General features: G+C 64.1%; 193 protein-coding genes, 2 tRNA genes and 1 pseudogene (1 of these 196 cut by a window edge). 82 read left to right on the top strand and 114 right to left on the bottom strand.

Annotated elements, in window-relative coordinates; all coding sequences use genetic code 11:
• A protein-coding gene (locus FDY95_RS05085) for a 4Fe-4S dicluster domain-containing protein (protein WP_138075646.1) crosses the window boundary here: on the bottom strand, positions 1-1015 show its 5' portion. 356 nt of this gene lie to the left of the window's left edge; the window shows 1015 of its 1371 coding nt (coding positions 1-1015); it begins with the start codon at positions 1013-1015; its stop codon lies off the left edge, out of view.
• A gap of 165 nt (positions 1016-1180) precedes the next feature.
• Here FDY95_RS05085 and FDY95_RS05080 point away from each other — a divergent pair.
• From FDY95_RS05080 to FDY95_RS05070, 3 genes are all read left to right on the top strand, one after another.
• Positions 1181-1253, top strand: a tRNA-Phe gene (locus FDY95_RS05080).
• A gap of 770 nt (positions 1254-2023) precedes the next feature.
• On the top strand, positions 2024-2875 hold the full coding sequence (locus FDY95_RS05075; RefSeq protein WP_138075645.1) for an aldo/keto reductase: 852 nt from the start codon (positions 2024-2026) through the stop codon (positions 2873-2875).
• A 157-nt stretch (positions 2876-3032) separates the two neighbouring features.
• On the top strand, positions 3033-3950 hold the full coding sequence (locus FDY95_RS05070; protein WP_138075644.1) for a helix-turn-helix domain-containing protein: 918 nt from the start codon (positions 3033-3035) through the stop codon (positions 3948-3950).
• A 178-nt stretch (positions 3951-4128) separates the two neighbouring features.
• On the opposite strand, the gene FDY95_RS05065 is transcribed toward FDY95_RS05070, so the two are convergent.
• The 4 genes from FDY95_RS05065 to FDY95_RS05050 form a co-directional block, all read right to left on the bottom strand.
• The gene (locus tag FDY95_RS05065) at positions 4129-4470 is read right to left on the bottom strand and encodes a hypothetical protein (protein ID WP_138075643.1); all 342 of its coding nucleotides are present in this window, start codon (positions 4468-4470) and stop codon (positions 4129-4131) included.
• 8 nt (positions 4471-4478) lie between these two features.
• Complete coding sequence (locus FDY95_RS05060; RefSeq protein WP_138075642.1) at positions 4479-4757, bottom strand: hypothetical protein; 279 nt, start codon at positions 4755-4757, stop codon at positions 4479-4481.
• Between the two features lie 66 nt (positions 4758-4823).
• Positions 4824-5198 carry a hypothetical protein gene (locus FDY95_RS05055; RefSeq protein WP_138075641.1) on the bottom strand — a complete coding sequence of 125 codons (375 nt, stop codon included), beginning with the start codon at positions 5196-5198 and terminating at the stop codon, positions 4824-4826.
• A gap of 67 nt (positions 5199-5265) precedes the next feature.
• Positions 5266-5598 carry a hypothetical protein gene (locus tag FDY95_RS05050; protein WP_138075640.1) on the bottom strand — a complete coding sequence of 111 codons (333 nt, stop codon included), beginning with the start codon at positions 5596-5598 and terminating at the stop codon, positions 5266-5268.
• Positions 5599-5760: 162 nt separating this feature from the next.
• Between FDY95_RS05050 and FDY95_RS05045 the strand changes: the two genes are divergently transcribed.
• Complete coding sequence (locus tag FDY95_RS05045) at positions 5761-6078, top strand: hypothetical protein (RefSeq protein WP_138075639.1); 318 nt, start codon at positions 5761-5763, stop codon at positions 6076-6078.
• 18 nt (positions 6079-6096) lie between these two features.
• Here the strand turns inward: FDY95_RS05045 and FDY95_RS05040 are convergent, their stop codons facing one another.
• Together FDY95_RS05040 and FDY95_RS05035 are read right to left on the bottom strand one after the other, a co-directional pair.
• On the bottom strand, positions 6097-6474 hold the full coding sequence (locus FDY95_RS05040) for a globin family protein (RefSeq protein ID WP_138075638.1): 378 nt from the start codon (positions 6472-6474) through the stop codon (positions 6097-6099).
• A gap of 189 nt (positions 6475-6663) precedes the next feature.
• Positions 6664-6873: a hypothetical protein gene (locus tag FDY95_RS05035; RefSeq protein WP_138075637.1), complete on the bottom strand. Its 210-nt coding sequence runs from the start codon at positions 6871-6873 to the stop codon at positions 6664-6666.
• 337 nt (positions 6874-7210) lie between these two features.
• Here FDY95_RS05035 and FDY95_RS05030 point away from each other — a divergent pair, with 337 nt between their 5' ends.
• Together FDY95_RS05030 and FDY95_RS05025 are read left to right on the top strand one after the other, a co-directional pair.
• Positions 7211-8443, top strand: a complete 1233-nt coding sequence (locus FDY95_RS05030; RefSeq protein WP_246073932.1) for a sensor histidine kinase — start codon at positions 7211-7213, stop codon at positions 8441-8443.
• The gene (locus tag FDY95_RS05025) at positions 8421-9458 is read left to right on the top strand and encodes a response regulator (protein WP_138075636.1); all 1038 of its coding nucleotides are present in this window, start codon (positions 8421-8423) and stop codon (positions 9456-9458) included. Before FDY95_RS05030 ends, FDY95_RS05025 begins: the two co-directional genes overlap by 23 nt.
• A gap of 15 nt (positions 9459-9473) precedes the next feature.
• On the opposite strand, the gene FDY95_RS05020 is transcribed toward FDY95_RS05025, so the two are convergent.
• Both FDY95_RS05020 and FDY95_RS05015 read right to left on the bottom strand, forming a co-directional pair.
• Positions 9474-10505, bottom strand: coding sequence for an LLM class flavin-dependent oxidoreductase (locus FDY95_RS05020; protein ID WP_138075635.1), 1032 nt, complete (start codon positions 10503-10505; stop codon positions 9474-9476).
• Between the two features lie 77 nt (positions 10506-10582).
• Positions 10583-11725 (bottom strand): J domain-containing protein, encoded by a 1143-nt coding sequence (locus FDY95_RS05015; RefSeq protein WP_138075634.1) that lies wholly within the window; start codon positions 11723-11725, stop codon positions 10583-10585.
• A 165-nt stretch (positions 11726-11890) separates the two neighbouring features.
• Here FDY95_RS05015 and FDY95_RS05010 point away from each other — a divergent pair, with 165 nt between their 5' ends.
• The 3 genes from FDY95_RS05010 to FDY95_RS05000 are packed head-to-tail and all read left to right on the top strand — an operon-like array spanning position 11891 to position 13756.
• Positions 11891-12256 (top strand): phage holin family protein, encoded by a 366-nt coding sequence (locus tag FDY95_RS05010; RefSeq protein ID WP_138075633.1) that lies wholly within the window; start codon positions 11891-11893, stop codon positions 12254-12256.
• Between the two features lie 20 nt (positions 12257-12276).
• Positions 12277-13005 (top strand): hypothetical protein, encoded by a 729-nt coding sequence (locus tag FDY95_RS05005; RefSeq protein WP_138075632.1) that lies wholly within the window; start codon positions 12277-12279, stop codon positions 13003-13005.
• Positions 12980-13756, top strand: coding sequence for a phosphoglycerol geranylgeranyltransferase (locus FDY95_RS05000; protein ID WP_138075631.1), 777 nt, complete (start codon positions 12980-12982; stop codon positions 13754-13756). Before FDY95_RS05005 ends, FDY95_RS05000 begins: the two co-directional genes overlap by 26 nt.
• Positions 13757-13929: 173 nt before the next feature.
• Here the strand turns inward: FDY95_RS05000 and FDY95_RS04995 are convergent, their stop codons facing one another.
• The 7 genes from FDY95_RS04995 to panC form a co-directional block, all read right to left on the bottom strand.
• Entirely contained in the window at positions 13930-14853 is a 924-nt protein-coding gene (locus FDY95_RS04995) for a helix-turn-helix domain-containing protein (RefSeq protein WP_138075630.1), read from the bottom strand.
• Between the two features lie 158 nt (positions 14854-15011).
• Positions 15012-16151: an acyl-CoA dehydrogenase gene (locus FDY95_RS04990; protein ID WP_138075629.1), complete on the bottom strand. Its 1140-nt coding sequence runs from the start codon at positions 16149-16151 to the stop codon at positions 15012-15014.
• 236 nt (positions 16152-16387) lie between these two features.
• Positions 16388-17080 carry a zinc metallopeptidase gene (locus FDY95_RS04985; protein ID WP_138075628.1) on the bottom strand — a complete coding sequence of 231 codons (693 nt, stop codon included), beginning with the start codon at positions 17078-17080 and terminating at the stop codon, positions 16388-16390.
• A gap of 81 nt (positions 17081-17161) precedes the next feature.
• Positions 17162-17659 carry a D-glycero-beta-D-manno-heptose 1-phosphate adenylyltransferase gene (gene rfaE2 / locus FDY95_RS04980; protein WP_138075627.1) on the bottom strand — a complete coding sequence of 166 codons (498 nt, stop codon included), beginning with the start codon at positions 17657-17659 and terminating at the stop codon, positions 17162-17164.
• The gene (locus FDY95_RS04975; RefSeq protein ID WP_138075626.1) at positions 17649-18716 is read right to left on the bottom strand and encodes a lysylphosphatidylglycerol synthase transmembrane domain-containing protein; all 1068 of its coding nucleotides are present in this window, start codon (positions 18714-18716) and stop codon (positions 17649-17651) included. Before FDY95_RS04975 ends, rfaE2 begins: the two co-directional genes overlap by 11 nt.
• Positions 18717-18791: 75 nt before the next feature.
• Positions 18792-19139 carry an aspartate 1-decarboxylase gene (gene panD, locus FDY95_RS04970; RefSeq protein WP_138075625.1) on the bottom strand — a complete coding sequence of 116 codons (348 nt, stop codon included), beginning with the start codon at positions 19137-19139 and terminating at the stop codon, positions 18792-18794.
• 177 nt (positions 19140-19316) lie between these two features.
• On the bottom strand, positions 19317-20171 hold the full coding sequence (gene panC / locus FDY95_RS04965; protein ID WP_138075624.1) for a pantoate--beta-alanine ligase: 855 nt from the start codon (positions 20169-20171) through the stop codon (positions 19317-19319).
• A gap of 116 nt (positions 20172-20287) precedes the next feature.
• On the opposite strand from panC, the gene FDY95_RS04960 reads away from it, so the two are divergent.
• The 3 genes from FDY95_RS04960 (at position 20288) to glmS (ending at position 24479) form a co-directional block, all read left to right on the top strand.
• Positions 20288-21100 (top strand): glycogen/starch synthase, encoded by an 813-nt coding sequence (locus FDY95_RS04960; RefSeq protein ID WP_111479465.1) that lies wholly within the window; start codon positions 20288-20290, stop codon positions 21098-21100.
• A gap of 22 nt (positions 21101-21122) precedes the next feature.
• Entirely contained in the window at positions 21123-22562 is a 1440-nt protein-coding gene (locus FDY95_RS04955; RefSeq protein WP_171025537.1) for a DUF4270 family protein, read from the top strand.
• 81 nt (positions 22563-22643) lie between these two features.
• Positions 22644-24479 carry a glutamine--fructose-6-phosphate transaminase (isomerizing) gene (gene glmS / locus FDY95_RS04950; protein ID WP_138075622.1) on the top strand — a complete coding sequence of 612 codons (1836 nt, stop codon included), beginning with the start codon at positions 22644-22646 and terminating at the stop codon, positions 24477-24479.
• A gap of 86 nt (positions 24480-24565) precedes the next feature.
• Here the strand turns inward: glmS and FDY95_RS04945 are convergent, their stop codons facing one another.
• Positions 24566-25252 (bottom strand): 3-hydroxyacyl-CoA dehydrogenase, encoded by a 687-nt coding sequence (locus tag FDY95_RS04945; protein WP_138075621.1) that lies wholly within the window; start codon positions 25250-25252, stop codon positions 24566-24568.
• Between the two features lie 59 nt (positions 25253-25311).
• Between FDY95_RS04945 and FDY95_RS04940 the strand changes: the two genes are divergently transcribed.
• The 4 genes from FDY95_RS04940 (at position 25312) to FDY95_RS04925 (ending at position 28904) form a co-directional block, all read left to right on the top strand.
• Positions 25312-25698 carry a RidA family protein gene (locus FDY95_RS04940; RefSeq protein ID WP_138075620.1) on the top strand — a complete coding sequence of 129 codons (387 nt, stop codon included), beginning with the start codon at positions 25312-25314 and terminating at the stop codon, positions 25696-25698.
• A gap of 144 nt (positions 25699-25842) precedes the next feature.
• On the top strand, positions 25843-27399 hold the full coding sequence (gltX, locus tag FDY95_RS04935) for a glutamate--tRNA ligase (RefSeq protein ID WP_138075619.1): 1557 nt from the start codon (positions 25843-25845) through the stop codon (positions 27397-27399).
• Between the two features lie 235 nt (positions 27400-27634).
• A complete protein-coding gene (locus FDY95_RS26560) occupies positions 27635-28006 on the top strand; it encodes a hypothetical protein (protein ID WP_212744858.1) in 372 nt (123 codons plus the stop codon).
• Between the two features lie 118 nt (positions 28007-28124).
• Complete coding sequence (locus FDY95_RS04925) at positions 28125-28904, top strand: TIGR00266 family protein (RefSeq protein ID WP_138075618.1); 780 nt, start codon at positions 28125-28127, stop codon at positions 28902-28904.
• 64 nt (positions 28905-28968) lie between these two features.
• Here FDY95_RS04925 and FDY95_RS04920 read toward each other — a convergent pair whose 3' ends face one another.
• From FDY95_RS04920 to FDY95_RS04900, 5 genes are all read right to left on the bottom strand, one after another.
• The gene (locus FDY95_RS04920) at positions 28969-29193 is read right to left on the bottom strand and encodes a hypothetical protein (protein ID WP_138075617.1); all 225 of its coding nucleotides are present in this window, start codon (positions 29191-29193) and stop codon (positions 28969-28971) included.
• Between the two features lie 228 nt (positions 29194-29421).
• The gene (locus FDY95_RS04915) at positions 29422-29874 is read right to left on the bottom strand and encodes a toxin-antitoxin system YwqK family antitoxin (protein WP_138075616.1); all 453 of its coding nucleotides are present in this window, start codon (positions 29872-29874) and stop codon (positions 29422-29424) included.
• Positions 29875-29922: 48 nt separating this feature from the next.
• The gene (locus FDY95_RS04910) at positions 29923-31422 is read right to left on the bottom strand and encodes a GH3 auxin-responsive promoter family protein (protein ID WP_138076232.1); all 1500 of its coding nucleotides are present in this window, start codon (positions 31420-31422) and stop codon (positions 29923-29925) included.
• 265 nt (positions 31423-31687) lie between these two features.
• A complete protein-coding gene (gene lptB, locus FDY95_RS04905; RefSeq protein ID WP_138075615.1) occupies positions 31688-32419 on the bottom strand; it encodes an LPS export ABC transporter ATP-binding protein in 732 nt (243 codons plus the stop codon).
• Between the two features lie 341 nt (positions 32420-32760).
• On the bottom strand, positions 32761-34626 hold the full coding sequence (locus tag FDY95_RS04900; protein ID WP_171025536.1) for a M61 family metallopeptidase: 1866 nt from the start codon (positions 34624-34626) through the stop codon (positions 32761-32763).
• Between the two features lie 280 nt (positions 34627-34906).
• Here FDY95_RS04900 and FDY95_RS04895 point away from each other — a divergent pair, with 280 nt between their 5' ends.
• A complete protein-coding gene (locus tag FDY95_RS04895) occupies positions 34907-35311 on the top strand; it encodes a DoxX family protein (RefSeq protein ID WP_138075613.1) in 405 nt (134 codons plus the stop codon).
• 93 nt (positions 35312-35404) lie between these two features.
• Here the strand turns inward: FDY95_RS04895 and recJ are convergent, their stop codons facing one another.
• Both recJ and FDY95_RS04885 read right to left on the bottom strand, forming a co-directional pair.
• Positions 35405-37147, bottom strand: a complete 1743-nt coding sequence (gene recJ, locus FDY95_RS04890; RefSeq protein ID WP_138075612.1) for a single-stranded-DNA-specific exonuclease RecJ — start codon at positions 37145-37147, stop codon at positions 35405-35407.
• 423 nt (positions 37148-37570) lie between these two features.
• Complete coding sequence (locus FDY95_RS04885; protein ID WP_138075611.1) at positions 37571-38125, bottom strand: RNA 2'-phosphotransferase; 555 nt, start codon at positions 38123-38125, stop codon at positions 37571-37573.
• Between the two features lie 102 nt (positions 38126-38227).
• Between FDY95_RS04885 and FDY95_RS04880 the strand changes: the two genes are divergently transcribed.
• From FDY95_RS04880 to FDY95_RS04840, 9 genes are all read left to right on the top strand, one after another.
• Entirely contained in the window at positions 38228-38698 is a 471-nt protein-coding gene (locus FDY95_RS04880; RefSeq protein ID WP_138075610.1) for a DUF6970 domain-containing protein, read from the top strand.
• A gap of 116 nt (positions 38699-38814) precedes the next feature.
• Complete coding sequence (locus tag FDY95_RS04875; protein WP_138075609.1) at positions 38815-39294, top strand: DinB family protein; 480 nt, start codon at positions 38815-38817, stop codon at positions 39292-39294.
• Positions 39295-39387: 93 nt separating this feature from the next.
• Complete coding sequence (locus FDY95_RS04870; protein ID WP_138075608.1) at positions 39388-40017, top strand: thioredoxin family protein; 630 nt, start codon at positions 39388-39390, stop codon at positions 40015-40017.
• Between the two features lie 67 nt (positions 40018-40084).
• Entirely contained in the window at positions 40085-40678 is a 594-nt protein-coding gene (locus tag FDY95_RS04865; protein WP_138075607.1) for a nitroreductase family protein, read from the top strand.
• 255 nt (positions 40679-40933) lie between these two features.
• A complete protein-coding gene (locus FDY95_RS04860) occupies positions 40934-41644 on the top strand; it encodes a pirin family protein (protein ID WP_138075606.1) in 711 nt (236 codons plus the stop codon).
• A 73-nt stretch (positions 41645-41717) separates the two neighbouring features.
• Positions 41718-41906, top strand: a complete 189-nt coding sequence (locus FDY95_RS04855) for a FeoB-associated Cys-rich membrane protein (protein WP_138075605.1) — start codon at positions 41718-41720, stop codon at positions 41904-41906.
• 140 nt (positions 41907-42046) lie between these two features.
• Positions 42047-42388, top strand: coding sequence for a hypothetical protein (locus tag FDY95_RS04850; RefSeq protein ID WP_138075604.1), 342 nt, complete (start codon positions 42047-42049; stop codon positions 42386-42388).
• Between the two features lie 124 nt (positions 42389-42512).
• The gene (locus FDY95_RS04845) at positions 42513-43799 is read left to right on the top strand and encodes an erythromycin esterase family protein (RefSeq protein ID WP_138075603.1); all 1287 of its coding nucleotides are present in this window, start codon (positions 42513-42515) and stop codon (positions 43797-43799) included.
• A gap of 180 nt (positions 43800-43979) precedes the next feature.
• Positions 43980-44438, top strand: a complete 459-nt coding sequence (locus FDY95_RS04840; RefSeq protein ID WP_138075602.1) for a hypothetical protein — start codon at positions 43980-43982, stop codon at positions 44436-44438.
• 6 nt (positions 44439-44444) lie between these two features.
• Here FDY95_RS04840 and FDY95_RS04835 read toward each other — a convergent pair whose 3' ends face one another.
• The 3 genes from FDY95_RS04835 to FDY95_RS04825 all read right to left on the bottom strand — a co-directional run bounded on the left by FDY95_RS04835 (position 44445) and on the right by FDY95_RS04825 (position 47791).
• Positions 44445-45728: a protoporphyrinogen/coproporphyrinogen oxidase gene (locus FDY95_RS04835; RefSeq protein WP_138075601.1), complete on the bottom strand. Its 1284-nt coding sequence runs from the start codon at positions 45726-45728 to the stop codon at positions 44445-44447.
• A gap of 114 nt (positions 45729-45842) precedes the next feature.
• Positions 45843-47111, bottom strand: coding sequence for a toxin-antitoxin system YwqK family antitoxin (locus FDY95_RS04830; protein ID WP_138075600.1), 1269 nt, complete (start codon positions 47109-47111; stop codon positions 45843-45845).
• 32 nt (positions 47112-47143) lie between these two features.
• A complete protein-coding gene (locus tag FDY95_RS04825) occupies positions 47144-47791 on the bottom strand; it encodes a c-type heme family protein (protein WP_171025535.1) in 648 nt (215 codons plus the stop codon).
• 94 nt (positions 47792-47885) lie between these two features.
• Between FDY95_RS04825 and prfA the strand changes: the two genes are divergently transcribed.
• From prfA to FDY95_RS04790, 7 genes are all read left to right on the top strand, one after another.
• Positions 47886-48959, top strand: coding sequence for a peptide chain release factor 1 (gene prfA, locus FDY95_RS04820; protein WP_138075598.1), 1074 nt, complete (start codon positions 47886-47888; stop codon positions 48957-48959).
• Between the two features lie 198 nt (positions 48960-49157).
• The gene (locus FDY95_RS04815; RefSeq protein ID WP_246073931.1) at positions 49158-50531 is read left to right on the top strand and encodes a sigma-54-dependent transcriptional regulator; all 1374 of its coding nucleotides are present in this window, start codon (positions 49158-49160) and stop codon (positions 50529-50531) included.
• A 188-nt stretch (positions 50532-50719) separates the two neighbouring features.
• Positions 50720-52486, top strand: coding sequence for a sensor histidine kinase (locus tag FDY95_RS04810; RefSeq protein WP_138075597.1), 1767 nt, complete (start codon positions 50720-50722; stop codon positions 52484-52486).
• A 113-nt stretch (positions 52487-52599) separates the two neighbouring features.
• Positions 52600-54633, top strand: coding sequence for a KUP/HAK/KT family potassium transporter (locus FDY95_RS04805; RefSeq protein ID WP_138075596.1), 2034 nt, complete (start codon positions 52600-52602; stop codon positions 54631-54633).
• 89 nt (positions 54634-54722) lie between these two features.
• Positions 54723-56114 carry an outer membrane beta-barrel protein gene (locus FDY95_RS04800; protein WP_138075595.1) on the top strand — a complete coding sequence of 464 codons (1392 nt, stop codon included), beginning with the start codon at positions 54723-54725 and terminating at the stop codon, positions 56112-56114.
• 146 nt (positions 56115-56260) lie between these two features.
• The gene (locus FDY95_RS04795) at positions 56261-56857 is read left to right on the top strand and encodes a GNAT family N-acetyltransferase (protein WP_138075594.1); all 597 of its coding nucleotides are present in this window, start codon (positions 56261-56263) and stop codon (positions 56855-56857) included.
• A complete protein-coding gene (locus FDY95_RS04790; protein ID WP_138075593.1) occupies positions 56850-57260 on the top strand; it encodes a diacylglycerol kinase family protein in 411 nt (136 codons plus the stop codon). Before FDY95_RS04795 ends, FDY95_RS04790 begins: the two co-directional genes overlap by 8 nt.
• Before the next feature lie 163 nt (positions 57261-57423).
• Here the strand turns inward: FDY95_RS04790 and FDY95_RS04785 are convergent, their stop codons facing one another.
• From FDY95_RS04785 to pdhA, 11 genes are all read right to left on the bottom strand, one after another.
• Positions 57424-59259 carry a tetratricopeptide repeat protein gene (locus FDY95_RS04785; protein WP_138075592.1) on the bottom strand — a complete coding sequence of 612 codons (1836 nt, stop codon included), beginning with the start codon at positions 59257-59259 and terminating at the stop codon, positions 57424-57426.
• Positions 59260-59535: 276 nt separating this feature from the next.
• Positions 59536-61644 (bottom strand): peptidylprolyl isomerase, encoded by a 2109-nt coding sequence (locus FDY95_RS04780; protein WP_138075591.1) that lies wholly within the window; start codon positions 61642-61644, stop codon positions 59536-59538.
• Between the two features lie 83 nt (positions 61645-61727).
• The gene (locus FDY95_RS04775) at positions 61728-61985 is read right to left on the bottom strand and encodes a hypothetical protein (protein ID WP_138075590.1); all 258 of its coding nucleotides are present in this window, start codon (positions 61983-61985) and stop codon (positions 61728-61730) included.
• A 74-nt stretch (positions 61986-62059) separates the two neighbouring features.
• Positions 62060-62635 carry an LPS export ABC transporter periplasmic protein LptC gene (gene lptC, locus FDY95_RS04770; RefSeq protein WP_262710163.1) on the bottom strand — a complete coding sequence of 192 codons (576 nt, stop codon included), beginning with the start codon at positions 62633-62635 and terminating at the stop codon, positions 62060-62062.
• A 7-nt stretch (positions 62636-62642) separates the two neighbouring features.
• Positions 62643-63977 carry a porin family protein gene (locus FDY95_RS04765; RefSeq protein ID WP_138075589.1) on the bottom strand — a complete coding sequence of 445 codons (1335 nt, stop codon included), beginning with the start codon at positions 63975-63977 and terminating at the stop codon, positions 62643-62645.
• On the bottom strand, positions 63967-64710 hold the full coding sequence (locus FDY95_RS04760) for a type III pantothenate kinase (protein WP_171025534.1): 744 nt from the start codon (positions 64708-64710) through the stop codon (positions 63967-63969). The genes FDY95_RS04765 and FDY95_RS04760 overlap by 11 nt, the downstream gene beginning before the upstream one ends.
• 89 nt (positions 64711-64799) lie before the next feature.
• Positions 64800-66737: a pseudouridine synthase gene (locus FDY95_RS04755; RefSeq protein ID WP_246073929.1), complete on the bottom strand. Its 1938-nt coding sequence runs from the start codon at positions 66735-66737 to the stop codon at positions 64800-64802.
• A 199-nt stretch (positions 66738-66936) separates the two neighbouring features.
• Positions 66937-67320 carry a TraR/DksA family transcriptional regulator gene (locus tag FDY95_RS04750; protein WP_111479423.1) on the bottom strand — a complete coding sequence of 128 codons (384 nt, stop codon included), beginning with the start codon at positions 67318-67320 and terminating at the stop codon, positions 66937-66939.
• A 235-nt stretch (positions 67321-67555) separates the two neighbouring features.
• Positions 67556-68032, bottom strand: coding sequence for a 6,7-dimethyl-8-ribityllumazine synthase (gene ribH / locus FDY95_RS04745; RefSeq protein WP_138075587.1), 477 nt, complete (start codon positions 68030-68032; stop codon positions 67556-67558).
• Positions 68033-68200: 168 nt separating this feature from the next.
• The gene (locus tag FDY95_RS04740) at positions 68201-68974 is read right to left on the bottom strand and encodes a tetratricopeptide repeat protein (RefSeq protein ID WP_246073928.1); all 774 of its coding nucleotides are present in this window, start codon (positions 68972-68974) and stop codon (positions 68201-68203) included.
• A 60-nt stretch (positions 68975-69034) separates the two neighbouring features.
• Positions 69035-69997 carry a pyruvate dehydrogenase (acetyl-transferring) E1 component subunit alpha gene (gene pdhA / locus FDY95_RS04735; protein WP_138076223.1) on the bottom strand — a complete coding sequence of 321 codons (963 nt, stop codon included), beginning with the start codon at positions 69995-69997 and terminating at the stop codon, positions 69035-69037.
• Positions 69998-70303: 306 nt separating this feature from the next.
• Here pdhA and recF point away from each other — a divergent pair, with 306 nt between their 5' ends.
• A complete protein-coding gene (gene recF / locus FDY95_RS04730) occupies positions 70304-71413 on the top strand; it encodes a DNA replication/repair protein RecF (RefSeq protein ID WP_138075586.1) in 1110 nt (369 codons plus the stop codon).
• A gap of 69 nt (positions 71414-71482) precedes the next feature.
• Positions 71483-71800 (top strand): DUF721 domain-containing protein, encoded by a 318-nt coding sequence (locus tag FDY95_RS04725; RefSeq protein ID WP_138075585.1) that lies wholly within the window; start codon positions 71483-71485, stop codon positions 71798-71800.
• A gap of 364 nt (positions 71801-72164) precedes the next feature.
• On the opposite strand, the gene FDY95_RS04720 is transcribed toward FDY95_RS04725, so the two are convergent.
• Both FDY95_RS04720 and FDY95_RS04715 read right to left on the bottom strand, forming a co-directional pair.
• A complete protein-coding gene (locus FDY95_RS04720; RefSeq protein WP_138075584.1) occupies positions 72165-72560 on the bottom strand; it encodes a helix-turn-helix domain-containing protein in 396 nt (131 codons plus the stop codon).
• Between the two features lie 326 nt (positions 72561-72886).
• Positions 72887-73744, bottom strand: a complete 858-nt coding sequence (locus FDY95_RS04715) for a glycerophosphodiester phosphodiesterase family protein (protein ID WP_138075583.1) — start codon at positions 73742-73744, stop codon at positions 72887-72889.
• A gap of 121 nt (positions 73745-73865) precedes the next feature.
• Here FDY95_RS04715 and FDY95_RS04710 point away from each other — a divergent pair, with 121 nt between their 5' ends.
• The gene (locus FDY95_RS04710) at positions 73866-74495 is read left to right on the top strand and encodes a hypothetical protein (RefSeq protein WP_138075582.1); all 630 of its coding nucleotides are present in this window, start codon (positions 73866-73868) and stop codon (positions 74493-74495) included.
• A 96-nt stretch (positions 74496-74591) separates the two neighbouring features.
• On the opposite strand, the gene FDY95_RS04705 is transcribed toward FDY95_RS04710, so the two are convergent.
• From FDY95_RS04705 to FDY95_RS04660, 10 genes and pseudogenes are all read right to left on the bottom strand, one after another.
• Positions 74592-74849, bottom strand: coding sequence for a PLD nuclease N-terminal domain-containing protein (locus FDY95_RS04705; protein WP_171025533.1), 258 nt, complete (start codon positions 74847-74849; stop codon positions 74592-74594).
• Between the two features lie 129 nt (positions 74850-74978).
• Entirely contained in the window at positions 74979-75626 is a 648-nt protein-coding gene (locus FDY95_RS04700) for a rhomboid family intramembrane serine protease (RefSeq protein ID WP_138075580.1), read from the bottom strand.
• 34 nt (positions 75627-75660) lie between these two features.
• On the bottom strand, positions 75661-76638 hold the full coding sequence (locus FDY95_RS04695; protein ID WP_138075579.1) for a polyprenyl synthetase family protein: 978 nt from the start codon (positions 76636-76638) through the stop codon (positions 75661-75663).
• Between the two features lie 508 nt (positions 76639-77146).
• A complete protein-coding gene (rnr, locus tag FDY95_RS04690) occupies positions 77147-79876 on the bottom strand; it encodes a ribonuclease R (RefSeq protein ID WP_246073927.1) in 2730 nt (909 codons plus the stop codon).
• A 547-nt stretch (positions 79877-80423) separates the two neighbouring features.
• Positions 80424-82454: an ABC transporter ATP-binding protein gene (locus FDY95_RS04685; protein WP_138075578.1), complete on the bottom strand. Its 2031-nt coding sequence runs from the start codon at positions 82452-82454 to the stop codon at positions 80424-80426.
• A gap of 72 nt (positions 82455-82526) precedes the next feature.
• Positions 82527-82913: pseudogene (locus FDY95_RS04680) on the bottom strand (DUF7831 domain-containing protein).
• A gap of 57 nt (positions 82914-82970) precedes the next feature.
• Complete coding sequence (locus FDY95_RS04675) at positions 82971-83414, bottom strand: hypothetical protein (RefSeq protein ID WP_138075576.1); 444 nt, start codon at positions 83412-83414, stop codon at positions 82971-82973.
• A gap of 69 nt (positions 83415-83483) precedes the next feature.
• Positions 83484-84122: a lipoprotein signal peptidase gene (locus FDY95_RS04670; protein ID WP_138075575.1), complete on the bottom strand. Its 639-nt coding sequence runs from the start codon at positions 84120-84122 to the stop codon at positions 83484-83486.
• Positions 84123-84471: 349 nt separating this feature from the next.
• Positions 84472-87876 carry an isoleucine--tRNA ligase gene (gene ileS / locus FDY95_RS04665; RefSeq protein ID WP_138075574.1) on the bottom strand — a complete coding sequence of 1135 codons (3405 nt, stop codon included), beginning with the start codon at positions 87874-87876 and terminating at the stop codon, positions 84472-84474.
• A 158-nt stretch (positions 87877-88034) separates the two neighbouring features.
• Complete coding sequence (locus FDY95_RS04660) at positions 88035-90575, bottom strand: efflux RND transporter permease subunit (protein ID WP_138075573.1); 2541 nt, start codon at positions 90573-90575, stop codon at positions 88035-88037.
• Positions 90576-90785: 210 nt separating this feature from the next.
• Here FDY95_RS04660 and FDY95_RS04655 point away from each other — a divergent pair, with 210 nt between their 5' ends.
• Entirely contained in the window at positions 90786-91190 is a 405-nt protein-coding gene (locus tag FDY95_RS04655; RefSeq protein ID WP_138075572.1) for a hypothetical protein, read from the top strand.
• Positions 91191-91262: 72 nt separating this feature from the next.
• On the opposite strand, the gene FDY95_RS04650 is transcribed toward FDY95_RS04655, so the two are convergent.
• Both FDY95_RS04650 and FDY95_RS04645 read right to left on the bottom strand, forming a co-directional pair.
• Positions 91263-94358, bottom strand: coding sequence for a DUF7948 domain-containing protein (locus FDY95_RS04650; protein ID WP_171025532.1), 3096 nt, complete (start codon positions 94356-94358; stop codon positions 91263-91265).
• Between the two features lie 453 nt (positions 94359-94811).
• Complete coding sequence (locus FDY95_RS04645; RefSeq protein ID WP_138075570.1) at positions 94812-96332, bottom strand: glycine--tRNA ligase; 1521 nt, start codon at positions 96330-96332, stop codon at positions 94812-94814.
• Positions 96333-96682: 350 nt separating this feature from the next.
• Here FDY95_RS04645 and FDY95_RS04640 point away from each other — a divergent pair, with 350 nt between their 5' ends.
• Positions 96683-98083 carry an inorganic phosphate transporter gene (locus tag FDY95_RS04640; protein WP_138075569.1) on the top strand — a complete coding sequence of 467 codons (1401 nt, stop codon included), beginning with the start codon at positions 96683-96685 and terminating at the stop codon, positions 98081-98083.
• Between the two features lie 201 nt (positions 98084-98284).
• Here the strand turns inward: FDY95_RS04640 and FDY95_RS04635 are convergent, their stop codons facing one another.
• From FDY95_RS04635 to FDY95_RS04555, 17 genes are all read right to left on the bottom strand, one after another.
• Positions 98285-98764: a hypothetical protein gene (locus tag FDY95_RS04635; RefSeq protein ID WP_138075568.1), complete on the bottom strand. Its 480-nt coding sequence runs from the start codon at positions 98762-98764 to the stop codon at positions 98285-98287.
• Positions 98765-98889: 125 nt separating this feature from the next.
• Entirely contained in the window at positions 98890-99381 is a 492-nt protein-coding gene (locus FDY95_RS04630) for a DUF4385 domain-containing protein (RefSeq protein WP_138075567.1), read from the bottom strand.
• 1018 nt (positions 99382-100399) lie between these two features.
• Positions 100400-102022 (bottom strand): Ig-like domain-containing domain, encoded by a 1623-nt coding sequence (locus FDY95_RS04625; RefSeq protein WP_138075566.1) that lies wholly within the window; start codon positions 102020-102022, stop codon positions 100400-100402.
• The gene (locus tag FDY95_RS04620; RefSeq protein ID WP_138075565.1) at positions 102006-102329 is read right to left on the bottom strand and encodes a hypothetical protein; all 324 of its coding nucleotides are present in this window, start codon (positions 102327-102329) and stop codon (positions 102006-102008) included. The genes FDY95_RS04625 and FDY95_RS04620 overlap by 17 nt, the downstream gene beginning before the upstream one ends.
• Before the next feature lie 54 nt (positions 102330-102383).
• Positions 102384-103247, bottom strand: a complete 864-nt coding sequence (locus FDY95_RS04615; protein WP_246073926.1) for a class I SAM-dependent methyltransferase — start codon at positions 103245-103247, stop codon at positions 102384-102386.
• A 675-nt stretch (positions 103248-103922) separates the two neighbouring features.
• Positions 103923-104315: a RidA family protein gene (locus tag FDY95_RS04610; RefSeq protein ID WP_138075563.1), complete on the bottom strand. Its 393-nt coding sequence runs from the start codon at positions 104313-104315 to the stop codon at positions 103923-103925.
• A 107-nt stretch (positions 104316-104422) separates the two neighbouring features.
• Positions 104423-105388, bottom strand: a complete 966-nt coding sequence (locus tag FDY95_RS04605) for a helix-turn-helix transcriptional regulator (protein WP_138075562.1) — start codon at positions 105386-105388, stop codon at positions 104423-104425.
• 52 nt (positions 105389-105440) lie between these two features.
• On the bottom strand, positions 105441-105893 hold the full coding sequence (locus FDY95_RS04600) for a hypothetical protein (RefSeq protein ID WP_138075561.1): 453 nt from the start codon (positions 105891-105893) through the stop codon (positions 105441-105443).
• Between the two features lie 19 nt (positions 105894-105912).
• Complete coding sequence (gene mnmG, locus FDY95_RS04595; protein ID WP_138076221.1) at positions 105913-107775, bottom strand: tRNA uridine-5-carboxymethylaminomethyl(34) synthesis enzyme MnmG; 1863 nt, start codon at positions 107773-107775, stop codon at positions 105913-105915.
• A 71-nt stretch (positions 107776-107846) separates the two neighbouring features.
• Positions 107847-108224, bottom strand: a complete 378-nt coding sequence (locus tag FDY95_RS04590; protein WP_138075560.1) for a hypothetical protein — start codon at positions 108222-108224, stop codon at positions 107847-107849.
• A gap of 104 nt (positions 108225-108328) precedes the next feature.
• Entirely contained in the window at positions 108329-109057 is a 729-nt protein-coding gene (locus FDY95_RS04585) for an arginyl-tRNA--protein transferase (RefSeq protein ID WP_246073925.1), read from the bottom strand.
• Between the two features lie 75 nt (positions 109058-109132).
• Positions 109133-109618, bottom strand: a complete 486-nt coding sequence (gene ybeY / locus FDY95_RS04580; protein ID WP_138075559.1) for an rRNA maturation RNase YbeY — start codon at positions 109616-109618, stop codon at positions 109133-109135.
• 30 nt (positions 109619-109648) lie between these two features.
• Positions 109649-110086, bottom strand: coding sequence for an ATP-binding protein (locus FDY95_RS04575; RefSeq protein WP_111480314.1), 438 nt, complete (start codon positions 110084-110086; stop codon positions 109649-109651).
• A gap of 42 nt (positions 110087-110128) precedes the next feature.
• Positions 110129-113557, bottom strand: a complete 3429-nt coding sequence (locus FDY95_RS04570; RefSeq protein ID WP_138075558.1) for a DUF4175 family protein — start codon at positions 113555-113557, stop codon at positions 110129-110131.
• Positions 113558-113707: 150 nt separating this feature from the next.
• Entirely contained in the window at positions 113708-114472 is a 765-nt protein-coding gene (locus FDY95_RS04565; RefSeq protein ID WP_138075557.1) for an exodeoxyribonuclease III, read from the bottom strand.
• A 216-nt stretch (positions 114473-114688) separates the two neighbouring features.
• Entirely contained in the window at positions 114689-115054 is a 366-nt protein-coding gene (locus FDY95_RS04560) for a hypothetical protein (protein WP_138075556.1), read from the bottom strand.
• A 3-nt stretch (positions 115055-115057) separates the two neighbouring features.
• Positions 115058-115441: a carboxymuconolactone decarboxylase family protein gene (locus FDY95_RS04555; protein WP_078010690.1), complete on the bottom strand. Its 384-nt coding sequence runs from the start codon at positions 115439-115441 to the stop codon at positions 115058-115060.
• A 179-nt stretch (positions 115442-115620) separates the two neighbouring features.
• On the opposite strand from FDY95_RS04555, the gene FDY95_RS04550 reads away from it, so the two are divergent.
• The gene (locus FDY95_RS04550; RefSeq protein WP_138075555.1) at positions 115621-116322 is read left to right on the top strand and encodes a ComF family protein; all 702 of its coding nucleotides are present in this window, start codon (positions 115621-115623) and stop codon (positions 116320-116322) included.
• Between the two features lie 199 nt (positions 116323-116521).
• Here the strand turns inward: FDY95_RS04550 and FDY95_RS04545 are convergent, their stop codons facing one another.
• Positions 116522-117787 carry an SUMF1/EgtB/PvdO family nonheme iron enzyme gene (locus FDY95_RS04545; RefSeq protein WP_138075554.1) on the bottom strand — a complete coding sequence of 422 codons (1266 nt, stop codon included), beginning with the start codon at positions 117785-117787 and terminating at the stop codon, positions 116522-116524.
• Positions 117788-117858: 71 nt separating this feature from the next.
• Positions 117859-118929: a PorP/SprF family type IX secretion system membrane protein gene (locus FDY95_RS04540; protein WP_138075553.1), complete on the bottom strand. Its 1071-nt coding sequence runs from the start codon at positions 118927-118929 to the stop codon at positions 117859-117861.
• A 154-nt stretch (positions 118930-119083) separates the two neighbouring features.
• Here FDY95_RS04540 and FDY95_RS04535 point away from each other — a divergent pair, with 154 nt between their 5' ends.
• Together FDY95_RS04535 and FDY95_RS04530 are read left to right on the top strand one after the other, a co-directional pair.
• On the top strand, positions 119084-122173 hold the full coding sequence (locus tag FDY95_RS04535; protein ID WP_138075552.1) for an AsmA family protein: 3090 nt from the start codon (positions 119084-119086) through the stop codon (positions 122171-122173).
• A gap of 341 nt (positions 122174-122514) precedes the next feature.
• The gene (locus tag FDY95_RS04530; RefSeq protein WP_138075551.1) at positions 122515-123357 is read left to right on the top strand and encodes a DUF4382 domain-containing protein; all 843 of its coding nucleotides are present in this window, start codon (positions 122515-122517) and stop codon (positions 123355-123357) included.
• Positions 123358-123639: 282 nt separating this feature from the next.
• Here the strand turns inward: FDY95_RS04530 and FDY95_RS04525 are convergent, their stop codons facing one another.
• The 6 genes from FDY95_RS04525 to FDY95_RS04500 all read right to left on the bottom strand — a co-directional run bounded on the left by FDY95_RS04525 (position 123640) and on the right by FDY95_RS04500 (position 128452).
• On the bottom strand, positions 123640-124446 hold the full coding sequence (locus tag FDY95_RS04525; RefSeq protein WP_138075550.1) for an inositol monophosphatase family protein: 807 nt from the start codon (positions 124444-124446) through the stop codon (positions 123640-123642).
• A 1-nt stretch (position 124447) separates the two neighbouring features.
• Positions 124448-124795: a hypothetical protein gene (locus tag FDY95_RS04520; RefSeq protein ID WP_138075549.1), complete on the bottom strand. Its 348-nt coding sequence runs from the start codon at positions 124793-124795 to the stop codon at positions 124448-124450.
• 84 nt (positions 124796-124879) lie between these two features.
• Positions 124880-126547: an apolipoprotein N-acyltransferase gene (lnt, locus tag FDY95_RS04515; protein WP_138075548.1), complete on the bottom strand. Its 1668-nt coding sequence runs from the start codon at positions 126545-126547 to the stop codon at positions 124880-124882.
• A complete protein-coding gene (gene rsmI / locus FDY95_RS04510) occupies positions 126516-127214 on the bottom strand; it encodes a 16S rRNA (cytidine(1402)-2'-O)-methyltransferase (RefSeq protein WP_138075547.1) in 699 nt (232 codons plus the stop codon). The genes lnt and rsmI overlap by 32 nt, the downstream gene beginning before the upstream one ends.
• A gap of 377 nt (positions 127215-127591) precedes the next feature.
• Complete coding sequence (locus FDY95_RS04505) at positions 127592-127846, bottom strand: 4a-hydroxytetrahydrobiopterin dehydratase (protein ID WP_138075546.1); 255 nt, start codon at positions 127844-127846, stop codon at positions 127592-127594.
• A 24-nt stretch (positions 127847-127870) separates the two neighbouring features.
• Positions 127871-128452, bottom strand: coding sequence for an NADAR family protein (locus FDY95_RS04500; RefSeq protein ID WP_138075545.1), 582 nt, complete (start codon positions 128450-128452; stop codon positions 127871-127873).
• Between the two features lie 137 nt (positions 128453-128589).
• Between FDY95_RS04500 and FDY95_RS04495 the strand changes: the two genes are divergently transcribed.
• The 4 genes from FDY95_RS04495 (at position 128590) to FDY95_RS04480 (ending at position 133398) form a co-directional block, all read left to right on the top strand.
• Positions 128590-129186, top strand: a complete 597-nt coding sequence (locus FDY95_RS04495) for a hypothetical protein (RefSeq protein WP_138075544.1) — start codon at positions 128590-128592, stop codon at positions 129184-129186.
• A 60-nt stretch (positions 129187-129246) separates the two neighbouring features.
• On the top strand, positions 129247-129468 hold the full coding sequence (locus FDY95_RS04490) for a hypothetical protein (RefSeq protein ID WP_138075543.1): 222 nt from the start codon (positions 129247-129249) through the stop codon (positions 129466-129468).
• 158 nt (positions 129469-129626) lie between these two features.
• Positions 129627-130328 carry a metallophosphoesterase gene (locus tag FDY95_RS04485; protein WP_138075542.1) on the top strand — a complete coding sequence of 234 codons (702 nt, stop codon included), beginning with the start codon at positions 129627-129629 and terminating at the stop codon, positions 130326-130328.
• A gap of 526 nt (positions 130329-130854) precedes the next feature.
• A complete protein-coding gene (locus tag FDY95_RS04480) occupies positions 130855-133398 on the top strand; it encodes a hypothetical protein (RefSeq protein WP_138075541.1) in 2544 nt (847 codons plus the stop codon).
• A gap of 173 nt (positions 133399-133571) precedes the next feature.
• Here the strand turns inward: FDY95_RS04480 and FDY95_RS04475 are convergent, their stop codons facing one another.
• Positions 133572-134861, bottom strand: coding sequence for a tetratricopeptide repeat protein (locus FDY95_RS04475; protein ID WP_138075540.1), 1290 nt, complete (start codon positions 134859-134861; stop codon positions 133572-133574).
• Between the two features lie 232 nt (positions 134862-135093).
• Between FDY95_RS04475 and FDY95_RS04470 the strand changes: the two genes are divergently transcribed.
• The 3 genes from FDY95_RS04470 to rpiB all read left to right on the top strand — a co-directional run bounded on the left by FDY95_RS04470 (position 135094) and on the right by rpiB (position 137968).
• Positions 135094-136389, top strand: a complete 1296-nt coding sequence (locus tag FDY95_RS04470; protein WP_138075539.1) for a serine hydroxymethyltransferase — start codon at positions 135094-135096, stop codon at positions 136387-136389.
• Positions 136390-136514: 125 nt separating this feature from the next.
• Complete coding sequence (tatC, locus tag FDY95_RS04465) at positions 136515-137390, top strand: twin-arginine translocase subunit TatC (RefSeq protein WP_246073924.1); 876 nt, start codon at positions 136515-136517, stop codon at positions 137388-137390.
• 143 nt (positions 137391-137533) lie between these two features.
• The gene (rpiB, locus tag FDY95_RS04460) at positions 137534-137968 is read left to right on the top strand and encodes a ribose 5-phosphate isomerase B (RefSeq protein WP_171025530.1); all 435 of its coding nucleotides are present in this window, start codon (positions 137534-137536) and stop codon (positions 137966-137968) included.
• 161 nt (positions 137969-138129) lie between these two features.
• On the opposite strand, the gene FDY95_RS26210 is transcribed toward rpiB, so the two are convergent.
• Complete coding sequence (locus tag FDY95_RS26210; RefSeq protein WP_171025529.1) at positions 138130-139554, bottom strand: hypothetical protein; 1425 nt, start codon at positions 139552-139554, stop codon at positions 138130-138132.
• Between the two features lie 268 nt (positions 139555-139822).
• Here FDY95_RS26210 and FDY95_RS04450 point away from each other — a divergent pair, with 268 nt between their 5' ends.
• The 5 genes from FDY95_RS04450 to FDY95_RS04430 all read left to right on the top strand — a co-directional run bounded on the left by FDY95_RS04450 (position 139823) and on the right by FDY95_RS04430 (position 145877).
• Positions 139823-140236, top strand: a complete 414-nt coding sequence (locus FDY95_RS04450) for a ribosome-binding factor A (protein ID WP_138075538.1) — start codon at positions 139823-139825, stop codon at positions 140234-140236.
• Positions 140237-140351: 115 nt separating this feature from the next.
• Positions 140352-141161 (top strand): class I SAM-dependent methyltransferase, encoded by an 810-nt coding sequence (locus FDY95_RS04445; protein WP_138075537.1) that lies wholly within the window; start codon positions 140352-140354, stop codon positions 141159-141161.
• An 81-nt stretch (positions 141162-141242) separates the two neighbouring features.
• Positions 141243-142475 carry an ABC transporter permease gene (locus FDY95_RS04440; protein ID WP_138075536.1) on the top strand — a complete coding sequence of 411 codons (1233 nt, stop codon included), beginning with the start codon at positions 141243-141245 and terminating at the stop codon, positions 142473-142475.
• A 209-nt stretch (positions 142476-142684) separates the two neighbouring features.
• The gene (locus FDY95_RS04435) at positions 142685-145615 is read left to right on the top strand and encodes a DEAD/DEAH box helicase (protein WP_138075535.1); all 2931 of its coding nucleotides are present in this window, start codon (positions 142685-142687) and stop codon (positions 145613-145615) included.
• 49 nt (positions 145616-145664) lie between these two features.
• Complete coding sequence (locus tag FDY95_RS04430) at positions 145665-145877, top strand: hypothetical protein (protein WP_138075534.1); 213 nt, start codon at positions 145665-145667, stop codon at positions 145875-145877.
• 110 nt (positions 145878-145987) lie between these two features.
• Here the strand turns inward: FDY95_RS04430 and FDY95_RS04425 are convergent, their stop codons facing one another.
• On the bottom strand, positions 145988-147061 hold the full coding sequence (locus FDY95_RS04425; protein WP_138075533.1) for an aminotransferase class I/II-fold pyridoxal phosphate-dependent enzyme: 1074 nt from the start codon (positions 147059-147061) through the stop codon (positions 145988-145990).
• An 82-nt stretch (positions 147062-147143) separates the two neighbouring features.
• On the opposite strand from FDY95_RS04425, the gene FDY95_RS04420 reads away from it, so the two are divergent.
• On the top strand, positions 147144-147596 hold the full coding sequence (locus tag FDY95_RS04420) for an SRPBCC family protein (protein WP_138075532.1): 453 nt from the start codon (positions 147144-147146) through the stop codon (positions 147594-147596).
• Between the two features lie 4 nt (positions 147597-147600).
• On the opposite strand, the gene FDY95_RS04415 is transcribed toward FDY95_RS04420, so the two are convergent.
• Positions 147601-148077 carry a GNAT family N-acetyltransferase gene (locus FDY95_RS04415; RefSeq protein WP_138075531.1) on the bottom strand — a complete coding sequence of 159 codons (477 nt, stop codon included), beginning with the start codon at positions 148075-148077 and terminating at the stop codon, positions 147601-147603.
• A gap of 122 nt (positions 148078-148199) precedes the next feature.
• A complete protein-coding gene (locus tag FDY95_RS04410) occupies positions 148200-148529 on the bottom strand; it encodes a winged helix-turn-helix transcriptional regulator (RefSeq protein ID WP_138075530.1) in 330 nt (109 codons plus the stop codon).
• 359 nt (positions 148530-148888) lie between these two features.
• Here FDY95_RS04410 and FDY95_RS04405 point away from each other — a divergent pair, with 359 nt between their 5' ends.
• Positions 148889-150094 (top strand): class I SAM-dependent rRNA methyltransferase, encoded by a 1206-nt coding sequence (locus FDY95_RS04405; protein WP_138075529.1) that lies wholly within the window; start codon positions 148889-148891, stop codon positions 150092-150094.
• Here FDY95_RS04405 and FDY95_RS04400 read toward each other — a convergent pair.
• Together FDY95_RS04400 and FDY95_RS04395 are read right to left on the bottom strand one after the other, a co-directional pair.
• Positions 150091-150528, bottom strand: a complete 438-nt coding sequence (locus tag FDY95_RS04400; protein ID WP_138075528.1) for a hypothetical protein — start codon at positions 150526-150528, stop codon at positions 150091-150093. The two genes, FDY95_RS04405 and FDY95_RS04400, sit on opposite strands and share 4 nt — an antisense overlap.
• 156 nt (positions 150529-150684) lie before the next feature.
• Positions 150685-155142 carry a DUF7948 domain-containing protein gene (locus FDY95_RS04395; RefSeq protein ID WP_138075527.1) on the bottom strand — a complete coding sequence of 1486 codons (4458 nt, stop codon included), beginning with the start codon at positions 155140-155142 and terminating at the stop codon, positions 150685-150687.
• A 473-nt stretch (positions 155143-155615) separates the two neighbouring features.
• Here FDY95_RS04395 and FDY95_RS04390 point away from each other — a divergent pair, with 473 nt between their 5' ends.
• Positions 155616-155972: a hypothetical protein gene (locus FDY95_RS04390; protein WP_138075526.1), complete on the top strand. Its 357-nt coding sequence runs from the start codon at positions 155616-155618 to the stop codon at positions 155970-155972.
• An 84-nt stretch (positions 155973-156056) separates the two neighbouring features.
• Here FDY95_RS04390 and FDY95_RS04385 read toward each other — a convergent pair whose 3' ends face one another.
• On the bottom strand, positions 156057-159125 hold the full coding sequence (locus tag FDY95_RS04385; protein ID WP_138075525.1) for a M16 family metallopeptidase: 3069 nt from the start codon (positions 159123-159125) through the stop codon (positions 156057-156059).
• 251 nt (positions 159126-159376) lie between these two features.
• The gene (locus tag FDY95_RS04380) at positions 159377-159976 is read right to left on the bottom strand and encodes a hypothetical protein (RefSeq protein ID WP_138075524.1); all 600 of its coding nucleotides are present in this window, start codon (positions 159974-159976) and stop codon (positions 159377-159379) included.
• 315 nt (positions 159977-160291) lie between these two features.
• Here FDY95_RS04380 and FDY95_RS04375 point away from each other — a divergent pair, with 315 nt between their 5' ends.
• Entirely contained in the window at positions 160292-161944 is a 1653-nt protein-coding gene (locus FDY95_RS04375) for a M28 family metallopeptidase (protein ID WP_138075523.1), read from the top strand.
• A gap of 88 nt (positions 161945-162032) precedes the next feature.
• On the opposite strand, the gene FDY95_RS04370 is transcribed toward FDY95_RS04375, so the two are convergent.
• The gene (locus FDY95_RS04370) at positions 162033-162473 is read right to left on the bottom strand and encodes a hypothetical protein (RefSeq protein ID WP_138075522.1); all 441 of its coding nucleotides are present in this window, start codon (positions 162471-162473) and stop codon (positions 162033-162035) included.
• 122 nt (positions 162474-162595) lie between these two features.
• Positions 162596-164452 (bottom strand): family 10 glycosylhydrolase, encoded by a 1857-nt coding sequence (locus FDY95_RS04365; RefSeq protein ID WP_138075521.1) that lies wholly within the window; start codon positions 164450-164452, stop codon positions 162596-162598.
• Positions 164453-164918: 466 nt separating this feature from the next.
• Between FDY95_RS04365 and FDY95_RS04360 the strand changes: the two genes are divergently transcribed.
• A complete protein-coding gene (locus FDY95_RS04360; RefSeq protein ID WP_138075520.1) occupies positions 164919-165335 on the top strand; it encodes a hypothetical protein in 417 nt (138 codons plus the stop codon).
• Between the two features lie 202 nt (positions 165336-165537).
• On the opposite strand, the gene FDY95_RS26680 is transcribed toward FDY95_RS04360, so the two are convergent.
• The 5 genes from FDY95_RS26680 to FDY95_RS04335 all read right to left on the bottom strand — a co-directional run bounded on the left by FDY95_RS26680 (position 165538) and on the right by FDY95_RS04335 (position 173935).
• Positions 165538-167154, bottom strand: coding sequence for an MFS transporter (locus FDY95_RS26680; RefSeq protein WP_138075519.1), 1617 nt, complete (start codon positions 167152-167154; stop codon positions 165538-165540).
• 198 nt (positions 167155-167352) lie between these two features.
• Positions 167353-169206, bottom strand: coding sequence for an alpha-amylase family glycosyl hydrolase (locus FDY95_RS04350; RefSeq protein ID WP_171025528.1), 1854 nt, complete (start codon positions 169204-169206; stop codon positions 167353-167355).
• Positions 169207-169337: 131 nt separating this feature from the next.
• Positions 169338-170045, bottom strand: a complete 708-nt coding sequence (locus FDY95_RS04345; protein ID WP_138075518.1) for an SDR family oxidoreductase — start codon at positions 170043-170045, stop codon at positions 169338-169340.
• Positions 170046-170196: 151 nt separating this feature from the next.
• Positions 170197-172110, bottom strand: coding sequence for a glycoside hydrolase family 13 protein (locus FDY95_RS04340; protein ID WP_138075517.1), 1914 nt, complete (start codon positions 172108-172110; stop codon positions 170197-170199).
• A 394-nt stretch (positions 172111-172504) separates the two neighbouring features.
• Positions 172505-173935, bottom strand: coding sequence for a hydrolase (locus tag FDY95_RS04335; protein WP_138075516.1), 1431 nt, complete (start codon positions 173933-173935; stop codon positions 172505-172507).
• Between the two features lie 293 nt (positions 173936-174228).
• On the opposite strand from FDY95_RS04335, the gene glgP reads away from it, so the two are divergent.
• The gene (gene glgP / locus FDY95_RS04330; protein WP_138075515.1) at positions 174229-175887 is read left to right on the top strand and encodes an alpha-glucan family phosphorylase; all 1659 of its coding nucleotides are present in this window, start codon (positions 174229-174231) and stop codon (positions 175885-175887) included.
• Positions 175888-176056: 169 nt separating this feature from the next.
• On the opposite strand, the gene FDY95_RS04325 is transcribed toward glgP, so the two are convergent.
• Positions 176057-176638 carry an arylesterase gene (locus FDY95_RS04325; protein ID WP_138075514.1) on the bottom strand — a complete coding sequence of 194 codons (582 nt, stop codon included), beginning with the start codon at positions 176636-176638 and terminating at the stop codon, positions 176057-176059.
• 178 nt (positions 176639-176816) lie between these two features.
• On the opposite strand from FDY95_RS04325, the gene FDY95_RS04320 reads away from it, so the two are divergent.
• The 6 genes from FDY95_RS04320 to FDY95_RS04295 all read left to right on the top strand — a co-directional run bounded on the left by FDY95_RS04320 (position 176817) and on the right by FDY95_RS04295 (position 180535).
• The gene (locus FDY95_RS04320; protein WP_138075513.1) at positions 176817-177776 is read left to right on the top strand and encodes a hypothetical protein; all 960 of its coding nucleotides are present in this window, start codon (positions 176817-176819) and stop codon (positions 177774-177776) included.
• 32 nt (positions 177777-177808) lie between these two features.
• Positions 177809-178462 carry a phage tail protein gene (locus FDY95_RS04315; protein ID WP_138075512.1) on the top strand — a complete coding sequence of 218 codons (654 nt, stop codon included), beginning with the start codon at positions 177809-177811 and terminating at the stop codon, positions 178460-178462.
• Positions 178463-178474: 12 nt separating this feature from the next.
• Positions 178475-179149 carry a phage tail protein gene (locus FDY95_RS04310; protein WP_246073923.1) on the top strand — a complete coding sequence of 225 codons (675 nt, stop codon included), beginning with the start codon at positions 178475-178477 and terminating at the stop codon, positions 179147-179149.
• 2 nt (positions 179150-179151) lie between these two features.
• Positions 179152-179820, top strand: coding sequence for a phage tail protein (locus FDY95_RS04305; protein ID WP_138075511.1), 669 nt, complete (start codon positions 179152-179154; stop codon positions 179818-179820).
• Between the two features lie 143 nt (positions 179821-179963).
• Positions 179964-180281, top strand: coding sequence for a thioredoxin family protein (locus FDY95_RS04300; protein ID WP_138075510.1), 318 nt, complete (start codon positions 179964-179966; stop codon positions 180279-180281).
• Between the two features lie 11 nt (positions 180282-180292).
• Positions 180293-180535, top strand: a complete 243-nt coding sequence (locus FDY95_RS04295) for a DUF6952 family protein (protein WP_138075509.1) — start codon at positions 180293-180295, stop codon at positions 180533-180535.
• 172 nt (positions 180536-180707) lie between these two features.
• Here the strand turns inward: FDY95_RS04295 and FDY95_RS04290 are convergent, their stop codons facing one another.
• The 9 genes from FDY95_RS04290 to radA all read right to left on the bottom strand — a co-directional run bounded on the left by FDY95_RS04290 (position 180708) and on the right by radA (position 189821).
• Positions 180708-181367: a nuclear transport factor 2 family protein gene (locus FDY95_RS04290; protein ID WP_138075508.1), complete on the bottom strand. Its 660-nt coding sequence runs from the start codon at positions 181365-181367 to the stop codon at positions 180708-180710.
• Between the two features lie 100 nt (positions 181368-181467).
• Positions 181468-182082: a TetR/AcrR family transcriptional regulator gene (locus FDY95_RS04285; RefSeq protein WP_138075507.1), complete on the bottom strand. Its 615-nt coding sequence runs from the start codon at positions 182080-182082 to the stop codon at positions 181468-181470.
• Positions 182083-182121: 39 nt separating this feature from the next.
• Complete coding sequence (locus FDY95_RS04280) at positions 182122-182817, bottom strand: carotenoid biosynthesis protein (RefSeq protein ID WP_138075506.1); 696 nt, start codon at positions 182815-182817, stop codon at positions 182122-182124.
• Between the two features lie 126 nt (positions 182818-182943).
• Positions 182944-184458 carry a 1-hydroxycarotenoid 3,4-desaturase CrtD gene (gene crtD / locus FDY95_RS04275; protein ID WP_138075505.1) on the bottom strand — a complete coding sequence of 505 codons (1515 nt, stop codon included), beginning with the start codon at positions 184456-184458 and terminating at the stop codon, positions 182944-182946.
• A 106-nt stretch (positions 184459-184564) separates the two neighbouring features.
• Positions 184565-184993 carry a hypothetical protein gene (locus FDY95_RS04270; RefSeq protein ID WP_138075504.1) on the bottom strand — a complete coding sequence of 143 codons (429 nt, stop codon included), beginning with the start codon at positions 184991-184993 and terminating at the stop codon, positions 184565-184567.
• Positions 184994-185042: 49 nt separating this feature from the next.
• Positions 185043-186065, bottom strand: coding sequence for an SPASM domain-containing protein (locus FDY95_RS04265; protein WP_138075503.1), 1023 nt, complete (start codon positions 186063-186065; stop codon positions 185043-185045).
• Positions 186066-186179: 114 nt separating this feature from the next.
• On the bottom strand, positions 186180-186599 hold the full coding sequence (locus FDY95_RS04260; protein ID WP_212744857.1) for a VOC family protein: 420 nt from the start codon (positions 186597-186599) through the stop codon (positions 186180-186182).
• A gap of 171 nt (positions 186600-186770) precedes the next feature.
• Positions 186771-188231, bottom strand: a complete 1461-nt coding sequence (locus tag FDY95_RS04255; protein ID WP_138075502.1) for a TlpA family protein disulfide reductase — start codon at positions 188229-188231, stop codon at positions 186771-186773.
• Positions 188232-188435: 204 nt separating this feature from the next.
• A complete protein-coding gene (gene radA / locus FDY95_RS04250) occupies positions 188436-189821 on the bottom strand; it encodes a DNA repair protein RadA (RefSeq protein WP_138075501.1) in 1386 nt (461 codons plus the stop codon).
• 319 nt (positions 189822-190140) lie between these two features.
• Between radA and FDY95_RS04245 the strand changes: the two genes are divergently transcribed.
• Positions 190141-190590, top strand: a complete 450-nt coding sequence (locus FDY95_RS04245) for a DUF2846 domain-containing protein (protein WP_138075500.1) — start codon at positions 190141-190143, stop codon at positions 190588-190590.
• Between the two features lie 118 nt (positions 190591-190708).
• On the opposite strand, the gene FDY95_RS04240 is transcribed toward FDY95_RS04245, so the two are convergent.
• Positions 190709-192265, bottom strand: a complete 1557-nt coding sequence (locus tag FDY95_RS04240; protein ID WP_138075499.1) for a carboxylesterase/lipase family protein — start codon at positions 192263-192265, stop codon at positions 190709-190711.
• A gap of 228 nt (positions 192266-192493) precedes the next feature.
• Here FDY95_RS04240 and FDY95_RS04235 point away from each other — a divergent pair, with 228 nt between their 5' ends.
• The 5 genes from FDY95_RS04235 (at position 192494) to FDY95_RS04215 (ending at position 201330) form a co-directional block, all read left to right on the top strand.
• The gene (locus tag FDY95_RS04235; RefSeq protein ID WP_138075498.1) at positions 192494-193894 is read left to right on the top strand and encodes a sensor histidine kinase; all 1401 of its coding nucleotides are present in this window, start codon (positions 192494-192496) and stop codon (positions 193892-193894) included.
• A 121-nt stretch (positions 193895-194015) separates the two neighbouring features.
• Complete coding sequence (locus FDY95_RS04230) at positions 194016-195677, top strand: FAD-dependent oxidoreductase (protein ID WP_138075497.1); 1662 nt, start codon at positions 194016-194018, stop codon at positions 195675-195677.
• Positions 195678-195955: 278 nt separating this feature from the next.
• Positions 195956-199507 carry a S8 family serine peptidase gene (locus FDY95_RS04225; RefSeq protein WP_138075496.1) on the top strand — a complete coding sequence of 1184 codons (3552 nt, stop codon included), beginning with the start codon at positions 195956-195958 and terminating at the stop codon, positions 199505-199507.
• A gap of 258 nt (positions 199508-199765) precedes the next feature.
• A complete protein-coding gene (locus FDY95_RS04220; protein WP_138075495.1) occupies positions 199766-200626 on the top strand; it encodes a metallophosphoesterase family protein in 861 nt (286 codons plus the stop codon).
• On the top strand, positions 200626-201330 hold the full coding sequence (locus tag FDY95_RS04215; RefSeq protein ID WP_138075494.1) for a hypothetical protein: 705 nt from the start codon (positions 200626-200628) through the stop codon (positions 201328-201330). The genes FDY95_RS04220 and FDY95_RS04215 overlap by 1 nt, the downstream gene beginning before the upstream one ends.
• A gap of 97 nt (positions 201331-201427) precedes the next feature.
• Here the strand turns inward: FDY95_RS04215 and FDY95_RS04210 are convergent, their stop codons facing one another.
• Complete coding sequence (locus FDY95_RS04210) at positions 201428-202636, bottom strand: galactokinase (protein WP_138075493.1); 1209 nt, start codon at positions 202634-202636, stop codon at positions 201428-201430.
• Positions 202637-203106: 470 nt separating this feature from the next.
• On the opposite strand from FDY95_RS04210, the gene FDY95_RS04205 reads away from it, so the two are divergent.
• The 4 genes from FDY95_RS04205 (at position 203107) to FDY95_RS04190 (ending at position 209692) form a co-directional block, all read left to right on the top strand.
• Entirely contained in the window at positions 203107-204675 is a 1569-nt protein-coding gene (locus FDY95_RS04205) for a family 43 glycosylhydrolase (protein ID WP_171025527.1), read from the top strand.
• Between the two features lie 222 nt (positions 204676-204897).
• Positions 204898-205959 (top strand): aldose epimerase family protein, encoded by a 1062-nt coding sequence (locus FDY95_RS04200; RefSeq protein ID WP_138075491.1) that lies wholly within the window; start codon positions 204898-204900, stop codon positions 205957-205959.
• Between the two features lie 88 nt (positions 205960-206047).
• Positions 206048-208237 carry a bifunctional alpha,alpha-trehalose-phosphate synthase (UDP-forming)/trehalose-phosphatase gene (locus FDY95_RS04195; protein ID WP_138075490.1) on the top strand — a complete coding sequence of 730 codons (2190 nt, stop codon included), beginning with the start codon at positions 206048-206050 and terminating at the stop codon, positions 208235-208237.
• Positions 208238-208450: 213 nt separating this feature from the next.
• The gene (locus FDY95_RS04190) at positions 208451-209692 is read left to right on the top strand and encodes a M1 family aminopeptidase (RefSeq protein ID WP_246073952.1); all 1242 of its coding nucleotides are present in this window, start codon (positions 208451-208453) and stop codon (positions 209690-209692) included.
• 123 nt (positions 209693-209815) lie between these two features.
• Here FDY95_RS04190 and FDY95_RS04185 read toward each other — a convergent pair whose 3' ends face one another.
• From FDY95_RS04185 to FDY95_RS04160, 6 genes are all read right to left on the bottom strand, one after another.
• A complete protein-coding gene (locus tag FDY95_RS04185; protein ID WP_138075488.1) occupies positions 209816-211603 on the bottom strand; it encodes a glycoside hydrolase family 15 protein in 1788 nt (595 codons plus the stop codon).
• A gap of 486 nt (positions 211604-212089) precedes the next feature.
• Entirely contained in the window at positions 212090-213526 is a 1437-nt protein-coding gene (locus FDY95_RS04180) for a Gfo/Idh/MocA family protein (protein WP_138075487.1), read from the bottom strand.
• Positions 213527-213652: 126 nt separating this feature from the next.
• Entirely contained in the window at positions 213653-214486 is an 834-nt protein-coding gene (locus tag FDY95_RS04175; protein ID WP_138075486.1) for an MIP/aquaporin family protein, read from the bottom strand.
• A gap of 99 nt (positions 214487-214585) precedes the next feature.
• Positions 214586-217111, bottom strand: a complete 2526-nt coding sequence (locus tag FDY95_RS04170; protein ID WP_262710162.1) for a DUF5686 and carboxypeptidase-like regulatory domain-containing protein — start codon at positions 217109-217111, stop codon at positions 214586-214588.
• A 526-nt stretch (positions 217112-217637) separates the two neighbouring features.
• Positions 217638-217710 (bottom strand) — tRNA-Met (locus FDY95_RS04165).
• Positions 217711-217925: 215 nt separating this feature from the next.
• Positions 217926-219809 carry a BamA/TamA family outer membrane protein gene (locus tag FDY95_RS04160; protein WP_171025525.1) on the bottom strand — a complete coding sequence of 628 codons (1884 nt, stop codon included), beginning with the start codon at positions 219807-219809 and terminating at the stop codon, positions 217926-217928.
• Positions 219810-220066: 257 nt separating this feature from the next.
• Between FDY95_RS04160 and hemW the strand changes: the two genes are divergently transcribed.
• The 4 genes from hemW to FDY95_RS04140 all read left to right on the top strand — a co-directional run bounded on the left by hemW (position 220067) and on the right by FDY95_RS04140 (position 223316).
• Entirely contained in the window at positions 220067-221209 is a 1143-nt protein-coding gene (hemW, locus tag FDY95_RS04155) for a radical SAM family heme chaperone HemW (RefSeq protein WP_138075483.1), read from the top strand.
• Between the two features lie 73 nt (positions 221210-221282).
• On the top strand, positions 221283-221729 hold the full coding sequence (locus FDY95_RS04150; protein ID WP_138075482.1) for a hypothetical protein: 447 nt from the start codon (positions 221283-221285) through the stop codon (positions 221727-221729).
• On the top strand, positions 221722-222417 hold the full coding sequence (locus tag FDY95_RS04145; protein WP_138075481.1) for an alpha/beta fold hydrolase: 696 nt from the start codon (positions 221722-221724) through the stop codon (positions 222415-222417). Before FDY95_RS04150 ends, FDY95_RS04145 begins: the two co-directional genes overlap by 8 nt.
• Positions 222418-222536: 119 nt before the next feature.
• Positions 222537-223316, top strand: coding sequence for a cyclase family protein (locus FDY95_RS04140; protein WP_138075480.1), 780 nt, complete (start codon positions 222537-222539; stop codon positions 223314-223316).
• 299 nt (positions 223317-223615) lie between these two features.
• Here the strand turns inward: FDY95_RS04140 and rpmA are convergent, their stop codons facing one another.
• Both rpmA and rplU read right to left on the bottom strand, forming a co-directional pair.
• Positions 223616-223894: a 50S ribosomal protein L27 gene (rpmA, locus tag FDY95_RS04135; protein ID WP_138075479.1), complete on the bottom strand. Its 279-nt coding sequence runs from the start codon at positions 223892-223894 to the stop codon at positions 223616-223618.
• 99 nt (positions 223895-223993) lie between these two features.
• Complete coding sequence (gene rplU, locus FDY95_RS04130; protein ID WP_138075478.1) at positions 223994-224302, bottom strand: 50S ribosomal protein L21; 309 nt, start codon at positions 224300-224302, stop codon at positions 223994-223996.
• A gap of 483 nt (positions 224303-224785) precedes the next feature.
• Between rplU and FDY95_RS04125 the strand changes: the two genes are divergently transcribed.
• From FDY95_RS04125 to FDY95_RS04115, 3 genes are all read left to right on the top strand, one after another.
• Positions 224786-225748, top strand: a complete 963-nt coding sequence (locus tag FDY95_RS04125) for a ribonucleoside-diphosphate reductase small subunit (protein WP_138075477.1) — start codon at positions 224786-224788, stop codon at positions 225746-225748.
• A 130-nt stretch (positions 225749-225878) separates the two neighbouring features.
• Entirely contained in the window at positions 225879-226811 is a 933-nt protein-coding gene (locus FDY95_RS04120) for a DUF6624 domain-containing protein (RefSeq protein WP_138075476.1), read from the top strand.
• Positions 226812-227279: 468 nt separating this feature from the next.
• Positions 227280-229649 carry a ribonucleoside-diphosphate reductase subunit alpha gene (locus tag FDY95_RS04115; RefSeq protein WP_111480457.1) on the top strand — a complete coding sequence of 790 codons (2370 nt, stop codon included), beginning with the start codon at positions 227280-227282 and terminating at the stop codon, positions 229647-229649.
• A 55-nt stretch (positions 229650-229704) separates the two neighbouring features.
• Here FDY95_RS04115 and FDY95_RS04110 read toward each other — a convergent pair whose 3' ends face one another.
• Entirely contained in the window at positions 229705-230601 is an 897-nt protein-coding gene (locus FDY95_RS04110) for a P-loop ATPase, Sll1717 family (protein WP_394348390.1), read from the bottom strand.
• Between the last annotated feature and the right edge of the window lie 85 nt (positions 230602-230686).

Below are 230686 nucleotides of genomic sequence, written 5' to 3'. Positions count from 1 at the left end.
GCGTGTCCATGATGATTTTGCGCGGCGAGAGGAGCTTGCCGGTGATGTTGGCCGGGCACACCGAGGTGCAGCGGCCGCACTCGGTGCAGGAGTAGGCGTTGAGCAGGTTGGTCCAGGCCAGGTCTTCCACGTCCTTGGCCCCAAACCGCTCGATAACCGGGTTGCCCTCGGCGTCGACGGGCGGGGCGGGCACCTGGTAGCTCGGGTCCATCATCGACTTCACCTCGTGGGTGATGCTGTCCACGTTCGAAAACTGGCCCTGCGGCACCAAGCGCGAGTAGTACACGTTCGGGAAGGCCATGATGATGTGGAAGTGCTTCGACGAAGGCAGGTAGTTCAGGAAGGCCAGGATGCCCACGATGTGAATCCACCAGCCCACGCGCTCCAGCACGTGCAGGGCCGTCACGCTGTCGGGCATCAGCCCCACCAGCAGGGCGCTGACGGGGAAGGTGCCGGGCATTTCCTCGCCGCGCAGCTGGTGCAGCTTCAGGTCGGCCGAGTTCATGGTGAACAGGGCCAGCATCAGCGCCACTTCCACGTAGAGGATGATGTTGGCGTCCATTTTGGGCCAGGCGCGCAGCTCCACGCCGGTGAGGCGGCGCACGGGCTGCTGCCGGTTGCGGCGCCACCAGAAGGCGGCCACGGCCACGATAACCAGCGCGCCGAGCACCTCGTTGGTGGCCATCAGCGCGTCGTAGCCCGGGCCGAGCACCCGCAGGATGCGGTGTGAGCCGGCCAGGCCGTCAATCATGATTTCGATGACCTCGATGTTGATGACCAAGAAGCCCACGTACACCACCAGGTGCAGCAAAGCGGGCGTGAGGCGCTTGAACATTTTCTGCTGGCCGAAGGCGACGAGCAGGGTTTTGTTGATGCGCTCGGACACGGAGCCGCCCATTGCGCGGTCCTTGCCCTGCAGGATGTTGGCGCGAATCTTTCGCACCTGCCAGGCGAACAGCCCGATGCTCAGGGCTGCGACGAGCAGAAAGAGAATTTGTTGAAGCACTTGTACCACGGAACGGGGGGGAATGGTGGGCCGGCAAGATAGTAGGCATGCCGAATACTTTTGCTACGCCTACAAAAGTATCCGGTTTTTGCCGCAAGATTTTTTTTGTTGGAAAACTTGCATTGTGAATCTGCGTTTGTAGTTTTGCGCTCCATTCAGCCACCACGGCAACCTGGTGATGTAGCTCAGCTGGTAGAGCAAAGGACTGAAAATCCTTGTGTCGGCGGTTCGATTCCGTCCATCACCACAAAAACCCTCTTTGCATTGCGCAGAGAGGGTTTTTTATTTTTACTGCGGCGCTTTCAGGGACAGAAGCTTCTTCATCCCGTCACGGACTTGTGCGAACCCGCCCAGTTCCGCTTCTGGTTCCGCCCGGTAGTCATACGGGTGTGCCTGCACGTAGTCCACTAACCCAGGACCTGTGGCGCGCGAGAAGGCGTGTAGAGCATTCGTTCCGGGATGCGCACATCGGGGCCAATCGTAGGAGCGGCTGAATATGGGTGCCCACCGTCGGCAACTGCCTGGTCCTTTACTTTATCCGGATGATGAGAGGCACGTAGCCGGGCCAGCGCAGCCTCCGCCCGTGCTTGCTCCAGATTAACGTCAGCGTCTTCGGATGAGGGCTGACCGGTTGCGGAGTAAGGTACGACGACAACAGGCGCTGGCAGAACTGGCAAGTGCCCTCCGTGTACAGACCTGGTCATTTGAATGCCGTATTCCTCGGCGGCCCGGGTCACCTTTCAGGTTCGGGGTCGGCTGGCGCTGAGCGCGGTACCGATGTGCCATCAGGCCAGAAGCACCGGCTACAGCGGGCCGACGACTTGTTTGAATTTTATACTAATTCGTTTGATTGTCTTTTTCAGCCCGGCCTCTTCGGCCGGACCTTTGTGCTATTACCTCGGGGCATTTCGGACCGTTGCGGGCAATCGGCGCTTCAGCCACCACACTTCGACGGGCGTATAGAGAACGGCGCGGCCGGACGGCTTCGAGGCAACCGCTTATCACCATCAGAAAACCATGCAGACCATTGAACTGAACAACGGAGTGACGATGCCCTTGCTGGGATTTGGCGTGTTCCAGGTACGCGACCTGGCTGAATGCGAAGCCAGCGTACTAGCCGCCATCAAGGCCGGCTACCGGCTCATCGACACGGCCGCTTCGTACACGAACGAGGAGGCGGTGGGGCGCGCCATCAAAGCCTGCGGCGTGCCGCGGGAGGAGTTGTTCATCACCACCAAGCTGTGGGTGCAGGATGCCAGCTACGAGGGCGCGAAGCAGGCGTTTGAAACGTCGCTGCGCAAGCTGCAGCTGGATTACCTCGACCTGTACCTGATTCACCAGCCTTACGGTGACGTGCACGGGGCGTGGCGGGCAATGGAAGAACTGTACAAGGCCGGCCGCATCCGCGCCATTGGCGTGAGCAACTTCGCACCCGACCGCCTGATGGACTTCCTGGTGCAGCACGAGGTGGTGCCGGCCGTAAACCAAGTGGAAACCCACCCCTTCCACCAGCAGGTGGCTGAGCAGCAGTTTATGGCCGAGCACAAGGTGCAGATTGAGTCGTGGGGGCCGTTTGCCGAGGGCAAGAACAACCTGTTCCACAACGAGCTGCTGCAAGGCATTGGGGCGAAGTACCACAAGTCGGTGGCGCAGGTGGTACTGCGCTGGCTCATGCAGCGCGGCGTGGTAGCCATTCCCAAGTCGGTGCGGCCCGAGCGCATGGCCGAGAACTTCGCCATTTTCGACTTTGAACTGAGCGCCGAAGACATGGCCGCCATCGGCACCCTGGACACCAAGGCCAGCCTGTTCTTCGACCACCGCGACCCGAACATGGTGAAGTGGATCAGCGAGCGGAAAATTCACGACTAGCCTCCTCGGTTGGAAACGGCCAGGGCATGCCCTTCCCGTGCGTGCGGGGGCTGCCCTGGCCGTTTTCGGCAGGCCTATTACCACTGTCTCAGGCGCTTTCTCTTTTCACCCCGGCAGCGTTTCCCCGGCATGCTACCGGCGCTTGCGTATGAACGTCATGACCCACGAAACTGCTCCTCCAGCCGGCCCCATCAGCAGCCACCAGGACCTGAACCCCCAGGAGCTGAAGCTACGCGGCTTCAAGGCTTACGCGGTCGACACGTCGGCCGGGCCGAGCCACGACTACCGCCGCCGCGACTTCTACAAAGTGGCCTTGGTGACCAGTCCCTGCACGGTGCATTACGCCGACCGTAGCATCGATATCAGCACGCCCAGCCTGATGTTTGCCAACCCGCACATTCCGTATTCCATTGAGCTGCACGACCCGCGGCTGACGGGTTACTCCTGCCTGTTCACCGAGGCCTTTATGAAGGAAAACGACCGTTCGGAAAGCCTGCAACAGTCGCCGCTGTTCAAGGTGGGCGGCACGCCCGTCTTCCACCTCAGCCCCGAGCAAATAGTCTATGTTCAGGGCATTTTTCAGAAGATTCTGGCCGAGCAGGCATCTGACTACCTGTACAAGGGCGACTTGATTCGCACCTACCTGCAGCTGCTCATCCACGAAGCCCTGCGCATGCAGCCCTCCGAGAGCTTTGTGCAGCACAAGAACGCCTCGTCCCGGATTACCTCCCTGTTTCTGGAGCTGCTGGAGCGGCTGTTTCCGGTGGAAAGCCCCAACCAGACCATGCCGCTGAAAACGGCGCAGGACTTTGCCCAGCAGCTGGGGGTACACGTCAACCACCTGAACCGGGCGGTGAAGGAAGTAACCGGCAAGCCGACCACCGCCCACATTGCCGAGCGGATTATCGGCGAAGCCAAGGCCCTGCTGCACCACACCGCCTGGAGCACGGCCGAAATTGCCTATAGCTTGGGCTTCGAGTACCCCACGTACTTCAGCAACTTTTTCCGCAAGCACACCGCCACCACGCCGCTGGCATTCCGGCGTGACGCGGGCCGGGTGGCGGAAGCCAGCTGAGGCCCGCGGCCTATTCAATGAATCGGTAAGGGTTTCCAGTAATGCTGCTAACCCTTTTATCACCACCAAAAAAGGCCTCCGATTGCTCGGAGGCCTTTTCATTGCCAGGCTGCTTGGCCCCGGGTGAAGCGGCTTACTGCACCAGCCCGCGCGGAACCGGACCGGGCAGCCGACCGCGTTAGTGCGGCCGGAAGTAGGGCCGAAAATCATCTTTCACCACGCTGGGCCGGGTAGTACCTACCCCGCCGTGCGCCTGGTAAAAGGCCGCCAGCGCCGCTTCCAGCGCGGGTCCATCCTGCAGGGACATATCGGCAAACACTTCTTCGCCGCGCAGGGGCGCCAGGGTGGCGCTCAGCCGGCACCGGTCGATGCCCAGGGGATGCTCGAGAAACACGCTCGTTCCATCCTGGGCCTGGAGGTCGTGCTGGTAGCGCCAGGCGCGGGCAAAGGCCGGCCGGCCGGTGCGGGCATCTTCGGACAGGGGCGAAAAGCCGAGGCTTCGCAGGTACTGATCGGTCATGGGGAAGGTTATTCGGTGAGGGAGTAAGCGAGGGGTTCGGTGGCCCAATTGACCTGGCGCAGCAGCACCCGCAGCTCGGCTTCGGAGGCTATGCGCCCCTGAAAACTGTAGAGCAGCTGGCCGTTGACGGCTTCCAGCAGCGCCAGCTCGCCGTCGTCGTAGAGCACCATCGTTTCCTGCCCGCAGGCGCTGGGGCGGCTGTGGCGGGTTTGGCCGGCCGGCGAGCGGTACGGTTCGAAGCCCAGGGCCAGCAGCAGCGCCGCATTGGGTTGATAAGGAACGGGCATAAGCAGCGGAGAGCTTGGGCTGAAAGGCTGAATCAAGACGAGTAGGGAGCGTGGGGCCGCGGCGGCTTAAGGCGTGGGGGCACCGGTGCGCAGCTGCTTTTTCTGGTCGCGGGTGCGGGCCTTTTCGGTACGCACCTGGTCGCGGGCCAGCTTCTCGCGGGCGTTGTCGTCGTGGGCGGCCATCTGCTGGTCCTTGAGCTGCCGCTTCTGCGCCTGCAGGTCGCGGCGCTGCTGTTTCAGGGCCGACTCTGTTTCGGCGGCGGTGGCGCGGCTGGTGGCCGTTTGGCGGCGCTGGTCTGCCAGCACCTGCTCGGCCGCCCGGGTGCGTTCTTTTTGGTTCTGCAGGCGTATCTGGGCAGAATCAACGGGCGTTTGCGCCTGAGCGGGCCGGGCCCAGCCAGCGCACAAACCCAACAGCACTACGGACAGGAAGACTTTCATAGAAAAGCAGATAAGGAAGGGGAGAAAATGGAAAGAGCGGCCGTCGGGCAGCCCGTACGCGCGGCGCTTACTGATCGGTACCGTGGCGGCCCAGGCGGGGTCGGGCACCGTCGCCGGACGAGGCGCCGGGGTAGCCGGAATGGCGCTCAAACAGCACGCAGGCAAACAGATGCATGCCGCGTGACTCGCTGCGGTTGTCGGAATCCTGAAAGTGAATGCCTTCCCCGATGTGGTATTGCACGTGCGCAATCCGGTACCCATCGGTTAGATACGGCGCGAGGGCCTCATCGAACTGATATATTTTCCAATCCAGGCTTTTGTCCTGCACGATAAAGCGCAGCGGCTGCTGAAAGGTGACGAGCATTTGCTCCGGGGAGCCGACGGCGGGGACGGTTTGCATGGCGAGAAAGGAATTGGCCGGGGTCCGGCCTCAGGTCGGACGGCGGCGGATGATGGGCGCGCAGAATCCTGCTGCCGATGACTATATTACTGGGGCTACCGGCCGACAGCCGGCCGCGGCCTCACGTACCCGCAACATCATTCCTCCTACCCACCCACCACTATGAAAGCCAGGACTTTCGAAACCAAGCAGGGTATCCGCTGCGAATCCGACGCCGATTTGCGGGCCTTGCTGGCCTATGCCCACGCCAAGGGCGTGCCCGTGGCCATTGCCACCGAAGAAACCCTGGAGCGGACGGAGCCGGTGACGGCGACCATGCTGATCTGGGAGCACGACGACTACCCCGTGGGGCGCTACGCCCGGGATATGTCGCTGCACGCCCAGATGGGGCGCCCGGAAGGCGGCCTGGAGCTGACCACGGCCGAGTTTCTGAGCTGCTGCGACCAGTATCTGGCAGCTGAAGCTATCAACCCTGATTAGAGCCGCCTTCCCCGGCCGCTAATGCTGCAGCGCCAGGGCCTGGTGCTGCAGCATGGTGGCCAGATTGAGCACCCGGGCTTTGATTTCGGCGGTATCGAGGCCACCGAAATGCTCGTTCATGGCCGTCAGGAACGCCTGGCGCCAGTGAGCAAACAGCTCGCCCTGCTGCGGCAGCGGCGGCCGCCGCGGAAACGCCCGGCCTTCGTAGTGCGGCAGCAGCAGCACGGTGTGCCAGAACGCCACGGTGCTGCGCCACCACTGGGGTCGGGCGGGCGCCGTGGGCAGAAATACGCGTTGGAGCACCGGGTCGTGGCGGATGCGGTGGTAGAAGGCCTGCACCCAGGTCAGCACGTCGGCTTCGGTGCGCAGGGTGGGCAGTGGGGCATCGGTACTCATGGGATAGTCGTGGAAAAGGGACGTTCCGATCGGCACGCCGCGCAGCCAAGCAGCTGATCGGCGCGCCGGTGCTGGCCAGTGCAGCCAGGCCGGAACAAGGGTTGCAGGTAAGATCGGGCATTGCCCCCCGCAACGCCACGACCCTCGTCACCACGACCGATGACGGTGGTCATCCCCTACGCGGCGCGGCTACGCGGGCAGCAGCGAGAACCGGGCGTCGAAAGCCGCGCGCGTAAACCAGCGGCGGGTGGCATCGTCCTCGGGGTAGTGCCGGTGCAGGCGCAGCTCCACGCTGTTGGGCGTCAGCGTCAGCACCGAGCTGGGGGCACAGAGGTGGGAGCGGTCGAAGACCAGGCTGCCCACCGTAAGCATTGCGGAGGCGGAATACAGGTTGTTCATAATCAATAAGAAAAGAGGGTATGCCTGAATCAAGGCGGCGAAACGGCGCCGGCAACTCCCAGCCTTTGGGAGCTACGACAGGCAGAGTTAGCCGCTCCACCCAAGCTAGTTGATCCGGGCCCGGCGCGCCATGACGCCGGGCAGGCTTTTGCATGACAACGGTCTGCTTCTCCTTGAGCGGCTATTATTACGTATAGCCGTTGAGATACAGTATCTTGCTGTGCAAGTCATCAGCAGATGAGACGCCGGGGTGCGGCCCCGCCCGCCGCCCGCCCGCCGGCCGACGCACGTTTCGCCTTTTCCCAACCGCCGGGCTCAGACGGTACCGCACCGCGCCATGAGCACCCCCACCCGCATTTTGCTGGCCGATGCCGGCTCCGCGTTCCACGAGCGGCTGCGCCCTCTGCTGCAGGGCGCGCACCCGCCGTTTTCGCTGGACTGCCCCAGCACGCCCGCGGCCGCTCAGCACGCCATCCGCTACGCCGCCCACGACGTGTACCTCATCGACCAGCGCTGGGGGCCGCGGGGCGGGCTGGCCTTTGTGGGCGAAGCCCTGCGGCAGGGCAGCTGCGGCCCGTTTTTTCTGCTGACTGACCAGCCCGGCTATGCCCTGGAGCCGCTGGGCCACCCGGCTGGCATGGCCTACTGCCTACCCACCCGGCAGCTGACCCTGGACCAGCTGGTGCAGCAGCTGCACTGCGGGGTGCTGCTGACGCGCGAGCTGCTGCGGCTGCGCCAGCTCAGTGCCGCCCTGATTCGCCGGGTGCAGCACCAGGCCCATGAGCTGGAGCAAAGCGCCCTTCGCGGCCAGGCGCAGGCCGCCCAGGCCCAGCAAACCCTGGTGCGCGAGCGGGAGCTGAACGAACTGAAGTCGCGCTTTCTGACCATGGCCTCGCACGAGTTTCGCACGCCCATGAGCACGATTCTCTCCTCCGCCGCCCTCATCGAGCGTTACCACAACGGCGAAGACGAGCCCAAGCGCCGCAAGCACGTGCTGCGCATCAAGTCGGCCGTGGCCAACCTCGACGGCATTCTGCGCGACTTCCTGGTGCTCGACGGGCTGAACCAGGCCAAGATGCCCTACCACCCGGAAGCCGTGCCGCTGCCCGCCTTCGTGGCCGACGTGGCCGAGGAAGCCCAGCAGGGCGCCCGCCTGGGCCAGCACGTGCGCTATGCCCACGTGGGCGCGGCCGGCACGGTAGTCACCGACGCGCAGATCCTCAAGAACATCCTGCTCAACCTGCTCAGCAACGCCAGCAAGTACTCGGACCAGGGCCAGGAAATCCGCCTGACCTCGGAAGTCACCCCCACCGAACTGGTGCTGATTGTGCAGGACGAGGGCATGGGCATTCCGCACGACGAGCAGCCGCGGCTGTTCACCGATTTTTTTCGGGCCCGCAACGCCGAGCACATCCAGGGCACGGGCCTGGGACTTTACCTCGTCAAGCGCTACGTGGAGCGCCTCGGCGGCCGCATCAGTTTCCTGAGCGAGCCGGGCGTGGGCTCCACTTTCACTGTACGGCTGCCCGTGCAGCCGCCCCCCAGCCATGAAAACTATCCTGTTGATTGAAGACCACGAGCCCATGCGCGAAAACACGGCCGAGATTCTGGAGCTGGCCGGCTACCGCGTGGTGCAGGCCGCCGACGGCAAGCGCGGCGTGGAGCTGGCCCGCCACGCCGCCCCCGACCTGGTGGTGTGCGACATCATGATGCCCGAACTCGACGGCTTCGGCGTGCTCCACATCCTACACCAGGACCCGACCACCACCGACATTCCCTTCCTGTTTCTGACCGCCAAGGTGGACCGCGAGGACCTGCGCCGCGGCATGAACGCCGGCGCCGACGACTACCTCACCAAGCCCTTCGACGACACGGTGCTGCTCGACGCCATTGCCATGCGCCTGAGCAAGCACGAGGCCCGCCCGGCCGCGCCGTCGCCGGCCCCGCCCCTGCCCGGCCTGCAGCTGCTACAGGATATGCTGACGGCCCCGGCCCGCCTCAAGCACTATAAGAAAAAACACGTGCTCTACCTCGAAGGCGACGCGCCCCACAGCGTGTACTGGCTGCAGCACGGCACGGCCAAGACCTCCAAAACCGACAAAGCCGGCAACGAGTACATCACCGAGCTAAGCACCGACGGGCAGCTGCTGGGCTACCGCGACGTGCTCGGCGGCACCGATTACCAGGAAACCACCACCCTGCTCGACGACGCCACCGTGAGCCTGCTGCCCCGCCACGAGTTCGAGGCCCTGCTCAGTCAGCACGCCGATTTGGCCCGGCATTTCAGCCAGCTGCTGGCCCGCACCGCCGCCGCCCGCGACGCCCGCCTGCTGGAGCTGGCCTACCAGCCCGTGCGCCGACGCCTGGCCCTGGCCTTGGTGCGCTTCCAGGAAACGTTTCAGGCACTGGGGCATCTGGCCCACGGCACCCATCTTTCCCGCGAAGACCTCGCCGCCCTGGTCGGGGCTTCCAAGGAAACCGTCAGCCGCATGCTCAGCGAGTTTCGCGAGGAAGGCCTGATCGAGCTGACCGGTTCGGACATCACCATTCTCGACGCCGCCCGCCTGCGCCGGCAGCGCCCCTAAGCTGGCCGCTGCCCGTCAGGCGCCGCGCAGAATAGGCGCCACCCGCGTACCGATCAGCCCGATGGAGTGCATGATCCGCTCGTGCGACAGTGCCGCCACGTCCTGCTGAAACGTCACCCGCGAGATGCCGCCCAGCGCCTCGCCGTGCCGCTGAATCTTGGCGGCTACATCCTCGGGGCTGCCCACCAGCAAGGCGCCCAACGGCCCGGCCTGCGCATCAAACTGCGGCCGGGTAATGGGCGCGCCGCCCCGCTCCCGGGCCCGGGCCGAAAACGTGCGGGCGTAGCCGGGAAAGAACTCCTCGTGGGCCTGCTCGGTGGTTTCGGCCACGTAGCCCAGGGAGTGCAGCCCCACCTGCAGCTGCTCAGGCGCGTGCCCGGCGCGGCGGCCGGCTTCGCGGTACAGGTCGACGAGGGGGCGGAAGCGGTGCGTCTCGCCGCCGATGATGGCCACCATCAGCGGCAGGCCGAGCGTGCCGGCCCGGGCAAACGACTGCGGCGTGCCCCCCACCCCGATCCAGATGGGCAGGGGCTGCTGCAGGGGCCGCGGGTACACGCCCTGCCCCGTCAGCGCCGGGCGGAACTTGCCGCTCCAGCGCACGTGCTCGTTGTCGCGCACGTTCAGCAGCAGCTCCAGCTTCTCGGCGAAGAGCGCGTCGTAGTCGTCGAGGTCGTAGCCGAACAGCGGGAAGGCCTCCACCGACGAGGCGCGGCCCACCACCAGCTCGGCCCGGCCTCGGGAAATCAGGTCGAGAGTGGCAAACTGCTGGAACACCCGCACCGGGTCGGCGGCGCTGAGCACCGTCACGGCGCTGGTGAGGCGGATGCGCTGGGTGCGGGCGGCCGCGGCGGCCAGGATGACGGCCGTGGCCGAGTCGAGGTACTCGCGGCGGTGATGCTCCCCAATGCCGAACACGTCGAGCCCGACCTGGTCGGCGTACTCGATGCGCTCCAGCAGCTGCTGAATGGCGTCGGCCCCGTTCAGCAGGGTGCCCACGCCGTTGTCTACCACGCTTGTCGCGGCGAAGCTGTCGATTCCGATTTGCATAGTCCTGCAATCCGCGACGCCCGGCTTTTGTTTGTGCCCCGCCTGGTCAGCGGACTAACCTGGCGGAAACCGGGCCGCTACCGGCCGCAGGGGCCGCGCCGCTGGGCATCGGTAGCCGGGAAATAGCCCAGCTGCGAACCGCGCCGAAACAGCTCGCACGCCGCGCCGCGCCGGCCCTGCTTCTGCGCCACGCGGCCCAGCAGGAAGTAAATCTGCCCGCTGCGGGGGCGCAGCAGCAGCACCTGCTGGTAGTCGGCCAGCGCCGAGGGGTAGTCGCCGGCTTTGAAGTAAGCCAGCCCGCGGTAGGTCAGCCACTTGGCCGAGGGCGCCTGCTTGCCCGCCTGCAGGCGCAGGCCCACGCTCAGGTCGCTGGCCGCCGACACGAACAGCCGCTGCTCGAATAGGCGCAGCTCGCCGCGGGCCAGCCACGCCGCGCTCAGCGACGAATCGAGCACCACGGCGCGGGAGAACTGGTCGAGGGCGAGGCGCGTGCGCTTCTGCCCGGCCGCGCACTGCCCGAGGCGGTAGTACAGCTGGGCGGCGGCGCGGTGGTTGCGCGTGTGCTGCAGCGCCGACGTGTAATCGGCGCTGGCTTCAGGGTAGTTGCGGTACACCAGCTGCTCGATTTCGGCGCGGCGGCGCAGGGCCCCCACGTGCCCGGGCTTGAAGGCCAGCGTCTCGCTGAAGTAGCTGTGGGCCGCGCCCCAATGGTGCTGGGTGTAGGCGCGCAGGCCGTCCTGGTAGTTGCTGCGGGCGGCCACGCGGTCCATCACCCACTTGGTGCTCAGCCCAAACAGCAGCAGCCCCACCAACACCCCGATGACCAGCAGCCAGTCGCGGCGGGTGAAGCGTGCCTGCTTCGGGTGACGCACGTAGTGCCGCTCGGCCGAGGAGGCCGGCCGGCGGGTGCGCAGGGGCTCGGCCGGGGGCATGGGCACGCCGTACACGTGCTGGCTCTGCGGGCGGTACTGCTGGGCCCGGCGGGCTTCCTCGGCCCGCAGCCGGGCCTGGCGCAGCTGGTGGTCGTAGTGGGCCCGGCGCCCGGCATCCGACAGCACCTGGTAGGCGGCGGCCACGGCCTTGAACTGGTCTTCGTAGAGGCGGCTGCCGCCGTGGCGGTCGGGATGGTAGCGCAGGGCCAGCTGTTTGTAGGCCTGCTTGATGTCGGCCAGCGGGGCCGTAGGCTCGACGCCCAGCACCTGGTAAAGAGTTTGGCTCACGTTGGCAACGACGGGGTGATGGTAAAAGTACGGCGAAGTTCAGACGTGGGCGGGGCTTTTCCGTAGAAACCCTCGTCCTGCCAAACACCGCTCCCATCGGCGGGGTTCGGCCGGCCGCCCCGCTCCCGCCTTACTCCTTGTTCCAACTCCTTTTTTCGCCGCTGCATGGCTACTGAAGATCCTACGCCCCGCAACGACTCGTTGATGAAGAACCTGATGGGCTACATCGACACGCGCATCGACCTGGTGCGCCTGGAAGTGCAGCAAAAAGTCAAGTCCATCTTCGTCGACGTGGCCCAGGGCGCCACCCTGGCCATCCTGGGCCTGCTGTTCGTGGTTTTCCTGAGCATCTTCGCCGGTCTGGCCCTCAATGCGGCCCTCGACAGCCCGTATTGGGGCTTTGGCATCGTGGCCGGCTTCTATTTGCTATTGCTTATCATCTTTGTGGTGGGCGTCGGCAAGAAGCTCTACCAAGGTTTGGCCGATAAAGTCCTGACCGACACCATCTACAAATCGGACAAGCGCCAATAGTCCCCACACCTTTTAGCGCGATGAGCGAATTACACAACCCGCTGTTCGACGACGAACGGGAGTTTCTGGAGCGCCAGAAGCTGGAATACGAGCGCGCCCTGCTGGGCGACGTGGACCAAATCAAAGATCAGACGGCTCGCATCGGCAAGTACGTGGCCATTGGCGCGGCCCTGCTGGGCGGCTTCTGGCTCGTCAGCAAGGTCATCGGCCGCGGCGACGAAGACGAGGACGATGACTACCGCCCGCGCCGCAAGGTGAAAAAAGGCAAGCGCCGCCCGCAGCTGGTAGCGCAGTCTGAGGACTACGAATTCGGCTCGGGCCGCACCGACGCGCACCCGCGCGCCCACCTCGCGCCGCCCGTCTACCACGCCACCGCCCCGGCCGCTGATTCGGACCCGTTTCCGGCCTTCGACGCCTCGGCCCAGCCCGCCGCGACTTCGCAGAGCCTAGCGCAGGTGCCGGCCGCCGGCCGCCGCGCGTCGTACCACGCTCCGGAGCCGGAGGTCGAGCCGCGTAGCTCGGTGGTTTGGGAAGCCGTGCAGCTGTTCGCGTCTTCCGATACCGGCAAGATGCTTATCGGGCAGGTTTCGGGCGTACTGATTGCGCTTATCACGCGCAAGCTCAACGAAGTGATGGATGTAAGCAAAAATTCGGACCTTGCAGCTTCGGCCACCGAGCCGGAAACCAAGGATATCGACTTTGTCATCCACCACGACGACGCGCATGCGCCCGACGCCCCTGCTCGATGACCTGTGCCACCGCCGCCATCAGGGCCAGAAGTCTCTGGCCGTGCTGCTCGACCCCGACGACCTCGACGAGGCCGGTACGCGGCGCATCCTGGCGCTGAGCGAAGCGCATTCCGTTGATTACTTTTTCGTAGGGGGCAGCCTGGTGACGTCACAGCACCAGGCTGCCCTGCTGCGTTTGCTCAAGGCGCACTCCGAGGTGCCGGTGGTGCTCTTCCCCAGCAACAGCCTGCACATCGACGCGCAGGCCGATGCCATTCTGCTGCTGAGTTTGATTTCGGGCCGTAATCCTGATTTCCTGATCGGCCAGCACGTGGTGGCGGCCCCGCTGCTGCGCGCCAGCCAGCTCGAAGTCCTGCCCACCGGCTACATGCTCGTCGACTCGGGCCGGCAGACCACCGCCAGCTACATGAGCGGCACCACGCCCCTGCCCCACGACAAGCCCACCATTGCGGCCTGCACCGCCCTGGCCGGCGAGCAGCTCGGCCTGCGCCTGATCTACCTCGACGGCGGCAGCGGTGCCCAGCACCCCGTATCGGCCCCGATGATCCAGGCCGTGCGTCAGGCCGTCGAAGCCCCCATCATCGTCGGGGGCGGCCTGAATACCGCCGAAAAAGCCCAGGCAGCCCTCACCGCCGGCGCCGACGTCATCGTGGTTGGCAACCAGATTGAGAAGGACCCGGAATTCCTCCCGGAAGTGTCGCGCGTGGTGCGCAGCTTCAACGCCATGCGCAGCGCCGCCGCTCTGAACTAAAGGCTGCCGCCGCGCCGTATGGCGCCTTCATGACCACCCAGAGACTAACTCTGTGCCGTAGCCAGCTCAGAGCCGCTTGCAAACGCAAAGAGCCCCAGCCGCAAGGCCGGGGCTCTTCATTTTCGAATCGTCCACGAAATCCGTGGAATCCGAAAAATCCGTCGAATCCGTGATTAGATGTTCATGGCCGATTCGCGGCGGCGCATCTTACCAGCCGGAATGCCGAACATCATCTTGAAGCGGCGGCAGAAATAAGCCGTGTCCTTGTAGCCCACCTCTTTGCCGATGTCGCGGATGCTCTTCTTGGTGGTGCGCAGCAGGAACACGGCGCGTTCCATGCGCTGGTACTCGATGTAGTCCTGCGGGTTGATGCCTGTTAGCATCTTGAAGTACTGGCCCACGTAGTCCTCCGACACGTTGGCCACGCCCGACAGCACCTTGTTCGACAGGTCGCCGCCCAGGTTCTCCTTGATGTAGTTGAACAGGTCGATGAGGCGCGGATCCTTGAAGTAGGTGCTGTTCGTGGCCAGTTGCTCCACGAACATCTTGTTCTTCAGAATGTAGCGAATGATTTCCACGACTATATTTTCCGTGTAAATCGAAATCAGACGCTCCCGGCCCGGCAGGTCCTGCAGGCTCTCTTCCACTACCTTGATGACCAGGTTGGCCAGCTTGGAGTTGCCGCTGATCATGAAAGCGGGCACGTCCAGCGAGGCGAAGAAGTTCACCGAGTCGAACACCTTGGCTTCGAAGGACACGAACGAGTGGCTCTCGTCGGCGTCCGAAATCAGGTCGAGGTCGGCGTTGGAGTGGAAGAACTTGTCCTTATTGCTGATCAGGTCGTCGTTGGTAATGGTCTTGCCGCCCGTCTCGCCGTAGCTCACGCGGGTAGCGCGGCCGCCCGGGATGAACAGCATGTCCCCTTCCTCAATCACCAGATCCTCTTCGCCGAAGGAAACACGGCCCTTGTGCAGCAGAATCAGGTTATTACCAACGTCATAGTAGTTGCGCACCGTAAACGGCTGTTGCAACACCAGATTTTTGGCCTTGATGTAACGAACCCCAAGGGATTCTATCACTTTATTGTAATCCTCCATATTCCGGTACTGTGTTGGGTGGCTGACTATCAGCGGACTATCCCACATCCGCCGTCTAGACAATGCAAATTAAGATATAAAAATTCACAAAAACGAAAACCCAGCCATTTTTTTGGCTGGGTTTTGTGCAAGCTTTCTGACTTTAAGGCAATTCCGTTTTACTTCAGGATTTCCCGCGAGATTACAATTTTCTGAATCTCAGAGGTTCCCTCGTAAATCTGGGTGATTTTGGCGTCCCGCATCATGCGCTCGACGTGGAACTCTTTCACGAAGCCGTAGCCCCCGTGCACCTGCACCGCTTCGACTGCCGTGTCCATGGCCGTCTTCGAGGCGAAGAGCTTGGCCATGGCCCCCGATTTGGCGTAATCCAGGCCCGCGTCCTTGTCGTGGGCGGCCTGCAGGCAGAGCAGACGGGCCGCGTCAATGTTGGTGGCCATGTCAGCCAGCTTGAACTGAATGGCCTGGTGCTGCGAAATCGGCACGCCGAAGGCCTTGCGCTCCTTGGAATACTTCACCGACAGCTCGTAGGCGCCCGAGGCAATGCCCAGGGCCTGCGCGGCAATACCGATGCGGCCACCGGCCAGCACCTGCATGGCGAACTTGAAGCCGAAGCCGTCCTCGCCGATGCGGTTTTCCTTGGGCACCTTCACGTCGGTGAACATCAGCGAGTGCGTGTCGGAGCCGCGGATGCCGAGCTTGTTTTCCTTCGGACCGACCACGAAGCCGGGCGAGTCGCGCTCCACGATGAGGGCGTTGATGCCGCGGTGCTTTTTGCCGGGGTCCGTCTGGGCAATAACCAGGTACACCGAAGCCGTCGAGCCGTTGGTAATCCAGTTTTTGGTGCCGTTGAGCAGGTAATAGTCGCCCATGTCTTCGGCGGTGGTGCTCTGCGAGGTGGCATCCGAGCCGGCTTCGGGCTCCGACAGGGCGAAGGCGCCGATCATTTCGCCGGTGGTCAGCTTGGTCAGGTACTTCTGCTTCTGCTCCTCGGTGCCGTACTTCTCCAGGCCCCAGCACACCAGCGAGTTATTCACCGACATGATAACCGAGCAGGAGGCATCCACCTTGCTGATTTCCTCCATGGCCAGCACGTACGACACGGTGTCCATGCCGCCGCCGCCGTACTCGGGGCTCACCATCATACCCAGGAAGCCCAGTTCGCCCATTTTCTTCACCTGCTCGGCGGGGAATTTCTGGTGCTCGTCGCGCTCGATGACGCCGGCCCACAGTTCGGACTGGGCAAAATCGCGGGCCGCGGCTTGCACGGCGAGTTGTTCTTCGGTGAGCTGAAAGTTCATGCGGGAATGGGGGGGATTGGGAGGTAGCTAACAGTCGTTAGCCGGGCAAACGTGTCGCGAAATTAATTAGTTGCCGGCTGGTTATCAACCGGCCGCGCCGATTAATGCCTCGCAACAGCCGCCGACCGTTACGGGACATGCCGAACAGGCGGCCGTTTCTCAGTTATGGCTGACTCGTTGGTGCCCCGCGACGAAAAGCAGAACGCCCGGCTACACCGGGCGTTCTGGGTAGTGCCTTAGCTGCTGCGCCGCCCGCCGAACAGGATGCTGGCGTAGTGCAGCAGCGTGGCCAGGGAGCTGATGGCGGCCACCACGTAGGTCAGCGCGGCCCAGCGCAGCCCGTCCTTGGCAATGGCGTGCTCCTGCGACGAGACGATGCCGCGGCGCTCCATCCAGGCCAGGGCCCGCTTGGAGGCGTCGAATTCCACCGGCAGCGTCACGAAGCTGAACAATGTGGCAAAGGCAAACAGCGCCACGCCCAGGCCCAGCGGCAGAATGGAGTAGCGCAGCAGAAATACGCCGGCCAGCAGTAGCAGCGGCATGAAGCGCGACACCGCGCTCAGGGCCGGCACCATGGCCGAGCGAAACTGCAGCATGCTGTAGGCCGTGGCGTGCTGCACGGCGTGGCCCACTTCATGGGCCGCCACCGCTGCCGACATGGCCGAGCGGCCGTGGTAGACCTCCTCGCTAAGGTTGACGGTCTTATCGGCCGGGTTGTAGTGGTCGGAGAGCTGGCCTTCGGTGGAAATGATTTTCACGTCGTAGATGCGGTTGTCGGCCAGCATCATTTCGGCCACTTGCTTGCCCGAGAGGCCCGAGTGCAGGGCAATGTGCGAGTACTGGGAAAACTTGCTGCGCAAGCGCCACTGAATCAGCCAGCTGACCAGCGTCAGTCCGATCAGCAGTCCGTAGATGGGATTGATTACCATGAGGTTGAGAGATTGAAAAACCAGTGGAGTCTTCGCGCCCGAGCGGGGAGCTAAGAAACCGGTCGTTCCTCTCTCCTCCTCTTACCCGCCCGACGAGTCGCCGAGCGTCTGGCGCACGCGCTCCACGATGCGCGTGGTGCTGTAGCCAGTCACCAGGGGTACGGTGAGCACCTGCCCCCCGTTGGCTAACACCAGTTCGTGGCCCACGATTCCGCTGATGGCGTAATCGTCGCCCTTCACCAGCACTTCGGGCCGCACCAGCTCAATGAGTTCCAGCGGGGTCGGCTCGTCGAACAGCACTACCGCATCCACGAACAAAAGCGAGGCCAGCACCCGGGCGCGTGACACTTCGTCCTGAAGCGGCCGGCCGGGCTTCAAGCGACTGACAGATTGGTCGGTATTCAGGCCCACCACGAGGGCGTCGCCCAGGGCGCGAGCCTTTTCGAGGTAGTCGACGTGGCCCAGGTGCAGCAGGTCGAAGCAGCCGTTGGTGAAGACGATGCGGCGGCCGTGCTCCCGCCAGACGTCGAGCACGGCGGGCAGCTGCTCGCGGGTCAGGATTTTGTCTTTACTCCACATTGGCGGCCACGGTGGTTTCGTCGAGAATGGGCTCGTCGGTGAGGCCACGCAGGCCCTTGCCGGTCTTCAGCATGCTGATGGCGAAGCTGATGCCGCCCATGAGCACCACCAGCAGCGTCTGGGCGCCGTGCACCACCAGGGCGTAGGCAATGCCGGCTTCGGGCGAAATGCCAAAGGCCAGCAGGATGCTCTGCACCAGCAGGTGGAAGGTGCCGATGCCGCCCGATACCGGCGCGGCCATGCCCACGGCCCCAAACGTGAGGGCCGCGAGGCCCGCGCGCCAGCCCAGGTTGTAGGTTTCGGGAAAGGCGAAGAAGGCCAGGTAATCCATCAGGAAGTACACCAGCCAGGTGAAGAACGTGTGGAACAGGAACAGCCACTTGTGCTCGATGCGGCGGATGCTGAACACGCCGGCCAGCAGCCCGCTCAGGAAGTTGAACAGCTTGTTGAACAGCGCGTTCTGCCGCAGGCGCTCCAGGTTGCGCACCAGTGCCCACAGCACGCTCAGGCCCAGCAATACCGCAATGCCGGCCGCAATGAGCAGCGGCGTGCGGTTGCGGGCCATGGCATCGACGGCCGCCCCGCCGCCCAGGATTTTGTCGACGGTGAAAGCCCAGAACTTGTTGAAGTCCAGCATCAGCGTAGCGCCCAGCAGGCTGAACAAGATCAGCACGTCGATGACACGTTCGGTGATGACCGAGCCCAGCGCCACCTGCACCGGCACGCCGCCGTTGCGCCGCAGCACCGAGCAGCGGATGACCTCGCCCATGCGCGGCAGCACCAGGTTGGCCAGGTAGCCCACCATCATGGCGTGGTACACGTCCCAGAACCCCGCCTTCTGACCCGCCGCGTCGAGCTGCATCTTCCAGCGGTAGCCCCGGCTGAAGTAGCCCAGCGCCGACAGAATCATGGTCAGGCCCATCCAGAAGTAGTTGGCCTCGCGCATGTATTGCCCGATGCGGCTCAGGTCTTGCCCGCGCACGGCATACACCATCAGCGCACCCGAAAAGGCCAGCAACAGGGCGTATTTGAGGATATTCAGTATTTTCTTACCCATGAGCACGGCGCGGCTATCGATGTTGCATAAGAAAGCCAACGACTCGGGTCGTTGGCTTGTTGGGAAATCTACGCGTTAAACCAGCCGGTTGTGCTGGTCAGGAAATATCACGGTGGGCTGGTGCGCCCGGGCCTCGGCGAAGTCGACGAAGCCGTAGGAAATGATGATGATGATGTCGCCAACGGCGGCGCGCCGGGCGGCCGGTCCATTCAGGCAGATCATGCCGGTACCCCGCTCGCCCTTGATGGTGTAGGTTTCGAGCCGCTCGCCGTTGTTCACGTTCACCACCGTCACCTTCTCGTTTTCCACCATGTTGGCCGCGTCGAGCAGGTCCTCGTCGATGGTGATGCTGCCCACGTAGTGCAGCTCCGCCTGCGTGACTTTGACGCGGTGAATTTTCGATTTGAGGACCTCGATGTGCATGGCAAAAGCGGGCGGGTGATTTTGGGCCGCAAAGATACGAACGGTGAATGAGTGATTGAGTGACTGAATGAAGTGGATCGGCGAATGGACAACAGCAAATCAAATGTCTGATTTTCTGCCGACTGCTTTCTTGCCAATAAGCCTTTCTACGCGCAACTCACTCATTCACCACGTTGCTCATTCACCGTCGACCAGCACGTTGTCGATGAGGCGTACCCCGCCCAGCCACGCGGCCAGGCAGATAACCAGCGGCTGCTCGGCCGAGGGGCCCGCCCAGGCCGGCTGCAGGGTTTGCGCATCGGCTACTTCCAGATACTCCAGCTCGATGTCGGGAAACTGCTGCAGCCATTCGGCGCCCTTCTGCTGGGCCTCGCCCGGCGAGAGACCTTCGCGCAGGGCCGCGGCCGTCAGCTGTAGGGCCTCGTACAGGCGCGGGGCCACGGCGCGGGCTTCCGGGCGCAGGCGCCGGTTGCGCGACGACATAGCCAGCCCGTCCTCCTCCCGAATCGTGGGGCAGCTGACGAGCTTCAGATCGAAGCTCAAATCGGCCAGCAGCTGCTGCACCACGGCCACCTGCTGCCAGTCCTTCTGCCCGAAGTAGGCCTGGTGCGGGCGGCTGAGGTGAAACAGCTTGCTCACCACCGTGGCCACCCCGTTGAAGTGCCCGGGGCGCTTGGCGCCTTCCATCACCCGCTCCAGCGGCCCGAAATCGAAGCGCACCACGCTGGTCCGGGGGTACATCTGCTCCACCGAGGGCGCAAAAATCACCGTGGCGCCGGTGCCCTGCAGCAACGCCGCGTCCGATTCGAGGGTACGGGGATAGAATTTAAAGTCGTCCGCGTTGTTGAACTGCGTCGGGTTGACGAAGATGCTGACCACGACTACGTCGTTTTCGGCCGCGGCGGTGCGCACGAGCTGTAAATGCCCCTCGTGCAGGGCGCCCATGGTGGGCACAAAGCCGATGCGGCGGCCCTCCCGGCGCCAGGTTTCGGTGAGGGTTTGCAACGCGGCGGCGGTTTCAAGTATCTCCATGTCAGCGAGACGCCCCCGGAAGTTCCGGGGGGAGTATAATGGATTTATCGGGCAAAATTGTTTAATTTTGTGCAGCCAATGGTGTACCCCTCTTTTAACCTCTCGATTCCCCCCGTATGTCGAAGCTGAGAATCCTCTACGCTGCCACGGAAATCAACCCGTTTCTGCAAACGACCCGGGTAGCGGAGTTCCTGCGGCGCCTGCCCCAAGGTATGCAGGAAATGGGGATGGAAATCCGCATTTTCGTGCCCCGCTTCGGCATCATCAACGAACGGAAGAACCGCCTGCACGAAGTCGTGCGTCTCTCCGGCATCAACATCGCCGTGGGTGAAGACGAGAAGCCGCTGATTATCAAGGTCGCTTCGATTCCGAACGCCAAGCTGCAGGTGTACTTCATCGACAACGAGGACTACTTCCACCGCAAATCGGTGCTGCGCGACAAAAACGACCAGTTCCACGCCGACAACGACGAGCGGGCCATCTTCTTCTGCAAGGGCGTGCTCGAAACGGTGAAGAAGCTCGGCTGGTCGCCGGATATCGTGCACTGCAATGACTGGATGACGGGCCTGATGCCCCTGTACCTGAAAACGACCTACAAGAAGGACCCGATTTTCAAGGACGCCAAGTCGATTTTCACGGTCTACAACAACGAGTTCGACCACAAATTCGAGGGCAACATCATCGAAAAGGCGAAGATGCTCGACATCGACGACTCGATGCTGGCCGCCCTGGAATCGGCCGACTTCGCCGGCTTCGTGAAAATCGGCATGGAGTACGCCGATGCCGTGGTGCGTTCCGACGAGGACTTCAGCGACAACCTGAATGCCCTGTTTCAGGAGTACGCCACCCGCCACAATCTCGGCCAAGTGGCTGATGATGAGAACCTGCTGAGCTCTTACTACGCGCTGTATAATGAATTGGCCAACTAGGCTGTTTTCCGTCCGGACGTCAATGGCCCTGCTGTTGACGTCCGCATTGTTTTCGCTCGCTTCGTGCGAGGATACCAACGAGCTGGGCGTCGACCTGCCGGGCACCACGCCCATCGAAACCGCGTTCGAGGAATTTCCGGTGACGGCCTCGACCATCCGGCAGGATTCGCTGTCCTCCACGCAGAAGGACCACTTCCTGGTGGGCCAGCTGCCCGATGGCAACACCGGCGCACTGCTGCAGGCCCGGGCTTTCCTGGAAGTAGCGGCGTCTGCCGACTCGCTGCCCTCGCAGTATGCTTCGCAGAATCCCAAGCTGGATTCGGTGGTCGTACTGGCCAGCTTCGACCGCGTGTACGGCAGCGCCACCGCGCCGCTGCGCCTGAGCGTGCACGACCTGCAACGGCCGCTGGACGACTTCACGACCTACAATTCCACCAGCGAGGTGCCACTGGGCGCGCCGATTATCACCGATAAGGCGGTGAAGCTGAACAGCACGATCCGGAATCAAGCCGGTACGCTGGATAGCGTGACGCTGCGCCCACTGCGGATTCCGCTGTCGACCGACACGCTGAACCAGACGGTGTTTGCGCGGCAGCTGTTCGCTAAAATGCTCACCACCACCACGGTGCGGCTTTCGGACGCGGATTTGCACACGGTATGGAATGGCATGGCCATTTCGGCCACCACGCAAGGCACTGCCCTGGGCTTCAACCGCTCGCAGGCATCGGCAGTGTACGTGTACTACCACTTGCCTTACGGCACCAATCAGAGCGTGCGCAACCGCAAGCGCAAGGTGTACCGCATCCTGTATGGTGACCCGAACCAGGTGGCCTCGTCGCCGCGCTACTTCACCAACATCCGGTATACGCTGAACACGCCCGGCTCGCCCTTCAATGTACTGCAGAGCAACGGCTTGGCCTCGGTTCCGGCGGCGGCGTCCGACCAGACTGTTTATACCCAGGACGGCACCGGCCTGACTACCAAGCTCGTCATTCCGGGCTTGGACGTGCTGCGGCAGCGGCAGGCGCAGAGCAACCTGATTATCAACCGGGCGGAGCTGATTATTCCGGTGAAGCCATATAGCACGGCGCAGTTTGTGGCTCCTGCGCAGCTGTTTCTGTTCGAGGCCAACAACGCCAACAACCGCGTACTGATCTTCCAGAACGGGGTAAACCCACTGGAGCGCTTGGTGCAGCAAGAAGGTTTTCTGGCGCCCACGGCTGGCCGGCCGTTGGCTATACCCATCACCGAAGCCAACGCGACCACCCAGTATTACAGCGCGTTGCTGACGAGCTACGTACAGGCCTACGCCAAGAATCAGCTGCCTGAACCGTTGCCCTCAGCGTTGTTGCTCTCGCCTACGCGGCGGCGCACTGGTGGCGAGTTGTCGCTGGATCGGGCCGCCCTTGACGCGTCGAATATTAAGCTGCGCGTATACTACTCCAAGACAACGGCGCGCTAGTCTTACTTTTGCAGTCTGGCCCGGGTTTTGCCCCGGGCCGGCCTTTCCATTTCCCAGACTTTTTACTTTCCCTGACCCCGTATGTGCGGAATAGTAGCTTACATCGGACACCGTGAGGCCTGTCCCATCATTCTGAAAGGCCTGCACCGTTTGGAGTACCGCGGGTACGATTCGGCGGGCATTGCCCTGCTCAACGGTGAGCTGAACGTTTTCAAAAAGAAAGGCAAAGTGGCCGAGCTGGAAGCGTTTATTGCCGACAAAAACGTGCACGCGCACGTGGGCATGGGCCACACCCGCTGGGCCACCCACGGCGAGCCGAACGACGTCAACGCTCACCCGCACTACTCCACGTCGGAGCGCATTGCCATCATTCACAACGGCATCATCGAAAACTACGCGGCGCTGAAAAAGCACCTGCAGCTGCAGGGCCACGAGTTTCATTCCGACACCGACACGGAGGTATTCGTCAACCTGATCGAGGAAATCCAGAAGCAGAACGCCTGCTCGCTGGAAGAAGCCGTGCGCCTGGCTCTGCACGAAGTAGTGGGCGCCTACGCCATCGTGGTTATCAGCAAAGACTCGCCGAACCAGCTGATTGCGGCCCGCAAAGGCTCGCCCCTGGTTATCGGCGTGGGGCAGGACGAGTTTTTCCTGGCTTCCGACGCGACGCCCATCATCGAGTACACCAACGAAGTGGTGTACGTGAATGACTACGAAATTGCCGTCATCCGCGACGGGAAGCTCGAGCTGCGCAGCAAGGAAGACGTGCAGCAGACGCCCTACATTCAGAAGCTGGAGCTGGAGCTCGACAGCATCGAGAAGGGCGGCTATGAGCACTTCATGCTGAAGGAAATCTTCGAGCAGCCGAAGTCGATTCTGGATTCGATGCGCGGCCGCTTGGAGCTGGAAGCTTCGCACCTGAACATGGGCGGCGTACGGGCCTTCGAGCAGAAGTTCCTGAACGCGCAGCGCATCATCATCGTGGCCTGCGGCACGAGCTGGCACGCCGGCCTGGTGGCCGAGTACCTGCTGGAAGACCTGGCGCGCATCCCGGTGGAAGTGGAGTACGCCTCGGAGTTCCGCTACCGCAACCCAGTGCTGTCGGAGCGCGACATCGTTATTGCTATTTCGCAGTCGGGGGAAACGGCCGACACCCTGGCCGCCATTGAGCTGGCCAAGAGCAAGGGCGCTACCATCTTCGGCATCTGCAACGTGGTGGGCTCGAGCATTGCCCGCGCTACCGACGCTGGTGCATACACCCACGCCGGCCCGGAAATCGGGGTGGCCTCGACCAAGGCCTTCACGGCCCAGGTGACGGTGCTGACGCTGCTGGCCATGATTGTGGGCCACCGCCGCGGCACGCTGTCCGACCAGAAGCTGCGCGAGCTGATGATGGAGCTGCATACCATTCCGCAGAAAGTGGAAAAGGCGCTGGAGCTGGACACCGAGATTAAGCAGATTGCCGAAATCTTCAAGGACGCCACCAACTTCCTGTACCTGGGTCGCGGCTACAACTTCCCGGTGGCCTTGGAAGGCGCGCTGAAGCTCAAGGAAATCAGCTACATCCATGCCGAGGGTTACCCTGCGGCCGAAATGAAGCACGGCCCCATCGCCCTGATCGACGAGAACATGCCAGTGGTGGTCATTGCCACGCGCGACAGCTCGTACGAGAAAATCGTGTCGAACATCCAGGAAGTGAAGGCCCGCAAAGGCCGCATCATCGCCGTGGTGAGCGAAGGCGACACGACCATCCCGTCGATGGCCGAGTTCGTGGTGGAAGTGCCCTACACCTCGGAGGCGCTGACGCCGCTGGTGTCGGTGATTCCGCTGCAGCTGCTCTCGTACCACATTGCGGTGCTGCGCGGCTGCAACGTGGACCAGCCCCGCAACCTGGCCAAATCGGTAACGGTGGAATAAGCTTCGGCTGGCCACTGAACATAGAAAAAGCCGCTTCGGTAACCCGAAGCGGCTTTTTTGTGCTTGCTACGGTTGGAACCGCGGCGCTACACGTCGAACGATTCGCCGCGCAGGGCCATGCGCTTGAGCAGCGGGCACACTTGGTAGCGCGGGTCGTGGGTGTCGTCCCAGAGCGCGCTGAGCACCTCGTGAATGCGGCCGACGCCGACGGCGTTGGCCTGGGCCAGCAGGTTGCCGAAGACGGACTCCAGCGCCATCCCGGCGACCGAGGAGCCGACTAATCCTTCCTGCAGGGCAAAGCAGACCTCGTTGACGCTCAGGGCCAGCAGGCGCGGTGTAAACAGGCCTACGCGGTCGGCTACCAGGCAGTGGGCCGTGTCGAGGCGGGCGCATATATCGGTCAGCTGGTCGGCGTCGGCGTCGTGGTAGAGGCTGACTTCAAGCAGGGGGTGGTTGAGCAGCGTGGGCAGGCCGCAGAAACCGAACACAGGGTAAGCGGGGGCGGCGCTGCCGAAGCGGCCGGCCAGCGACTCGGTGGCGGCTTCCAGGAAGACTACGATGCCCTCCTTCTCCTCGTAAAGCGGGCCGTAGTTGCCGAAATCGAAGACCACGTCGGCGGTGGGCAGCGCGTCGTCGAGCAGGGGCATGGCCTCCTCGATTTCGTCGACGAGGCGGCCGGCGGTAGCAGGCACGAAGGAATACTGGTGCGCGGAACCGAACTTCCAGCGGAATTCGGCTTCGAGGTGGGCGCCGTCGAGGATGAGCAGGTGCATGGTTTTGGCTAAGTTCGGCCCGCAAATTAGGGCTTCGCGGCCCGCTCCCCTTTTTCCCCATGGCAAACGTCATCATCAACTCGCCCGAGGCCCCCGCGCCCATCGGGCCCTACAGCCAGGCCGTGCAGGCCGGCAACACCATCTACGTCTCGGGCCAGATTGCGCTGGACGCCTCGGGCGGGCAGCTCATCGGCGAGGGCGACGTGCAGGCCCAGACGCATCAGGTGATGCGCAACGTGCAGGCCGTGCTGGCCGCGGGCGGCTACGCGCTGCCAGACGTGGTGAAGTGCAGCATCTTCGTGAAAGACCTCGGGCACTTCGGCACCATCAACGAAATCTACGGCTCCTACTTCGGCCAGGGCCCTTACCCCGCCCGCGAAACGGTGGAAGTCAGCCGCCTGCCCAAGGACGTGCTGGTGGAAATTTCGTGCATTGCGGTGAAGTAGGTGAGGTGGTGAAATGGTGAGTGATGTTCTGCAGGCTGGAATATCAAAACTCACCATTTCACCACCTCGCCTACTCACCTTTCCGTACCTTTGCGCCGCGTTTGGGCCCGGGCAGTTAGCCGGGGTCCGAAATTGTCGTTTCGTATGGAAAGAGAAGTTCGGGTGCGTTTTGCGCCCAGTCCGACCGGGCCGCTGCACATCGGCGGCGTGCGCACTGCGCTCTACAACTACCTGCTGGCCCGCAAGCTGGGCGGCAAGATGCTGCTGCGCATCGAAGACACCGACCAGAACCGCTTCGTGCCCGGCGCCGAGCAGTACATCATGGACTCGTTGCGCTGGTGCGGCATCGAGATTGACGAGGGCATCGAGCAGGGCGGCCCGCACGCGCCCTACCGCCAGAGTGAGCGGAAGCCCATGTACCGCCAGTACGCCGACCAGCTCATCCGGGACGGCTACGCCTACTACGCCTTCGATACGCCCGAGGAGCTGGACGCCATGCGCGCCCGCCTGACGGCCGCCAAGGTCCCCAACCCGCAGTACAACAGCATCACCCGCGCCCAGATGCGCAACTCGCTGACGCTGCCTGAGGAAGAAGTAAAGCAGCTGCTCGACGCCGGCGCGCCCTACGTCATCCGCCTGAAGGTGCCGCGCAAGGAAGAAGTGCGCTTCAACGACCTGATCCGCGGCTGGGTGGTGGTGCATTCGTCCAGCATCGACGACAAGGTGCTGATGAAGTCGGACGGTATGCCGACCTATCACCTGGCCAACATCGTGGACGACCACCTGATGGAAATTACCCACGTGATTCGCGGCGAGGAGTGGCTGCCCTCGGCCCCGCTGCACGTGCTGCTGTACCGCTACCTGGGCTGGGAAGATACCATGCCGCAGTTTGCCCACCTGCCCCTGCTCCTGAAGCCCGACGGCACCGGCAAGCTCTCGAAGCGCGACGGGGACAAGCTGGGCTTCCCGGTATTCCCGCTGGAATTTCACGGCAAGGACGCCGAAACCGGCGAGCCGACCGTGAGCAGCGGCTACCGCGAGTCGGGCTACCTGCCCGAGGCCTTCATCAACTTCCTCGCCTTCCTGGGCTGGAACCCCGGCACCACGCAGGAAATCTTCTCGATGCCGGAGCTGATTGAGGCCTTCTCGATTGAGCGCGTGAGCAAGTCGCCGGCCCGCTTCGACCAGAACAAGGTGCGCTGGTACAACGAGCAGTACCTGCGCGCCAAGCCCGACGCCGAGCTGGCCCAGTACCTGCTGACGGAGCTGAACGAGCAGGGCATTGGTGTGGATATGCCCACTGAGCGGCTGGAGCAGATTGCCGGCCTGGTGAAGGAGCGCGCCACTTTCCCGGCCGATCTGGCCCGCGAAGCCCGGCTGTTCTTCCACCGCCCCATCAGCTACGACGAGCAGATCGTGAGCAAGAAGTGGAACGCTCAGGTAGCTGCCGCCCTCACGGCCTTCGCCGCGGTGCTGCCCACGGCCACCGACGCCACTCCCGACGGCATCAAAGCCCTGCTCACCCAAGTAGTCGAAGGCCAGGGCATGAAGCTCGGGCAGGTGCTGCAGGTGCTGCGCATGGCCGTCACCGGCTCCGGCGCCGGCCCCGACCTGATGCATATCATGAGCATCCTGGGCCCGCAGGAAACGGCCGAGCGGCTGCAGGCGGCCGTGGCCGCGCTGGCGGCCCACGCCGGCTAAAGCATGCTGGCTACGCTTCTGATTCCAACCGCCCGGCAGTTCTCTGTCGGGCGGTTTTGTTTGAGTCCAAACCGATGAGCGACTGGACCTGAGCGGCACCGCCCAAAACGTTTGGGCAACCCGGTGCATCCGTAGCCCGAGTACGTGCGTAGTTGGGTAGCTGTGCGGCGCGTCAGCGGGCTTTTCGGGCCCGGCGGGCCCGCTCCCGGCCCCACCCTTTAGCCACGGACGCATCATGGCCAAGAAACCCGTCAAGAAGAAGCAGCAGGACCCCGAGAAAAAGCCCCGGGTTCACAAAGAGCTGGAAGGCTTTGAAATCAAGGTGAATCCGCTGGGCGAAATCACCTCTACCTACAGCATCGAGCAGATCAACGAGTTCTTGAACCGCCACGTGCGCGACAAGAAGCTGGTGAACCGCGACGGGCAGTTCGGCGAGAAAACCGAGGAAGAAGTTCCCGTCGAAGATGACGAAGACTTCCCGGTGGAAGACGGCCGCGCCGAGGAGCCCGAGGAGTCCGACGAGGACTTCATGCGGCGCAGCTCCCGCGAGGCCAAGAAGCCCAAGAAAGCCGACGAGGAGCCACTGGCCCCCGACACCGACGAATAAGGCACCGGCTGCCAGCTGAGCGCCGCCGGCCGGGTTTTCCACTGCGGAAAGCCCGGCCGGCGGCGTTTTTCCTGCCGACTTCGCTATACTTGCCGCCGTCATTCATCTCCCACTTCGCATGAACTCCCACGACGTCGACTACCGCATTTTAGGCCACGATATCCAGGTCCTGGAAATTGAGCTGGACCCCGGCGAATCCGTTATTGCCGAGGCCGGCACCATGGTCTACATGGAAGAGGCCATTGCCTGGGACACCCGCATGGGCGACGGTTCGGAGCCCGACCAGGGGTTTTTCGGCAAGCTGATGCAGGCCGGCACCCGCCTGATTACCGGCGAGTCGCTGTTCATGACGCACTTCAGCCACGCCGGCAGCTACGGCAAGGCCCACGTAGGCTTCTCGGCGCCCTATCCCGGCACCATCATGCCGCTGGACCTGCGCACCCTGCCCCAGGGCGTAATCGTGCAGAAGGACGGTTTTCTGGCCGCCGCGCGCGGCACCAAGCTCTCCATTCACTTCAACCAGCGCATCGGCTCGGGCTTCTTCGGGGGCGAAGGGTTCATCCTGCAGAAGCTCACCGGCGACGGGAAGGCGTTTATCCACGCCGGCGGCACCGTCATCGAGAAGCGCCTCAACAACGAGGTGCTGCGCGTGGACACGGGCTGCGTGGTGGCCTTCGAGCCCGGCATCGACTTCAGCATTGCCCGCGCCGGCAACCTCAAGTCGATGATTTTCGGCGGCGAGGGGCTGATGCTGGCCACCCTGCGCGGCACCGGCCGCGTGTGGCTGCAGTCCATGCCGGTGAAGAAGCTGATTCAGGCGCTGATGCCCAATGGGGCTAATGCCCAGAAGGAAAGCGGCACCGTGCTGGGTGGCCTTGGCCGCATCTTCGACGAGTAAGCCGCTAAAAAGCGACGGCGGCTCCGGTCAGGGAGCCGCCGATACGCGGGGTGGAACCTGGGACTTACAGCGCGTCGGCCGCTATAGCGGCTCCCTCCTCGGGCTGGGAGGAATCAATCTGCGTGGCGATGATGCCAAGACTGATCAGCAGCGCCAGCACCAAGAGCCCAAGCAGGCCTAGTACCGAACGAGTGCTGAGCAAATCTTTAACGCCCTGACGACGGCGGTGCCGCTTCCGACGCGAAACGTACGGCTTGGAAGCAGCTTCAGAGACAGTAAGAGTAGGCAAAGCGAGCGGGCGGGTTGAATGATGGGATGCACTAATATATAAATTTTACCATGATTTATCCAATGGCGTGTAACAATTTTTACTCGCCGCCGTGGATTTTTTGACTACAAAATTAGTTTAATATGTATTTATCATCAGATAAATACAATTATGCATTAAATCTTCCTAATCTAATCAGCGTTTCCTGCGCCCCTGATTTTGGTTGTTATTCCCGTTCGGTAAGCCGGCTCAACTGCCTTTCGTGCCACGGGCGGCGCGCCAGCCTTTGTCATACAGCTCCCAGCCGCTTTCGTGCCCGGTGCTGTCGTAGAGCTGCCAGATGCCATACCAATAGAAGCGCACCGTGTCGGGCTCGACCACTACCCGCGCTTGGCCACGGCGGCTGAGCTGCCCGTTCGGGTGGTAGTAGCGAATGTCGATGCGGCGGCGGCGGTACTGCTCGGCGTGTTCGAGGGTGCCGTCGGGGCGGTAGTACTGCCAGTGGCCGCGGGGCTTGTCGCGGCGGTAGTGGCCGCGGGTGGCCAGGCGCGTATCGGCATCGTCGTAGTAGGTGCGCCAGGGGCCCTGGCGGGAGCCGTCGGCCCGGGCCTGGTTGCGCGACCAGAACCCCACGGGCAGGTGTACGGCGGTGCAGGCCGTGGTCAGCAACAGCAGGCTCAGGACCGGGAGTGGCGGGCGCATAAAGGGCAGAAATTAACGTTTCGGCCCTTAAACTAAATATTTAGTTGATTATTCCGCCGCTTCGCGCAGCAGCTCGTCCAGCAGCTCGCGGGAATTACTCAGGCGCGGCACCTTGTGCTGCCCGCCCAGCTTGCCGCGCCGGGCCAGCCAGTGCTCGAAGGTGCCCGCCGGCGCCACCGTCAGTACCGGCGGCTGCAGGGCCAGGTCGCGGTAGCGCTTGGCGTCGTAGTCGGAGTTGAGCTGGCGCAGCGTTGCGTCGAGCACCTGCACGAACTGGGCTTCGTCGCGGGGCGGCTGGGCAAATTCGATCAGCCACTGGTGGCCGCCGCGCGAATGGGCACCGGTGCCGAAGTACACCGGGGCGGCGGTATAGTCGCGCACCTGAGCGCCGGTGGCGGCGCAGGCGGCGGCCACGGCGGCTTCGGCGTTTTCGACCACCACTTCCTCGCCGAAGGCATTCAGAAAGTGCTTGGTGCGGCCCGCAATGCGGATGCGGTAGGGCGCCAGCGAAGTGAAGCGCACCGTGTCACCGATCTGGTAGCGCCAGAGGCCGGCGTTGGTGCTGATGACCAGGGCGTAGATGGGCCCAATTTCCACTTCTTCCAGGGTGAGCGTGCGCGGGTGCTCCCGCCCGATTTCCTCGACCGGTATGAATTCGTAGTACACGCCGTGGTCGAGGAGCAGCAGCAGGTCCTGGGAGTCGGGCTGGTCCTGAAAGGCGAGGTAGCCCTCGGAAGCGTTGTAGATTTCCAGGTAGCGCATCCGCTCGTCGGGGATGAGCTGGCGAAACAGCTCGCGGTAGGGCCCAAAAGCCACCGCGCCGTGCATAAACAGGCGCAGGTTGGGCCACACCTCCGTGACGGGCGCCCCGCCCGCCAGCTCCGACACGCGCCGCAGCAGCACGATCATCCAGGTGGGCACGCCGGCCAGGCAGGCCACGTTTTCGGTGAGCACGTGCCGGGCCATGCGCTCCAGCTTTTCTTCCCACTCGCCCAGCAGGGCCAGCTCCAGCGGCGGCGTGCGCCGCGACTCGGCCCACACCGGCAGGTTGTGCATGATGATGGCCGACACGTCGCCGATGTGGGAGGCGGGGTCGTCGGGGCGGAAGGTGTTGGGGCTGAGCGAGCCGCCGAGGGCCAGCGTCTTGCCGCGCAGCACGCCGGCTTCGGGGTAGAGCGTCTGGGCCACGGCCACCATGTCGCGGCCGGCGCGGTAATGGCAGTCTTCCAGCGAAGCGGCCGTGACGGGAATGTACTTGCTGCGGGCGTTGGTGGTGCCGCTGCTCTTGGCAAACCACTGCACGCGGCCGGGCCAGAGCACGTCGTCCTCCCCGCGCAGGGTGCGCTCAATCCATGGGTAGAGCTGCTCGTAGCTGCTCACGGGCACGCGCTGGGCCAGCTCCCGCGCCGAGAGGCCGTCGGCGTAGCCGTAGAGCCGGCCCCAGTCGGTGTGGCGGGCGGTGCGCAGCAGCTCCTGCAGCAGCTCGGCCTGCACGGCGTGGGGCTCCGTACGGATGCGCTCCAGCCGGGCGAGGCGGGGCTTGACCATCCAGGTGAGCAGGGTATCAATGACCACGGATTCGACGGATTTTTCGGATTAGACGGATTTTGGGGACGGTTCCCGTCAGCTAAGGCAGCAGCATCCATACGGAGCTGAGCAGCTACCGGCTGCTGTATGGCCTCTTGGGGCAAATTACCACTTTCCTACGCCGTGACTTCGGGCTGGCATTTGGGCTGGAAAAGGCGAAGCCACTGGCCCCGGATTAATCGTCCACGAAATCCGTGACATCCGAAAAATCCGCCTGAATCCGTGGTCAGACCTTTCGCTTCAGCTCGAAGTGCTTGCCCAGGTACACGCGGCGCACCATCTCGTCGGCGGCCAGCTCCTCGGCGGTGCCGGCCTTGAGCAGCTTGCCCTCGAAGAGCAGGTAGGCGCGGTCGACGATGCTGAGCGTCTCGTTCACGTTGTGGTCGGTGATGAGGATGCCGATGTTCTTGTGCTTGAGCTTGGCCACGATGCCCTGGATTTCCTCCACGGCAATGGGGTCGACGCCGGCGAAGGGCTCATCGAGGAGCACGAACTTGGGGTCGACGGCCAGGGCGCGGGCAATTTCGGTGCGGCGCCGCTCCCCGCCCGAAAGTACGCGGCCGAGGTTTTTGCGCACGTGGGTGAGGCTAAACTCATTGAGCAGCTCCTCCACCTTGTCGCGCTGGGCCTGCTTGGGCAGGTTGGTCATTTCCAGCACCGAGAGGATGTTTTCCTCCACCGTCAGGTCGCGAAACACCGAGGCTTCCTGGGCCAGATAGCCGATGCCGCGGCGGGCGCGCTGGTAGATGGGCAGGGAGGTAATGTCCTCGTCGTCCAGGAAAATGCGGCCCTCGTTGGGCTTCACCATGCCCACCGTCATGTAGAACGAGGTGGTTTTGCCCGCGCCGTTGGGCCCGAGCAGGCCCACGATTTCGCCCTGCTCCACGTGCAGGCTCATGTCGTTGACGACGGTGCGTTGCTTGTATTTCTTGACGAGGTGTTCGGCGCGCAGGATCATGTGCAGGCAAAGTTAACATTCTCGGCCGCGGCAGCTGATGCGGTCGAGTTGGCACGAATAATAGCCCTGTAACGGCGTCAAACGCCATTTTTGCACTGCATGTCCAACACATTTATGCTCTTTCACCGAGTTTGCCTGGTTGCCGTTGCGGCGGCGTCCCTGAGCTTGCCACCGCGTTTCGCTCAGGCCCAAGCCGTTACCGATATCAATCAGGCTACCGCCGTCCGCGACTCGGTGCTGCGGCAGGCCAACCCGTACCGCCAGCTTATCGAGCAGCGCGCCACCGGCTTCGACGTGAAGGCGTTTCGCTTGGCTTTTCGAGGAAAGGGCCGCCTCTTTCGTTACCCCCGCTTGCCCAGCAGCGCCTGGCGCAGGGCCAACTGCTCAGGCGTCGGCGTGGCGCTGGGCGCCAGATAGAACGGAATTTCCACGTCGTACTCGCGCGGCTGGCCCTGGGCTTCGGTGGTGGCCGTGCCGCGGCGCACGGTCAGGCGCACAGCCGCGTCGGTGGCAGGCTCGTCGACCAGGGGGCGCAGCAGCTGCTCGGCGTTCTGCATCGTGACGGGCCGCCCGTCGACGGCCACAATGACGTCGCCGGGCTGCAGGCCGAAGGCGTTGGTCTGGGGTTTCACGTTCACGGCCCGGAACTCCTGCTTTTTCTCGTCGTAGGCGAAGCCGATCTGCCCGAAGGCCTTCACCTTGGCCGGGGCGCGGTCGGCGTAGTTCCAGCCGATTTTGCTCAAGTACTCCTGCAGGGGCAGTGCCTCGGTGCCGATGACGTAGCGGTCGAAAAACTCCTGCACCTGCGGGTGGGTGAGGGCCACGACCTCCGGAATCAGCTGGGCGTCCTCGAAGGAGCGGGTGGGGCCGTACTTCTGGCGCAACGTCAGCAGCACGTCGCGCAGGCTCTTCTGGCCCTTGGTCAGCTCCTGAATGCGGATATCGAGCAGCAGGCCGATGAGGGCGCCCTTCTTGTACACGTTCTCGTACATCGCGTCGTAGGGCTTTTCGAGGATGCGCCGGCTCATTTCGGTGAACGATACGCCGGTGGGGTACTTGCTGGCGTCCTGCACCTTTTCGCGCATGGTCTTGCGGAACTGCTCCTCCGTAGTCAGCCCGGCCTGCACCTGCACGAGGTGGGCGAAATACTCCGTTACGCCCTCGTACAGCCACAGGTGCTGCGACATTTTCGGGTCGCGGAAGTCAAACTCGCCGATTTCGCGGGAGTGAATGTTGAGCGGGGCCAGCATGTGCAGAAACTCGTGCGAGGCCACTTCCAGCACCATCTCGTTCATGGCCTGCTGGTCGTCGCGCTCGGGCAGGAAGTACACCGAGGAGTAAGAGTGCTCCATGGCCCCGAAGCCGCCGGTCTGGCGGTTGACCACCGTGGACGTCTGGTAATCGGGGAAATACATCAGAAACTGGTAGCGCGGCACCGGCATCTGCCCGAAAAACTGGCCCAGCGCCTCGGCCATGGGCCGCATGGTTTCGGCCACCTGCCGGGCCCGCACCTTGCCCGTTTCCGACACCACCGCCACCCCGATGCGCGCCCCACCGGCCACGAAGCTGACGGTATCGGGCTTGCTGTAGAGGATGGGGCCGTCGGCCAGGGTCACGTAGGAATCGGCCGTGAAAGTGTCCTCGGTGCCGGTGCGGCGGGCGGGCAGGCCGGTGGCGGCGTACAGCTCGGGTGCGTGCTGCACCTTCACCTCGTAGGGCAGCATCTTGTAGCCTTCGAGGTAGCCGTAGAGGCCGTAGTGGTTCAGCACATAATTGGGGTGCTGGGGCGAGGCGTCGAAGTTGGTGCCGCCGGGCTGGAAGATGTAGCCCTCATCCTGCTTGGCGTCCCAGGTGTCGTCGACGGTGTATTCCAGGCGGGTGAGCTTCTTGGCCTTGTCGATGACGAACAGGTTCTGACCCTCACGCTTGAATTTCAGCTTCTTGCCCTTGTCGTCGTAGGCCGTAAAGTTCTGCACGAAGCGGCCGTAGTCCTTCTTCGAGTACGAGCCGGGAATGACGCTGGGCATCACGTAGGTCACCTGGTCCTGCTGCACCGGCGGGGTATTGACGACGATGCGCAGCTGATCGGACGAGGCCACCGCTTTGGTGTCGACGCTGATGCGGTAGGTGCCGGCCGGGGCCGTTTGAGCCTGCGCGGCCAGGGATACGAGCGCGCCGAAGCCGGCGCCGAATAGGGACAGTTTCATGGGCAGAAGCATAAGCCGCGGGCTAATGTAGCGGCCAGCCGCCAACTGACGCGAAAACCCGGTACGGGCTGCGGTGGCTTCGCACAGGCCGAAAAGAGGACGATAGTATGTCATGACCGTGACATACTATCGTCCTCGGCGTGACATTAGTATGTCACGGCAACATCGTCTGGATATCATGGATGGAAGGAGGATGCTGGCTGCCAGCCCAAGCCGCGTCGCCAACGCACACCACTACCAGTCCGTAGCAGGGCAGTAGCAACCAAGCCCAACCCCGCTCATGGCTACCCTCAATGATTCCGTCGTCGCCACCTGGGCCCCGCGCCTGCTCAGCGTGCTGCGCATCGTGGCCGCCTTCCTGTTTGTGCTGCACGGCGCGCAGAAACTGTTCAACGTGCCGGCCGGGGAGCACGGCCCGGTGGAGCTGGCGTCGCTGATGGGCGTGGCCGGCATCCTGGAGTTTGGCGGCGGGCTGCTTCTGCTGCTGGGCTTCCTCACGCGGCCGGTGGCCTTTCTGCTGGCCGGTGAAATGGCCGTGGCATATTTCAAAGCCCACTTTCCGCAGGCGCCGCTACCCATTCAGAACGGCGGCGAGTCGGCCGTACTCTTCTGCTTTATCTTCTTATACCTCAGCGCCGCCGGTGCCGGCCCGTGGAGCGTGGACGCGCTGCGCAGGCGGATGTAGCGCGAACTTTCAGTTCGCGTATTCCAACACGACGCACGCTCACACGTCAGGCTACGCGAACTGAAAGTCGACTGTGTCGACCTGCGGTTCGCGCTACGATGCGGACGGAACCACGTCGCCCCAGCCGATGTCCTTCAGCCGCAGCTGCAGGGACTTCTGCCCGCGCCACTCGTTCACGTCCAGGTTGTAGCACACGCTGAACGGCTGGCCCTGGCTGATGCGCACGAAATGCTCGGCCAGCCCGAAGCCGATGGCCTCGATGGGGCTGGAATCCTCCTGCATCAAGGTCAGCTTCAGGTGGGAGTTGCCCACGACCTTGGCCGAACCGGGCACCGCGTACACCTGCTCCGATACGAACACCGGGCTGCTGTTGCCGGGGCCGAAGGGCTCCATCTGGTGCAGCAGGTTGTAGAAGCTCCACGTCACGTCGCGCAGGCGCAGCGGCAGGTCGATGTCGACCGGCGGAATCATCTGCTCGTCGGTGAGGCGGGACGACACCACGGCCTCGAAGCGGCGGCGGAACTCGGGCACGTTTTCCAGCGGCAGCGTGAGGCCCGCCGCGTACATGTGCCCGCCGTACTGCTCCAGCAAATCGGAGCACTCCACGATGGCCTGGTGCACGTCGAAGCCCACCACCGAGCGGGCCGAGCCGGTGGCCTTGCCGTTGGATTCGGTGAGGATGACGGTGGGGCGGTAGTACTTGTCGAGGCAGCGCGAGGCCACGATGCCGATGACGCCCTTGTGCCAGTCCTGCTTGAAGAGCACCGTGGAGCGGGAGTTGCGCAGCAGCTCGTCCGTCTCGATCATGTGCAGGGCCTCCTCGGTGATGCGCGTGTCGAAGCCGCGGCGCTCGGTGTTGGTCTGGTCGACCACCGAGGCAGTGGCCAGGGCCTGCTCGGCGGTTTCGCTCAGCAGCATGGCCACCGAGCGTTTGGCGTCGCCGAGGCGGCCGGCGGCATTGATGCGGGGCGCGAAGCCGAACACCAGGCTGCTCACGTTCAGCGGCCCCTCGCGCAGGCCGGCCAGCTGCCGCAGCGCGTACAGCCCCGGCCGCGTTTCGATGGCCGGGTCGTTGAGTCGTTTCAGCCCGTGGTACATCAGCAGGCGGTTTTCGCCGGTGATGGGCACGATGTCGGCGGCGATGCTGACGGCCAGCAGGTCCAGCAGCTCCAGCAGCGGCTGCTCGTCGAAGCCCTGGCTCTGGCACAGGGCCTGCATCAGCTTGAAGCCCACGCCGCAGCCCGACAGCTCCTTGTAGGGGTACGGGCAGTCGGGGCGCTTGGGGTCGAGCACGGCCACGGCGGGCGGCAGCTCGTCGCCGGGCAGGTGGTGGTCACACACGATGAAGTCCACGCCCAACTCGCGGGCGTAGCTGATTTTGTCGACCGACTTCACCCCGCAGTCCAGGGCCACGATGAGCTTGTAGCCATTCTTGGCCGCCCAGTCGATGCCGATGGTCGAAATGCCGTAGCCCTCGATGTAGCGGTCCGGGATGTAGTAATCGATGCGGGCGGGGCCGAACAGGGTGCGCAGGTAGGAGTACACCAGGGCCACCGAGGTGGTGCCGTCCACGTCGTAGTCGCCGTACACCAGCACTTTTTCCTCGTGGAAGAGCGCGTCGGTGAGGCGCTGCACGGCCCGGTCCATGTCGCGCATGAGCATGGGGTCGGGCAGCTCCGCCAGGTCGGGGCGGAAGTAGGACTTGGCCTCGTCGTAGGTGCCGATACCGCGCTGGCAGAGCAGGCTGATAATGGACTCGTTGACGCGCAGGGCCTCGGAAAGGTGGCGGACCTGTTCCGGGTCGGGCGCGGGCTTACGAATCCAACGTTTCAGCATGGGTGGGGACGGCGTTATCTTCAAAAGTAAGAAGAAAACCTTGGGATTCCACCGTCCAGGGCCCGCTGGCGGGGCGGGCTGCGTACCTTTGGGGCCGCACCGCCCCTCTCCTATCATGCAGCGTCTCCGCGACTTTTACCGCCGCTACCGGCAGTACATCCTCACCGACGGGCTGATGTACCTGGTGTTCATCGTGGCCCTGGCGCTGATGTTTGTGTTTTTCGGGTAGGCCGGCTGACTGGCGCCGGTTTAGCAACTGGAAGTTGCGTAACCGGTGCCCGACATCAAGCAGGTTTCCAACCTGCGTATTGCTCTATTAGTCGGGCAGGCGCGGCTGGGCATCGGGCGCAGGCTGAAAGCCTGCCTTATTCTTAGACACCGGTTACGCTCCTTCGTCGCTAAACCGGCGCCAGCCAATACTAACTACTCCTGCAGAAACCCGGGCGGCACGCTCTCGGTGAGCCACACGCCATTATCGGACACGAAGAACGGGTGGCCCTGGCGGTGCAGGTCGCCGGCGCGCACCGTGAGGACCACCGGGCTGCCGTGGCGCTGTCCCACCCGGCGGGCCGTGTCGGCGTCGGGCGAGAGGTGCACGTGGTGCCGCTCGCCGCGGCGCAGGCCCTCGGCCCGGATGGCCTCCAGGTGGCGGGTGGCGGTGCCGTGGTAGAGCAGCTCGGGCGGCGTCTGGGGGGTGTAGCCCAGTTCCACCGGCACCGAGTGGCCCTGGTTGGCGCGGATGCGCTGGCCGTCGGGGCTAAGGGCGAAGCGCTGCTTGTCGCTCTGCGCTACCACGGCTTCGAGCTGGGCGCGGTCGGTGGGGTAGCCGTGCTGGCTGAGGCGCCGCAGCAGGTCGTCCACGTCGGCCCAGCCGGCCGCGTCGAGGGTAAGGCCGATGAGCTGGGGCTGGTGGCGCAGAATCAGGGAGAGGAACTTGCTGAGGTGGCGCAGCGGATCGGGGGCGGCGGAAGTAGCCATGCGGGGCGGAATTACGTAGGCAAAACTGCCGTAAGGTAAGCGCGGGTCGATTTCTTCTACCCGCCGCTTGTACATTTGCCGCCCTTTCCTCGCCTGAAGCCTATGCGCTCCGTTGCCGCTTTAGCCTGTGCCGCCCTGCTCTGGACCGGTGCCTGCGCCCGCCACGTCGACCTGACCACGCCCACCGATACCTCGGAGCCGCGGGCCACGGCCAACCCCTCGACGCCCGCTCCCACCACCACGCCCACCAACGTGCCGGTGCCCGAAACCAACGTCAAGGACATTCCCTTCGACCAGCGCAACCGACCCAAGTGGCTGGACGACAAGATTCAGGCGCACATGAACGCTAAGGCCGAAAACCCGCGCATCCGCATCCTGAGCTACCAGTACCAGGGCCAGACGGTGTACTACGAAACCTCGCCCTGCTGCGACCAGTTCACCACCCTCTACGACGCCAAGGGCAACGTGCTCTGCGCCCCCGACGGCGGCATCACCGGCCGCGGCGACGGTAAATGCCCCGACTTCGAAAAAAACCGAACCGCCGAACAACTGGTTTGGCAAGACGCGCGCTGACGGTGAAATGGTGAGATGGTGAAATAGCGAGTGCCGTTTTGATTGCGCGAAATGCGCAGCTGCGCCCTCTCGAACATCAAACTCACCAGCTCACCACTTCACTATTTCACCATCTCATGATTAACACCATCGAAAAGCTCGGTGCCTACAACGTGTGGGCCAACGCCAAGCTGCTCACCCACCTCGACGGCATTGTGGCCACCGGCGCCGAGCTGCCGGCCCGGGCGCTGCGCCTGTTTTCGCACCTGCTCAACGCCCAGGCCATCTGGCTGGCCCGCCTCACCGGCACCCAGAGCCCGGTGAAAGTGTGGCAGGAGCACGACCTGGCCGGCCTGCACAAGCTGCACCAGCAGACCTCGCCCTCGCTGCACCAGTACATGCAGGACGCTGACGACGCGGAAATGACGCGCATGATCAGCTACGCCAACTCGCAGGGCAACAGCTACGACAGCCAGGTGTCGGACATTCTGACCCACGTGTGCGTGCACGCCAACTACCACCGCGCCCAAGTGGCCACCACCCTGCGCGAAAGCGGCCTGGAGCCCATCAACACCGACTTTATCACCTATTGCCGCGAGCTGGCCGGGCAGGCCTGAGCGCCGCGCTTTCCTGCAGCTCACCGCCCGCCGAAAACCCTTCCGCCCCCGGAAGGGTTTTTTGCTGACTTTCACCGGCCCGTCGTTTTGCCTATGTCCTCTACGCCCGCTTCTGCCGCCACCGCCGTGCTCACGCCCGAACGCCTGGCCGCGGCCTACTCCTACGCCGCCTACCGCCAGCTCCTCGACGAGCTGCTGGCCCAGGGCCTGACCACCGGCCCCAACCAGTCGGAAGCGCTGCTACACTACGCCAAGCTGAACGAGCAGCGCATGTCGCGCCTCGACAAGACGGTGCAGCTGCTGCCCGAGGTGACGGCCGAGCTGGCCCGCCTGCAGGGCCAGTACGTGTGGCTGGTGATTACCGAAGGCTGGTGCGGCGACGCGGCCCAGCTGGTGCCCGTCATCGACGCCATTGCCCGGGCCAGCGGCGGCCACCTGAGCACCCGCTACCTGCTGCGCGATGAAAACCTGGATTTGATGGACCGCTACCTGACCAACGGCGGCCGCGCCATTCCCAAACTCGTGGTGCTGCGCGCCGACACGCTGGCGGAGGTGGCCCAATGGGGCCCGCGTCCGGCCCCGGCCCAGGAGCTGTTTTTGGGGCTGCGCGCCCAGCAGGCCGCCTACGAGGACATCAAAACCCAGGTGCACACCTGGTACGCCAAGGACAAAACCCTGCACACCCAGCAGGAGCTGGTAGCCCTGCTCCGGCAGCTCGCGTAAGCCGCCGACTCTTTCTCTGAATCTTTCCGGCGGGCCGCTCTGGCTGCCGCCGCCTTTTCTTCCCTGCATGTCTGCTCACAAGCACGCCCAAACTCACTACCCCGTCGTCGACCTGATCAAGCACCGCTGGAGCCCGCGGGCCTTCACCTCGCAGCCCCTCAATGACGACGACCTGCGCACCCTGTTCGAGGCCGCGGCCTGGGCGCCCAGCGCCATGAACGAGCAGCCCTGGCGCTTCATTTACGCCCACCGCGAGCAAACCGAGGCCTTCCAGAAGCTGTGGAACTGCCTGCTGCCCGGCAATCAGCCCTGGGCCCGGCACGCCGCCGTGCTGGTGGTGGTGCTGGCCCGCAAGACAATGGGCGCCAACGACGCCCCCAACCGTCACTACCTGCACGATACCGGCTTGGCCACCGCCAACCTGCTGCTGCAGGCCGCCAGCATGGGCATTCACGGCCACGTGATGGGCGGCTTCGACATGGCCAAGACCCAGCAGGCCCTGCACCTGCCCGCCGACCTGGAGCCGGCCACCTTCCTGGCCCTGGGCTACGTGGGCGAGGCCGAGCAGCTCGAAGAACCGTTCCGCTCGCGCGAGCTGGCGCCCCGCTCCCGCAAGCCGCTCAGCGAGTTTGTGTTCGAGAACGGGCTACCGACTGAGTAGCCGCAACGCACCCCTCCTTGTTGAAGGAGGGGACGCCAAGCCGCAGGCTTGGCTGGGGTGGTTCCGCCGTTGCTGATGCCAGGTAGTAACTTCTGCCGCCCGAACGACTTCTAGCGGATTCCAAGCCCCCGAACGGTGCGGACTCCTTGTTCAACGTCAGCAACGACCAGACCACCCCAGCCACCGCTAAAGCGGCGGCGTCCCCTCCTTCAACAAGGAGGGGAGTTTTTTCGCCCAACTACACCATTCACTTCCATGCACACCCAACGCTTCCCCGCGGCCGAGCGCGGCCTGAAAGACATCGGCTGGCTGCAGAGCAACTTCACGTTCAGCTTCAGCTCCTACCCCAACCCGGTGCGCGCCGGCTTCGGGCTGCTGCGCGTGTTCAACGACGACTACGTGCAGCCCGGCAACGGCTTCGGTATTCACCCGCACCAGAACATGGAAATCATTTCGGTGATGCTGGCGGGCAAGATGAATCACATCGACTCGCTGGGCTACAAGGAAGTGGTGGAGCAGGACTGGGTGCAGATCATGAGTGCCGGCGCGGGCCTGCGCCACGAGGAGCACAACGTGGGCGACGACGAGGTGAACTTCCTGCAGATCTGGATTGAGCCCAAGCTGCAGAACATCAACCCGCGCTACCAGCGCCGCGCCTTCCCGCGCGCGAAGCGCCACAACCAGCTCACCACCATCGTCTCGAACGAGGAAGGCCAAGCCCACTGCTGGATCAACCAGAACGCCCGCCTCAGCCTCGGCTACTTCGAGGCCGGCAACTCGGTGACGTACGCCCTGAACCCGACCAACAAGTGCGTGTTCGTGTTCGTGATGGAGGGCGAGGTGCGCATCGAGGGCGAGGTAGTGCCCCGGCGCGACGCGCTGGGCATCTGGGGCGCCAGCGAGTTTCGCGTCGAGTGCACCCAGGAAAGCCAGTTCCTGATCATCGAGGCCCCGATCAATCATTAGGTAAGGGCCCTTTCATAAACGCGCTGGCCTGATCCGGCAACTTTTCCGGCTACCGGCTAGTTTTGTGCTCGTTATGCTCGTCCAACAGCTCATCATCCTCGCGCTCTTCCTCGGCGCGGCTTTTTACATGGGCCGGCGCCTGTGGCAGAGCTTCTTCGCCAAATCGGAAGGCGGCTGCCCCAAGGGCTGCGGCGGGGCCTGCAGCGCCATCGACGTGGAGGCTCTGCAGCGCACCATCGAAAAAGCTCAGCATCAGGCTTAACGCCACGGCCGGTTAAACATTTTAATTCGTCCATATAACCCGCCCCGCCTGTGGCTGCGTATAGCCCGGGCGGGGCGGCGCGTTTTCGGGCCCGCCCGGCTTCCTTCTCTCAAATTCCCTACCCCAAAGCACCCCACGTTATGCAAGACAAAGAGCAAGAACGGTCGCTCGTCAACGTCGAGAAAAAACTGTGCGACGACGGCTTCGTCAAGGATTTTAAAGTAACCGACGGGCGCCTGCAAACCATCGACGACGAAAGCCAGAAGACCTACACGGCCGAAGAAGTGACCATCGTGGACTTCTACCGCTTCGAGGGCGAGTCGGACCCCGACGATATGTCCATTCTCTACGCCATCGAGGCCCACGACGGCACCCGCGGCACCATTTCCAACGGCTTCGGCACCTACGCCGACGCCGATACCGATGAGTTTCTGCGCCGGGTCGAGGACCTGGGCAAGAACCTCGACAAGGCGCACAAGTAGCCTCCCGCTCGCTCACCGACCCACTTTTTAGCCTAGCCGCGCCGCCACCGGATGCGCTTTCCCGCCAGGGAAGGCGCCGTGGGCGGCGCGGCTTGCGCGTTCATCACCTATTGCTTTCTAAGTTATGCCAACCCCATTACCACACCACCCTTTGCACAGCGCGGCCGACCTTGACCCGCTGCTGGCCCAAATCGGCGACGCCCGCGTGGTGTTGCTGGGCGAGGCCTCCCACGGCACCCACGAGTACTACACCTGGCGCGCGGCCATTACCCGGCGCCTGATCGAGGAGAAAGGCTTCAGCTTCGTGGCCGTGGAGGGCGACTGGCCCGACTGCTTCGAGGTGAATGTAGCCATCAAGCAGCCCCACGACGGCCAGGCGCCCGCGCAGCTGCTGCAGACCTTCAACCGCTGGCCCACCTGGATGTGGGGCAACTGGGAAACGGCCGCGCTGGTCGACTGGCTCTGGCGGCACAACTCCCCGCTGCCGCCCCAGCAGAAGGCCGGCTTCTACGGCCTCGACGTGTACTCGCTCTGGGAATCCTTGGAGCAGATCATGCAGTACGCCGGGCGCAAGGGCGAAGCCGCCGCGCTGGCCGCGCAGCGGGCCTACCAGTGCTTCGAGCCCTACAGCGCCGACCCGCAGGAGTACGCCGAGGCCGTGGCCTTCGTGAGCAAGGACTGCGAGGACGAAGTGCTGACCATGCTCCGCACCCTGCAGCGCCGCACGCCCGCCGTCAACCCCGACGGGCTGGCCGTGGAAATTGACTTCGCCGCCGAGCAGAACGCGCTGGTGGCCGTGAATGCCGAGCGCTACTACAAGGCCATGCTGCGCGGCGGCGGCTCGTCGTGGAACGTGCGCGACCATCACATGATGGAAACCCTCACCCGCCTGCTGGAGCTGCACGGCCCCGACAGCAAGGCCATCGTGTGGGAGCACAACACCCACGTGGGCGACGCGCGCTACACCGACATGGTGGCCGACGGCATGGTGAACGTGGGCCAGCTGGCCCGCCAGCAGTTCGGGCGCCACAATGTGTACATCGTGGGCTTCGGCTCCTACCAGGGCTCGGTCATTGCGGGCAAAAGCTGGGGCGCACCGCTGGAGCGTATGCCGGTGCCCGAGGCCCGGCCCAATTCCTGGGAGGCCCTGCTGCACACCGACATCGGCAAAGACGCGCTGCTGCTTTCCTCGGAGCTGCGCCCGCTGCCCGCCCTGCAGGACCACCTGAACCACCGCGCCATCGGAGTGGTGTACCGGCCCGAGCGGGAGAAGTACGGCAACTACGTGCCCACCGTGGTACCCGAGCGCTACGACGCCTTCCTCTACCTCGACCAAACCCGCGCCCTGCACCCCCTGCCCACCCCCGCCGACGAGCACGTGCCGCCGGACCTGTACCCCTGGGGCGTGTAGGCTCGCAGACCCATTCCATTCGCAGCCCGGCCTGGCTCAGGTCGGGCTTTTTGCTGCGCAATACCGGCCTCCGCAATGGTCGAGCTTAAGCTATACCCGGCTAAGTCAACTTTGCTATTCGCAGCAACCAATTATTCGTCAATGCGTTAACTACTCCCTCACTATTTTCAGCCAAGCCGCATGGATAAGAAGCATTCCGCCTCCGCCCACCAAGCCGAGGCCTACCCGACCGCCCGCATCTACACCCAGCCCGAGCTGCGCGAGCGACTGAAAGACGAAATCATGGCCGGTGACCGGGGCGGCGCCCCCGGCCAGTGGAGCGCCCGCAAAGCCCAGCTGCTGGCCCACGAATACCGGCAGTCCGGCGGGGGCTACACCTTCGCTAAGCGCAGCGCCGGCCAGCAGCACCTGCAGGACTGGACCAAACAGGACTGGCAAACCGCCGACGGCCACCCGGCCGAGCGTGAGGGCGGCACCACCCGCTACCTGCCCAAGCAGGCCTGGACCGACCTGACGCCCAACCAGCGTAAGGCTACCAACGAGAAGAAGCAAGCAGGCTCCCGCGCCGGGCAGCAGCACGTGCCTAACACCGCTGCCGCCCGCAAGGCCAGTCAAAAAGCCACCGACGAAGACGAATAAGCCCGGCTAGGCGCCCAGAATAGCTTCGGCCACTTCCCGGCCCGTGGCCATGGCGGCGTTCAGCGACGGATAGGCGGCCCAGTCGCCGCAGCGGTACAGGCCTTCGGCCAGCCGCCGCGGCGGCTGGGCCGCTTCGCGTGCCGGCCCGGCCTCGTACACCGGCAGCGCGTGCTCGATGTGGTAGGTACCGAGGCGCCGCCACTCGTTGGCGGCCGCCCCGAACCAGTTCGTCAGCTCCTGCCGCAGCCGCTGGGCCAGGGCGTCGTCGCCGAGGCCGTGGGCGCCGTGGGTACTCACCGATATCAGCGCCTGCCCGGCCGGGGCGTATTCGGGAGCCACGTCGCTGGGGAAGGCCACGTTATGGGCCAGGGCTCCGGGGGCGGCGCTGAGGCGCAGCAGCTTGTCGCCGCGCCCGGGCGAAGGGCCGTCGGCGGCGAAGTAGGTACAGGTGGTGCGGCGCGAGGCGGTGGGCTCATTGGCCGTCAGGGCGGGCAGCAACTGGTGGGCGGCGGGTCCGTCGGTGGCCAGCACCACGGCGCTACCCTGCAGCACGCGGCCGTCGGTGAGGCGCACCGTGTTGCCGTCGATGGCGGCCACGCGGGTGTGCAGTTGCACGGCGTCGGCGGGCAGGCGGGCGGCCAGCTGCCGCGGAATTTCCTGCATACCGCGGGCCGGCAGGGCGGCGTCGCCCTCCACGAACTGCTTGAACACGAACTCGAAGAAGTTGCTGGCCGTGGTCAGCTCCCGGTCAAGGTAAATGCCGCCGAAGAAGGGCCGAAAGAACGTCTCAATCATCTGCTCGCTCCAGCCGTAGCGCCGCAGGAAGCTGAGCGTGTCGGTGGCGGGGCGGGCCAGCAGCTCTTCCGCGCTGTGCTGCTTCACGTGCTGGGCCAGGCTCACCAGCCGCAGCTTGTCGGCCCACGAGCCAATGGGCGCGGTAGCGGCCGACAGGCTCCGGAGCGGCTGCCGCAGCGGGTTGCGCAAGGTCGTTTGCCGCCCATCGGGCAGGCGGATGACGGCGCCGGAGGTGAACAGCTGCAGCTGCAGGGCGCCGTAGTCGATGAGGCGCTGCACCTCGGGGTACTTGGTGAGCAGGATCTGGAAGCCGTGGTCGAGGCGGAAGCCGTCGGGCGTGAGGTCGGTGCGCACGCGGCCGCCCACGGCGTCGGCGGCTTCGAGCAGCAGCACCGGGCGGCCGGCGCGGTGCAGGTAGCAGGCGCAGGTGAGCCCGGCCATGCCGGCGCCGATGATGAGGACGGGAGCTTGCGGAGGAGAGTCGACGGCGTTCATATCCTGCCCAAACTGCAAAACCGCCGCGAAGGTTGGGGGGGCGGCCCCGACAAGCCTATGCGACCCAGGCGCGTGGCTAGGCCGCACCTGGATGGCCGGGTATTTACCCGGGCGTCAGGGGACCTTTTTGGTATTTTGGTCCAGCACGGCTTGGCAGTATTTCCGCAGCATCTCCGCGTCGCGCGGTCCGCTGCTGATCATAGGGTTGAGTTCGGCCCGCTCCTGGACACGGTCGACCCACAGAATGAAGCCCCCTAGGGCATAATGACCTTTGATGGTGGCCGGCTTCCAATCAGGCAAGGCCAGCACCGCATCTTTTACCACCGACTGCAACGGGCCGCTGGCGGATAATACCACGGCGACCTTGCCCAACGAATCGATACCGCACACCACGGGCGTGCGGTCGGGCAGCTGCGCGTACCAGGCCTGGCTACTGAACGATAGAATTTTCTTCATCAACTGCCCGCCGTAAGCCTGGTGTTCCAGCGTGTGCCGGGGCAGCTCGGCCTGATCAATAAATTCGCGGCGCCGTTGCTGCTGCTCCCGCTCGGCACACGTGGGCCCGAGCCGGAACCGCTCGGCCGGCACGTTGGGGGCCTCCACCTCCAGCACTACCTCGGGGCTCGACAGCGTGGTGCTGCCGTACCGGGGTTTGGTGGCCAGCTGCCCGCTACGAAACCGGCCCTGTACGAAGTTCTCCGTGGTGAAGACTTTGCCGTTGCGCGTCTCGATGCTCTCCCAGCGCCCGTTGGGCCGCCCGTCGGCAATCGGCCCCCGGAAGCGGAAAGCAGACTTATGCACCACCCAGGTTTTGTCGCCGGACGTCATGGCGTTGGGTAGGGAGTAGCCCTCCCAGTAGCCGCTGCCCTCGGTAGCGCGCTGCGCGCCCGTCGAGTCCCAGTACGCGACGATACGGAAGCCGCCTTCGGACGGAAAACGTAGCACTTGCCAGGGCTGGCCGGTATCATACCAGTACTGCCAGTCGCCGGTGGGAATGCCCCGTGCTACCGGGCCCCGAAAGGCTGGCTTGCCGTTGCGGTGAAACTGCTCCACCAGCCCCTCGGCCTTGCCATCGACGTAGCGCACGCGCAGCGCCAGCACGTTTTCATCTATCCAGTAGTCGCGCACCTCGCCGGTAAAATTACCGTCGGCCGTGAGGCGCGTGAGCCGGCGGATGCTGGCGCAGGCCGGTGGGGTAAGGGTATAGGTGGCATCGTAGAATAACCGAATGCTGTCGTTGCGGACAACTTGGTAGCAGTTTTTAATGTCTGGCTTATCGCCCGCAGCGGAGGCGGGTACTGCACCCGCCCCCGCTGCGGGCGTTTGCGCAACGGCCAGTCCGCACGTAGTGACAAGGATACTGGCAAAAAAATACTTCATCATGATAATCAAATATTTACAAGAAAAGCAAGCACCTACCACAGGCTCCGCCGCTTCATCACCTTGCGCGTCTTCTGGGTATAGAACTCGGCCACGCCCTTGCGCGTCATGGGCACCGTCCAGCGGCCGATGAGCTGGCCGGCTTGGTAGCCGGTCAGGGCCTTGCCGGGGTAGGTGGCGGCCAGCAGCCTGGCGTCGGCGGGCTGCACGTCGGGGCCCACCTGGCCGTGGCAGCGCAGGCAGGTGGCGTCGGTGGGCAGCAGCACCAGCGGCTCCTGCACCAAGAACTGGTCCTGGCCGGAGCGGGTGGTCTGCACCGAGTCGTCCTCGGTGATGAAGCGCGCGGGCGTAATCAGCTCCCGCTTGGGCTGGGCTTCCAGCTCGCGGGCCAGCTTCACAACGGCGGGCAGCTTTTCGGGCTGGCAGTAGGGGTGCGCGGCGGCCACGCCCCCGGCGGCCAGCCGCTCGTTCAGCTGGGCGCGCCAGCCGCGGTCGGCGGTATGGATGAGGGAGTCGGCGGCCCAGCGCGCCCCGTGCAGCAGCTGGGCGGGCTTGATGAGCTTGGGCTGGAAGTTTTCGGCTTCGCGGGCCAGCTCCTTGGTGTTGTCGAGGTGCTCGACGTCTTCGGGGCGGCAGGCGGCCAGCAGCAGCGGCAGGGCCAGCAACGATAGGCTTCGGCGCATATAGGTTTGGGGCAATGCACGCGGAACCTCCCATGGCCCCGGCGGGTTTTGTACCTTTGCAAAAGTACCGCCCAATTCCGGACCCCAACGACCGATGCTTGACAAATTAGAGGCTATCAACCAGCGCTTCAACGACGTGGGCCAGCAACTGCTGGACCCGGACGTGATGAGCGACATGAAGCGCTACAAGGCCCTGAACAAAGAATACAAAGACCTCAACAAAATTGTGGTCGAGTACAAGGCTTACCAGAGCGTCCTCTCCAACATCGACGGGGCGCGCGAAGTCATTGCCACTGAGAAGGACGAGGACTTCCGCCAGATGGCCAAGGACGAGCTGGAAACGCTGCTGCCCGAGCAGGAGCGCCTGGAAAGCATCATCAAAGACCTGCTGATTCCCAAGGACCCGAACGACTCCAAGGACATCATCCTGGAAATCCGGGCCGGGGCCGGCGGCGACGAAGCCGCCTTGTTTGCCGGCGACCTGCAGCGCATGTACATGCGCTTCGCCGAAAAGCAGGGCTGGAAGATGGAGCTGGTCGACGCCATGGAAGGCACCGCCGGCGGCTACAAGGAAATCATCCTGGCCATGCGCGGCGAAGACGTGTACGGCAAGATGAAGTTCGAATCGGGCGTGCACCGCGTGCAGCGCGTGCCGGCCACCGAAACCCAGGGCCGCATTCACACCTCCGTGGCCTCGGTGGTGGTGATGCCCGAGGCCGAGGAATTCGACATCGAGCTGGATATGAACGACATCCGCAAGGACCTGTTCATGTCGTCGGGACCCGGTGGGCAGTCCGTTAACACGACTTACTCGGCCGTGCGCCTGACGCACATTCCGACTGGCATCGTGGCCCAGTGCCAGGACCAGAAGTCCCAGCTCAAGAACTTCGACAAGGCCCTGCAGGTGCTTCGTTCGCGCATTTTCGAAATCGAGCTGGCCAAGAAGAACGAGGCCGAAGGGGCAGCCCGCAAGAGCATGATTGGCGGCGGCGACCGGTCGGACAAAATCCGCACCTACAACTACCCGCAGGGCCGCGTGACCGACCACCGAATCGGCTACACGGTGTACAACCTGAGCGCGGTGATGGACGGCGGCATCGAGGACTTCATCGAGCAGCTGCGCATCGCCGAAAACGCCGAGCGCCTGAAGGAAGGCACCACGGCGTAAGCTGCGGTTAACAGAATCCAGCACGTCATTCCGGGCGAAGCCGAGGAGTCACGGCAAATAGTAACCGTCATGCTGAGCTTGCCGAAGCATCTCTACCGCGCCGCTTGGTCGTCCGGTAGAAATGCTTCGGCAAGCTCAGCATGACGTTCTTTTTTGGGGCGTTGCCGATGCATAAGCGCCCTCCTTTCTCAACCCACCATGCCTCCCACTATGCCCGACGGCACGCTGCTGCTCATCGACGACGAAGCCGCCCTGCGCCAGGGCATGGGCCGCTTTCTGGAGCTGGAAGGCTACCGCGTGCTGCCCGCTGGCAGCGCCGCCGAAGGCCTGGAGCTGCTCGGCCAGCACGCCGCCGAGGTGCTGGTGGTGCTCTGCGACGTGAAACTGCCCGACGCCAACGGCGTGCAGCTGCTGCCGCGCCTGAAGCAGCGCGCCCCGCTGGCCGAAGTGGTGCTGCTCACGGCCTACGGCCGCATCCCCGACGGGGTGCAGGCCATGAAGGACGGCGCCTTCGACTACCTCACCAAGGGCGACGCCGACGAGCAGCTGGTGGCCGTGGTAGCCCGCGCCGCCGACAAAGCCCGCCTGCAGCGCCGCGTGGCCGAGCTGGAGCGGCAGGTCGGGGCGCAGCACTCCTTCGCGTCGATGATCGGCCACTCGCCGGCGCTGGAGCGGGCCAAGGCCCTGGCCCAGCGCGTAGCCGCGACGGAATCGACCGTGCTGCTGGAGGGGCCGACGGGCGCGGGCAAGGAGCTGTTTGCCCAGGCCATTCACCAGGCCTCACCGCGCAAGGGCAAGCCCTTCGTGGCGGTAAACTGCTCGGCCTTCCCCAAGGACTTGCTGGAATCGGAGCTGTTCGGCTACCGCAAGGGGGCCTTCACCGGGGCGCTGGGCGACAAGAAGGGCCTGCTGGAAGAAGCCTCGGGCGGCACCTTGTTCCTGGACGAAATCGGGGAGTTGGAGCTGTCGGTGCAGGCCAAGTTTCTGCGGGTGCTGGAGACGCAGACCTTCACCAAGCTCGGCGACACCAAGCCCACCAAAGTCGACGTGCGCCTGGTGGCGGCCACCAACCGCAACCTCAAGCAGGAAGCCGCCAACGGGCAGTTTCGCCCCGACCTCTATTATCGCCTGGCCGTCTTTACCATCCCCGTGCCCCCGCTCAAAGAGCGGCCGGAGGACGTGCAGCCCCTGGCCGAACACTTCCTGCAGCTGTTTGCCGCCAAGCTGCGCAAGCGCCTGCAGGGCTTCGACGCGGAGTGTCTGCGCCGGCTGCAGCGCTACGATTGGCCCGGCAACGTGCGCGAGCTGAAGAACGTGCTGGAGCGCGCCGCCATCCTCACCGACGACGCGGTGCTCACCACCGACGACCTGCCCTTCGAGCTGCAGAGCCCCGCTCCTACCGACGACGCCAATGACCAGAGCCTGCGCACCGTGGAAAAGCGCCAGATTCTGCGGTTGCTGCAGCAGACTCAGGGCAACAAAACCGAAGCGGCCCGGCAGCTGGGCATCGGGGTGAAGACGCTGTACCGCAAGCTGCAGGAGTACGGCCTGCCCGGCGGCGGGTCAGTATGACCTCGGGGCCGGGCCATTTTGACCGGGTTGCGCCGCTGCCTGCAGCCAGCCGTCCCGCGTTTGATAAATTATTCACGTTGACTATCAGCTGGTAACGAACCTACTCATCGGTAAGCGCGGGCCTTGGATTAGCATTGGCAACTGGCCGGGCGGCGCGCCGCAGCGGTTGCTTCGGCCGGGCCTGCATTATGAGTATCAAAGCCAAAATCACCGTCGGACTGCTGGCCATGCTGGCGCTGCTCATCGGACTGGGCGCTTATGCCTACCAGAGCGTGCAGCGCCAGGAGCTGCGCGCCCGCTCCATCCTGCAGGCCAACTTTTACTCCGTGGCGCTGGGCCAACAGATGCTGCAGGCTCTGGACGAGCTGCCCGCCTCCGGCAGCCTGCCCCAGCTGCGCTGGGCCCTCACGCGCGAAGCCGGCAACGTAACCGAGCCCGGCGAACAGCAGCTGGTGGACCGGCTGGTGCAGGCCCTGGCCCGCTACGAAGCCGCGCCCCCCGCGGCCCAACCGGCGGCCGTGGCCGAGCTGCGCCGGCTCACGCATGGCATGGTGGGGCTGAACATGCGGGCCCTGACCCGCAAAAACGCCCAGACCAACGCCGCCGCTACCCAGGCCCGGTACCTGCTGCTGGCCTGGCTGAGCGTGGGCACGCTGGTGGCCCTGGGCCTGGTGCTGAGCGTGCCCGAAGCTGCGGTGAGCGGCCTGCGCAAGCTCTCAGCCAGCATCAGCCACGCCGCCGGCGGCGACTTCGCGGCCAGCATCCCGGTGGAAAGCCGCGACGAGTTTGGCCGGGTGGCGGCGGCCTTCAACGCCCTGCTGACCCACCTCAACGAGCTACGCTCGGCCAACCTGGCCGAGCTGCTGACCGAGCGCAACCGCGTACTGAGCATCGTGCAGACCCTGGACGAAGCCCTGCTGCTGCTCGACGCCGACCGCCGCGTCATCGTGGCCAACCCGGTGGCCTGCACCCTGCTGGGTTTGCCCGAAAAGCAGCTGCTCGGTCAGCCGGCCGCCGAGCTGGCCGGGCGCAGCCCGCTGCTGGCCGAGCTGCTGCGCTACATCCAGCTGCCCCCGGCCCAGCGCCCTGCCGATGCGGTGCTGCCCGTCACGCTGTCCAACCAGCCCGAGGCCTACTACCGCCTCAGCGCCCACGAGGCCGTGCTCTACAACGCCGCCACCGACCGCATGGAGTTTGTGGGCTCCATCCTGGCTTTGCACAACGTGTCGGATTTCAAGCGCCAGGACCAGCTCAAGACCGACTTCCTGGCCACCGCTACCCACGAGCTGAAAACGCCGCTGTCGAGCATCAACTTCCAGCTCAAGCTGCTGCAGAACAAGCGGGTGGGCCCACTGAATGAGGAGCAGCAGCGCATCGTGGCGACGCTGCGGGGCGAAAACGACCGGCTGCGCAAGCTGGCCACCACCCTGCTCGACGTGTCGCGGCTGGAGGCCGGGGCGGCCGTGCCCCTGCAGCTGCAGCCGGTGCCGGTGGCCGAGCTGGTGGCCGCTGCCGCCGAACCCGTGCGCCTGCAGCTCGCCCCCAAAGGCCTGCAGCTCGACGTGCAGCTGCCGCCCGCCCTGCCCCCGGTGCGCGCCGACCTGGAAAAAACCGCCTGGGTGCTGCTGAACCTGCTCAGCAACGCCATCCGCTACTCGCCCGCCGGCGGGGCCATCCGGGTGCGCGCCGAAGTGGCCGCCGACGGGCAGCGCGTGCGGGTACTGGTGCAGGACGACGGCCCCGGCATTGCGCCGCCCGAGCAGCAGCGCATCTTCGAGCGCTACGTGCAGCTGCCCGCGCCCGACGGGCAGCCCGCCCGCGGCGGCACCGGCCTGGGCCTGAGCATTTCGCGGGCCTTCATCGAGACGCAGGGCGGCGAGCTGGGCGTGGAAAGCACGCCCGGCGCCGGCAGCACTTTCTACTTCACCCTGCCCGTGGCTGCCCCGCCGGCCTGATTGCCCCCGGCGGCCACCCGGCCCCGCCCTTCCCGGCCGGCCCTGACTGCTCAGCAGCTCAGCGGCCCCTTCCCCTTTCCTGGCTTCTTTTTTTCGACGTTTTCCCGTCTGACATGGCTGCTATTGCCCTTTCCGAACCCAACATTCACCGCCAGCGCGTGACGGTGGCCGGCCTGCTCGTCACGCTCGGCATCATCTTCGGCGACATCGGCACCTCGCCGCTGTACGTGTTCAAATCCATCCTCGGGCCCAGGCCGGTGAGCGAGCTGCTGATCTACGGCGGCATCTCGGCCGTCTTCTGGACGCTCACCCTGCAAACCACCATCAAGTACATCTGGCTCACGCTGCAGGCCGACAACCACGGCGAGGGCGGTATCTTCTCGCTGTATTCGCTGGTACGGCAGCGCGGCAAGTGGCTGCTGTGGCCGGCCATCATCGGGGCCGGCACCCTGCTGGCCGACGGCATCATCACCCCGCCGATTTCGGTGTCTTCGGCCATCGAAGGGCTGCAGATCATCTACCCCGCCCTGCGGGAGTCGACCATCGTGGGCATCGTGCTGGTCATTCTGACGCTGCTGTTCACGTTTCAGCAGTTCGGCACGCAGGTGGTCGGCCGCTCGTTCGGGCCGATTATGCTGCTGTGGTTCAGCGTCATCGGGGCGCTGGGCGCGTGGCAGGTGGCGCAGCACACGGGCATTCTGCGGGCGCTGAGTCCGCACTACGCGCTGGCGCTGCTGACGGAGTACCCGCAGGGCTTCTGGCTGCTGGGGGCGGTGTTTTTGTGCACCACCGGGGCCGAGGCGCTGTACTCCGACCTGGGCCACTGCGGGCGCCGCAACATCCGGGCGGCCTGGGTGTACGTGAAGGCGGCGCTGGTGCTCAACTACCTGGGCCAGGGCGCCTGGGCGCTGGGCCACCTGGGCCAGCCGCTGGCCGAGGGGCAGAACCCCTTCTTCCTGATTGCGCCGCAGTGGGCCATTCTGCCGCTGATTCTGCTGGCCACGGCCGCCACCATCATTGCCTCACAGGCGCTGATTACAGGCTCCTACACCCTGATTTCGGAGGCGGTGAGCCTGAACTTCTGGCCCAAGGTGCGCATCCTCTTCCCCACCGACCAGCGCGGGCAGATTTACGTGCCGAGCATCAACTGGCTCTTGTGGCTGGGCTGCGTGGCCGTGCAGCTGTGGTTTCAGAAGTCCTCGAACATGGAGGGCGCCTACGGTTTCAGCATCACGGTGGCCATGCTCATGACCAGCCTGCTGCTCTCGCAGTACCTGCGCGGGGTGCGGCACTGGGCCTTGGTGGCGGTGCTGGGCCTGATGGCGGTGTTTCTGACGGTGGAGCTGTCGTTTCTGGTGGCCAACATCACCAAGCTCTTCAACCGCCTCGGCATCCTGGTCTTCGAGTGGCTGCTGATTCTGGGCATGTGGGTGGGCTACAAGGGCCGGCAGATCAAGAACCGCTACCTCGACATGACCGCCTGGGCCGACCACCTGGCCCTGCTGCAGGAGCTGAGCCAGGACGCGACGGTGAGCAAGTACGCCTCCAACCTGGTGTACCTCACGCGCAGCAAAAACGCCCGGCAGATCGAGTCGCGCATCCTCTACTCCATCCTGCGCAAAAAGCCCAAGCGCGCCGACCGGTACTGGTTTCTCAACATCGCGTTGCTGAATGAGCCCTTCGGTATGCAGTACACCGTGGAGACGCTGGTGCCCGACGTGGCCTACAAAATCAACTTCCGCCTGGGCTTCCGGGTGCAGCCGCGCATCAACCTGCTCTTCCGCCGGGTGCTCGACGACATGGCCGCCCGCCACGAAATCGACATCACCTCGCGCTACGCCTCGCTGCAGCGCCACCGCCTGCCCGGCGACTTCCGCTTCGTGGTGCTCGACAAGGTGCTCAGCTACGACAACCAGCTCTCGTTCCGCGAGCAGCTCATTCTACGCGGCTACTTCCTCTTCAACCAGCTGGCTATCAGCGACCAGAAAGCCTACGGCCTCGATACCAGCGACGTGGCCGTGGAGCACGTGCCGCTCACCATTCAGCCCCTGCGCCCGCTCGATCTGCAGCGGCTCGCGCCCGACGAGCTGTCGGACCCGGTGCCGGCCGGGGCCGTGGCCGCCGAGCAGCTGACGCAGCCCATCTAGCCGCCGCGCCAGCTTCCCCACTCTGTTTCCCCATCCTTTCCACGCGCCGGCCGGTGCTCATCTGGCCTAGTCGGCGCCCTCATGTCCTGATGCGTCCCTTTTTTAACTCTCGCCACGCGCTGCTACTCGGTCTGCTGGCTTCGCCCCTGCTGATGGTGCCCGCCCAGGCCCAGACCGCCGAAAACCGCCCCGCCCCGGCCGATACCGCGGCCCCGGCCAAAGTGCCCTTCGCCAACATGGACCTGACCTGGGTGAATGGGCAGAACCGGCAGCGCGAGTTTCCCTTGCAGCTCAAGGACGCCAGCGGCGAAACCGTGCTGACCGGCGTGGCCCTGCTCGACGGTTACTTCAACTACAACTTCGCCCGGCCGCTCGACCACACCCAGACCATTTCGGCCGTGACGGGGCGCAGCGGGGAGTTTTCCCTGGCCCTGGCCAGCATCGGCATCGAGTCGAACTACCGCAACATCATCGGGCGGCTGTGGCTGCAGACGGGCTCCATGCTGCACCTGGTGCAGGAAACCGACGGCTCGGTGCAGCGCGGGCGCAACACGGGCACCGGCAACCTCAAGTTTATCCGCGAAGCCGCCGCCGGCTACCATTTCCGCCAGAACTACGGGCTGAACCTGGAGCTGGGCATTTTCATGTCCTACATCGGCCTGGAAAGCTACGTGATGCAGGAAAACTGGAGCTACCAGCGCAGCCTGGTCTGCGACTTCACGCCGTTCTACTTCCAGGGTGCCCGGGCGCAGTGGTTTCCCACGCGCAACTTCCGCACCGAGCTGTGGCTGATGAACGGCTGGCAGACCTACAACTCGTTTAACCGCCAGCCCGGCGTGGGCTCGTCCAACTACTTCCGCCCTTCCGAAAACCTGCAGCTGGTAGCCAATTTTTACTACGGCAAGGACGCCCGCCCCGCCGCCGACTCCGCCGCCCAGGGCCCGGCCGCCTACCCCGGCCGCGGGCGGTTTCACCACGACAACTCGGTGGTGTACCGCTACTACCACAAGCCGAAAAATCAGCTGCGCGGCATCACCCAGGCCGCCTTCAGCCTCAACAACCACTACGGCTTCGAAAATGGCGGGGGCGGATTGCCGCGGCGCGAGGCCTACATGCTGGGCTCTTCGCTGGCCAACCGCCTCTGGTTCGCCAAAAACAAGCTGGCCCTGACCACCCGCGTGGGCTTCGTCAAGAACCCTTCGCGCTACCTGAGCTTCTCGCCCTCGGCCGTGGGTTTCACCGACCTCTCCAACCGCCTCACGGCCAAAGAGGCCACCGTCACCTTCGACGTGATGCCTTCGGATTTCGTCACCTTCCGGCTGGAGTACCTGCACCGCCACGCCAACGTGCCCTACTTCGCCGGCCCCGGCGGCACCACCTCGCCCTCGGGCTACGCCGACCAGCCCCTGCCCGCCGCGTGGCAGCCCGACCTGCGCCAGACCGAGAACCGCGCCATCGTGTCGGTGAACTTCCGGCTTTGAGCGCGACGCCGGGACCGAGCAGCCTAAACCAAACCGGGTTACTGGTTGGTGTTCAGTGCCAAGGCGGTGGTTTTCTTAGTTTCTTTGCAGCCCGCGCCCGGGTTGTTGGTCCGACCACCGCCAACCCGCCACTGACAACCGCCCCGATGGACTGCACCCGCCCGATTACGCTCGAAAACAGCCGCGCCCGCCTGCGGCCGCTCGAAGCCTCCGACTTCGAGGCGCTGAAACAGATTGCCTTCGACGCCGACATCTGGCGCTACACCCTCGCCCCCGCCCCGCAGGACGCGGTGGGCCTGGCGGCCTACCTCAGCCAAGCCCTGAAAGACCGCGCCGAGGGCCGCCGCTACCCCTTCGCCATTATCGACCTGGACACCGGCCGGCTGGCGGGCAGCACCAGCTACGGCAGCTTCGCCCTGCCCGACCGGCGCCTGGAAATCGGCTGGACTTGGCTGGGCCGAGAATTTCAGCGCACCGGCCTGAACCGGGCGGCCAAGCACTTGCTGCTGCAATACGCCTTCGGGGAGCTGGGCTGCGAGCGGGTGGAGCTGAAAACCGACGCCCGCAACCACCAGTCGCAGGAGGCTATGCGGCGCATGGGGGCGGTACAGGAGGGTACGCTGCGCAGCCACTGCCTCACCCAGGGCGGCCAGCGCCGCGACACGGTGTACTTCAGCATTCTGCGGCCCGAGTGGGAGCAGCTGCGCCGCTCGGTCTTCAGCCAGTTCGACGCCCGTGGCTAAGGCTCCGCAACGCCACCGTGCCCGCTGGCGCCACGAAGTAGCGTCCTTTGGCTACGCCATTCAGGGCATCCGCGAGGCCCTGCTCTCGGAGCCGCACCTGCGCTTTCACGCCCTAGCCACGGCCGTGGTGGTAGCCCTGGGCGCTTGGCTGCACGTCTCCCGTCACGACTGGGCCCTGCTGGCCCTGGCCGTGGGGGCCGTCTGGGCGGCCGAGCTGATGAATACGGCCATCGAAACCATCATCGACCTCGTCTCCCCCGACTTTCACCCCCTGGCCGGGCGCGCCAAGGACGTGGCCGCCGGCGCGGTGCTGCTCATGGCCCTGGCCGCCGGGGTAGTGGGCCTGCTGGTCTTCGGCCCGCCGCTGTGGGACAAGGCAGTAGCCCTAAATGGTCACCCGTAACTACCAGTTGCCACCTTTTGAATCAAACGACGAAGCCGCCCTTGATGGAGCGGCTTCGTCGTTCAGCCAGTACCGTGCAACGTGGGCTGAAGCCCGCGGCGGCCACGGACCACCTACTGGTTTCGCCCGGAAAGACGCGGGCTGAATCCCGCGCTACATTGCCCTACATGGCCTCCCCGCGCAGCTTACGCACCCGCTTGCGGGCCTCGGCGGCGTAGATGCTACCCGAATATTTGGTCAGCAGCTGGGTGTACAGCTCTTGGGCTTTGGCTTTGTCCTGGCGGTTCTGCTCCTCGATTTCGGCCGTCAGGAACAGCGCGTCGTCGGAGAGGATGTCGTACTTGGGGTTCGAAGTGATGCGCGCCAGGGTTTCCACGGCGCCGGCGTAGTCGCCGGAGCGGCGCTGCAGCTGGCCTTTCAGGAACCAGGCTTCGTCGGTAAGGGCGTGACCGGGGTACTTGGTCAGCAGCTGGTCGAGGCTTTTGATGGCCTGCGGCACTTTGTTCTGAAACACCAGCAGCTCGGTGGCGGCGTAGTCTTTCAGGGCCACGCCGGCGGTGTCCATGGCCGTGTTGTCGCCGATGAGCAGGCTGAGCTGCATGGCGTCGTTGGCAATTTCGCGGCTGGTGGCCTGCTTCAGAATGTCGAGGTGCGACTGGGCCAGCTTGAAGTCCCCGGCGTAGTAGCTCAGGCGGGCGTTGCGCAGCTTGGCCTCGTAGCCCAGCGGCGAGTCCTTGCGCGACTTTTCCACCTGCGAGTAGAGCAGCGTAGCTTCCCAGGGCTCGGCGCGCAACAGGTAAATGTCGCCCAGGGCAATCTTGGCCTCATCGACGAGCTGGGCATCAGCCCGCGGCAGGTCGATAACCTCCTGCAGCAGCTGCATGCCCTTGTCCTTCTCGTCGAGCTGGAAGGCGTAGAGCAGGGCTAGGTTACGCAGCACCCCGGCCGTCTGAGCGGTGCGGCCCGACTCGGTCAGCAACTGCTGGTAGTCGCCGATCAGGGCGCGCAACTTGGCCTGGTCCACCGGGAAGGTGTTGCGCACCTGCTCCTCCCGGGCGGCAATGAACTGCTGGCGGGCAGTCTGGTAGTATTGCCCGCCGCGGTACTGCTGGGCCACGTACTGGTAGCCTTCGATGGCGGTTTCGTAATCCTTGTTGTACTGGGCAATGGCGGCCAGGTCCATCACCCGGCTGCCTTCGCTGCGCTGGCGCCGGTCGAGGGCGCGGGCCTGCACCATGGCGCCGGCAAAGTCGCGGCGCTGCAGGTACAGCCACAGCAGCAGCTCGCTCCAGGTGGCCTGCTCGGGCTGCTGCTGGGTGCGGGTGATGAGCAGCTTTTCCAGGGTGTCGAAGTCGGCATCGGTTTTCAGCGCGTTCTGCAGCATGTTGCGCACGAACGACAGCTGCTCCGGGTCAGGATTCTGCTCGGCCATGCGCAGCGTTTCCTTCAGCACACCCTCCTTCTGCCCATTGGCGGTGTAGAGCTGCACCAGCTGGGCGCTATACTCCGCTTCGTTCTTAGCCAGCGCCCGGCCGCGCAGGTAGCTGCGCTCGGCCCAGCGCGGCAGCTGCCGCTGCTGAAACTCCTGGGCCACGGGCTGCACCTGTTCGGGCGTGAGGCCGGCCACCACCTTCTCGTACTGCTTGCGGGCCGCGGTGGTGTCGCCGGCGGCGGTGTACACTGCCCCCAGGGCCACGCCCAGCGCGGGCTCGTTGGGGTTGCGCTTCACGGCCTTGCGGGCCAGCTTCTCGGCGTCCTTGTACTTCTTCAGCTCCAGCAGGGCGCGCAGATAGTCGGGCAGCACGTTGGGCGCCAGCTGCACGTCGGTAGGCAGATTGTCGTAAACCGCCTCGGCCTTCAGCCACTCGCCTTTGCGGCCGTATTCGCGCGCCACGTTTACCAAGCCCCCGCCGTCCTGGGCCAGGGCCGGGCCGGCGGCCAAGAGTAGCCCCAGCAGGCTGATTCGGCTTTTCTTCAGGGCGGACGACAAAAGGCTCATGGCAGTCAGAAACGAGAGTAGACACCGGCGGCTTCGGCAGCGCCGGCGGGGGCAGAACACCGACCGGCCGCGTTTCATTCACGCGGCGCGGCCGGCACCGCCCAAAGACCGTACCGGCGGCCGGGCGTTGCGCCCGGGCCGTCGGCCGTACCCGGTGAAGATACGGGCCGATGCCCGCCGACCGACGTTCGGGCGGCTGACTTTCGTCGGAGTCCCAACAAAAAACGGTTCCTACCGGATGGCAGGAACCGTTTTCAGGATGGAAGCGGTGTGGGCTTAGAAGAAGCGTACCCGCTCGTCTTTCACTTCGGCTTGCTTGCGCACGGCTTCGTAGATGGAGCCGCTCGAACGGTTGCCGCGCTGGCCCTGCATTTGCGCCCGCACGTTTTTGAAGTCCTGCGAGGGAGCGGTGGGCTCGGTCTTGTTCACCAGCTGCATCACCAGCACGCCCTGTTCGCCCTGAATCGGGGCCGACACCTGGTTGGGTTTCAGACCAAATACGGTGCCCACGGCGGCCGGCTCGCTGCCCACGCCCGGAATGACACCCTGGCCCAGCGTCAGGTCGTTGGCGTCTTTCACCTGCGCGGTGGGTCCGTAAGCGGCGGCCATGGCCTCCAGCGTGTTGCCCTTCAGCTTGGCCATGATCTGCTTGGCCTTTTCCTCGTTGCGCACGTAGGTCGATACCTCCGGCTTCACGGCCGTCACATCGGCGGTGCCTTCTTTGCGCGTGCCGGTGAGCACGGCCACCATGTACTGGTCGTTCACGGTAAATACGTCCGATACGGCGCCTACTTCGGTATCCTTGTTGAAGGCCCAGCGCACGGCTTCGCGGGCGTTGGGCAGGCTGCCGAGGTTGGCCGAGGACTTATCCACGCCCTTAGCTTCCTGCTTCTGCAGGGTCTTATCGGCGGCCACGGCCTTGCGGAACGACTCCAGGTCGGTGGACTTGGCCTTCAGGTCCTGGGCGCGCTGGTAGGCGGCTTCGTTGGTCGCGTCCGACGGCGTGATGTTCTTCGTGACGGTGGCGACCTGATAGGTCTGGTTGGTCTTTGCCGCCGTCACCTTGATGATGTGGTAGCCGAAGGAGGTCTTGGTCAGGGTGGGCAGCAGGCCGGCCGAGGAAGCGCCGAATACGGCCTTCTCGAACTCGGGCACCATGCGGCCGCTGCTGAACCAGCCCAGGTCGCCGCCCTGCGGGGCGGTGCCGTCGGTGCCGTACTGGCGGGCCATAGCGGCGAAGTCAGCGCCACCTTTGATCTGGTTCAGGATGCCTTGGGCCTTGGCTTTGGCGGCGGCATCTGCCTCGGGCGTGGTGCCGTCGGGCTTGATGAGGATGTGGCTGGCGCGGGCAGCCTGAGCGGCGCCGGCTTTGGCCCCCGTCACTTTGTAGATCGAGAAGGTGCCGTTTTCGGCGTAGGGGCCGTACACTTGGCCCACCTGCAGCGGAGCCTGCTGGCGCAGTTTCTCGGGCAGATCAGCCGGCGAGAGGAAGCGGCCGTTGTAGGGCTGGTCGGAGTTCAGGCGCACGAACAGCGAGTCGTTCGGGGCCGAGCGGAACTGCGTGGTCAACTGGTCTACCGTCTGACGCACGGCGGCCGAGTCCTCCTTCGAGGGCGTCACGGGCACTACCACGTACTCCAGGTCGCGGCCGTCCTGCACCTTGTAGCGCGACTGGTGGCGCGTGATGTACTCCTGCAGCTGCGAATCCGACACTTTCACGGCCGAATCGGAGATGCTGAAGTAGGGCACGAACAGGTAGCGCACGTTGGCTTTGGCCTGCTGAGCCGCGTCGAAGCGCTGGGCCTCGGCCGTGGTCACGTACTCGGTGTTTTTCAGCAGGGCGTAGTACTTGCTGCCCATGCGGTCCTGCGGCAGGTTCTGCTCGAAGGTGTACCACGCAACTTGCTGCTGCGGAGGCATCTTGTCGAGGTTGCGCAGGTACTCAATCACCTTGGCGCGGTCGAACTGCCCGGTCTGCGGGTCGGTGAAGGCCTGCTTGATGGTGGGGTGGATGTTCTTGCCCTGCACCATGTCGGTCAGCTCCTCGTCGGTCACCTTCAGGCCCAGCTTGTCGAACTGCGGCTGGAAAGCGCGCTTGAACACAATCTGGTTCCAGGCCTGGTCGCGGATGCCTTGCAGTTCCTGCTCGGAGGGCTGGCGGCCGTTTTGCGCCACGTAGCCCTGCTTGGCCTGCTCCACTGCGGCGTTGAACTCTTCAATGCTGATGTCGTCGCCGTTGACTTCGCCAACGGTGGTATCCTGACGACTGAACAGACGGTTTTTTCCGCCGATCAGGTCGCCGCCCACGATGAAAAGCAACATCCCGACGGCTACGGTGCCAACGGCCCAGCCTGATTTTTCGCGGATGGTGTTGATTAAAGCCATTTAGTTGAAAGTAAGCAGCAAAGAAAACGCAGTAAGACGCGCAAAATAACCCTTTTTAAGCCAACGCACAAAAGCATCAGCCGTTAGCGGCGCTTCTTCGCCTTGCTACCGGACTTGCGTGGGCGCTCGGGCTTGGCCGGTTCTGCCGCCGCATCGGGTTTCTCGGGCAGCCGGAGGTAGCGGTACAGCAGCAGGCAGATGCTGGCCAGCATGAACAGCTCGTAGTTGCGCAGCACGCTGTTTTGCAGAATGCTCTGGTAAATGCCGATAACCACCAGCACCACCGCCACCGAGAATAGCACGGTGCGGGCCAGGTCGCGGTCGAATGCCGGAAACTTCATGAGGAAATGAAAAAAAGAACCGCCCGCCAGTCCGTCACCCAAGGGGAGCAGGTCTGGCGGGCGGCAGTCAAGGCTTAGTTGGTCGGCGCTTCGTTGACGGAGAAGACGCCCACGGGCTTGCGGATTTTGTAGCGCGAGAAATCCTCGTTGGCTTCCATGCCGAAGCCCGTCAGCACCTCCGTCGGCGTTTCGATGCGCACGGCCGTGGTCGTGTCGTTGTAGATGCGCGCCCGCGGCTTGTCGTAGAACAGCTCTTCGGTTTCCAGCTTTTGCTGCTTTTCCTGGTTGTGCACGCGCACGTGGCCGCGCACCACGTATTTGTTGTCGGCGCGGGTAAACTTGCCGTAGTCGCCGCGCAGGGTATTCACCAGCGAGCCGTCCTTGGCGTAGAAGTTCATATCCACGCCCTTCGGATACACCAAGTCCCCGTTTTCGAAGGTCTGCTCCAGCTTGGCCGTCAGCCGCACCTGCAGGCGGGCCGAGTCGCTGAACAGGGTCAGCACGTTGGTCGTTTCCAGCGTGGGGCCGGTGTACTGCACCTTCTTCTTGGGCGCGCTCGACTTGTCTTGGCAGCCGCCAAGCAGCGCTGCACCCAACAGAAGCAGCGCTGCGCCCGCTGCCGTGCCTCGCGTGCCGGTCCGGGTGTTCACAGCGGTACTACTCAATGCGGCGCTTCAGGAACCAGCGGTTGTTCAACGACACGCCGACCTGCGCCCGCAGGTAATCTTCCTTGATGTTGGACTGCTTGTTGTCGCCGCTGCCGATGACTGAGGTGTTGCCGCGTTGTCCGTAGGTAAACGAGAGATTCAGCGTAGTCGCATCCAGCGGGCTGGACGTCGGGAAGGGGAAGCTAAAGCCCCAGCTAACGGCCCGGTCGTAGAGCGTCTCGCCGCCGGGGCGGTAGGGCACCTGCGCCATGCTCACCCCCACGCGGTACGACACGCGCTGGAAGTAATTGGTGACCGAAGTCGGGTCGGGCGTCAGCTCGCCGCCCAGGCCCGCGCGCCAAGTGTCTGATAAAGGCAGACTATTGGCCACGCCAAAGTCGCGGAACTTCGACCACTGGTGTTGCGCCACGTCAGCACTCAGGCTCCAGTTTTTGTTGTTGTCGAGGCTGATGCCGGCCTGCCAGCCACCGGGCAGCACCGTAGAGCCCGACGCGGTGCCCAGCTGCACCGGCGCAGCCAGGTACGACGCACCGTTGACGTCCTGCTCATCCTGGTTCTGCGTGCGCGTACCGCTCAGCTTGGTCTGAAAGGCGTATACCCCTGCCAGGTTGATGGCCAGCTTTTTGCTCGCGTCGTACCGGTAGTGCAGGCCCGTACGGAAGGAGAAGTCGTTGTACTGCACGTGGTCGGTAACGGCCACTTTCTTTAGTGCTTCGGTCGCCGGCACGTTGTCCGGTGCCACCAGTACCGACGTAGCCCGGTCAATGGAACCAAACACGTACGAAGAGGTCAACCCGACGGTCAGGCCCTTGGCCACGCGCACGCCCTGCGACAGGGCCACCTCGGTGAGGCCGCCCGAGCCGGTGTACTCCGTCAGCACCTGGGCCGAGTTGCTGCCGCTGGTCAGCGTCCTTACCTGCTGCGACTTGTAGTCGACGGTGGTAACCGGGCGCAGCGCTACGGCCGTGGCCCAGCGCCGCGAAATCGGCACGCTGAAGGCCAGGTAGCCGAGGTTGCCGCTGCCGGTGCGCTGCGAGGCCGTAGCGCTGCGCAGATGCTTCATCTGCCCGGTAAAGGCCACCTCATAGGTGGTGCGGTTGCTGTAGTACACCAGCGCCGGGTTCAGGTCGTTGACCTGCACCGCATTGGGTGCGGCCAGCCCGACGCCGCCCATGCCTTGCTGGCGAATTCCGCCGGTGTTGGGGTTGTATTCGCCCAGGCCCAGGCGGGAGTAGGGCGAGTTGCCCAGTCCTTGCCCGTACGCAGCGGAAGAGGCTGCCAGCAGGCTTAGTAAGCCCAGAGCGGTCAGGTTATTAGCCGACATTAAGCACCAAAATTCGGTGAAGCCCGAGCAAAATCAGCTCGGAAACTACAAAGATGCGGCCTTTGAGCCGCGATTCAAAAAACGCCGCGTCGCCGCCGGTCAGCACCACCGCCAGCGCCGGGTATTCAGCCCGGTAGCTGGCAATCATGCCGTTGACTTCGAGCGCAGCTCCGTTCAGCCCGCCGCTAAGCATGGCCGTCCGGGTATCGTTGCCGCACAGGGCCAGTTGCCAGGCTTCCGCCGCGGTGGGCAGCGGCAGCTCCGGCAGGCGCCCCGTGAAGGCGTGCATGGCCTGCAGCCGCATCCGCAGCCCCGGCGCAATGCTGCCACCCCGGTAGGTAGCGTCGGCCGTCACCAGGTCGCACTTGATGCAGGTACCCGCATCAATGACGAGCACCGGCCGGCCGGGCAGCAGGTACGCCGCGCCCACGGCACCGGCCAGACGGTCGGCTCCGAGGGTTTGCGGGGTGGCGTAGGCGTTGGTCAGCGGCACCGGCGTCGTGCCGGGCTTGAACACCAGCACCTGCTCCAGCTCCTCCCCCGCCAGCGCGGCGGCCCACTCTTCGGCCGGCACGGCCACCGAGGCCAGCAGCACGTGCGTGGCCCTGGTGCGCCGCAGCACCGCCCGCAGTTCCTCCACCGACGCCACGCTGCCGGCTTCGGCCAAAGCCGCGCCGTCGAAACAGCCGTACTTGGCTGCCGTGTTGCCGATGTCGAGAACCAGGGAAATCATGGGCGGGGAAGAAACGACGGCCCGGCCCCGAAACCGGGGTCGGACCGCCATTGGTATAGAGCCCGGGCGCGGGCGCGGGGGTTGCGTGCCTACATGAAATATTTCAGACGGATAACCTCCTGCTCGCTGAGGTAGCGCCAGTTGCCGCGGGGCAGGTCTTTCTTGGTCAGACCGGCGTACTGCACGCGGTCCAGCGTCTTCACCTCGTAGCCCAGGTGCTCGAAGATACGGCGCACGATGCGGTTGCGGCCGATGTGGATTTCCACGCCCACGAACTTGGGGTTGCCCGCTACCACGGCCACGTCGTCGACCTCGGCCTTGCCATCCTCCAACTCCAGGCCGGCGGCAATCTGGGCGAGGTGCTCTTCTTCCAGCGGCTTGTCCAGCTCCACCTGGTACACCTTCTTGTTGCGGTGCGAGGGGTGGCTGAGCTTCTGCGCCACTTCCCCGTCGTTGGTGAAGAGCAGCAGGCCGGTGGTGTTGCGGTCGAGGCGGCCCACCGGGAAGATGCGCTCCTTGGAGGCGTTGGCCACCAGGTCCATCACGGTCTTGCGGCCTTCGGGGTCCTCGGTGGTCGTCAGGAAGTCCTTGGGCTTGTTCAGCAGCACGTACACCAGCTTCTCGCGCTTGAGGTTGGTCTTGCCGTAGTGCACCGTGTCGGAGGGCTTCACTTTGTAGCCCAGCTCCGTCACCACTTCGCCGTTCACGCGGATTTCGCCCGACTCAATCAGCGAATCGGCCTCGCGGCGCGAGCAGATGCCCGCATTGGCGATGTAGCGGTTCAGGCGGATCGAGCCGTCGGTTTCCGGCTCCTGGCGGCGGCGCTTGTTGCCGCGGGTTTTGTCCTCCTCGTAGTACTGCAGGTTCTTGTACGAAGGCGCCTCGCTCTGCTCCTGGCTCTGCCCGAAGCGCGTATCGCGCGAGCCTTTCTGCAGGCCCGGCTTACTGGCGAAGGTGTCGCGCCCCGGCTTGCGGCCGAAGGACGGCCGCTCGTCGCGCCCAAACCGGTCGGCCCGCTCGCCGCGGTTGTCGCGGGTGGGCCGCTCGTTGCGCTCCGTTCGCTCGAAGCGGTTGGGGCGCTGCTCATACGGGCGGACTTCGCGCTGCTCTTCACCCGTACGCTCGGGACGCGGTCCGTCGCCGTCGAAACGGCGCTTCTTGGTTTCATCGGCGAAAGCGCCACGCTGCCCGCGAACCGGGCGGGTGTCGGCGCTTTCCGGCCGGTTGAAGCTGCGGGCGGGCCGCTCGTCACCCTCAGGGCGGCGGAAACCGCCACGCTCCGGCCGCTCGTCGCCGCTGTTAAACGGGCGGGCGGGCCGCTCACCGCGCTCAAAGCGGTTTTCGCCAAACTTGCCGCCTTTCGGGGCGCCAAAACCGCCGGGGCGGCTGCCGCCGAAGCCGCCGCGCTCGTCCCGGTCGCCGCCAAAGCTGCGGCGCGGGCGCTCCTGGTCATTGCCGAAGCTACGACGCGGACGTTCCTCATCATTACCGAAACTGCGGCGCGGACGCTCCTGGTCGTTGCCCTCGAAACGGCGGCCGTAGCTGGGCCGCTCGCCGCGGTCGTTCCGGTCCCGGTCGCCGCCAAAGCTGCGGCGCGGAGCCTCGCCTTCCGGGCGCTCATCCTTGCGGAAATCGGGCTTATTCAGGCGGCCGCGCATGAAGTCGGCCGCGTCGTCTTTCTCTGCCGGCTTGTCGTAGGCGCGGCGCGGGCGCTCGAAGCGCTGCTCCTCGCCGCCGAAGCGGTTGCCCGGGCGCCGGTCGTCGCCGCCGGGCCGGCCCCCAAAGCTCGGGCGGTTGCCGCCAAAGCCAGGCTTGCTGCCACCCGCCGGGCGCCCGAAGGCCGGGCGCGAGGGAAAGTCGTTGCCTCCTTCGCGGCGGTAGCCGCTGGCAGGCCGACGGTCGTCGCTGCCGGAGCGGTTCCGGTCGTTGCCGCCGAAGGAGTTGAAAGGTTTACCGCCGCGTTGCGGGGCGGAGTCGGGGCGGCCCGGACGACGGCTGCCGGGGCCGGAAGAATGCTGCTTACCCATGAGGGAGTGATTCAGACGCACGGCATCGCTGCCGGGCAGTGGTTGTTGTTCTTACTGGTACGACGGACAACGCCGCCGGAATGTTTTTGGTGCGCCCGCAGGGCGGCCAAAACAGCGCCCGGACTTGCCGAGCGGCCTCGCCCCTCGCGGAACGAGCACCGACCGCGCAAATCCGGGCGGTTAAGCATGCGTAGCCGTGTTAGTCGCGGCGGGCCATTTTGGCTTCGATGGAGTGCTGGGTGTGGGGCACGGCCCGCAGACGCTCCTTCGGAATCAGCTTGCCCGTGCCGATGCACACGCCGTAGGTGCCGTTCTTGATGCGAATCAGGGCGTTTTCGAGCTGCTGGATAAACTTCATCTGACGCGAGGCCAGCTGGTTCAGGCTTTCCTTCTCGGCCGTGTCAGCGCCGTCTTCCAGCACCTTGCTGGGCGAAGCGGTGGTATCGGTACCCGAGTCGTTGCGGCGGCTCAGGGTTTCCTTGATGAAGGATACTTCTTTCCGGGCAGCGGTCAGCTTTTCCTGAATGATGGCTTCAAATTCAGCCAGCTCTTCCCGGGAGTAGCGCAGGTTTTCTTCACTCATGGTGGGGCAGGAAAAAGATGTAATCAGTTGAAGATAAGTGACTTACCAAGTACACTTCAGTGTTGGTATACGGCGAGGCTGGTAGAGAGGCAACAGCGCCCGGCCTGGTTTAGTGCCGTAACGCGCAGTGCTTCAAATGCCTACGCCGGTATTCCCGCTTACTCAAGCAGCCCGGTTTTCCGGCCGCAAAGCTACGGGTTTGGTGGCACTCTAACCACTATGGTTTATCTAAGGTTCAGAAACCGAGCATGTGAATGGCCGTCACGGCCGCTTCCACGCCTTTGTTGCCGTGCTTGCCGCCGGCCCGGTCCCAGGCCTGGGCCTCGTCCTCGGTGGTCAGCACCCCGAAGATGACCGGCTTATTGAACTTCAGGCCCACGTTCATGATGCCCTGAGCTACGGCGTGGGCAATAAACTCGTCATGGCGGGTTTCGCCCTTGATGATGACGCCTAGGCAGATGACCGCGTCGATTTCCTCGTGCTGGGCCAGCAGCTGCGCGCCCAGGCCCAGCTCGAAGCTGCCGGGTACGGTGTTGCGGAAGATGTTGTCGGCCTTGGCCCCGTGCTGGATGAGGGTATCGTAGGCACCCTGCGCCAGCGTGTCGGTGATGCTGCGGTTCCACTCGGCCACCACCAGGCCGAAGCGCTTGTCGCTGATGTCGGGGAATTGGTCGGAAGTGTAGCTGCTCAGGTTTTTCAGGGAAGTAGCCATGCTGGTCGTTGGGTCGATGCTGAATGAGGCACAAATATCCGCTTCCGCGGGCAGATGCGCGGCGGCTGGGGCTGTGTAGGCTAAGCGGCCTGCTCAAATGGCCCTAAAAAGGCAGCGCCGCTTCCTGCTGACAGGAAGCGGCGCTGCGCGGGTTGTCTGCTGTGGAGCTTACTTGCCAGTCAGAGCCTTGTCGCGGGCCTGGTAGATCTTGGCCTCGTTGGCTTCCGGCGACAGCGGGTAGTCGTTCACGATTTTGTCGTAGGCGGTACCGGCGGCGGCGTAGTCCTTCTGCATTTCCTTGGCCACGGCCAGCTTCATCAGGTAGCCGGGCGTGAAGTACTCGTTGGCTTTGTAGTCGGCGGCCTTCTGGTAGTAGTCGGCTGCTTCCTTGTACTTCTTCAGCTCCATGTTGGCGTCGCCGATGAGGGCGTAGGCGCGGGCCTGCAGCAGCAGGTCATCAGAGCTAAAGTCCTCCAGATAGTCGATAGCCTGCTGGTACTTGCCGTCCTTCAGCGAAGCGGCACCGGCGTAGAAGTTGGCCAGGTTGCCCGCCTTCGTGCCACCATACTCGCTGGCTACGGCTTCGAGGCCGGGTGCCTGCCCGTCACCCTTCAGGGCTTTGCGCAGGGAGTCGGCTTCCCAGTAGTTCACGGCCTGAAACATCGTCGCCTGGGCTTTGTCGTCCTGCGACTGTCGCCAGGTGTAGTAGCCGAAGCCCCCTACCACAGCCAGCACTAGTGCGGCCAGCAACCCGAACACGATGTTCTTGTTGCGGCGCACGAATAGCTCCGAATCCTCCAGCCGGTTGGCCAAGGCATTGGGGTCTTCCAGCAGTGGGTGCTGATATGGCGCATTGGGGTCCGGCTGACCCTCCTGGGGCTGCTGGGGCGTCTCGTTCTGGCGCGCCTGCGGCGTATTGCGCGTGTAGGGAATCTTCGACATGGGAAGGGAAAAGGAGGGCGGTCGGATTGGACCGGCCGCCCGGCTTAGCTTAATCGGTGGTTACTCGCGGATGAAGGGATAGTCCGTCTGCACGTACACGTCCTGGTACAGCTCCTCGGCGGGCGGGAAGGGCGACTTCTCGGCAAACTCCACCGACTCAGCTACCACGGCCTTGATGCGGTCATCAATGGCCTGCAGCTCGTCTTCGGTGGCGTACTGGCGCTCCAGAATAACGGCGCGCACGTTCTCGATGGAGTCGCGCTGGCGGTAGCCTTCCACCTCTTCCTTGGTGCGGTACTTGGCCGGGTCCGACATGGAGTGGCCTTTGTAGCGGTAGGTCTTGAACTCGAGGAAGGACGGGCCTTCGCCGGCGCGGGCACGTTCAGCGGCGCGGGCCACGGCGTTGTGCACGTCTTCTACCTGCATAGCGTCCACGGGCTCCGAGGGCATGTCGTAGGCCTCGCCAATGGTGTAGAGGTCCGTCACGTTGGAAGTACGCTGCACCGAGGTGCCCATGGCGTAGCCGTTGTTCTCCACCACGAAGATGACCGGCAGCTTCCACAGCATGGCCATGTTGAAGGCTTCGTGCAGGGCGCCCTGGCGCACGGCGCCGTCGCCCATGTAGCAGATGCAGAGCTTGCCCGTCTTGTTGTATTTCTCGGCGAAGGCCAGACCGGCGCCCAGCGGCACCTGCCCGCCCACGATGCCGTGGCCACCAACGAAACCAACTTCCTTATCGAACATGTGCATGGAACCGCCCTTGCCTTTCGAGCAGCCGGTTTCCTTGGCAAACAGTTCGGCCATCAGCGCGTTGGGCGAAGTGCCCAGCGCCAGCGGGTGGGCGTGGTCGCGGTAGGCGGTAATGAACTTGTCACCCTTTTCCAGTGCCGATACGGCACCGGCTACGCAGGCCTCCTGGCCGATGTAGAGGTGGCAGAAGCCTTTGATCTTTTGCTGGCCATAGAGCTGGCCGGCTTTTTCCTCGAAGCGGCGCATGAGCATCATGCTCTCGAACCACTTCATGTACGTCTCCTTGTCGAAGGCGGGCTCGGCAGCAGCAACCTGCTTTTTGGCGGCCTTGCCGTTCGCGGAAGTCGTCTTGGCTTGTTTCGCCTGCTCAGCCACGGGCTGGGCGGCATCGTCCTGGGGCGGGGTAGCTACTTGCTGCTCCTCGGCCTTTTGCGGGGCCTTCGTTTTCGCCTTGCTGGCCGAATTGGATGCCTTCGAGGCAGCCTTTACCTTCGTATCCGCCATTAGTTGCTCTTCTAGTTCGGGTTTTGGAATGCGAAAGTACGTAAAAGCATGGCAACTCCGAAACCCCCGCTTAGCATGACGCTGGACTCGCTACACCTGCTCTTTTTCAAGAATTACGACGAAGCCACCCTCACGCTTTCGCCTCACATCAACTGCTTTATCGGCGAGAACGGCAGCGGCAAGACCAACCTGCTCGATGCCATCCATTACCTGTCGATGACCAAGAGCGCCTTTGCCGCTTCCGATGCCCAGTGCATGAAGCAAGGCGCTGACTTTTTCTTGGTGAAAGGCCGCTTCACCCTCCCCTCTTCCGCCTCGCCCGATACCATTCAGTGCAGCCTGCGAGCCGGCCAGAAAAAGCTGGTCACCCACAACAAGCAGCCCTACGAACGTCTATCCGACCACATCGGCCGGTACCCGGTCGTGCTCATTTCCCCCTACGATACCGACCTTATACGACAGGGCAGCGAAGAACGCCGCAAGTATTTCGACAGTCTTATCTCCCAGCTCGACCACTCCTATTTGGAGCTGCTCATCCAGTATAGCTTCGCGCTCAAGCAGCGCAATGCCCTGCTGAAGCAGTTCGCCGAGCGCCACAGTTTCGACCGTGACTACCTGCAGGTATTGGACGAGCAGCTAGTAGATGCCGGCAGTCAGCTGGTCGTTATCCGGCAGCGTTTCCTGCAGGAGTTCGTACCCGTCTTCCAACGCCACTACATCGATCTGGCCGACAGTCGCGAAACCGTAACCCTGGATTATAAGAGTCAGCTCCCAGGCGAGGATTTCGCGCAGCTGCTGCGGCAGAATGAGCGCAAGGATATTACCCTGCAGCGCACCTCCATAGGCCCCCACAAGGACGACTACGTGTTCCTGATGGATGGCTCGGCGGTGAAGGGATTTGGCTCGCAGGGCCAGCAAAAATCGTACGCAATTGCGCTGAAACTGGCCCAGTTTGAAATCATGGCGAGCAAGAAGCAGCACAAGCCCTTGCTCCTGCTCGATGACATTTTCGACCGCCTGGATGAGCGGCGGATCAAGCGACTCCTACAATTGGTGGCCAATCACACCTTCGGTCAGGTGTTCCTTACCGATACCCACCTTGAGCGTACCGACCAAGCCCTGGCGGGGCTCTCCGAGCAAGTATCGCGCTTTCGGGTAGAAAACGGGACCGTTCACCCCCTGTAGGCGTACAAGCTTCGTACCTTTGAAGCACGCAGAGGCTTGCCCTCTTCGCGATATTATAGCCTTTTTGTCGTGAAATTCCGCCCGAAAAATGAGTTTTCCCGCCAAGCGGACGTCGTGCCCTTGAAGGACGGTATTCAGGCTTTGCTGAAGGCTTACCGCTTGCAGGGCAAGATGAACGAGGTCTACGTGGTGTCTTCCTGGGAGCGAATCATGGGCCGGGCCGTGGCGCTGAAAACCCAGGAGGTTTACTTCCGCAACGGGAAGCTGTTTGTGCGTTTGACTTCTGCCCCGCTGAAGCATGAGCTGTTTATGGCCAAGACTCGCGTCGCGGAAATCATCAATACCGAGGTCGGTGAAGACTTGGTAAAAGAGGTGGTTTTTCTTTAAGGCCAGCCTGCCCCTGTGATGTAGCCAACCCTTACGTTAATCTGCCCAAGCCTCTCCCATCGAGAGGCTTTTTTTTGCCTGCTTTTCCCGTTTGTTGGCCTCATGCTTCCGCCTCTATTGGCTCGGCTCTATGAGCCCTTTACTTCCTCTAACTTCTCATTTCTAGATGAGACTTGGCGCTCAAATTAGCGCCCCAGGTTTCCCCGCAAACTGGCATTGCCCCTTGCCTGAACCAGGGCCTACCTCACGTTGCGCAGCTTGGTGCATATAGCTATTACTGGCAAGCCGATACAGGGGCTAGCATGATTATCGAATCCTAGGATACACTGCAGGCTACAGAATGTTCCACGTGAAACATTACTGTTCACTTGGGGCCATACACTTTTAACAGAAGCTCATTATAGGCTTCCAATAGAGCAATGTATTTCGCCTGAAGGGCCATCAAAGCCTTTATAGGGTCTTGATCTGCAGCTTGTAACGTGTTTTCACGGGCAACAGTGTTACGCGTTACAGATCCAGTAGGCGGTGTTACACTTTGTATTGTAAAGGGTAATTGAGATTGTACAGTTGTATCAAAATCATTCGTAAAATCATGTTGTATCACCTCACCAACCCGCTTAACAAAATTGTAGTCAAGCGTAGCATCTTTGAATTTACGGTAAATAGTAGGACGTGTAATACCCAGCTCCTGCACGATACGACTAATGGAAATACCACTGTTTTTAATGGCTTCCTGCAGGATTTCGCCTTGGTGGGTCATGCAAAGGGGGATGTAACGGAGCTAGGGTGTAAAGATGACAAATTTGTTAGATGATGCAAAATTATAACACATATGATTACTGTTACACGATACAAAAATGATACTAATCGAACACTGTTACATTGTTACATAATACACTTTACAGATACACTATCACTCACACGTTACAGCATCTTGTAACACAAACCGTGTAACATCTGCTTACTCGGTCCACTGCGCGCCCTTATCTGAGCTTGTATAACAGCTCCTGCAGCTATCGATGTAAAAAAACGCCTGGGTTAGCAGGCGTTTGGTTGGTAGTCGCGGCATCGGATTCGGGCGGCCTGTTAAGGGCCGAGTACAGTCACTGCTCGATCTGGATAATCTGTAGTGATACCGTGTACGCCCAGCTGCGCAACACGCTTGATATCCGCTGGATCATTTACCGTCCAGGCTATGATGGGCAGCCGGGCGCTTTTGCAGAAGCGGAGCAGCGTCTCATCGAGCAGGTGATAATCGGGACCGAGTGCATCTGGCACAAACCCGAGCCGCTGGATATGCTCAGCCACCGGCAGCTCGTCTTCGATCAGCAGGCAAACCGGGTAGCCTGATGTGGCGCGAACAGCTTGTACCACGCGGTGGTCGAAGGACATCAGCAGGAGGCGCAGCGGGAACGTAAGCTGGCGTTGCGCATTGGCTAAGACCTGCTCCACCAGGGCCACGAATTGCGAAGGCGGGGGCTGGTCAAGGCCGTCGGCGCCGGGGGTACTTTTCAGCTCAATGGAAAAGGCCGGAATGGGTCGGCCCAGCGTGGCACAACGAGCCGCCACGGCGTGTAGCACCTCCGTAAGGGTAGGCTTATAGGCTGGTTCGGACTGCTGCTCGGGGAAATTGGGGTGCCGTATGCGGCCACAGTCGCAGCGGCGGATGGTGGCGTAGGGCTGCCGGAATAGGTTGAAGGCCCGGCCGGCTTCGGGAGTTAGTACGGCACCGTCGGGGCCGGTGCAGACGGCAGCATTCAGCCAGGGCTCGTGCGACACGACGACTTCGTTGTCGGCCGAGATAATGACGTCAAGCTCGAGGCCGTCGACGCCCCAATCGAGGGCGTGCAGGAAGGCGGGCAGGGTGTTTTCGGGGCGCAGGCCGCGGCAGCCGCGGTGACCGTAGATGAGTGGCCGCAGGGAGGATTCGGGAGCTGGTAGCATAGGATATGCATACGCAAATCGGCGGGCAGGCAGGCAAACCCGTGGGCGAACTAGCAGGAGCAGCGCAAAGCGGTATTTTTGGCGAAGCTTTGCGTTGAACTCATCTTTTTCTGACCCCTACATGAAACGTTTACTATTGCTTCTGGTGCTGGCGGTGCTGCTGATCGGAGGCTACCTGTATTACCGCGAGGTGACGACCGGTCCCAAATTCGCCCTGGGCCAGGCGGTGAAAGCCCTGCACGACCACGACGTGAGCAGCTTCGAGAAGTACGTGGACGTGGAGAGCGTGACGGGCAGCCTAGTGGATCAGGTGGCTGATCAGGGCAAGGCGCTGGGCTTTGTGCTGCCGGGCAGTGGCCTGTTGGCGAAGGGCGTGCTGGGCCTGGCCAAGCCGCAGCTGGCCAAGGCCGCCCGTAAGGAAATGCAGCACTTCGTAGAAACTGGTTCCTTGGAGGCGGCGGCTGCCAGCCAACCACAACGCATGGTGAAGGTATCGATGGCCGGGCTGGCCAGCAAGGTTATCAGCCCGGAGAGCAGCTTCAAGGGCGTGAAGTACGTGAACGAGCAGGGCGAGCAGGCGCTGGTCGGGCTGGAGTTTACGCAGCCGAAGTACGACACGACGATGGTGCTGGAAGTGAAGATGCGTGACCGGGGCGACTACTGGCAGATTACGGAAATTACCAACCTGGGGCAGACGCTGGGCCACGTGGCACGCTTGGAAAAGCAGCGGCTGCTGGCCGGTAAGAAGTAAGCCGGCCGGGCCATTCGCCCGTTCATTCCGTAGAAAACAAAGAGGCCCGCTGCATTGTGCAGCGGGCCTCTTTTCGTTTGGCGAAACGGAGTCGGTTTAGGACTTGCCGCGGCCGGAAATCAGGTAATAAAGGATCAGCCCCAGAATGGGCAGGAAGTAGATGATGGCAATCCAGAGAATCTTCTTGCCGAGCGACCAGGGCTGGCGCAGCGCGTCGATCATGGCTACCACGTCCAGGATCAGGATGAGGGCGCCCCAGATAGTGTAGGAGCCGTAATCGTCGCGGCGGCTGCAGCTGGTGAGCGAGAGCGAGGCGAAGAAGGCCATTAGCGCGGCGAGGGGCCGGAAAGGCACACGGAGGGAAGTTACGCGGTTCATTGGTGGTGCTTGGGTTGGAGTAAGGAGAAGGTGTTGTGCGTCTTCTTACGCAAGCATCGCCCAATGGATATACATTCGCCTGTTTTTAGCATCCAAACACCTGATTTACAAATACTTATTACTGATTTGCTGCCAGAAATCGAGGATAACGGTGGGGTACAGCAGCATCGTGAGCAGCACGCCGTAGAGGGCGCCGTAGAAGTGGGCGTCGTGGTTGATATTGTCGCCGGAGCGGCGGCCCTGGTAGTAGGAATAGCCCAGGTAGAGGAAACCGAAGAGGAAGGGCTGGATGCGGAAGGGAATGGGGAAGATCATGATACCGCCGCCTTCGGGCGCGACGGGGTAGAACAGGATGGCGGCGAAGACCACGGCGGCCACGCCCCCGGAGGCCCCGAGGCTGCCGTAGCGGGCATCCTGGCGGTGGCGCAGGTAGGTGGGAATATCGGAGATGACGACGCCGCCGAGGTAGAGCAGCAGGAAGAGCAGGATACCGGTAAGGGTGCCGGATTCGACCATGAGCTGGTTCTGCACGAGCTGCCCGAAAGAGTAGAAGGCAAACATGTTGAAGAACAGGTGCATGAAATCGGCGTGGAGGAAGCCGCTGCTGAGGAAGCGGTACCACTCGTGGTTGCGGCGCACGCGGTAGGGGCTGAAGATCCAGCGCTCCATCACGCTGGGGTTGTTCCAGCCGTAGAAAGAGAGGCCGACCGTCAGGGCAATGAGGATGATGACGGGGTCGATAGGAAAGGGCATTGTGGGCAGAAGGAAAGGTGGATGGAACGGGGCGCTAGCTCTCGCGCTCCATCAGCTGCAGGGCCAGGCCGCGCAGCAGGGCTTTGCGCTCGGCGGGGGCCTGCACCTGGTCGAGGTGGGCCAGGGCGTCCTGGAAATAGTCGTTGATGAGGGCTTCGGTGCGGGGACGGATCTGGAGCTGGTCGTAGATGGCCGTAACGGCCCGCACCTTGGCCGCGGCGGTTTCGGATGAGTTCAGACCCAGCCAATGGCCCAGCGTGGCTCTCTGGGCCGCGTTGGCGCGTTCCAGGGCGGTGAGGAGCAGGTAGGTCTTTTTATCCGACACGATGTCGCCGCCGACGCGCTTGCCGAAGGTGGCCGCGTCGCCGTAGACGTCGAGCAAATCGTCGCGCAGCTGGAAGGCCAGGCCGATGTCGACGCCGAAGCGGCGCAGGTGGTCGGCATCCTCGGCGCTGGCTCCGCCGAGGCGGGCGCCCAGCTCCAGCGCGAAGCCCAGGAGCACGGCCGTTTTCAGGCGGATCATGTCGAGGTACTGGGCAATGCTGACCTGGGGGCGCGTCTCGAAGTTCATGTCGAGCTGCTGGCCTTCGCAGACTTCGGCGGCCGTCTGGCTGAAGCGCTGCAGGGCTTCGCGCAGCAGGGCGGGCTCGATGTCGAAGAGCAGCTCGTAGGCGCGCACCAGCATCACGTCGCCGGAGAGGATGGCTACGTTGGGGTTCCACTTGACGTGCACCGTGGGCTGGCCGCGGCGCAGCGGGGCCTGGTCCATGATGTCGTCGTGGAGCAGGGTGAAGTTGTGGAAGACCTCGACGGCCAGGGCGGGGTTCAGCGCCAGCTGCTCCCAGTGGTCGGAATAGAGGTAGGCGCCGAGCAGGGTGAGCAGGGGGCGGATGCGCTTGCCGCCCATGCTCATGCTGTAGCGGATGGGTTCGTAGAGTTCGAGCGGCTGGTCGCCGTAGTGGCGGGCGGCCAGGGCCTCGGTGATGGGGCTCAGAAAGCGGGAAAGGTCCACAGGATTGGGAGCGGCGAATGATGCCACGGCAAGGTACGGAGGGCGGGCGGCACCGGCGGGTGCCGCGGGTAGCCGACGGGCATACGGCGCGAGGGTCGCGCAGGTGGGCGGCTTGCGGCCGTTCGGCGTCGGTCAGTCTCCGCTGCGCTCAAGACTGACGACAGCGCGGACGGGGCCGCCGAAATGTGTTGGCGGAGGTTTGGAGGGTCGGGGCGAAGCTTTGGCGGGCCCTGACTTAGGTTTGGAGCGTCGGGGCGAAGGTTTGGATGACTGCGTCCATGCTTTGGAGGATCGAGGCGAAGCTTTGGAAGGTCACGTCTTAGGTTTGGACGATTGAGGCGAAGCTTTGGAGCGTCGGGACTTAGGTTTGGATGATCGGGGCGAAGGTTTGACGGGTTTGGGCTTGGGTTTGGGGTTTCTGACAAAAAACAGTGTAGGTACTAACGCAAATCCGCCCCGCCGGCACTGGGCCGACGGGGCGGAATACGGGAGCAGATAGGCTACTGGCTTAGCCGTGGAAGCGGCTGCGGCCTTTCTTGCCGCCGCCGGATTTGCGCGGGCGGCTGCCGCCGCTACCGCCCGACTTGCCACCGCCGCGGCCATCGGAGCGGCCGCCGCTGCCCGAGCCGGAGCGGCCCCGGCCGCCGCCGCTACCTCGCTCGTCGCGGGCGGCGTAGCCGTCGGATTTCGCGCGGCCGGCGCGGCGCTGGTTGGTGCCGGTACCGGAAGTGACGAGGTCCAGGTCGATGGTGCGGTCGAGCAGGTTGGCGGCTTTGATGATGACCTGCACCGTGTCGCCGAACTTGATGATGCGGCCGGTGCGCTGGCCTACCATCTGCATCCGCTCCTTGTCGTACTGGAAGTAGTCCTCGTCGATGTCGGAGACGCGCACCATGCCTTCGCTTTTGGTTTCGCCCATTTCCACGTACATGCCGCGCTCATTAAAGCCCGACACCACGCCGGTGAACTGCTCGCCCACGTGCTCGGCCATGAACTCGACCTGCTTGTACTTGATGCTGGCCCGTTCGGCCTGGGCGGCCCGCTTCTCACGCTCCGAGGAGTGCTTGCAGTCGGCCTCCAGCTCCACTGCGTCGGCGCTCTTGGCCCCGTGCAGGTAGTCTTCGAGCAGGCGGTGGGCCATCATGTCGGGGTAGCGACGGATGGGCGAGGTGAAGTGCGAGTAGTGGTCGAAGGCCAGGCCGAAGTGGCCCAGCGGCTCGGTGGTGTAGATGGCCTTGGACATGGCCCGCACCGCCAGCGCCTGAATGACGGACTGCTCGGGCTTGCCTTCCACGGCGGCCGTCAGCTGGTTCAGCTCCTTGCTCACGTTGGCGTTTTCGCCGAAGTTCAGCGAGTGGCCGAACTGCCGGGCAAACTGCGCGAAATTCTCCAGGCGGTCGGGGTCGGGCGCGTCGTGGGTGCGGTAGACCATGGTGAGGCGGGGCTTGCGGGGCTTCAGGCGGAACACGAACTCGGCCACCTTGCGGTTGGCCAGCAGCATGAATTCCTCGATCAGCTTGTGCGCGTCCTTGCGCTCCTTGATGAACACGCCCACCGGCTTGCCGTCCGCGTCGAGCTTGAACTTCACCTCCGGCGCCTCGAAGCTGATGGCGCCCTTGCGGAACCGCTCGGCCTGCAGCTTCTTGGCAATCGAGTTGAGCAGATTGATGTCGGCCGCGTAGTCGCCCTCGCCCGTTTCGATGCGCTCCTGTGCCTCCTCGTAGGTGAAGCGGCGGTCGGAGTGAATGACGGTGCGGCCGTACCAGGAGTCGTAGAGTTTGCCCTTTTCGTCGAGCTCAAACACAGCCGAGAAGGTCAGCTTGTCCTCGTTGGGGCGCAACGAGCAAAGCCCGTTCGACAGCCGCTCGGGCAGCATCGGAATGGTGCGGTCGACCAGGTACACCGAGGTAGCGCGGTGCTTGGCTTCCTTCTCCAGGCGGGTGCCGGGCACCACGTAGTGGCTCACGTCGGCGATGTGCACACCGATTTCCCAGTGGCCATTTTCCAGCTGCCGGATCGAGAGGGCATCGTCGAAGTCCTTCGCGTCGACCGGGTCGATGGTGAAGGTGGTGACGGGGCGGAAGTCGCGGCGCTTGGCAATTTCCTCCTTGCTGATGCTGGCCGGAATGGCGTTGGCCTCGGCTTCCACTTCCTCCGGAAATTCGAAGGGCAGGCCGTACTCGGCCATGATGGCGTTAATCTCGGCCTCGTGGCCCCCGGCCTGGCCGAAGCTGCGCACCACCTCGCCCACGGGCTGGCGGCCGGCCTCGGTGGGCCACTCCGTTACGCGCACGAGCACCTTGTCACCGTTCTCCGCGCCGTTGAGCGCGTGGCCGGGCACGAACACGTCGAAGTAGAGCTTCTTGTAATCGGGGTGCACGAAGCCGAAGCCGCCCTGCACCTGCAGGCGCCCCACGACTTCCTCCTTCACCCGCTCGATGATTTCGACCACGTCGCCGGTGGGCTTTCCGTCGCGGTTCTGGCCAAGGCGCACGCGCACCGTGTCGCCGTCCATGGCGAAGGCCAGACGGTCGGTGAAGATGCGCAGGTCCTCCGGCAGCTCCTCGCTCACGATGAAGGCGAACTTGGGTGTGGCCAAGTCCACGGTGCCGGTGATGGTGGGGCCGGCCTGGTAGCTGCCTTCGCGCCGCTCTTTGTAGGAGCCGGGGCGGTGGCTGCGGTCGGCGGTGCCAGGCATGTCGAAGCCGGCGGAGCGGCGGCGGTGCACGATGGGGCCTTCGTCCAGCGACTCGCCGGGCGACTCCATCGGGCGCTGCCGGCGGGGCTGGTAGCCGCCTTCGGGAGTAGCGGCCGGGGTGGGCCCTTTGCCGCGGCGCGGAGCCCGCTCCCGCTCGGCGGCTGGCGCGGCCTGGATTGCTGGCAGCTCCGGCTCGGGCCGCGCGGAGCGGCGGGCGGCGGGCTGGTCGTGGTCGGGACGCTGCTCAGCGGAGCTACGGCCGGGAATTTCCACGAGGCGGTAGTCGTCGTTCTGGAGCAGGGCGATGTGGCCGCTTTTCTTGAGGGCCTTGAGCGTGTCGAACAGCTCGTCGCGCTGGTCTTTGTCAACCACGCCGAGGCGGCGGGCGAGCTGGCGGTAGTTGAACACCTTGCCGGGGTTATCGGCGAAGATGCGGAAGACCATGGTCTTGTTGATGACGGCCGATTGAGGGGCTTGGTCGCGGCGGCGGGCCGGGTCGCGCTGAGGGCGCGGGGCGTCCGAGTCGTTATTTCTCTTCATGGTGAAAAGGGTCGCCGCCGGGCTGCTTTTGGGTATCTCTGACGGGCGGCGAGTTAGCGGAAAAAAGGCAGGCAAATCAGCGCACCGGTTTGGGCGGGCCTGCGGGGTGAATATGCGCGTCGGGCGGATTTTGTTGCGTCCGGCGCAGGGTGGTCGGCCTAGTGTTCGAGGACTGACCGGGTTAAGTTGTGCGAAAGAAAAGAACTTCTGAATATATCAGCAGCAAGCTGACGCGCCGGTAGCGGATACGCGTGGGGTAACGAGGGTCTTATTGAACGGTTTTCAGGCGCTATACGCGACGCTCGGGGTTTTGACCGCAGTCGATATTGGGATAAAAGAATCGGAGGGCTTAAACGGGCTGTAATGGATTAATAACACTTGAAAGAACGTCATTCAGAGCGCAGCGAAGAATCTCGCGTGTTCCATTGAACGAGCCCCAGGACATCAGGCTGAGCTTGCCGAAGCATCTCTACCCCTCCGTTAGGAGTGCTTGCAGCCATCAGCACGCGAGATTCTTCGCTGCGCTCTGAATGACGCGGAATCTAGGCTACGTCAGTTCCCGCCTTGCCACGGCGGCACGGATATCCTCGGGCGTATCCTTCGGAATGGCGGCCAGCAGGCGCTGGGTGTACTCGTGCTGGGGGTTGGCGTAGATGTCGGCCGCGTTGCCCTGCTCCACGATCTGGCCGGCACTCATCACCAGCAGGCGGTCCGACATAAAGCGGGCTACCGACAGGTCGTGGGTGATGAAGAGGTAGGTGATGCCGAAGTCGCGCTTGAGGTCGTTGAGCAGGTTGAGCACCTGGGCCTGCACCGAGACATCCAGCGCTGAGACGGATTCGTCGCAGATGATGCATTTCGGTTGCAGGGCCAGCGCCCGGGCAATGCAGATGCGTTGCCGCTGCCCACCGCTGAACTCGTGCGGGTAGCGCAGGTAGTGCTCCTCCTTCAGCCCCACGGTGCGCAGCAGCTCCAGCACCCGCGCCTTTTGCTGGGCCTTGGTGCCGCCGACGTTGTGCACGCGCATCGGTTCAAGAATAGCCTCGCCCACGGTCAGCATGGGGTTGAGCGCCGCGTAGGGGTCCTGGAAAACCATCTGAAAGTCGCGGCGACGCCGGCGCAGCTCCCCGGTTGAGAGCTTGGCCCAGTCGTCGCCCTCAAACAGAATCTTGCCGCTGGTTGGTTCCACCAGCCGCAGCAGCGTACGGCCCAGCGTGGTCTTGCCGCAGCCCGACTCCCCTACCAGCCCGACGGTTTCGCCGCGCCGGATATCGAAGCTCACGCCATCGACGGCGCGCACGTATTCCTTCTGCCGGCTCAGGAAGCCCTTGCGAACGGGGTAGTACACGCGCAGGTCCTGTACGCTTAGCAGGACTTCATCCTGAGGCGCAGACGGCGCGGACGAAGTGGTAGTACGACTCTGAGTCGTCCTATCACTATCGTTGAACGACGGCGCGGAGGAATCCAGCGGCACGGCGGCTATGGGCGTGTCAGCGGCTGGCGGCACCTGGCCGGTTTCCAGCAGCGGCGCGGTTTCGAAGCCGGTGAGTGTGCTGTCGGGCCGTGGAACAATGGAATGTTCCACGGGAAACATTTTGTCAATGTCGCCTCCGCTCTGAGGGGACTCGATAGGTTGCGCAGCTATTTCGTTTGCAGGGCTTTGCAGCGCGGCACTTGCCGTGACGGAGAAGGCGCCGGAGGCGTCTTCCTGCATGAAATCGGCTACCGTCGGCAGTTTTTTTCGACCCAGCGAAAGTTTTGGGCGACAGGCCAGCAGGCCTTTGGTGTAGGGGTGCTGGGGATTGGTGAAGATGTCGAGCACCCGGCCCTGCTCCACCACTTTGCCGCGGTACATCACCAGGATGCGGTCGGCAATTTCGGCCACCACGCCCAGGTCGTGGGTGATGAAGAGGACCGCCGTGTTGCGCTGCCGGCGCAGGTCGTCGATGAGCTGCAGGATGCGGGCCTGCACCGTCACGTCGAGGGCGGTGGTGGGCTCGTCGGCAATGAGGATGGCGGGCTGGCAGGCCATGGCCATGGCAATCATCACCCGCTGCTTCTGCCCGCCGCTGATTTCGTGGGGGTAGCTTTTGAAGATTTCCGCCGGCCGCGGCAGCTGGGCTTCGGTAAACAGCTCAATGGTGCGGGCCTCGGCCTCCTGCTTGCTGAGCGTGGTATGCAGCCGCAGGGCCTCCACCACTTGCGCCCCGCAGGTGTGCACGGGGTTCAGCGAAGTCATCGGCTCCTGGAAGATGAACGATATTTCATTGCCGCGCACCTTCTGCAGCTCGGCTTCCGAAAGGCGCAGCAGATCCACCTCCCCGCCCAGGGCCTCGGACTGAAACCGCGCCTCTCCCCCACTCAGCCGGCCAGGCGGCATTGGAATCAGCCCCAGCATGGCCAGCGAGGTCACTGATTTACCCGAGCCCGACTCGCCCACGATGGCCACCGTCTCGCCTGCCCGCAGCTGAAACGACACGCTCTCCACCGCCCGCGTCAGGCCGTACTGCGAGGCGAAGTCGATGGTCAGGTCGCGGACTTCCAGAATCACGGATTTTTCGGATTTGACGGATTGCACGGATTTCGTGGACGATTGGTGGGTATGGCTCGGGTTGGCGGCTTTGGAGCGTCTGGCGGGGCTGAGAAACGCTTAGACGGTGGTTTCCAGCTGCCGCAGCTGCTCCTGCAGGTAGGCAAAGGTACGCGGGGTGCGGGTTGGCAGCTCGGCCAGGCCGGTGCCCAGGCCATCTTCGGGCAACACGACGTCGCCACTGGCGCGGAGCTAGGCGAAAACCGGCGCTAAATCCTCGTCGATAAAGCGGCAGTTCTGCTCGTAAGTGTCGTCGGTCCAGAAGTCGTCGGGGGCGGTGCGGGCGGGCTTGCGCTTGGTCCTCACTCCTACCGCGTTTGGCTCGCCGCGCATGGCCTTGGCCTGCCCGCCGTAGCCGCGCCGCCGCTCGTTGTCGCCGAAGACGTAGAGCGTGCCGGGGTTGGTCTGCAGGTCTTCGCGCGTTATGAATTTCTGTTTGCGGAGCATAAAGTGGCTTAATGTAGGTAGCCGTGGTCAGCAACCACTCACTTGATTGTTGTCCTGTTAATCTCTGGAAGGCCAGACAAACTCGGGCTCTTTCAGCGGGTTCCAAGAACTCAGGCTTGAGCCCAGGAGGCTCAACGCTGCTGGCAGCAACCCTTGAAGAAAAAACTCGCTGTGATGATAGTATGGTGCTGTTGTACTGTTCTTTCTAGCATGCACGCGGATAGCTGAAGTCCCATTCGGCTCATAGCAAAACACCTCTAGCTTCAAATACTCGGTGTACTTCTCTTCGTCATCGGAAGTCTGAAAAGTTGCTCTGCTTTCCACAGTCTTGGGAAAATCAACCAACTGCTCGCTAAACGGCTTGAATTCATCCTCATAGGCATAGAATTCAATTGTAGTGGCCGTGTTCCCGTTAGAAAATTGCGCTTCGTAATGCAGCAAATTATCTTCTTCGTCTAGGAGCCCAATTACTTTCAGGGCTATTCCGTAATCAAAGTTCATTGTACTTCATCTGATCAAAAAAATAGCCCGTGCTGTTTGACACGGGCTATTAAGGTAAGTCAAAACATTCTACACCACTTCTGCCGCTTCGGCGTCCGGCCGGTGCTCGTTCGGCGCGGCTTTTTGCTCCTCGTGGTGCTGAAAAAACCGCGTCTGGTTCAGCAGGATGAAGACTACGCCCAGGAAAATGGCCGAGTCGGCGATGTTGAAAATGGGCCAGAGCGAGAGGTGCATGTTGCCCACCAGCGGCCACGAATCGGGCAGAAAGCCCTCGTACAGGTCGAGGTAGAGCATGTCGATAACCTGCCCGTGCAGCCAGGGCGTAGGGGCTCCGAAGGGGGCGTTGTTGTAGATGACGCCGTAGAAAATCGAGTCGACCAGGTTGCCGATGGCCCCACCCAGGATGGCTGCAATGCACCAGATCAGGCCCTTTGGCGCGCCGGTTTTCCAGAGCCGGTAGATGTAATAGCCAATGCCCGTCACGGCCAGCAGGCGGAACAGCGTGAGGGCAATTTTGCCGTAGGGCGCTGGTAGTTCCACGCCGAAAGCCATGCCAGGGTTCAGCGTGTAATGGAGCTTGGCCCAGTCGCCAATCAGCTTGATTTCGCCCGGCATGCCGAGGGGCATGTAGGTATGCACGGCCCACTTCGAGAGTTGGTCGATGGCAATTACCAGCAGGGCGAAGAGGTAGTATTTCCAGTATTTCATGAATTCGCTGATTTGGCGGCCGGGATGAAATTGCACTGCGCGTAGCACACCGCTGCACCCCAATCTTATGCTTCCCCGGCACAAAACTCGGCGGAGATTTATGCTGATGGGCCTGACCTTGACGGGCCAGAAACGTGGATTTTGGACTGTTTCAGACTGTGCAGCCGGCGTTTTGTGCGCCGGTGTACCGGGCGGCGAATTTAGCGGGAGTTGCCCGTTAAAATTTGAACGTCATGCTTCATCTGGTGTCCGCTTGCCGAAGCATCTCTACCGCTTCGTTGAACGAAGCCAGACTAAGCGGTAGAGATGCTTCGCAGGGTTCAGCATGACGTTCTAATGGTGTTGGCTATCAGATTTTTACAACTTCCACCCGCGCCGGCACCTTGTACTCGTCGAATTCGAGCACGCTGCCGTCGGCGAAACCGCTCACCAGATCCAGCGACACGGCCTGCACTTCGGTGCGGATGTAGTCGCCGAAGTTCTCGACGGCCTGCACCAGCTCGGGCTGATCGGCGCCCAGGGTGACGCGGATTTTGTCCTGCACCTCCAGGCCCGAATCCTTGCGCAGATTCTGCAGGCGGTTCACCAGTTCGCGGGCCACGCCTTCGTGGCGCAGCTCGTCGGTCAGGGTCACGTCGAGGGCCACGGTGAGCGGGCCGTCGGTGGCTACCAGCCAGCCGGGCAAATCCTCGGTGCGGATTTCCACGTCCTCGGTCGTGAGCGTGACGGGCTGATCATCAACCTCTACCGCCAGCTGACCGGCTTTTTCGAGCTGGCTGATTTCCTCCGGCGTCATCTGCTGGATGCGGGCGGCCACGGCCTTCAGGCGCGGGCCAAACTGCTGGCCCAGACGCTTGAAGTTGGGCTTCACCGATTTCACCAGCACCCCCGAGGTGTCGTCCAGGAACTCCACGTGCTTCACGTTTACCTCGGCGCAGATCAGGTCTTCCACCTTGCCTACCTGCTCGCGCGTCGTCTCCGTCAGCACCGGCACCAGGATGCGCTGCAGCGGCTGACGCACCTTCAGCACCGACTTTTTGCGCAGCGAATGGGTCAAAGAGCTGATGCGCTGGGCCAGCTCCATGCGCTCCTCCAGGGCCTTGTCGATGAGGCTTGCTTCGACCTGCACCAGCTCCGTGAGGTGCACCGATTCGTAGCGCAGAGGCGTGTTTTTCTCGGTGGCCTCGGCGCGCATGCCGTCGGTCATGTTCTTGTAGAGCCACTCGCCGAAGAAGGGCGCAATGGGCGACATCAGCTGCGCCACGACTACCAAACATTCCTGTAGGGTTTCGAAAGCGGCTTTCTTGTCGGCCGTCAGCTCGCCCTTGCGGAAACGGCCGCGCGAGAGGCGCACGTACCAGTTCGAGAGCTGGTCGGTGACGAAATCCTGGATGGCGCGGGCGGCTTTCGTGGGGTCGTAGTTGTCGAAATGGCCGCGCACTTCGAGGATGAGCGACTGGAGTTTCGACAGAATCCACCGGTCCAGCTCCGTCAGCTCGGCCGTGGGCACGCGGTCGAATTCGCGGGCCTGGAACTCGTCGAGGTTGGCGTAGAGGGCGTAGAACGAGTAGGTATTGAACAGCGTTCCGAAAAAGCGGCGCTGCACCTCCGTGATGCCCGCGAGGTCGAACTTGAGGTTGTCCCAGGGCTGGGCGTTGGCAATCATGTACCAGCGCGTGGCGTCAGGGCCGTACTGGGCTATGGTCTGGAACGGGTCGATGGCGTTGCCGAGGCGCTTCGACATCTTGTTGCCGTTCTTATCCAGCACTAGGCCGTTGGCAATGACGTTTTTGAACGCCACCGAGTCCTCCAGCATCACGCCCAGCGCGTGCAGGGTGAAGAACCAGCCACGGGTCTGGTCGACGCCCTCGGCAATGAAATCCGCCGGGAAATTGCGCTGGAATTTCTCGTGGTTTTCGAAGGGGTAGTGCCACTGCGCGTAGGGCATGGCGCCGCTGTCGAACCACACGTCGATGAGGTCCGGCTCGCGGTACATGGGCTGCCCGCTGGGCGAGACGAGGAAAATATCGTCCACGTAGGGCCGGTGCAGGTCGGTCATTTCCCCGGTTTGGATAGGGTTATGCGTCATCACCTCGGCGGCCACGGCCTTGTCGATTTCGGCGCTCAGCTCGGCGATGGAGCCGATGCACAGCTCCTCCGAGCCGTCCTGGGTGCGCCAGATGGGCAGCGGCGTGCCCCAGTAGCGCGAGCGGCTCAGGTTCCAGTCGACCAGGTTTTCCAGCCAGTTGCCGAAGCGGCCGGTGCCGGTGCTGTCGGGCTTCCAGTTGATGGTTTTGTTGAGCTCGATGAGCCGGTCCTTCACGGCCGTGGTCTTGATAAACCACGAGTCGAGCGGGTAGTACAGCACGGGCTTGTCGGTGCGCCAGCAGTGCGGGTAGGTGTGCTCGTACTTCTCCACCTTGAAGGCCCGGCCGCGCTCCTTCAGCCGCACGCTGATGTCCACGTCGAGGGTGCGGTAGTCGGCGGCCGATTCGTCGTGGCCGTCGTAGTTTTTCACCCAGCGCCCGCCGAATTCGCCCATCTGCGCCACGTAGCGTCCGGTGCGGTCCACGATGGGACCGAGCTTGCCCTGGTCGTCGCTGACCAGCAGGGCAGGCACGTCGTTTTGCTGGGCGACCCGGAAGTCGTCCGCGCCGAAAGTCGGCGAGATGTGCACGATGCCGGTGCCGTCCTCGGTGGTCACGAAGTCGCCCACGATGACGCGGAAGGCCCGCTCCTCCCCTTCGAAGGCCGGGAAACCGGCTTGCTGGTTGAAGAGTCGCTCGTAGCGGATGCCGGCCAGCTCCGCGCCGCTGAACTCGCCCAGCTGTTGCCAGGCCAGCACTTTGTCGCCGGCTTTATATTCTTCCAGGGCTACCTGCGCGCCTTTTTCGGTGAAGTAGCGGCTTACCAAATCCTTGGCCAGCACCACCACCTGCGGCTCGTAGGTGTAGGGGTTGAAGGTGCGCACGACGGCGTAGCGGATGTTTTTGCCCACGGCCAGCGCGGTGTTGGCCGGCAGCGTCCAGGGCGTAGTCGTCCAGGCCATGATGAACACGGGCAGGCCGTCGGCCAGCGCAAACAGCTTCTCCGATTGCTCATCCCGCTTCACCTCGAACTCGGCCACGATGGTCGTGTCCTTCACGTCCTTGTAGGTGCCGGGCTGGTTCAGCTCGTGCGAGGACAAGCCGGTGCCGGCGGCCGGGGAATACGGCTGGATGGTGTAGCCCTTGTAGAGCAGGCCCTTGTCGTAGAGCTTCTTGAGCAGGGCCCAGCAGCTCTCGATGTACTCGGGTTCGAAGGTGATGTACGGGTCGCTCAGGTCAACCCAGTAGCCCATCTTCTCGGTCAGCTCGTCCCACTGGTGCTTGAAGCGCATCACCGTTTCGCGGCAGCGCTGGTTGTACTCCTCGACGCTGATTTTCTTGCCGATGTCCTCCTTGGTGATGCCCAGCTCCTTTTCCACCTGCAGCTCGATGGGCAGGCCGTGGGTGTCCCAGCCGCCTTTGCGGTGCACCTGCTTGCCGTTGAGCGTCTGGTAGCGGCAGAAAATGTCCTTCACCGTCCGGGCCATCACGTGGTGGATGCCGGGGGCGCCGTTGGCCGAGGGCGGGCCTTCATAGAACACGAAGGTGTCGCGGCCCTCGCGGGTCGACACGCTCTGCTCGAAGATGTGGTTCTGCTGCCACCAGCTCAGGATGTCGGAGCCGACTTTGGCGTAGTCGAAGGGCTGTTTGTATTCGGGGTATTTCATCGGGATTGGGGCCTCACTGGACCTCACCCCCTAGCCCCCTCTCCGTAGGGAGAGGGGGAACTAGCTCTAGCTTTTTAGCTCTAGACGGGTGAGGAAAGTCGGTTATCGAGTGCAAACAAAGATGCGGGCAAAAAGGCTCACGGGCAGGGACTAAGCGTCTACGCTTCGCCGGGCTGGTTGCCCTGCGGCGCGGTCGGCGCAACGGGCGGCAGGGTGGCGCCGGGCTTCACCTTGATGCGGTTCAGGTTCAGCTCCAGGTCGTCGTCTTCCTCGTGGTACTGCTCGTCGTAGTGCTGAATCAGGGCGCTGTCGATGGTTTCGTCCTTGCCGTGCTCGAAGGTGACGAGCAGGGCCGGCAGCAGAATCAGGTTCGAGAAGTTGGTAATCAGCAAGCTGGCCGACATCAGCAAACCCAGGGCTTTGGTGCCGCCAAATTCGGAGAAGGCGAAGATGCTGAAGCCCACGAACAGCACGATGCTGGTGTAAATCATGCTCGTGCCGGCTTCGCTCAGCGTGGTGCTGATGGCAGCCTTGACCCGGCGGCCGTTGGCGGCCATTTCCTGCCGGAACTTGGCCAGCAGGTGAATGGAGTTGTCCCCGTCGATGCCCAGCGCGATGCAGAAAATCAGGGCCGTGGCGGGCTTCAGGGCAATGCCGAAGAAGCCCATGATGCCGGCCGTGAGCAGCAGCGTGACGAAGTTGGGCAGCAGGGTGAAGAATACCGAGCGGATGGAGCGGAACAGGATGAGTACGATCAGGCCCACCAGCGCGAAGGCCAGCACCAGGCTTTCCTTGAGCGTGCCGATGACGTACTCGTTGCCCTTGGTGAAGAGGATGGTGGTGCCCGTCATGCGCACTTCCATACCCGTGCCCTTGAAGATTTCGTTGATCTGCGGCTGAATCTTGGTGATGAGCAGCGTATCGAGGTTGCGCGAGCCGATATCGGCGATTTTGAGGCTGATACGGGCTTTCTGGCCGAGCGAGTCGGTGAAGGAGCGCAGCAGCTTGTCGTTCATGCTGGCGGCGGCTTTGGGGCTCGTAGCGACCGTTTTGGTGCTGTCGGCGGCGGTACTGTCCGAGGCAACCGGCACGGCGCTGCGCGAGCGGGCCAGGTAGCTCAGGATGAAGTTGCGCTCCGAGTTGTCGGGCAGGCGGTAGTAGCTCGGGTCGCCGTTGTAGAAGGTCTGCGTGGCGGCCTTCAGGAAGGTGACGATGCTGATGGGCGAGGTGAGCTGGGGCTGGGTGCGCAGGTAGTTTTCCAGCCGGTCGATGCGCTCCAGGTTGCTCAGCTTCAGAATGCCGCGCTTCTTGCCGGTATCCACCACGATTTCCAGCGGCATCACCCCGTTGAAGTGCTCCTCGAAGAACTTCAAATCGGAGTTGACCGAGGAGTTTTTGGGCAGATCATCCACCATGTACGACACCGATTGCAGCTTGCTGGCGCCCAGTGCCCCCAGCGCGCAGAGCACGAAAGCAATGCCGTACACCGTGCCGCGGCGCTCCAGCACCAGGTAGTCGAAGAACTCCAGCAGCTTGGTCAGCGGCTTGGCGTCGAGGTGCTCCAGCTGCTTGGGCGTGGGCGGCGGCAGGTAGGTGAAGACTATCGGGACGAGGATAATCGAGATGAAGAAGGCCGCGAAGATGCTGATGGTGGCCACCCAGCCAAACTGGTAGAGAATGGCAATGTTGGTGAAGCAGAACACGAAGAAGCCGATGGCCGTCGAGGTGTTGTTCATCAGCGTCACCAGCCCGATTTTGCGCACCACCCGCACCATGGCCAGCACCTGGTTGCCCGAAATGCGGTAGTCGTAGTGGTAGCGGGAGAGCAGGTAGGTGCAGTTCGGTATGCCGATTACAATCAGAATACTGGGAATCAGGCCCGTCAGCAGGGTGATTTTGTAGCCCAGCAGCACGATGGTGCCCACGCACCACACCACCGCTACGCCCACGATGAGCAGCGGAAACACCACCGCCGACCAGGTCCGGAAAAACACCAGCAGCGTGGCGCTGGTCACCAGGGCGGCCAGCATCAGAAAGAACTTCATTTCGCCCGCCACCTTGGTGGTCATGGTGGAGCGCACGTAGGGCAGGCCGGCGTAGTGCAGCCGGATGCCCGTTTTCTTGGTGAACCGCTCGGCGTGGTCGAGGATGTTTTTCATCACCGCCTGCCGCTTCGAGGAGTTCAAATATTTCGGGTCCATGGTCAGGGCCAGCAGGGTGGCCCCGGTGGTCGGACTGATGAGCTGGCCCTTGTAGAACTCCTGCCGATTGACAATGCGCATCAGGGAATCCAATTCCTTCTGCGTCTGCGGGAAGGTGCGGAAAATGGGCTCCGCGGCAAAGCGCTGATTGGCAGTGTCCTTGGTGAGCTGGATGAGCTTGGTCACCGACAGCACCCCGCTCACGCCCTCTTCCTTGCTGAGCGTGTCGGTGAGCAGGCGCAGCTCGTTGAAGTTGCCGAGCCGGTACACCGAGCTGTCCTGCAGGCCGAGCACGAGCACGTTGCCGTCCTCGCCGAAGGTCCTTTTGAACTGCTGGAAATAGACCATGTCCGGGTCGTCGGGCGAGACGACCTGGGCGAAATCGTAGGTCATTTCCACGTCCTTGGCCTTCCAGGCCATAAACGCGGTGATGATGGCCAGCAGCCCGACGAGCAGGCGGCGGTTCTTGATAATCAGCAGGGCGAGCTTACTCCACATCGGCTACAGCAGAAAAATTGGGGCAAAGGTACGCATTGACATTCGCGGGAATTTTCCGGGGAAATAGCACCCGAACCAGAAAATCAACTATTTATACAAGTATCTGTAACTCACTATGTTAAAATCCGCGTATATGGCTGTAAATTTTGCCGCCGCCATTCCCGCGCCCTGCTTACCACCGTTCACCGTTCCCGGCGGCTCCTGCCTTCGATGACCATTTTCTACTCACCAGCGGCTTCGTTGACCTACCACGCGGCCGATGAAATGCTGCATCTGAGCTTTAACGCTACCCATCTTGACCTTTCCTTCGGGCAGGCTTACCAATGCGCCCTGCAGGAAATGCTGACCAAGAACGTGGGCAAGCTGCTGCTCGACCTGAAACGCAACGCCCCCTCTTCCGACGACCACGAGCAGTGGCTGGTGGAGCCGCTGCAGGCGCACCTGCCCGCCCGCGTGGCCCGGCCGGTGTTCATTGCGGCAGTGCTCAGCGAGGGGCAGTATCAGTACCAGATCAGCAACTGTCCCATCAGCGGCACCACGCTCATGCCCGAGCAGGTGGAGTTCAATTACTTCACCTCCCGTCGCGAAGCCACGGCCTGGCTGAACGGTCGCTAAGTTCTGCCGCTCGATCATGAAAAAGGCCCCGGACGCTCATCCGGGGCCTTTTCTGCTGGTAGCTGATGGTGCTTAGCGCGACACTTCCACCGTCCCTTTCCAGGACTGGCCGTCCGTGCCGGTCAGCAGGTAGTAGTAGGTGCCGGGCGCGGCATCGGCGCCCCAGCTCCCGTTGTAGCCGCTTTGCTCAAATACCTTTTTGCCCCAGCGGTTGAACACCTTGAGGTCGACCGGCTGGAAGCTTACGAACGGCTTGAACGTGTCGTTTTTGCCGTCGCCGTCGGGCGTGATGATGTTGGGCAGATCGAAGCGCCGTACCGTGATTTGCATCGTCTGCTTCACCTGGCAGTTGTTGCCGTAAAACGCGGTCAGCTCGACGCGGTAGGTGTTCGGCTGCTCGTAGGCGTGGGCAGGCGACGTTTCGGTGCTGGTCTGGCCGTCGCCGAAGTCCCACGATACGCGGGTAGCGCCCTGCGTGGTGTTGGTGAAGGTGACGGGCGCCCCGGTGAAGACGTTGGTTTCGCTGGCCGCAATCCGAATTTGGGGCGTTACGCCCACTTTCACCACGATGGTATCGAGCTTTTCGCAGGTGCCGTTGTTGGCCCGCACGATGTAGGTGGTGGTAGCGGTGGGCTGAGCCGTTACGCGCACGCCGGTGGTGGTGTTCAGCCCTTGGGCCGGCGACCAGGTGTACGTCACGCCCGTTGCAGCGGCTCCGGTGGCCGTGGCTTGCAGCTGCACTGATGCGCCGGGGCAGATGTCCACATCGTTGCCTAGGCTCGTCTGCGGCGTCGCCACCACCACCACGGTATCCGTGCGCGACACGCTCTGCAGGCAGCCCGTCGAGTCGAGCACCGTCAGGCGCACCGGGTAGCGGCCCGGTTGGTTGTATACGGTCGAAACCACGCCACTGGTGGTGCTGGTCTGGCCGTTGCCGAAGTTCCACTGCACGCCGGTGCCGTTCACCACCGGCCGGCGGAAGTACACCGTCAGCGGCGCGCAACCCCGGTTGATGGCCGCCCCGGTGGGCGTGTTCGACTGGATGAAGTTCGGGCTGAGCTGCAACACGTCCATTTTGAAGGCAGCGTTGTTCCAGCTGCTGCCAGGGTTCTGCGACCAGGCGTTGGCAGTGGTAGTGATGCGCGGGCTGGTGCTATTGCTGTTGCACATCGACTGGTAAATGACACCCTTCTTGTCGAAGCGGCTGGTACCGCCATCTACGTGCGAACCGCCGTTGCCGAAATACGTGCCGTACACGAGGCTTCCTGCGTTGGCCGACAGTTGCATGATATAAAAATAGTCGCCGGAGGTGGTAGGGTTGATGGGCAGCGCATCGGGGGTACGGGGCATACCTATGATGGTGCTCCCGCCACCTTGAGCGCCACCGCCCCAACCCGACAACAGAATCTGCCCGCAGTTGTCCACCAAGAAGGCCGTTGGCGACATGTTGCTCGCCACGTTGCCGTTGCCGATGGTGGTCGACATCAGGGAGGCGGTTAAGGAGGAATTCAGCTTGTGAATAAACTGCCGACTGTTGAAGTTGGCGTAGGCCCCGTTGGTGACCGGATAAGTGCCGGACGTTTGGCCAAACACGTACACGTTGGAGCTGGCATCCAGCTGCACGAAGTACACCTGGTCGTAATTGCCCGTACCAAGGTGGGTGGCTTTTACTAGCGTGCTGCCCGTATTGCTGATGCGCGCCACAAAGCCATCGGCGGTGCCGCCGCGGTAGCCGGATTGGTAGCTAAATCCCGTTCCGGGAAAGTTCGTGCTCGAAGTACCACCGGCCACGAATATGTTGTTGGAGGCATCCAGCTGTAGGGAATAAGCAGCATCGTTGCCCGAACCACCCAGGAAAGAGCTCCACACCAGAGAGCTTAGGTTGGAATTGAATTTGGCTACCACGCCGTCTTTGCCGCCCCCACCGTGCTGGCTCTGAAAACCAGCAGCGCTGGGAAAGTCGGTGGAGAAAGTGACCGAGGCCAAGTAAATGTTGTTCTGGCTGTCCACCGTCACGTCGCCGCGGTATTGGTCGCCGTAATTCGCCCGCAAAGCGTCTCCGATATCGTTCTGCCCGTCGCTCAGGCTGCCGCCGAGGAAAGTGGAACCTATCAGAGCACTACCCGTACTGTTGAGCTTGGTCACTACAATATCGGCGTTGCCGCCGTTGTACGTGCGGTCATACCCCGTCGTGGTCGTAGGGTAGTTGGAAGTAGAAGTCAACGGTTCCTGAGTCGTGCCGAGAATGATCAGGTCGCCCGCGTGGTCCACCACCAGGCTGTGCGGGCGGTCGTCCTCGTCGCTACCGACGTAGGTGACGTACACGCGCGAGGCGGCCCCGGTGGCCGCAGCGGGGTTGAACTTCATGATGCCCATGTCCCAGCCACCATTGTGCGAGGTGTCGAAGGCCCCAAGCGTGGTCGGGTAGCTACCCGACTGCACAATTCCGCCTGAGTACAGGTTGCCGAGCGTATCGTAGGTAGCTGTGTAGCCCCAGTTGTCGGCGCCGGACCCCGAATACGTGGAGTACACCAGTACCGGGTCGATAACGAGTGGCTGGCGCTTGTCGTAGCCGCGCGGCAGCACGAACGACACCTGGTCGCCGTTCAGGCGAAACTCGCAGGGCACTTCCTGCTTTTTGCCCTTCACCAGCTGGTAAGCGTACGGATGCTGCTCCACCACCTCGCCCACCGAGGTAGCAATGCGCAGGGTGCCTTTTTCGCCCAGGCTCAGCTTATCGGCGCCTTCGTAACGCAGCTGGATGCGGCCGGGGTCGGCCCCCACGGCCAGCTCGAAGTCGTATTCCAGCGCGTCGGGGCGGCCGTACACGAACAGGTCGGTGCCGGGGTACAGCTCCTTATAGCGCACGTTGCTGAACGCGGCCACGTCGCTGGCCCACTTCTTGGGGTCATTGCCGAGGAAGTAGTTGTAGCGCGTGGCCGATTGCTCGCCCGTTTGCAGCGTCGGATTGGCGTTGGCCCCCACGAAGCTCACGGCGTAGGCGTGGCCCTTGATTTTGGTCTTTTTCTCGGGGTGATGATGCTTTTCCTCCAGCGCCGCCACGTCCACCAAGGAGTGCGTCAGCCGGTTTTTCTCCAAATACAGGCGGCCCATCGGCACGTCCACGGCGTACTGCACCTGGGAGGGCCACTGGGTACGATTCTGCACGAACTGCCAGGTGCTGGGGGGAGGTGCTACCGCGGTACCTGCCCGGGCGGCGAGGGGTGCCTTGAGACTCTGTGCCTGCGCCGACGGGCCCGGTAGCCAAGCGGCCAGCAGGCCCACCGCACAGCCCAATACAGCCGTTATAGAACGGCCTTTCAAGAGTGTAGTTGTTTGCATAAGCAAGTGAAAATGGTACCCAATACAAGCAAAGCTACTTGTCTTTGAAGACTTTATAGCTACGCCAGAAACGGCCACCCGCCCTGCAAAAAACCTGCCTACTCGACCATTCGGCCCACTCTTCGACGCATTATTACAGACTTTCTACAGCTGCGCAGTTAAAATTATGAGATACGCAGTCTGCGAATAATTGAACCATCTTGGCAACTGGTTATATAAAAAGCCCCGGTCACTGCCCTGTAGAGGGAATGACCGGGGCCCAGTTGCGCCGTTGCAGTACTACAGCTGCTCGAAGATGCGCGAGAGGCTCACCGCCTCGCCAATGTAGCCGCGCAGGGCCGAAATGGGCATGCGCGTCTGCTCGCGGGAGTCGCGGTGGCGCACCGTCACGGTGTCGTCTTCCAGCGTCTGGTGGTCGACGGCAATGCAGAACGGGGTGCCGATGAGGTCCTGACGGGTGTAGCGCGTGCCGATGCTGTCCTTCTCCTCCACCACCAGGCGGAAGTCGTAGCGCAACGAGTTGTAGATTTCGTTGGCCTTTTCGGGCAGCCCGTCCTTTTTCACCAGCGGGAAGATGGCGGCCTTCACCGGCGCCACGGCCGGGTGCAGGCGCAGCAGCTTGCGGGTCTTGGTTTTCTGCTCCTCGCCTTCGCCCTCCACGATGGTTTCTTCCTGAAACGCCTGGCAGAGCGTGGCCAGGAACAGGCGGTCGGCGCCCACGGAGGTTTCCACCACGAAGGGCACGTAGTTGCCGTAGGGCTTGCCGGTTTCGGGGTTCACGTCGTTGTCGAAGTACTGCTGCTTTTTGCGGCTGTACTGCTGGTGCTGGGTCAGGTCGAAGTCGGAGCGGGAGTGGATGCCCTCGATTTCCTTGAAGCCGAAGGGGAATTCAAACTCGATGTCGACGGCGGCTTTGGCGTAGTGGGCCAGCTTTTCGTGGTCGTGGAAGCGCAGCTTGTCGGCGGGCAGGCCCATTACTTCGTGCCAGCGGCGGCGGGCGGCTTTCCAGTGCTGGTACCACTCGTTTTCGGTGCCGGGGCGCACGAAGAACTGCATTTCCATCTGCTCAAACTCCCGCATGCGGAAGATGAACTGCCGGGCCACGATTTCGTTGCGGAAAGCCTTGCCGATCTGGGCAATGCCGAACGGCACCTTCTGCCGGGCCGATTTCTGCACGTTCAGGAAGTTGACGAAGATGCCCTGAGCCGTTTCGGGGCGCAGGTAAATTTCGCTGGAGCCCTCGGCCACGGCGCCCATCTGCGTCGAGAACATCAGGTTGAACTGGCGCACGTCGGTCCAGTTGCCGGTTTTGCTGATCGGGCAGAGGATTTTCTCGTCGATGATGAGCTGCTTGACGCCCGGCAGGTCATTCTCCGTCAGCAGGCGGCCCAGCTCGGCCAGCAGGGCGTCGGCGCGCTGCTGGTCGCCGGCTTTTTCGTACTCGGCGGCTTTTTCCTCCACCAGCACGTCGGCGCGGTAGCGCTTTTTGCTGTCGAGGTTGTCGATGAGCGGGTCGGAGAAGCCGTCGACGTGGCCGGAGGCTTTCCAGGTGGTCGGGTGCATAAAGATGGCCGCGTCGATGCCCACCACGTTCTGGTTGAGCTGAGTCATGGCCTTCCACCAGAGCTGCTTCAGGTTGTTTTTCAGCTCCACGCCGTTGGGGCCGTAGTCGTACACGGCGGCCAGACCGTCGTAGATTTCGGAGGAGGGGAACACGAAGCCGTATTCCTTGGCGTGCGAAACGATGTCGGCCAGGGTGCCTTCGGTGGTATTGGCGGCGGATTGCGCGGGCTTGCTCATGCAGGTATAGAAAATGAGGGCTTAGAACGGAGAGCTTCTGAGCAGATAAACCAACTGGCCAGCTAGCGGCCGGCGGCTTCCTGGTTCTCAGCTCCAAGCTCCGAGTTCTAAATCAGGGGCAAAAGTAGGGCGAAGATGCGAAGCGCCGCACGCGGCCGCCCGAGGCCCCGCCCACGAAGTACGGGCGCGGCAAGCTACTATTGTTAAACTTTTTGCAGAACCTTTGGTACAAGGCCTGACCGCCGGCGCCGGGGGCAGCGCGCTCAGTAACAATTTCATAATCTTGCCCCCCTTTTTGCCGCCCGTACTTTTGGCGGCCCATTTCCCTTCGCTCACCAACCCTTTCCCTTATGCTTGGCTTAGAGCCTCAAGTGCTCCTGCTGCTGCTGGTGTGTCTGATTGCCGCTTGCGCGTTTGAATTCGTCAACGGCTTTCACGACACGGCCAACGCCGTGGCCACCGTCATTTACACCAATACCCTGCGGCCCTGGGTAGCCGTCATCTGGTCGGCGTTCTGGAACTTCATCGGCGTGTTCGGCGGCGGTATCGGGGTGGCCATGGGCATCGTGTACCTGCTGCCCGTCGAGAGCCTGGTCGACCAGAACATCTACCACGGCATTGCCATGGTGGGCGCCCTGATTCTGGCGGCCATCATCTGGAACGTAGGCACCTGGTACTACGGCATTCCGGCCTCCTCCTCGCACGCGCTCATCGGCTCCATCCTGGGCGTGGGCATTGCCTTCTCCTTGCTGCCGGGCAGCAGCGGCGCGGCCGTCAACTGGAGCAAGGCCACCGAAACCGGCATTGCCCTGCTCGTCGGCCCCTTGTTCGGCTTCACGCTCACCATCATCCTGATGTTCGTGCTCAAGCGCTTCGTCAAGTCCAAGGCCATATTCAAGGAGCCGCACAAGCGCAAGCCGCCACCTCTCTGGATTCGCCTGATTTTGATTGCGACCTGTACGCTGGTGAGCTTTTTCCACGGCTCCAACGACGGGCAGAAAGGCGTGGGCCTGATCATGCTCATCCTCATCGGCATCCTGCCCTTCAAGTTCGCCCTCGACGCCGGCAAGAACCCGCTGGACATGCGCGCCTCCCTGGCCCAGGTGGAGCAGGTGATGAGCCGCGTGAACGTGGCCGAGCTGGCGCCCGACGAGCAAAAGGCCCTGCAGGAAGTCAACCAGCAGACGGCCACGCTGGACCGCATCTTCGCCGGCAAAACCGACGTGAAGCAGCTGCCCGAAGCCGACCGGTTCCAGATCCGCCGCGCCATCCTGCTCACCTACACCCGCGCCAAAAAGCTCATGGGCAGCGACCGGGTGAGCCTGAGCCCGCAGGACCGCAAAACCTACGACTCGGCCATCGAGAACATGCGCGGCTTCACCGATTACGCCCCCAAGTGGGTTATCCTCATCGTGTCGCTGTCGCTGGGCATCGGCACCATGGTGGGCTGGAAGCGCATCGTGGTAACCATCGGGGAGCGAATCGGCAAGGAGCACCTGACCTACGCCCAGGGCGCCTCTTCCGAACTGGTAGCCGCCGCCATGATTGGCATGAGCACCCAGTTTCACCTGCCGGCTTCCACCACGCACGTGCTGTCGTCGGCCATTGCCGGCTCGATGGTGGCCAACCGCGGCATCAAGAACCTGAACCCCTCCATGGTGCGCAACATCGCCCTGGCCTGGGTGCTCACCCTGCCCGTGACCATGGTGCTGTCGGGCGTGCTGTTCCTGCTGTTCCGAGCCCTGCTGTAGCCACTCCGGCTGGCACTAGCCCACAAAAAAGCCGCTCCCGTTGGGGAGCGGCTTTTTTCGTTTCAGACCGTTTTAGCAGCGAAGCCGGAAGTATACGCGAGTTGTACTTCTACGGTTACGTTTGCATTACGTAATCTTTACTATCAATAACTTATCCACTTATCCACATCAAAAAGCCGTGTTTTTGTGGATAACCAGACCTTATTTGGGCCACTGTACCTCCAGGTCGTCGTCGATGAACACGCCGAAGTTGATAAACTGCAGCTCGTCCTCGTCGAAGTAGAGGTCAATCATTTCCTTTTCGTAGGAGAGGCGCACTTCGCCGGTATCCACCTTCTCCATTTCGCCCTGGCCGTGGCCGTGGCGGCGCATCAGTTCCTGGATATCGGCCAGCGACTTGCCGTGGATCGGCTCGCCGTAGAGGCGCATGCCGGGGTGGTCGGTTTCGATGCAGGAGAGGCGGTAGTCGTCTTCGCGGTCGAAGTACAGCGAGTAGCCTTCCTCGAGGAAGTTCCAGGCCTGGTGCTCGAACTCGTCGTCGTCTTCCGACTCTTCAATTTCTTCCGGCTCGCCCATCAGGGTCCGGACTTCGTCCATGCTGGCGCCAAACTTAAGCGGGCCCATGCCTTGGCCCAGCACGATTTCGTTTTCGTCGGTGCTGCGGGGTTGGGGCGTATTCATATTGGGAGGAGGTTTGGAGGTTGGTAGCTGGGTAAAGGTATGTTTTGGTTGGCAGTTGCGAGTGGCCAGTTGGCAGTCGGTCGGCATTTGTCCACACTGACAACTCGCAACTGACAACCGGCAACTCATTTGCCGTAGCGCTGCTCGAATGCTTCTTTCTGACGCAGGTAGTCGGGGTGCTGCTTGGCCTGGTCCCACTTGGCTTTGAAAATGGCGGCGGCTTCGGCTTTTTCGGGGTCTTCCGGGTCGCGGGGGCGCTCGGGGCGGCCGTGGGCGCCACTCTGGCCTTTTTTGTCGTCGGGCACGGGGCCTTCGTACTTTTTGCCGCCGCGGTGGTTGGCGTAGCGCCGGGCCCGGGTAAAGCCCATCTGCAGGAACTTACGGGCCATGTCGGCTCCCACGAAGTCCTCGGCCTTCAGATAGGCCAGAAACAGCCCGTAAATCGACTCGGACGACTCGCGGGCTATGGCGGGGGTCTTGAAGCGCCAGAAGGGCAGGATTTCGCTCTTATAGGGCTGCACGAGCAAGACGCCCTGCTCGCCCTTGCCCACCCGGTACCGCTCGGGGTGCTGGCGGAAATCGACGTGACGAAAATCCTGGTCGTAGTTGAACGGCATGGCGGGCCTGGCTGGACGGCGGCGGGCTGTATACGCACTACGCAGCTCGACGGGTGAAACCGGCCGCCGGTTCGCGCCGCGCTGGCCCGGTCAGGCACCGGCTTGACTTCCGGCCACCGTTCCGCTTTGTCCGGCACCGGCCGCCCGGCCGCTGGCCGAGCCGGAACGCACAGGTTTACAGGCATTCATCCTCCTGTGAGCCTGTGCGTTCCGACTCGGGTTTTCCACGGGACTAATAACTTTTGATGAAATAAAATTTTAAGAATCTTTTCTATTTCCACTCGTTATGGCTGTTCATAAGTGGATATCTAACAGGCTTATACACAGGGCTTGATAACATGTGCACAAGAACCGGCTTATACACCGGCTATCCACATGGGATGTGCAAATTACAGGCGTGATTATCTGCCAATTAACAGGCTTTTCGACAATCCACACACTTGTGCACAACCCTGTGAATTAACACGTTAGTGGAAAGTGGAAAGCCCCAAAACCGTGGGGAAGTTGTCCACGGCTATCCACAGGCTGCGGGCACTGCTGTGGGCTCGACAGGACCAAAAAATCTTTTCCCCTGTTTATCCCCTGTTGCTCACAGGTTATCAGCGCGTTATCCACGCGTTATCCCCTGTCGACTGCACAAGCCGGTTTTAGGGGGGTAAGAATTCCACAACAGGCTGTGGAAACGTGGATAACCGCCTGTGAGCCTGTAAGAACCGTGCTGATACTCAGAGTATAGTTACTTGCGCGAATATGCCCGGGCGCGAACGGGCTTACCAAAACCGGGGCTATGGCACAGGTTCACAGGTAGATAGCAGCTCGGGCTGTGGGGCGCGAATGGCTGGCAACCAGGGCAGCTCCGAGCCCACAACCGCCGCCACGCGGAGCCGCCCAATAGCCGTAGCTAAACCGGACTCAGCGGCCGGCAAGCTGCACCGCTACGGTGCTGAAGCAGGCGCCCACAAGAAAGCCCCGGTGCGGGCAGCACCGGGGCTTTGGGTAAGGAACTCGGGAAGGGCGTTTAGAAGGTCAGCACCAGGTTTTCGATTTCCCAGTTGGCGCGGACCTGCTGCGTTTGGGGCAGAATATAGACGGGCTCGGCCGGCACGCGCAGCTTCGGGTCGCCGCCGCGCCAGCGGCCGTCGTTGTCGGCGTCGATGAGCACGCGCAGGCGGTAAGTGCCGGGGTCGACGTTGTCGAAGCGGAAGGTGCGCGGGCCGCCGGGCACGGTCCGGATGATCTGGTAGTTCTGGTCGAGCAGCTGCAGCTCGAAGCTGCGGTACTTGGTGGTTATCGTGCCCGCGATGCTGCCGGTGCTCGACTGCTCCGTCACGCGCAGGCGCACCGGGCGCAGGCGCAGGGGCGTGCCGCTGATGGCCAGAATGGCGGTGGTATCGGGCACGAAGACGATGTTGGTGCGGGCCTTGGTGTTCACGTTTACCGTCAGCAGGGTGCGGTCGGGGCTGAGGGTGCCGTCGGCGGGTAGGCGCAGCGGGCGGCGCTTCACCGAGTCTTCCACCAAGGTGCCGAAGGGCTTGTCGGTGGCCATGCTCACCGGGGCCAAAAACTGCAGCTTGAGCTGGCCCTGGCGGTAGATGTCGCGCGGGTTGCCCACCACCTGGTACTGCGCGCCGCGGCGGCTGGTGGCCGGCGTCTGGCCCTCGAAGCGCACGTTCACGGTGTCGACGCCCCGGTTGCCGGCGCTGTCGACGGCCGTAAGCAGGTAGCGGCCGGCGGGTACGGCGGGGGTGCGCAGAATGCTGAGCGTGCGGCCCCGCTCCAGCAGCGTCCCCGCGTCGGGCAGGGCCGACGGCTGGCCCAGGGCCGCCAGCGTGAACTGCCGCAAGCCCTCGTTGAAGCCAATGCGAAACTGGTCGGGCCCGGTTTGCTGCGAGAGAATCAGCGGGCGCCGCGAATCGGGCCGTACCGACACCAGGTGCAGCGTATCGAGGCGCGGGCGCAGCTCGATGGGCTGCGGCAGGTAGGCAATGCGCTCGGGCTCCTCGTAGCGGCTGTTGTTGTTTTTGTCGACCAGCGCGTAGATCCGGTAGCTGCCTTCGCGCACGTTGCGCAGCTCAAACTTGCCGCCCTTGTCGGCCCGCGTCTGGTAGTAGGGCGGGTTGCGGAAGATGTCAGCCGTATCGGCGGCGGGGTACAGGGCAACGACGACTTCGGCCTCGGGCTGCCCGTTGAGCAGCTGCGTGACCGAGCCGCGCACCCGGCCCGAATCCAGCGCCGCGCCGGTGCTGAAGGCCAGCACCACGTCGCTGGCGGGGTTGCTCTCGGTGATGTCGACCACGGCGTTGCGGAAGTTGAACACGTAGGTCGTGTTCGGCTCCAGCGGCTTTTCAAAGCGCAACTCGATGGCGCGGCGCTCCTCGCGCAGCTTGTAGGGGTTTTTATCGGAAATGGTGGGCGTGATGAGCAGGTTCTTGCTCAGGTCCTTCAGCTGCACCTGCTCCGAAAACTCCAGCCGAATGTTCTGCTCCTTGACGTTGGTGGCGCCGTTTTGGGGGCTGCTGCTCACGAGCTTGGGTGCTTCCGTGTCGCGCGCCCCGCCTTCGGGCTGGCTGATGGCGGCGCAGCCGGCCAGCAACAGGCCGGTCGGCAGCAAAAACAGAGCAGGACTAACGCGAACGGACATTGTAGAGCAGCAGCGTGGAAAGCGTAAGCAGGGCGCAGGCCCCGAGGATGGTCCAGCCCGCCCGCCGCGACACGGGCCCGGGCGTGGGTTCGGTATCGGGTGGGGGCTCGGGCGGCACGGCCGGGGCGCGCACCGAATCGGGCCGCACCGAAGCCGCCGGCGAAGGTACAACGACGGAATCGGGTCGGGCGGGTATGCGCTGGGCCCGCAGCGGTGGGCTGCTCAGCGCAGCCAGGGCCAGCACCAGGGCCAGCCGCCGCAGCGGCGGCCGGAGGAAAAAGCGGAGCGAAAGACGAGCGGTGCGCATGGCCGAAGCGTGACGATGAGCGGGTTGGCCCCTCCCCTACCCCACCGGGCAGCTTCAGGAAGCCGCCGGCGGCGTGGGCAGCGGGGCCGCACGTTCGGCCACGAAAATCAGGCTAGAATACTGCCCGCCGTTCTGCCCGGCCTGCCGGTTGGACTTGTAGCCCGAGCGCAGCGCGGCCAGAATGCCGCCGTCGCGCTCGGCGCGGTATTGCTCGCTGAGCAGGCTGATGTAAAACGCGTCGAGCTTCATGGGCAAGGTACGGCGCAGCTGCAAGTGATGCTTGCCGAGCAGGCGGTCAACGGTCTTGCTGGTAAAGTGATATAGGTGGCGCGGCACGTCGTAGGCGGCCCACTGCTCGCGGTAGTACTGCGCGTCGGGGCTTTCGGCGTTGGGCACGGCAATAACGAGGATGCCGTCGGGCTTGAGCAGGGTGACGAGCTGCTGCAGCGTCGCGTTCAGGTCGAGAATGTGCTCCAGCACGTGCCAGAGCGTGATGACGTCGAAGGAGGCGGGCGCGAACTGGCTTAGCTCGCCGTGGGCAATGGGCTGGCCGGTGTTCTGCTCGGCCAGGCGGCGGGCCGCATCGTTGGGCTCGAAGCCGGCAACCTGCCAGCCGGCCTCTTTGGCGGCGTGCAGGAAGTAGCCGGTGCCGCAGCCGTAGTCGAGCACGCGGCCGCGGCGCGGGGCTTCGCGGGCGAGCAGAGCCACTTTCTGGCGTACGGTGAACTTGCGCGCCACTTTGTAGACCTGGTTGATAAGGCCCTGGTGGGTGTCGGAGTGCGAAATGTAGGCCGGGCTTTCGTAGTAGCGGCCCAGGCTGGCTTCGTCGGGGCGCGGGTTGGTCAGCAGCAGGCTGCAGGCGGTGCACTGCGTGATGGCAAAGCTTTCGTGGCTCACCGAATAGTCTTCGACGACCATTTTGGGACGAAACTCACTATTCCCGCAAATCGGGCACTGTTCTACGCGTACGTTCGACACCAAGCAGCTAATCAGACAGCAAACAAAACAGCCGGACGCGGGCGCCGGCTGCGACTACAGCTACAAAAATATGGGTAACAGCCGACAAGTAGCGAATCACCCGTAATGACGGGCGGGCATAATGTGGATAACTGCTCGCTTAGTATAAAACGGGCGCGGATTTTATGCTGACGGGAAATCCTGAAAAGCGCGGCGGCAAGGTACAAAGCGGCTGCAACGGCCTTCCAGGCAACGTTATTTTGCGCAAACGTTTGCGCAAAATAACGGGCTGTATTTGCGCAGAATCTGTTTACAAAATTCCCGGCAAGTGTCAGGTTGTCATGCCGGACTTATGCCCGCATGGTAACCGGGCAAGTCAGCAAATCGGGCGAACAGATGCTTCGGCAAGCTCCGTAGGGTGAGAGACATGCTAGATGACTTCGCGCGTAGAAACGCGCTTGATCTACAAGTCTCTAAACCAGTCATTGGCCCCGTTGTACACGAAGAAATACCGCCTCGGCGTATGTAGCCGAACCGCTGTGCGGCGGCAGGTATTAGTGAATTCCAGCGTCGTAGTGGACAATTGGCCGCCGCCCGTACTCGAAAACCGAATTCTGGCGGCGGCCGTAGCCCGGGCTACTTTACCACGGTGGCTTCCAGCTCTATCGTCAGAGTCGCAAACAGGCCCTGCACTTCCAGCAGCGTGGCGGCTTGCTTGACGCCGTGCTGGGCCAGCCAGGGGGCGTACACGTCTATGCAGGTCGAGAAAAATTCCTGGATGGAGGTGGTGTACACGTTCAGCCGCACGATGCCCGAACAATCATAGCCGGCCTCCGTGATGAGCTGCTCCAGGTTCTGGAAGGTTTGCAGCAGCTGACTGCGCATATCGGCCGCGCTGGGCTGGCCCTCGGCGTTCAGCGCTACCTGGCCCGAGCAGTAAAGGGTTCCGGCGGGCTGCTTGATTTCGACGGCTTGAACGGAGTTGGTGTACTGACCCCATTTCCAGGGGTCTACGGTGCGCTTTTCCATATTGGAGGGCTGAAAAAATGGTCCTGCCCAGGCATTCCGCGCCTGAACAATACAAAGGTCCAGCCCCCAACTGACAGCGGTATGGCAGCATGTTTTGCCCCCTGAAACTATTGTTCGGGTGGACAGAAAACGTCGTAGGCCCGCTGCGCCAACGCCCGTAGCGGGGCTGCCAGCGCCGCTGGCTCCACGATGGTCAGGGCCCCAGCGAAGGGCAGCAGCCAGGTGGCCAGGTAGGGCAGCTCCCCGATAAACAAGGTCATTTCCAATTGGCCATCGGGCAGACGCTGCTCGTGAGCCCAGCCGTACTGGTGCTTGGTGTCGTGCAGCAACTGCATCAGCGCCGGCAGCAGGGCAGCCGGCTGAAACCGGAGTACCACCCGTTCGCGCTGCCGCCGGTTGGCTTCGGCGGCCCAGTGCTGGCGCAGCAGGGCCGGGCGTACTACAAATTCCTCCGCCTGCAGCGTCAACTCCCGGATGCGGTCCAGCCGAAAGTTGCGGATGGTCTGGCGCAGCCGACAGTAAGCCACCACGTGCCACTGCCGGCTCAGGTATAGGCTGATGGGCTCGATGTCGCGAGTGGTCGGGGCTTCGTTTTCGGCGGTTTGATAGCCCAGCCGTACCACGCGGTGCATGGCAATGGCGGCTACCAGCTGCTGATAGGCCGGCGGGCGGCTGGCCTGGTCGCGGAGCCCGAGCACCTGGATGTGCGGGTCGAGGTGGTCGAGATGGTCACGGTCGGGGCGGCGCAGCACGGCGCGGACCTTGATCATGGCCGCCGCGGCTAGCTCGGCCGTGGGTGCGTCGGTCAGGTGGGCGGCTAGCTTGCCGGCCGTCAGCAGGGCGGTGGCTTCCTCGCGGCTGAACATCACGGGCGGCAGCCGGTAGCCCTCGGCCAGCGAGTAGCCGATGCCGGGCTCGCCCAGCAGCGGAACACCCGCCTCCTCCAGGGTGCGCAGGTCGCGGTAAATGGTGCGCAGGCTCACACCAAACTGCTCGGCCAGGGACCCGCCGCTCACCTTGCGCTTGGCCTGCAAGTGGATGAGGATAGCCGTGACGCGGTCGAATCGGTTCATTAGCGAGTAGCGGGGCAGTGGATAATCAGGAATGCGGCCAGGAAATCAGCGGCTAGTCGTGTAGGCGCTTTTCCCGGAAACCAGGCGAGCTGTACAGTGAATCCACGCGAGTCATTTCTCGGCCTTCCGGGCTATCCGGGGGGGGCTCGCCGACGGAATGTGCCCCGATTATCAGTACGCCTACCACGAAGCTGCCGCCGACCAGCAGCAGCAACGCCCAGACGGTAAACAGTAGCCACACCACGGCCCGGCCGAAGCGCCGGTGCCAGGCGGCGCGGATGGTACCCACCAGTCCCCAAAAGGTCAGTGGCCCCTGCACGGCGCAGGCGCCCATGACGAGGTTATCAGCCCGGGTAATAGTGAGGTGCGGGTGGCCGAACTGAAACGCCACGATGTAGGCCAGCGCCAGCACGAAAACAAAGCTGGTACAAACAACCAGCCCGACAAGCCAACCTAAATAGTCGGCTCGTCGGGCTGGTTGCAAGGGGACGGCGGATACTTCCATGACGGCCCCTACCCTACTCTTAACGGCCCAGGTACACCATCAGCACCGAAATATCGGCGGGCGAGATGCCGCTGATGCGCGAGGCCTGCCCGATGGTTTCGGGCTGCACCTTCAGCAGCTTTTCGCGGGCTTCGTGCGAGAGGGCCGGCATGGCTTGGTAGTCGAGCTTGCCCACGATGCGCAGGTCTTCCAGCTGGCCCATGCGCTCGGCTTGCTGGTGTTCCTTCTCGATGTAGGTTTCGTACTTGACGTGGATGCTGGCCTGTTCCAATACCTCGGCGCCGTATTGGCTCAGGTACTCGTGCAACTCCGGCAGGGCGCGCTGCAGGTCGGGCAAATCGAGCTGGGGGCGGCGCAGCAGGTTCACCACGCGGGTTTTCTCGTGGATGGGGGCCGAGCCGAGTTCTTCCAGCAGGCCGTTGATTTCGCCCGGTTCCACCGGTTTTTTGCTGAGGTAGTCGAGCACGTCGGCGGTTTGCTGGCGCTTCTGCTCCACGCGGGCCATGCGCTCATCCGAGGCCAGCCCGAGCTTGTGGGCCAGCGGGGTGAGGCGCAGGTCGGCGTTGTCCTGGCGCAGCAGAATGCGGTGCTCGGCCCGGCTGGTGAACATGCGGTAGGGCTCGTCGGTGCCCTTGTTCACCAGGTCGTCGATGAGCACGCCAATGTAGGCCTCCGAGCGGCGAAGGATGAACGGCTCCAGGTCGCGCACCCGCTGGTGGGCGTTGATGCCGGCCATCAGGCCCTGGCAGGCGGCTTCCTCGTAGCCGGTGGTGCCGTTGATCTGGCCGGCGAAGTAGAGGTTGCGCACCGGCTTGGTTTCCAGGGTCAGGTTGAGCTGCGTCGGCGGGAAGAAGTCGTACTCGATGGCGTAGCCGGGGCGGAACATCTTCGCGTTTTCGAAGCCCGCAATCTGGCGCAGCGCCTCGTACTGCACGTCTTCGGGCAGCGAGGAGCTGAAGCCGTTCACGTACACCTCCACCGTGCTCCAGCCCTCCGGCTCCACGAAAATCTGGTGGCGGTCCTTGTCGGCGAAGCGGTTGATTTTGTCTTCCACCGAGGGGCAGTAGCGCGGCCCCAGGCCCTTGATGCGGCCCTGGAACATGGGCGACTTTTCGAAGCCGGTGCGCAGGATGTCGTGCACCTTCTCGTTGGTGTAGGTGATGTAGCACGGCCGCTGCTTCGTGAGCTGGGGCGTGTCGAGGTAGGAGAACTTGCTCGGGTTGTCGTCGCCGGGCTGCTCCTCCATTTTCGAGTAGTCGAGGGTGCGGCCGTCCACGCGGGGCGGGGTGCCCGTCTTCATGCGGCCCGTCTCGAAGCCCAGCTCCCGCAGCTGCTCGGTAATGCCGGTGCTTTTGCGCTCCGCCGCCCGGCCGCCGCCGAAGTTTTTCTCGCCGATGTGGATGAGCCCGTTCAGGAAGGTGCCGTTGGTGAGCACCACCGTTTTCGAGCGGAACTCAATGCCGAGCTGGGTGCGCACACCCACGCAGGTTCCGTCTTCCACCAGCAGCCCGGTGACGGCCTCCTGCCAGAAGTCCACGTTGCGGATGCCTTCGAGCGTCACGCGCCACTCCTCGGCGAAGCGCATCCGGTCACTCTGGGCGCGGGGGCTCCACATGGCGGGGCCTTTCGAGCGGTTGAGCATCCGGAACTGAATCATCGTTTTGTCGGTGATAATGCCCGACTGCCCACCCAGCGCGTCCACCTCCCGCACGATCTGCCCCTTGGCCACCCCGCCCATGGCCGGGTTGCACGACATCTGCGCAATGGTGTTCATGTTCATGGTAATGAGCAGCACCGAGGAGCCAAGATTGGCAGCCGCGGCGGCAGCTTCGCAGCCGGCGTGGCCGGCACCTACCACAATTACATCGTATTCCTGGGTCAGCATAGCTGGGGAGGGTTGTTGCTTCGGAGGTGAGTAACAGGCGAGGCCTGCGTTTTGTGCCCGAGGGGCGGTTATTCCAGCACCCGCGCCGTGGCGCCGATGATCTGCTCATCGAGAATTTGCCGGTCGACGGGCCGCTGCCGCTTGGTGAACGGTGCTGAAATCACCAGGCAAATTCTTTCTTCTTGGTTGCGGATGTTGAGCATCTCGATGCCTTTAGTGCGCACAACTAGACCGGAAGGAAAAGCCAGGTGGTTACCATTATTGACTGCCCCAGTCAGCGTGCCCACCAACACCCAGCCGCGGCTGGTAAGGTGAAAAGCATCTTTGACGGTATAAGTGCCGACTTCTTTTTCCATTGTTATATCCAGCGTCAGCACGCGAGATTCCTCGACTTCGCTCGGAATGACGTTCTTATAGAAAGCCCAAAAAACAGAAACCGTTTCCACGCTCGGCGGAAACGGTAGTCGGATTTCAGGCGAAATGCGAGGCTAACCCGCTCAGAACGTGGGCAAAGATACGCACTCCGATTTGTTCTACGTGGCGGCGGGCGTTAGTCGGCCTCGTCCGGGTCGTCGGTGGGCAGCGGCCAATCCCGCAGCAGGTCAGCGGATTGCGCGGCTACGGTGTCCCAGGAAAACGGCAGCCAGCTACTTGAAGCCACGTCGAAGACCTCGGTGGCGGCCGGGCAGGGATAGAGCTTGTAGTCGAACTTGGGGTATTGGTGCACCACGTAGCCGGGGTAGTAATAGGCCAGGCCCTGCTCCCGGGCCAGCTCGATTTTGCGCAGCATCAGGTACTTGCCCAGGCTGTATTTGCGGTAGGCCGGGTCGTAGAAGTTCATGATGCCCATCAGGCTGCGGGTGCCGCGGTCGAAAATACCGACGGCAATCAGCCGCTCCCCGTCGCGCACTTCCAGCACTTCGGTCGGAAACACGCTGTGGGCGTGGCCGGCCATGGTGAAGGCCTCCACCGTCTCGGGCGCGTCGAAGTCGATGGAGGCGCGGTAGCGGGCGTACAGCTCCTCGTACTCTTCGGTCAGCCGAAACGGCGCGCTGCGGAGGGTGAAACGGGCATTGACGCGCAGCAGGCGGCGCTGCTCGGCGCCCAGCACCACGTCGGCCAGCGCCAGGCGCAGCCAGTGCACGGTGTAGAGCGAGCCGTCGAGGGGCAGGAAGCGGCAGGTGAACAGGTCCTGGTGCATCCGGTAGTAGCCCTGGCTCAGGTAGAAGTCCAGCATGTCGCCCGGAATGACGAGGGCGGCAGCGCGAGAAGCAGACATAGCGGGGCGGCGTTGGCAACAAAAACGCCCGCGGCGGGGCGGGCGTTTTCAATGCTAAAGAAAGGCAATCGGGCCCTAAAAAGTGCGCAGCGAAAGGCAGTCGTCCTCTTTTTTGCGCATGGCCGTCTGGCTCAGCAGGTCTTTGTCCTTGTAGCCGAGCAGGTGCAGCACGCCGTGAATCATCACCCGGTGCAGCTCGTCGCGGAAGGTGACGTGGTGCGTCTGGGCGTTTTCGCGGATGCGGTCCACCGAGATGAAAATGTCGCCCTCGATGATGTCCGCGTCGTCGGCGTTGTCGAAGGTGATGACGTCGGTGTACGTGTCGTGGTCGAGGTACTCCACGTTCACCTTGTGCAGGTACTCGTCGGAGCAGAAGATGTAAGTCAGCTGCACGATTTTGTGCTCGTGCACCGCGGCCACGCGCTCAATCCAGTCGGTCAGCTCCGTCGCATTGCCCAGCTCGAAATCGACGTCTTCCACGACAAACTCGATGCCCGGCGCGTCGTGCAAGGGGTCGTACTCGTCGTGGTGGTCGGGCGGCAACTGGTCGGCTTCGGACATGGAGCTAAACGGGGAAAAGTGCGCGGGTACTTAGGCGACGGCGTGGCCCTGGGCTTCGCCGTTGGCGGGCGGCAGGAAGAAGGTGAGTTCCACCTTGCGGCCGTCCTTGGTAAATTCAACCTCGTCGGCCAGGTGGCGGATGAGGAAGATGCCGCGGCCGCCGGGATTCTCGAGGTTCTCGGGCGCGGTGGGGTCCTGCAGGTTGGTGAAGTCGAAGCCGGGGCCCTGGTCCTCGATTTCAAATTTCACGCGGTCCTGATCGATGGACAGGCAAAGGAGCACGGTCTTGTCCTTGTCGAACTTGTTGCCGTGGCGGATGGCGTTGTTCACCGCTTCGGTGACGGCCACCATGATGTTGCCGTAGATATCGTCCTCGATGTGGAAGGTATCCTTCGAGTTGTCGATGAAGCTTTCAACGACGCGGATGTTCTCGACGAGGGACGGAATCTGAATTTTGACCTGCTTCATGGAGTGGTGAGAGGGGGCAACGGGTCGTAAAAATAGGCAGCGCTATTTCATTTTCTGAAAATACTCGCTCACCTCCCGCTGGTAGTACGGAGTGAGGGCCGGCGGTACCGTACGTAGCAACTCCGTCTGGCGGTTACGCTGCTCCCGATATTTCTCGAACGCGGGCGGAAAACCGGGCGGCACCACCTTGGCCGTTTCGGCTTCGCGCTTGTTGTCGAGGTCCCGCTCCCGGGCCGATTTCTCGGCTTCGAGCAGGCGGCTCAGGATCTGACGCTGGCGCATAACGGTTTGCTCCGTCAAGCGCTTGTTTACGAGGTCCTGCTCGGTTTGTTCCATCATCTTTTTCAGCTCGCCCATGCCGCCCATGCCCTGCTCGCCCTTCTGCTGGCCGGGCTTGCCGTTCTTGCCTTCCTTGGCGGCCTGCTGCATTTTCTCTAGCTGCTGCAGGGCTTCGCGCAGCATCTGCTGCTGGGCGGCCATCTTGGCCAGGTCTTCGGAGAGCTGCCGGCCCTGCTTGCCGCTCTGCTGCAGCTGCTGAATCTGCTGGTTGAGCTGCTGCTGCAGCTTGCCCATCTGGCCCATGCCGGGGCTGGGCTGCTGGCCCTTCTTTTTCTTCTTGCCCGGCTTGCCCGCGCCCGACTGTTGCTGCTGCGACTGGCGCTGCTGCTCCTGCATCTGCTGCAGCGCGTCGTTGAGCATCAGGGCGAGGTTGTTCATCGAGGTCATGGCCATTTGCTGCGAGCCGGTGGCGCGCGACACGTTGCGCTGCAACAGCTGCTGCATGGCCTGGTCCATCTGCCCGTTCATCTCCCCCACCTCGCGCGTCACGAATGACTGCAGCTGGAACACGCGCTTGGCCAGGGCATACAGCGAGTCCTGAATCACCACGGCGTCGTCGCGGAGCTTGCGCTGGTTCTGGCTCAGCTGCTGGTAGCGCGGGTCCGACTGGTCGACCTGCCGGAACTGCTTCATCAGGTTTTCCTGGTCGAAGGAGAGCTTGAGGAGGTTTTCGAGGATGTCGCGCAGGTGGTCTATGTTTTCCTGCTGCTGATCCGACTCCTCTTCCTCCATCTTCTGGCGCATCTTCTGCGCCATCTGCTTCATGTTCTGGGCGGCCTGCTTCTGGTTCTGGGCGGCTTTCTGGTTTTGATTTTTCGAAAGCTGCTCCTGGCTCTCCTGCATCTGCTGCTCGGTCTGCTGCTGCTCCTGCTGCATGGGGTCCAGGTTGTTCTGGTTGTCGAGCTGCTGGTCCATCTTCTGCAGCTCCTGCAGCTCCTTCTTCACATCCTCAAACTGCTTCTGCGCGTCCTGCTGCTGCTGCTTGAGCTGCTGGTTTTCCTGCTGGCGCTGGTCGGAGGGCTTGTCGGCGGCTTTTTCGGTCTGCTCGGCCAGCTTCTGCTCCTCCTGGGCCAGCTTTTCGAGCTGCTCGGTGGCGCTTTCCATCTTCTGCTCCAGCTGCAGCTGCTTGAAGAGGTCCATGGCGCGCTCCAGCTCCTTCTCCATGGTTTCCTCCTTGTTTTCCAGCTTGTCGAGCAGCTTCTGCAGCTCGCCCTCGGGGGCTTTCTGCTGTTGTAGCAGCTTCTGCAGCTCCTCGTAGAGCTTTTTGGTTTCGGGGTCCATCATGGAGTCCATGAGCTTTTGCAGCTCCTGGGCTTTTTCGGCCAGCTGCTGGCTGCGCGGATCGAGCTGCTCCTGCTTCTGCTGCAGCTGCTCAAACATCTGCTTCATCTGGCTGAGCTGCTGGTCCATCTGCTGCTTCTGCTCCAGCATCTGCTGCATTTCCTTGCGGTCGGAGTAGCTCAGCTCGCGCTTGGTCTTGAGCTTTTCCTCGGCCTTGGCCAGCTCCCGCTGCAGCTTTTTGCTCTGCTCCTGGGCGCTGGTCATCTTGTTTTGCATCGACTGCGCGTCGGCGTTCAACTGCTCGCGCAGCTGGCTGCGGCTGGGCAGGCGGTAGGTAATGGGCCGGGTGCGCGCCGATTTGGGGCCGTGCACGCCGTCGTTGTCCCACACCTCCACGGCGTATTCGAGCTGGTCGCCGGCCTTGAGGCGCAGCGGGGCCAAATCCCATTGGTGAGTGTAGGTCTGGGCCGGGCCGTTGTTGGCCAGGGCAATGGGCGCCGTGCGCCAGGTGCCGGGCCGCTGGGCCGTGCCCACGCGGTAGTGCAGCGCGAGGCGCGTCAGGCCGTAGTCGTCGCGCAGGGTGCCGGCCAGGGCCAGGTAGCGGCGAGTGGCCGTGTCGGCAAAGGCTTCGACGGTGATGCTGGGCGCCTGGTCGGGCACCACGGTGAGCTGGTACTCGATGGGGTCCCGGTTGGGGCTGATGCTGTTGCGCAAGTCCACGCGGTAGGGCTGGCTGCGCAGCACCTGGCGGGTCACGGTGAACTGGTCGTCGTCGGCCGCCTGGGCCGTCACGGTTTCGCTGGGGTCGCGGAACAGCAGCTTCACCGATTCGGTGGCGGCCGTGTTGAAGCGCCAGGTCAGGCGGGTGCCTTCGGGCACGGTCAGGTTGCCGTCGTTGCTCAGGTCTTCGGCGCTGCGGCGCAGGTAGCTGGGGTACTCGGCGTGCACGCGGAAGTCGCGCAGGTTGGGCCGCTCCAGCACTTTCAGGCGGTAGTCATCGGAGGTAAAGCCGGCGGCGGCCAGCTGAAACTCGGTGCTGCGCTGGGGCTGCTGGAAGGTGAAGGCAAAGCGGCCCGGGGCCACCTTGGTCAGGCGCCGCTCCCGGCCGTCGTAGAGCACCGATACTTCGTTGGGCAGGGCGTCGCCCTCCACCAGCACCTCCAGCTTGAAATTCTCGTTTTTGAAGGTCTGCAGGCGCTTGCTCTGGTCGCCCAGCACGAAGCGGAAGGGCATGGGCTTGGCATAGGCCCGCGAGTAATGGAAAATGCGCTCGGTGCCCTGCACGAACAGGCTGGGCCACACCAGCAGCAAGCCGGCGGCCACCAGGGCCGGAATGGCCGCGTACTTCCACAGCGGGCGGGTATCCTCCTTCAGCCGAATCCGCTCGGCAAACTCCAGCCCCGACAGCTGCCCGGCGCGCTGCTCCAGGCTGGCCGCAATCAGGGCGTTGTCGCGGGCCTGGCCCTGCAGCTGCAGGGCGTTCAGCAGCTTGTCCTGCACCTCCGGAAACAGCTGGCCCACCCGCTCGGCGGCCTGCTCGTCGGAGAGCAGCCGGCGCAGGTTGCTCAGCGCCGCCAGCGGCTGCCAGATCCAGCGCACGAAGGCCCAGACCGTCAGGCCCAGGAAGCCGAACAGCAGCCCGCCGCGCACCCAGGTGGGCAGGTAGAGGAAGTACTCAAGCAGGTTGAAGACGACGAAAAACGTCAGCAGCAAGCCGCCGGCCACCAGCGCGCCGCGCAGCAGCAGGCTGAGGTAGAACTTGCGCTTAAACGCCTCCAAATGCTGCCGCACCTGCTGCCAGGTGGCAGTCTGCGCGGCAGAAGCAGCGGGTATAGATTGGGTTGCCGGCATATCGGACCTCACAAAATCGAAACGGAGAAAGATACGGCGAAACCTGCGGCCGGAGCCACGCCGCCGGACGGCCGTGCCTTGCTAACCACCACCGGCCCGCAATAAGTGCCGAAGCGGCCCGGAGACTCGCCCCGCGCCGCTTCAGGTAAGCTAAGCCAGCTCCACGTAGGCCGGGCAGTGGTCGGAATGCACCGCGTCGGGCAAAAGACCGGCCGCGGCCAGCCGGGGTTGCAGGCGGTTGTCGGCCAGTAGGTAATCGAGGCGCCAGCCCACGTTGCGCTGGCGCGAGCCGGCCCGGTAGCTCCACCAAGAGTAATGGTGCGGAGCGTCGCCGTGGTGGTGGCGGAACGAGTCGGTGAAGCCCGAGGCCAGGAAATCGGCAAACCAGGCGCGCTCGGCCGGGGTGTAGCCGGGGGAGTTCTGGTTGGCCCTGGGGTTGTGCAGGTCGATGGGCGTGGGGCAGCAGTTGAAGTCGCCGCAGATGATGAGCGGCGGCACCGTGGCCCGCAGCGACTGAATGTAGGGCGTGAACCACTGCAGCCAGTCGAGCTTGAAAGCCTGCCGCTCGTCGCCGCTAGTGCCCGAGGGCATGTACACGTTCAGCACCGACACATCCTCAAAATCCAGGCGCAGCACCCGGCCTTCGTGGTCGTAGGGCTCGTGCCCGCAGCCGTAGCTCACGGCCTTGGGCGCCAGCTTGCTGAAGGTGGCCACGCCGCTGTAGCCCGGCTTCTGGGCCGGAAACTGGTAGTAGTGGTAGCCCAGGGCCTCGAAGCCGGCCACATCCAGCGCCTCGCGCCCGGCCTTGATTTCCTGCAGGCACAGCACGTCCGGCTGCACCTCGCGGACCCAATCCAGCAGGCCCTTGCTCACCGCTGAGCGCAGCCCGTTGACGTTGTAGCTGATGATTTTCACGATATGCGAAAAGAAAAAAGAACGTCATCCTGAGCGCAGCGAAGGACCTTTCTCCCACTCTGCACCGCCGTAGCAGTCCAAGCGCCGACGTTAGCAGCGGCAAAGCTAGCAACCATATAGAAGCGCAGCCACTAATTGGGGTTAGTAGCTGCGCTTCTCGGTTAGTGCGGGGTTCGAGCAAGGTCCTTCGCTGCGCTCAGGATGACAGCTGATTCATTATTCGTTCAGGTTTTCCTGCTGCGCGAAGTACTCCAGGATGTGCCACTTCAGCATCCGCTCCTGCTCCTTGAGCGTGGCAAAGGGCACGGGCTGCAGCAGGCGGTAGTGCGGCCAGCCGTCCTCGTCCACGCGCTCCAGCTCGTAGTAGCCCGAGATGCTGAAGAGGCGGCAGGTGGCAATGTGCATCAGGTCCTGCTTCTGCTCCTTGGTGAACGGCCCGAGGCCCTGCCCCAGCTCCTGCACGCCGATAAGCAGCAGCAGTGCGTTCAGGTCGGGTTTCTTGCCGAAGCGCTCCTTCAGCTCGGTCATTAAGAGCCACCAGCGGTGCTCAAACTGCGCCTCGGTTTCCAGTGGGTCGAGCATGGCTTACTCGGCGGCGTGTTCGGCGTGGGGCGGGGCCGGGGTGGCGGCTTCCTCCTTCAGCGCTTCCCAGTATTCCACCGCCCGGCGGAAGTGCGGAATCACGATGCTGCCGCCGATGAGGTTGGCAATGGCGAAGACCTCGTACACCTCCGCGTCGGTCAGGCCTTCCTCATAGCACTTGCCGAGGTGGTACTTGATGCAGTCGTCGCAGCGCAGCACCATGGAGCAGGCCAGGCCCACGATTTCCTTGGTTTTCACGTCCAGGGCGCCGGCCTGGTAGGTGTTGGTATCGAGGTTGAAAAAGCGCTTGATAACCTTGTTATCCGCCGCCATGATCTTTTCGTTCATGCGCGAGCGGTAGTCGTTGAATTCGGTGACGAGGCTCATCCGGTGAGATGGTGAGTAGTGAAATGGTGAGTTGACGGTCTGGCAACCCGGTCTTGCAAAAGGAAAAATTCGCCGCAAAGGTTTACATTAACCAGCAATTCCCCGCTCCCACGCGTCCTGCCTTCAGGGCGCTTCCTCGCACCTATTGCGTTTGGCTTGCCTTTATACCCAAACGCCTCATGCTTTCTTCTACCCTATCCGATTTTGTCGCGCTGATATTCCCGCGCACCTGCCTGGCCTGCCAACAGTCCCTGGCCCGCGGCGAAACGCACCTCTGCACCGCCTGCCGCACCCAGCTGCCCTACACCGACTACCACCGCCTCGCCCCTACCGATAACCCGCTGGCGCGCCGCTTCTGGGGCCGCGTGCCCATGGAGTACGTGCTCAGCTACCTGCGCTTCCTACGTCGGGGCCGCGTGCAGCACCTGCTGCACCAGCTCAAGTACCAGGGCCAGCGCGAAGTGGGCACGGCCCTGGGCCAGATGTACGGCCAGGAGCTGGCCAGCCACGGCCTGGGCACCGACCTCGACCTGATCCTGCCCGTGCCGCTGCACCGCCGCAAGCTGGCCAAGCGCGGCTACAACCAGTCCGACACCTTCGCCGAGGGTCTGGCACTTAGCCTGAACGTGCCGTGGTCGGCTGAGGTGCTGCGCCGCAACAGCTTCACCGCCTCCCAAACGCGCAAGAGCCGCGCCGAGCGGTGGCAAAACGTGGCCGAGGTATTCGAAGTAGCCCAGCCCGACGCCGTGCGGGGCAAGCACGTGCTGGTCGTCGACGACGTGCTGACCACCGGCGCCACCCTGGAAGCCTGCGCTATCAAAGTGCTGGACGCGGGCGCCGCGGCCGTGAGCGTGGCCACCATTGCCTGCGCCGAACACTGATTGGTGCGTTTGAGTTGCGTTAAGCAAAGATGAAAGAACAGCCATGCTGAGCCCCGCGAAGCATCTCTACCGAACAACGAAACAGGAGAGATGCTTCGCGGGGCTCAGCATGACGTGCGAGAGAATCAACGCCTAAGCAAACGCAAAACGGCCCGGACTCTGCAGTCCGGGCCGTTTCGATGTTTGGGCTAACCTAGGCTTACTTGTTCGAGCCGGGGTTGATCATGGCGCAGCGGAAACCGATGGAAGCGGTAGCCGAGTCCTGAGCCATGAAGCGACGCGTGCCGGGCGAGAGCCAGTAGGCAACGTCTTTCCAAGAACCGCCTTTGTAGACGCGCACCTTGTCGTCGATCAGCGACTGGTAGCCTTTCTTGTCGTACTTGGCTTCCTCGTCGAGGACGCCGTTGCGGCGGAAGGGGTTCAGGTCTTCCATGTCTTCGAACGACAGCGGGCGGTATACGTCCTGCACCCACTCGTTCACGTTGCCAGCCATGTTGTAGAGGCCGTAGTCGTTCGGGGGGTAAGCGTACACGTACTCCGTAATCATAGCACCGTCGTTGAGCGAACCGGCAATACCGGCGTAGTCACCGCGGCCGCGCTTGAAGTTGGCCATGAACTGGCCCATCTTCTTGCCGTAGGAGTTACGCACCTGGCGGCCGTCCCACGGGTAAACGCGCTTGTTTTCCTGGTTTTCGTTGCCCACTTCCTGGGTGCCGATCATAGCCTGAGCAGCGTATTCCCATTCAGCTTCGGTGGGCAGGCGGTAGTTCGGCAGGGTGTTGCCGTTCTCGATGGAGATTTTGGCTTTGCCTTCGCCAGCATCAGCCGTGCCCTCGGCACCGGCGTCGCCAGCGTCGCCGCCGTCATCCCCACCTTTTTTCTTTTTCTTCTTCTTGGGAGCCGACGTATCGGCCGCGTTGCCGGCCAGGTTCTCGTTCACCTTGGCCGTACGCCAGGTGCAGAAGTCGTTGGCCTGCAGCCAGCTCACGCCCACCACGGGGAAGAAGCGGAAGCCGGGGTAACGCAGGTAGTAATCGACGTAGGGGTCGTTGAACGACAGGTCGCGGGCCCATACCGTGGTGTCGGGCAGGGCCGACTGGTAGAACTCTTCCGACGAGTCTTTGCGCACGTAGTGCAGGTATTCCAGCCAGTGGATGTTGGCCACTTCGGCTTCGTCCATGTAGAACGAGGCCACGGTCACGGTACGCTCGAGGTTGTCGTGGGTCATGGCCACATCCTCTTCGCCCGAACCGAGCACAGTGCGGCCGCCTTCGATGAAGACGAGGCCCGGGCCTTCCGGAATGCCTTGGTAGTCAGCCACCTTCATGCCTTCCTCGGTGTTGTACTCAATGCCCGTGGTGGACGAGTACTTGCCGGGCTTCTGAGCCGAGGGCGGACCGCTTTTGCAAGCCGACAGGGCGCAGGCGCCAACGACAGCTAAACGCAGGTACTTGGAAAAATTCATACTTGTTTACGTGGAACTCCTTGAGCGGAAAAGGCTTGAGAATGGCAAACTGAACGCAATGTTACGAGTTTTCAAAAGGTTGGACAAGGGGGCGCCGCGTAATTTTTGCGCCGCAGACGGCGGTTCGCGGCTTCAAGCAAGTCAATCTTCTGTAAACACAATGTTAGCTCGTGGGCGCCGCCGACTTCGCGGCTGAACCGGCTGAGACTCACGTCGTAACTGTAAGCGAAGCGGAAACCTCCCCAGCCCACGCCGACCAGCGCCACCAGGCTCTGCTGCGTTTTGCCCGGGCCGGGCGCGGCACCCCGCCAGATCAGGCCGGCGGTCAGGGGAGTCCAGGTTCCGTACAGGCCGATTTCGGCGCGGTCGGAGCCGCCTTGGTAAGTGTAAGCCACGGTGGGCGAGAGGCTTACCTCGTGGTATACTCGCTTAACGGTGGTCTTGCGGAAATAGTATTTGTAGCCGCCGTGCAGGCCGAGGCGAAACGGCAGCACCGCGTTGTCGGCGCGGCCGACGACGGGCTGGTTCAGGTGCGAGGCGGCAATGCCGAACCAGGACTGCTCGGTATAGAAAATGCCGCCGAGGCCGAGGGTAAAGTAGCGCTTAGGATCATAAACCTGCGGAATCTGCTCAGCCGACGCACCCAGTCGTTGGCCGTCGGCGTCGAACTGGTCGCCGAAAACGAGGTTGCCGTAGCTGATGCGCTGCGAGCCGTAGGCGGCGTGGGCGCCGGCACTGACGTAGGCGCCCTTGGCCAGCTTGCCGTGGTAGGCGTAGGTGAAGCCGCCCTCGAAGCGCGTCATATCCAATTCCCCGCCGCGGTCGGCATTGATGAGCAAACCTACGGCGCTGCGCTGGTCCTGCAGGCGGTAATCGGCGGCGAGCTGGCTGGACTGCAGCGTGCCGATGAGCGTGGGATACTGGTTGCGGTAAGCCAGCGTGACGCTGTAGTCGTCGAACAGGCCGGTGAAGGCCGGGTTCAGGTGCAGCCGGGTGGCGTAGGGCTGGGAGAAGAATACGTCCTGGGCCTGCGCGTTGGGGCCTGCCAGTAAGCCGGTTAGGGCCGCGGCGAGGCAGGCGCACGGCGCGGCCAGCCGGGTACGCCGGCGGGGCGAAAAGACGGGCAGGTCGGTGGCGCGCATAGGTGGGTGGACTAACGGCCGCTGCGCCGCGTTTGGTGCGCGGCTGCCGGGTGGCGGAACTAAAATTGCAAATTCGCTCCTCTTTAAGTTGCCACCTCGACTGGCGGATTCGGCTCCTGTAGGAGTTGGGCGCTAGTTGCCAACTACTTAACCCATGCGAAAATTTTTTCTGGGGCTGCTGATTTTCCTCGTGGTCCTCGTCGCGGCCGTGGCCTTGGCGCCGGTGCTCTTCAAAGACAAGCTCAAGGCGGCGCTCGACAAGCAGCTGGCGCAGAAACTGGCGGCGCGGGTGGAGTATCAGCCCGACAATGTGAGCGTGAGCCTGCTGCGCACCTTCCCCGACCTCGACCTGAGCATTGAAGAGCTGCGGGTGATTGGCAAGGACTCTTTTGCCCGCGATACCCTGGCTTACCTGCCCCGGCTGGACGTAGGCCTCGACCTGATGAGCGTCATCAGCGGCAACGAAATCAAGATCAACTCGGTGAACCTGGAGCGGCCCGACATCCACGCCCGGGTGCTCAAGAGCGGCCGCGCCAACTGGGACATCGTGCTGTCCGACTCGGCCCTGGCGACCAAGGGCGTGGACACGACGGCCTCGCCGAAAATTGCTATCAAGGGCTGGAAAATCGAGGACGGGCACATTCGCTACGAGGATTTGACGATTCCCTTCGGCATGGAGCTGCGCGGGGTGAACCACACCGGCTCGGGCGACTTCGCCGAGGACGTGTTCGACATGAAGTCGAACACCACGGCGAAGGCCTTGAGCATGGTGTACGACGGCACGACCTACGTCGACAAGAAGAAGCTGACGGCCGATGTGACGATGGGCATGGACCTGGCGAAGATGAATTTCACCTTCAAGGACAACCAGATGCGGCTGAACGACTTTCCGTTCAGCTTCCAGGGCCAGATCGGGCTGCCCAACGAAACGGACATCACCTACGACCTGACCTTCAAGGCGCTGGAAACCGACTTCAAGAACATCCTGAGCTTGGTGCCGGGCGTGTTTACCAAGGACTTCCAGAACATCGAAACGGCGGGCAAGGTGGCCTTCGACGGCTACTTCAAGGGCGTGCAGAACGACGTGAAGATGCCAGGCTACGGGGTGAACCTGGTGGTGACCAACGGCCGGTTCAAGTACCCCGACCTGCCGCAGGCGGCCACCAACATCAACGTGGATATGAAGGTGGACAACCCCTCGGGCTTCACCAACAACGTGATGGTGGACGTGAAGAAGTTTCACCTCGACCTGGGCAAAAACCCGGTGGACGGCAACGTGCGCATCGACGGGCTGGAGCCGATGAAGGTGGACGGCCGCGTGAAGGCCAACGTGGACCTGGCCGAAGCCACCAAGGTGTACCCGGTGCCGGATATGGTGCTGCGCGGGCTGCTGTTCGTGGACGCTACGGCCAAGGGCACCTACTCAAAGACGCAGATGCCGGTGACCCGGGCGGCGCTGCGCCTGACCAACGGCTACGTGAAGGCCAAGGCCTTCCCGGCGCCCATCGAGAACCTGACGGTGAACGGCACGGTGGTCAACACCACCGGCCAGGTCAACGACACGCGCATCGATATTCCGCAGTTTCGGATGCTGCTCGACGGGGAGCCGCTGGAGGGCCGCCTGGCCGCCCAGAACATAGCCAAGCCCATCTTCGACGCCAACGTGAAGGGCGTCATCGACCTGACCAAGATGACCAAGATCTTCCCGCTGGAGGGCATGACGGTGACCGGGCGCCTGAGCGGCAACGTGGCCGCCAAGGGCAGCATGGCCGACATCGAGGCGGAGCGCTACCAGAACATCGTGGCCTCGGGCACCGTCAACGCGCAGAACGTGACTTACAAGAGCGCCGATTTGCCCCAGGGCGTGCGGGTGACCCAGGCCACGGCCTCGTTCAACAACGCCAGCATCACCCTGCAGGACATGACGGGCTTCGTGGGCTCCTCGGACGTACAGGCTTCGGGTGTTATCAGCAACTACATGGGCTACCTGTTCACCCCGGGCCAGCCCCTGCGCGGTACGCTGACCGTCAACTCCAAGCGCTTCAACGTGAACGAGTGGATGGTGGAGCCCGACGGGCAGGCTTCGGCCGGGGCCAAAAAGGCCACCCAGGCCCCCACTACGGCCGCGGCCGACGGCGTGCTGCAGATTCCGAAGTTCTTCGATTTGAAGCTGAACGCCGACGTGGACCAGGTGATTTACGACAACCTCAAGCTGGACAACCTCAAGGGCGCGCTGACGGTGAAGGACGAGGCCGTGAACATGAACGGGCTGACGTTTAACACTCTCGGCGGGCAGTTTGCCACCAACGGCAGCTACAACAGCCGGGACCTGCAGCACCCCAAGTTCAACTTCGGGCTGAACATCAAGAACCTGAACTTCCAGAACGCGTTTGCGGCCTTCCCCTCGGTGAAAAAGCTGCTGCCGCTGGCCCAGCAGGTGGAGGGCATCTTCGGCACCAACTTCACCCTGAGCGGGGAAATGGGCCAGGACATGATGCCCAACTACAGCACCCTGACGGGCAAGGGCCTGTTTGAGGTGGTGCGCGCCGCCGTGGGCACTTCGCCGGTGTTTGCCAAAATCAGCAACCTGACGCAGCTGCAGGAGCTGAAGAACTTCGCGGTGAACAACAAGGACGTGGCGGCCGAAATGCTGAACGGCAACCTCATCGTGAAGCCCTTCGACTTCACCGTGGGCCAGATCAAGGCCACGGTGGGCGGCTCCTCGAACGTGGGCGGCACCGTGGACTACGTGATGGCGCTGGACGTGCCCACCGGTAAAGTGGGCAACGCCCTGAACGCCAAGCTTACCCAGCTGACCGGCGTGCAGGACATCAAGGGCACCGAGCGGGTGACCATGGGCCTGAAAATCGGCGGCTCCATCACCAACCCCGACGTGCGCCTGACTACCGCCGGCACCAAGGCCCAGGCCAAGGACCTGGCCAAGAGCCTGGTGACCAGCGTGGTGCAGAGCAAGGTGGACGACGCCAAGCTGAAGCTGGCCGCCAAAGCCCAGGTGGCCCAGGACAGCGCCCGCAAGGAGCTGGAAAAGAAGCAGCTGGAGCTGCAGGCCAAGGCCGCCCAGGAAATCGAGAAGCGGCGCCTCGAAGCCGAAGCCAAGCTCAAGCAGAAAGCCAAGGAAGGCCTCGGTAACCTGTTCGGCAAGCCCAAGAAAACACCCACGCCCACCCAGACGCCGACGCCCGCCCCGACCCCGGCAGACACGGCCAAGGCGGGCGGCAATTAACGACCCTAAACGGCTAATCACGGAAGCCGCCCGGCGGAGCCTTTATTGGCCCGGCCGGGCGGCTTCCGGCTTTGTGGAGTAACTATAGGTCAGGGCTTTATGCGACAGAATGAATGCGCACCCGTTACCGGGCGGCACGTTGGCGCGAGGTGCGGTTCTCGGGGTTAGGTTGAATTATATTGATTTTTCGGAATATATTTCGAAAGGTGGTATTTCTTGGAATATGTAAATGAAATGACCGGTTTAAGAGGTGTTTTCTTGGTTTTGTAATACTTGTGGCACGAAGTTGCGTAGGAAGCGCGTTTATACATTTTGCTTCAGGCTCCCTCTGCCCTCCTTCTATGAAACAACTGACGCTGTTTTCTCTGACTGCCCTGACGGTTCTCGGCCTGGCCGGCTGCGGTAAGGACAACGATAAGTCCGGCAACGCCAAGCTGCAGATCCGCCTGACCGATGCCCCCGGCGACTTTCGCGCCGTCCGGCTCGACGTGCAGCGCATCGAGCTGCACCTGAACCCGGAAAACGACCCCGACGGCTGGCAAACCCTGCCCTTCACGCCCCAGACCATCAACGTGCTGGAGTACGTGAACGGCCGCTCGGCCCTGCTGGTGGATACCGACTTCAACCCCGGCACGCCGCAGGAAATCCGCTTGGTGCTCGGCCCAAACAACTTCGTGGTGGGGCGTGATGGCAACACCTACGCGCTGAAAACGCCCAGCGGGCAAACCTCGGGCGTGAAGCTCCGGCTGCAGAACGTGACCCTAACCGCGGGCCAGACCTACCAGCTGCTGCTCGACTTCGACGTGGCCAAGTCCATCGTGGAGCGCGGCAATGGCAACGGTAACGGCAACCAGAACGAGCGGTACCTGCTCAAGCCCGTCATCCGGGTGGTGGCGCAGGATTTGAACGGCGCCATTCGTGGCACCGTGTCGCCCACGGCCGCCGCGCCGCAGGTGCTGGCCATCCGCAGCAGCATTACCGTGCCCGATACCTTCAGCACCATGGCCGATGCCAGCGGCGCCTACCAGCTCTGGAGCCTGCCCGCCGGCACCTACACCGTGAAGTACTTCCCGACGACCTCGGCGCCAGCCGGGCAAAACCCCTACCTGAACGCGACCAGAACCGACGTGACGGTAACCAACAACGCCGTAAAGACCATCGAAAACGTGAATCTGCAGCCGTAAGCTGAGCAACTCAGGAAAGCAGGGCAACACTGGCCGTCATTGCGAGCGAACCGAAGGTCGACGTAGTCAAGCGAAGCAATCGTTCCTCTAGTAGCACTGCCGCTACAATCCCTGCTAACCCAAAACGACACCGCCCGAAGACGTTCGTACGACGTTTTCGGGCGGTGCTGTTTTGGGGTTGTACCAGTTGGGCCGCTTCTACCGCGAGAGGAAGGGTTGACGCCGCTTGATGCGCGGAATGTCGTGCCTCCTCGCAATGACGGCGGGGTAAGCCGCCGCTGACTACTGCCAGAACGGGCGGATAATCTGCATCATCTCCTCGTGGACGTGGCCGTTGCTGGCAATGATTTCGCGGTTGAACACCGGGTCCCCCTCTTCCAGGAACTGCGTGACGCGGCCGCCGGCCTCGCGCACCAGCAAAATGCCGGCCGCCACGTCGTAGGAGTTGATGTTGAACTCAAAGAAAGCCTCGAAGCGGCCGGCGGCCACCCAGGCCAGGTCGATGGCGGCCGAGCCGACGCGGCGCACGCCGTTGGTTTCGCGCATAAACTCCTTCAGCATGCCCAGGTAGGGGTCGATGCGGTTGAAGTTGCTGTAGGGAAAGCCCGTAGATACCAGGGACTTGCTCAGCGTAGGCGCGTCCGACACGCGGATGGGCCGCTCGTTGGCAAAAGCCCCGCCGCCGCGCACGGCCCGGAACGTCTCCTCCTGGTTCACCTCGTACACTACCCCGATGACCAGCTCCGCGCCCTGCATCAGCGCGATGCTGACGGAGTAGACGGGCAGGCCGTGGATGAAGTTGGTGGTGCCGTCGAGCGGGTCGATAATCCAGGTGAACTGCTCGGCGCGGTTGGCCGGCCCGGCGGTGCCCTCCTCGGTGATGAAGCCGGCCTCGGGCAGCAGCGCGCGCAGCCCCGCCACCACAATGCGCTCCGACTCCTGGTCCACGTACGACACCATGTCGTGCAGGCCCTTGTGCTCGATGCGGCCGCGGTCGAAGCTGGCCGCTTCCTGGCGGATAAACTGCCCGGCCTGGCGCGCTACTTCGGCTACCTGGTGGCTGAGCTGGGTGAGTTGCTGAAGGTCCATATCAGAATTGTTCGGGGTGAAAGTCCACCCATTCGTTGTTGACAAGCGTTTCGAGCCGGCCGTACTGCGGCTGGCCTTCCGGGCTTCCTTTGGTGCGCACCGGCGCAATCCAGTCTTGCTGGCAATGCGCCTGCAGATCGGCAATGGGCTGCCAGCTGCCCGGCGCGACGCCGTATTCGCGTTGCGCCGCGGCTTCGGCGGCCGCCACGGTTTCGTGCCGCTGGTCCCAGAGGCCGCGGCCATCCGTCAGCGTATCGAAGCCGAAGAGGTACACCCCGTCGTCGCAGTCGTGAATCATCAGCCGCACCACGTGGGAGGCGGGCTGGGGTACGCGGGCTATCTGGCGCATGGCAGTTGGGGGCAGGATGAGGTCCTTGACTACGCCGGGCTGCGGTTTGCCGCGCGGCCGCCGGATGAAAGGATGGAGGAATTACTATTTCACGAAGCGCCGCAGCAGCGCAAACGCCAGCAGCAGCACCGCCAGCACCTGCGTGGCCGGGCCCAGCAGCTCGCCGTGGCGCACGTAGAAGGTCAGCTCGTCGTTGAGGTGCACCACGTAGCGGCTGGCCGCTTGGGTCCACCACCCGGTTTGCTGCACGATGTCGCCGCGCTGGTTCACGAAGGCCGACACGCCGGTATTGGCGGCGCGGGCAATGTCGCGGCGCGTCTCGATGGCGCGCAGGCGGCCGTAGAGCAGGTGCTGCTTGTAGCCGGGCGAATCAGACCACCAGCCGTCGTTGGTGATGATGCCGATGAGCGTGGCGCCGCGGCGCACGTACTCGCTCACGTAGTCGGAGTACACCGATTCGTAGCAGATAACCGGCGCCACGCGCAGGGCACTGTCGGGCGCGGCGGCGCGGCTGCGGAACACGGTGCGCGTGTCCTGGCTGCCGTAGGAGCCCACCACGCCGCCCAGGTTGATGGTGCCCAGGGCCGAGTTCAGCCAACTCGGCACCTTCTCCACCCCCGGCACCAGCTTCGACTTGTGGTACACCTGCGTGGGGCCGCTGGCCCCGTCGACGTGCAGGGCCGCGTTGTAGAGGTCGTAGAAGCCCAGATCGTCGCGGTAGCGGGCGGTGGCCGAGGCCTGCTCTTTGCTCGGGTAAGTGCCCACCGAGGTCATGCCCGAAATCAGCCGCAGACCGGGGTGGGCCGCCAGCAGCTGCCGGATGCGCAGCACGTCGGGGTTGGCTTCGAGCTGGCTTTCCCAGTGCACGGTTTCCAGCGAGGTTTCGGGCCAGAGCACCAGCCGCGTTTGGGGCGTCACGGTTTGTTCCGTCAGCCGGATCATCCGCTCGCGCTGGTCTTCGGGGGTGATGTAGCGGGCCGTGCCGGCAAACTTCTCCTCAAACGGGTCGATGTTGGGCTGCACCACCACCACCTCGGCCGCCGGCCCCTTTTCCTGCCAGCGGCTGCCGATGCCGAAGGACACCAGCAGCGGCAGCGCCACGGCCAGCGCCGGCAGCAGCCAGCGCCACGCAGGCCGGGCCGCCGGGCGCGCCACCACGAAGGCGTGCTGCGCGGGCAGCTCCACCCGCTCGGCCGCGCCGAAGGCGGCCCGGAAGATGGCTAGGTTCGCCAGCAGCACCCATAGCGAGCCGCCGAGCTGCCCGGTGTACTCGTACCACTGCACCCAGCCCGGCACGGCCGCAAAGCCGTTGCCCAAGGTCAGCCAGGGCCACGACAAATCCCAGGTGAGGTGCAGTTGCTCGAAGGCCAGCCAGTACACCACGAACGAGACGTAGCCCAACGCCCGGCCCGCCAGGCGGCGCGTGTGCCAGAAAGCCAGCAGCGGCAGGCTTTGCAGAGCGGCGTTGAGAATGTTGGCCGCAATGCCGCCGCCCACCGTGCTGTAGGCCACCCAGTAGGTGGTCAGCACGTTCCAGAGCAGCAGGTAGAGGTAGCTCCAGCGCCACCACCGGCCGCCGCTGGCGCCCTGGGCGCGCAGCACCTGGGCCAGCCGCAGCAGCGGCACCAAGCCTACCAACAGCAGCAGCGGCGCGGGGGCCGGGTGTACCGGCCAACCCACCCACAGCAGCACGGGCCCCAGCAGCGTCAGCAGCCAGGGCTTATTCGCGAAGTCCTTGAACGACAATGACAATTTCTCCTTTAATGGTGGTGCGGGCGCCGAAATTCCGGGCCAGCTCGCCCAGCGGTTCGGTTACCGTTTCTTCAAACAACTTGGTCAGCTCCCGGCTCACCGAGGCCGGCCGTTCGGGCCCGAACGTCTCGGCAAACTGCTCCAGCGTCTTCACGATGCGGTGCGGCGACTCGTAGAAAATCATCGTCCGGGTTTCCGGGGCCAGCTCGCGCAGGCGCGTCTGCCGGCCCTTCTTCACCGGCAGAAAGCCCTCGAAGGTAAACCGCTCGGCCCCGAAGCCCGACTTCAGCAGCGCCGGCACGAAGGCCGTGGCCCCCGGCAGGCACTCCACTTTCAGCCCCCGGGCCAGGCATTCCCGCACCAGCAAAAAGCCGGGGTCGGAAATGCCGGGCGTGCCCGCGTCCGACACCAGGGCCATCCGCTCGCCCTTCTCCAGCCGGTCGAGCACCCGCTGCACCGTCTGGTGCTCGTTGTGCAGGTGGTAGCTGAGCATGGGCTTCTTCAGGTTCAGGTGCTGCAGCAGCCGCCCGCTGGTGCGCGTGTCCTCGGCCAGCACCACGTCCACCTCGCCCAGGATGCGGATGGCGCGCAGGGTAATGTCCTCCAGGTTGCCGATGGGCGTGGGCACGATGTAGAGGGCGGCGGGCTCGGGAGTGACAGTCGACATAATAGCAAAGGTAGACCGCGGCGAGGAACGGAGGGCTGAACACATGCCAGTCGATCAGGCCGCTACCCTATTCGCCCCCGCCGCTATACCTTTTAAGCAAGCCACAACACCTTTCGAGGAAGACAAAACACCTCTCGACTTACCAAAAACACCTTTCGAGCAAAGCAAAACACCCTTCGAGCCGTCCCTAACACTCTTCGAGCAAGGCAAAACACCTTTCGAGCGACCAAAAACACCCTTCGAGGGGCGCAAAACACTACTCGAGGGCGACAAAACGCCCTTCGAACAGGAAAAAACACCCCTCGACCGAAGCAAAACACCTCTGACGAAAAGGGGCACCTCCGGAAACCGGCCGTTCGTACCGCCCGCCCAACAGCCTACACCACCTGCCCGCCGTACTCCGCCGCCAGCTTGTCGATGGATTCGGCCAGCTTATGGTCGCGCTTGGTCACGGTGTTGCCCGCGTCGTGGGTGCGCAGCCGAAATTCCACGGTGTTGTACTCGTTGGCCCACCAGGGATGGTGGTCCTGGTACTCGGCTTCCTCGGCCACGTCGGTCATGAAGCTGAAGGCCGCCTGAAAGTCCTTGAAGCGGAAGGTGCGGCGCAGCGCGTTGTCGGTTTCGGTCCACATAAGCAGGAAAGACAAAGGGTTCGGTTACGGTTGCTGGAGCAGGCGGGCCCGCACTTCCATCAGCGCGAAGCCCAGCAGGTTCAGCCCGCGCCAGCTCGCCGGGTTCAGGGCCCGCGGGTCGTTCTGGGCCAGCCCGATGCCCCAGATGGCGTCGACGGGGCTGGCCTCCACCAGCACCCGCGTGCCCGAGGCCAGCAGGAACTCGCGCAGGGCCGGGTGCTGGCCGAACTTGGCCTCGTTGCCGCGCACCACGATGGCGAAGCGCGCCGCCTCCCACTGCTCCGCGTCGAAGCCCCGCACCAGCCGGCCGTACTTCTTGGCCTGGTCGGGGTGGGCGGCCTCGATGATGGCCTGCCGGTTGACTTCGTCGCCGAACAGGCGGGCTTTTTCGGCCATCATCCAGTGCTCGGCCGTGGGGTAGCGCGTGCCGTCGATGACGAAGGGCGCCGGGTACCACTGGCTTAGGCACTCCTTGCCCACGCTGGTGGCGCCGGGCGCGGGCGTGTGGCCCCAGAAAAACAGGTACTTAACGGTGTGGCCCGCGTCGAGGTGCTGCTGCAGCTCGTCCAGGCTGCGGATGGCGGCGGCGAGGTATTCGTGGTCCATAAGGGGCGGCTGGCGGCTACCAGAAGTCGGTTGCGCCGCCAACATACGCAGCGCCCGGCATTCGGCAACCCAAACGCCCCGGGCGCAGTACACCTTCCCAGAACCCGTTACTCCCTCCCAACCCACAACCAACGCCCATGTCCATCGATCCGAAAAACCGCCCGGTGCGGGAAATACCCAACGATACCACCGACGAAGAGCTGCAGGCCGGCCACATCATTCCCGGCGCCGATCCGCCCAAAAACGAGGCCGCCCGCGGGGGCTTCGGTAACCGTGACGGCAAGCAGGGCTTCGGCACCGATTCCTCGGACGGCATTTCGGCCGTGTCGGTGAATGAAGACGCCGACAAGCCCGGCCACCCCGCCGACAACATGCGCGGCGACGACGAAGGCCGCCCCGTGGTGCCCAACGAGGACATGCCCACCCCCGACGTGCTCGACCCACGCCGCTTCCCCGACGCCATCAGCGAAACGGACGGCGACTCGCGCCGCGCCCGCAACGCCGGCGAAGACCTCACCGACGCCGACGACCTCGACGCGGTAGACCGCCTCGACGACTTCGGCGATGAGGACGAGGACGACGCCTCCGACTCGGACGGGGTGCGGGGCGGCCGGAGCGCCTCCCCTGGCGGGGCCATCGACTACAACTCCAAGGCCTCAGACGCCCGCCCCGATACCAACGCCGACCTGACCGACCCCGATGCCCAGGAATCGGGCATTGCCAAGGGCTTCTAGGCCCGCGGCCCGCGGTGCCGCTGGGCATCGTGCCTTTCCCCAACCAAAACACCACTAGCCATGTCACACAGCAATAGCAAGGGCAACGAGCCCTCGAAGCAGCAGCCCGGCGGCCCCACCGCCACCGAGCAACCCAAAGCCGCTGGCCTGCCCGTCAACCAGCGCGACGACCAGACTGAGGACCGCCTCGAGCAGGATGCCGAGGACGCGCCCCAGCGCCACCCCAACCGCAACCTCGACAAGCCGGAAATCGACAAGCCCGGCTACGGCGGCGGCCACTAAGCCCAACCAGTTCCCGTGCAAAAGCACCGCCCACCCGGCGGTGCTTTTTTGTTGGCGCCGGGCAACCACCAACAACCCATTCGGCGTAGCCTCCTAACTCCTAACTCCTAACTCCTAACTCCTAACTCCTAACTCCTAACTCCTAACTCCTATACATCATGCGCTACGCCACTACCGACCTGCACGGCTGCCTGCACTCCTTCCGCCACCTCGTCGAGGAGCGGCTACGGCTCACCCGCGCCGATACGCTCTACGTGCTCGGCGACTTCGTTAACAAGGGCCCCGACTCGCGCGGCGTGCTCGATTACCTGATGCGGCTGCAGGCCGACGGCTACCAGCTGCCCTGCGTGCTCGGCAACCACGACCTGGAGCTGCTCGAAGCCGCCCGCGGCCGGCGTCCCATGGCCGGCTGGGCCTCCCCCGCCGACCAGAACCTAACCCTGGGCAGCTTCGGTGTGGCGCACCCCCAGGACATTCCGGAGCCCTACCTGCGCTGGATCGAGGCGCTGCCCCTGTCGCTGGACCTCCCCGATTTCGTGCTCGTCCACGCCGGCTTCAACTTCCGCCTGCCGCCCGACGAGATGCGCCAAGATCAGCACTCCATGCTCAACATCAAGGATTTCGTGTTCGATGCCTCGCGGCTGCAGGGCAAGCGCCTGCTGCACGGCCACAACCCCAAGCCCGTAGCGCACCTGCGCGAGCAGGTGGAAAAGCGCAGCGGCGCCATCGACCTGGACACCGGCTGCGTGTACCGCCACAACCCCGAGCTGTGCCACTTGGCGGCCCTTAATCTGGATACCTGGGAGCTGACCCTGCAGGCCAACATCGAGCCCGGGTATCCTATCGCACGACGAGGTTGAAACGAGCCGGTAAGTTGGATTTGCTGGGTTTGAACAATGCTATTTTTTGATTTGTGAAAGATGTTAGTGCAATTGTTATTTCGTTTTTTATTGTAATAGTTATACAATAGCCTGGCCCCGTCAGTTAGGCGTGTTCCCAGCATTGGTAAATTTTACTCTGCGCGAGCCTGTGCTGCATAAATTGGCAAAACGATTGAAAAACAGCATATTTTACCCATTTTGATTGATGTGGATTAGAGCAACAAATCAATAATGTTAAAAAATATCATTCCCAATATAGGATTCAACGAACCGTCATCTATATTTGGTTAGTGACATTGGCTGTCGTATGGTTATGGCAGTGGAATAATGTTGCTTTTCCGGTATCTGCCTATGGTAGCTTAACTACTTCCCCCCTCGTTTTCTGGTGAATCCCGCTCCGGGCTGCGTGCATACCTCGCTCAGCCCGGCTACTTCCGGCGCCTTTTCGGCCGTCGGCAGCTACCCTTTTGCCCCGATTGAACCTAGCCTCCTGCCCTTCTGAGCCATGAAACAAACTTTACCCTCCCCTGATAACTCTGGCCGCGCCGCTGGCGTGACGCGCCAACAGGCCTCGTTGGCCATGTGGCTGCTGCTGCTCTCGGCGCTGGTGCTGCTGCTGGTGCAGCGCGCCCAGGCCCAGGCGCCGGTGGTCTACCGCGTCGGCAACGGCGGTACTTACGCTTCTATTACCCAGGCCCTGGCCGCAGTGCCCGTCACGCTGAATGCCCCTTACGAACTGCGGCTGACCAGCGGTAGCACCTTCGAGGAAAACGTGCTGATTGCCCGCGTGGGCAGCGCCGCCAACACGCTCACCATCAAACCCGAGGCCGGCGCCACCGGCGTCGTCATCAACGGCACGGTGACCTTCGGAGGCGGCACGCGCTACGTGACGCTGAGCGGCCACAACGGCAGCAGTGCCCGCCAGCTAACGGTGCAGCAGCCCGGCACGGCCCAGCCCACCGTGGCCCTCACCGCCGACGCGCGCAACATCACCGTCCGCGACGCCCGCCTGCTCGGTAATAATGCCTCGCTCGCGGGGGGAGTAGTCGAAATCGACGGGGGCAGCAGCCTCGGCAACGACGATAATACGCTGGTAGGCAACTACCTGGCCCAGGCGGGCAGCGGTCTGCTGCCCGCCAACCTGGTGTACGCGGCGGCCGGCAACGGCAGCGCGGCCAACGACCGGGTGGCCCTGCTCAGCAACGAGCTGGCCAACTACGCCCAGTGCGGGGTGAAAGTGAGCAGCGGCAACGGCGACGGGTGGATCATCCGCGACAACAGCTTCTACTACTCGCTGGCCACGGCGCCCACCACGGCCCAGACGGCCATCAGCTTCCTGGCCGGCGCGGGCTCCGACAACAACGCGGTGAGCGGCAACTACATCGGCGGCACCGGGCCGCAGGCGGGCGGGGCCGTGTGGGTGAATGCCGGCGCGCAGGACTTCAAGGGCGTGGTGGTGAGCTGCGGCTCGGGCACCGGCTCGGCGGCCAACGTGGTGGAAAACAACGTGGTGCGCAACATCAGCCTCTCGCAGCCCAGCACCCAGGCCTTCCAGGCCCTGCTGCTGGCCGGCGGCCGCAGCGAGCTGACGGCCAACGCCGTGGCGGCCGTGACCAACAACGGCACCGACGGCGTGAATTCGCTGGTGTCGCAGGCGCAGACGGTGCTCAACAGCTTCACGGTGGCGCCCGGGCAGGTGATGAGCATCCAGAGCGGGCAGACGGTGGTGACGGGCAACCTCACCATTCAGGGCACGCTCAACCACACCGGCGGCGACATCATCGTCAACGGCGACTTCACCAACTCCGGTGCCTTCGCCCAGACGCTGGGCAACCTGGAAGTGAAGGGCGACCTGAACAACACTGGCGTGTTCAGTTGCACCACCGGCGGCGTGCTGCTCACGGGCTCGGGCCCGCAGCTCGTGGGCGGCGGCCTGTACTACAACCTGGAAGTGCGCGGCGCGGGTGTGAAAACCCTCACCGACGACGTGACCCTGGCCAACAACCTGGTGATGAACGGCGGCGTCCTCGACACGGGCCCCAACAAAATCCGCCTCAACGCCGACGCCCTGCTTTCGGAAACGGCCGCCAGCTACGTGCTCGGCCGCGTGGAAGCCCGCCGCACGCCCCGCAGCGGGCAGGCCGAAATCTTCGGCAACGTGGGCCTGACGCTGACCCCCGCTACCGGCTCTTTGCTGCCGGGCCTGACCACCGTGGTGCGCACCACCGGCACGGCCGCCACCATCAACGGCACGCCCGCCCTCAAGCGCTACTTCGACATCGCGGCGGGCGTCAGCACCGGCCTGAACGTGGATATGCGCTTCGACTACCTCAGCAACGAGCTGAACGGACTGACGGCCACCGACCTGCGCTTCTTCAAATCGACGAACGGCGGCGGCACCTGGGAATACAAGGGCATCAGCAGCAGCGGCGCGGGCTTTGCCCAGCTCAGCGGCGTCGATGGCTTTTCGCGCTGGACACTGGGTGAGCAGAACGTGGTGCTGCCGGTGGGCCTGACGACCTTCCGCGCCCAGCGCCAGCAGCAGGCCGCCGTGCTGACGTGGAGCACCGCCACCGAGGAAAACAGCCGGGGCTTCGCGGTGGAAGTATCCACCGACGGGCACCATTTCCGGCAGCTGGCTTTCGTGGCCAGCCCCACGCCCAACGCCATCGTGGCCCGTGACTACCGCTACGTGGATACCGAAACCGGCAAGCAGGGGCTGCGCTACTACCGCCTGCGCCAGCAGGACCGCGACGGCCGCGAAACCTACTACGGCCCGCGCACCGTCAGCTTCGACAACCGCCCGACGCTGGCCGCCTTTCCCACCGCGTTTGATCAGACCTTCGACGTGGAGCTGCTGGCGCCCGGCTCCGGCAACGCCGTGCTCACCCTGACCGACGCCCTGGGCCGGGTGGTGTGGACGCAGCAGCAGGAGGTAATGGCTGGCCCGGCCCGCCTGCGCGTGGCCCCGCAGTGCCCCGCCGGCAACTACCTGCTCACCGCCTCCGTCGATGGGCAGCGCTACCAGCAGCGTGTGGTGCGGAAATAGAGTTGTTAGTTGCAAGTTGTCAGTTGCGAGTTGCTAGAACAGACTGGCAACTCGCAACTGGCAACCAGAATCTTGGTTGGTTGAAGGGAAACCCGTCCGGGGCATCTGCCGCTCCGGACGGGTTTATTGTTTGCAGCCGTTTCCCGGACTGCGGCGCAAGTGCGGCCGAGTGATTAGCGCAGCGCCCCGCTGCGCAGGGCTTCGCGGGCTTTGCCCTGGTGCGGATTGCCGGGGTCTTGGGCGGCTTGCGCCAAGGCGGCGCGGGCCTGGGGCAGCTTCTGCTGCTGCCAGTAGCTCAGGCCGAGGTAGTACTGCGCCCGGCCGGTCAGGGCCGAATTGGGCAGGCGGCTCACGCGCTGGAAGTAGCTTTCGGCCTGGTCGGGCTGCTCTTGGCGCAGCAGCATCAGGCCGTTGTAGTAGAGGAAAGTGTCCTGGCCCACGGCCGTGGCGGGCAGGCGGCGCAGCATGTGCAGGGCGGCGGGGTAGCTGCCCTGGCGGTAGAGCTGCATGCTTTGGGCCAGCAGGGGGCGGCCATCGGTTTGGGCTTCGGTCAGGCCGGGGTCGGGCGTGTCGTAATCCTGCCAGGCGCGGGCGTTGTTGTCGCGGTGGGGCCAGAACAGGACCACGGCCGTAATCAGCAGGGCCAGCACGCCCGCCCCGATCAGGCCGAGGCGCAGGCGCTGGCGCTGCTGGCGCTGGCGGATGCGCTGCTGGGCGGCCGTGCGCTGGGCCACGCGCCGGTCCAGGGAGTCGAGGCGCAGGCGCAGGTTTTCGCGGCCGGCGGCCCAACGCAGGTCGGCGGTGTACTGCTCGTAGGCCAGGCAAGCCTGCCGCAGCTCCCCGTCGACGAGCAGCTGGGCGTCGAAGTCATCCTGCGCGGCGGGGTCGAGCACCCCGTCGGAGCTGCGCTCTACGGCGGGCAGGTGGGCCAGCAATTCGGCCGAGCCGCCCGCCCCGGCGCGGTTCAGGGCCTCAAACAGCTTGCGCAGGGCTTCGGACTTCTGGCGGCGGGCCACGCCGGCGTTGGCGTAGCCGAGCTTGCCGGCCAGCGTCTCGAAGTTGGAGCCGCGGAAGTAGAACTGGTGGAGCACCAGCTGGCTGTCGGGCGGCAGCTGTAGCAGCGTGCGCAGCACCAGTTGCCGCCGGGCGGCCTCGGCGGTGGGCAGCGGCGTTTCCTCGGGCAGGGCCGTGTTGGTGGCTCGGGCGGTAAGCACCTGCCGCGCCGCGCCGTAGAGGTGGCCGCGCAGGTCGGCGGGCCAGCTGGTGAGGCGGCCGTCGTTGACTTCGTCGTAGAAGGAGAGCAGCCGCTCGCGCAGCACGGCGTGGGCCTGCTCGGCCGGGGTGCCGAACTGCCGCCGCGCCCAGCGGGCAAAAACGTCGCGCTGCTGCCCGTAGAAGTCGGTCAGGGGCGTGAGGGTGCCGGTGCGCAGGCGGGCCAGATTGGCCGAGAGAGGAGTGCTCACGGGAGGCGAAGGAAGGTCAAGGTAGGAGGAACGAAGTGCCCGAAACGGGGGCACGCGGCGGCGGGTCCGGCGTCATAACGGCTGAGGTAGGCTTTCGGTTAGCCAATAAGATACGACAGCGCGGGCAGTGGCCCGAATATCCGGGCTTTTTGGTGGGCAATGGGCGGGCGCGTCCGGCAATTGCTGCTACCGGCGGCTTCGTTCCTCATCGGCGGCTGCCTACCTTTGGCGCATGGAAACCACGACCCGTACCCTCGCCCCCGATACCGTTGTGTTTGACCTGATCCGCCAGGAGAAGGAACGGCAAACCCACGGCCTGGAACTCATTGCTTCGGAAAACTTTGTCTCGGAGCAGGTGATGCAGGCGCAGGGCTCCATCCTGACCAACAAATACGCCGAGGGCCTGCCCGGCAAGCGCTACTACGGCGGCTGCGAAATCGTCGACCAGATCGAGCAGCTGGCCATCGACCGGGTGAAGGAGCTGTTCGGGGTGGAGTGGGCCAACGTGCAGCCGCACTCGGGCGCCCAGGCCAACGCGGCCGTGATGCTGGGCATCCTCAAGCCCGCTGACAAGATTCTCGGCTTCGACCTGAGCCACGGCGGCCACCTCACGCACGGCTCGCCGGTGAACTTCTCCGGCAAGCTCTACCAGCCCTCGTTCTACGGCGTGGAGCCCGAAACCGGCCGCATCGACTGGCAAAAGGTGAAGGAAACCGCCCGCCGCGAGCAGCCCAAGCTTATCATCTGCGGCGCCTCGGCCTACTCCCGCGACTGGGACTACCAGGCCCTGCGCGAAGCCGCCGACGAGGTGGGCGCCCTGCTGCTGGCCGACATTTCGCACCCGGCCGGCCTCATCGCCAAGGGTTTGCTCAACAACCCGTTTGAGCACTGCCACATCGTGACGACGACCACCCACAAAACCCTGCGCGGCCCCCGCGGCGGCATGATTATGCTGGGCAAGGACTTCGAAAACCCGATGGGCCTGAAGACGCCGAAGGGCGAAATCCGGACGATGTCGTCGGTGCTCGACGGGGCGGTGTTCCCCGGCACCCAGGGCGGCCCGCTGGAGCACGTCATCGGCGCCAAGGCCGTGGCCTTCGGCGAGGCGCTGACCGACAATTACGCCGACTACACCCGCCAGATCATCCGGAACGCCCAAGCGCTGGCCAAGGGTTTCGTGGACCGCGGCTACCAGATCATTTCGGGCGGCACCGACAACCACCTGATGCTCATCGACCTCCGCTCGAAGGGCCTGACCGGCAAGCTGGCCGAAAACACGCTCATCAAGGCCGACATCACCATCAACAAGAACATGGTGCCCTTCGACGACAAGTCGCCGTTCGTCACCTCGGGCATGCGCATCGGCTCGGCCGCCGTGACGACCCGCGGCCTGAAGGAAGCCGACATGGACACGGTGGTGGACCTGATCGACCAGACCCTGATGAACCACGACAACGACTCGCGCATCGCGGAAGTCCGCCGTCAGGTCAACGCCCTGATGAGCGAGCGGCCGCTGTTCAACGCCTAGCGTTGAAACCAATGAGTGAATGAGTGAATGAGCGAATGAGTGAGGCCGATTTACGGTTAGTTCTCGTATCTGGCTTCCCAGGCTCATTTACTCCATCACTCATTCACTCATTCACCGATTCACCTTTGGAGTCTCCTACCCAAAAATTTCAGCAGAACCGTGCCGCGGCCGAAGGGGCTGAAATGTCCTTTATCGACCACCTGGAGGCGCTGCGCTGGCACATCATCCGGGCCGCCATTGCGGTGCTGGTGTTTGCCACCGGCGCCTTTCTGGCCAAGGACTTCCTGTTTCACGACCTGATTCTGGGCCCCTCGCGGCCCGATTTCTGGACCTACCAGATGTTCTGCCGCGTCGGGAAGATGATCAACGCGCCCGACCTGTGCATGACGGACGTGGGCTTCGTGATTCAGAACCGCGAGATGAGCGGGCAGCTGGCCATGCACCTAAGTACCTCGTTTACGGTGGGGCTGGTGCTGGGCTTTCCGTACCTGTTCTGGGAGCTGTGGCGCTTCATCAGCCCGGGCCTGTATCCGCACGAGCGGGCCAACTCCCGCGGGGCGGTGTTCTTCGTGTCCATCCTGTTCATCTGCGGGCTGCTGTTCGGCTACTACGTGGCCTCGCCGCTGAGCATCAACTTCCTGGCCGGCTACGTGGTCGACCCGACCATCGAAAACCAGATTGACCTGCAGAGCTACCTCTCCACGCTCACCACGATGACCCTGTCGTGCGCCTTCGTGTTCGAGCTGCCCATGATTGTGTTCTTCCTGGCCAAGGCCGGGCTGATTACCCACGAAATCATGCGCATGTACCGCAAGCACGCCATTGTGGTCATCCTCATCATCGCCGCCATCATCACCCCGCCCGATGTGTCGTCGCAGCTCATCGTGACGGTGCCCATCCTGGCGCTGTACGAGCTGAGTATCCACATTGCCCGCGTGGTGCGTCGCAAGGACGTGAGCCGGCTCAACCAGGAGCTGGCCGATAATCAGGGCATTGCCTGACGGTTAATGTGAAAATGTGGTTGAATGTGAAAAATGTGCTGATGTGCCAGAGTCGATAAAACGGCCAGGCACTTCAGCACATTTTCCTTTTGATCCATTCCGCACATTCCGCACATTCCATCCCATTCAACCACATTGAACCAATGAAACCTCTCGCCATCGGCTCCGACCACGCCGGGTTTGCTTACAAGGAACTGCTCAAGCCTTGGCTCACAGAACAGGGCTACGACGTGAAGGACTTCGGCACCTACTCCGCCGAATCGGCTGATTACCCGGACTTCGCCCACCCGCTGGCCGCGGCCGTGGCCAAGGGCGAGTTCGAGCAAGGCATTCTGATTTGCGGCTCGGCCAACGGGGTGTGCATCACCGCCAACAAGCACCAGGGCGTGCGCGCCGCCATTGCCTGGCTGCCCGAGCTGGCCCAGCTAGCCCGCCAGCACAACAACGCCAACATCCTCTGCCTGCCCGCCCGCTACGTGAGCGAAGACGCCGCCAAGCAGATTGCCCACGACTTCCTGAATACCGCCTTCGAAGGCGGCCGCCACCAGACCCGCGTCGGCAAGATTGACGCTTGCTAGGTGGTGAGATAGTGAGGTGGTGAAAGGGTGAGTTGACGTTCTGCTTACGCAAGCTGCGCGGCTCTGACCTCATTAAATCATGCGCAAACGGCCCCGGCAACCACAGTTGCCGGGGCCGTTTGCGCATTGGGAAATATCAGAACGTCAAACTCACCAGTTCACTATTTCACCACCTCACCACTGAGCCGAAACACCCGGGGCGTGCCGGTGCGCTCGTAGCGGCCGAAGATGTGGGGCAGCTTGTAGCGCAGCTCGGGCAGCAGGCCGGTTTCGTCGATGACGTAAGTGGGCGGATTCGGCAGGTTTTCGGCCAGGCGCACCACGGCGGTGTACTCGTTGAGGTGGCGGAAGTCGCGGCGGGCCAGGGCCCAGTCCACGTAGGGCGTGCCGGCGTAGTTGTCGACGTAGATGCGGCGGTTGAGGCCCAGCACCAGCACCTGCTGCCCGCGCAGCACCGCGTAGCGCGGGTCGGGTTTGGCGGCGTAGTCGGCTTCCTTGGGTAGGTGTACTACTGCCTGCAGCGGCAGCACCGCGCGGTAGCGCACCGCCACCACCGCCCCGATGACGGCCAGCAGCAGCACCTCGGCAATCCAGATCCGGCGCGTGCGCTGCCACAGGAACAGGCAGAAGTACGCGGCCGGCGCCAGCAGCCCCGCCAGCAGCCCCGGCGCCAGCCCCCGCAGCGCCGCCCCGATAACCAGCGCCACGGCCAGCCACACCAGCATCAGCTGCTGAAACTTCACCTGAAACACCAGGCCCAGCGAGGAGGTAAACATGCGCAGCAAGGCCAGCGCAATGACCGCGCCCGGCACCAGCAGCAAGCTCAGCTGCAGGCGGGCGGGCAGGGCATCGGCGGCGGCGGCCCAGTTGAGCATGGGCTCCAGGTGCAGCTGCCGGAACTGCGGCAGCGCGTCGGTGTAGAGGAAGAACGTGGCCACGGCCGCGTAGGGGAAGGCAAAGCCGCAGAGCAGCAATAGGAAGCTGCGGAAGGTGTTGGCCGCGAAGCTGATAACGGCAAACAAGCCCAGCAGCAGCAGCCAGGCCAGCGGCAGGAAGCTCAGCGCCGCCAGCCCCAGCAGAAACCCCGCCCGGAACAGGCGGCTGCTGTCGTAGCCTTCCCGCGTGGTAGGTAGCAGGGCGCTGAGGGCAAATACGGCAAACGTCTGCCCAATGAGCAGCGGGGAAAGCGTATCCAGCTCGGCCGACACGCTGGCCAGCAGCACATAGGTCAGGGCCGCGAGGTAGCCGCGCTCGGGGTGCACGTTGTAGCGGTTCAGCACCTGGTTCAGCCGCACGGCCTGGGCCAGCACCAGCACCAGGGCCAGAAGTCGGTACAGAAACCAGGAGCGCGGCAAAGCCAGGTCGAGCAGGGCGTAGATGGCCGCGGCCAGCGGGGCGGTGTGGTCGTACACGTCGCGGTAGAGCAGGGCGCCGGCGTGCAGCTTCTCGCCCACCACCCAGCCGCGCAGCTCGGCCAGGCTCAATGGCACCTCGCCCAGCCACAGCAGCGGCAGGCGCAGGCCCAGCGCCAGCAGAATCAGCAGCACCAGGCGGGTGGGGAGCGTACTTCGGAAAAACTCGAGCAACGCAGTTTGGAAGTTAGAGAGTTTAGGAGTGGGTGAGCTGAGAATTCTGCCGTTCCGGCAACGACGCCCGCCGGCTCGCCCCTCCGTCCGCCAAAGGTAACGCCACCACCGCGCCGCGCCCGCATGAACGTCTTGGCGGCTGACTAGGCCCGGCTCCCGCGTGACGCCGGGCGTTGGCCCCGGCTCGTCACCGAATGGCTGCCCCCGTCGAAACTCGATAACTCCCAAACTCCTTAACTCTTAAACTCCTTTTACCTTTGCACATTCTATGGATAGCAAACGACAGCAGAAATTCGCCAGCCTGCTCACTAAAGAGCTGGCCGAGGTGTTCCGGCGCGACCTGCCGCACCTTTTTGCCGGCACCCTGCCGCCGAGCATCACCGCCCTGCGCGTGAGCCCCGACCTGGGCGTGGCCAGCGTGTACCTGAGCGTATTGCTGGCCCAGAACCCGCAGGAGCAGGTGCAGCTGATTCAGGACCACACCAAGGACATCCGCTTCGCCCTGGCCAAGCGCGTGCGCAACCAGATGCGCGTGGTGCCCGACCTGCGCTTCTTCCTCGACAACTCGGCCGCCTACGCCACGCACATGGACAAGGTCATCACGGACCTGAACATCCCGCCCGCGCCGCCCGAAGACGACGACCAGCCCCCGCGCCCGCGCCTGTTTGCCGACGAAGACTAAGCGGCGAAATGGTGAGATGGTGAGTGCCGTTCTGGCTGCGCAGTCTGCGCGGTACCGGCCTTCCGAACATCAAACTCACCATTTCACCATTTCACTATCTCACCATTTCCTCCCCTTGCACTACGACCCGATCAAACGCTCCCTGGGCAACGTGTTCAACCGCACGCCCTGGCTGCGCCGGCTGTTTTATAACCTGCTCGACCTGCTGCTGCTCCGCACCTGGCACGTACACCGCGAATTGCGCCAGTGGGCCCAGGGCCGCCGCGACCAGCCCCAAAACATCCTCGACGCCGGCGCCGGCTACGGCCAGTACACCTATTGGCTGTCGGGCCTGAGCGAGAAGTGGCAGATCCTGGCCGTCGACGTGAAGGACGAGCAGGTGGCCGACTCGAACAACTTCTTCCGCCAGATCGGGCGGCGCAACGTGCAGTTCGCGGTGCAGGACCTGGTGCTCTACCAGCAGCCCAACTCGTTTGACCTCGCCCTGAGCATCGACGTGATGGAGCACATCCTGGAAGACGTGGAGGTGATGACCAACCTGCACGCCTCGCTCAAGGATGGTGGCATGCTCATCATCAGCACGCCTTCGGACCAGGGCGGCTCCGACGTGCACGGCGCCGACGATGCCAGCTTCATCGAGGAGCACGTGCGCGACGGCTACAACATCGACGAAATTCAGCAGAAGCTGCGCACCGCCGGCTTCGACCGCATCGAGGCCAAGTACTCGTACGGCCTGCCCGGGCAGATTTCCTGGCGCCTCTCCATGAAGTGGCCCATCCTGATGCTGGGCATGTCGAAGGCGTTTTTCATCCTGCTGCCCTTCTACTACCTCGTCACCTTCCCTATCTGCTTGGTCTTAAACTGGCTCGACAGCACCTCACGCCACGATTCGGGCACGGGCCTGATTGTGAAAGCATGGAAATAAGAACCCGGCCGGTAGTTCCTCGTAAGCTACCGGCCGGATACTTGTAATCCGCTGCCCGCGTTGCGGGCCTGCCTCTGCCGCATGAACGTCCCTTTCCTGATAGCCTGGCGCTACTTCCGCTCGAAGAAAAAGCGCAACATCATCAGCATCATCTCCAACATCTCGATGATCGGGGTGGCCGTGGGTACTATGGCGCTGATCATCGTGCTGTCGGTGTTCAACGGCCTCGAAGACCTCGTCCGCTCGCTCTACGGCAAATCGGACCCCGACCTGAAAATCACCGCCGTGCAGGGCAAAAGCTTCCCGGTCGACGCCTTCCTCGTGAACCGCCTGCGCACCGTGCCCGGCGTGCAGCTCGTCACCGAGGTCATCGAGGACAACGCCCTGCTGCGCTACCACGAGCGGCAGATGGTGGTGAAGGTGAAGGGCGTTTCGGAGAATTACTACAAACAAAGCGAAATCGACTCAGCCATCGTCGACGGCACCCACCAGCTGCGCCGCAACGGCGAGGACTTTGCCCTGATCGGGGCCGGCGTGCAGCACGAGCTGAGCATTGCGCTCGAAAACCGCTTTGCGCCCCTGCAGCTGCTCTACCCGCGCAACACGCCGGGCAAAAAGACGCTGAGCTTCAACCCCGAAACGGCCTTCAACCAAGAGCCCATCCTCGCCGGCGGCGTCTTCGCCATCGAGCAGCACGTCGACGACAGCTACATCTTCGTGCCGCTGGACTTTGCCCAGCGCCTGCTGCGCTACGGCAACCGCCGCACCGCCCTGGAAGTGAAAGTGGGCCCGAAACGGGCCTTGGAAGACGTGAAAGCCGAGCTGAAGCAGGTGCTCGGCTCCGGCTACGCCGTGCTCGACTCCGACGAGCAGCACGTGTCACTGCTCAAGGCCATCAAGGTGGAGAAGATGTTCGTGTTCATCACCTTCGCCTTCATCCTGCTCATTGCCTCGCTCAACATCTTCTTCTCGCTCTCGATGCTGGTCATCGACAAGCGCAAGGACGTGGCCGTGCTCATGGCCATGGGCGCCACGCCCAACATCATCCGGCGCGTGTTCCTGATGGAAGGCGCCATCGTGGCCCAGGTGGGCGCGGTGGTGGGCCTCTCACTGGGCGTGAGCATCTGCTGGCTGCAGCAGCGCTTCGGGCTGGTGTCGATGGGCATGGCCACCAGCGTGGTCGATTCCTACCCGGTGAAAATGCAGGCCTCCGACGTGCTATGGGTGGGCGTGGCCATCGTGTTCATTACCATTGCCGTATCCATCCGGCCCGCGCTGAACGCGCCGCAAATCGACCTGCGCGAGAATCTTTAGGCCGGGCGCCCAGGCAATTTCGGGCGGCCAAAACGCAACCTTTGGGGCTTTTTTCAGGTAAGTGGCCGGGGTGACCTGTCTTTTACCCGGTGATAATCAATTGCTTATGAGATTAATATAATTATTGTTAGAATTTATTTTACTTTTTCCGAAAAAGTCAGGATTTTAGCATTTGTTCCTACATTCGACGTTGCTTTGTTGCTGCTGCCATGAAGGTTTCTACCGCACAGCCTTTTCAAATAGTTTACTCGCTGCTCGCGCACGAGTATCTGGGCTACCTGTTTGAGTCTTACGTCGTTCAGCTCAGCCCTAAGGGCCAGCTGACGCTGCAGCACCAGAATGTGTCGGCCATGAACGCGGCGGAATTCGCCGACGGCCTCGACGCGCGCGACTTCGAGCTGATTGCCCTGACCGACCAGATTCAGCAGGACGCGGTTATAAAGGAATTCTGGGCCAAGAAAACGACCCCGGCCGATTTCTTCCTCAAGCAGTACGACCAGGAGAAGGGCGATAAAGCGCTGCAGGAGCGCATCAGCCAGTACGTGCAGAATCGCATGGGCCAGATTCTGGAGCGGCTGCAGGGCAAGCTGGTGTTTATCATGGGCAAGGACGGCGAACCGACCTGGAAGGAAATTCAGGTGGCACCCGAGCCGGCCTCGGTGCTCTTCCACTTCCGTCGCAACCCCGAGAATACCCATTACTTCCCCACCATTCAGTACCGCGGGCAGCGCCTCGATTTTCAGCAGCGCGACGCGGTGATGGTGTGCTGCCAGCCCGCCTGGATGCTGCTCGACGGGGTGCTCCACAACTTCCGCAACGAGGTGGACGGCAAAAAGCTAAGCCCCTTTCTGACGAAGAAGTTTATCATCATTCCGCGGCAGGTGGAGGACAGCTACTACCAGCGCTTCGTGGCCCCGCTGGTGGAGTCGTTCGACGTGCACGCCCGCGGCTTCGACATCCGCTCGGAGCGCTACCAGGCCAAGCCCCACCTCATTTTCTCCGACGTGCCCGCCGGTATCGGCTACGAGGCCCCGGAGGACAACCGCCGCAGCACCATCACCGACGCCAGCGGGGAGCAGATTCATTTCGACGTGGCTTTCCAGTACGGCAACCACATCGTGCGCAACCACGACAAACGCGTGAGCGTGCAGCTGGAAAAGACCTCGGATTCCTACGTGTTCCACCGCCTGATTCGGGACCTGGAAAACGAGCAGGTGTTCATCCGGGAGCTACAGGACCGGGCGCTGGAAGTGCGCAACGGCCGCGCCGTGCTCGAAAAAGCCACCGCCTTCAAGTGGCTGCACTCGCACGCCGAGGAGCTGGCCCGGCTGGGCTTCACGGTGCAGCAGGGCTCCTCGTCGGGCAAGGACTACTTTATCGGCACGGTCACCGTCAACGTCGGCATCACCGAAAACAACGACTGGTTTGACATTCACGGCACGGTGCGCTTCGGGGAGTTTGAAATTCCCTTCGTGAAGCTGCGGCCCTACATTCTGCAGAAGCGCCACGAGTTTAAGCTCCCCAACGGGCAGATTGCCATCATCCCGGAGGAGTGGTTTACGCAGTACTTGGAGCTGTTCGCCTTTTCGGAGGAGCACCACCACTCGCTCACGCTCAAGAAGCACCACGTCGCGCTGGTGTCGGATCTGGAAAACGGCAACCTGGCCACGGTGACCATGTCCAGAAAGCTGGAGCGGCTGCGCGGCTTCGAGGTGGTGGAGGACAAACCACTGCCGGCGGGTTTCCGCGGCACGCTGCGGCCCTACCAGCAGGCCGGCTACAACTGGCTGCATTTCGTGCAGGACTACCACTTCGGCGGCTGCCTGGCCGACGACATGGGCCTGGGCAAAACCATTCAGACGCTGGCCATGCTGATGCAGCGGGTGGAAAGCGGCGCGGCCGGCGGCGCGGCGTCCTTGCTGGTGATGCCCACCTCGCTGGTGTACAACTGGCTGAGCGAGGCGCAGAAGTTCACCCCGAACCTGCGCATCCTGACCTATACCGGCACCTACCGCGACAAGAACGTGGAGCAGTTTGCCGACTACGACCTGATCCTGACCTCGTACGGCATCGTGCGACTCGACGCGGAGCTGCTGCGCGCCTACAAGTTCGATTACGTGATTCTGGACGAGTCGCAGGCCATCAAGAACCCCTCGTCGACGACCTCGCAGGCGGTGCGGCATCTGCACTCGCGCCACCGCCTGATCCTGACGGGCACGCCGGTGGAAAACAGCACCATGGACCTCTGGTCGCAGATGTCGTTTATCAACCCCGGGCTGCTGGGCTCCCAGGCCTTCTTCCGCAAGGAGTTTCTCAAGCCCATCGAGAAGGAGAAGGACGAGGTGAAGACCAAGCGCCTGCACGCGCTCATCAAGCCCTTCATCCTGCGCCGGCACAAGGCCCAGGTGGCCACCGAGCTGCCGGAGAAGATTGAGAACCTGAGCTACTGCCGCATGACCGAGGAGCAGCAGAGCTGCTACGAGGAAACCAAGAGCTACTACCGCAACAAGATTCTGCAGAGCATTGAGGAGCACGGCACGGCCAGCACCCAGTTTATGCTGCTGCAGGGCCTGACCAAGCTGCGCCAGATTGCCAACCACCCCCGCATGGCCGACGCGGAGTATGAGCACGAGTCGGGCAAGCTGCGCGAAGTGGTGCGCATGATTCGCAACGTGGTGTCGGAGGGGCACAAGGTGCTGGTTTTTAGTCAGTTCGTGAAGCATCTGGAAATCGTGCGGCACGCCCTCGACGAAAAGCAGATCGAGTACGCTTACCTCGACGGCAACACCCGCGACCGGCAGAAGGAGGTGGCCCGCTTCCAGGAAACGGAGGACCTGCGCGTGTTCCTGATCAGCCTGAAAGCCGGCGGCGTGGGCCTGAACCTGACGGCGGCCGACTACGTGTTCATCCTCGACCCGTGGTGGAACCCGGCCGTGGAAGCCCAGGCCGTGGACCGCGCCCACCGCATCGGGCAGGAGCGCACGGTGTTTACCTACAAGTTCATCACTAAGGGCACGGTGGAGGAGAAGATTCTGGCCCTGCAGAACCGCAAGATTCAGCTGGTGTCGGATTTGATAACCACCGACGAGGCCATTATCAAGACCCTGACCAAGGAGGATATTGAGGAGCTGTTGGGGTAGAATGCGGCCGGCGTCGTAACTAGCAGGCCTATCAACTACTCTTTTCCCTATGGGCTTATTCAGCAAATCCGAACCCACCAACGTGGCCATTAACGGGCAGCGCCTGCAGTGCCAGGTGTGTCGCCACGAGGCGTTCTGGGGCCGCGACGTGCAGCTGCACACGGCCGTGGCCACCTTCTTCGACCTGGAATGGACCAACCCCTCGGCGCGCTGCTACGTGTGCGCCAACTGCGGCTACATCCACTGGTTTTTGCCGCAGTAGCGGGGCATTAATTCGTAAGGGCTTCGACACCGATTGTCGGCAGAAACCAAGCCCGCAAACCTGGCCGCAACAGCAGACCGGCGCAGCGCGCAAGCATGGCCGGTTTTCTGTTACGGCTGCCGTTGCGCCATGAATTCCGCGCTCAGCTCCGCTACCCGCGCCACATCTTCGCGGGTATGCAGGGCCGATAGCACCACGCGGGTAATCGGCGGGTCGTTCGGGGTGGGATAATTCAGGCTGGAAATCAGCACGCCGCGCTGCTCCATGAACGGCGCCAGTGCGGCATCCGTAGCGTAGAACACCGGGAAGCCGGGCGCCGACTGAAACAGCCCCAGCCCGGTCGTGGCGGCCTGAAACTGCTGCACGTTGGCCATCAGCTGCGCCCGCGCCTCGCGGTACAGCGGCTGGGCCTGCACGAAGGCGTACAGGTAGGCCGGCACCACTGGCGAAGAGGCGCCGAAAAACGCGCTGCGCCGCAGCTCCTCGATGAAGCGTTGATCGGCCAGCACCACGCCGCCGGGCACGCCGCAGGCCTTGGCCAGGGAGCTGACGACAACCAGCCGCACGCTCGGCGCCACCTCGATTTCGCTCCGGATGCCCGCGCCGTCGGGGCCGATGACGCCCAGGCCGTGCGAGTCGTCGATGAGCAGGGTGACGGGGCGGTCGGTAGGCAGCGCGTGGGTCCACTGAAAGTCGTAGCGCTGCACCCGCAATGGGTCCAGGGAATTGGTGACGATGACGACGGGCTCGGGCGTTTCGTGCTGCAGGCGGCGCAGCAGGTGCCGGGCCCAGTCGTCGAAGGAGCGGGTGGTGCCTACGGGGGCGGGGTGCTCGGTGAGCCAGGCGGCCGGGTGGGTACCGGGGACGTACTCGAAGCGGCCGGCGCGGGCCAGGGCCTTCACCGCCATCTGCCCCGCCAGGTAACCCGACGACACCGTGAGGGCCGCCGGCAGGCCCACCCAGGCGGCCAGGAAGGCTTCGGCATCGTCGTAGACGCGCAGCTGCAGCGGGCCGTGGCGCGAGGCACCGTAGTTGGTGCCGTAGCGGCTCAGCCCCTCGGCCAGCAGGGCGGCAAAGGCCGGGTTGCGGGCCGTGCCGAGGTAGCCGGTACCGCTGCAGAACAGGTACTGGCGGCCATCGGGTGCCAGCAGGGTGCGGCCGGGCAGGTGGTCGACGGGGAGCATAGGCAGAGCAATTGGCTTCAACATACGCGCTTTTACGCCACCGAACCCAACTTCCGCCCCGGATTCGCAGTTAGCCCCCTGTATGCACCTCCTGCTCCGCACCGCCGTTGCCCAGTCGCCCGCCGAGGTGTGGGCCGGCTTCACCCGCCAGCTCTTCCTCGACCTGGCCCCGCCTCTGCCCCAGATGCGTCTGCTGCGCTTCGACGGCTGCCAGCGCGGTGACGTGGTGGAAATTGAGCTGCACCTGGGCCCGCTCGGCTTCGGGCGCTGGACCTCGCTCATCACCGAGCACGGCGAGCTGCCCGGCGGCGGACGCTATTTCGTGGACGAGGGCCAACAGCTGCCCGGCCCGCTGCGCTTCTGGCGGCACCGCCACCTGCTCGAAGCCCGCCCCGGCGGTGGCTGCGTCATCGTGGAAGACCTGGAGTATCGCACCGCCTCGCCCCTGCTCGACGGGCTGCTGCGGCCCGCGGTGTGGGCGCAGTTTGCCTGGCGGCGGCCCATTTACCGGCGGTATTTCGGCGCGGGTCGGTAAGGGCCTACAGCGGCAGCACCATGCGGATGTCGGCGCGCTGATATTCCGAGGCGGGCAGCGGGGCCTCCTCGAAGCCCAGCTTGCGGTACAGGCTCAGGGCCGGGGCCAGCTTGCGGTTGGAGAGCAGTTCGATTTCCCGGGCTCCTATTTCGCGGGCTTTGGCAATGGCGGCCTGCCCCAGCAGCCAGCCAATGCCCAGACCCTGCGCGGCGGGCGTCACGGCCATCTTGGCCAGCTCGTACACGCCCTCGTGCTCCTTGATGAGGGCGCAGGTACCAACTATGGCACCCGCGTGCCGGGCCATGAAGATGTGGCCGCCGGGGCGCAGAATGTAGCCCTCGGGGTCGTCGAGCATACGGCGGTCCAGGTCTTCGAGCACGAAGTAGCGCGTAATCCACGCCACGTTCAGGTCGCGGAAGGCGGCTTGGTGAGTGGATTCGTAGGGCAGGATTTCGACGGTGGGGGCAGCGGGCGTATGCATCGGCGGAAAAACGAAATGAGGCCGCGAAGGACGGCCGCCGCCAGGCACGGCGCAAGAACGCACCGCCGCGGCAGGCTACTTACACCGGGGTAAGTTTTGGGCCGCGGGCGCCGGCTGGGGCCTTAATTCCGGCTGACGGCCGTCGCTATTTTTTCGCGCTGGTGGCTGCGGCCCCAGTGCCACATCTGCTTGAGCACCGGGCAGAGCGTGTAGCCGTGCGGGGTCAGGCTGTACTCGACGCGCGGCGGCACCTCCGGAAATACCTCGCGCCGCACCAGGCCGGCGGCTTCCAGCTCGCGCAGCTGCTTGGTCAGAATCCGCTCACTGACGGCCTCACCCAAGTGGCGGCGCACCTCGCTGAAGCGGCGGGGCTGCGGGTTCAGGAAGATGAGGATGTCGGCCTTGTGCTTGCCCTTGATGCAGTGCACCAGCGCGTCGATGGGATTGTCCATGCCGCGAGTGTACGCAAAACGCCCGCAGCAGTGGCGGCCACCGACATAGCCCGCCACCGCCCCAGGCCGGTCCGAAATCGAAGGCTAGCACCTCGAAATCGACCCTTTTTACTCCGATTTGGACGGATAGACCCTCGGAATTGGCTCTTTTTTGCTCAAAATCGAGGGCCTACTTCCCGAAATCAGCCCTTTTTTGCTCGATTTCGAGGGTCGAACCGTCGAAATCGACTCTTTTTAGATCGAAATCGGGGGGCAGACCCTGGAAATAGAGGGGCCGACCCTTGATTTCCGGTGGGTGGCGTGCTCGTCCGGCCGCGGTTGGCGAACTTTGCGGTCCTTCGTTCGCGTTTGCCTCGTCTATGCCTCAACCCGCTGCCTCCGTCACCCTCAAGCCTGGTAAAGATCAATCCCTGCGTCGCCTGCACCCCTGGGTGTTTTCGGGCGCCATAGCCCGCCTGCAGGGCGAAGTGGTAGAGGGCCAGGTGGTGGCGGTGTACGCCCACAACGGCGAGCTGCTGGGCCAGGGCCACTACGCGCCCGGCTCCATTGCCGTGCGCATGCTCAGCTTCGGCGACGCGGCCCCCATCGACGAGCAGTTCTGGGTGCAGAAGCTGGGCAACGCCTACCGGCTGCGCCACAGCCTGGGCCTCGGGTCGAATCTCGGGGGCCAGGGTGCCACCAACGTGTACCGCCTCGTGCACGCCGAGGGCGACGGGGTGCCCGGCCTGATTATCGACGTGTACGGCGACGTGGCCGTGGTGCAGGCCCACAGCGCGGGCATGTACCAAGCGCGCCCGCACATTGCCGCGGCCCTGCAGCAGGTGGTGCCCGGCCTGCGCGCCATCTACGACAAGAGCAGCGAAACCGTGCCTGCCAAGGCCGCGCCCGGTGCCCAGAACGACTACCTGTTCGGCCAGAGCAGCGGCCAGGAGCACGTGGTGGAGGAAAACGGCCACCGCTTCGCCGTGGACTGGGAAACGGGCCAGAAAACCGGCTTCTTCATCGACCAGCGCGACAACCGCGCCCTGCTGGCCCGCTACGCCCCCGGCCGGCGGGTGCTGAACACGTTCTGCTACACCGGCGGCTTCTCGGTGTACGCCCTGCAGGCTGGGGCCGAACTGGTGCATTCCGTCGACTCCAGCAAGAAAGCCATCGAGCTGACCAACCGCAACGCCGAGCTGACCGGCCTGCAGGACAAGCACGAGGCTTACGCCCAGGACGTGTTCACCTTCCTCAAGGACCGCCACAACCAGTACGACCTCATCGTGCTCGATCCGCCGGCCTTTGCCAAGCACCTTTCGGCCCGCCACAACGCCCTGATGGGCTACAAGCGCCTGAACGTGGCCGGCATCAAGCAGATTGCGCCCGGCGGGCTGCTGTTCACCTTCAGCTGCTCGCAGGTGGTGAGCATGGAGCTGTTCGAGGGCGCCATCATGGCCGCCGCCATCGAGGCGGGCCGCCCGGCACGCATCCTGCACCGCCTCACCCAGCCCGCCGACCACCCCGTGAGCCTCTTCCACCCCGAGGGCGAGTACCTGAAGGGCCTGGTGCTGGCCGTCGACTAGGGCATACCCAGTCGCTTGCTGGCCGATTGCGTCACGCGCTTGAAGGTGAGCGTGTTGCCGCGCCCGCCCACCGGGCTCAGCTGCAGCCGGGTGGCCGTCACGCCCACCAGGTAGTAGCACATGTTGTCGGCCGCGGTGGTTTGCAGGTACAGGCTGCCGTTCGATTTGGTGCCCGGCGCGGCGTCGCAGGCGCGGTCGAGCACGCGCAGGGAGCGGGCTTCGTCGGGCTGGCCGGCGTACCGCTCGATGTACTGCTTATCGGTAATGACGAGCAGAAAGTCATTGTCATCGGCTGATTGCCAAGTGCCTTTGAGCAGGGCGCGGGTCGGAGTGGCAGCCGCCATCTGTGCCGGTTTAGCGGCCTTGGCGGGCGTTTGGGCCGCCGCAGGCCAGGTCAGCAGCAGGCCGGCCGCCAGCAGTAAGTAGTTGGTCATAAGTCGCGGAATAGAGCGGCGCGAAGCTACGGGCTGCGTGGGAATAACGCGGCAAGGCGCGCCTGCGGGCGGCACGTTGCCCCGCAGTGGTGAAACAAAAACCGGGCGCGGCCACAACGGCGGCGCCCGGTTTGGGTATCTGTACTTGGCGTCGGCTCAGCGCACGATTTCCACCCAGCCCTTGGCCGTGATGCCGCCATCGGGGGCGCGGAGCAGGTAGTAGTAGATGCCATTGGGCAGCCGGCCGCCGTCCCACTCGCCCTGGTAATCGCGGCGCTCATACACCTGGTTGCCCCAGCGCGAAAACACCTGCAGGTAGCCCGGGCAGCCGCCCACCCGCGGCCGGAAGGTGTCGTTGTCGCCGTCGCCGTTCGGGGTGATGATGTTGGGCAGAAAAGCGGCCTGCACGGCCACCGGCGGCAGCGTCAGCTGGGTGGTGCAGGGGCCGGTGCCCGCCCCGGGCAGCCCGACGCGGGGCTGAAACGTGCCGGCCGTGAGGTAGCGGTGCTCCACCACCGCGCCGGTGGCCGGGGCCGTGCCGTCGCCGAAGTCCCAGCTGACCTGCCCGGCCGTGGGGCCGGTGGCTTCGAAGCGAATCAGGCGCGGGGCTACGTCGGTGGTCTGGCAGGCCGGGGCCGTCCAGCTAGCGGTGGGCGTCAGCTCGGCGGGCACCGTCACGCGGTAGGGCTGCGAGCCGCAGCCGCCGGGCAGGGTGTAGGTCAGCACGCTGGTGCCGGGCGCGGCGGGCGGGGTAAACAAGCCAGTGGGCGTCACGCCCGCGCCGCTCCAGGTGCCGCCGGCTGGTTGGGCGCGCAGCTGAAAGGGCTTCAGATCGAGGCAGAGCACGGTATCGGCCGGCAGACTGATGGGTGACAACAGAATGACCTCCACCTCCTGCGTGACGGTGATGGGGCAGTCGATGCCCAGCAGCGCCTCGAAGTTGACCGCGTAGGTGAGCGTGTGGCGGCCGGGGCCGGCCAGGGCCGGGTTGAAGCGGTTGCCGCTCACGCCGGGGCCGCTGAAGGTGCCCCCGGCCGGCGTAGCGGCCAGCACCACGCCGTGCGGCGGCACGCCCACGCAGAAGCTCACCGGCGGCACGGGCTCGAACTCCACCGTGGGCGGCACGATTACGCCGATGGTGAGCTGCCCGCTGCCGGGGCACTGCCCGGGCACGGTGGAGGCCGGGCCGGCATACGACAGCACCTGATTGCCGGCCAGGGCCGGGCTGGGCGTGAAGAAATACCCTGCAGCGGCCGAGCCTGTGACGCCGGGACCCGTCCAGGTACCGCCCGTTGGAGTAGCCTGGAGGGCCACGCGGCCAGAATAAGCACACACCAGCGCGCGTGAGGCCGACAGGGTCACCGTCGTGCCCGTGCCGAGCTGCACCATGCGGGCTTTTTGGGCCGGGCAGGTGCGCTGGCTGGTATCCGGGGCGGTATACTTCAGCGCCAGCATCCCCGTCATGCCCGCGGTGGGCGTGAAGGTGAAGCCGGTAGCTACCGAGCCCGTCACGCCGGGGCCGCTCCAGGTGCCGCCGGCGGGCAGCCCGCCCCACAGCCGGATGGAGCCGCTGCTGGTGCACAGAACGGTATCGGGCGGCACGGTGGCCACCCCGCCGGGCGGGCGCACAATGACCAGGAGCGTATCGGTGGGCATGGGGCAGCGGCGGTTGCCGGGGAAGGAATACAGCAGCGTGTGTGTGCCCAGCCCGGCCAGATTGGGCGTGAAGTAGTAGCCCGAGATATTGTTGCCCGTCACGCCCGGCCCCGTCCAGATGCCCCCGGCCGGTGTGCCAAACAGCGGGGTGGCCGGGTCGTTCAGGCAGGCTTTGCGGGGCGGGCCGGCATCGAGGAAGCGGCGGCCCAGCACCACGATGCGCTTGACGCCCACGGCCGGGCAGCGCCCGCCCGGTACGGTGTAGCTCAGCAGGTGCGTGCCCGGGCCGGCCGCCACTGGGTCGAAGGTGGCGCCGCTGGCGGTGACCGTCACGGCCGGGCCGCGGTAGGTGCCGCCGGCCGGGAAGCCGTGCAGCGGCACCAGCGCCGGCGGCGGCCCCTGCGGCTGCAGGCATATGGTGTCGGCGGGGGCGGTGAGGCGGGCCAGGGCCTGGGGCAGCACCCGCACGTAGCGCGTGCTGGTGCCGGCGCAGAGGCCGGTCAGCGGGCTGGTGTAGGTGAGCTGCTGAGTGCCCACGAGCGTGGTGTCGGGCAGGAAGAAAAAGCCACTGGCCACCGAGCCCCCGACGCCCGCGCCGCTCCAGGTGCCGCCGGCCGGCGAGCCGCCCAGCGGCACCTCGCCGCCGCGGGCGCACACCACCAGGGTATCGGCCGGCGCGGTGCCGGTGCCAGCGACAAAGGCAAGCTTGAAGGCGGCGTTGTTGCAGTGCACCGAGCCGTTGGTGGCTTGGTAGGAGTTGGCGCCGGCCGGTATTGGAATGCCGGTGCCCGCGCCCTGGTTGCAGGCGCACAGGGCCTGAAACAGCGTGCCCTGGGCGTTGAAGCGCGAGGAGCCGCCGTCCACGTGGTCGTCGGCGGCCGAGCCGTAGAACGAGGCGTAGTCCAGGGTACGGGCCTCGTCGGAGAGCTGCATCAGGTAGAAGTCGTTGCCGTCGGTGGTGGCCTGCAGGGCGTTGCTGCTCACGGGCAGGCCCAGGGTCGAGCCGTTGTTCGGGTCGATGCCCCCGCCCCAGCCCGCCAGCAGCAGGCGGCCGGCGCAGTCCACATCGAAGGCCGTGGGCGAAATGTCGGTGGTGGGGCGGCCCGCGCCGAGCAGGGTCGCAAAGCCAGCCGTGCGCAGGGTGGGCGCCAGCTGCTGAATGAACAGGTGGCCGTTGCTCTGCCCGTAGCGGCCGGTGCTGGCCACCGGCCAGGTGTTGTTGCTCAGCGTCTGGCCCAGCACGTACACCTGGTTGGTAGGCCCGCCGCGCCGCACGAAGTAGGCCTGGTCGTAGCTGCCGGTGCCCAGGTAGGTCGACTGCGTCAGCGCCCCGCCGGCCGTGACGCGCGCCACGAAGCCGTCGACGCCGCCGGCCAGGGTGGTGAGGTAGCCGTTGGCCACGCCGGCCAGGTTGGCGCTGGTGGTGCCGCCGGCTACCAGCAGGTCGCCGGTGGCTTCCTCGCGAAACAGGGAATAAGCCGCGTCGGCGCCCTGTCCGCCCAGCGGCGTGGCCCAGCGCACCCGGCTCAGGCTGGAGTCGAGGCTCAGCACCAGGCCGTCGGAGAGGCCGCCGCGGTAGGCGCTGCTCAGGCCCGGAAAGTCGGGGCTGCTGGTGGTGCTGGCCACGTACACGTTGCCCTGCGCATCCAGGGCCAGGTCGCCGCGAAACGGGTCGCCGTGGTTGTGGGCCAGGCGCGGGGCGGCGGCCAGCGGGTTGGTCAGGCCGTCGGTGCCGGTGCCGCCGAGGTAGGTGCTGGCCCGCAGCCGGCCGCCGCTGGCACTCAGGCGCGTGAGCACCAGATCGGTGCCGCTGGTGAGCGTGATGGACAGGCTGGTGCCGTAGGGCGAAATGGCCGGGCCGCCGCGGAAGCTGCGGCCCAGTGCGCCGGTGGTGGTGGGGTAGGTGCCGGAGGAAGTGGAGCCAAGCAGCAGTAGCTCCCCGCGGGCATTGACGAGCAAGCTGTGCGGAAAATCGGCGCCGTTGCCGCCCAGGTAGGTGGCCCAGGCCCGGGCCGCCGGCCCGGTGCTGCCGGCCACGAACTTCATCACCGCCACGTCGATGTTGCCGGCGAAGGTGGTCTGGTAGGCGCCGGTGGTGGTGGGGAAGCCCGGGTCGAAGGCCACGCCGGCGGTGTAAAGGTTGCCCTGCGCGTCGTAGGTCGAAGCGAAGCCCCAGTTTTCCACCGCCGAGCCGGTGTAGCTGGCAAACTGCACCACCGGGTCGATGACCAGCGGGCGGGCGTGGTCGTAGCGGCCCAGGCGGAAGCTCACCGTGGCGCCCTGCAGCTGAAAGGCGCAGGCCACAGGCTGGCGCCGGCCCCGCGCGTCGAGCTGCCAGGCCTGGGGCCGCTGCTCGGTCAGCAGCCCGGCGGCGGTTTGGATGACGAGGTTGCCGGTGGCCGCGTCCAGGCGCAGGCTTTCGGCGCCGTGGTAGCGCAGACGGGGCCGGGTGGCGTCGGCGCCGGCGGCCAGCAGCAGGTCGTATTCCAGCTGATGCGCGGCGTTTTCCTTCAGCACCACGTCGGTGCCGGGCCAGGGCTGGCGGTAGCGCAGCTGCCGCCAGGCGCGGGCGTCGGCGGCCCAGTGGCGGCTTTCGCTGCCGTGAATGAAGTGGTAGGTATCGGGGGCGGGCTCCTCGGCGGCCAGCGCGGCGCCGGCCACGGCATCCTCGAACTCTACCCGCACGGCGTGCACCGTCAGCGGCTGGTTGGCGGCGCCCGGCGGCTCCTGTCCTTTGCGGGGCGCGTGCCGGGGCAGCCCGGCGGCCAGCACGTAAGTCAGCCCATCGAGCCGGGCAAACACGCGGGCGGCCGGACTGAGCTGGGCCGCGTAGCGCACGGGCTCGGCCCACTGCCCACGGTTTTCCACGAAGGCAAGCCGCTCAGCTGGGTCGGCAGCGCGGGCGGTGAGGGGTAGTAGTCCGGCAAATAAGAAAAATCGTGTAAGGATTCGGATCATAAGCAGGTTGGGATTCAACAGGCAGGGCGGGCAGGCCGGAACGAGCAGCGCTACGGAAGAATATGAGAATAATTATGTTTCGTGAGCTGGAATTATGCTAGTGGTAATAAGCCGGTTGGCCTAGGGTAAACATATCCGCTGGGTGGCGCTTTTCAAACCGTATTGCCGAAAGTCCTATACTTTAAGGCCGCAATATTCCTGCCACCAAATGGGCCACGCAGTAATAGTCCGCAGTTACCATTCATTAGATAAGTATTGACTATAAAACCGCTCTGCCTACTTCCGCTTGCGTTGCTGCTCGGCGCGACAGACCCGCTCAAAACCCTGCCCAAGACCACGCAGGAAGGCAAGAACACGATGGGTTGCCTCGTCGACGGCAAGGCCTGGACGCCCCAGGCAGCAGCGGTTGCTTGACCGGTTGTGGCGCCGTCGAGCCCATTTTTGCGCGCTGGCGGCGGCTACGAACCAACGGTTTGGGCGGCGGATTCACCCTTTCTTTCGATCGAATCCAAAAAGATGAAACGCAGTCGTACCTAGGCTTTTACGTGCCCGGTCTGGCGCAGGCGGGCCCGGTAGCGCTGGACCAAACCGCCGACCCGTACTTGGGCGGAGCCAACCCAGCCTACGGGCGCTACAGGTACTACAGCAGCCTGCCATACCCCGACTACCGCACCGGCCCGGACGCTAGCGGCACGCTCATCCTCACACGCTTTGACACAGTAGCCTGCATTGCCGCCGGCACGTTCTCATTCACCGGCCGCTACGCCGCCAGTGGCCAAACGGTGCAATTGACGGAAGGCCGCTTCGATGTGCGTTTTGCGAAGCAATAGAGCCTTGTCAACCCCACAAAAAAACCGGGCGCTGCCGCAGTGGCAACGCCCGGTTTCCGGGTTGGCGCGAGGCCGGCTCAGGGCTTACTTGCCCTGCTCGGTCTTGCTCTTCTCCTTGGAGCCGTCTTCGTCGGACTTCAACTTCTTCTTGTCCTTCTTGCCGTCCTCCTTCATTTTCACCTTGGTCTTCTTGTCGCTGGTGGTCGGCGCCACGGGCGTCATGGCCGGGGCCGGCTCGGCGGCTACGACCGGGGCCACCGGGTTGCCGTCGGCGTCCAGCTCGATGACCTCGTAGCCCAGCTGCCGCAGCTCCGGCAGGTACTTCTTGTCGCCTACGGTCACGATGTACATCTGCTCGGGCAGATACTTGCCGGCCAGGGCCTTCACGTCCTCCTTGGTGAGGTTGTTCAGGATTTCGGTCTGCTGCTTCACGTAGTCGGTGGGCAGGTCGTACTCCACCAGGCGCGAGAGGAACATGGCCTTCTGCTGGCCCGTCTCGTACTTCAGCGCGTCGCTCTGGCCGATGCTGGCTTTCAGGAAGGCCAGGTCCTCATCGGTGATGCCGTCCTTGCGGAAGGTCTCAATTTCTTTCATGAACTCCTTCACCGAGGCGGCCGAAGCGTCGGCGCGCACGCCGGCCTGGGCCGTGAACGGACCGGCGTAGCGGTTGCCCTGGAAGCCCGAGCGGGCCCCGTAGGTATAGCCTTTGTCTTCGCGCAGGTTCAGGTTGATGCGCGAGTTGAAGGCGCCGCCCAGGATGTAGTTCATCAGGTAGGCGCGGTAGTACTCACCCGTCGCGTCGTAGGGCAGGCCCACGTAGCCGATGCGGATTTCCGACTGCGGCGCGTTGTCCTTGTTGACGAAGTACAGCTTGGTCTTGTCCGTCTTGCTCGAGGCCACCGGCTTGGGCAGGGTCACCGGCTTGGTGGCCCAGCTGCCCAGGAAGCCCAGCTTGGGCGTAATGGCGGCCTGCGGCTGGTCGCTCACCACCACCAGGTGGCTGATGTTGGGCGCGTAGTAGTTCTGGTAGAACTGCTTCACGTCGTCGAGCGTGAGGCTGCCCACCGTGGCGGCCGTGCCCGAAGTCGGGGTGGCCATGATGTCGTTCTGGCCGTAGAGCAGGCGGTTGTAGGTCTTATCGGCAATGACCACCGGCTGGGTGTTCTGGTTGGCAATGCCTTCCAGGGCCTGCTTCTTGAGGCGGTCGAAGTCGTCCTGCTCAAACTTGGGGTGCAGCAGGCGCTGGTCCAGCAGGGCCAGGGTCTTGTCCAGGTTTTTGGTCAGGCTCTGCACGTACACCGTGGTAGCGTCGCCGCCCGAGCTGATGCTGATGTTGCTGCCCAGCTTCTCCAGCTCGGCGTCGAACTGCTCGGCCGAGTACTTCTCGGTGCTTTCCTCCATCATGCCGGCCGTCAGGGCCGCAATACCGGCCTTGCCGGGCATGGCCCCCTCGAGGCGGTGGCCGCCGCGGATGGTGAGCATCATGGTGGTGGTCGGCATCTCCGTGTTCTGGGTACCGATAACCTTCAGCTGGTTAGCCATGTCGGCCTTCCACACCGTGGGCACGGCTACCATCGGGGCCTGGCCGGCCTTGGGCTGCTGGGCGCGGTCGAAGTTGTCTTTGGCCTTCACGTACTTCAGGCCAGCGTACTCGTCCTTGGGCGCCTTGAAGCCCGACTGATCCACCTTGAAATTGTCGGCTTTGGCAATGAGCTCGGGGTTGGCCTTGGGCACCACGCTCAGGATGACGGCCTTCTTGCCGATGATGTACTGCTTGAACACGCGCTCCACGTCGGCCTTGGTCAGCGACTGAATGCGCTTCAGGTCGATGGGCAGGCGGTTGGGGTTGCCGGTCTGGTACTGGTACGAGGCCAGCGTGGTCACCTTGCCGCTCACGCTCTGCAGGCGGTTGATCAGGTCGGCTTCGGTCGAGGCTTTGTAGCGGGCCACGTCCTCATCGGAGATGCCGCGCTTGGCCAGCTCGTCGATGGAGGCGCGCATGATGGTTTCCAGCTCGCTCAGCGGCTTGCCGGGCATGCCCAGCGCCACCATCGTGAATTCCCCGCCCAGCTCCGACGTGGGGTGGTAGGCCTGCGCCTGCACCGCCTTCTGGTTTTTCACCAGGTTCTGGTACAGCGGCGAGGTCTTGGAGCCGCCCAGGATGGCGGCCAGCGCGTCGATGGCAGGTTCGTCGGCGTTGTTGTTGGGCACCGTCGGGAAAACCATCTGCAGCATCGGGAAGCGCACGTTGTCCTGGTAGCTCACGTAGCGGTCCTGGGTCAGCACGGGCTCGGGCAGCTTCATGTTCTGCACGGCCGGGCCAGCCGGGATGGTGCCGAAGTACTTCTCCACCAGCTTCACCACGTCGGCCGTTTTCACGTCGCCGCCCACGGTCACGGTGGCGTTGTTCGGGCCGTACCAGCGCAGGAAGAAGTTCTTCAGGTCGTTGACGTCCGAGCGGTTCAGGTCTTCCAGGTAGCCGATGGTCAGCCAGCTGTACGGATGGCCGTAGGGGTACAGCGCCTTGCTCACGTTTTCCGAGGCCAGGCCGTAGGGACGGTTGTCGTAGTTCTGGCCGCGCTCGTTTTTCACGGTGCTGCGCTGCACTTCAAACTTCTTCTCCGTCACCGCGTCGAGCAGGAAGCCCATGCGGTCGGCTTCCAGCCACAGGGCGGTTTCCAGCTGGTTAGAGGGCAGCGTTTCGAAGTAGTTGGTCCGGTCGCGGTTGGTGGTGCCGTTCAGCGTGCCGCCCGAGGAGGACACAATCTTGAAGTGCTGCTCGTCGCCCACGTGGTCGGAGCCCTGGAACATCATGTGCTCGAAGAAGTGGGCAAAGCCCGACTTGCCGATGGTTTCGCGGGCCGAGCCTACGTGGTAGGTCACGTCGACGTGCGCGATGGGGTCGGAGTGGTCTTCCGACACGATGAGCGTGAGGCCGTTGGGCAGCACGTACTTCGAGTAGGGAATCACCACTTCGCCGGGTTTGCGGGTTACTTGCTCGATGAGGCGGGTGCCGCCGGCGGTGGCTTTGGTGGCCGTGGCGGTTTTGGCGGCAGGCTTGGCGGCCGTCTTGGTCTGGGCCGAAGCGACCTGGGGCGCGGCGGCCGTCAGGAAGGCTCCCAGGCCGAGCAGCAACAGTTGGTTGCGGTTCATACGGAGGACAGAGTGGGGGTAAAGGAGTGAGGCAAGGTAAGGAGCCGCCGGCAAACGGCGGGAAATTCCCGTTAAGGACGCAACCTAAGTCATTGAGGCTGCGTATCAGCGCCGCAATCTACCAACCGGCCGGGCTACGGCCCCAACGCGGCCGCCCCCGGGGACAATGCCTGCCCTGATTTCGCCCCAAATGGCACCGCCCCGGGCCAAAGCTGACCCGGGGCGGCGGACTGGCAGCGGCTAACGCCGGTTTACTGCAGGGGCAGGTTCTCAAAGGAGCCGTTCAGCGTCAGGTTGCAGCGCAGGGCGGGCGGGCTGCTCATCGCGCTGCTGAACGGGTCGATGATGTCGTTCATCTTCAGGGTGTAGCTCCCGCTAAGCAGGCGACGCTGCTGGTCGTACGCCGTGATGACCACCTGGCCATCCATATAGTTGGCGTTGCTGAGGAACAGGCGGCCATTGGAACCAGCGGCGGAGCGGTTGGCCGTAAACGTGTACGCAACCTGGGCAATGGCGCTGGCGGGCGTGGGCAACGACTGCAGCGCGTAAGTGCCGGTCAGGCCCGCCGTGAGCCGGGCTATGGGGAGCGTGAAACTCACCGCATCTTGGCCTGCCTCGGGCTCAAACGAGAGCAGCAGCTGGTCGGCGGTCAGGCGGCCCGACGCTTTCACATCGGCCGGGGCATACGATATGCCGGCCGATGTGGCATTGCTCGGATAATAGAATACGCGGTTCATTTCGTGGCGCGCCACGGCCGGGGCCTCGGGCTGCGGGTCGTCAGATTTCGAGTCGCAGGAGGCGGCGCCGACCAGCAGGCTGGCGGCAAGTAGAGCAAGGCGTAGCGTTTGCATAGGGCAGATATGAGGTGGGGGTAGCGGGCTGATTTCCCAACTCCGTGCCATAGAGTGAGGGGAAAGTGCCGCATGGTTGGCCGCTGGCAGTAGCGGGCTGGTTGTTAAGAGGATTGTTTTTTGCCGCGGGCTGGTACCAACCACTCGTTGGCAGGTCCCAGCGTTGTCAAGGGCTGGTCAACTGACCACGGGCTGCGACGGTTCGGCGGGTGGCGCCGGCCAGCTGCTAAGGGCTGAATTCGGGGCGGCGCTGAGCTTGGTAAACCCGGCAAAAGCCCCATTTTGCACGCCAAACCTCGCCTCGTACATCCTCCTATGCGCTTTTCTCTGCTCCCGGCCGCGCTGCTGGGTTTGCTGCTGGCCGGCTGCCAGAACAATTCAACCTCTGCCGACGACGGCATCACGGCCGCCATCATCGGCCGCCACCTGCAGCGGCTGGCCTCCGACGAGTTTCAGGGTCGCAAGCCCTTCACCGCCGGCGAAACCAAAACCACCGAGTACCTCGCCGGCGAGTTCAAGAAGCTGGGCCTGCAGCCCGGCCCCGGTGGCAGCTACTTCCAGAACGTGCCCTTGGTGGAAATCGACGCCACGCCGGCGCCGACCATGCAGCTCAAGGGCAAAGGCCAGCCGCTGACGCTGCGCTACAAGCAGGATTTCGTGGCCGTGACCCGGCAGGAGCAGCCGCGCGTGAGCGTCGACAACTCGCCGGTGGTGTTTGTGGGCTACGGCGTGGTGGCGCCCGAATACGGCTGGGACGACTACGCGGGCGTCGACATCAAGGGCAAAACCGTGGTGGTGCTCATCAACGACCCCGGCTTCATCATCAACGACCCGAAGCTGTTCAAGGGCAAGGCCATGACCTACTACGGCCGCTGGACCTACAAATACGAGGAAGCCGCCGCCCACGGAGCTGCCGCCGTGCTCCTGGTGCACGACACCAAGCCGGCCTCCTACCCGTGGTCGGTGGTGGAAAGCAGCTGGAGCGGCACGCAGCTCTACCCCGAAAACGACGCGCCCAACTCGTTCACCAGTTCGTTGCAGGGCTGGATTACGCTGGACGCGACCAAGCGCCTGCTGGCGGCCGCCGGGCAAGACTACGCGCAGCTGCTGAAAGAGGCTAACAGTCCGGGCTTCAAACCTCGGGAGCTGGGCCTGAACCTGAGCGCCAGCCTCACAACCAAAGTGCGCCGCATGGCCTCCAAAAACGTGGTGGCCGTGCTGCCCGGCACCGAGCGCCCCGACGAATACGTGCTCTACACCGCCCACTGGGACCACCTCGGCATCGGGCCCGCCGTGCAGGGCGACTCCATCTACAACGGCGCCGTCGACAACGCTTCGGGCTGCGCGGCCTTGCTCAACATTGCCCAGGCCTTCGCGCAGGCCAAGGAGAAGCCCAAGCGCAGCATCGTGTTTCTGGCTGTGACGGGCGAAGAGCAGGGCCTGCTGGGCTCGGCCTACTACGCCGCGCACCCGCTGTTTCCGCTAAACAAGACCGTGGCCGACCTGAACATGGACGCCCTGGGTAGCTTCGGCCCGATGAAGGACCTGACGGTGGTGGGCTTCGGCCAATCGGAGCTGGATGACTACGCCTCGGCGGCGGCCAAGGAGCAGGACCGTTACATCGTGCCCGACCAGACGCCCGAGCAGGGCCACTTCTTCCGCTCCGACCACTTCAGCCTGGCCCACGTGGGCGTGCCGGCGCTGTACGCCTCGGGCCGCGTCGAGAGCCGCGCCAAGGGCAAGGACTTCGCCAAGCAGCAGAACGACCTCTACGAGGAAAAGCACTACCACCAGCCCAGCGACGAGTACCGCCCCGACATGGACCTCGGCGGCATGGCCGAAGACGCCCGCCTGCTCTACCGCATCGGCCGCCGCCTGGGCGACGAAACCACCTTCCCGCAGTGGAAGCCCGGCTCGGAATTCAAGGCCATTCGCGACCGAAGCATGCCCGCCAAGCCCCAGGCCTAAGCGGGCAACATGCTGCACAAAACCGGCCCCGCCGCGGCCCCAGGTGTATGCCGGGGCTGCGGCGGGGCCGACTTCGTTGACAGAGTCGCTAAAACGCGCGGTAGCGGAAGTACTTCGGCTTCAGCCGGCGGCGGACGTAAGGCGGCAGCGGCTCGCCCTGGACGTAGGCCGTCACCACCTGCTCGTAGCGGGTGCGCCCGAACCGCACGGCGCGAAACACGCCGTAGCCCATCAGCGCGCTGCCCACCAGCATGTCGCGGTTGCTATCGATGCGCTGGCCTTCGGAGGTGCTATCGGTGCGCAGGGCCATGGCCACGGCCCCGGCCGTCAGCACGGCGCTACCCGCGTCGGCGTAGCCCACCGCGCCCTTGATGCGGTGCTCGAAGAGGTGGCGCACCGCCCGGATGGTGTCGGCGGCGGAGTAATGGGCCGTGGCCAGGCTGGGCGTGGCGGCGGGGCTGCCGGGCGTTTGGGCCCGAGCGGCGGAAGCAGCGGCAGCCAGCGCGAGCAGGAGGAATAAGCGACGCATAGAACGTAGGAAATAGCAAACGGCCCCGGCGCGAGGTGCCGGGACCGTCAGAGCTAAGATACGGGAAGCGGCTGGCCGGTTGCAGAACGGTAGTTGAATTGCCGCTGCCCGAGGGCCGAGAATTACCGCGTCAGCAGCACTTTCTGCTGGTAGGTGCCGGCCTCGTTGCGCAGCCGCACCACGTAAATACCGGCCGGCAGCGTGCCCGCCCGGAGCGTGGCGGTGTGCGGCCCGGCGGCGAGTTGGCCTTCCAGCAGGCGGCTCACCACGCGGCCCGTCACGTCGTACACCAGCAGCGAGGCGGCGCCAGCTGTGGGCAGGCGGAAGCGCAGCTCGGTGCTTTCGGCGAAGGGGTTGGGGTAGGCCGGCTGCAGCAGCGCCGTTTCGGCAGCCGCTTTGGCGGGCAGCAGCACCGTGAAGTTGGTCACCGGCGCGCTTTCGTTGTACAGGCGGTCCAGCGCGGTGATGGTATACATGAACTGCGGCGCGCCGGTCGGCGCTAGTTCCCGGTAGCGGGTGCTGTCCTGAATGGAGGCAATGTTGGCCGGGTTGGCCAGGTCGGCGGCGGTGGCCGGGCCGGTGTGGTAGGGAATCTTGTAAACCACGTACCAGCGGGCTACCTGCCCATCGGAAGCGGCCGGGCCGGGCTGCCAGCTCAGCCGCAGAAAGCCCGAGCCCTGGGTGTCGTTCCAGATGCCGGCCTGCACCGGCGTGGTGGGCGGCACGTTGTCCTTCCAGGGCATGGCGGGCACCAGGGCCTTGCTGCGGTAGAAGTTGGTGCGTAGAGAGTCGGCCACGCCCAAGGGGTTGGCCAGCAGCTCGGTGGACTTGTAGAACAGGCTGCCCTTTACGTTGCTCTGCTGCCGGGCCAGCCGCAGCTGCGAAGGAATTTGCGTGGGCTGGTTGAAGGCATCGGTGGCCGTGGCGCTGACTTTGTAAGCGGCGTGGCCCACGTACACGTGACGCGGCACGGCGGGCAGCACCTGCTGGTTCCACCACGGCACGATGAGGTCGTAGCGGGCGGCCGTGGTGGTGCTGGTCCAGTACACCTGCGGGGCCAGGTAGTCGACCCAGCCCTGCTGCAGCCACTTGCGCGAGTCGGCGAAGATGTCGGTGTAGCTCTGGAAGGCCGTGGTGGCGGTGCCGCCCACGCTGGTGCCGTTGCGCCACACGCCGGGCGGCGAAATGCCGAACTTCACCCAGGGCTTGGCCGCCTGAATGCTGTCGGACACGGTGTGCACGAACACGTCGATGTTGTCGCGCCGCCAGTCGGCCTTGGCGGTGAAGCCGCGCGGGTCGGCCGCGAAGGCCGCGTCGTCGTCGAACACCACGCCGGTCTGCGGCGCGGGGTAGAAGTAGTCGTCGAAGTGGATGCCGTCGACGTCGTAGCGGCGCACCACGTCCATGACCACCCGCGTGAGGTACTGGCGCACGGCGGGCAGGCCGGGGTTCAGCACGCGCAGGGTATTGAAAGGCACTATCCAGTCGGGGTGCAGGCGCGACACGTGGCTGGCGGCCACGCTGGAGGTGTTGGCGTTGGTGACGGCCCGGTAGGGATTAATCCAGGCGTGAAACTCCATGCTGCGCTTGTGCGCCTCCTGAATCATGAACTGCAGCGGGTCGTAGGCCGGCTGGGGGCCCACGCCCTGGGTGCCGCTCATCCACTCGCTCCAGGGCTCGAGGGTGCTCGGGTAAATGGCGTCGGCCGAAGCCCGTACCTGCACCACCACCGCGTTGATGCCGTTGGCCTTGTGGCGGTCGAGCAGGCTGATAAAGTCGGCGCGCTGCTGGGTGGGCGTGAGCGTTTTGAGGCGCGGCCAGTCGAGGTTGAACACGTGGGCCACCCACACGGCGCGCATTTCCTGCTTGGGCGGGGTGCTTGTAGTGGTTTGGGCCTGCGCCCCGGCTGCGCCCAGCAGGCTGGCCAGCAGTAATCCGGCCGCCCTCCGCAGGTGCCGCATCAGGTAAGAGTGTTTCATAAAAGAACGAGGATGGGAGTGTTGGGAAAGCAAATACAGCGCTTTTGTCCGATAAAACCGCGCACAATCAGCTCGTTGGCGTCGGCGCCACGTGTTTAGGTGGTAATAGCTGGCGCCCCGGTTGGCGGTTTAGGAGGTAAAGCAGTGGATATTGGGCTGCCTAGTGCCGCTGCCCCGCCCGGCTGTTCGGCGCCAAAGGCTGCACGCCGAAGAAAGGCTTCCGCGAACCGTGCGACGCCTCCGTGGCGGGCCACGCGGGACGGAACCGCCTGACCGCAGCCCCGCCGCTGCTCACCCGCCCCGACGCGGGCCGGGTGTGGCAGTAGCCGCCCGCAGAGCTAAAAGCCGGCCCGGCGCAAACAAAAGCCGCGGCCACCGGGTACCATAGGCAAGCTGGGCCGTAAGCCGCCCGGCCGGGGCGCGTTTGTTCACGCCGCCCTCACCCTTTGCCGCGTTAGTTGCCCGCATGGAAGCCGTCGACCAGGACTACCTCCGCCTCACGTACCGCCCCGACCTGCACCTGCTGTTTCTGCGCTGGGCGCGGCCGGTGTCGTCCGAAGAGCACCGCGCCGGCTACGAAGCCGCGCTGGCGCTGGCCCGCGACAAGCAGTGCAGCCACTGGCTGGTGGATCTGCGCACCCGCGGCCTGGCCGCGCCCGAGGACTTTCGCTGGGTGCTGACCACGTTTCGGCCGCAGTTGCGCGGCGTGCTGCCGGCCCCGCGCCGCCTGGCCTACCTCGTCACCCCCTACCAGGCCGACGCCATCGACGCCCGCCTGGCCGCCGAGGAATTTGGCTTGCCCGAAGAAATCCGCCGCGGCGCCGACGTGCGCGTGTTCATCGAGGAGCTGCCCGCCCAGCACTGGCTGCAGTCGGGCACCTGACCGGAGGTAGCGCGACCCGCAGGTCGACGAAGTCAACTTTCGGTTCGCGTAGCTCTGCACGACAACGTTCTGGCATACGAGAACTGAAAGTTGACTTCGTCGACCTGCGGGTCGCGCTACATCCACCCGATTCGGGCCTAACGCAAAACCGCCCCGGCTGCGCTTGGCAGCCGGGGCGGTTTCATCTTGAGCGTGAGGCTCGTTACGCCTGCGGGTTGGTCAGTACCGGCGTGTCGTAGCCGGGGTTTTCCATCACGGCGGCCACGTGGGTATCGTCGTCGTCGCGCACCCAAAGGGTGAGCAGGCCGGCTAGCACCATGCTGGCCCCACCGAGCACCAGCGTGTTCAGGGTGTTGCCGTGGAAGAGGTGCACCGTGAACCAGCCCAGGATGGTGGCCGCTACAATCTGCGGAATCACGATGAAGAAGTTGAACACGCCCATGTAGTAGCCCATCTTGTTGGCGGGCAGCGAGCCGGCCAGGATGGCGTAGGGCATCGACAGGATGCTGGCCCAGGCAATGCCCACCAGGCCCATCGAGACGATGATGAAGTCGGGGTTGGCAATGAACTTCAAGGACACCAGCCCCAGGCCGCCGAGCAGCAGGCAGAGCATGTGGGTGCGGCGGCGGCTGGTGCGGGCCGCAATCAGCGGAATGATGAAGGCGAAGACCGCGGCCACCCCATTGCGCACCGAGGAGCAGAGGCTGAGCCAGTCGGCCCCGTCGTTGTACTGCTGCTGCACGCGCTTGGCGGTGGCCTTTTCCGGATCGGTCAGCGGGGCTTTGTCCACGGCGTAGTTGGCCATGTTCAGGCTGATGACCTTGTCGGTATTATCGGCCTGAAACTGCTCGATTTCGGCCACGTCGCGCTTGAGCCCGTCCAGCTCCTTGGCGCCCGTGTTGGCGGCCGGCGCGCCGGTGATTTGCGCCCGCAGCTTCTCGTACAGCGGCGCGTCCACGCGCATGTTGTAGATGTTGCTGGTCACGGCGTTGGTGGCGTAAATCCACATCGAAAACAGCGCAAACCAGGTGAAGAACTGCACCACGGCCAGCTGCCGCATGGCCGGCGGCATGTGGAAGATGCCGGTAAACGACTCGCGCAGGCCGTCCCACATGCCCACCTTGGCGTTTTCGGCGCGGAAGGCCTCCATGTCCTCGGGCGGCGTTTCGCTGCTGGTCACCACGGTGTAGATAACCGAGCCGAGAAAGGCCGCCGCGCCCACGTAGAAGGCCCACTTCACCGAGGGCGGAATTTCGCCGGCCGGGGCCGTATTGCTCATGCCCAGCCAGTTGGTAAACACCCAGGGCAGCAGGGCCGCCACCACCGAGCCCACCCCGATAAAGAACGACTGCATGGCGAAGCCCGAGGTGCGCTGCTCCGAGGGCAGCTTGTCGCCCACGAAGGCGCGGAAGGGCTCCATCGAGATGTTGATGCTGGCGTCCATGATCCAGAGCATGCCGCCCGCCATCCACAGGGCCGAGGAATTGGGCATCACCAGCAAAGCCAGCGAGGCCAGAATGGCCCCGATCAGGAAGAACGGCCGGCGCCGGCCGAAGCGCGGGCTCCAGGTGCGGTCGGAGAGGTAGCCGATGATGGGCTGCACCAGCAGGCCGGTCACCGGGGCGGCAATCCACAGAATTGGAATATCGTCCTTGTTGGCCCCCAGCGTCTCGAAGATGCGGCTGACGTTGGAGTTCTGCAGCTCGAAGCCGAACTGGATGCCGAGGAAGCCGAAGCTCATGTTCCAGATTTGCCAGAACGAGAGCTGCGGCTTGCGCGCGGTGGAGGTGGAGGTACTGATTGCGGCGCCGGAAGCCATAAGGGAACGGGGTGTGGGAGTGCGGTGGCGGTTGGTGGTGACGAAGAGGAAATGATGCAAAAAGAACGTCATTCAGAGCGTAGCGAAGAATCTCGCGTGCTGATGACTGATAGTAAACTCAGTTCAACGAGGGAATTACTATCAAGCGAGATGTCTCGACTGCGCTCGACATGACGTTCTTTTAGTGCTATCAGCCCCCTAGTTCTTCGGTTCGATTTCGAGGATGACGGCCGACATGGGCGGCAGCGTGACGCGGGCCGAGGTGCTGCCGGTGCGGCCGTTGAGCACGTCGGTGTAGGTAAACTGGCTGCGCAGCGGGTCGAGGCCCATCAGCTTCCAGGCGGCGGCCGGAATCTGCAGGGTAGGCACGTAGGTCTGGGTGGGGCTGAAGTTGGCCACCACCAGCATCCGCTGCTTGTCGGTGAAGCGCAGGAAGCTGTAGAGCTTCTTGTCGTCGTACTCCTTGGCGAGGTTGTTGGCGTCCTGCAGCTCGTAGAAGCGGCCCTTGCGCAGGGCTTCGCTGCTGGCGCAGAGGTTGAGCAGGCGGCCGTAAAAGTCGCGCAGCTGCTTTTGCTGCAGGCTGAGCTTGCCTCCGTCGAAAGCGCCGCCGTTCAGCCATTTCTGGTGCTCGGGCACGCCCCAGTAGTCGAAGATGCTGGTGCGGCCGTCCTCCGAGCTGAAGCCCTCGGACCCGCGGCCCGGCTCCCCTACTTCCTGCCCGAAGTACACCATCACCGGGCCCGTGCCCAGCGTGGCCGATACCGTCATGGCCGGAATGGCGGGCTTGGTGTCGCCGGCAAAGTCCTTGGAGGCAATGCGCTGCTCGTCGTGGTTTTCGAGGAAGCGCAGCATGTGGGAGCTGAAGCCGCGGCTTTCCCGGCTCCACACGTCGGTGATGTCGCTCATCTTACCGCCGCCCACCATCAGGCGGCGCAGCCCGTCGTAGAGGCCCACCTTGTCGTAGAGGTAGTCGAAGTGGCCTTTTTCGAGGTAGGTGCGGTACTCCTTGGCGTTGTAGGCCTCGCCCATGAAGAGGATGCCCGGCTTCGCCTTTTTGACTTCGGGAATCACCCAGGCCCAGAACTCCACCGGCACCATTTCGGCCATGTCGCAGCGGAAGCCGTCGACGTCCTTCTGGGCCCAGAAGAGCAGGATGTCGCGCATCTTCAGCCAGGTGTCCGGAATCGGCTGGATATGCAGCTGGCGGCCGTGCTGGTAGTCCACGCCGTAGTTGAGCTTCACGGTTTCGTACCAGTCGTTGATGCTCGGCGCTTCGCTGAACACGTCGTTGCCGGTGGCCTTGGCGGGCATCTCCAGGTACTTGCCGTCTTCCTTCGGCCCCTTGGCCGTGGGGCCCAGCGGGTCGGCGCCCTGGGGCACCACGAAAGCTTTGCCGGGCAGGTAGTAGAAGTTGTTGTTGGGCGCGAAGGCCTTGGTTTTGTCGTCCTTCTCGCCCAGGTCCACCACGCCCGCCGGCTTGGCGTCCGACTTGTAGCTGCGCGCTACGTGGTTGGGAATGAAGTCGATGAATACCTTCAGCCCGTTCTGGTGGGTGCGCTTCACCAGGGCCTCAAACTCCTGCATGCGCTTGGGCACGTTCACCGCCAGGTCGGGCGACACGTCGTAGTAGTCCTTCACGGCGTAGGGCGAGCCGGCGCGGCCCTTCACCACGTCGGCGTCGTCCAGGGCAATGCCGAACTTGGAGTAATCGGTCATGGTGGCGTGCTCGAGCACGCCGGTGTACCACACGTGCGAGGCGCCCAGCTTCTTGATTTCCTGCAGGGCCTTGTCGCTGATGTCGTTGAACTTGCCGACGCCGTTTTCCTGCAGCGTGCCGTAGGGTTTGTTCAGGGTTTTCTGGTTGCCGAACAGGCGCACCATCATCTGGTAGACGATGATTTTGTGGTCCTGCACCGGCTCGTCGGTGGTATTCGGGTCGCCGGGGGCGGGGTCGAGGTAGTGCGCCATGGGCGGAGTCGCCGCGGGAAGAGGAGAAAAGGCGGTCAGGCCGAGGGTGAGAAGGGCAGCCGAAACCAGGATGGAGCGTCGCATATGGACGGTAATTTAGGCATTTGGGAACGTTTGCGGCCCGCCGAAGCGCGTTTTTCTTGCGCCGTTTCTTTAGGCTCGAAAGCCCGCAAACCTGGCTGTTGGTCAAGCGCCGCGTCCCAAAGTGCTAAAAATCACCATTCCTGCGTCACGGGGTGCAGCATCAGCTCGTCGACGACCACGTGGGCCGGGGCCTCCAGCACGTAGCGCACGGCCTGGGCCACGTCGATGGGCTGCAGGTGGGTCTTCTCCTTGTCGGGCGCGCCGGGCCGGGACTCGTTGAAGTAGGTATCTACCAAGCCCGGGTAAATCACGCTGACTTTGATGCCGTTCGGGCGGGCTTCCTTGCGCAGCGCGTCGAGCACCGCGTGCTGGGCGTATTTGCTGGCCCCGTAGGCCGTGCCGTGGGCGAAGGTGCGCTTGCTCACGTCGGAGGCAATGCCGATGATGTGGCCCCGCTGCTGCTCTTTCAGGTGCGGCAGCGCGGCTTTGCAGAGCAGGAAGGTGCCCTTCACGTTCACGTCGAACATCCGGTCCCACTCCTCGGCGCTGAAGTTTTCGAGCAGGTTGAACGAGCCCACGCCGGCGTTGCACACCACGATGTCGAGGCGGCCGAAGCGGCTCAGCGTCGCGCTCACGATGAGTTGGGCGTCGCGCTCGTCGCACACGTCGGCCACCACGGGCAGGCCGTTGGTTTTCTGGGCTACGTCCAGCAGCTCGTCCTCGGAGCGGGCTACGCACACCACCTGGGCGCCCTGCAGGGCCAGCAGCGTGGCAATGGCGCGGCCGATACCGCGGCTGGCGCCGGTGACGATGGCAACTTGGTTGGTGAGGTCGGTCATGGTTGGTTCTGGTGTGGTTCTGGTGTTTTTAGCCCGCAGAGGACGCGGAAGAAACGCAGAAGGCGCTGAGCTGTTCGGTAGTATACGCGCTCTGCGTCTTCTGCGAAAACCTCAGCGCCCTCTGCGGGCTAAATGTCGTCCGTAATAAAAGCTACTTTTTTAGCTCCAGCACCCAAGCCGTCTGCCCCGGAATGTTAAAGGATTTCAGGTCGTTGACGGCGGCGCCCGTCACCACGTCCACGCCGGAGCTGTAGCCCTGAGTGCGTTCCGCAAACCGCGTTCCGTCCACCGTCTTGGCCGATGCCGCGGTGTTCATCATCACCAGCACGGTGTTGCCGGCCGCGTCGTAGCGGAAGTAGGTATACACGCCATCCTGCGGAATGAACTGCATGAGCTTGCCCGTCTGCAGCACGGGGTGGGCCTTGCGGTACAGGCCCAGCTTGCTCACGTAGTCGAAGGCCTCGTTTTCCTGCGGCGTGCGGCCGGCGGCGGTGAACTTGTTCACCTTGTCGCCGGGCCAGCCGCCGGGGAAATCCTCGCGCACCTTGCCGTCGGGGTTGGAGAAGTTCTTCATCAGGATTTCGGTGCCGTAGTACAGCTGCGGAATGCCGCGCGTAGTTAGCAGCCAGGCGTAGCCCATCTTCATGCGGCCCAAATCCTCGTCGATGACGGAATAGACGCGGCTCATGTCGTGGTTGTCCATGAACACCACGTTGCGCGTCGCGTCCTCGTACATCCAGTCGCCCTGCAAGGCGTCGTAGAGCCGGGTGGCGTTGGGGTTGTCCTTCTTCAGCGCGTCCTGAATGGCGCCCTGCGACTGGAAATCGAGCACGCCGGGCAGGTTGGACTTGAAGCCGTCGACCGGGGCGAAGATGTTGCGGGCAAAGAAGGCCTGCTGGGCGGTGCTGCCCACCCAGGCCTCGCCGAACATGCCCAGCCTGGGGTACTCGTCCAGCAACGCCTGGCCCCAGTCCATCAGGAATTTCGTCTCCGAGTACGGGTAGGTGTCGATGCGGTAGGCGTCGAGGCCGGTGTACTCCACCCACCAGATGAAGTTCTGGATGATGTACTTGCTCACCAGCGGGTTCGACTGGTTCACGTCGGGCATGGAGGTGTCGAACCAGCCGTCGTTGTAGCGCTTGGTATCGTACTGGGCGCGGTACGGGTCGTTGAGGGCCTGCGAGTTGTAGTTGCTGCGCGTGAACTTGGGCCACTGGTGCACCCAGTCCTTGGCGGGCGGGTCGAGCTGCAGCTGGCTGTAGCTGCCGATGTGGTTGAGCACCACGTCGTGAATGACCTTGAGGCCGTTCTGGTGGGCTTTCTGCACGAACTGCACGTACTCCTCGCTGGAGCCGTAGCGCGGGTCGACGGCGTAGTAATCGGTGAGGGCGTAGCCGTGGTAGCTGGCCTTGGGCATGTCGTTCAAGGTCACCGGCGTGGGCCAGATGGCCGTGACGCCCAACGACTTCAGGTAGTCGAAGTGGTTGACGATGCCCTGCAGGTCGCCGCCGTGGCGGGCGTACATGGTGTCGCGGGCCACGGTATGCTCGCGCAGGCCCTTCACCACGTCGTTCTTGGGGTTGCCGTTGGAGAAGCGGTCCGGCATCAGGAAGTAGATGAAGTCGGCGCTGCTCACGCCCTGCACCCGGCTGGGGTCGGTGCTGCGGGCCCGCAGCTCGTACTGGTAGCTGAGCTTCTTGCCGCTGCCCGCGAAGCTCAGCGGCAGCTTGCCGGCTTTGGCGGTCGGCTCTACGCGCAGGTTCACCACCAGGTAGTTGGGGTTGTCGAGCTTCTGCTGCCCCGTCACGGTCACGCCCGGGTAGCTGCCCTCGATAGCGGCCGTGCGCTGCCCGATGCCGGGGCCGTACACCAGCAGCTGCAGCTCGGGGTTCTTCATGCCCACCCACCAGAACGTGGGGTCGATGCGGGTGACGCCGGCTTTGGCAGCGGGCGGCGCGGGCGCCAGGGCCGGCGGATTATCGGCGGCCGAAACGGGGGCAACGGCGGCGCCGAGCGGCAAGAGCAGCAGGGGCAGCCAGGCGGAAATGCGGAGTAGTCGGGTCATAAAAAAACGGCGCAAGAAATCAGCACCGTAATGGCGCCGCTGTAAAGTAGAAACTTCAGGTGCGGGCATCAAAACCAGGATTCACTTCTGCTTGAATAACAGCTAAAAACAAAGCGCCGCTGCTTCAGCTGAAGCAGCGGCGCCGGGCAACATCGCCAAGACTCGACGAAGTCAGCTTAGCGGAATTCGCCGATAAGGAATGGGCGGCCGAAGTGGTCAGTCAACCGTAATCGTAGCCACTTGGCCGTCCTGCTGAGCTCCGCGAAGCAGGACGTTCTTTGCTATACGTTTCCTTCTGAGCTGGTACCTAAACGTAGTTGAGCCACGACTTCGAGTCGTGGCTCAATTAGGTCAATCGTCCACAAAATCCGAAAATCCGCCGTAATCCGTGGGCTTAGTTGGTCACCTTGGCCAGCCAGAGCGAGGCGTTCAGGTGGAAGCGGGCGTGCGAGGCCAGCTCCGTCCAGCCCGGGTACACGGTGTTGCCGGGCGAGCCGGTGCCGTCGTCAGCCGGCGACGAGTCGCCGATGACCACCACGCGGCCGGTGCCGAAGGTGCTGCTGGCGCACATGATGTTGGTGTTGCCCTGCGAGGAGGTGCTGCGCCACACCAGCGGCACGGCCGCCGAACCGGAGGTCTTGGTGATGGTGGCGCCGTTGCTGTACTTGATCTGCGTGACGGCGCCCTGCGGGCCGTTCAGAATCTGGTTGGTGCTGCTGGCCAGCACGTTGGAGCTGGTTTCCACGATGTTGGTCAGATCGATGCTGAAGCCGAAGGGGTTGGCCTGCACCGAGTTGTTGCTCATCAAATCGTTCCAGATGGCGGGCGAGTCGTAGCCGTCGTTGTTGCGGTCCGACACGTCGTGGTCGGAAATCATGAACAGGCCGCCGCCGTTCTGCACGAAGCGCACCAGGGCGGTTTTCTCGGCGGCCGTAAACAGCGTGTTCGGCTCGTCGATGATGAACACGTTGTAGTTCTGTAGGTCCTGGGCGCCGGTGGTGCCGTAGGTGATGGGCACGCCCGCGGGCAAGTGCTCCACCGAGTGGCCCAGCTTCACCAGGCTCACGCCCCAGGCCGACAGCGCGCCGGTCCAGTACGTTTCGCTGGTGGTGCCGGTGATGCCCGAGGCGGCCGGGGTGGGGTAGCGCGCCACCACGCCCGCGTCCACATCCATCACCCAGTCGGCGTTGCCGGCCGTTTCGGCGTGGCCCGCGTCGATGAGGAATTTCTTGGCCGTGCCGCCGCCCCCGCCGCCGCTGTAGGTCTGAATGTCGACGTTGTCGAAGTTGACGCGGTTGGCCGAGCCGTCGGTCTTGCGGATTTCAAAGCGCACCGCGCCGGTCTGGTTCACGGTGAAGGTGGCCGTGCTGAGCGTGGCGCTGCTGCTGGTGATGGTCGAGCCGACTTTGGTGTAGCTCGTGCCGCTGTCCACCGACTTCCACAGCTCCCAGGTGGAGGCGCCGTCGGTGCCGTACGCGGCGTGGCCCACCGTCACGGTGCCCGCCCCGCCCGAGACGTTGAAGTTCATGGTGAGCTTGCCCGCGTTGCGCACCCGCGCCGACTGGGCGCCGGTTTTGGCATCGGCCGTCGTGTTGCCCAGCAAGGCGTCGTCGAGCGTCCAGGAGCCGGAGCCCAGCGTGACCGAGCCCACGGAGTAGGCCGTTTTGGTGCCCGACTCGAAGCCCTCGGGGAAGCCCGTATTCGACACGTCGTGGCTGGCGGCTAAGGTGGCCAGCGTGCCTTGTGGGGCCAGATTGTCGGTTTTGGCGCAGCCGAAGGCCAGGGCCAGCAGGGGAAGGGCCCACAGGCGAGTAGAAATTTTCATAAGGTGTGATGGAGGTGGAAAAGGGGAGAAACTGGACTAAGTGGCAAAAAGCTTGGCTTAGCGGGTCTTAAATTAAAATTTCATTAAAAAACATCCTAGCTCTTTGAAATATTATTCAAAATATATCTGCCTGAGCCTCTGCCAGGTCGTTTGCGGGCCCCTGCGTAGCTTAGCGGGCCTTATGACCACCGCGTTGGCTACGGGCAAAGGCGTTTTTGTTGCGTCATTTTTTTAGGTTTGTCAGCTCGTTGGCCGGCCCCGCCCGCCCGACGTCGCTTCACCCCTTCCTTCTCATGGCTTTTACCTACTCTTCCTACACCCCCGCACCCGAGTTCAGCAAGTCGGCAGCTTACTTCTCGATGGAGTTTGCCATCGACCAGGCCCTCAAAACCTACTCCGGCGGCCTGGGCTTCCTCGCCGGCTCGCACATGCGCTCGGCCTACGAGCTGAAGCAGAACCTCATCGGCATCGGCATCCTGTGGAGCTACGGCTACTACGACCAGGGCCGGCAGCCCGACCAGACCATGCGCGCCGACTTCACCGAGAAGTACTACAGCTTCCTGCAGGATACCGGCTTCACCTTCGACATCACCATCCACTCGGCCCCGGTGAAGGTGAAGGCCTTTTACCTCGCCCCGGAGGTGTTCGGCACCTGCCCGATGTTTTTCCTGACCACCGACATTCCGGAAAACGACTACCTCTCGCGCACCATCTCCCACCACCTCTACGACGCCGACACGGCGGCCCGCGTGGCCCAGAGCATCCTGCTGGGCGTGGGCGGCGGCAAGCTGCTCGACCTGATCAACCGCACGCCGGAAGTGTACCACCTAAACGAGGGCCACGGCCTGCCGCTGGCCTTCTACCTGCACGAAAAGCACGGCCGGCAGCTGAGCGAGGTGCAGAAGCGCCTGGTATTCACCACCCACACGCCCGAGCTGGCCGGCAACGAGGAGCACCCCATGAAGCTGCTCGAAGACATGACCTTCTTCTCGGGCATCTCGGGCCACGAAGTGCGCGAGTTGGGCCTGGTGGAGCACGAGCGGCTGAACTACACGCTCACCGCCCTGCGCATGGCGCGCATTGCCAACGGCGTATCGGAAGTGCACGGCCGGGTGGCCCGCGACATGTGGAACCACAACGCCGGCGTGTGCCCCATCATTCACATCACCAACTCGCAGAACGGCACCTACTGGCGCGACGCGCCGCTGCACAAGGCCCTGACCAGCACGGCCAGCACCGCCGTCAAGAACCTGAAGGCCCGCAAGCGGGAGCTGAAGGAGCAGTTGTTCAAAGTGGTAGCCGACCAGACCGGCAAGCTGTTCGATCCGGATGTGCTGACGGTGGTGTGGGCCCGCCGCTTCGCCGCCTACAAGCGCGCCAACCTGGTGCTGAACGACTTCGAGCGGTTCGAGGCGCTGGTGAATAATGCCGACCGCCCGGTGCAGGTCATCTGGGCCGGCAAGCCCTACCCCAAGGACTACGGCGCCATCGGCCTGTTCAACGAGCTGATTACCCGCAGCAAAAACCTGAAAAACTGCGCCGTGCTCGTCGGCTACGAGCTGGGCCTGTCGGCTCTGCTGAAGAAGGGCTCCGACATCTGGCTGAACACCCCGCGCTTCCCGCGCGAGGCCTCCGGCACCTCGGGCATGACGGCCGCCATGAACGGCAGCCTGAGCCTGAGCATCCCCGACGGCTGGATTCCGGAGTTCGTGCGCCACGGCGAAAACGGCTTCCTCATCCCCCTGGCCGACCTCGACCTGCCCGACGCCGAGAAGGACCGCATCGAAGCCGCCGGCACGCTGGACGTGCTCGAACACGAAATCCTGCCCCTGTACTACAGCAAGCCCGCCGAGTACTGGAAGATCGTGCAGACCACCATGCGCGAAGTGGAGCCGCAGTTCGAGTCGGGCCGCATGGCTACGGAGTACTACGAGCTGATGTACAACGCCTAAGTGGTGAAATGGTGAGGTGGTGAAATGGTGAGTTGTCGTTCTGGCGCGCCTCATTTACCACCTGATCAACCAAAAAAGTCCAACGGCCCCGGCAGCAGATGTTGCCGGGGCCGTTTGTGCATTCAGGGCAGTCTGAACGTTAATCTCACCAGTTCACCACCTCACCATCTTACACCGTGCGCAGCACGGCCTCCAGCACCGCCCACACGTTTTCGGCCACGATGCGGTAGCCGGCGGCGTTGGGGTGGGCGCGGTCGGGCAGGTTCAGCTCGGGGCGGCCGAGCACGCCCTGCAGCAGGAAGGGCACGAAGTCGAGGCCGTTCTGCTCGGCCAGAGTGCGGAACTGGGCCTTGAACTCCTGGGCGTAGCGGGCCAGCTGGTGCTGGCCGAAGGGGCCGAGGTCGAAGGGAAACTCCATGCCCACCAGCACGAGGCGGCACGCGGGGTACTGGCGCCGCACCTCGTCGATGATGCGCTGCAGGTTCTGGGTGGTTTCGCGCACGGGGATGCCGCGCAGCCCGTCGTTGGCGCCCAGCTCCAGCACGAATACGTCGGGCCGGCGGCGGCTGAGCACGGTGGGCAGGCGGTGCAGGCCGCCGGCGGTGGTTTCGCCGCTCACGCCCGCGTTGATGCACTGCCAGGCCAGCCCCAGCGCGTCGATTTTCTGCTGGATGAGGGCCGGAAAGGCTTGCGGGGCGGGCAGGCCATGCCCCGCCGTGAGGGAGTCGCCGAAGAAAACAAGGTTGCGCATAGTCGAAAACAGGAAAGCACGCCGGACACGCCGGCGAAACAGTCGGTGCGGCTACATACGCGAAATCGGGGCCAAAGCAGGCAGTATCTTAGGACTTAACAATTAGTTGTTTGTAAATTAAAAAGTATTAATACGTTGAAATAATCCTATCTTTCGGGTCTCACCTCAACAGCCTGCTATGTCCAAATCTTACTTGCTTCTGGCTGGCGCCCTGCTGGCTACGTCCGGCGCTTTTGCTCAGAGCGTAGGCATCGGTACCGGCGCCCCGGCCACCACGGCTATGCTGGAAGTGGCCTCCACCACCAAGGGTATGCTGGTACCGCGCATGACCAGCGCCCAGCGCACAGCTATCAGCAGCCCGGCCCAGGGCCTGCTGGTGTACCAGACCGACGGCACCGCCGGTTTCTACTACAACAACAGCACTACCAGCACCGCCAATTGGCTATGGCTGCCCGATAAGGTATCGGCCGGCGACAACCTGGGCAACGGCACAGCCACCTCGGCCGTGAAACTGGCCGGCAACTCGCTTTCCAACAACGGCACCGGCGGCCTCAGCATCGACAACTCGGGCAACGTCACTACCACCGGCAACAGCTTGGTGTCGGGCAATAGCTCGGTGGCGGGCAACAGCGCGGTGACCGGCAACGGCAGCGTGAGCGGCGTGCTGGCCGTGGGTACCACCACCGCCGACGCTAAAGCCGCCCTGGACATCACCAGCACCACCAAGGGCCTGCTGCCGCCGCGCCTGACCCTGACCCAGCGTAATGCTATGGGCACGCCCACCGTGGGTATGCTCATCATCCAGACCGACAACACCCCCGGCCTCTACCAATACACCTCCACAGGCTGGGCCAGCGTGGGCGCGGGGGAATACACCGCCGAAAGCTCGTCGGCTGGGAATGCCCCGACGACGAACGTCACGGTAAATCCGCCGGCTACCAACATCGTGTACAACGACAACGGGGGCGCCAACGGCACCATCACTTTGGGCACGGGTACGGCCGGCCAACGCCTGGTTATCGTCAACAACGACAACCAGTACATCACGGTGGTATCGGCCAGCGGCACGGGCAACATCCTGCCCAAGTACGCGGCCCGCTTCATTTACACCGGCGGAGTCTGGCGCCGCGAGTCGTAGGCGCCCTTTTTCTCCCCGGATTCCGCTACCTCATGGCACACGCCTCCACTTCTTTGTCGACGCGCCGCTCCTGGCTGCGGCGGGTGCAGGACTGGCTGCAGCCGGCCGCCCCGGCCCCGTCGGCGCCTTCCCTCACCCCGCGCCGTTCCTTCCTGAACGTCAACGCCAACCTGCCCTACGTCGGGGAAATAGCCATTTTCGCGGGCAGCTTCGCCCCGAACGGCTGGTTTTTCTGCGACGGCCGCCTGCTGCCCATCAGCGAGTACGAAACCCTGTTTCAGCTCATCGGCACCACGTACGGCGGCGACGGCGAGTCTACTTTCGCCCTGCCCAACCTGAACGGCCGCGCCCCCATGCACTTCGTCAGCGGTCCGGGCCTCGGCAACCGCCAGCTTGCGGAGATAGGGGGGCAGGAGGAAGTCACGCTGACTACCCAGCAAATGCCCAGCCATAATCACACGCTGGCGGCCAGCACCGCGCCGGGCACCACGGCCTCGCCCTCGGGCGCCGTGCCGGCCGATGGCGGCAACGGCTCGGCCCAGTACACCCAGGACACCGGTAACCTGGTGCAGCAGCCGGCGCAAAACCTGCCGGTCGTGGGCGGCTCGCAGCCCCACCAGAACATGCAGCCCTTCCTGGTGGTCAACTACATCATTTCGATGTTCGGCGTTTTTCCGCAGCCCTAACTCTCGCTTTTCATGCAAAACGCTATTGATCTGGCTGGCTCGTCGTCGCGGCGGGGCTGGCTGAAGCGCCTGGGTGGCCTGATGGCCGGCGGCCTGCTGCTGGGCAACCGCCGCCCGGCCCAGGCCGAGGTCTTGTCGACCCAGGGCCTCGACCCGTTTCTGGGCGAAATCATGATGGTTTCCTTTAATTTCGCGCCCCAGGGCTGGGCTTTCTGCAACGGACAGCAGCTGCCCATCAATCAGAACCAGGCCCTGTTCGCGCTACTGGGTACCACCTACGGCGGCAATGGGCAAACCACCTTCGCCCTGCCCGACCTGCGCGGCCGGATTCCCGTTTCCGACGGGGGCAACTTCGCGCTGGGCCAGCGGGGCGGCGCGGAGTCCCACACGCTGACGCTGGGCCAGCTGGTGCCCCACATTCACGGCATCAAAAGCAGCACCGCCCTGGGCGACCTGCAGGTATCGGGCGTCGGCACGGGCACGCACCACTACCTGGCCGACAGCGGCGGGGGCGCCCCGCAGTACGGCGGCGACGTCAATGCCGCGCTGGCTACCATCGGGGCCGGTGGGGCTACGGTGAATACCACGAGCAGCATCGGCGGCAACCAGGCGCACTCCAATATGCAGCCCTTCCTCTGCATCAACTTCGTTATTGCCCTCCAGGGCGTTTTCCCCTCGACCACCTGATCATGTCGACGCCACTTCCCACGCCCGCCGGGGCGCAGCCGACGCGCCGCGGCCTGCTCAAGCGCCTGTCGGGGCTGCTGGCCGGCAGCTTCCTGGTGGGGCCGCTGCAGGCCTTGTTCGGGCGGGCCACGCCGGCCACTGCCGGCACGCTCACCAGCAACCAGCCCTTCGTCGGCGAAATCATCCTGGCCGGCTTCAACTTCGCGCCCCGGGGCTACGCCCGCTGCGACGGGCAGCTGCTGCCGATCAGTCAGAACACGGCCCTGTTTTCGCTGCTGGGAACCTACTACGGCGGCAATGGGCAGTCCACCTTCGCCCTGCCTAACCTGAACGGCTGCGTACCCATCGGGGCCGGCCAGGGGCCGGGGCTGAGCCTCCGGGACCTGGGCGAAACCGGCGGCGACGAAACCGTGGCGCTGGTGGAGGCGGAGATGCCCGGGCACAGCCACACCGTGGTGCATACCTACAGCCAGGCCCTGGGCACCACCGGCTCCCCGGCCAATGCCTTTCTGGCCAGCAACGCCTCGGGCCTGCCGCAGTACAGCGCCTCCAGCGCGGGCAATATGGCCAGCCAGGCCATCGGCGCGGCCCAGGCCCACAACAACCTGATGCCGTACCAGACAATTGCCTACTACATCGCGCTGCAGGGCATATTCCCGCCGCGTCCCTAACCCCGCTTCTGCCTGACTGCGTATAGTGCTGGCCGCCGGAACTCCGGCGGCCAAACTTTTTTCTGCCCAAAACGCTTTAGGTTTGTAGTCAGATAAGAATGATTCTTATCTGCTGCGTTGAGTCCAACCTTACTTTTTCCCTAATGGCCGTTACCAAAGCCACTGATGCTGACTTCCAGCAGCTTTTGCAGCAGCACGACAAAGTCGTGGTTAAATACTACGCCGACTGGTGCGGCAACTGCCGCCTGTTCTCGCCCAAGTTCAAGCGCCTCTCCGACGCCGAGGGCAACGCCGACGTGGCCTTCCTCGACGTGAATGCCGAGGTGAGCCCCGAGGCCCGCAAAGCCGCCAACGTGACCAACCTGCCCTTCTTTGCCGTGTTCAAAAACGGCGAGTTTGTCGACAGCGTGGCCGCCAGCAAGGAAGAAGCCGTGGCTTCGCTCATCAACAAAATCCGCTAAGCCCCGCGCCCATGAAAATCCCGGCCATCAAGCGCCTGGTGGAAAACCAGACCCTGCAGGACCTGCTCGAAGCCGAAGAAGCCCTGCTCGACGAGCGTAAGCCCTCCTTCGAGGTGGAAGGCGCCGACGACGGGGAGCAGCTCACGCACGTCTTCGCCGCCATCTGGATTCTAAACCACATGAAGGACCACGGCGCCGACTTCACCTCGGCCCTGCGCGAGTACACCAAGAAAGTGCGCGTGTCGATCAGCTAGGCGGCGAACTGGTGAGCTGGTGAAATAGTGGGCTGTCGTTCTGGCGGCTCCGGTTTCCCGTCGATTCTTTTACCCGCACAAAGCCCAACGGCCCCGACGACTTGCGTTGTCGGGGCCGTTGGGCTTTTTCGGGTAAGGCGATTCTGAACATCAGACTCACCATTTCACCAGCTCATCGCTTCGAGGGCTCGGAAGCGTAGGTGTTCTTGAGCTTCTTCCGCTCTTTCTTGGCCTTTTTGCCGGCCGCGGCCAGGGCCGTGAGGCGCACGGGCACCACGTAGGTGGTGTTGCTGGCGGCCACCAGCCACTTGCCGTTGCGCCGGATGAAGTAGCGCGTGATGCGGTATTCGCCGGTGGTGTTGCTGCCGTCGAGCTGGCCGCGGAAGCTGGTGTTGTGGATGACGAAGCCGGTGTTGCCGTACACCCGCACCACGAACTCGAAGCCCTTGTTGATGTCGCACTGGCCTTCGTCGTTGGCAATGGCGCCCAGCCAGTCCTTCTTGCTGGTCACCAGGCCCTTGGAGTTGACGGCAATGTACTCGTCGGCCAGCAGGTGGGTGATGGTCTCGGCGTCGCTGCGCAGGGTGGCGTCGGTCAGCACTTCGTCGATGCGCAGCAGCTCGTCCGCGTCGGGGCCCTCCGACATGGGCTGGGCGGCGGCAATGCGCGCCGCCTCGGCGCGGCGGGCAGCTTCTGCTTTGTTGCGGGCGGTGGCCGCGGCGGCAATTTTGGCCTTGCGCGCTTTGGCCGACATCGGCTTTTTCTGGGCCCAGGCAGGCGCCGTGAGCAGACAGGTCAGCGCAAGAAACAGCGGGAGTAGGTGTTTGGTCATAGAGGTGGCGTTTGCTGAGCGGCAAAGCTCCTCTATATCCAATAAATTATCAATAACATGATAATGTGGTTGCGCCCCACATTATCCAGGTCAGCGGGCGCTACATCCGGGCGAAATAAGAGGACGCGGCCTGAATGCCCTCGTCGGTGCAGAGGCCGCGGAAGTAGTAGAGGTACACGCTGCGGAACACCTCGGCAATGTTGTAGCGGCTGGAGGGGAAAATCTGCTCGTTGAGCATCATGTTGAGCTGCTCGATGATGATTTTGCTCACCAAACCGATATTGATGTCGCCGCGCAGCAGCTTCTGCATCACCCCGTCGTTGAGCAGGCCGTGCAGCTGCGGGTACGAATAGCTCATCAGGTGCTGCTGCCCGGTTTCCCAGGCTTCGGGGTAATGCTGGATCAGGTCGGCGAAGTAGGTGGGCGCCGTCACCTTCTGCAGGTCGCGGATGCCCATTTCCAGCAAGCTCAGCAGGCGCCCGACGGGGTTGGGCACGCGCGCAAACAGCTCGGCGTGCTCCTGTTTCTGCCGCTCGATATCGTGCAGCGTGACCTGCATCACGAGGTCGGCCTTGCTGCGGAACATCTCGCGAAAGGTGGACGGCGAAACATCGAGGGCGGCAATCAACTGCTCCGGCGACTGGCTTTCGATGCCGGCGCGCTGAAACAGGTCGCGGGCTTGGTCCAGAAGCGTGTCACGTAGGGTTCGACTCATGCGGTGGGGCGGGGTTGGGTGGAGCGGCAGCCACGAAAATTAGCCTATTAACCAGCCCAAACCAAAAAAGAACAGCAGTTGCAGCAGGTACACGAAGGGCACCAGCGGGTTGCGGCCGGGCTGTACGTGGCTGCGGTTCAGGTACACCTGCAGAATTACCGACAGGGCAAACCAGGCTTTAAAATTCTGCAGGGGAATCACGTCGGCAAACCATTTCCACCAGCCGAAGTGCACGGCCACCGGCTCGATGCACACGTCCATGCCCACCATGAGCAGGGCCGCCAGCAGCGCCCGTACGAAGCCCGGCAGCGGCAGGCGCTGGGCCAGGCCGCCGGCCAGGTAGGTCAGAATCAGCCAGTTCAGCCCAATGATGAGGGGCACCTCGAGCAGGCGCGGGCCCATGGTGGTGCCGTAGCTGTAGTTGCCAAAGATGGCGCTGGTCTGCACCCCGGCCACTTCCACCCCGAAGCCCACCAGCATGACCGTAAGGCCAAACCAGCCGAACATCGGGGCCGGGCTGTGGCGGTCGAAGGCCAGCAGCAGGGCCGCCGTGAGCAGCAGCGTGAGGGGCATGAACTGCAGGTAGAAGCCCGGGTCCTGGGAAAAGCCGAGGCCCACGAAACCGGTGGCGTAGAAGAGCAGCAGTACCAGCTGCGCCGCCAGCAGGCGGCCTGGCGCGGGCCCCGGCGCCGCCGGAGTCGCCACCGGCGAAGTCAGTTGATCAGGTTGGGGCATAGGGAGAAAGGAATTAAAAATTGAGAATTAAAAATTAAAAATGAGCTGCTCGGCTGGATGGACTTGGCCTGGTGGCGTCGTCGGAACCGGCCAAGTCGAGCAATTTTTAATTTTAACCCCTCATTTTTAATTGATTAAGTCAGCGACGATGCGGGCGGAGAGCAGGCAGAGCGGGATGCCCCCGCCGGGGTGCACCGAGCCGCCGCAAAAGTACAGCCCATCGAGCCGGCGCGAAAAATTCGGATGGCGCAAAAAGGCCGCCAGCATGGTATTGGAGGAGCTGCCGTAGAGCGCGCCGCCGAAGGAGGAGGTGTCGGCGGCAATGCCGGGCGGCGTCCAGGTGCGCTCGGTCTGGATCAACGAAGCAACGTCGAGGCCCAGGGCTTGGTTCAGGCGGCGCAGCACGGCGGCGCGGGTCTTTTGCAGCAGCGCGGGCCAGTCCTGGCCCTGGTCGTGGGGCACGTTCACCATCACAAACCAGTTTTCGTGGCCGGGCGGAGCGTCGGCGGGCGTTTTCTTGCTGGTGATGTTCACGTACACGGTCACGTCGTCGGCCACGGTCTGCTGCCGGAAGATGGCCTCGAACTCGCGGCGGTAGTCGGCGGAAAAGAAGATGTTGTGCACGCCCAGCTCGGGAAACTCACGGGCAATGCCCCAGTAGAAAATCAGGGCCGAGGACGAGCGGGGTTGGGCCAAAGTACGCTCGGGGGCGGGCTCGTGGGGCAGCAGGCGGCGGTAGGTGGGCACCACGTCCATGTTGCTGACCACGAGGCCGAAGTCGTACACGTCCTGCGGGGTGCGCAGGCCCGTCACGCGGCCGCCGGCGGTCAGGATTTCCTCGACGGGCTCGTTGTAGCGGAATTCGACGCCTAATTCCTCGGCCAGGCGCACCAGCGAGCTGGCAATGCTATAGATGCCGCCCTCGGGGTAGTAGGCACCCAGGCCGTGCTCCAGGTGCGGAATCAGCGAGAGGGTAGCCGGGGCCTGGTAGGGGTCGGAGCCGTTGTAGGTGGCAAAGCGGTCGAAGAGCTGCACCAGGCGCGCATCCTGCGGAAAGGCCTGCTGGTGGCGGGCGTGCATGGTGCTGAGCAAACCCAGGCGCGGCATTTCGGCCACGGCGCGCAGGGTGTCGCGGCTCCAGTAGCTCGGCAGCCGGTGCAGGGACTTGTGCAGGAAGGTGGGCGCGGTGGCCTCGTAGGCGCGCCGTGAGCGGTGCAAAAAGCCGCACACTTCGGCCGCGGGCACGTTCAGCTTGGCTTCAACTTCGGCGGCAAAGCGGTCCTCGTCGGCCCAGGCGGTGAGGCCGGTGCCGTCGGCGAAAAAGTACTGGGTGATGGGGTCGAGCCGCTCGTAGCGAAAGTAGTCCTGCGGCTCGCGCTGGGCCAGCCGAAACAGCTCATCCACGAGGCCGGGCAGGGTGAAGAGCGAAGGGCCCGCGTCGAAGCGGTAGCCGCCGGGCAGCTCGAACTGGTGCATCTTGCCGCCGAACGACTCGCGGCCCTCGAACACCGTGACGGCGTGGCCTTGGGCGGCCAGGCGCACGGCCGTGGCAATGCCGGCTATGCCCGCACCAACGACGGCCACGGGCTGCTTCCGGGATGAGGCTGGGCGCAGCTTGCGGCCGGCGGGCAAAACGGGCATGCGAAACGGAGAAGAAAAGACGGCGAAATCGGCAATACCAGCACTACCGTACTTCGCCGGGTTTTGTTAGCTCCACCGGCAGCTTATTATTGGGAAACCGGAGCAGTCAAGGACGGCGCTGCTCCGTTTGCAGCCAGCGGATGGCCTCACCCTCGTCGCCGAAAAAGGCCACTACGAAGGGCTGCTGCTCGTAGGCGCTGGGCGGCAGGTAGCCGGGCCCGTTCAGCAGGGCTTCCAGCAGCGCGGGGCCGGTGAGGTAGGCCACGGCCAGGCGGCCGCCCAGGCGCCGGGCCATCTGCGGAAAGTACTCCGTGAGCAGCCAGCGGGTAATGGCCGGGTCGTTGAGGGTGCGGCGGCGGATGTCCTGCAGCCAGAAGCGGCAGCCGCAGGCCTGGGCCTGCGCCGTCAGCTCCTCGTAGGCGGGCGGCAGCAGGGCCGGGTCGGGCTGGTAGCTCCAGCGGCTCACCAGTAGGTCGAGGTCGGCGCGGTAAGCGGTGTGCAGCAGCGGGGGCGGCGCAGGAATGGTAGTGGACATAAAGCGGCAATCGGGTGCGCAAGATACGCGCCGGGCTGCCGCCGCGGTTTTAGCCCCACACCCGGGTGCCGGCGGTGCAGTTGCGGCACATTTCCACCTGGTCGCGGCCCTTCAGCAGGGCGCGGCGGAAGCCCTGGTACTTGGGCCCGTGCCAGAGCTGCCGGAACGAGGTCTGCTGCACGTCGCCGAGGCGGTACTCAGCGTCCTTGTCGAAGCAGCAGGGCACCACCAGCCCGTCCCAGGTGATGACGCACGAGTGCCACATTTTCCAGCAGTGGTTGAGCAGCCGGTTCTTGATGCTCCACGAGCCGTCCTGGTTGTTTTGGTAGCGCGAGTAGTAGTCGATGGTCGGAATCAGCGGGCTGCCCTGCTCGTAGTCGTAGATCTGGGCGGTTTTGAACCACACGTCATCGACGCCCAGCTTCCGGGCCAGCTCCTTGGCCTCGTCGATCTGGTGCTCGTTGGGGCGCACCACCAGGAACTGGAACACGATGCGCGGCGTCGCGCTGTTCAGCTCCTTTTTGTGCTTCACCACCCGCTGCACGCCCTCCAGCACCTTGTCCAGCCGGCCGCCCACGCGGTACTGCTGGTACACCTCCTGGGTGGTGCCGTCGAGCGAGACGATGAGGCGGTCGAGGCCGCTTTCCACGGTCTTGCGGGCGTTGGCTTCGGTGAGGTAGTGGCCGTTGGTGCTGGTGGCGGTGTAGATGCGCTTCTGGGTGGCGTAGCGCACCATGTCGAGGAAGCCGGGGTTCAGGTACGGCTCGCCCTGGAAGTAGAACGTGAGGTACCACAGCCGCGGCGCCAGCTCGTCGATGGTGCGGCGAAACACCGCCTCGTCGAGCATGCCGGTGGGGCGGGTGAAGGAGCGCAGCCCGCTGGGGCACTCCGGGCAGCGCAGGTTGCAGCTGGTGGTAGGCTCTAGGCTCACGGCCAGCGGCAGGCCCCAGGCGCGCGAGCGGCCGGTGAGGCGGCTGAGCACGTAGGAGCCCGTCACCTGCGCCGCATTGAGGGCTCGCAGCGGGGTGAGCTTGGAAAGGAAATTCAGCCCGTCGGCCAGGGTGGAGCGCATCGTAGGGTAAAGGTCGGCAATGCGACGTAAACCAGCGCGGGCGGGCAAAGGTTAGGGCGGGCGGGGAATAAGCAGCGCCGGCCTCCGCCCCGGAGAGCGGGCAAAATCAACGGCTTAGCCGACGTTCTGGTGGATACAGAGGTAGTTGCCCTCCGGGTCTTTGAACCAGGCCGCCTTTTCGGCGCCGAGCACGCAGATGTGATTGACGGTTTTGAGCCCCGGCAGGTCGTAATCCTCAAACTGCACGCCGTGCTGCTGTAGCTCCTGAATGGCCGCCGTAATGTCGGGCACCTCAAAGCTGAGGGCGGTATGGTCGGCGGGAGTGGCGTTGGGCTTCGGAAATAGGGCAATGACGGTGCCGTTGTTGCTGCCGCACCCGTACTCAAACTTGCCGTCGGCCTGCAGGCCGATGGGGTGCAGGCCCAGCGCCTGCTCGTAGAACTGCCGGGCCCGCTCCAGGTTCAGGACCGGGAGCATGACGGTGACGGGGGCCGTGGCCAGCACGGCGTGGCGGGTGATGGATAGGGTTTCCATACGGCTGAGGGGGTGAGGGTATCCGCCAGCAGGGGGCCGTAGGTGGAGCGCGGCGTGCCGGGCTGGCACTTCTATAAGTTACCACTATTCGGGCGGTAGCCGGCGCGGGGCAGCAAAAAAAACGGCCCCGCCGCGAGGCAGGGCCGGTCAGTAGGCAGAACCGCTAAGCACTTATTTGCCCACCGGCAGCGTGCTGCTGTAGGTCGAGGCCTTGCCGAACGACTCCTTGATTTCGTCGACGGCGGCGCGGCTGCTCAGGCGCTTGGGCTTGGTGTTGAGGAAGGTGCCGTCTTCGGCGATGAGGAAGTAGGCGGGCACCTCCTGCAGCATGTAGGCCTTGGCCAGCGGGCCGCGCTGCCCGCCCACGGCGCGCAGGTGGGTGCCAGCCAGCTTCTTGCTCACCACCAGCTGTTTCCAGGCCGGCTCGTTCTCATCCAGGGCGATGTTGACGAAGGCAATATTCTGGCCGTTGAACTTTTTGGCCAGCTCCTGGGCGTAGGGCAGGTCGCGCAAGGAGAGGCCGCTGGTGGTGCGCCAGAAGTTCAGGTACACCAGCTTGCCCCGGAACGACTGCAGCGACACCGTGTCGCCGGTGGCCGATACCAGCTTGAAATCGGGGGCCGGCGAGCCGATGGCAAAGTCCTTGTGGGCGTCGAAATCGGCCTTGAGCACCGGGTAAAACTTGTTGCCTTTATCCACGGTGTTGCGGAAGTCGTCGAGCATGGCCGCCGACTGCCGCACGTGGCCGAAGCGGAACGACTCCTGCAGCACGCGGCCCAGCACGATGGCGCGGGCCGGGCCCTGCAGCTTTTCCTTGGCCACGTTGTAGCACACCTGGTAGAATTCCGGGTCGCCCTTCTTGTGCCCGGCCGCGGTGGCGGCGTAGTGCACGTAGTTGATCAGGAATTCCTGGTAGGTGTCGTTGAGCAGGGCCGATTCGTTGTTGATCAGCGCCGCGTCGTTCAGGAAGGCGTAGTACGAGTCCGACATTTTCAGCCGGTTCTCGGTGGATACCACCTGCTCGCGCAAATCCTGGAAGGTGAGCCGGTCGTTGGCGTAGCTGTAGTTCACCTCGGCCTTCACGTAGTTGCGGAAGGCGGGCGACACGGCCTGATCTTCCTGCACGTCCTTCAGAAACTTCTCCTCCTCCTTGCGGCGGTAGTCGAGGAAGTGCAGGAAAGGCGCCTCGTAGAAGGTAATGTTGTCGGGCAGCACCTGAAAGCCGTCGTTTTCCACGAACCGCTCGTCGAAGTCGGCCAGGTAGGTGTTGGCTTCGGCGCCCTTGCCCTTGAACTTCACCGTCTGGGCCAAGTCCTCGCCCTTGAAGCGCACGTCGAGCTGGGTACCGGGCTCCAGCCAAAGGCCGGCCACGTCGTCGCCGTACACCAGGTCGGCCTTGGTGGGGCCGTCTACCTTCAGCGCCAGCCGGAACTCGCCCTTGTCGTTGACGGCGGCGTAGGTAAGCTGCTCCTTGGCATCGAGCGGATGTTCGCGCACCGACACGGCTACGGAATCCTCCGTTTTGCCGTTGATCTTGCCGGTGAGCACCACCGTGCTTTGGGCTTGCCCAGCCAGCGGCGCACACAGCGCGACGAGCAAGCTCAGGGCCGGGAAGCGAAGAAGTGTAGACATCAGGCGGCTAGGTATCTGGGTGAAGCAAAGCGGACAACAACTCTCATACGCGGCCGGGGCCGTCCCGTTGCCTGGGCTCAGTGGGTGGCTGCGCCAAGCGTTTCGCGGGAAAAGACAATCGTTGAGCCGAAGATAAGACGATTGGATTTACAAAATCCAATCGTCGGGCTCACATTTTCGGGGGATGCCCGAATTTTTTTAGGCTTAACCGAAGAGGCCGCTTAGCACTTCATCGAGACGTCCTACCGGGTGAACTTTTAGTCCAAAGCGGCCCAGGTCGAGGCCCCTTCCGTTGAACTGCGAGATGTACATCTCCTGAAAGCCCAGCTTCTCGGCTTCCGACAGGCGCTGGTCGAGCCGGCTCACCGCGCGGATTTCCCCGCTCAAGCCCACCTCGGCCGCGAAGCAGACATCACCCGGAATGGGGATGTCGTTAAGGGAGCTGACCACGGCCGCGCACACGGCCGCGTCGAGGGCCGGGTCTTCGAGGCGCAGGCCGCCGGCAATGTTGAGGAACACGTCGTGCTGGCCCAGGCGCAGGCCCGAGCGTTTCTCGAGCACCGCCAGCAGCATCTGCAGGCGCTTGGCGTCGAAGCCGGTACTGCTGCGCTGGGGGGTGCCGTAGGTGGAGGGCGTCACCAGCGCCTGCACTTCCACCAGCAGCGGGCGGTTGCCTTCCAGGGTAGCGCCGATGGCCACGCCGCTGAGCTGCTCGTCGCGCTGGCTCAGCAGGATTTCGGAGGGATTCGACACCTGCCGCAGGCCCGAGCCCTGCATTTCGTAGATGCCCAGCTCGGACGTCGAGCCGAAGCGGTTCTTGACGGTGCGCAGGATGCGGTAGGTGAGGTGCCGGTCGCCCTCGAACTGCAGCACCGTGTCGACCATGTGCTCCAGGATTTTGGGGCCGGCAATGGAGCCGTCCTTGGTGATGTGGCCGATGAGGAGCACGGGCACCCCGGTTTCCTTGGCGTACTTCAGCAGCTCGGTGGTGCATTCGCGCACCTGGCTGACGGAGCCCGCGCCCGACTCCACCAGCTGGGAGTGCAGCGTCTGGATGGAGTCGACCACCACCACGTTGGGCTGCAGGGCGTCGATCTGCTTGAAGATGTTCTGGGTGCTCGTCTCGGTGAGGATGTAGAGGCCGGGGTGCTGCTGGCCCATGCGTTCGGCCCGCATCTTGATCTGCTGCTCGCTCTCCTCGCCCGACACGTATAGAATGCGCAAATCTTTGAGCTGCATGGCAATCTGCAGCATCAGGGTGCTCTTGCCGATGCCCGGCTCGCCGCCGATGAGCACCAGGGAGCCGGGCACGAGGCCGCCGCCGAGCACGCGGTTCAGCTCCCCGTCGTGGGTGTTCAGGCGCGACTCTTCTTCATAAAGAATTTCGCCCAGGGGCTTGGGCTTGGCCGCTTTGCTGGTGCCGCCCACCGAGGTCGAGGCTTTCCAGGCGTTGGCGGGCGTCAGCTCCTCTTTCTGCACCACTTCTTCCACGTAGGTATTCCACTCGCCGCAGCTGGGGCAGCGGCCGATCCACTTGGCGCTTTGGGCGCCGCAGTTCTGGCAGAAATAAACGGTCTTGATCTTGGCCATCGGGCGTAGTCGGGGTAAAAGAAGGTAATGCGTCCGGCTGCTAAAAAGTTTGGCAAGAACGGGGTTTTTGGCGGGTGGTGCACGGCTTTCCCGGCCCGGCAACGCCCCACTTCCAACGGCGCAGCTCAGAGCCACTTCAGGCCAGGAACAGCCGGGCTCCGCCGGTGTTGACACTAAGTGGATAGCCTCCCCGAAGATGTGATGCGGCTGGATCATACCTATATTAAATTGTCGATAACAAGTGCGGTAAAGTCAACAGTGTGCTTGGATGCCCCTATATTTAGCGGGTTAAACCCTCCTCTCCCCCTCTCAACCGCTTATGCGTTACCTGCTCTGCACCGGCCTGCTGATGGCTGCCGCCGGCTCCTGCTATGCCCAAGGCCCCGTGCCCACGCCCACGCCCGACATGGCCACCGTAGTATTCTACCGGCCGCCCATGCTGGCCCAGGCCGCTACCAACTTCACCGTGCGCGCCAACGGGGCCGAACTGTGCCGCCTCAGCAACAAGCGCTACTTCGTGAGCAAGCTCAAGCCGGGCGAAACCGCGTTTACCTCGGTGGCCGGCGGCCTGAACCTGCCCGACCAGGACAAGTTCGATATGACCCTGGAAGCCGGCAAGGTGTACTACATCCAGGGCGACGTGAAAACGCGCCTGATGACGGTAAAAATGGTCTTCACCGAAGTCACCGAGTCGACATACAAAAAGAAGAACGCCGACCTGAAGCCCGACAATTGCGAAACGCCGGCCGCCCCGGCCGCGGGCAAGTAACCAACCGACCCAAGCAGTTCAGCCCCGCCCTGGCTTGCACCCGTTGGTGCGGCCGGGCGGGGCTGAACTGCTTCGGGGCAGCTCGGAGCAGAGCCGATAACCGGGCACGCCGCCCGCGTCAGCGGCGGTAGGCCTGGGTCGGAAAGGCCGCATCCTGGTAGAAGTCAGCTACCGAGGCCGGCGCGGTGGTCGGCCCGAAAATCAGGGCTTGTCGGGTGGCGGGGTGGTAGGCGGGCCAGTCGGAACCGGGCTGGCCGGTTTTGATGAAGCGGGCCCAGTGGGCGTGCATGGCGGCGGCTAGGCCGGCATCGGCGGCCTGGCGCGGGGCGCTGGCGGGTGCGGCCACCGGCGCGGCGGCCGAGCTGCCGGCTGGGGCGTTCCACACGTAGGCCAGCTCCTGGGCGTGCACGGGCCGCTGGGCGCCGCCGGGCCCATCGAAGCGGTACAGCCACACCGGCGTGCCCGCGGCGGCCAACGAGTCGGCGAGGCGGTAGGTGGCCAGGCGGTAGAGGTAGTCGGTGAGGGTGCGGTTCCAGGCCTCGAGGTCGGGCTGCTGCTGCCGGGCGCGCTGGTAGGCCTGCCACACCTGCGGACCGTTTTGGCCGAAGACCAGCTGCAGGGCGGCTTCGTTGGGCTCGGCAATGGCGGAGCCCGGACCGGTGAACAGGCCGGCTTCGTCGCGGTTGGTGCCCAGCAGCACGGGCCGCGGCCGGGCGCGGCGCAGGTAGCGCAGCGGCGGCTGCGGAATGGTGCGCCCGTCGAGCACCGGGCCGAACACCTGCAGGCCGCCGGCCCCGCTGGCAAAGGTCTGCTGCGCCCGCACCAGCTCTTCGGCGGGCGCGGTGAGCAGGTCGGTGGCCGGGGGCAGGGCCCGCCGCAGCTGCCGGCTTACGGCGCCGGCCGTGGCCGTGTCGCGGATGGCCTGCACGGCGCCGCTTTCCAGAATCACCCGCTGAAACAGCCCCTTGGCGGCCGGCGTGGCCAGCAGCGCGCCCACCAGCTTGGCCCCGGCCGACTCGCCCATCACCGTCACGCGGCGCGGGTCGCCCCCGAAGGCGCGGATGTTGCGCTGCACCCAGTGCAGGGCGGCCACCGCGTCGAGCAGGCCGCAGTTGCCGCTCTGGGCGTAGCGTGGGCCCAGGCCGGCGGGCAGCTGCAGAAAGCCCAGGCTGCCCAGGCGGTAGTTCAGGCTCACGGCCACGATGCTGTCTTGGGCGGCGAAGGTCCAGGTGTCGTTTTCCGCACCCGAGCCGCCGGTGAAGGCCCCGCCGTGCACCCACACCACCACGGGCCGCAGCGGTGGCTTGTGAGTGGCGGGCCAGGCCGGCGCCCACACATTTAGGTAGAGGCAGTCTTCCTGCCCCTGTACGCCCGTAGGCCCGCCGGCCTGCGTAGCGCGCGGCCCGAAGGTGCTGGCCGCCCGCGGGCTTTTCCAGCGGGGCAGCGGCTGCGGGGGGCGAAAGCGCAGCGCCCCCACCGGTGCCTGGGCGTAGGGAATACCGCGAAACACGCACAGATTGGCCTCGCGCGTGCCCTGCACCGGCCCCTGCTTGGTGCGCACCAGTACCGCGGGGGCGGCCTGGGCCCGGACCGTCGGAAGCTGGCCGGGGCCGCAGCCCAGCAGCAAGAAACCGGTAAGCAGACGCGGCAGCAGAAAGCGGGCAAAACAGCGCATGGCAACGGGTTCGAAGGACAACGTGGGATAAGGCGCCGCCAAGCAGCGCCGGGGCCTGAAAAGGCCGCTCCGGCAAAAGTAGCAGCGTCCCGCACTCCGGCCCGGACGGCCCAAAATGGGCCGTTCCGCGCCCGCCGCACGAAAGCTCACCCGCTTGGGCTACCTTAGCCCCAAACCCCGCCGCCGCGGGGCGGTTGCTTTGTTGTGGAACCTCTAGCCCCCGTTGCTATGCCAACTACCGCCACGCTTACCGCCGAAGACCTGACCGTGGTGCCCGCCCTGCAGGACCTGCCCGCCGAGGTGCTGCAATGGCTGCTCGCCCACGGCGAACCGCTGGATGCCCCGGTGGGCACCGAAATATTCCGGCCCGGCGAAGCCACCGACCACCTGCTGATTCTGCTGCGGGGGGCCGTGCAGCTCTGGCGCGAGCAAAACGGCCACCGTGAGCCGACGCTGCGCTTCGAGGCCCCGATGATAACCGGCGTGCTGCCTTACTCCCGCCTGCGCCAGACCACGGCCCTGGGCGTGGTGGTGGCCGATGCCCAGATGCTGCGCCTGCACCGCGACCAGTTTCCGGAGCTGGAGCGCGTGAGCCCCGAGCTGGTGCAGCGTCTGGTGGGCCTGATGAGCGACCGGGTGCGCGAAGAAGCCCGCACACAGGAGCGCGACGACAAGCTGCGTGCCCTCGGCAAGCTCTCGGCCGGCCTGGCCCACGAGCTGAACAACCCCGCCGCCGCCATCAGCCGCTCGTCGGCCGAGCTGTCGAGCCTTACCGGGGCCGGGCCCCTGCTGCTGCAGGAGGTGCTGGCCGCCGGCACCCCAGCCGAGCAGCTGCCGGCCCTGCTGCAGCTGGCCAGCCACACCATGCTGCCCGGTGCCGCGCTGTCGGCCCTCGAAAAAGCCGACTGCGAAGAGGAGCTGGAAGACTGGCTGATGGCCCAGGGCATCAACGACGTGCACGGCCTGGCCACCGGCCTGCTCAGCGGCGGCCTCGATGCCGACAGCCTCGCGCCGGTGCTCAGCGCCCTGCCCGCCGCCGCCCGCCAGCCCGCCCTGCGCTGGCTGGAAGGCCAGCTCACCAGCCACCAACTGGTGCGCGACGTGCAGGAGGCCTCGCGGCGCATTTCCGAGCTGGTGCACAATGTGAAGGACTACTCCCACATGGACCGCGCCGGCGGCTTCGTGCCCACCGACCTGCACGGCGGCCTCGACAGCACCCTGGCCCTGCTGAGCTATCCGCTGCGCAAGCACCGCATCCGGGTGGTGCGCGACTACGCCTCGGGCCTGCTCAGCATTCAGGGTCAGCCCGGCGCGCTGAACCAAGTGTGGACCAACCTGCTCGACAACGCCATCGACGCGCTGCCCGAAACCGGCGGCACCATTACCATCAGCACCCGCCGCAACGGCGAGTATGCCCAGGTGTGCGTGCAGGACGACGGCCCGGGCATCCCCGCCGACGTGCTGCCCCACATCTTCGAGCCCTTCTTCACCACCAAGCCCGTGGGCGAGGGCACCGGCATGGGCCTCGACATTGCCCGCCGCATCGTGCTCAGCCACGGCGGCCGCATCAACGTCACCTCCAAACCCGGCCGCACCGAGTTCTGCGTGTGGCTGCCGATGGAGGAATAAGTGGAGACATGGTGAGGTGGTGAAATAGTGAGTGTCGTTCTACTTGCGCAATCTGCGCGGGTTGCGCCTCCCGAACATCAAGCTCACCAGTTCACCACCTCACCATTTCACTACTTCACCAATGGATAAAAAACCCGTCCTGCTCGTGGTCGACGACGACCCGCAGGTGCTTTCGGCCATCGACCGCGACCTGCGCCAGGAATTTCGGCCCGACTACCGCATCGTGCGAGCCGGCTCGGGGCAGGAAGGACTGGAGGTGATTCGCCAGCTCAAGGCCCGCGCCGAGCCGCTGGCCCTGGTCCTCTCCGACCAGCGCATGCCCGATATGGAGGGCGTGCAGCTGCTGGAACAGGCGCGCACGCTGTTTCCGGAGGCTAAGCGCGTGCTGCTCACCGCCTACGCCGACACCGAGGCCGCCATCCGCGCCATCAACGACGCCCGCCTCGACTACTACCTGATGAAGCCCTGGGACCCGCCCCAGCAGCTGCTCTACCCCACCCTGCACGACCTGCTGGCGGCCTGGCAGGCGCAGTACCGCCCGGCCTACCGCGGCGTGCGCCTGATCGGGTTTCAATGGTCGCCCTTGTCGCACGAGCTGAAGGACTTCCTGGCCGGCTACATGGTGGCCTTTCAGTGGCTCGACTTCGAAACCAACCCCGAGGCGCCGCTGCTGCTGGAGTCCCTGGGCCTTACGGCCCAGGACTTGCCGGTGGTGCTGACCCAGGACGGCACCGTGCTGCCCCATCCGACGCGCGCCGAGCTGGCCACCCAGCTGGGCCTGGCCCGGCAGGCCTCGCAGCAGCTCTACGACGTGGTGGTGGTCGGTGCGGGCCCCTCGGGGCTGGCGGCGGCGGTGTACGGCGCCTCCGAAGGGCTGAAGACCCTGCTGATCGAGCGGCAGAACCCCGGCGGACAGGCCGGCACGTCCTCGCGCATCGAAAACTACCTGGGCTTCCCCACCGGCCTGAGCGGCTCGGAGCTGGCCCACCGGGCCTGGGCCCAGGCCGTGCGCCTCGGCGCCGAAATCCTCAACGCCCAGGAAGTCACCAAGCTCTGCGTGCAGGACGAGTACAAGGTGCTGACCCTGGCCGACGGCAGCGAGGTGCGCAGCCGGGCCGTGGTGCTGACCACCGGCGTGAGCTACCGCCAGCTCGATATTCCGGGCATTCAGCACCTCACCGGGGCGGGCGTGTACTACGGCGCGGCCCGCACCGAGGCCCGCTCCTGCCACGAGCAGCCGGTGTACGTGGTGGGCGGCGGCAACTCGGCCGGGCAGGCGGCCATGTACCTGGCCGGCTACGCCAGCAAGGTTTACATCGTCATCCGTGGCGCCTCGCTGGCGGCTTCCATGTCGGCTTACCTCATCGAGCAGATCGGCCACACGCCCAACATCGAGCTGCTGCCCTACACCGAAATCCAGGAAGTGCAGGGCCAGGACCACCTGGAAACCGTGGTGCTGCGTCAGAATCAGACCGGCCAAACCCAGCAGTGCCCCGCCCGCGCCGTGTTCGTGTTCATCGGCGCCAAGCCGAGCACCGAGTGGGTGTGCGACGTGCTGCTCTGCGACGGCAAGGGCTTCGTGCTCACCGGCCGCGACCTGGTGGCCGACCCGCGCTTTGCCACCCGCTGGAAAAAGCAGCGCGAGCCGTATGCCCTGGAAACCTGCGTGCCCGGCATCTTCTCCGCCGGCGACAGCCGCGCCGGGGCCATGGCCCGGGTAGCCTCGGCCGTGGGCGAAGGCTCCATGGCCATCAAGTTCGTGCACCAGTACCTGGATGAGTAAAGCGGTATAGCAGAACACCATCCTGAGCAGAGCGAACCGAAGGTCGACGTAGTCAAGGAAATTCCTCGTACCCTGCACCAACTGAGAAGCGCAGCCACCAACGCCCAATCGTCCGGGCCGCGGTGGCTGCGCTTCGGTGTTTATAGAAAAGCGTCTGCACTTCCCAGGCGGTGGTGCGATGTTCGAGCAGGCGGAGAAAAATGAAGAAACGGTGAGGCTTTTTGGTATTTTGCTGCCACTCAACGCTTCATCGTTCTTACTTATCCTGCCTCTTTCGCATGAAACACCTCAACGCGCTGCTGCTGGCGGCCCTGGCCTTGGGCGCCCCCGCGCTGCAGGCCCAGACGCCGGCGCCTAAGCTGCTGCTGGCCAGCGGCACGCCGACCATATCGGCCAATTTCGCCGCCTGGGCCGCTCACCCCGGGCCGGCCGTGGCGGCGGAGGTCTGGCAGGGTAAGTACTACCGCGTCCTGCAGTTTGCGCAGCTGCCCACCGCCGACCAGCACCGCACCCTGAGGGCCCTGGGCGTGCAGCTGCTCGACTACCTGCCCCAGAATGCCTACGTGGCCGCCCTGCCCACCACGCTCGACCGCGGCCGCCTGCAAGGCTTCGGTATCCGCAGCGTGGTGCCGGTGCAGGCCGCCTGGAAGTACTCGGGCCTGCTGGCCCAGGGCAGCACCCCGGCCTACGCCCTGCGCGGCGGCGGGCGGGTGGCCGTAGTAGTGGGCTTTCATCCCACTATTCAGCCCGATGAAGCGGCCCTGGCCTTCAAGGCGGCCGGCTACGCGGTGACGGAGCGCCTGGATTTTTCCCGCCAGATGACCCTGACCGTGCCCAGCGCCGATCTGGCGGCCCTGGCCGCCCGGCCCTGGGTGGCCAGCGTGGAGTACGTGGCCCCCGACCCCGTGCACGACAACAACCGCGGCCGCACCGACCACCGCGCCAACACCCTCGCCGCTGACTACGGCGCCGGCCGCCACTACGATGGCACCGGCGTGAACGTGGCCCACGGCGACGACGGCCTCATCGGCCCGCACATCGACTTCCAGGGCCGCCTCGACCAGACCAGCGCCGGCCCGGATGGCGGCACCCACGGCGACCATGTGGCCGGCATCATCATGGGCGCCGGCAACCTCGACCCGCGCTACCGCGGGCAGGCCGTGGGCGCCTTCAACTACTATTACTCCTACCCCAACAACATCAACAGCGCGCCGACGCACTACGGCACGCGCCGCATCCGCATCACCAGCAACTCTTACAGCAACGGCTGCAACGCGGGCTACACCTCCTTTGCCCGGCAGATGGACCAGATGAGCCGGCAGCTGCCCCTGATGCTGCACGTCTTCTCCTCCGGCAACGAGGGCGCGTCGAACTGCAACTACGGCGCCGGGGCCACCTGGGGCAACATCACCGGCGGGCATAAGGTGGCCAAGAACGTGATGACCGTGGGCAACCTGAGCTACAATGACCTGCTGAACTCCTCCTCGTCGCGCGGGCCGGCCACCGACGGCCGCCTCAAGCCCGAGGTGTGCGCCGTGGGCACCAGCGTGTGGTCGACGCAGCCCGACAACACCTACGCCGCCCTGACGGGCACCTCCATGTCGTGCCCGGCGGTGAGCGGGGTGGTGGCCCAGCTGATGCACGCCCACAAGGCCATCAACAACGGCGCCGAAGCCCCGGCCGCCCTGGTGAAAGCGGCGCTGATGAACACGGCCGAGGACCTGGGCAACGCCGGCCCCGACTACCGCTTCGGCTACGGCCGCATCGACGCGCTGCGCGCCGTGCGGGTGCTCGAAGACCATTCGTACCAGCTCGACAGCCTCACGCAGGGCGTCACCCGCACCCACACCATCACGGTGCCCACCGGCCAGCGCCAGCTGCGCGTGATGCTGTACTGGCCCGACTACGAAGCCGCCGCCAGCTCGCGCAAAAACCTCGTCAACGACCTTGATCTGACCCTGACCGCGCCCGGTGGCACCGCCTACCAGCCCTGGATTCTCAATCCCACGCCCACGGTAGCGGCCCTCAACTCGGTGGCCGTGCGCGGCCGCGACACCCTCAACAACGCCGAGCAGGTGACGCTGGACCTGCCCGCCGCCGGTACTTACACCCTGACCATCAACGGCCGGGCCGTGCCGCAGGGCCCGCAGCGCTACTACCTGCTCTACACCTGGCTCGACGACCGGGTGGAAATGACCTACCCGCTGGGCGGGGAGGGCTTCGTGCCCGGCGAAACCGAGGCCGTGCGCTGGAACGCCGCCCCCGGCACCGACCCCTTCACCCTGGAATACACCCTGAACAACGGCGCCACCTGGACGACCATTTCCTCGACTATTCCGGCCGCCGACCGCTACTTCAACTGGGCTATTCCGGCCAGCATCACGCCCTCGGGTCAGGCCCGCCTGCGCGTGCGCCGCGGCACCCAGCAGGATGAGTCGGACGCCAACATCACCATTGCCGGCGTGGCCGCCAACCTGCGCGCCACCGCCGTGTGCCGCGCCAGCACCACCCTGGCCTGGGACGCCGTGCCCGGCGCCACCAGCTACGACGTGCTACGCCTGGGCACCATGTACATGGATTCGGTAACCAACGTGACGGGCACCACCGTGAGCCTGCCGGTGGTGGGCACCGGGGAACAATGGTTTGCCATTCGGGCCCGCGGCGCCAGCGGCCTGGTGGGCCGCCGCACCCGCGCCCTGCTACGCCCCGCCGTGCTCAGCAACTGCAGTGAAGCCCCGCTGGCCGCCATTGGCGTGCTGAACGCGCAGGCCTGCGTGGGCACCGCCGTGCAGCTGCAGGACCGCTCGCAGCTCGCGCCCACCAGCTGGCAGTGGACGGTGGCGCCCAGCGCGGGCGTGAGCTTCGTGGGCGGCACCTCGGCTACTTCGCAAGACCCGCAGGTGCTCTTCAGCCAGACCGGGACCTACAGCATCACCCTGACCTCCACCAACCAGTACGGCACCAACACCCGCACCGAAACCAACCTGCTCACGGTAGTCGCAGCGTCGAATGGCCCCTACGTCGAGGAGTTCCGCACGACCGTATTTCCGCCCGCGAACTGGCGCGTGGTCGACCCGAACGGGGGCTACACCTGGCAGTTGAGCCCCGGCACCGTGATGGGGCCGGATAACACCAGCCGCCGCGTGCCCTACGTGAACGACTACGAGTACACCAACCGCACCGCCGAGGAATACCTGCTGGCCCGCCCCGCGCAAGCCAGCGGCGGTAACCCGGTGGCGGTGCGGTTTGCCGTGGCGTACGCCCCCTACAGCGCCAGCTACAACGACGGCCTGCGGGTGGACATCAGCACCGACTGCGGCCAGACCTTTCAGCCTACCGGCTACCTCAAGCGCGGCGCGGCGCTGGCCACCGTCACGGGCTACGTGACGACGCCCTGGGCGCCCAGCACCGCCAGCCAGTGGCGCAGCGAAACGGTGTCGCTGCCCGCCCTGCTGCCCGCCAACTTCACCGGTAACGTCGTGGTGCGCTTCGCCAACCTCAACGACAACGGCAACAACCTCTACCTGACCGACGTGCGCATGGAGTACATCATCACCGGTACCAAGTCGACGGCCGCGCTGATGCAGTTTTCGGCCTACCCGGTGCCCTTCGGCGGGCGCCTGACGGTGAACGTGCAGGCGGCCAAAGCCGGTGCCGGTACGCTGCTGCTCACCGATGCGTTGGGCCGGGAGCTGCGCCGTCAGCCGGTGCAGCTCAGCGGGCAGGCCCAGCAGCTGGAGCTGAATACCGAAACCCTGGCCGCCGGCGTGTATTCCCTGCGCCTGCTGCTGCCCGACGGCCAGAGCCAGACCTTGCAGGTGCTGAAATAACCACCGGCACCGCCTCCCGACCAGACCTGATCTAAATGCCACGGCCCGCTTTTTCGGATGGAGAAGCGGGCCGTTGAGCGTAGGCGGGGCCGTACGTCGGGCCAAACAGGTTGCGAAAACCAGGCAATTAAGCAATTAATCCGAGACTAGTGCAATGGATTAAAGATTTTTAATTAACCAAAGCGCATAACGGACGGTATATGCACCCGACACCACCGTGGCCAACTCCACACCCAACCGTGGCCCGGTGTCCTGCATATGCCGCAACTTTCCACCTTCTACCACACGCTGCTGCGCGGGCGCGCTGGTCTGCTGACCGGCGCGGCGCTGCTGCTCGGCAGCCTGCTCTCGGGCTGCGACCTGATTGAGTTCAGCCCCAACGAAACCCGCACGCCGGAAGCATATAGTGACCTGACGCGCAAAAACCTGGAGCGCCTGCGGCAGCAGCCCAACCCCTCGGGCGGCGACACGGTGCGCTTCGTATTCGTCGGCGACTCGCAGCGCTTCTACGAGGAGGCCGAAGCCTTCACGCAGAGCGTGAACCAGCAGCGCAACGTGGCCTTCGTGGCTATTTCCGGCGACATTTCCGATTTCGGCCTGATCCGCGAAATGCGCTGGGTGCACGACCGGCTCAAGAAGCTCAACGTGCCCTACCTGACCGTCATCGGCAACCACGACCTCGTGGCCAACGGGCGCGAGGCGTACCAAAAAGTGTATGGGCCGCTGAACTATAGCTTCGAGTACGGCCACACGCGCTTCGTGCTGGTGGATACCAACGGGCGGGAGTACGGCTTCAACGGCCGCGTGCCCGACGTGCCGTGGGTGCAGCAGGCCCTGGCCAGCCCTGGTCCCGGTATCAGTCGGCAGGTGGTGATGAGCCACGTGCCGCCCCACGACCTGGACTTCGACCCGCAGCTGGTGTCGCCCTACGTGCAGGCGCTGAGCACGGCCCCGCGCGTGGCCTTCGAGCTGAACGGCCACAAGCACGACTTCAGCATCGGGCAGCCCTACGAGAACGGGCTCACGTTCATCAACTCGTACAGCTTCGAAAAGCGCCAGTACGTGGTGCTCACGCTCTGGGGCGAGAAGGAGTTCAAGCTTGATACCGTGCAGTACTAATGCGCCGCGCCCTCCTGCTTCCGCTCCTGCTGCTGGCCTCGCTGTTGCCCGCCGCCGCTCAATCGGCCGCATCCGCCGCCACTCCTGATACGCTTAGCCTGGCCCTGGCTGCAGCGCCCGCCGCCGAGCCCGAGCCGGCCGAACCGGCGGCGGCCGTGGCTCCCACCGGCCTCACGGCCCAGCCCTGGTACCGTCCGCACCACCTCATCCTGCAAACCGCCGCCGGCCAGGGCCTGATTACGGCCGGCGTGGGCTACACCACCCTGCGCGGCCGCGTCGATATCGACGTGCTGGCGGGCTACGTGCCGAGCAAGTACAGCATCACCCCCATGGGCATTTTCACCGCCAAGGCCGCCTACTCGCCCTGGACGCTGCCCGTGGCCCAGGGCCGCTGGCAGCTGCGCCCCTTCTCGGTGGGCGGTTTCGTGAGTCATACGGCCAGCAGCGGGCTCAACAACTCCCGCGACGGGAAGTACGAAAAGGGCTATTACTGGTGGTCGTCGCGCACGCGGGTGGGTGGCTTCGTGGGCGGCAAGGTTAGCCGCGTCATCGGCCGCAACCGCTACGGGCACCCGCGCACCCTGGGGGCCTACTACGAGCTGGGCACCAACGACCTGTACCTGTCGAGCATCTTCACCAACCTCGGCGGACTGGGCGTGCACGAAATCCTGACGCTGGGCTTCGGCGTGAAGTTCGACCTGTAATAGTCCCGGTGGTGGTCTTTGTCAGGGCAGAGGCCGCGTAGTAATAACAAGGCCGTCGTGCTGTGCAGCACGACGGCCTTTCTTCTATACCGGCAACTCAAGCGCAGTCTTCGGGTGCCGGGGCGGTTTTGTTTACCACGGGCAGCTCGTTGATATCGGCCTCCGACACGCCGCCTACGATGCTGGTCTGGTAGGTTTCCAGCTCGCGGCCGAAGCGCCGCTGGTAGGCCTGGCTGACCGTGCTGATAAAGCTGTCGACCTGCTCGGGGGCTACCAGATTGATGGTGCAGCCGCCGAAGCCGCCCCCCATCATGCGGGCGCCGTACACGCCGGGCAGGCCGCGGGCGGCTTCCTCCAGCACGTCCAGCTCGGTGCAGCTCACCTCGTAATCGTCGCGCAGGCCGGCGTGGGAGGCGTGCATCAGCTGGCCGAAACCGGCTAAGTCGTGGCGCTGCAGGGACGCGCAGGCGTCGAGCACGCGCTGGTTTTCCTGCACCACGTAGCGGCAGCGGCGGTAGGTTACCGCGTCGAATTCGGCCTGGTGCTGCTCCAGCTGGGCCAGGGTGGCGTCGCGCAGGCTTTTCACCTCGGGGTAATGCTGCTGCAGAATGTGCACGCCCCGCTCGCACTCCTGGCGGCGCTTGTTGTATTCCGAGTCGGCCAGGCTGTGCTTCACGCCGGAGTTGCAGAGCACGATGCGGCAGGCCCCGGTATCGAAGGGGAAATACTCGTATTCCAGGGAGCGGCAGTCGAGGCGCACCACCTGGCTGGGGCGGCCGAACAAACTGGCAAACTGGTCCATGAGCCCGCACATGACGCCGGCGTATTCGTGCTCGGCCTTCTGGGCCACGTGGGCCAGGGTCATCTTATCAATGTGCGTGCCCAGCAGCTGATCTAGGGCAAAGGCCAGCCCACACTCCACCGCCGCCGACGACGACATCCCCGCGCCCACCGGAATGTTGCCGCCGAACACGCAGTCGAAGCCGGCCAGCACCACGCCGCGCTTCTGCAGCTGCGCGGCCACGCCCAGCAGGTAGTTGGCCCACTGCGTGTCGGTGCGGTGCAGCTGGTCCACGGCCACGGTGCAGCAGTCGTTCAGATCGTGCGAGACGAGGCGGATTTCGCTGCCGCTGTTCAGGCCCACGGCGAAGTAGATTTCCTTGTCGATGGCCGCCGGCAGCACGTAGCCCAGGTTGTAGTCGGTGTGCTCCCCGATGAGGTTGACGCGGCCGGGGGCGCGCACCAGCAGCGACGCGGCGTAGCCGAAATGACGTTGGAAGGCGGTAGCAACGGTTTGAGCAGGCATAGAATCAAGGAGTAAGGACGGGCGGCAACTGGCCTATGAGGTACGCAGATTTGAGAAGCGCGGCCAACGCCGGCCCGGGCGGGCTCCGGCGAGAAACGCCAGGCATTGCGGACAACTGCGCGCCAAGTTCGGCGGTTATTTCCGGGTTTTCGGCGCCTAAACCGGGGTTTTGAGCAAAAAAAGGCGCAACTACTGAGTTTGTTTGCGAAGAGTTTCGCTAACTTCGAAAAGTCGAAAACGCCGAACCATTGGATATCCCACTACGTTCGGCGTTTTTCGTTGCCGCCGCACGCTTTTCCGGGTTAAGTCGAAGTTGTATAGCAGGTACAATCTTTCCCTGGTAAGTCCTAAAGCTAACACTGGTTTGGCCCGCCTTTTGACCGAACACCGGACGTTCGGGGAGGCGCGGCGGCCAGGCGTTGACGAGGCTTGCCTGGTTGGCCCCATTTCCCACCTCAACCTTCCCTGCCGTGTTATTCGACTTCGAATCGAGCCCGCTGGCTTCGTTGCCGGACACCGCCTGGCACGCGCCCCAGACGGAACTGCACGCTCCCGCCGCGCCCGCCCGCGTCAGCTACGACCGGCTGGTGCTGCCCGGCGACTTTCCCGACCCGACCATCTGCCGCATTGGCGACGCGTACTACGCCTCGGCCACCACGGCCGAGTGGGGCGCCGTGTTTCCCATCTTCAAAAGCCACGACCTGATCCACTGGGAGCTGGTGAGCCACGTGTTTCCCGGCCGCCTGCCCGACTGGTGCGACTCGAATTTCTGGGCGCCGGAGCTGTTCTACGAGGGCGGCCGGGTGTACCTCTACTACACCGCCCGCCAGCGCGGCGGCGTGCTCAGCGTGGCCGTAGCCAGCGCCGAGCGTCCCGAGGGCCCCTACACCGACCACGGCCCGCTGGTGAGCGAAGCGGCCGGTTCCATCGACGGCTACCCCGTCCGCGACGAGCACGGCGTGCTGCACCTGGTCTGGAAAAACGACGGCAACAGCCGCAACGAGCCCACGCCCATCTGGGCCCAGCAAATCGACGAGCAGACGCTGCAGCTGACGGGCGCGCGCCACGAGCTGTTTCGCAACGACGCGCCCTGGGAAGGGCCGTTGGTGGAAGGCTCGGCCATGGTGCGCCACGGCGGCTACTTCTACATGTTCTACGCCGGCAACGCCTGCTGCGGCAAGTACTGCACCTACGCCGAGGGCGTGGCTCGCTCGCGCACCTTGCTCGGCCCCTGGGAGAAGTGCCCGCAGAACCCCATCCTGACCGACAACAGCACTTGGAAGTGCCCCGGCCACGGCACCGTGGCCGAAAAGGACGGCCGCTGGTTCTTGTTGCACCACGCCTACGCCGCCAACAGCCACGAGTTTGTGGGCCGGCAGGGCCTGCTGAGCGAATTCACCTGGAACGCCCAGGGCTGGCCCGAATTCGTGAACAACAGCCCCCAGGCCGCCCCGCTGGCCGACGTGAGTGCGCTGAACGTGACCGACCACTTCGGGGGCGAAACCCTGGACCTGGGCTGGCAGTGGCCCGTGGGCGTGCTGCCCCGCCTGGCCCTGGCCGATAACCGGCTGCACCTGGGCGCCAGCCCGGCCCGCCTGGGCAGTCTGCTGGCCCGCCGCACCTACGCCGCCACTTACACCGCCAGCGTGGTGGTGGATGCCGCCGCGCTGGCTGAGGGCACCTTCGCCGGCCTCGGCGCCGTGGGCGACCCGTACAACGCCCTCGTGTTGGCCTTCGGCGACAACCGCCTGCAGCTCTGGCACGTGAAATCGGGTAAGAAAAACCGCCTGGCCGACGTGCTGCTGGAGCCCGGCGCCGCGCTGGGCCTGCGCCTGGAGTGCTGGGGCGGCAGCCGATACCGTTTCGCCTACAGCCCCGACGGCGGCCGCCACTGGGAACCGCTGCGCACCGAGGGCTTCGCCATCAACGGTACCTACCTGCCGCCCTGGGACCGGGGCGTGCGCGTGGGCCTGATTGCCCAGGGCGCGGAAGCGGAAACGGTGTCGTTCAGCCAGTTCCAGCTGCGCAACCAGCGGTAAGGCCGGGCCCGCCGCGTTGTAGCGCGAACTTTTAGTTCGCGTAGCCCGGAACGAGGCTTCGGGACGGTTGTCTTAACAACATCAGCAACGATACGCGAACTGAAAGTTCGCGCTACACCCGCCCCGCGCATCGCCTGATGCGCGGGGCGACGGCGTTTCGGGGCAGCCGGTTTGCTGATTCGTGCGTAGACTTCGGCCGGAAACCCGCTACCCCGACCTGCCATGTCCGAGCCGCTTATCACCGCCGCCGAATTCGGCCCGCTGCCCGACGGGCAGACGGCCCAGCTGTTTACCCTCACGAACGGCCGCGGCCTCGAAGCGCGCATCAGCAACTACGGCGGCACGCTCACCCACCTGCTGGCCCCCGACCGCCACGGCCAGCCCGGCGACGTGGTGCTCGGCTTCGACACGCTAGCCGGCTACCTGAGCGAGGCCTACCAGCAGGCCGGCCCCTACTTCGGGGCGCTGATCGGCCGCTTCGGCAACCGCATTGCCCGGGGCCGGTTTGAGCTGGACGGCGAGACGTACCAGCTGGCGACCAACAACGGCCCCAACCACCTGCACGGCGGCCGGCGCGGCTTCGATAAGGTGCTCTGGCAGGCCGAGGTGCTGGTGGAGCCCACGCCCGCCCTGCGTCTGACCTACATCAGCCCCGACGGCGAGGAAGGCTACCCCGGCACGCTGACGGTATCGGTGGTGTACGCCCTCACGCCCGACAACGGCTTGCGCATCAGCTACGCGGCCACCACCGACCGGGCCACGGTGCTGAACCTAACCAACCACGCCTACTTCAACCTCAGCGCCGACGCCCAGCCCGACGTGCTCGGCCACGAGCTGCAACTGCACGCGGAGCGCTACACCGTGGTCGACGACACGCTGATTCCGACCGGGGAGCTACGCCCGGTAGCGGGCACGCCCTTCGATTTCACCCGGCCCCAGGCCATCGGGGCGCGCATAGCGCAGGTGCCGGGCGGCTACGACCACAACTGGGTGCTGGCGGGCGGCGAAAATTTCCGGCTGGTGGCCACGGCCTACGAGCCCACCTCGGGCCGCACCTTGGAGGTGCGCACCGATCAGCCCGGCGTGCAGTGCTACACTGGCAATTTCCTCGACGGCTCCTTAACGAGCAAAAACGGCCTTCCTTACGGCCAGCACGCCGGTTTTTGCCTGGAAACCCAGCACTTCCCCGACTCGCCTAACCAGCCCGGTTTCCCTTCGACGGTGCTGCGCCCGGGCGAGCTGTTCAGCTCCGCCACCGAGTACCGCTTCGGGGTGAAAAGCTGAGGGCGCCGGGCTGGCAGTGGCCTGGGCGAAACCGGCCGAACTAGGCAAATCGACGTAGTATAGAGTCTGAACCGTTCCTGACTTGCCTATGTCCCGCACCCTTATCGTCTCCAACCGCCTGCCGACCAAAGTATCCCGCAGCTCCGAAGGAGAGCTGCAGTTCAGCCCCAGTGAGGGCGGCCTGGCCACCGGCTTGGGCTCCATTTACCGGCGCGGGGAGAACGTGTGGGTGGGCTGGCCCGGCCAGTACCTCGACTCGCCCGAGGACGAGCAGCGCGTGCGCGAGCAGCTGACGGCCGACCATATGCAGCCGGTGTTTCTCACCGAGCAGGAAATCAAGGACTTCTACGAGGGCTTCAGCAACGAAACCCTCTGGCCGACCTTTCACTACTTCGCCCAGTTCGCGCAGTTCGAGCCCCACACCTGGGAGGCCTACGAGGCCGTCAACCGCAAGTTCTGCGACGCGGTGGCCGCCCTGGCCGGGCCCGAAGACACCATCTGGGTACACGACTACCAGCTGCTGCTGCTGCCCGGCATGCTGCGCGAGCGGCTGCCCGAGGCCACCATCGGCTTCTTCCTGCACATTCCTTTTCCGTCCTACGAGCTGTTTCGGGCCCTGCCCTGGCGCACCCAACTGCTGGAAGGCATGCTCGGGGCCGACCTCATTGGCTTTCACACCTACGGCTACGTGCGCCACTTCCTGAGCGCGACGGAGCGCCTGCTGAACCTCTCGCGCCGCGACGGATTGGTGGAAACCGGCACCCGCGCCGTGCTGGTCGACGCCTTCCCCATGGGCATCGACTACGACAAGTACGCCGAGGTAGCCGCTTCCGAAGAGGCCCGGCGGCTGGAGCACGAGTACCGCGAGGCCCTGCAGGGCCAGCAGGTGGTGCTCAGCATCGACCGACTCGACTACACCAAGGGCATTGCCCAGCGCCTGCGGGCCTTCGAGCTGCTGCTCACCCGCCACCCCGAGCTGCACAACCACGTGACCCTGCTCATGCTGGTAGTGCCCTCGCGCGACCAGGTGGCCCAGTATCAGGCCCTGAAGGAGGAAATCGACGAGCTGGTGGGGCGCATCAACGGGCAGTACCGCACCATCAGCTGGTCGCCGATTCAGTACTTCTACCGCTCTTACCCGGTGGAGGAGCTGTCGGCGCTGTACCGGCTGGCCGACGTAGCCCTGGTGACGCCCATGCGCGACGGGATGAACCTGGTGGCCAAGGAGTTCGTGGCCAGCAAGCTCGATCGGCACGGGGTGCTGGTGCTCAGCGAGCGGGCCGGCGCCGCCCGCGAGCTGTCCGACGCGCTCATCATCAACCCCACCGACACTTCGCAGGTGGCCGACACGCTGTTTGAGGCCCTGATGATGCCCGAGGACGAGCAGCAGCAGCGCATGCAGGGGCTGCAGGCCATCGTGCAGCGCTACAACATCCACGCCTGGGTGGAGCTGTTTATGGACCGCCTGACCTACAGCAAGATCAAGCAGGGCGCCCTGAGCACCGACTTGCTCGACGACGCCACCCGGCAGCAGCTGGTGGCCGCGTTTCAGCAGGCCAACCGCCGCCTGCTCCTGCTCGACTACGATGGCACACTGATGCCCTTCCACACCGACCCCAAGCAGGTGCGCCCCGAAGGACTCCTGCGCCAGCTGCTGGCCGAGCTTTGCGCCGATGCCCGCAACCACGTGGTCATCATTTCGGGCCGCGACCGGTACTCCCTGAGCGAGTGGCTGGGGGATTTGCCGGTGGACTTCATTGCCGAGCACGGCGTGTGGCTGCGCAAGCGCGGGCAGGACTGGCAGATGATTCAGCCCCTGCGCAACGACTGGAAGCCCGACGTGCGGGCCATCATGGAGCAGTACGTGGCCCGCACGGCCGGCTCCTTCATCGAGGAAAAGGACTACGCCCTGGTGTGGCACTACCGCCGCACCGACCCCGACCTGGGCCGCGAGCGGGCCCAGGACATGCTCACCCACCTCGCTTTCATCGGGCAGGGCAGCGGCCTGATTACCCTCGACGGCAACAAAGTGGTGGAGGTGAAAAACGCCGGCGTCGACAAGGGCACCGCCGCCGCCCGCTGGGTGCAGGAGCTGCACCCCGATTTCATCCTGGCCATCGGCGACGACCGCACCGACGAGGACACGTTCCGCGCCATTCCCGACGACGCCTACTCCGTGAAGGTGGGCACCGACATCCGCTCCTTCGCCAAGTACGCCGTGCGCAACACCGCCGACGTGCGCCGCCTGTTGCGCGGCCTGCTGACGGCGGAGGAGTAAAGCACCTCTAACGGCGGGCTGTGCAAGGCTCGTGCTGCCCCGGCGGCACGAGCTTTTTCAGGTGCTGGCCAACGGTGAAAGCCTGGCTGCAGCTTCAGGGTGCAGATGAGGAGCGTTATGCCCCTGCGGGGCGCAGGGCATTTCGGCCCATCATCATCACCTACCTTTACCTAGCCAACTGCTTTCCCAATTATTTCCGGTATAGCCTTGAAAGTGTTGCTTCTATTCGGGATGGGTTTGCTGACAGCCAGTTCTCACGGGCAGGCGCAGCCGACGGTGCGCATCCAGCTGCAGGCCGCGCCCGCCACCCATTCATTCAGCTGCCGGTACACCCTGCGCCTGCCTGCCGCCGATACGGCCTCCACTATCGTGCTACACCTTAACCGTCAGTTGCGGCTCGACCAGGTGCGGGCACCCGAATCTGCCGCGCAACGGGTGGAGCGGGTCTTTTATCCCTACTTCGCCGACACCGTGCAACGGGTAACCGTGCGGTTTGCAAGGCCAGCCCGCAAGGCCCGGCAACTCACGCTCTCGTATTCGGGCGCTCTTCCCCCGCGTACGTTCACCGAGCAGGCCGAGCTATATAGCGCCCACTCGGGCTGGCTGCCATACCGGCCGTACCGCGAATACGACCTGGTGCAGTACGCCCTGGAAGTAGACGTGCCGCCGGGGTACGAGGTGCGCAGTAGCGGGCCCGCCCGCAAGCGGCGCCGCAACCGTTGGACCTTCGCTGGCACCACCAGCGCCCTGGAGCCTACCGCGCTCATTGCGCGGCAGTTTGCCAACCTGGCCTCGCCTCGGCGGGAAATTAGCGTCTGCAAGGCCGGGGCCGCGCCGGTTGCCGCCGACTCGGCCCTGCTGCGCAAAGCCGAAGCTGTCATTGCCTTTTACAACCGCACCATCGGCCGGCAGGACTCTATCAGCCACTTCCGAATTCTGCTGCCCGGCACCAACGCCAATGCTTTCGGCCTGCTCGATAACGCGACGGTAATAACCTATACCTCCTTCGATGTACAGGACCGGGGCGACCTGCTCATTCTGGCCCACGAAATCAGTCATAAGTGGTGGGGCTACGGTTCCGTGCACGACGAAAACGACTGGCTCAACGAAGCGTTTGCTACTTATTCCAGCTTGCTTTACCTGCAAGCCAGCGGCGACACCACCGGCTACCGCGAGCGGTTGACCCAACTGACTGAGTCGGCAGTGGGCACGCCGGCCATCATCGGTTTCAACCGTTACGCGCACGCGCCGGCCATGTACCGGCGCGTTATCTACAACAAGGGTACCGTGGTGTTGGCGGCCCTCCGCGCTCGGCTGGGAACGGAAAAATTTGGGGCGTTGCTGGCGACCGTAGCCAAGCAGCGCATAAGCACTACCGGGGCATTATTGGCCGTGACCGAGCAGGTAGCCGGTGCCCCTACCCGTGCCTGGCTTCTGGCCCGGTTGAGCGAATAAGGCGGCGCCCGGCCGTTGGGCCCTGGCCCCATCAGCAAGGCCAAGCGGGGTGGGCTGGCCCGCGAGCCATCTTCGTCAACCTAGAGGAAACCCCGGAGCCGGTGGCGAATCCTGGCGGATTCCTTACAAAAACACCGGCCGGTCGAGGCGCTTGCTGATGCGGTAGGCGGCATTTACCAGGCCCACGTGGCTGTAGGCCTGGGGGAAGTTGCCCCACTGCGAGCCGGTGCGCGCGTCTACGTCCTCGGAGAGCAGGCCGAGGTGGTTGGTGTACTGCATGATGCGCCGCAGGGCGGCCACCGCATCGTCGGTGCGGCCCACGCAGGCCAGGGCCTCGATGTACCAGAAGGTGCAGATGAGGAAGGTGGTTTCGGGCGTGCCGAAGTCGTCGGCGTGGCGGTAGCGGTAGAACAGGCCCTCGGGCGTCATCAGCTCGGCTTCGAGGGCCGCGAGGTGGGTGCGGGCCCGCTCGGAGCTGGGGTCGAGGTAGCCCATCAGGATGAGCTGCAGGCCACTGGCATCGAGGTGGGGCGAGCCGATGGCGTTGGTGTAGCAGCCGCGCTGCGGGTCGTAGCAGGCCTCGATTTTCGCGCGGGACTCGCGGGTGAGGCGGCCGGCCAGCTCACCCATGTCGGCGTTGCCCAGGCGGGTAGCCACCTGGCAGGCCGCGTTGGCCCCGGCCCAGTGGAAGAGGTAGGTGTAGCAGTGAAACTGGGCCAGGTTGCGAAATTCCCACAGGCCCGCGTCGGGCTGCTCCATCGTGCGGTCGATGAAGTGCAGCGCCTCGTACATCAGCGTTTCGGAGTGGGCCCGCTCCAGGGCGGTGAAGCGCTTATCGACGTACAGCGGCAGCAGGGCCACCAGCACCTGCCCGTACACGTCGTTCTGGATGTGGGTATAGGCGTCGTTGCCGATGCGCACCGGTTGGTTGCCGAGGTAGCCGTGCAGGTGGGTCAGCTCCTGCTCCACCAGCTCCGCGGCCCCGCTGATGGAGTACAGCGGCTGGTATTTGTCGCGCACCCGGGTCGAGATGTTGGTGATGAAGTGGAAGTACTGCTCCATCTCCTCGAAGTGGCCAATGTTGTTGAAGGCCGTCAGGATGTAGTAGGTGTCGCGCATCCAGCAGAAGCGGTAGTCCCAGTTGCGGGTGCTGCCCGGCGCCTCGGGCAAGGAGGTGGTGCTGGCCGCGATGATGGCGCCGGTGTCTTCGTACTGGTGCACCTTCAGGGCCAGGGCCGAGCGGATGACCTCCGTCTGGAAAAGGGTGCCGATGGTGGTCGATTTTACCCACTGGCGCCAGTACTGCACGGTGTTGCGCAGAAACTGCTCGCAGGTGCTTTCCAGCGGGGCTTCCAGGGGCGCGCCGTAGGTCAGCACCAGGTACTTGGTTTCCGAGAGGGCAAAGTCCTCCCCGTCGAGCAAGTAGCTCAGCGGGACGTTGGTGGTGAGGCGGATTTCCTCGGGCAGGCCCAGAAAGGCAATGTGATTGGAGGAGCGCCGCGGCGTGAGCGGCTGGCGGCCGTAGTCGCCGGTGGGGCGGCACACGGCACGCACCCGGGGCGTGCCCGACAGCGGCTCCAGCTTCCGGATGAGCATCAGCGGCTTGTAGTACCGGTCGTACTGCCGGAAGCGCGGGGCGAAGTCCGTCACGCGGTAGCGGCCCTGGGCGGTTTCCACCTCGGTGCAGAGCACGTTGGTGTTGTCGAGGTAGTACTGGTGGCTGCGAAACGGGCCCTCGGGCGGCAAGAGGCTGAACTCGCCGCCCTGCTCGTCGTCGAGCAGCCCGCCGAACACGAAGCCGCTGTCGAAGCGCGGCCAGCACAGCCACTGCACGCGCGTGTCTTGCCGAATCAAAGCCAGGTAGGCGCAGTTGCCGATGACGCCGAGGTCGTAGGTGTGGCGGGTGCTCATAGGGGCGGCGGGGCCCGCGTATGGTTGGGCGCCCGGTGCCGATGATGTACCCCAAACCCGGCTGTGGGGTTACCCGGGCCGTCCTTACAACAGCCAGGCCGCGGCGCCGAGGGCGGCCACGCCGGCCGCGGCCCACACGCGCAGCATCACATTGACCAGCCAGTACTGACGCTGCAGGGAAGACGAGGATGTTTTCATGGCAGAAACGGTGTTGGGGGCGAATACGGGAGCAAGTTCGGCCATCCGAAGCAGCGCCGCCTTGATTGCAATCAAGATATACTACCACCCGCCGGCCAACGCTGCAAATATGCAGATGCTCCGGTCATCTTCCTTTCGTCAAACGGAGTCGTTCTTTTGTGCTACGGAGTTTTTTTGCGTGCCGGAAAGCCTGCCAGGCTTCCCGGCACGTCTACCGTTAAACATATCCCCGCCAGCCGCGCAGGCACAAGCCCATCGGTAGCAGCCGCCGACCCGGGCGGCGTGCCGCTACGCCGGCTCCGGTCCGCGGAACACGTCGGTGCCCTGCACAGCCGGCAGCTTCACCGGCCGGCCCTCGCGCGCCGACTGGTAAATGGCCTCCATGATGCGCTGGTCCTGCATGCCTTCCTCGCCGGGCGTATGCGGCGCTTTGTTTTCCAGGATGCACGCCGAGAAATGGTCCATTTCGGCCGCAAACTGGTTTTTCGCCGGAATGGTAATCTGGTTCTGCATTTTGGCTGGGCCCTCGGCGTGCGAGGTCTTCAGCTGCTGGCCCTGGTAGGCGTAGGCGTTGTCGAGGTGCAGCCAGCCCCGCTCGGCATTCAGGCGGTAAAAGCGCGAGTCGTGGGTGTTGTAGTCAGTGATGCAGTTCACCACCACCCCGTCGGGGAAGCGCATCTGCCACGACATCATTTCCTCGACTTCCTTGAACAGCGGGTTGCCGGGCGTGCTGTAGGAGTAGGCAAACACCTCCGTGGGCTCGGTGCCGAGCACGAAACGGGCCGTGTTGAGGCAGTACAGTCCGATGTCGGGCAGGGCGCCGCCGCCGGCCAGGGCTTTTTTGTGGCGCCAGTGGTCGGGGTTGGCCGAGCTTTGGCTGTTCTGCGCCTCGATGTACTTGGGCTTGCCGAACTTCCGGCTGCGCACCATGTCGCGCACCTGCCGGTTGTAGGGCTCGTACTGAATGCGGTAGGCAATCATCAGCTTGACATTGGCCTTTTTGCAGGCCGCTATCATCTGCTCACACTCCTTGGCCGAGTTGGCCATGGGCTTTTCGCAGAGGATGTGCTTGCCGGTGCTGGCCCCGCGGATGACGTACTCGGCGTGCAGGGAGTTGGGCAGCACGATGTAGATGGCCTGCACCTCCGCATTGTCCTTGAGCTTTTCGTAGTCCTGGTAGCTGTAGCAGCTTTCGGGCTTGATGCCGTACTGCGCAGCCACCTTCTTCAGCTTCTCCGGCGAGCCGCTGACCAACGCCACCGGCTTCGATTTCTTGCACTCCCCGAACGCGGGCAGTAGCTCCTCCAGCGTCAGGTGGCCCAGGCCCACCAGCGCGTAGCCCACCCGCTGCTCGGGCGGCAGCGGCGTGGGCACCGGCCCCGACTGCGGGTCCACGTCCGATTTCCACTCCTCCAGCTCGATGGGCTTGCTCACCTCGGCCGGCACCTTGGCCGGCGGCGACACGGCTTCGGAGGAAGCCACCGTCTGCCCGTCTGCCGCGGTGTAGGTGGTCGAGGCGTCGACCTGCGAGGCGGGCGTGCCGGTGGTGGGCGCGCTGGCCGGTGCCTCCGCCGCTTTGCCCCCGCCCGAGTTGCAGCTGGCCAAGGTGCCGGCGGCGACGCCCACGGCCAGGCCGCGGCCCGCCAGGTTCAGAAATTCCTTGCGCGACACCTCCTGGCCGGCGTGGCGCAGCACGGTGTTCAGTAGTTCGTTGGTGATGGACATCGGGGTAATGGTTGTGGTAAAACCGGGCGGCTCGGCGCGGAGTCCGGGCCCGCAGCAGAAGCGAACAGGATTAAACCATACCCAGCCCAGCAGGAAAAGGTTGGTATCATCGTAGTTGCCGGCCGGTTACTGGTTGCCCTCCGGGTCGGGAAACTGCGGCGGCTCACTGGCATAGGGGCCGTGCGCGGGCTTGGTGGCGCAGCCGGCCAGCACCGCGCAGGCCAGCGGGGCGCCCTGGTGCTGGCGCTGAAACAGCACCGCCGCCAGCCACATAGCCGGAATCGGGGCCAGCCAGTAAATCCACAGGTGCTCGTAGCGGCCGGCGCCCACTGCCGCGCCCAGACTGCGCGCCGGGTTCAGACTCATGCCCGACAGCGGCGCTTCGACGACCACGTACGCGGCTATTAGCGCCCCGATCAGCCAGCCCGTAAACCGGCGCAGCCGCTCGGTGTGAAGGGCGTAGAGCAGCACCCACATCAGCACGCCTGATATGACCACTTCGGCCAGCACCGCCACGCCCGCGCCGGCCGGGCCGGGTTCGGTCAGGTTGAAGTTCACGTCGGGGTGGGCGTACCAGCGTTGCAGCGCCCAACTCAGCAGCGGCCCCGCCGCCACGGCGCCGGCGCACTGCGCCACGATGTACCAGAACGCATCGGCGCCGCGCAGGCTGCCCAGGTGCCAGAAAGCCAGCGTCACGGCCGGGTTGATGTGGGCGCCCGAGCGTTGGCCCCAGGGGATATAGGTAATGCCCACTACCACCAGGCCCGCCACCAGCGCCAGCACGCAGCGGCGCAGCAGCTCGTTCTCGCCCAGCCAGGCCCGCAGCGGCAGGTCGGGGTGGTTGATGAGTACGCTGCTCACGCTCGTACACGCGAGAAAAGCCGCCACGCCGGCCGCCTCGGTGAGGTAGTGCGACCAGTGGCGGCGCAGGCCGGTGCTTAGGGATGTTACAAAGCTCATAAGCCACAAAACGAAAGCGCGCCGCGCCGCCCTCAGAAGGGTGGCGCGGCGCGGCAAAGCTGTTGCTAATAACGTTGAGCCGGCGGGCGGGTTCGGCGCTTACAGCTTAAACTGGGCGCACACCTTCACGCCGAAGTTGCGCACGCCGGGCAGGTCGCGGTAGGTGAGGCGGTGCAGGAAGTCGACGCGCACGAACTTGAAGATATTCTCTACGCCGTAGCCCAGCTCCACGTAGGGCGTGCCCGGCGTCAGGGCGCGGAAGGTGGGCTGGGGCACGCCCGCCGCGTCGTAGGCCGGGGTGGTGTTCTGGTTGGCCTGGCTCACGCCGCCGTAGAGCACGTTGCCCGAGGCCAGCAGGCGCCAGTCGAGCTTCTTGAGCAGCGGCACCGAGTTGATAAACAGCCCTTCGAAGTAGTGCTCGGCGTGCAAGGAGGCGTACCGGTCGCTCACAAACTCCGAGTAGCGCATCAGGTTGTAGGCGCTGGAGGTGTAGATGGGCGACTCGTTGCCGAGGTGATTCTTGAGCACCGGGTAAGGCACCGTGCTCGGGATGTAGCCAGCATCGAAGATGTACTCGGTGCGGCCCAGCTGCCCCAGCTGCACACTCTGCTCCACCGAGAGGTTGAACTTCTGGTACTCAAAGTCGCTGCCGAGCACGCCGGGCAGGCCCAGGGTGTAGCGCACGGTAAACACCGGCCACTTCATCGAGCCCACGGCGTAGCGCCGGTTCTGGTTCTGAATCAGCACCTCGCCCGGGGCGTAGCGCGACTCCAGAATCAGCTCCGAGAGGTTGAAGTTCTGCGCCGTCGGCGCCCCCTGCTCGTGCGTGTCGGTGGTGTAGTAGCTGAAGTTATAGAGCGGATCGAAGCGCTGGTGGCGCAGCGTGAGCTTCTGGGTGAAGTTGTGGAACAGGTCCGACTGCGCCGTCACCGAGGTCATGTCGCGCCACAGCGGCAGGCCGGGCTTTACGTTGCCAAAGCGGGCCGCAGCCTCAAACAGCGGGCTTTCCAGGGCCAGCTCGTTATCGAGCAGGGCCACCAGGTCGATATCGTGGCTGTACTTGGCGCTGAACACCGTCCAGTTCGGGCGGTTCAGGATGCGGTCCACCGACAAGCCGTACTTGAATTCCCCGTCGCGGGTGCCGTAGGCGGTGTAGCCCTTCAGCAGCCAGTTCGGGCTCAGCTCGGGCGTGCTGCGGAAGCCCACGCGCAGGCGGTGGCCCTCCACGTTGTTCCAGGTGTAGGTGCTCAGGATGGGCCCCAGCTCGAAGCGCCCGCGCGGGCCCAGCTCCTCGTAGCCGTTCACCACCAAATCGGCCACTTCCAGGAAGGTGCGCACCGAGGGCAGCTTGCCCACCGAGTCGAGCACCGTCATCGTGCGCGCTTCCTGGGCCGACAGCGTGTCGGGCCGGTTCTGGGCGAAGAAGCTGGCCGGCGTCTTCAGCGCGTTCGGGTCGGCGGCGAAGGGCTGGTCGTAGAACGGCAGGTCGTGCGGCTGCCCGGCCTGGAAGTTGGAGTTGACGGTGTTGAAGCGCACCAGCAGGCCCGTCTGCTTGGGCGTGGGCTTCATGCCCACCACCACGCGGGTGCGCTGCGGCAGCCAGGGCCCGGCCGTGCTCGGCGTCAGGTCCTGGTACACCCGAATCTGGTCCACGAAGTTGATGTTGGCCTTCGGGTCCACGCTCAGATCGACGCGGCGCAGCGCGTACGAGTCGGTGGTAATCCAGATGCGGCCGGTAAAGGCCAGATCCTGGGCCCGGCGCGGAAACACCTTCAGCTGGTAGCAGCGGTTCGCCCCGATCTGCACCGTGTCCTCCAGGTCGTAGTCGTAAGTGATGCGCCAGCCGTCGGCAATGGGCGAGATGAAGTCCTTGCCCATCACCACCTGCCAGTTCGGGTAGAAGTCGTAGTCCTGGAACGACGAGCCGAGCACCTGCGAGAGCAACGTGCCGTCGCGCGGGGCCACGCCGTGCAGCTGGCTGTGCTTGATTTCCTCCCGCTCGCGGTTGGGCCGGTGCCGCACGTAGTAGCGCGACATCACCTCCGAGGCAAACAGCGGCACGGTGGGTTTGCCGGCGGCGTTGCGCTCCATCTCCCCCACCGACGAGGCCACCGAGGCCATGTCCCGAATCACCTTGCGCTTGGCCAGCCGGTCGGTAATGTCGGACAGCGACACCTCGATGCGGTTGTAGCTGTCGAACTCAAAGGCGTCGAGCCGGGTCTTCTCGTTCTGCTTTTTGTGCTGCTGCACCTTGCGCAGAATGGCGTAGGCCGGGTTCTCGACGGAGCGGATGACCACCTCGCCCAGCTGCTGCGCCGCCGAGGCCAGCGCGAAGTTCACCGTCTGCGGCGTCTGCGTGCGGCTCACCTTGCGGGTGCGCGACCGGTAGCCCACCGCCGAGGCCGACACCGAGTCGGCCGGCTGCACCAGCACCAGCTCGTAGCGCCCGTTCTCGTCGGCGGTGGCGCCGGCGGTAGTGCCTTTGACGTAGACCGAAGCAAACGGCACAGGCTGTCCGTTGCCGGCTTCGGTGATTTGTCCGGAAAATACAATTCGCTGGGCTACGGCGGGCTGTACTCCCAATGCCAGTAGCAATACTCCCAGCCACGCAAACGCGTACTTCATAACACGCTTCTCTCGGTCGACACCTGTTGGTACGACGACGCTAGGCAACAAATACTTTGGCAATAAGTCGCCCAAACCGCTCGGTCTATTATTAACGCACTGACTGCCAATCATATATTTTCAACCTTTCTTGCTGGCGAACCGGTAGTCGGGTGGGAAGGGCAGCGACGGAATGTGGGGAAGTAAAAGCAGGAGGCGGGAACCCGCCAGTTGGTTGCCTGCCGGCTCTCACATGAATGAGGGAGACCGACGGGCAGGTAATCAAACGGGCGTGTAGCGGCGGTAATCGGGGCAGATGTCACCGGAACATACCACGGGTCTAAATCTAGTACAAAGTACGGTAGTAAAGTCTTATAAATGAAGGTCTAATGTCGAAAGCTTTCGGCAAGGCCCGGCAGGGCAGCTGCAGCGGCTTTTCGGCCGTGAAGGAGGGGCCGCGGGCGGCTTTCAGGAGCGCCGAAACACCAGCGCGCCAAATGCAAAACGACCCGGCCGCCGTAATGGCAACCGGGTCGTTTTATCGAGGTAGCGGGGACTGGACTCGAACCAGTGACCTTTGGGTTATGAGCCCAACGAGCTACCAACTGCTCCACCCCGCACTGTTTGGTAATGCAAAAGTAATAGGCTTTTTCGGATTCGCAGCTATTGGGGTTACACAAAGCCGGAATGATGGGCGTTCAGGCTGAGTATCAGGTGGAATATTTTTTGTGGCGTCCTGCTGAAGGCGGCTACGGTTGCCGGATACCACCCGTTTTCAGCCGCCTCCCGCACCACCCCACCCGACAATAGCGGCCAACCGCCCTGCCTCCGAGCCCTAGAACCGGCTGGTGATGCCGAAGTGAATCTTGGAGGCGTTGAAGGCAAACGCCTGGCTGTTGGTGCGCCCGACGGAGTACACGAACTGAAACAGGCCCGCGCCGGTGCGGAAGCTCAGGCCCGCCCCGAGGCCGGTGGGCGCGTCTTCGCCAGGGCTGCCGGGCAGGCCCTGGCGCAGGTAGGCCTGGTCGGCGAACAGGAACACGTAGGCTTCAGGGCCGGTGAATTGGCGCAGCTCCACGGTGCCCACGCCGTACTGCGCGGCGTAGAACTGCAGCTCGTTGAAGCCGCGCAGGGTGGAGAGGCCGCCGAGCCGGAACAAATCGTTCTGGAACAGGCGCTGATTGACCAAAGCCTCGCCGCGCAGGCGGGTGAGCAGCACGCCCTGTCGGCCCACCCGGAAGTAGTGCTCGGCCCGGCCGCTGAAACTGACCTGGGTGGTGCGCAGCGGCAGACCGTCGTAGAGCTCAGGCTTGATGTCGGCGTTTTTGCTGATGATTTTGGTGCCCACGGCGCCCTGGGCAATCAGCAGGGTGCCCCGGCGCGGAAACAGCGGGTCGTCGAGGGAGGAGCGGGTCAGGTCGAGGCCGTAGGCGGTGTAGCGCGAGTCGATGTTCTGGGGCAGCGTCTGCAGGGTGCGCAGGTCGCGGCGGGCCAGCAGGCGGGAGTTGCGCTGCTCCACGAACACGCTGAAGCGGCCCGCCCGGGCGTTGACGTGGCTGAGCTGCAGGCGCGGGCGCAGGGTCAGAAACGAGCTGTCCTGCTTGAACAGGTTGAAGGTACCGGCTACGTCGATGGGCGTGCCGAAGAAGTTGGGGTGCTGGTAGGCCGCGTCGAGCACCTGGGAGGCCGCGTCCACCTTGCGCCACTGCAGGCCCAGCTGCTTGCCCCCGCCGCCGATGTTGCGCAGGTTCAGCGTCACGTCGCCCGTCACCTGCACGCGCTTCTGCCCGGCCGTCGGATTCGCGTTCGGCAACACGCCCACGATGGCGTCGAACTGGTTGGCGTTGCGGTCATCGAGCAGCAGGTAGAGGCGGGCCCGGCCGCGGGCGAAGCGCACCTGCGGCTCCTCGCGCAGCTGCACGTAGGGCAGCAAGCGTAGCAGCCGGGCCGCGTCGTCGACGCGCTGCTGACTGTAGGGCTGCCCGGGCACAATCTGCAGGTACTTCATCAGAAAGCGCGCCTTGGTCTTGGTCTTGCCGATGACGCGCACCGAGTCGAACACCACCACCGGGCCGCGGTCGAGCAGCAGGCGGGCGGAAATGTCGGCCCCGTGCAGCTGCACCGAGTCGAGGCGCACCTGGGCGAAGGGGTAGCCCTCGTTTTCGGCCCCGTCGAGCACGCGCTGCTGCAGGCGGGCCAGCTCGGCGGGCTGTAGGGGCTGGCCGGCGTAGAGCCGCTCGCGGAAGCCCGAGCGGCTGAGCACGTCCTCGGTCACGTTGCCGCGCTGCAGCCGCGCCCAGCGAAACTTCTCGCCCACGTACAGGCGCACGGCCAGCGTGTCGTGGCGCCAGCGCAGCTCGTCGGCCGAGGCGGTGAGGTAAGAGTCGGTCTGCAGGGCCAGCACCAGCTCGCGCACCTGCGCCAGGGCCGCCAGCGTGTCGGGAGCCGTGAGGCGCGGGCGGTAGCGGTTGATAAGCGGCTGGTCGGCGGCTTCCACGTCGAGGCGGATGACCTTGGGGCGGGCAGGCGGCAGGCGGCGGGCGGCGCGGGCCGAGTCGCGCGGGGCGGCGGGGCGCGGGGGCAGCGGCGGGGCCTGGGTGCCGGGCAGGTTGGGCGAGGTTACCGGCGAGGTCGTCTGGGCCCGGGCCGCGCGCGGGCCGCCCGGCAGTAGCCAGAGCAGGACGAGCAGCAGACCAAAAACGCGGGTATACCTTTGCATGTGGGGCCAGAACGCGGCGGCGGACGTTTTCATTTCGCCCGGGGCCGGATGTTCGGTTTTTGAATTGACTAAGCCAGCCGCCGCGCCGAACGAACCAGACACCGCGCCGTGCGGTTTCACAATCTTACGGCTGATTTGGCGTCGGACCCGTCAGCCGATGCGCCAAGCGCTGCGCGCAGCGGCTGATAAGACCAGCTGCCGGGCGCCAGCACCCCGACGTCAGCAACGATACGCGAACTGAAAGTTCGCGCTACATTATGGCCGGACTTTACCTCCACATTCCCTTCTGCAAGCAGGCCTGCCACTACTGCGACTTCCACTTCAGCACCGCGCTGGGGCGTAAGCCGCAGGTGGTGGAAGCATTGCTGCGCGAAATGGAGCTGCGCCAGGACTACCTTGGCGGCGCTTCGCTGAGCACCATCTACTTCGGCGGCGGCACACCTTCCCTGCTTTCTGAAACCGAGCTGCTGACCTTGTTTGAGGCCATTTACCGGCGCTTCGACGTGGCCCCGGACGCGGAAATTACCCTGGAAGCCAACCCCGACGACCTGTCGTCGACTAAGCTGCGCGAGCTGACCGCCTCGCCCGTCAACCGGCTAAGCATCGGCCTGCAGAGCTTCCACGAACCGCACCTGCGCTTGATGAACCGTGCCCACTCGGCCCAGGAGTCGCGCCGTTCGGTGCTGGCCGCCCAGGACGCGGGTTTCGCCAACCTCAGCATCGATCTGATTTACGGCGTGCCCGCGCCCGAGCCCGGCCACGGCATCTGGCAGCACGATCTGGCCCAGGCGCTGGAGCTGCGGGTGCCGCACCTCTCCTGCTACGCCCTCACCATCGAGCCGCAGACGGTGTTTGGGCGGCGCCTGCAGAAGGGGCAGTTCCGCGCCGCGCCCGAGGAGTTCGTGGCCCGCGAGTTTGAGCTGCTGCTCGACGCCAGCCGCGCCGCCGGCTACGAGCAGTACGAAATCAGCAACTTCGCCCGGCCCGGCCACCACTCCCGCCACAACAGCAGCTACTGGCAGGGCACGCCTTACCTTGGCCTGGGCCCTAGCGCCCACTCCTTCGACGGGGTGAGCCGGCAGTACACCGTGGCCAGCAACGCGCAGTACGTGCAGGGCCTGCTGGAGCGCGGCGAGCTGCCCGCCACCCGCGAGGACCTCTCCCCCACCGACCGCGCCAACGAGTACCTGATGACCAGCCTGCGCACTTCCGCCGGCTGCAACCTGGCCTACCTGCGCCAGCTGGGCGTGGACCTGACCACCGCCCGCGCCGCTTACCTGCAGCAGCTGCAGCACGACGGCTGGGCCACCCTGACGCCCGACCTGCTGCGCCTCACCGACCGCGGCAAGCTGCTGGCCGACCAAATCACGCTGGAGCTGTTCTTGGAGGCGCCGGAGTAACGGGGACGGGACGGCCGGGCGCGGCGCATCTGCGTAGCTTGCCCTATTCCCCCGCCCCGCGTACCTTCCCCACATGCAACGCCTCATTGACGCCGTCGAATACGGAGCCGACTTTTTCGTGGAGGAAGTCCACCTGCGCGCCATCGTGTTCGACAACTCCGACGACGTGACCCTGTGGGCCACTACCGTCTACGACAGCGACACCTATTTCTTTCACCTGGGCCTGCCCTTCGGCCAGCTCGATATCCTGCTGCGCCACGCCGGCCCGCGTGCCAGCGAGCTGCAGGAGGAGGTGGCCGATGCCCTGGCCCACGCCCCGCGGCCCTGCCTGCTGGAGTACACCAACGCCGAAGTCGAGCCCATCGGGCTGCCCGGCATTGCCCTGAAGCTCTCCTTCACCTACCCCGCCGACGAGGACGAATTCCTCAGCGAAGACGAGGAAGAGGAATTCAGCGAGGAGCGTGCCGCCGCCGACAACGTGTTTTACCTCGAAGGCATTTACCGCCGCATCGATGCCTGATTTCGCGGATACTCAGCCCGTCTTTTACCTCATTTCCGGTCTCGGCGCCGACGAACGGGTGTTTCAGCGCCTCATCCCACAGCTGCGCGGCACGGTGCACTACCTGCCCTGGCTCGCGCCCGCCGACCCCGACGAGCCCATCACGGCCTACGCTGAGCGCATGGCTGAAAGCATTCCGCTCGAGCAGCGCTGCTGGCTGGTGGGCGTGTCGTTCGGGGGCACGGTGGCGCTGGAAATGGCCCGCCTGCGGCCACTGGCCCTGGTGGCGCTGGTGTCGAGCATTCCCGGCGCCGACCACCTGCCCGCGCTGCTCAAGCTCATCCGGGCCACCGGCGTGCAGCACTGGCTGCCCCCGCAGATTCTGCACTATATGCCGCGCGTGGGGCAGTGGTACTTCGGGGTGAGCAACGGGCCCGAGTACGAGCTGTTTCGCCGGATTCTGCAGGACCAGGAGCCGCGCTATACCCGCTGGGCCATCCGCAGCCTGTTCCGCTGGGACAGCCGCGACATCGGCCCGGCCGTGCAGATTCGCGGCACCCACGACCGGGTGTTTCCGCCCGGCCCGGCCAAGGTGGAGTACCTCATCGAGGGCGGCACGCACTTCATGATCTATAGCCGCGCCGACGAAGTGGCCCGCATCCTCAACCAACTCGCCGGCGAATTCCGCACCGAGCCGCCGGTCGTTTAACTGGTGAAATGGTGAGGTGGTGAACTGGTGAGTGCCGTTCTAGCTGCGCAGGCTGCGCGGCTGTGCTGTAGCCTCCCGAACATCAAGCTCACCAGTTCACCACCTCACCATTTCACCGCATGTTCACCCTTCAGCACCACGGCCGCACGTTTCGCTTCGATGCCACGGCGCCGCTCGATATTGCCCTGCCCCTGGCGCCGGGGCCCGGCCAGGTCAACTGCTTCTGGGCCGAGCCGGTCGACATCGACGTGATTCGCGTCGGCAGCTTCGTGGGCTCGGTGGCCGAAGGCGGCAGCACGAATTACAAGCGCGTGCACCTGACGCCCCACGGCAACGGCACCCACACCGAATGCTACGGCCACATTAGCCCCGACCCCGCGGCCACACTGCCGGCCTGCCTGGAGCGGTTCATGTTCGTGGCCTGGCTGGTGTCCGTCGAGCCCCGCCGCCGCGCCACTGGCGACCTAGTAGTGGAGCTGGCCGACGTGCAGCCGCTGCTGCAGGCTGCCCCGGTGCCGCCCGAGGCCCTGGTGCTGCGCACCCTGCCCAACGAGGAGGCCAAGCGCCACCGCCAGTATTCCGGCCAGAATCCGCCCTACATCAGCGCCGAGTTGGCCCGGTACCTCGTGGAGCAGGGTATCGAGCACCTGCTGCTCGATCTGCCCAGCGTCGACCGGGAGCTGGACGCGGGCGTGCTGGCTGCCCACCACGCCTTCTGGCAGTACCCCGACGATATCCGCCGCGGGGCCACCATCACCGAGCTCATCTTCGTGCCCGACGCGGTGCCCGACGGCCTCTACCTGCTCAACCTGCAGGTGACCATGCTGGAGCTCGACGCCAGCCCCAGCCGCCCCGTGCTCTACGCCCTGACGGAAACGGACGGCTGGGCCGGGCATTGAAGCAACGCGCCGGCATTGCGAAAAGCAGGACGGTTCGGGAAGCAGTCATTGCGAGCGAAGCGCGGCAATCTTTCCTCTCGCGGCACGACGGCACAGTACACATCAACCGAAAACAGCACCGCCCGAAGCCACAGATACTGGTTTTGGGCGGTGCTGCTTCTACCGTTTCTGCTACTAGAGGAAAGATTGCTTCGCTTCGCTCGCAATGACGGCCAGTACTACCGGCGGGCCGGGAGCGGCCACAACGAAAAAAGCCCGCCGGGAAGGCGGGCTTTTCGTTGCTTGGGGAGCGGGGCTACTTAAGCAGCAGCTTCCTCGGCAGCAGCAGCCGGAACCACCGTCACGAACGAACGGTCTTTGCGGCCCTTGCGGAACTGCACCGTGCCGTCGATCAGGGCGAACAGGGTGTGGTCTTTGCCGATACCCACGTTCTGGCCGGGGTGGTGCTTGGTACCGCGCTGACGCACGATTACGTTGCCGGCAATGGCCACCTGGCCACCGTAAAGTTTTACGCCGAGACGCTTAGCATGCGATTCGCGGCCGTTGTTGGAAGAGCCTACGCCTTTCTTGTGTGCCATGGTATTTAGGAGAGTTGTCGGTTGGTAGTTGTCGGTTGTCAGTCTGGTGTACCAGCGCCTCGCGGCCCTGACAACTGACAACTCAAGACGGACAACTAATTAACCGATGCTGTTGATCATTACTTTGGTGTAGTCCTGGCGGTGCGTGTTGAGCTTCTTGTAGCCCTTACGACGCTTCTTTTTGAAGACAATCACCTTGTCGCCACGAACGTGACCCAGGATGGTGCCTTTCACTTTTACCTCCGACAGGAAGGGGGCTCCTACGCTCAGGGTGCCGTTGTTGTCGGTCAGCAGTACATTGCCCAGCTCTACTTCGTCGCCGACGTTGCCGGCCAGTTTGTGGGCGTACACAAATTTATTGGCTTCGACTTTCGTCTGCTTGCCGGCTATGTCTACAATTGCGTACATCGGTTCTCCGCGGGTTTTCTGAAAATGGAAGGCAAAAGTACGAGTTGACTTTCACATTACCAAACCTAACGCGTTAATCCTCTTGTACTCGCCTGATTTCCGGGCCTTCAACCCACAGGCAGGAACACGTTGCGCCAGTACGCGCATAGTATTTTTGTGGACAACTTGAATTGTTAACAGGTAAAATGTGGATAACTAATTGCAAATGCTGGGTTATTCGCAGAATCGTTGGCTTTTGACGGGAAAATGACAGCAGGTTCAGCCTCCGCCGCTTAGCAAAAAAATAACAGACAAAAAAGCCCGAATCAGCCGGGCCGCATGGCCCGGTCGGGCTATCTTTGGACTTCGGTGCGGCCGCGCCGACCCCGTTTGCGGGCCTTTGCACCGACCCCAAACAATTGCCGCGGCCGGTGGTTGCAGATGCCCGCGCCGCCGCGCCGGCCGCTCCTGTTGCCCGACCGTTTCATCCCTGTTGCCCAGCCTATGGAACCGCTCCTCGTTGAAAATCCCAACCGCTTCGTGCTCTTCCCCATTCAGCACGACGACGTGTGGCAGATGTACAAGAAAGCCGAAGCCTCCTTCTGGACGGCCGAGGAAATCGACCTGTCGCAGGACCAGAAAGACTGGGACAACCTGAACGACAACGAGCGGCACTTCATCCAGCACGTGCTGGCCTTCTTCGCCGCCTCCGACGGCATCGTGAACGAGAACCTGGCGGTCAACTTCATGCAGGAAGTGCAGATGCCCGAGGCGCGCTGCTTCTACGGCTTCCAGGTAATGATGGAAAACATCCACTCGGAAACCTACTCCCTGCTGATCGATACCTACGTCAAGGACCCCAAGCAGAAGGACTACCTCTTCAACGCGCTGGAAACCGTGCCGGCCGTGACTAAGAAGGGCAACTGGGCTATCAAATGGATCAACTCGGAGAACTTCACCGAGCGCCTGATTGCCTTTGCCGCCGTGGAGGGCATCTTCTTCTCCGGCTCGTTCTGCTCCATCTTCTGGCTGAAAAAGCGCGGCCTGATGCCGGGCCTGACCTTCTCCAACGAACTGATCAGCCGCGACGAGGGCCTGCACTGCGACTTCGCCTGCCTGCTCTACGAGAAATACCTCATCAACAAGCTGCCCGAAAGCCGCGTGCACGACATCATCCGCGACGCGGTGAGCATCGAGCAGGAGTTCGTGACCGACGCCTTGCCGGTGAACCTGATCGGGATGAACGCGCAGGCCATGTCGCAGTACATCGAGTTCGTGGCCGACCGCCTGCTGGTGTCCCTGGGCTACAACAAGATCTACAACGCCACCAACCCCTTCGACTTCATGGAAATGATTTCGCTGCAGGGCAAAACCAACTTCTTCGAGAAGCGCGTGGCCGAGTACCAGAAGGCCGGCGTGATGAGCGACCGGGACCAGAACGTCTTCTCGCTCGACGAGGACTTTTAAGCCTGCCAAGCGGCCTGAAAAAAGCCTGCGGCCTCGGTCGCGGGCTTTTTTTGCGTCGGCATCGGTCGTTGCAACACTACTACGCCGTCGGCGTCGTTGGCGTATCCATCAACTGCTATTTTTTCAGTCCATGCTCAAAAATCTACTCTTCAGCGCCTGCCTGCTGCTATCCGTCACGCTGACGCAGGCCCAAACCGCTGACTTCGTCTCGCTGAACCGGCAGGCCATGAGCGCCTACCTCGACAAGCGCTACGCCGAGGCGGGCAAGCTGTTCGATCAGGCCCTCAAGGACAAAAAGGCCCACCCCGGCGCGGGCGACTACTACAACGCGGCCTGCGCCTGGGCCCTGGCTGGCAACAAGGACCAGGCCTTCCGCTACCTCGACCTGGCCACCGCGGCCGGCTGGGAAAACGTGGCCCACCTGAAGCAGGACTCCGACCTGAACGCCCTGCACGCCGACAAGCGCTGGCAACCCATGCTCACCAAGCTGGAAACGGCCGTAGCGCGCATACAGGCCAACTACGACAAGCCGCTGAAGCAGCAGCTGGACTCGATCTACGCCTCCGACCAGGGCGGGCGCCAGCAGTACGCGAGCATCAAGGATAAATACGGCGAACATTCGCCCGAAATGCAGGCCCTGTGGAAGCAGATGGCCGAAACCGACGCCCGCAACCTCAAGAAAATTACCGCCCTGCTCGACCAGCGCGGCTGGCCCAGCAAGGCCAAGGTGGGCAACATGGGCACCCAGACGGTGTTTCTCGTGATTCAGCACTCCGACCTGCCGACCATGCAGAAGTACTTCCCCATGGCCCAGCAGGCCATGGAGCGCGGCGACCTGGCAAAATCGGCGTTTGCCTTGCTGCAGGATCGGTTTCTGATGTGGCAGGGCAAGCCCCAGATCTACGGCAGCCAGCTCGTCAGCGACACGAAAACGGGCAAAATGGCCTTTCATCCCATCGAAGACGAGGCCCACGTGGACGAGCGCCGCGCCACCATGGGCCTGGGTCCGCTGACCGACTACGCCAAGAACTTCGGGCTGGACTACCACCCGCCGCAACCGTAGCCCCCGATTCAGGCTAATCGGCGGGTGTGCCGTATGGTCCACCCACTCCAACCGAAAGTCAGCGGAGGTAACCCTGATTGCGGCGTGAGGCCAAAGGTGGGCAAATCGAGCTACTCTCGCCACAGCCCGTGGCCCTTCTGGGCGCGGGCTTTTTAGGGCCCAGCCCCGCCCCCAACCAGCTTAGCAAAACCGGCCCAAACGCGCAACCCGATTTTGCCCGTTTCGGGGGGCAAACCAGCGCTGTGGATAACCGGAAAAAATCGGCCCGCACGGTAGCGGGAACGGATTGTGGAAAACTTTCCGGCCTCGAATTGATTCACACCAGCGCGGCATCTGGCTATATTCCGGACAGTAACGGCGCGGGCCTGGTCAGAAAGGGAGCAACATTAGGTGCTGCCGGTCGACCGAGCCCGCGCTGCCGCAACCCACACACCTCCAACCTTTTTACGCCAAACCTCACCCCCGCCTATGCTGGTAATTAAACGCGACGGCCGGCGCGAGTCCGTCAAGTTCGACAAAGTCACGGCTCGCATCGAAAAGCTTTGCTACGGGCTGAACATGCTCTTCGTCTCCCCCATCGAGGTGGCCAAGAAGGTCATCGACGGGATTTACGACGGCGTAACGACCGTAGAGCTCGATAACCTGGCGGCCGAAACCGCCGCCTCGCTCACCACCAAGCACCCGGATTACGCGATTCTCGCGGCCCGCATTGCCGTGAGCAACCTGCACAAGGTGACCTCGAAGTCCTTCTCCTCCACGATGAAGCGGCTCTACACCTACGAGGACCCCAAAAACGGCGACAACGCCTCGCTCGTCGCCCGCGACGTGTGGGAAGTGGTGCACAAGCACGCCGCCCAGCTCGACTCGGCCATCATCTACGACCGGGACTACAACTACGACTACTTTGGCTTCAAGACGCTGGAGCGCTCCTACCTGCTGCGCCTCGACGGCAAGGTGGTGGAACGCCCCCAGCACATGCTGATGCGCGTGGCCGTGGGCATTCACAAGGACGACATCGAGCAGGCCATCGAGACCTACAACCTGATGTCGGAGCGCTGGTTTACCCACGCCACGCCCACCCTCTTCAACGCCGGCACGCCCAAGCCGCAGCTCTCGTCCTGCTTCCTGCTGACGATGAAGGATGACTCCATCGAGGGCATCTACGACACGCTGAAGAACTGCGCGCTGATTTCGCAGTCGGCGGGCGGTATCGGGCTGGCCGTGCACAACGTGCGGGCTACTGGTAGCTACATCAAGGGCACCAACGGTACATCCAACGGGCTGGTGCCCATGCTGAAGGTGTTCAACGACACGGCCCGCTACGTGGACCAGGGCGGCGGCAAGCGCAAGGGCGCCTTCGCCATCTACATCGAGCCCTGGCACGCCGACATCATCGACTTCCTGGACCTGAAGAAAAACCACGGCAAGGAGGAAAACCGCGCCCGCGACCTGTTCTACGCCCTCTGGATCAACGACCTGTTTATGAAGCGGGTGGAGAGCAACGGCGAGTGGACGCTGATGTGCCCCCACGAGTGCCCCGGCCTCGACACGAGCTGGGGCGAGGACTTCGAGAAGCTCTACCAGAAGTACGAGCGCGAAGGCCGTGGCCGCAAAACCATCAAGGCCCAGGAGCTGTGGTTTGCCATCCTGGAAAGCCAGACCGAGACGGGCACGCCCTACATGCTGTTTAAGGACGCGGCCAACCGCAAATCCAACCAGCAGAACCTGGGCACCATCAAGTCGTCGAACCTGTGCACCGAAATCATGGAGTACACGGATGCCGACGAAATTGCCGTCTGCAACCTGGCTTCGCTGGCCCTGCCGCGCTACGTATCGGAGAAAGACGGCCGCGCCTTCTTCGACCACCAGCGCCTGTTCGAGGTGACCTACCACGCCACCAAGAACCTCAACAAGGTTATCGACATCAACTACTACCCCGTGCCGGAAGCGGAGCGCAGCAACAAGCGCCACCGCCCCATCGGCCTGGGCGTGCAGGGCCTGGCCGATACCTTCATTGCCCTGCGCATGCCCTTCGAGAGCGAGGAAGCCAAGGGCCTGAACAAGGACATCTTCGAAACCATCTACTTCGCCGCCGTGACGGCCTCCAAGGACCTGGCCAAGCGCGACGGGCACTACGAGACCTTCCCCGGCTCGCCCATCAGCAAGGGCCAGTTCCAGTTCGACATGTGGGGCGTCACGCCCGAGTCGGGCCGCTGGGACTGGAACGCGCTGCGGGCCGAGGTGATGGAGCACGGCGTGCGCAACTCGCTGCTGGTGGCCCCCATGCCCACCGCCTCGACGGCGCAGATCCTGGGCAACAACGAGTCGTTTGAGCCCTACACCTCCAACATCTACGTGCGCCGGGTGCTCAGCGGGGAGTTTATGGTGGTCAACAAGCACCTGCTCAAGGATCTGGTGAAGCTGGGCCTCTGGAACGACCAGATGAAGCAGGACATCATTGCCGCCAACGGCTCGGTACAGGACATTCCCAGCATCCCGCAGTCCATCAAGGACCTCTACAAGACGGTCTGGGAAATCTCGCAGCGCACCATCATCGACATGGCCGCCGACCGCGGGGCTTACATCTGCCAGAGCCAGAGCCTGAACCTGCACGTGCAGAACCCCAACTTCGGCAAGCTGACCTCGATGCACTTCCACAGCTGGAAGCGCGGCCTGAAAACCGGCATGTACTACCTGCGCACCAAAGCCGCCGCCGACGCCATCAAGTTCACCGTGCAGAAGCAAGCCGCCGAAACGCTGGAACCCGTCTACGACCAGGCCGCCGCTATGGCCTGCTCCTTGGATAACCCGGACGCCTGCGAAGCTTGCAGCGCATAAGAAGTAAAAACGGTTACTGAATAAAAAAATCCCCGGTTATGAACCGGGGATTTTTTTATTCAGTAACCGTTTGTGAACGAAGGGTGATTTTTAGTGCTGCATAGAACATCATGTGTACATAAAACTTTGCCTCATCTGTTATATCCGTTGGTTCTAATGTCTTTGTAGAACTCTGAGTAAACATTGTTGATTCGCTTGAAGAAAGTTTTGCCCCCAATACTCCAACCCGATAAAGAATGCAAAGTATTTGCTTTACAGCCATGCTGAAATCAACTGATCCAATAATATAGTCATTCTGAATTTTAAATAAAGCATTATTCTTGTCAGGTGATGAGGCCAATAATGTGGCCTCCATATCATTTTCTTTAAGATCCTTAAATCTAAACATTGGTCCTTTTCCGCGAAGAAAGGCACATAAAGGTATTATTGATCCAAAGTTTTCCATCCATTCATCTTCCACAGCTTCTAGCCTTTCGCGAGAATACTCTGGTTCTGCCAAAGACAGTGTTTCTCTAGTTATTGTAGATTGCCCATTGCTTTTCTCCATACATTTGTTGAAGAATGCAATTACGTCACGAGGGCGCAAAAGAGTTCTTCGGATTAAATAATCAAAACCGGATAATTTGTTTCCTGCTGCTTTGGGCATGAAATCTTCAACTGTGGGTGTTGTGTTAGTGTATTGCTCTTTCATTAATAAAGCAAGTCGATTATTTAGCAATTGCTTTAAGTATGTGGTATTCCATTCAATGGCTAAATTAAGCTGTCTGTATTTTTCCCTTTGCATTCCTCGTACATCACCAAATTGAAAAGTCTTTTCATAAAGGTTGTCTCTAAGTGCAATAATTATCTTTGTTCCTGGAATAGATTTTAACTCATTGATTGTCACTATTAACGCTCTAATGAGGTCGTATACAATAGTAATGTCTACCCAATCTTTGTCAAGGTCGTCGATGATAATATGGCGGTGGTCTAATGCGTGGTTTTTACGTACAAGCGGTATGATTCAGACCACGATGAGCTGCGGCAAGTGCGGGAGC

The organism is Hymenobacter jeollabukensis, from assembly GCF_005771675.1.
In the GTDB taxonomy this organism is placed as follows: Bacteria; Bacteroidota; Bacteroidia; order Cytophagales; family Hymenobacteraceae; genus Solirubrum; species Solirubrum jeollabukense.
This window is presented reverse-complemented; position numbering and strand designations above follow the sequence as displayed.

Excerpts from the sequence above, each read along its gene's own strand:
- FDY95_RS05075 (WP_138075645.1), top strand. The coding sequence starts at position 2,024 with ATGCAGACCATTGAACTGAACAACGGAGTGACGATGCCCTTGCTGGGA.
- FDY95_RS05070 (WP_138075644.1), top strand. The coding sequence starts at position 3,033 with ATGACCCACGAAACTGCTCCTCCAGCCGGCCCCATCAGCAGCCACCAG.
- FDY95_RS05065 (WP_138075643.1), bottom strand. The coding sequence starts at position 4,470 with ATGACCGATCAGTACCTGCGAAGCCTCGGCTTTTCGCCCCTGTCCGAA.
- FDY95_RS05060 (WP_138075642.1), bottom strand. The coding sequence starts at position 4,757 with ATGCCCGTTCCTTATCAACCCAATGCGGCGCTGCTGCTGGCCCTGGGC.
- FDY95_RS05055 (WP_138075641.1), bottom strand. The coding sequence starts at position 5,198 with ATGAAAGTCTTCCTGTCCGTAGTGCTGTTGGGTTTGTGCGCTGGCTGG.
- FDY95_RS05050 (WP_138075640.1), bottom strand. The coding sequence starts at position 5,598 with ATGCAAACCGTCCCCGCCGTCGGCTCCCCGGAGCAAATGCTCGTCACC.
- FDY95_RS05045 (WP_138075639.1), top strand. The coding sequence starts at position 5,761 with ATGAAAGCCAGGACTTTCGAAACCAAGCAGGGTATCCGCTGCGAATCC.
- FDY95_RS05040 (WP_138075638.1), bottom strand. The coding sequence starts at position 6,474 with ATGAGTACCGATGCCCCACTGCCCACCCTGCGCACCGAAGCCGACGTG.
- FDY95_RS05035 (WP_138075637.1), bottom strand. The coding sequence starts at position 6,873 with ATGAACAACCTGTATTCCGCCTCCGCAATGCTTACGGTGGGCAGCCTG.
- FDY95_RS05030 (WP_246073932.1), top strand. The coding sequence starts at position 7,211 with ATGAGCACCCCCACCCGCATTTTGCTGGCCGATGCCGGCTCCGCGTTC.
- FDY95_RS05025 (WP_138075636.1), top strand. The coding sequence starts at position 8,421 with ATGAAAACTATCCTGTTGATTGAAGACCACGAGCCCATGCGCGAAAAC.
- FDY95_RS05020 (WP_138075635.1), bottom strand. The coding sequence starts at position 10,505 with ATGCAAATCGGAATCGACAGCTTCGCCGCGACAAGCGTGGTAGACAAC.
- FDY95_RS05010 (WP_138075633.1), top strand. The coding sequence starts at position 11,891 with ATGGCTACTGAAGATCCTACGCCCCGCAACGACTCGTTGATGAAGAAC.
- FDY95_RS05005 (WP_138075632.1), top strand. The coding sequence starts at position 12,277 with ATGAGCGAATTACACAACCCGCTGTTCGACGACGAACGGGAGTTTCTG.
- FDY95_RS05000 (WP_138075631.1), top strand. The coding sequence starts at position 12,980 with ATGCGCCCGACGCCCCTGCTCGATGACCTGTGCCACCGCCGCCATCAG.
- FDY95_RS04995 (WP_138075630.1), bottom strand. The coding sequence starts at position 14,853 with ATGGAGGATTACAATAAAGTGATAGAATCCCTTGGGGTTCGTTACATC.
- FDY95_RS04990 (WP_138075629.1), bottom strand. The coding sequence starts at position 16,151 with ATGAACTTTCAGCTCACCGAAGAACAACTCGCCGTGCAAGCCGCGGCC.
- FDY95_RS04985 (WP_138075628.1), bottom strand. The coding sequence starts at position 17,080 with ATGGTAATCAATCCCATCTACGGACTGCTGATCGGACTGACGCTGGTC.
- rfaE2 (WP_138075627.1), bottom strand. The coding sequence starts at position 17,659 with ATGTGGAGTAAAGACAAAATCCTGACCCGCGAGCAGCTGCCCGCCGTG.
- FDY95_RS04975 (WP_138075626.1), bottom strand. The coding sequence starts at position 18,716 with ATGGGTAAGAAAATACTGAATATCCTCAAATACGCCCTGTTGCTGGCC.
- panD (WP_138075625.1), bottom strand. The coding sequence starts at position 19,139 with ATGCACATCGAGGTCCTCAAATCGAAAATTCACCGCGTCAAAGTCACG.
- panC (WP_138075624.1), bottom strand. The coding sequence starts at position 20,171 with ATGGAGATACTTGAAACCGCCGCCGCGTTGCAAACCCTCACCGAAACC.
- FDY95_RS04960 (WP_111479465.1), top strand. The coding sequence starts at position 20,288 with ATGTCGAAGCTGAGAATCCTCTACGCTGCCACGGAAATCAACCCGTTT.
- FDY95_RS04955 (WP_171025537.1), top strand. The coding sequence starts at position 21,123 with ATGGCCCTGCTGTTGACGTCCGCATTGTTTTCGCTCGCTTCGTGCGAG.
- glmS (WP_138075622.1), top strand. The coding sequence starts at position 22,644 with ATGTGCGGAATAGTAGCTTACATCGGACACCGTGAGGCCTGTCCCATC.
- FDY95_RS04945 (WP_138075621.1), bottom strand. The coding sequence starts at position 25,252 with ATGCACCTGCTCATCCTCGACGGCGCCCACCTCGAAGCCGAATTCCGC.
- FDY95_RS04940 (WP_138075620.1), top strand. The coding sequence starts at position 25,312 with ATGGCAAACGTCATCATCAACTCGCCCGAGGCCCCCGCGCCCATCGGG.
- gltX (WP_138075619.1), top strand. The coding sequence starts at position 25,843 with ATGGAAAGAGAAGTTCGGGTGCGTTTTGCGCCCAGTCCGACCGGGCCG.
- FDY95_RS26560 (WP_212744858.1), top strand. The coding sequence starts at position 27,635 with ATGGCCAAGAAACCCGTCAAGAAGAAGCAGCAGGACCCCGAGAAAAAG.
- FDY95_RS04925 (WP_138075618.1), top strand. The coding sequence starts at position 28,125 with ATGAACTCCCACGACGTCGACTACCGCATTTTAGGCCACGATATCCAG.
- FDY95_RS04915 (WP_138075616.1), bottom strand. The coding sequence starts at position 29,874 with ATGCGCCCGCCACTCCCGGTCCTGAGCCTGCTGTTGCTGACCACGGCC.
- FDY95_RS04910 (WP_138076232.1), bottom strand. The coding sequence starts at position 31,422 with ATGGTCAAGCCCCGCCTCGCCCGGCTGGAGCGCATCCGTACGGAGCCC.
- lptB (WP_138075615.1), bottom strand. The coding sequence starts at position 32,419 with ATGATCCTGCGCGCCGAACACCTCGTCAAGAAATACAAGCAACGCACC.
- FDY95_RS04900 (WP_171025536.1), bottom strand. The coding sequence starts at position 34,626 with ATGAAACTGTCCCTATTCGGCGCCGGCTTCGGCGCGCTCGTATCCCTG.
- FDY95_RS04895 (WP_138075613.1), top strand. The coding sequence starts at position 34,907 with ATGGCTACCCTCAATGATTCCGTCGTCGCCACCTGGGCCCCGCGCCTG.
- recJ (WP_138075612.1), bottom strand. The coding sequence starts at position 37,147 with ATGCTGAAACGTTGGATTCGTAAGCCCGCGCCCGACCCGGAACAGGTC.
- FDY95_RS04885 (WP_138075611.1), bottom strand. The coding sequence starts at position 38,125 with ATGGCTACTTCCGCCGCCCCCGATCCGCTGCGCCACCTCAGCAAGTTC.
- FDY95_RS04880 (WP_138075610.1), top strand. The coding sequence starts at position 38,228 with ATGCGCTCCGTTGCCGCTTTAGCCTGTGCCGCCCTGCTCTGGACCGGT.
- FDY95_RS04875 (WP_138075609.1), top strand. The coding sequence starts at position 38,815 with ATGATTAACACCATCGAAAAGCTCGGTGCCTACAACGTGTGGGCCAAC.
- FDY95_RS04870 (WP_138075608.1), top strand. The coding sequence starts at position 39,388 with ATGTCCTCTACGCCCGCTTCTGCCGCCACCGCCGTGCTCACGCCCGAA.
- FDY95_RS04865 (WP_138075607.1), top strand. The coding sequence starts at position 40,085 with ATGTCTGCTCACAAGCACGCCCAAACTCACTACCCCGTCGTCGACCTG.
- FDY95_RS04860 (WP_138075606.1), top strand. The coding sequence starts at position 40,934 with ATGCACACCCAACGCTTCCCCGCGGCCGAGCGCGGCCTGAAAGACATC.
- FDY95_RS04855 (WP_138075605.1), top strand. The coding sequence starts at position 41,718 with ATGCTCGTCCAACAGCTCATCATCCTCGCGCTCTTCCTCGGCGCGGCT.
- FDY95_RS04850 (WP_138075604.1), top strand. The coding sequence starts at position 42,047 with ATGCAAGACAAAGAGCAAGAACGGTCGCTCGTCAACGTCGAGAAAAAA.
- FDY95_RS04845 (WP_138075603.1), top strand. The coding sequence starts at position 42,513 with ATGCCAACCCCATTACCACACCACCCTTTGCACAGCGCGGCCGACCTT.
- FDY95_RS04840 (WP_138075602.1), top strand. The coding sequence starts at position 43,980 with ATGGATAAGAAGCATTCCGCCTCCGCCCACCAAGCCGAGGCCTACCCG.
- FDY95_RS04835 (WP_138075601.1), bottom strand. The coding sequence starts at position 45,728 with ATGAACGCCGTCGACTCTCCTCCGCAAGCTCCCGTCCTCATCATCGGC.
- FDY95_RS04830 (WP_138075600.1), bottom strand. The coding sequence starts at position 47,111 with ATGATGAAGTATTTTTTTGCCAGTATCCTTGTCACTACGTGCGGACTG.
- FDY95_RS04825 (WP_171025535.1), bottom strand. The coding sequence starts at position 47,791 with ATGCGCCGAAGCCTATCGTTGCTGGCCCTGCCGCTGCTGCTGGCCGCC.
- prfA (WP_138075598.1), top strand. The coding sequence starts at position 47,886 with ATGCTTGACAAATTAGAGGCTATCAACCAGCGCTTCAACGACGTGGGC.
- FDY95_RS04815 (WP_246073931.1), top strand. The coding sequence starts at position 49,158 with ATGCCTCCCACTATGCCCGACGGCACGCTGCTGCTCATCGACGACGAA.
- FDY95_RS04810 (WP_138075597.1), top strand. The coding sequence starts at position 50,720 with ATGAGTATCAAAGCCAAAATCACCGTCGGACTGCTGGCCATGCTGGCG.
- FDY95_RS04805 (WP_138075596.1), top strand. The coding sequence starts at position 52,600 with ATGGCTGCTATTGCCCTTTCCGAACCCAACATTCACCGCCAGCGCGTG.
- FDY95_RS04800 (WP_138075595.1), top strand. The coding sequence starts at position 54,723 with ATGCGTCCCTTTTTTAACTCTCGCCACGCGCTGCTACTCGGTCTGCTG.
- FDY95_RS04795 (WP_138075594.1), top strand. The coding sequence starts at position 56,261 with ATGGACTGCACCCGCCCGATTACGCTCGAAAACAGCCGCGCCCGCCTG.
- FDY95_RS04785 (WP_138075592.1), bottom strand. The coding sequence starts at position 59,259 with ATGAGCCTTTTGTCGTCCGCCCTGAAGAAAAGCCGAATCAGCCTGCTG.
- FDY95_RS04780 (WP_138075591.1), bottom strand. The coding sequence starts at position 61,644 with ATGGCTTTAATCAACACCATCCGCGAAAAATCAGGCTGGGCCGTTGGC.
- FDY95_RS04775 (WP_138075590.1), bottom strand. The coding sequence starts at position 61,985 with ATGAAGTTTCCGGCATTCGACCGCGACCTGGCCCGCACCGTGCTATTC.
- FDY95_RS04765 (WP_138075589.1), bottom strand. The coding sequence starts at position 63,977 with ATGTCGGCTAATAACCTGACCGCTCTGGGCTTACTAAGCCTGCTGGCA.
- FDY95_RS04760 (WP_171025534.1), bottom strand. The coding sequence starts at position 64,710 with ATGATTTCCCTGGTTCTCGACATCGGCAACACGGCAGCCAAGTACGGC.
- FDY95_RS04755 (WP_246073929.1), bottom strand. The coding sequence starts at position 66,737 with ATGGGTAAGCAGCATTCTTCCGGCCCCGGCAGCCGTCGTCCGGGCCGC.
- FDY95_RS04750 (WP_111479423.1), bottom strand. The coding sequence starts at position 67,320 with ATGAGTGAAGAAAACCTGCGCTACTCCCGGGAAGAGCTGGCTGAATTT.
- ribH (WP_138075587.1), bottom strand. The coding sequence starts at position 68,032 with ATGGCTACTTCCCTGAAAAACCTGAGCAGCTACACTTCCGACCAATTC.
- FDY95_RS04740 (WP_246073928.1), bottom strand. The coding sequence starts at position 68,974 with ATGTCGAAGATTCCCTACACGCGCAATACGCCGCAGGCGCGCCAGAAC.
- pdhA (WP_138076223.1), bottom strand. The coding sequence starts at position 69,997 with ATGAAGTGGTTCGAGAGCATGATGCTCATGCGCCGCTTCGAGGAAAAA.
- recF (WP_138075586.1), top strand. The coding sequence starts at position 70,304 with ATGACGCTGGACTCGCTACACCTGCTCTTTTTCAAGAATTACGACGAA.
- FDY95_RS04720 (WP_138075584.1), bottom strand. The coding sequence starts at position 72,560 with ATGACCCACCAAGGCGAAATCCTGCAGGAAGCCATTAAAAACAGTGGT.
- FDY95_RS04715 (WP_138075583.1), bottom strand. The coding sequence starts at position 73,744 with ATGCTACCAGCTCCCGAATCCTCCCTGCGGCCACTCATCTACGGTCAC.
- FDY95_RS04710 (WP_138075582.1), top strand. The coding sequence starts at position 73,866 with ATGAAACGTTTACTATTGCTTCTGGTGCTGGCGGTGCTGCTGATCGGA.
- FDY95_RS04700 (WP_138075580.1), bottom strand. The coding sequence starts at position 75,626 with ATGCCCTTTCCTATCGACCCCGTCATCATCCTCATTGCCCTGACGGTC.
- rnr (WP_246073927.1), bottom strand. The coding sequence starts at position 79,876 with ATGAAGAGAAATAACGACTCGGACGCCCCGCGCCCTCAGCGCGACCCG.
- FDY95_RS04675 (WP_138075576.1), bottom strand. The coding sequence starts at position 83,414 with ATGAACTTTGATTACGGAATAGCCCTGAAAGTAATTGGGCTCCTAGAC.
- FDY95_RS04670 (WP_138075575.1), bottom strand. The coding sequence starts at position 84,122 with ATGAAATACTGGAAATACTACCTCTTCGCCCTGCTGGTAATTGCCATC.
- ileS (WP_138075574.1), bottom strand. The coding sequence starts at position 87,876 with ATGAAATACCCCGAATACAAACAGCCCTTCGACTACGCCAAAGTCGGC.
- FDY95_RS04660 (WP_138075573.1), bottom strand. The coding sequence starts at position 90,575 with ATGTGGAGTAAGCTCGCCCTGCTGATTATCAAGAACCGCCGCCTGCTC.
- FDY95_RS04655 (WP_138075572.1), top strand. The coding sequence starts at position 90,786 with ATGACCATTTTCTACTCACCAGCGGCTTCGTTGACCTACCACGCGGCC.
- FDY95_RS04645 (WP_138075570.1), bottom strand. The coding sequence starts at position 96,332 with ATGAGCAAGCCCGCGCAATCCGCCGCCAATACCACCGAAGGCACCCTG.
- FDY95_RS04640 (WP_138075569.1), top strand. The coding sequence starts at position 96,683 with ATGCTTGGCTTAGAGCCTCAAGTGCTCCTGCTGCTGCTGGTGTGTCTG.
- FDY95_RS04635 (WP_138075568.1), bottom strand. The coding sequence starts at position 98,764 with ATGAATACGCCCCAACCCCGCAGCACCGACGAAAACGAAATCGTGCTG.
- FDY95_RS04630 (WP_138075567.1), bottom strand. The coding sequence starts at position 99,381 with ATGCCGTTCAACTACGACCAGGATTTTCGTCACGTCGATTTCCGCCAG.
- FDY95_RS04625 (WP_138075566.1), bottom strand. The coding sequence starts at position 102,022 with ATGTCCGTTCGCGTTAGTCCTGCTCTGTTTTTGCTGCCGACCGGCCTG.
- FDY95_RS04620 (WP_138075565.1), bottom strand. The coding sequence starts at position 102,329 with ATGCGCACCGCTCGTCTTTCGCTCCGCTTTTTCCTCCGGCCGCCGCTG.
- FDY95_RS04615 (WP_246073926.1), bottom strand. The coding sequence starts at position 103,247 with ATGGTCGTCGAAGACTATTCGGTGAGCCACGAAAGCTTTGCCATCACG.
- FDY95_RS04610 (WP_138075563.1), bottom strand. The coding sequence starts at position 104,315 with ATGGAAAAGCGCACCGTAGACCCCTGGAAATGGGGTCAGTACACCAAC.
- FDY95_RS04605 (WP_138075562.1), bottom strand. The coding sequence starts at position 105,388 with ATGAACCGATTCGACCGCGTCACGGCTATCCTCATCCACTTGCAGGCC.
- FDY95_RS04600 (WP_138075561.1), bottom strand. The coding sequence starts at position 105,893 with ATGGAAGTATCCGCCGTCCCCTTGCAACCAGCCCGACGAGCCGACTAT.
- FDY95_RS04585 (WP_246073925.1), bottom strand. The coding sequence starts at position 109,057 with ATGTCTGCTTCTCGCGCTGCCGCCCTCGTCATTCCGGGCGACATGCTG.
- ybeY (WP_138075559.1), bottom strand. The coding sequence starts at position 109,618 with ATGTCCGAAGCCGACCAGTTGCCGCCCGACCACCACGACGAGTACGAC.
- FDY95_RS04575 (WP_111480314.1), bottom strand. The coding sequence starts at position 110,086 with ATGAAGCAGGTCAAAATTCAGATTCCGTCCCTCGTCGAGAACATCCGC.
- FDY95_RS04570 (WP_138075558.1), bottom strand. The coding sequence starts at position 113,557 with ATGCCGGCAACCCAATCTATACCCGCTGCTTCTGCCGCGCAGACTGCC.
- FDY95_RS04560 (WP_138075556.1), bottom strand. The coding sequence starts at position 115,054 with ATGCTCGACCCACTGGAAACCGAGGCGCAGTTTGAGCACCGCTGGTGG.
- FDY95_RS04555 (WP_078010690.1), bottom strand. The coding sequence starts at position 115,441 with ATGAGCCTCGTCACCGAATTCAACGACTACCGCTCGCGCATGAACGAA.
- FDY95_RS04550 (WP_138075555.1), top strand. The coding sequence starts at position 115,621 with ATGCTTTCTTCTACCCTATCCGATTTTGTCGCGCTGATATTCCCGCGC.
- FDY95_RS04545 (WP_138075554.1), bottom strand. The coding sequence starts at position 117,787 with ATGAATTTTTCCAAGTACCTGCGTTTAGCTGTCGTTGGCGCCTGCGCC.
- FDY95_RS04540 (WP_138075553.1), bottom strand. The coding sequence starts at position 118,929 with ATGCGCGCCACCGACCTGCCCGTCTTTTCGCCCCGCCGGCGTACCCGG.
- FDY95_RS04535 (WP_138075552.1), top strand. The coding sequence starts at position 119,084 with ATGCGAAAATTTTTTCTGGGGCTGCTGATTTTCCTCGTGGTCCTCGTC.
- FDY95_RS04530 (WP_138075551.1), top strand. The coding sequence starts at position 122,515 with ATGAAACAACTGACGCTGTTTTCTCTGACTGCCCTGACGGTTCTCGGC.
- FDY95_RS04525 (WP_138075550.1), bottom strand. The coding sequence starts at position 124,446 with ATGGACCTTCAGCAACTCACCCAGCTCAGCCACCAGGTAGCCGAAGTA.
- FDY95_RS04520 (WP_138075549.1), bottom strand. The coding sequence starts at position 124,795 with ATGCGCCAGATAGCCCGCGTACCCCAGCCCGCCTCCCACGTGGTGCGG.
- rsmI (WP_138075547.1), bottom strand. The coding sequence starts at position 127,214 with ATGTCGACTGTCACTCCCGAGCCCGCCGCCCTCTACATCGTGCCCACG.
- FDY95_RS04505 (WP_138075546.1), bottom strand. The coding sequence starts at position 127,846 with ATGTGGACCGAAACCGACAACGCGCTGCGCCGCACCTTCCGCTTCAAG.
- FDY95_RS04500 (WP_138075545.1), bottom strand. The coding sequence starts at position 128,452 with ATGGACCACGAATACCTCGCCGCCGCCATCCGCAGCCTGGACGAGCTG.
- FDY95_RS04495 (WP_138075544.1), top strand. The coding sequence starts at position 128,590 with ATGTCCATCGATCCGAAAAACCGCCCGGTGCGGGAAATACCCAACGAT.
- FDY95_RS04490 (WP_138075543.1), top strand. The coding sequence starts at position 129,247 with ATGTCACACAGCAATAGCAAGGGCAACGAGCCCTCGAAGCAGCAGCCC.
- FDY95_RS04485 (WP_138075542.1), top strand. The coding sequence starts at position 129,627 with ATGCGCTACGCCACTACCGACCTGCACGGCTGCCTGCACTCCTTCCGC.
- FDY95_RS04480 (WP_138075541.1), top strand. The coding sequence starts at position 130,855 with ATGAAACAAACTTTACCCTCCCCTGATAACTCTGGCCGCGCCGCTGGC.
- FDY95_RS04470 (WP_138075539.1), top strand. The coding sequence starts at position 135,094 with ATGGAAACCACGACCCGTACCCTCGCCCCCGATACCGTTGTGTTTGAC.
- rpiB (WP_171025530.1), top strand. The coding sequence starts at position 137,534 with ATGAAACCTCTCGCCATCGGCTCCGACCACGCCGGGTTTGCTTACAAG.
- FDY95_RS04450 (WP_138075538.1), top strand. The coding sequence starts at position 139,823 with ATGGATAGCAAACGACAGCAGAAATTCGCCAGCCTGCTCACTAAAGAG.
- FDY95_RS04440 (WP_138075536.1), top strand. The coding sequence starts at position 141,243 with ATGAACGTCCCTTTCCTGATAGCCTGGCGCTACTTCCGCTCGAAGAAA.
- FDY95_RS04435 (WP_138075535.1), top strand. The coding sequence starts at position 142,685 with ATGAAGGTTTCTACCGCACAGCCTTTTCAAATAGTTTACTCGCTGCTC.
- FDY95_RS04430 (WP_138075534.1), top strand. The coding sequence starts at position 145,665 with ATGGGCTTATTCAGCAAATCCGAACCCACCAACGTGGCCATTAACGGG.
- FDY95_RS04425 (WP_138075533.1), bottom strand. The coding sequence starts at position 147,061 with ATGCTCCCCGTCGACCACCTGCCCGGCCGCACCCTGCTGGCACCCGAT.
- FDY95_RS04420 (WP_138075532.1), top strand. The coding sequence starts at position 147,144 with ATGCACCTCCTGCTCCGCACCGCCGTTGCCCAGTCGCCCGCCGAGGTG.
- FDY95_RS04415 (WP_138075531.1), bottom strand. The coding sequence starts at position 148,077 with ATGCATACGCCCGCTGCCCCCACCGTCGAAATCCTGCCCTACGAATCC.
- FDY95_RS04410 (WP_138075530.1), bottom strand. The coding sequence starts at position 148,529 with ATGGACAATCCCATCGACGCGCTGGTGCACTGCATCAAGGGCAAGCAC.
- FDY95_RS04405 (WP_138075529.1), top strand. The coding sequence starts at position 148,889 with ATGCCTCAACCCGCTGCCTCCGTCACCCTCAAGCCTGGTAAAGATCAA.
- FDY95_RS04400 (WP_138075528.1), bottom strand. The coding sequence starts at position 150,528 with ATGACCAACTACTTACTGCTGGCGGCCGGCCTGCTGCTGACCTGGCCT.
- FDY95_RS04395 (WP_138075527.1), bottom strand. The coding sequence starts at position 155,142 with ATGATCCGAATCCTTACACGATTTTTCTTATTTGCCGGACTACTACCC.
- FDY95_RS04385 (WP_138075525.1), bottom strand. The coding sequence starts at position 159,125 with ATGAACCGCAACCAACTGTTGCTGCTCGGCCTGGGAGCCTTCCTGACG.
- FDY95_RS04380 (WP_138075524.1), bottom strand. The coding sequence starts at position 159,976 with ATGCAAACGCTACGCCTTGCTCTACTTGCCGCCAGCCTGCTGGTCGGC.
- FDY95_RS04375 (WP_138075523.1), top strand. The coding sequence starts at position 160,292 with ATGCGCTTTTCTCTGCTCCCGGCCGCGCTGCTGGGTTTGCTGCTGGCC.
- FDY95_RS04370 (WP_138075522.1), bottom strand. The coding sequence starts at position 162,473 with ATGCGTCGCTTATTCCTCCTGCTCGCGCTGGCTGCCGCTGCTTCCGCC.
- FDY95_RS04365 (WP_138075521.1), bottom strand. The coding sequence starts at position 164,452 with ATGAAACACTCTTACCTGATGCGGCACCTGCGGAGGGCGGCCGGATTA.
- FDY95_RS04360 (WP_138075520.1), top strand. The coding sequence starts at position 164,919 with ATGGAAGCCGTCGACCAGGACTACCTCCGCCTCACGTACCGCCCCGAC.
- FDY95_RS26680 (WP_138075519.1), bottom strand. The coding sequence starts at position 167,154 with ATGGCTTCCGGCGCCGCAATCAGTACCTCCACCTCCACCGCGCGCAAG.
- FDY95_RS04350 (WP_171025528.1), bottom strand. The coding sequence starts at position 169,206 with ATGCGACGCTCCATCCTGGTTTCGGCTGCCCTTCTCACCCTCGGCCTG.
- FDY95_RS04345 (WP_138075518.1), bottom strand. The coding sequence starts at position 170,045 with ATGACCGACCTCACCAACCAAGTTGCCATCGTCACCGGCGCCAGCCGC.
- FDY95_RS04340 (WP_138075517.1), bottom strand. The coding sequence starts at position 172,110 with ATGACCCGACTACTCCGCATTTCCGCCTGGCTGCCCCTGCTGCTCTTG.
- FDY95_RS04335 (WP_138075516.1), bottom strand. The coding sequence starts at position 173,935 with ATGAAAATTTCTACTCGCCTGTGGGCCCTTCCCCTGCTGGCCCTGGCC.
- glgP (WP_138075515.1), top strand. The coding sequence starts at position 174,229 with ATGGCTTTTACCTACTCTTCCTACACCCCCGCACCCGAGTTCAGCAAG.
- FDY95_RS04325 (WP_138075514.1), bottom strand. The coding sequence starts at position 176,638 with ATGCGCAACCTTGTTTTCTTCGGCGACTCCCTCACGGCGGGGCATGGC.
- FDY95_RS04320 (WP_138075513.1), top strand. The coding sequence starts at position 176,817 with ATGTCCAAATCTTACTTGCTTCTGGCTGGCGCCCTGCTGGCTACGTCC.
- FDY95_RS04315 (WP_138075512.1), top strand. The coding sequence starts at position 177,809 with ATGGCACACGCCTCCACTTCTTTGTCGACGCGCCGCTCCTGGCTGCGG.
- FDY95_RS04310 (WP_246073923.1), top strand. The coding sequence starts at position 178,475 with ATGCAAAACGCTATTGATCTGGCTGGCTCGTCGTCGCGGCGGGGCTGG.
- FDY95_RS04305 (WP_138075511.1), top strand. The coding sequence starts at position 179,152 with ATGTCGACGCCACTTCCCACGCCCGCCGGGGCGCAGCCGACGCGCCGC.
- FDY95_RS04300 (WP_138075510.1), top strand. The coding sequence starts at position 179,964 with ATGGCCGTTACCAAAGCCACTGATGCTGACTTCCAGCAGCTTTTGCAG.
- FDY95_RS04295 (WP_138075509.1), top strand. The coding sequence starts at position 180,293 with ATGAAAATCCCGGCCATCAAGCGCCTGGTGGAAAACCAGACCCTGCAG.
- FDY95_RS04290 (WP_138075508.1), bottom strand. The coding sequence starts at position 181,367 with ATGACCAAACACCTACTCCCGCTGTTTCTTGCGCTGACCTGTCTGCTC.
- FDY95_RS04285 (WP_138075507.1), bottom strand. The coding sequence starts at position 182,082 with ATGAGTCGAACCCTACGTGACACGCTTCTGGACCAAGCCCGCGACCTG.
- FDY95_RS04280 (WP_138075506.1), bottom strand. The coding sequence starts at position 182,817 with ATGCCCCAACCTGATCAACTGACTTCGCCGGTGGCGACTCCGGCGGCG.
- crtD (WP_138075505.1), bottom strand. The coding sequence starts at position 184,458 with ATGCCCGTTTTGCCCGCCGGCCGCAAGCTGCGCCCAGCCTCATCCCGG.
- FDY95_RS04270 (WP_138075504.1), bottom strand. The coding sequence starts at position 184,993 with ATGTCCACTACCATTCCTGCGCCGCCCCCGCTGCTGCACACCGCTTAC.
- FDY95_RS04265 (WP_138075503.1), bottom strand. The coding sequence starts at position 186,065 with ATGCGCTCCACCCTGGCCGACGGGCTGAATTTCCTTTCCAAGCTCACC.
- FDY95_RS04260 (WP_212744857.1), bottom strand. The coding sequence starts at position 186,599 with ATGGAAACCCTATCCATCACCCGCCACGCCGTGCTGGCCACGGCCCCC.
- FDY95_RS04255 (WP_138075502.1), bottom strand. The coding sequence starts at position 188,231 with ATGTCTACACTTCTTCGCTTCCCGGCCCTGAGCTTGCTCGTCGCGCTG.
- radA (WP_138075501.1), bottom strand. The coding sequence starts at position 189,821 with ATGGCCAAGATCAAGACCGTTTATTTCTGCCAGAACTGCGGCGCCCAA.
- FDY95_RS04245 (WP_138075500.1), top strand. The coding sequence starts at position 190,141 with ATGCGTTACCTGCTCTGCACCGGCCTGCTGATGGCTGCCGCCGGCTCC.
- FDY95_RS04240 (WP_138075499.1), bottom strand. The coding sequence starts at position 192,265 with ATGCGCTGTTTTGCCCGCTTTCTGCTGCCGCGTCTGCTTACCGGTTTC.
- FDY95_RS04235 (WP_138075498.1), top strand. The coding sequence starts at position 192,494 with ATGCCAACTACCGCCACGCTTACCGCCGAAGACCTGACCGTGGTGCCC.
- FDY95_RS04230 (WP_138075497.1), top strand. The coding sequence starts at position 194,016 with ATGGATAAAAAACCCGTCCTGCTCGTGGTCGACGACGACCCGCAGGTG.
- FDY95_RS04225 (WP_138075496.1), top strand. The coding sequence starts at position 195,956 with ATGAAACACCTCAACGCGCTGCTGCTGGCGGCCCTGGCCTTGGGCGCC.
- FDY95_RS04220 (WP_138075495.1), top strand. The coding sequence starts at position 199,766 with ATGCCGCAACTTTCCACCTTCTACCACACGCTGCTGCGCGGGCGCGCT.
- FDY95_RS04215 (WP_138075494.1), top strand. The coding sequence starts at position 200,626 with ATGCGCCGCGCCCTCCTGCTTCCGCTCCTGCTGCTGGCCTCGCTGTTG.
- FDY95_RS04210 (WP_138075493.1), bottom strand. The coding sequence starts at position 202,636 with ATGCCTGCTCAAACCGTTGCTACCGCCTTCCAACGTCATTTCGGCTAC.
- FDY95_RS04200 (WP_138075491.1), top strand. The coding sequence starts at position 204,898 with ATGTCCGAGCCGCTTATCACCGCCGCCGAATTCGGCCCGCTGCCCGAC.
- FDY95_RS04195 (WP_138075490.1), top strand. The coding sequence starts at position 206,048 with ATGTCCCGCACCCTTATCGTCTCCAACCGCCTGCCGACCAAAGTATCC.
- FDY95_RS04185 (WP_138075488.1), bottom strand. The coding sequence starts at position 211,603 with ATGAGCACCCGCCACACCTACGACCTCGGCGTCATCGGCAACTGCGCC.
- FDY95_RS04180 (WP_138075487.1), bottom strand. The coding sequence starts at position 213,526 with ATGTCCATCACCAACGAACTACTGAACACCGTGCTGCGCCACGCCGGC.
- FDY95_RS04175 (WP_138075486.1), bottom strand. The coding sequence starts at position 214,486 with ATGAGCTTTGTAACATCCCTAAGCACCGGCCTGCGCCGCCACTGGTCG.
- FDY95_RS04170 (WP_262710162.1), bottom strand. The coding sequence starts at position 217,111 with ATGAAGTACGCGTTTGCGTGGCTGGGAGTATTGCTACTGGCATTGGGA.
- FDY95_RS04160 (WP_171025525.1), bottom strand. The coding sequence starts at position 219,809 with ATGCAAAGGTATACCCGCGTTTTTGGTCTGCTGCTCGTCCTGCTCTGG.
- hemW (WP_138075483.1), top strand. The coding sequence starts at position 220,067 with ATGGCCGGACTTTACCTCCACATTCCCTTCTGCAAGCAGGCCTGCCAC.
- FDY95_RS04150 (WP_138075482.1), top strand. The coding sequence starts at position 221,283 with ATGCAACGCCTCATTGACGCCGTCGAATACGGAGCCGACTTTTTCGTG.
- FDY95_RS04145 (WP_138075481.1), top strand. The coding sequence starts at position 221,722 with ATGCCTGATTTCGCGGATACTCAGCCCGTCTTTTACCTCATTTCCGGT.
- FDY95_RS04140 (WP_138075480.1), top strand. The coding sequence starts at position 222,537 with ATGTTCACCCTTCAGCACCACGGCCGCACGTTTCGCTTCGATGCCACG.
- rpmA (WP_138075479.1), bottom strand. The coding sequence starts at position 223,894 with ATGGCACACAAGAAAGGCGTAGGCTCTTCCAACAACGGCCGCGAATCG.
- rplU (WP_138075478.1), bottom strand. The coding sequence starts at position 224,302 with ATGTACGCAATTGTAGACATAGCCGGCAAGCAGACGAAAGTCGAAGCC.
- FDY95_RS04125 (WP_138075477.1), top strand. The coding sequence starts at position 224,786 with ATGGAACCGCTCCTCGTTGAAAATCCCAACCGCTTCGTGCTCTTCCCC.
- FDY95_RS04120 (WP_138075476.1), top strand. The coding sequence starts at position 225,879 with ATGCTCAAAAATCTACTCTTCAGCGCCTGCCTGCTGCTATCCGTCACG.
- FDY95_RS04115 (WP_111480457.1), top strand. The coding sequence starts at position 227,280 with ATGCTGGTAATTAAACGCGACGGCCGGCGCGAGTCCGTCAAGTTCGAC.